The sequence below is a fragment of the Enterobacter sp. PL_is511 genome (assembly GCF_055816065.1).
In genome coordinates this window covers 458,088-688,773 of record NZ_JBVPGP010000024.1, presented here as the reverse complement: position 1 = coordinate 688,773, position 230,686 = coordinate 458,088, and the positions used below count along the sequence as shown (strand labels likewise).

Sequence of the window (230,686 nt, the reverse complement as noted above, 5' to 3'; positions counted from 1 at the left end):
CACGGGAGCTGACGGGCTGACGGCGACGTTTTGTGGATCATCACCCGGGAGAGCAATCTTTGGCCCGCCTTCCAGAATACCGGAACGCACCAGGATCTCGCGCAGGGCGGGCACATCGCTGCTCCACTGCCCCGGACGCAGCGTCGCGGTACCGCGCATTTGCGGCCACGGACGCGTGTCCCCCACCAGCGCGAGGAGCGACTGGTGCAGAGTGGCATATTGTGGGTGCGTCGGTGCCAGGCTGGCGATAAAGCGCGGCAGTTCGCCATTATCCAGCGCTAGCTGCCATTGATTAATCACCGACAGCGCTGGCGTCGCCAGTTTGTAAGGTTTATCGCTGTACAGCCAGCGGTTGCCATTGACAGGAATACCCGCCACGAACTGCAGGTAGCCCATCATGGCATCGGAAAGCACCACGTCCCGCGCCTGCCCGGTGACAGCAGGATCGGTTAACAGCTCAACCCATTTTGTAAACTGCGGCTGAAACCCTGCAATCGCGACCTCCGCCAGCTGTTGCTGGAAGGCGCGCACGGCATCGCGGTTTTCCCACATCGGTTTCATATCGCGGGCAGCATAGAGGAGCGTGAGCTGATTGATATAGACAGGCGTGTAGCCTGACGGCAGCCCCGACTGCAGCTGCTGACTGAGCGATTCGGCGTCGATGCCTTCCGGCAGCGGTTTAATACCGGCCATGACAGCCGTCGCCGGAGACTGGTCCAGCGGCTGGGACAACGACGTTGGCTGCGCGCCTGTCGTTGCCGAGCTGTCAGTCGGCACAATTTCAGGCTCGTCGGCCTGGGCGGTTAACAGCGGAGCAAACATCACTGCCAGGCACAAACTCAGCGCAGACAGCTGACGACCACATTCTTTCTTAAGCAACATCCCTTGCCCCCTGTTTTCACGACATGCCCATCACGTTGGGGCTTTCTTTCATTATAGGTAGACGGCTAAGCTGTTGCCTTACCTTATGTAAAGAAGTTTAAAGATAACGCAGCCCTAAGCACAAGTTAAGTTTAAAAAAAAAGCGGCGCCAGGGCGCCGCTTTGGGTCAGAAGATACTTCAGGAAGCGTCGGCTGTGGTTTCCGGCAATGACTCTGGCGGCTGCGGCGCAAAGCCACGCAGCCCCACAACGTGAACGTGTTCGCTGTTCTGGAACACTTTACGCACCAGCTTGTAGGTAGTGCCTTTCTCGGGGCTGATGTTCTCCGGCGCCGCAATAATGAGCTGCATATCGAGACGTTCGCAAAGCTCGAACAGCGTGGCAATGGAGCGGGCATCAAGACGCGCTGCCTCATCCAGGAACAGCAGTCGGCATGGCGAGATGTCTTTGCCGCGCAGACGGCGCGCTTCATCTTCCCAGCTCTGGACAACCATCACCAGAATTGACATCCCGGTACCGATCGCTTCACCGGTTGAGAGCGCCCCGGATTCCGCACGCAGCCAGCCGTCTGAGCCACGGTTTACCTCAACCTCCATTTCCAGGTAGTTACGGTAATCCAGCAGCTCTTCACCGATGGTTTGCGGCGTACGCTGGCCCATATCAATCTGCGGGTTCAGGCGCTGATACAGCTTCGCCAGCGCTTCGGAGAAGGTCAGACGGTTGCTGTTGAACAGATCCTGATGCTGCTCGTGCTGCTCAGACAGCACTTCCAGCAGCGTCGCGTGGGCTTCACGCACGTTGACGTTGAGGCGCACGCTGTTCACCTGGCCAAACGACACGCTCTGCAGACCCTGGTTCAGCTGGCGGATACGGTTCTGCTCGCGCTGAATGGTTTTACGAATGATGTTCGCCACGCTGCGGGAGCTGATAGCCAGCTTCTGCTCGCGGGAGGTCAGCTCCTCCGTCAGGCGACCCAGCTCGATTTCCATCTGTTCGATAGCCTCGACCGGATCGTCAGTACGGATGATGTCCTGACGAATACGTTCGCGCAGGTGCTGGTAAACCGCCACGAAGAACTGGATTTTACGTTCCGGACGTTTTGGATCTTCCGACATACGCAGCACGTCGCGCAGGTGTTCGTTATCCGCCACCGCCAGACGCAGCGCACCCAACGCCTTATCCGACATGGAACGCAGCTCGTCGGCTGAGAGATATGCCAGTTCACGGCGGTGCAGACGACGCTCAACGTTATTGTCTTTCACCATGCGCATCACCGCGCACCAGCCCGCCTTCGCGGTCACAACCTGCTCACGCATCTCAAAGTAGTCGCGCTCCAGCTTGCGCAGGCGACGGGTCAGGTTATCCATTTCCGCTTCGCAGAAGGTCAGCGCTTTTTCCAGCTGATTACGACGCGCGCGGTTATTGCTGAGCTGAGAATGCAGCTCGTCACGACGAATACGCGCGCGCTCTTCTGCCCCACTGTCGGCACGCACGCCGATGTCCTGAAGCTCTTTCTGCAGATCGTTTAACAGCTCTTTCTTGGTGTCGAAGGAGCTTTTCAGCGAGGCCAGCACCTGGTTGTACTGGTTCAGTTGAGCGGAGTGGCTGCGCATTGCTTCACGGGCGCGAGTACGTTCCGCTTCCGCCTGCTCAAGGCGTTGACGCAGTTTTTCGTTCAGGTCGCTGTTACCGCTCAGCATTTCAGCCGAATCGGAGTAGCCGAAGTGGGCGCGACGCTGCACCACCTCCGTCAGGGCAAACGCCTGCTGACGCGCCTCGCGCTGCACCTGCTGTGACCAGGCATAGTCTTCTTTTAACTGCTCGAACTGTTCCGGGTCGCTCTGCAGTACAGACACGACGGGCTCCAGCTTCGCCAGCTGATTGCCGTGCTGCTGAACGAAACGCGCGGCTTCCTGCGCTTCATCCAGACGCTCCTGGATCTCATCCACACGGTCAGCCAGCGTGTCATCCGCCAGCAGATTCAGGCGCGGCAGAATGCGGTTAAGGGCCGCGACGCCCTCTTTCGCCTGCTCGAACTGGACGCGGCTCTGCTGGTTGTCGCTTTCATGACTGGCAATGGCACGTTCCAGCTCGCCACGGCGGGTATTGAGCTTGCGAATTTCCGCTTCCGGGTCAGCTTCAAAGGCCACGGCCAGATGGCTGCCGATAAAGCGGCTAAACGCCTGGTGCAGGCGCTGGGTTTTCTGCACGTCAAACGACAGCGTCGCGAAACGTTCAGACAGCGTTTCACGCTCGGCGTGCAGGCTTTCGATGCGGCTTTCGCGCGCGGCGCGGCCAAACAGCGGCAGCTCAGGGAAGCGGGAATAACGCCACTGACGGTCGGCGATTTTCACCACGACCGCTTTTTCCAGCTCGTCGACGCTGAAGACGCTGTCATCGAACGACTGCGGATCCCCTTCGATCAGATAGAGGTCTTCCGGGCAATCTTCCAGGCCGGCAAGCTGCTCAGAAATCAGCGACAGATCCGGGACCACAATCGCGTTACGGGATGGACCGTACAGCGCGGAGAAGTATGGCGCGTCGTCCAGACCGACATCGTCGTAAATCTCGGACAGCAGCACGCCGCCAAAACGCTCCGCCAGGGCATTGAGGCGCGGGTCTTCCGCACCGCCCGGCTGGCTTAAGCGTTCAATTTCTTCGTCGACTTCACGCTTGCGCGTGCCGACTTCGTCACGCTCAACAATGGCTTCGCGCTCGCGCTCCAGCAGCTGCTGCAGGTATTCGGTCACTTCCTGGCTGGATTCGAACTGCTCGCCGCACTGTTCGCTGAGCTGATTCAGGCTGCTTTGAGCCGCCAGCCAGACCGGCGCTCGTTGCAAGAGCGTCTTCGAACGGGACTGAATCTGCTCCAGCTCCTGACGCAGCGTCATACGCTGTTCGCTGGCGTTTGATACGGTATCGGACAGGGCCGCGATACGCGCTTCCAGCTCCTGATGCAGGGCCTCAAGCTCGTCGAAATCGTAATTTTTCCCCTGACGCTTGCAGAATTCCGCCAGAAGACGCTCGGCCTCCTGCTGCTCTCGCAGGCGCTGTTCCAGCTCGTTCAGACGCATCCGCAGCGGCTGAAGCTGTTCGGCCAGATGGCGCTGGTTCACACCGTCGCGCAGCAGTTCACGGGCAACGTCCCAGGCTTCGTTACGCGCCAGCGGGCCGTTAATTGCGACCGCCAGCTGATAAGCCTGCTCAAACTGGCTGTGCGCCGTTTGCGCGACGCTCATTTTCTGTTCGAGGGAGAGCAGCTTCTCGGTGGCTTCCTGCTCTTTGGCCTGGAAGGTATCCAGCCACTCGTCGGCGCTATCCGGCGTCAGGTCAGGCAGGTGACACAGCTCTTTCGCACGCTGTAATGCCTGCAATGCCTGGGTGTACTGAATCGCTCGCGTCTGCTGCACGTCAAGTGCCTGCTGGTAATCGGCAAGCTGGCTTTTCAGCTCATCCACTTCCAGCTCGGCCGCTTCGGCGCGGGCTTCGTTCTCTTCCTGCATGTCGGCGGCTTCGGCCACCACTTCATTTTGCTCTTCGAGACGAATTTGCAGCTCGTCGAGATCCGCTTCATAGCGCTCGATTTTTTCCTGCTGACGCAGCGCGGTCTGCACCAGGTTCAGGTGATCGCTGGCGGCCTGGTAATCGGCTTCCAGGTCGCCTTCGGCACCGTTGTGCTCACCCAGCTCGCGCGCCATTTCGACGTGCTTGTACTGCTCGGCCACCAGCTGTTTACGGGAGGTAAACAGCTCGCGGCGATATTCTAATGCCTGATCGAGATGCACGCGTCGCTCGTTGGCGTGGCGCATGTAGTCCGCCGCCACGTAGTTGGTGGCTTCGCTGATCAGGTGTTTAAACAGGTCGCGGTCGGACTGGGTAACGCGAATCGCTTCCAGCGTCATGCGGTTTTCACGCAGCGCCGCTTCCATATCCTGGAAAGCCTTACGTACGCCGCTGTTTTCCGGCAGCAGGTAGTCGCGCAGGGAGCGGGTGATGGCGCTGGAGATACCGCCATAAAGGGACGCTTCGATCAGGCGATAGTATTTGCTACGGTCTGATGCCGAGCGCAGACGACGCGCCACCACGCCCAGATCGAACATCAGCGCATGGTAGTCGGTAATCGAGTTGAACTGTTTGAACTGTACGCCTTCGATCGCTTCGAGCTTATCTTTCAGCTCCTGCAGCGTCAGCACACGCGCCTGACGTTCGTTCAGGGTTTCCGTCAGCAGCGCCGTTGGCTGCACGGACGTTGGCAGCCCCTGGATCGCAAACGGTTTGATATCCACTTTACGGTCGCGACCGGCAACCTGCTGCAGGCGTACGCCCACCACCACACGCTGATGACGGGAGTTAATGACGTCCAGAACCGAATAACAGACGCCGGCCTTCAGCTTCCCGTGCAAACCTTTATCACGGGAACCGCTTGTGGCCCCCGCTTCGGTGGTGTTACGGAAGTGAAGCAGCGTCAGGTCAGGGATCAGCGCCGTGACAAAGGCCGCCATGGTGGTGGATTTACCCGCTCCGTTACCGCCGGAGAGCGTCGTGACCAGCTCATCCAGATCGAACGTTCGGGCAAAGAAGCCGTTCCAGTTAATCAGCGTCAGTGAGCGAAATTTACCGCGTTCAATCATTACTCTTCCTCCCCGCTATCCGGCAGATTCTCTTCATGCTCATCATTGAGCTGCAAATGGTTCTCCACCGGCATCGCTTCACCGTCGCGGATCATGCGAAGCTGCGCTTCACGCGCGTCATCACCCGCACGCACGTCGGCGCCAAAGCGGAAGACAGATTCCGTGATGCGGAATTTGCTGCTGTCGTGGCCCATAAACCAGACCATCCCCAGACGACGCAGACGGTTCAGGGAAGAGCGAACCTTTTCCTGTAATTTCTGACGGTCAAGATCCGACCCCGTGGAGCGGTTGTTCACCAGCTTGAGCAGTTTGCTCTCATCTGCCAGCGTCAACAGCTCGTCGTAAAGTTCCTGCTGGGTGAAGATCCCTTCATTCGCCAGACGTTCCGGGCTGAGATAGAGGTAGCAAAGAATTTTGCCGACCATCATATCCAGCTCCGAGAGCACGGAACGCGGAATCAGCGTCGTGGAGCGTGGACGCAGGTAGAAAAACCCTTCCGGCGCGCGAATAAGCTCCACGTTGTAGCGTGCGTAAAACTCTTCCAGGTACTCCTGGAAGTCCATCAAAAAGGCGTGATTATCCAGCTCGTCTAAGCCAATGTGACGACCGGCACGCAGCTGGCTGTCCAGCGCCGGAAATAACGGATTCGCCAGCGCCTGTGCCAGCTTAACCGGCATCACTTGTTCAATATTTGTCAATGACATGCGCCTGTACCTTGGCTCCGTAATCGTTAATTGGCTGCCACTTCGGCGGCAGTCCGGTGAAATCTGCTTGTGCGACGCCCAGGCGCACCGCCTGGTCTACCACAATGCGGGCAACGTCGAAGTGGCGCGCGCGCGGATATTGCGCCAGATAGTCGCGCACCACGAGCCCAAGATCCAGCGGCACTTGTCTGGTTTTGTAGACAGCGAGCTGTTCTTCGATCATCGCCGCAAGCTGCTCGCGAATTTCGTTAAATTCTTCGTATTCCAGATCCGGTGGCAGTTCACCGGTCACCTCTTCATCGCGCAGCGCCATCTCTTCGTCGCGCATATCCAGCAGACGATCGGCATTGGCGTAGGTCAGCGCCCACGGTGCATCGAAATAGGTCTGCACCGACTGACGCAGACGCTGGGCAAAGACGCGGTTTTTATCCATATCAATCGCGGTACGGATAAATTTATGCACGTGTCGGTCGTAGCCGATCCACAGGTCGATCGACTGCTGGCCCCAGCTGATAATGCGGTCGAGTTTGCTCTGCAGATCGAATACCAGACGGTCGATAAAATGCAGATCGTCATGCGCCAGCGTTGCGTCCTGGATGCGCAGCAGGTTAGCCTGCAGCTTGTCCCCTGCGGCTTCCAGCGTATCCTGGAGTTCGCGCAGCGTGCCGGAGGTTTCTGACAGCAGAAGTTCACAGCTGGAGATAGCCGCTCGCCAGTCTTTATTCAGCAACTGCGCGATATCGTCTTTCACCTGCTGCTGCTGTTCGTCCATAAGGCGCTGGGTGAGATCGATACTGTCGAAGATTTCCGCCACCGAATATTTCAGCGGCGCGTAGACGTTACGGTGCCAGTGGAATTCGTCACCGTTTTCATCCGCCGCGTCGGCGGCGCGCTTAAGCTCACCCGCCACGATCGAGAGCTGCATGGAAAGACGCAGCGTGGAAAATTCACGCTGGCGAATATAGTAATCGGTGATGCCGATGCCCAGCGGCGTCAGGCGATAGATGGCGTTTCCTTCCGCCTGCTCGCTGGTAAAGCGGTTCAGCAGACGTTGACGCACCATATCGTTGATCGCGTTGTTGGCACGCACGCTAATGGTTTCGCTGGTTTGCTCAAACGCATCACTGACGTGGCGGAACGCATCCACCAGTTCACCCTCGCTCATTTCACCATCCAGCCGCTCGCCGTTCAGCGTGGCGACCGCCAGCAGGAAAGAGAGTCTGTCTACCGGCAGCGAGATGGAGAAATCGTTTTTCCTGGCCCAGGCAACCAGTTCGGGGACTGTCTGGGAAAATTCACTCATAGGTTATCCTTGCATCTGCGGCTTGTGCGCGGTGACGTGAATATAGCGGCCAAGGCTGACAAAAGGCTCCTGACGGCAATACCGCGTTTCCAATTCTGTTAAGGTGTCAAAACAGTCACGCTGTTTGTGTTTTTCACGGAGATAATCATGAAACACCCTGACGCCCGTCTTCCCGACAATCTGCCAGCCAATCGCTTCCAGCCAGCCATAAACCTGCTGTGGATCGCGCGGATAGTCCGGGGAAAGCGTGCGCTTTTTCTTTTTGGGCATCCCGACCTGAACATAGTCGAAGTTTCCCGCAACCATGTTGTGCATCAGGAAGCCGTTAGCATTGTAGAACATCAGCGACAGCGTGCCGCCCGGGCGCAACATCGACCACAGGGTTTGTAACACGCTTTGCGGATCGGCAACCCACTCCAGCACCGCATGAAACAATATCAGATCAACCTGGGTTTCCAAATGCTGCGCGATGTCCTGAGCGGCGCATTGTATAAAATGCATGTTGTCGCTCACACCTTTCTCTTCTGCCGCACGCGTCGCGCGGGCGACCATTTCAGCAGAAAGATCGCAAAGCGTGACGTGATGACCGCGCTCGGCCATTTTTATCGCCGTCTGCCCTTCACCGCCACCGGCGTCCAGCACGCGCAACGTTTGACCACCATAGGTGGCCAGAATGGTGTCCAGATCCTGCCAGAGGATCGTCTGACGGAGCTGCCCTTTCGTGGTGCCATAAATGTTGCGCGAAAACTTTTCCGCGATGTCATCAAAATTGCGATCCCGCATTGGGAGAGTTCCACTCGCTAACTGCAAAACCGCTATTTTGTCACACCCGCGCGGAGAATGAACCTCTCTGGTGTAATATCACCGGTATTCACCTGCTATATGGTCAAAAAAGGAACCAAAAAGGATGCTTTTTACCCTTAAGAAATACATTGGAGGGATGATGCTTCCCCTTCCGCTGCTGCTCATCATCATCGCGCTGGGGCTGGCGCTGGTGTGGTTCAGTCGCTTTCAGAAGAGTGGCAAAACGCTTATCACGCTCGGCTGGTTTATCCTGCTGCTGTTGAGCCTGCAACCGGTCGCGGATGGTTTGTTACGCCCCATCGAAAACAAGTACCCGACATGGCAGGGAAATCAGAAAGTGGCGTACATCGTGGTACTGGGAGGCGGATATACCTGGGATCCTGACTGGGCCCCCAGTTCAAACCTGATCAACAACAGCCTGCCACGGCTAAACGAAGGCATTCGCCTCTGGCTGGCGAATCCGGGATCAAAAATGATCTTCACCGGCGCGGCGGCCAAAACGAACCCGGTGAGTACGGCTGAAGCGGGTGCCAGAGTCGCGGAATCGCTCGGCGTACCGCGTTCCTCCATCATCACCCTGGACAGCCCAAAAGATACCGAAGAAGAGGCTGCCGCAGTGAAGCAGGCGATTGGCGATGTCCCGTTCTTGCTGGTGACCTCCGCCTCGCACCTGCCACGCGCGATGATTTTCTTTGAGAAGCAAGGCCTGCACCCGCTTCCCGCACCGGCAAACCAGATGGCTATCGACGCGCCGCTCAACCCGTGGGAACGGGCGATACCGTCCCCGGCGTGGCTGATGCATAGCGATCGCGTCGGTTATGAGACGCTCGGACGCCTCTGGCAGTGGCTGAAAGGATCGTCAGGCGAGCCAGGGCAGGAGTGATTTTGTTGCCAGATCGAAGTTTGCGCGATTAAAACGTCCGGTATTGACCAGCTGCGCAACTTCGTCCCAGAGCAGATAAAGCCAGCGCCGCCAGAGAAACGCTTCTGCAACGGGCGCGCGTTGAAGGTAATGCCACAGTAAACCTTCCGCCGCCCCGCTGTCGCTGAGCCTGAACAGCTCGTATTCGCGCGGAGCCCAGAGCATGATCCCCGGCCCCAGCATCGCCAGAAGCTGATCGCTGCGGGAGTCTTTGAGCATGCTGCGCAGGGTGAAATTACCGTGGATCAGCACGCAGTTGTCATTAAAACCGTCGAACAGCGCCGGTAAGCACTCGCGGGTACGAAACAGAATTCGCTTATCCTGCATGGTCAAACCGGTATTGTTGAACTGGTTAAGCGTCCCCCACAGAACCTCAACCCGCTGGCGATACCACAGCGGCCACAGATTTTCCTGAGTGCTGTCGACCGGACCGACAAGTCCGCGGCTATCCTGACGGTGCCAGGCCAGCAGCGCCTCGACAATCTGGTCTTTTAACTGCTCCCAGCGCTCCGGCGTGCGCGCGGGCGCTTCAACGGGCACGCCGCGCAAGCGCTCAATCAGCAGTACATCCGGGCCGGGATGTTCCTCATGGGTCATCACGCCGTACACCGTCGGCATACGGACGGTTCCCTCCCGCGCCAGCATCGACATTTTCCAGGCAAGCTGCCTGGCCACACCCGGTGAGGTGAAACTTCTGGCCATCAGCGGCATTGGGTTGCCCTGACTGTCATACAACGACCAAAGCGCGGTATCGGCCTTTTCACTCACGCATTCGACACGGCTTAATTTCTCACCCAGCAGATGGCTAAGTTCGGCACGCAGCTGTTCCATATGAGATTACCCCCATTAAGACTACTGCTTTTATAATGAGCGTCCTTAATGAAGATGTCACCCGGAAGAGATCAATCAGGAAAAAGAAAGTGAAAAATAAAGCGGAGAGTGCATCCCTCCCTGCGGAGAGATGCCGGTAAGATTAACGCAATTCGGCGCGAACGCGCTCAAGATCTTCAGGGGTGTCTACGCCCGTGCCGGGGACTTCCTCAGCAACGGCAACGTGAATTTTCTCGCCGTACCAGAGCACGCGAAGCTGCTCCAGCATTTCGATATGCTCCAGCGGGCTCGGCGCCCAGGCCACATAGCGGCGAATAAAGCCCGCGCGATAGCCGTAGATCCCAATATGACGCAGGAAGGTATCACCGATGGTCTCTTTAGAGAGCGCAAAGCGATCGCGATCCCACGGGATCGTGGCGCGGGAGAAATAGAGCGCATAGCCTTCCGCATCCATGACGACCTTCACCGCATTCGGGTTGAACGCTTCTTCTGCATGATGAATGGGTACCGCCAGCGTCGCCATTCCGACCTGACGCTGCGCCAGGTTTTCGGCCACCTGACGGATAATGACCGCGGGGATCATCGGCTCGTCACCCTGCACGTTTACGATGACCGTATCATCACTGAAACCGCATTTCTCAACCACTTCCGCCAGACGTTCGGTGCCGGACTGGTGATCGGCGCGAGTCATGCACACCTCTCCGCCTGCGGCCTCAACCGCACGAGCGACATCCGGATGGTCGGTGGCAACAATCACGCGGTCAGCACCCGATTCACGCGCGCGCTCGAGGACATGCACAATCATCGGCTTGCCGTTAATATCCACCAGCGGTTTACCCGGCAGACGCGTTGAGGCATAACGCGCAGGAATAATGACGACAAAACTCATGGCTTGCTCTCTTCTGCCACCAGGGAACGGGCTTCATTTTCCAGCAATACCGGAATACCGTCACGCAGCGGGAAAGCCAGACTGTCCAGCTTGCAAATGAGCTCTTGTTTGTCCTGGCTGTAGTAGAGTTTGCCGTTGCATACCGGGCAGGCAATAATTTCAAGTAAACGGTGATCCATAGTTCCTCCGTATGGGTAATCGCTAAAGCTTAACACATTCCCTTTTCAGGGCGTGCCTGTTTCCCAGCCACTTCGACAGGATGTAAACAGTCCGTCGGGTACCCGGCCCAGCGTCACGTCGTCGGCACCCTGCCAGCGCGCGAATTCGCTAATGGCGGACGTTAACCCTTTTTCCAGGCTCGCCGTCACCCTGACGCCCTCTTGCAGATAAAGCGCAATGATTTCAAGCGTGCCGGTCTTGCGGTGCATTTTGGCGTCCATGCGCCCGACCAGCTGTCCCTTATGCAGCAGCGGTAAAACAAAGTAACCATACTGGCGCTTTGGGGCCGGGGTATAACATTCCAGCCGGTAGCTGAAATCAAAGAGCTGCTCGGCGCGTTTTCTGTCCCAGACAACCGGGTCGAAAGGCGACAATACCGCGCTGTGGGTTGCCTGAAGTTTCCCCTCCAGAGCCTGAGGCAATAACGGGAGGAGATCCGCATGCAGCCACATTTCGCCCAGCGTTTCCACGGTAACGGGAATGACGCGCTGTTCGCGTTGCCACATGTCCAGCAGCGGTTTTAGCGCGGGCTGACGCAGGCGATAATAATCTGCCAGCCACTGCGCGCGAAAAATCCCCAGGCTACGGGCGCTGTTCTCCAGCATAACGGCCTCGGCCGCCTCCTGGGTAAGCAGGTCGCGCTCGTCGTCCCAGTGCGGCATCACGCGATGCGTCAGGTCGTAGACGCGCTGAAAATTACGCCGTTCAATCACCATGACTTTGCCAGAGGTAAACAGCCCTTCGAGATGACGTTTGTGCGGCTTCCACTCCCACCAGCCGCTTGTACCCTTGCGCGGGTGTTCAAAATCGGCGGAGCGTACGGGACCGTTTTCCTGAATATGCGCGATAAGCTGCTCAATTTCGGCCGCATGTTCCAGCATCCACGCCTGTCGGTATTTCCAGCCCATCTTTTCAGGGGCAAGCATACGGTGGCGAACCAGGGCAAAATCGCTGCGGGGCAGAAAGCAGGCTTCGTGCGCCCAGTACTCCATTAATTCCCCCTTGCTGAGCGCCTCATCCAGCCACTGAGAAGGATAACTCCCCAGGCGGCTAAACAGGACAAGGTAAGGGCTGCGGGCCACAATGTTAATGGTGTCGATTTGAAGTAGCGACATGCGCTGAACGGTCGAGAGAATATCGGCAGGCTGCGCGCGGCGGCGGGGCTTTTTGAGCAGCCCCTGCGCGGCAAGGTGTAAATGACGTGCAGCTGAAAGCGAGAGTTGCGGTAAAGACATGCGTTTTCCTGTCAGTCAAAGCGCCACCAGAACCGCGTAAGCCTTTACTGCACCAACGCAATCAGTTCCTTGAGCAATTGTTCCGGCTGCTCGCCGCTGAGTTCAGCGTCAACCGGCAGATACCACCAGTTATCTTTCGCAAAGGTACGGCATTTCACCGCATCTTTTTCGGTCATGATCAGCGCCTGTCCGGGTACGGTCAGGGCGTCTACCTGCCCTTCCACCAGCGCCTGATGGTCGGCCAGCGGAACGCGTTTTTCCAGCCGGGCACCACACTGTTCCAGCGTCGCGAAGAAGCGTGGCGGATGGCCAATCCCCGCCATCGCCACCAGTGAAGGCAGCTCCGCAACCGACCGACGTTCCCCCGTCACCAGGTTGATCGCCAGACCCGGCTGAAGGTACATCGGGATTTCACCCGTTTTCGCCTCCCCCCCGTTCACGATCACCGCATCAACGGACTTAAGACGCGAAGCGCGTTCGCGCATGGGCCCTGCAGGTAACCACCAGCCGTTACCAAAACGGCGAACGCCGTCGATGACCACAATCTCTTTATCACGCGCCAGGGCGTAATGCTGCAGGCCATCGTCAGTGATAATGATTTGCACCGCGTGTTCGGCAAGCAGTGCCTGAACGGCGTCGCTGCGCACCGGGGAGACCGCAACCGGTGCGCCGGTACGCTGGAAAATCAATACCGGTTCATCACCCGCTTCGGCGGTCGTGGTTTCCGCCGTCAGCAGCAGCGGATAACGCGCCGCTTTACCACCATATCCGCGCGATACCACCCCCGGGCGGATGCCGCGTTTTTGCAATTGCTCCACCAGCCAGATCACCACCGGCGTTTTACCGTTGCCACCCGCCGTAAGATTACCGACAACCACAACCGGAACCGGCGCGCGCCAGGCACGCTTCAGCCCCAGACGGTAAAGCAGACGGATTGTGCCGCTCACCAGGCCGTATAGCCAGGAGAGCGGCAAAAGCAGCAGCCACAGCGGGGATTCACCGGACCAGATGCGTGCAATCATTCGCCAAACTGCATCTTATGAAGCTGGGCGTAAACGCCGCGGTGTTCCAGCAAATCAGCATGGCTTCCGCGTTCAACAATGATGCCGTCCTCAACCACGACGATTTCGTCAGCCTGCTCGATAGTCGACAGGCGGTGCGCAATCACCAGCGAGGTACGGTTCTTTTGCAGTTCATCCAGTGCCGACTGAATAGCGCGTTCAGATTCCGTATCCAGCGCCGAAGTCGCTTCGTCCAGAATCAGAATCGGGCTGTCACGCAGCAGCGCACGCGCAATGGCGATACGCTGACGCTGACCACCGGAGAGCAGTACCCCATTCTCACCGATTATCGTATCCAGACCGTTATCCATCTTGTTGATAAAGTCCATTGCGTAGGCCATCCGCGCGGCGTTCTCAATCTGCTCGCGGCTGTACTCATCCGTGCGCGCATAGGCAATGTTGTTAGCCACGGTATCGTTGAACAGGTGCACGTTCTGGGAAACCAGCGCCACCTGATTACGCAGCGACTGCAGGGTATATTCCCGCAGGTCATGACCGTCTAACAGGATCTCACCTTCGTTAATATCGTAGAAACGGGTGATCAGGCTGGCAATGGTCGATTTACCCGAGCCGGAACGCCCCACCAGCGCCACAGTTTTACCCGCCGGAATGGACAGATTGATATTACGCAGCGCCGGCGTTTCACGACCAGGGTAGGCGAAGGTAACGTTGCGGAATTCGACATCGCCACGGGCGCGCTCAATTTCGCGTGTACCTTCGTCTTTTTCCTGCTCGGAATCCAGAATGCTGAACAACGTCTGGCAGGCGGCCATCCCGCGCTGGAACTGGGCGTTGACGTTCGTCAGTGATTTCAGCGGACGCATCAGGGCAATCATAGAGGAGAAGACCACTGTGATGGTACCCGCCGTCAGCGTCTCCATGACGCTCGGGAAGCTTGCTGCATACAGGACGAATGCCAGTGCCAGGGAGGCAATCAGCTGAATAATCGGATCTGAGATGGAAGAGGCCGAGACCATTTTCATCCCCTGCAGACGCATTTTATTGCTGACTTTGTCAAAGCGGTGGGTTTCGACTTCCTGACCGCCAAAAATCAGGACTTCTTTGTGTCCTTTCAGCATCTGTTCCGCGCTGGTCGTTACCTGTCCCATCGTATTCTGCATATTCTTACTGATATTGCGGAAGCGCTTTGAAACGACACGGATGGCAATAGAAACCACCGGCGCCAGCACGATAAGGATGATTGACAGCTGCCAGCTGTAATAGAACATCATTGCGAACAGGCCAATGATCGACGCGCCCTCACGCACGACGGTGATCAGTGCGCTTGATGACGAGGAGGCAACCTGCTCTGAGTCGTAGGTAATACGGGACAGCAGCGTCCCGGTAGACTGCTTATCAAAGAATGAGACCGGCATCCCCATCATGTGACTGAACAGGCGACGGCGCATGGTCATCACCACTTTCCCGGATACCCAGGAAATACAGTAGCTGGAGATATAGCTGGTGATGCCGCGCAAGATCATCAGTCCGATAACCACCAGAGGCATCCATAGCAACACTGAGCGATCCGTTTTACCAAAACCGTCGTCCAGTAACGGTTTGAGAAGCGATAGCATAAAAGTATCGCTGGCTGCGTTGAGGATTAACGCTACTCCCGCCACGATCAGGCCTGTTTTAAAGGGCGCAATCATCGGCCAGAGTCGGCGGAAGGTTTGCCACGTGGAGAGATCTTTGTCGTTATGCATTCAAAAAACCAGCATTCGTTGAAATAGCCGCATATTCTACCCGTTATCGACGGGCGCGCCAAACCACTGATGATACCAAACGGGTAAATATTGTTCTCGCAAGCGCCGGATTTGCCAGTGATGTTGCGAGAATGTCACCGATATTTGTCCAGAATGAGGAGTATCATGCCAGATATACCCCTCTTTTCGATAACGTCGGACAACTTTTGTCGACGGGAATCGCCATGCGTTATAGCGGGCTGCTGAATCCAGGGCGATCTGACCTTCTACCCGCTGGACCAGCGGCAATGAAGACGAAGTGTTGCTGCCATGATGAGGCACCTGGATTAGCGTGGACGTCAGATAACGCCAGTAATGGCTAAGCATAGCCTGTTCCGCTTGTGCTTCAATATCCCCTGTTAGCAGCACGCTCTGCTTGCCGTCGCCCACCTTTACCACGCAGGAACGGTTGTTTCCCTGAGCCGGGTAATTTTCAGGGGGCCAGTGGACGCTGAAGGTAAGTCCCTGCCATTGCCATCTCTGCCCGCGAAAACAGGGGCGATGTCCCGCCTGGCGCAAGGGGCTTCTTACCCACACGTCAGGCCACGTTTTTTGCAACGATGCGAGGCCTCCCGCATGGTCGAGGTGTTCATGACTGAGAATTACGCCTTCAGGCCGCAGGTGATGCCAGCGCAGCCAGGGAATAATTAACCGCTGCGCGCTATCCCCGCCCGGCCAGGCGAGTCCGGTATCATAAAGAATGGCTTTTCCCTGTCGTTCAATGACCATGGCCAGCCCCTGCCCCACGTCCAGCATATGCAGCGTCCAGCTCTCGCTTTTTGCCGTTCGCCAGAGAGGAAATGCCAGTAAGACGCTTCCTGCAAGACAAACGGCAGGAAGGGTTTTCCATGCGCGAAAACGCCAGGCAATGATGCTCAACCACGGCAGTAATGTCATGTATTGCCAGCGTTGGTCGACATTCTGCCAGCCGTCAGGCAGGCGCATGAGGAGCCAGAACAACCCCGCTAGTGACTTATCTGCTGCGAACCAGACGACGCTTTCCAGTGCCGCCAGCGGCAGCAGATGAAGCAGCATACCGAGCAGGATCAGCGGCACGGAGACAAACGTCACCAGGGGAACGGCGAAGAGATTCGCGACCAGGGAGGAGATACTGAAGCCATGGAAAATCAGGACCTGTAACGGCATGAGCAGCATCAGCATGCCGACCTGCAGATGGAGCAGATTCAGTAGTGGCCTTATAGGTCGAGCTCGTTGCCAGTCAGGAAGAGGAAGCCACTGAAACCAGAAAATGAGCGCGGCGACGGCAAATGCGGACAGGGCCAGACTCTGCGAAAGTACGGCTAGGGGATCGCTTATGAGGATCGCCGCGATACAGCACACCCATACCTGCCAGGGAGACCATTGACGGGCCGCGATCCGCAATATGGCAAGCACAGCAAGCGCGATGACCGTTCGTAGCGCAGGAGGTTGCAGACCGGTAAGCCAGGCGTAGAAAGCGGCAAAGCACAACCCGGCCAGGAGAGGCATCTGCCAGTGGACCCGGTGGCTGGGTAATAAAAACTGGAGCCCACGTGCGAGTAACCAGACGAGGGATGCTGCCAGCGCGATATGCAGACCCGAAATCGCCATCAAATGCAGCGTGCCGGTTTCACGCATCAGGTCTTTTATTTCCCGGGGCACATCCAGACGTTCCCCCATTCCCAGTCCGAGGATAACCGCCCCCCAGCGGTAAGCCGAAAGTCGGTTTTGCAGTGACATCAGGTATTGCGCTCGCAGGCTGCAGCGCCCATCGACGAGTTCAGCACGGGTGAAGCGCCCGCTTAGGGTTTGATGTTGGGCAAAAGCGCTGCGCTGAGAATCATATCCGCCGTCGTTCAGTTCGCCATGGGCAGGCCTGAGCCTGAGCGTCATGGTCCAGCGCTGACCGGCGCACGATTTCTGGGGCAGATAATTGCCATACAGCGTTACGCCGGTGGAGGCCCACCAGCGCTTGCCATCGACGCTGCGAATGTTTCCCTGATGCAGAGTGGCGCCGTCGGTCGCGGTGAGCTCTACCTCGGCCTGCACGGCCCCCGTTGTTAAATGCTGCATCGGCCAGACGCTCTCCTGTGCGGCCAGAATGCCCCACGCACAAAATAACAGCGTAATACCAGCATACTTCACTCGATGGTTTTGCCATGCAGCAATCACTATCCCGCCAGCCACCATGACCCACACGGTGTAAGGTGATGGCAGTTCAGGTAACCAGAGTAACGGAACTATCGCCAGAATGGCGCAGACGCTAAGCGCGGGAATTCCCATTGCTACCTCCCTGTTTCAGGGTGGCAGTATGCAAGCAGGTTGAGCGTGTCGTCAGGTGTGAAGGATGCGATTTACAGCAAGCGCAGCAAGGTATTTAACGGGTTGCAGAAAACGAAACGAAAAATGCGGGGCACCTTCAGAATGAAAGCGACAGAGACAAAAAAAGCACCCGCAGGTGCTTTCTTTCGAACCCAGTTTAACCGGCTGGCTAAACTCAGTTGCCGTAAATATTGGCGCGATCGCGCAGTTCTTTACCCGGCTTAAAGTGTGGAACGTACTTACCTTCCAGCTCGACTTTATCGCCAGTTTTCGGGTTACGCCCGGTACGTGGAGCACGATAGTGCAGAGAAAAACTACCGAAACCGCGGATTTCAATGCGCTCGCCCTGGGCAAGAGTGGAGGCCATATGCTCCAGCATCTCTTTTACGGCATCTTCCACTGCCTTGGCAGGGATATGCGGTTGCTGACTGGCAAGTCTTTCAATCAATTCTGACTTGGTCATGATTCCTCCGGTTCCTTTCAAACCAATTAGCTGAACAGCTCATTAAACAAGGGCGGCCGTAGCCGCCCTTTGTTATTGATTACAGGACGAATCCTGCAATCTGTCAAGTTTGCTCCTCATCCTTCGCGCTGTAAATGCGTTACAGCGCAACTGATGCTGAGAACCTGATATTACTCGCCTTTAGCTGCTTTGAAAGCTTCAGCCATTGCGTTGTTAGAGAAGTTTGCATCTTCCTGTTTGTTAACAGTTGCGATTGCATCTTTCTCATCAGCTTCGTCTTTAGCACGAACAGACAGGCTGATTGCACGGTTCTTACGGTCAACACCGGTGAACTTAGCTTCAACGTCGTCGCCTACGTTCAGAACCAGAGTGGCATCTTCAACGCGGTCACGTGAAGCTTCAGAAGCGCGCAGGTAACCTTCAACGCCGTCAGCCAGTTCTACGGTTGCGCCTTTAGCGTCAACTGCAGTCACTTTACCGTTTACGATTGCGCCTTTCTTGTTCAGTGCAACCCAGTTGTTGAACGGATCTTCTGCGAGCTGTTTAACGCCCAGGGAGATACGCTCACGCTCTGCGTCAACCTGCAGAACAACTGCAGCGATTTCGTCGCCTTTTTTGTATTCACGAACTGCTTCTTCGCCTGCAACGTTCCAGGAGATGTCAGACAGGTGAACCAGGCCATCGATGCCGCCGTCCAGGCCGATGAAGATACCGAAGTCAGTGATAGACTTGATTTTACCTTCAACACGGTCGCCCTTGTTGTGGGTTTCCGCGAACTGCTGCCATGGGTTGTTTTTGCACTGTTTCAGGCCCAGGGAGATACGACGACGTTCTTCGTCGATATCCAGAACCATCACTTCCACTACATCACCAACGTTAACAACTTTGGATGGGTGGATGTTTTTGTTGGTCCAGTCCATTTCGGAAACGTGCACCAGACCTTCAACGCCTTCTTCGATTTCAACGAAGCAGCCGTAGTCAGTCAGGTTGGTTACGCGACCAGTCAGTTTAGTACCTTCTGGGTAACGCTTAGCGATAGCTACCCATGGATCTTCGCCCAGCTGTTTCAGGCCGAGGGATACACGAGTACGCTCGCGGTCGAACTTCAGCACTTTAACAGTGATTTCGTCGCCCACGTTCACGATTTCGCTTGGGTGCTTAACGCGTTTCCACGCCATGTCGGTGATGTGCAGCAGGCCATCAACGCCGCCCAGGTCAACGAATGCGCCGTAGTCAGTGAGGTTCTTAACGATACCTTTGACTTCCATGCCTTCCTGCAGGTTTTCCAGCAGCTGATCGCGTTCTGCGCTGTTTTCGGATTCGATAACGGCACGACGGGAAACAACAACGTTGTTACGCTTCTGGTCCAGCTTGATTACTTTGAACTCAAGCTCTTTGCCTTCCAGGTGCAGAGTGTCACGAACTGGACGAACGTCTACCAGAGAACCTGGCAGGAACGCACGAATACCATTCAGCTCAACAGTGAAGCCACCTTTAACTTTGCCGTTGATAACACCGACCACAGTTTCAGCTTCTTCGTAAGCTTTTTCCAGCGTGATCCATGCTTCGTGACGTTTCGCTTTCTCACGAGAAAGCAGGGTTTCACCGAAGCCGTCTTCTACTGCGTCCAGAGCAACGTCAACTTCGTCGCCAACCTGGATTTCCAGCTCGCCCTGGGCGTTTTTGAACTGCTCTGCCGGAATGGCGGACTCAGATTTCAGACCGGCGTCAACCAGTACTACGTCTTTGTCGATAGCAACAACAACACCGCGAACGATGGAACCCGGGCGGGTTTCGATTTCTTTTAAGGATTCTTCAAACAGTTGAGCAAAAGATTCAGTCATGTTTAATCTTCAGGTTAATATTAACGTCCACCTGGCTCCGTGCCGGATGGGGTTGTTTCACATACCCGCCGTCAATCCATTGCAGCGGGGGTACTGCTAAATCGGTCGCGATTACGCGAGTGCCAGTTTTTGGCGCGCATATTGTAGCGCTTTTTCAATCACTTGCTCAATAGTTAAACTGGTTGAATCCAGAACTAATGCATCTTCTGCTGGAACAAGTGGGGCGACGGCGCGGTTACGATCGCGGTCATCGCGCTCTTTTATCTCGGATAAAAGGCGATCAAAGTTAACACTAAACCCCTTTTCCTGCAACTGAAGCATGCGGCGTTGCGCACGTTCTTCCGAAGAGGCGTCAAGGAAAATTTTCACAGGTGCATCAGGGAAGACCACGGTTCCCATATCACGTCCGTCCGCGATCAGACCCGGGGCTTCACGAAACGCGCGCTGACGACGCAACAGCGCCTCGCGAACGCGCGGGAAGGCCGCGACCTGCGAGGCCGCATTCGCCACTTCCTGAGTACGGATTTCCCCGCTCACGTCTTCCCCTTCAAGGATGACTTCCAGGTTGCCATCGGTTGACACGAAGCGCACATCCAGATGCGCAGCCAGCGGAACCAGCGCCTCTTCAGACGCGACATCCACGTGATGATGCAGCGCGGCCAGCGCCAGCACGCGATAGATTGCTCCCGAATCTAAAAGATGCCATTGCAATGCTTCCGCCATCGCTTTGCACAGAGTCCCTTTCCCTGCGCCACTCGGCCCATCAATGGTGATTACCGGGGCAATTGCCGTCATCTTTTTCTCCTTAAATAAGGCATACCGTTTACATGAACGCCGCGCATTATACGCGCCAACGTGCGCAACTGTTACCTTTGCGTGCAAATTACGGAATGATTGAAGCAGAGTGTAGAAGAAATGAGCGGAGGTGTTCGTAATGAAGCGTAAGCAAATGCCGCATCGAGTGATGCGGCAAGGCGTTATCAGGCCAGCGTGCTAATGCGTGCCAGCTGTTCAAAGTAGTCCGGGAAGGTTTTCGCGGTACATTTCGGGTCAAGGATCGTGACAGGCGTATCTGACAGCGCCACCAGCGAGAAGCACATCGCCATACGGTGATCGTTGTAGGTTCCGATTTCCGCAAACTGCAGTTTTGCAGGAGGCGTGACGCGAATGTAGTCTTCGCCCTCTTCCACCTCGGCACCGACTTTTCGCAGCTCTGTCGCCATCGCGAACAGGCGGTCCGTCTCTTTTACGCGCCAGTTGTAGATGTTACGCAGCGTGGTCGTGCCTTTGGCGAACAGCGCCGCCGTGGCAATGGTCATCGCCGCATCCGGGATATGGTTCATGTCCATGTCGATGGCGTTCAGCTCACCGTGGGTACAGGAGATAAAGTCATCGCCCCAGGTGACAATGGCGCCCATTTTTTCCAGCACGTCCGCAAAACGGATGTCGCCCTGCACGCTGTTACGGCCAATACCGGTCACTTTTACCGTTCCGCCCTTAATCGCACCCGCGGCCAGGAAGTAGGACGCGGATGACGCATCCCCTTCAACCAGGTAGTTGCCCGGAGACTGGTACTGCTGTGCCCCGCGCACCACGAAGCGCTGATAAGACTGGTTTTCCACCTCAACGCCGAAAGTTTTCATCAGGTGCAGCGTGATATCAATGTACGGTTTGGAGACCAGCTCGCCTTTAATCGTGATAACTGTATCCTGCGGGGCCAGCGGCGCGGTCATCAGCAGTGCCGTCAGGAACTGGCTGGAGACGCTGCCGTCAACCTCGACGTGACCGCCGGTAAAACCGCCGCGCAGACGCAGTGGCGGATAGTTTTCCTGCTCCAGATAGTCAATCTGCGCGCCGCCCTGACGCAGGGCATCCACCAGGTGACCAATCGGGCGCTCTTTCATGCGCGGCTCGCCGGTCAGCACAATATTGTTGCTTCCCAGGCACAGGGCCGCCGCCAGCGGGCGCATAGCGGTACCCGCGTTGCCCAGAAAAAGCTCAAGCTCTTCACCCGAGCGCAGCGCGCCGCCGTTGCCGGTCACTTCGCAGCGGGTACGATCGTCGGAGAGAGTGTAATGAACACCCAACGCTTTCAGCGCATTGAGCATATGGCGCACGTCATCGCTGTCCAGCAGGTTTGTGAGGACGGTGGTGCCGTTTGCCAGAGCTGCCAGCAGCAGAGCGCGGTTCGAGACACTTTTTGAACCAGGCAGATTGATGGTGCCATCTACCCGCGCGATAGGTTGTAACGTCAGGGATTCCATGAAAACTAAACTCTCAACTCAACATAATAAAAACCCCGCAGGGGCGCTGCGGGGGTGAAAAACAGCAAATTAACCGTGACGACGTTCGAAGTCGATCATGAAATCCGTCAGGGCTTTAACGCCTTCCAGCGGCATCGCGTTATAGATGGAGGCGCGCATGCCGCCCACGACACGGTGACCTTTGAGCGCGTGCAGGCCTGCCGCGAAGGACTCTTCCAGGAACACTTTGTCCAGGTTGCTGTCCGCCAGCTGGAACGGTACGTTCATGCGGGAACGGTTAGCGTTCGCCACATCGTTGCGGTAGAAATCACTCTTGTCGATCACGCCATAAAGCAGTTCAGCTTTCTGCTGATTTACTTTGTCCATCTGCGCCACGCCGCCGTTTTGCTTCAGCCATTTGAAGACCAGGCCGGAGAGGTACCAGGCAAACGTCGGTGGGGTGTTGAACATAGAATCGTTGTCGTTCAGCACGGTGTAATCGAGAATCGACGGGCAGGATGTATGTGCTTTACCCAGCAGATCTTCACGCACGATAACAATCGTCAGGCCTGCAGGGCCGATATTTTTCTGTGCGCCCGCGTAGATCACGCCATAACGGCTGACGTCAATTGGCGCAGACAGAATGGTGGAGGAGAAGTCAGCGGCAACCACGACATCGCTGCCGAAGTTTGGCGTCTCGTCGATGGCAATCCCATCAATGGTTTCGTTCGGGCAGTAGTGCAGATACGCTGCATTATCAGAAAGCTGCCACTCGCGCATTGGCTTCACGGCGCGCAGACCGTCAACGGTCACTTTGGCGTCGATCACATTCGGCGTGCAGTATTTTTGCGCTTCTTTAATGGCGCTTGCTGCCCAGTAACCCGCATCAACGTAGTCAGCCGTCGTTTTGTCACCGAGGATATTCAGCGGAATACCCGCAAACTGGCCGCGTCCACCGCCGTGACAGAACAATACTTTGTAGTTCGAGGGAATATTCAGCAGATCGCGAAAATCCTTTTCTGCCTCTTCTGCCACCTGAATAAACTCTTTACCCCGGTGGCTGATTTCCATCACCGACGTACCGAGACCGTTCCAGTCACAAAGTTCCTGTTGAGCCTGTTTAAGCACGTCTGCCGGTAACATTGCCGGACCTGAACTGAAATTAAAGACTTGAGCCATTTCCCCTCACCACGCTAAAAGCCATAAGTTATAACTGTGGATATCGGTTTTATCATTCAGTGACACGCGCCGCAATGTCTAAAACTTATGACCCGTGAAATGTGCCCCGCGTCACACAAAACAATCTGCCGCCTCGTTAAGACAAAACCGACAAAATGGCTGTCAGGTGATGCGTTTGGCCCGGCTAACCTTCGTCCATTCCGGATTTGCGCAGCGAGGGCATAATTGACGATCCCCCGGCTGCATCGCGACGACATGGCTACATCTTACGCAAGCATACTCGCCTGATTCAGGCACCGTTCTGAAACGCTCAATGAGCATATCCGGCAGGATACACAGCCCCGGCTTCACCTCGTCGTCAGAATAGTAATAAACGCTGATCTGCCCATTAGTTTCCATGATCGCCAGACGCACCTGCCCGAGCTGTTCCACGCTGTTCAGGCGTAGCTCCATAAAGAACTCAAACTCGGTCATATTGGCGCTTTGTACATTTTCCCAGGCCAGCTGTCCGTCCTCGACGATAACGACCGGCTTCCCTTCAAGCAGATCTTCCAGCTTTTCGCTTTTCGACATCAGCCACATGACAAGACGATAAAGTAGCGCCAGTGAGACAAAAACGATAAACACCGGCACCATCGGCACATCATCATAGAAGGCGACGTCCCCCGCCGCTGAACCCAGCGTCAGAATAATCAACACCTCAAAGAGCGACATCTGCCGTACGCCGCGACGGCCGGTGATTTTAAGAAACAGGAAGACAAGTACGAAGGTATACAGGCTGCGCAGCGCCACTTCGCCCAGAAATTCAGGAGGAACTTTATCAAACGCCATCCGCTGGAGATCAAATGCTTTCATTTTTCTATGCCTTAACAGTCAGTTACTGCCACTAAGCATAGTCCAGCCATTTATTTTCGCCGAAGATAGCACCCGTCACGCAAAACCCGTATCATTGCGCGCTTTACGTACGATAAAAGTGACCGCCATGACTCAAACGTTTATCCCCGGCAAAGACGCCGCCCTGGAAGATTCCATCGCTCGCTTCCAGCAGAAACTGACCGACCTGGGTTTTAACATCGAAGAAGCCTCCTGGCTCAATCCGGTGCCTCATGTCTGGTCCGTGCATATTCGCGACAAAGAGTGTGCCCTGTGCTTTACCAACGGTAAAGGCGCGACAAAAAAAGCGGCACTGGCCTCTGCGCTGGGTGAGTATTTTGAGCGTCTGTCCACCAACTATTTCTTCGCTGATTTCTGGCTGGGCGAGACCATCGCTAACGGCCCGTTCGTTCACTATCCAAATGAAAAATGGTTCCCGCTGACCGAAGATGACGAACTGCCGAAAGGTATTCTCGACGCTCGCCTGCGTGCCTTCTACGATCCGGACAACGAACTAACCGCCAGCATGCTGATCGATCTGCAGTCCGGTAACGAGGATCGCGGTATCTGCGCCCTGCCGTTTACCCGTCAGTCTGACGAGCAGACCGTTTATATCCCGATGAACATCGTCGGCAACCTGTATGTGTCCAACGGTATGTCCGCCGGTAATACCCGCAATGAAGCGCGCGTTCAGGGTCTGTCTGAAGTCTTTGAACGCCACATCAAAAACCGCATCATCGCTGAATCCATCAGCCTGCCTGAAATTCCGGCAGAGGTGCTGGCGCGCTACCCGGGCGTGGTGGAATCCATCGCCAAACTGGAAGCAGAAGGTTTCCCAATCTTTGCCTATGACGGCTCTCTGGGCGGTAAGTACCCGGTCATCTGCGTCGTGCTGTTTAACCCAACCAACGGCACCTGCTTCGCCTCCTTCGGCGCGCACCCGGACTTCGGCGTGGCGCTGGAGCGTACCGTTACCGAACTGCTGCAGGGCCGTAGCCTGAAAGATCTCGACGTCTTCACCCCGCCCACGTTTGACGATGAAGAAGTGGCCGAGCATACCAACCTTGAAACCCACTTCATCGATTCCAGCGGCTTAATTTCCTGGGATATGTTCAAGCAGGACGCCGACTATCCGTTCGTGGACTGGAGCTTTGCCGGAACCACGGAAGAAGAGTTCGCTACGCTGATGGCGATCTTCAACGCGGAAGATCAGGAAGTGTACATTGCCGATTACGAGCATCTTGGCGTCTACGCGTGCCGCATTATTGTTCCGGGCATGTCCGACATCTACCCTGCTGAAGATCTGTGGCTGGCGAATAACAGCATGGGCGCGCACCTGCGCGAAACGCTGCTGGCACTGCCGGGCAGCGAATGGGAGAAAGAAGATTATCTGAACCTGATCGCTCAACTGGACGAAGAAGGCCACGATGACTTCACCCGCGTACGCGAACTGCTGGGTCTGGCGACCGGTAAAGACAACGGCTGGTATACCCTGCGTATCGGTGAGCTGAAAGCAATGCTGGCCCTGGCGGGTGGCGATTTGGATCAGGCTCTGGCCTGGACCGAGTGGACCATGGAATTCAACCAGTCGGTCTTCTCTGCCGAGCGCACCAATTATTACCGCTGCCTGCAAACCCTGCTGCTGCTTGCACAGGAAGAGGATCGCGAACCGCTGCAATACCTGAATGCTTTCGTGCGTATGTACGGCGCTGAAGCCGTAGAAGCAGCCAGCGCGGCCCTGAGCGGCGAAGCGCCGTTCTATGGCCTGCAGGCTGTTGATAGCGATCTGAAAGCCTTCCCGGCGCATCAGTCACTTCTGCAGGCCTACGAAAAGCTGCAGAAAGCAAAAGCCGCTTACTGGTCAAAATAAGCGCACATAACATTACCAGCAGTAGGCGTATTCAATCGTCTGGGCTATATTACGGGGCAATTTCATTGCCCCGTTTTTTATTTTCTTCGGCAATGATTGTTGATTGTAATAATAAAGTTAAATACGGGTAAATATAATAATATTGATCTGGGCTTTACTGTTACTTTTTATGGTTAATACTCCATATTAATTAACTGCTTCAGAGGTGGCTGAACGAAAAAATTCAACTCTTTTCATAACTTTTAAAATTTATTTTTATACGGATAATCAAATACTTACTCCGCATTTGTCGTAAAACCATACGCACTGCGGGCCTATAAGCCAGGCGAGATATGATCTATATCAATTTCTCTTCTATAATGCTTTGTTAGTATCTCGTCGCCGACTTAATAAAGAGAGAGTTAGTGTGAAAGCTGACAACCCTTTTGATCTTTTACTCCCCGCTGCAATGGCTAAAGTTGCCGAAGAAGCGGGTGTCTATAAAGCAACGAAACACCCGATGAAGACGTTCTATCTGGCGATCACGGCTGGTGTGTTCATCTCTATCGCTTTCGTCTTCTACATCACCGCCACCACCGGTACAGCCGGAATGCCTTTCGGCATGGCCAAACTGATTGGCGGCATTTGCTTCTCTCTGGGTCTGATTCTCTGCGTCATCTGCGGCGCCGACCTCTTCACCTCAACGGTGCTGATTGTCGTGGCCAAGGCCAGCGGAAGAATTACCTGGGGTCAGCTGGCACGTAACTGGCTTAACGTCTACGTGGGTAACCTGGTTGGCTGTCTGCTCTTTGTTTTGTTGATGTGGCTTTCTGGCGAGTACATGACCGCCAACGGTGGCTGGGGCCTTAACGTCCTGCAAACCGCCGACCACAAAATGCACCACACATTTATCGAAGCCGTTGCTCTCGGCATCCTCGCTAACCTGATGGTCTGCCTGGCTGTATGGATGAGCTACTCGGGTCGTAGCCTGATGGACAAAGCCTTAATTATGGTTCTGCCGGTTGCGATGTTCGTTGCCAGCGGCTTTGAGCACAGTATCGCGAATATGTTCATGATCCCAATGGGCATTGTTATCCGCGACTTTGCGAGCCCGGAGTTCTGGACCGCAGTTGGTTCATCCCCGGAAAGTTTCTCTCACCTGACTATTATGAATTTCATTACTGATAACCTGATCCCTGTCACTATCGGGAACATTATCGGTGGGGGTCTGTTAGTTGGGTTGACATACTGGGTCATTTACCTGCGTGGCGACGATCATCATTGATGGTTTTCTCAGGCAGTAAATAAAAAATCCACTTAAGAAGGTAGGTGTTACATGTCCGAGCTTAATGAAAAGTTAGCCACAGCCTGGGAAGGTTTTGCGAAAGGTGACTGGCAGAATGAAGTAAACGTACGTGACTTCATTCAGAAAAACTATACCCCGTATGAAGGTGACGAATCCTTCCTGGCTGGCGCAACTGACGCGACCACCAAGCTGTGGGACAGCGTAATGGAAGGCGTTAAACTGGAAAACCGCACTCACGCGCCAGTTGATTTTGACACCTCCGTTGCTTCCACCATCACTTCTCACGATGCTGGCTATATCAACAAAGCCCTTGAGAAAATCGTTGGTCTGCAGACTGAAGCACCACTGAAACGCGCAATCATCCCGTTCGGTGGCATCAAAATGGTTGAAGGTTCCTGCAAAGCGTATAACCGCGAGCTGGACCCAATGCTGAAAAAAATCTTCACCGAATACCGCAAAACCCACAACCAGGGTGTATTCGATGTTTACACCAAAGACATTCTGAACTGCCGTAAATCTGGCGTTCTGACTGGTCTGCCAGATGCGTATGGCCGTGGCCGTATCATCGGTGACTACCGTCGCGTTGCGCTGTACGGTATCGACTTCCTGATGAAAGACAAATACGCTCAGTTCGTGTCTCTGCAGTCCGATCTGGAAAACGGCGTAAACCTGGAAGCGACTATCCGTCTGCGTGAAGAAATCGCTGAACAGCACCGCGCGCTGGGTCAGATCAAAGAGATGGCGGCTAAATATGGCTGCGATATCTCTGGTCCTGCTACCAACGCTCAGGAAGCTATCCAGTGGACCTACTTCGGCTACCTGGCCGCAGTTAAGTCTCAGAACGGTGCAGCAATGTCCTTCGGTCGCGTATCCACCTTCCTGGATGCGTACATCGAACGTGATATCAAAGCAGGCAAAATCACCGAGCAAGACGCTCAGGAAATGATTGACCACCTGGTCATGAAACTGCGTATGGTTCGCTTCCTGCGTACTCCAGAATACGATGAGCTGTTCTCCGGTGACCCAATCTGGGCAACTGAATCCATCGGCGGTATGGGCGTTGACGGCCGTACTCTGGTAACCAAAAACAGCTTCCGCTTCCTGAACACCCTGTACACCATGGGTCCTTCTCCGGAGCCAAACATCACCGTTCTGTGGTCTGAAAAACTGCCTCTGAACTTCAAGAAATTCGCCGCTAAAGTGTCTATCGATACCTCTTCTCTGCAGTACGAGAACGATGACCTGATGCGTCCGGACTTCAACAACGACGATTACGCTATCGCTTGCTGCGTAAGCCCAATGGTTGTTGGTAAACAAATGCAGTTCTTCGGTGCGCGTGCAAACCTGGCGAAAACCATGCTGTACGCAATCAACGGCGGCGTTGATGAAAAACTGAAAATGCAGGTTGGTCCTAAGTCTGAGCCGATCAAAGGCGACGTTCTGAACTTCGATGAAGTTATGGACCGCATGGATCACTTCATGGACTGGCTGGCTAAACAGTACGTCACCGCGCTGAACGTTATCCACTACATGCACGACAAGTACAGCTACGAAGCCTCTCTGATGGCGCTGCACGACCGTGACGTTATCCGCACCATGGCGTGTGGTATCGCTGGTCTGTCCGTTGCTGCTGACTCCCTGTCTGCAATCAAATATGCGAAAGTTAAACCAATTCGTGACGAAGACGGCCTGGCTGTTGACTTCGAAATCGAAGGTGAATATCCGCAGTTTGGTAACAACGACTCTCGTGTTGATGACATGGCGGTTGACCTAGTAGAACGTTTCATGAAGAAAATTCAGAAACTGACTACCTACCGTAACGCTATCCCGACTCAGTCTGTTCTGACCATCACCTCTAACGTTGTGTATGGTAAGAAAACCGGTAACACCCCAGACGGTCGTCGTGCTGGCGCGCCATTCGGCCCAGGTGCTAACCCAATGCACGGTCGTGACCAGAAAGGTGCGGTTGCCTCTCTGACCTCCGTTGCTAAACTGCCGTTTGCTTACGCGAAAGATGGTATCTCTTACACCTTCTCTATCGTGCCAAACGCGCTGGGTAAAGACGACGAAGTGCGTAAAACTAACCTCGCGGGTCTGATGGATGGTTACTTCCACCACGAAGCGTCCATCGAAGGTGGTCAGCACCTGAACGTGAACGTTATGAACCGTGAAATGCTGCTCGACGCGATGGAACACCCTGAGAAATATCCTCAGCTGACCATCCGCGTATCTGGCTACGCAGTACGTTTTAACTCCCTGACTAAAGAACAGCAGCAGGACGTTATCACCCGTACTTTCACTCAGTCCATGTAAGTGGAATTGACTGAAATCACGCGTTAACAAGCGTACAATAAAGGCTCCACGTCAGTGGGGCCTTTTTAGCACCCTCTCCACCTCAGTCTCTTTTGTCCGCTATCTATACTGAATGGATAACAGCCAAAACAGACTTAACACAGCCGGCTTTGAGCTGTGCATACACAGGCCCGGGACGGGCCGATGATGGAGATATCACCGCAATGTCAACTATTGGTCGTATTCACTCCTTTGAATCCTGTGGCACCGTCGATGGCCCGGGTATCCGCTTTATCACCTTTTTCCAGGGCTGCCTGATGCGCTGCCTGTACTGCCATAACCGCGACACCTGGGACACGCACGGCGGTAAAGAAGTCACCGTCGACGATCTGATGAAAGAGGTGGTGACCTATCGCCACTTTATGAACGCCTCCGGCGGCGGCGTCACCGCATCCGGCGGTGAAGCCATTCTGCAGGCTGAATTTGTCCGCGACTGGTTCCGCGCCTGCCGCAAAGAAGGCATTCATACCTGTCTCGATACCAACGGCTTTGTACGTCGCTACGATCCGGTGATTGACGAGCTGCTCGAAGTGACCGATCTGGTGATGCTCGATCTCAAACAGATGAACGATGAGATCCACCAGAACCTCGTTGGTGTTTCAAACCACCGCACGCTGGAATTTGCCAAATACATTGCCGATAAAGGCATTAAAACCTGGATCCGCTACGTGGTGGTGCCTGGCTGGTCAGATGACGACGACTCCGCGCACCGCCTCGGGGAATTTACCCGCGATATGGGCAACGTCGAGAAAATCGAGCTTCTACCCTATCACGAGCTGGGTAAACATAAGTGGGTGGCAATGGGTGAAGAGTACAAACTCGATGGCGTGAAGCCGCCGAAGAAAGAGACGATGGAACGCGTCAAAGGTATTCTTGAACAGTACGGCCACAAGGTAATGTATTAAAGAAAGGCCCGGTGAGAACCGGGCCTTTTTATATTCTATTTAAAGACGCCGTTAATAACGGACGTCACAATAGCTGTACTCAGTGCAATTAAGACCAGGTCGTCACCCACTACGCGCCATTCATAACCGGGATAGGAAGGAAGCTGGTCCAGCATTGAGGCCGGCACGGCCTTCTTCGCAATACCCGGAGGCAGTGGTTTACCGCGCGCCAGGTTTTTTGCGATCCCCGGAGGCAGAGACTTATAGCCCGTTAAGCCGTAATTCACGGCCAGATGGCGGGCATGATCGAAGCTCACGCGAGCATCAACGTCATTACCGACATCTTTGCTGTTTTTGAAGTTCTTATCCGATTTACCAGGGTTATCCTGACCGTTATTTTGTTTATTACCATGGTTACCGGCGTTACCAGAATTCCCGTTACCATGATTGCCGCTGTTACCCTGTCCGCCTCCGTTTCCGTGACCATTGCCATTCCCGTTGCCAGGATTAGCCATGACCGGAGCCGTTGCAAACGTTAAAGACAACACTACGGCCAGTGCGGTAGTGGAAAAACGACGAATAGACATGATTGCTGCCTTATTGTGGTAGGACTCACCTGAATTATCGTCCGGCGCAATAAACAAACAATAAGTAAAACTCTGAGTTGTGATGGGGACAAAAAAGCCTGTCATCGACAGGCTTTTAATTCATCAGGCATGTGCCACCGGCGTTGGATGTTCGCCCGCTTTACGCAGCAGCATTAACAGATAAATAAACGACACGCTGGCGATCATGATAAACAGTAAATTATCGGAGTAATTCTGCATCAGCATCGCGGTAAACGTCGGCCCTAACAGGCTACCGATGGTATAGCTCAGTAACAGCGCCTGGTTCATTGCCACCAGCTGGTGATGTTCTACTTTCTCACAGGCCCAGGCCATCGCAACCGGATAGAGCGTAAAGCCGGCGGCCCCGAGAATAAACAGCGCAGGCGCCATCGCGGCGTTGCTGAGCATGGCAAGGCATCCCATGATAACCACGAAGACCTGAACGCGCAGCACCAGCAGACGACCGAAACGATCCGCCAGACGGCCAATCGGCCACTGCCCGACAATACCCGCGCTTACCATGACCGCCATCCAGAAGCCAATTCCGGAATCGCTGACGCCCTGATGATTCAGATAGAGCGGCATCAGGCCATAGAGCGAGCCCAGTACAATCCCCGAGATAATGCAGCCGTTAACGCCCAGACGCGCCTGACGGAGTCTGAGCATTGGCCAGACGTGTGTCGCTTCCTGATGCTTGCTGTTCTGGTTCACAATGCGCGTGAAGAGCAGCGGCAGGATCGCGGCCAGCACCATGCCCGTTACCCACGGCAGAACGCTCATCAGGTCGGTTGGCAGCTTGCTGACCATCAGTTGTCCCAGCACGGTGCCGACGTAGTAAACCATCATATAGGCCGCCAGCAGGCGACCGCGATTGCGGGTGGTGCCGCTGCACATGAGCGCACTTTCAACCACCACCCAAATCATCGCGCAGCCTACGCCAGCGATAAAGCGCCATGCCATCCAGCTCCAGAAGCCGACCATCAGGCCCAGTCCCGCACACCCGGCGGCGAAAATCAGCGAGGCCAGATAATAGCTGCGGTTAAAGCCAAAGCGCTTAATCAGGCTCCCGGTCACCAGCGTACCCAGCAGGTTCCCGGTAAAAAAGGACGAGCTGACCATACCCACCTGCCAGGTCGGTAAGTTTTCATGGGCGAGCCACAGCGGGACGAGCGTATTTAACACTGCGATCGCCAGGGTCAACAGAAGCAGGCCACAGAGCAACAGCAGCACTGGCCGGGTATAGGTGGTCATGGATTAAAAACCGTGAGGAAGTTCAGATTTCGTGCGCATCATGCCACTGGCAAAAACAAAGTCAATCCACTGATTTAGCCGCCTCGCACAATATGTTCCCTGTCGATTTAAAAAACTTATCCTGCTAATGCCACGCCTGCTATAGATATTAATTATGTCTCTGTTTTCATTTATTAATGGGCAAAATTAAAACAACACGACAGTCGAAAAATTTCATGATCGAAAAAAGAAAAAGCCGGGCACTCAGGCCCGGCTTGATATAACCCAATACACCGTTAACTGGCGACAGCCATACCTACGGTCATATGCAACCCGTAGAACACGCCGCGACCAATCAGTTCACCCGCCAGTACCAGCACAAAAGCCAGTGACAACAACGGCAGCGCAGGCTGATAGCCTTTGAGCTGAGGAGCAATCCAGAATACCAGCGCAGCGACCAGCAGAACGATACGCCAGGCCATCAGCGCACCGTAGTCCGGCACCAGGGCAGAGGCCTGCTGGATAGAGCTGTGAATGGTTGCCAGTTCAGAACCCTGCATCAGGGCGACCATCGCACTCACTACCAGCGCCAGAAGCGAAACAGCGGGCAGCAAACGCATAGCCCATCCGTCGACACCCGCCACGCGCAGCAGCAGGTAGCCCAACAGCGGCCCGCCGATAAACATCGTCAGGAAGAAGCTCGTTGGCGTCCAGACGCTGTACCAGGTGGGGACGGTATCGATAGTGTTATAAACACGCACCATCATCCACACGAACACCACGCCCAGCACCATGGTCACGATCAGCCACAGGCTGCGCAGACCCGCAGGTAATTTCTTCAGCACGGCCAGCAGCCAGCCTAGCCCACCGACGGCAAAGAAAATTGCCCCGCTGGCAATCTCGTTACTCAGTGACGAGGCCCCCACGCGGTTCAGAGAATTGAACGCGCGCATTGGTGAACCCAGGTGCAGCGTTGAGGCGATAAAGCCAAGCCCCATCAGTACCCACAGGCCAAACATGCTCAACACCAGACGCTGCTGCTGCTCAGCATTGAGACGACCTTTCAACAGCGCCAGCGCCAGTACAATGAAGCCACCCGCCACGCACTGACCAAAGACCGTGAAGATCATCAGCGGCCATTCATGCCATCCACTTCCCATCTCACACCTCCTTCGGATTTGCCAGGTAGCCGGTGGTGTCACCTGTAGGACGGCTGTTGGCGTTAGGTTTAATCACAATACTCGGCTTCGTGAAGTGCGCAGACGGCAGCGGTGCTACTGCGGCGAGCTGACCGTGTTTCTGACGCAGCTCTTCAATCGGGCCGAAGTCCAGCGCGCGCAGCGGACAGGACTCGACGCAAATCGGCTTTTTGCCATCCGCTACGCGGGTGTGGCAACCATCGCATTTGGTCATATGGCCTTTAGCGGCATTGTACTGTGGCGCGCCATACGGACAGGCCATATGGCAGTAGCGGCAGCCGATACAGACATCTTCATCCACCACTACAAAACCGTCTTCGCGCTTGTGCATCGCTCCGCTCGGGCAGACCTTGGTACAGGCCGGATCTTCACAGTGGTTACAGGCAATCGACAGGTAGTACGCAAAGACGTTCTGATGCCAGACGCCGTTATCTTCCTGCCAGTCACCTCCGGCGTATTCGTAGATGCGGCGGAAACTGACGTCCGGGGTCAGGTCTTTGTAATCTTTACAGGCCAGCTCGCAGGTTTTGCACCCGGTGCAACGGCTGGAATCAATAAAAAATCCATACTGGGTTGTCATCGGCTACTCCTTAAACCTTTTCAACCTGGACAAGGTTTGTGTGGGATGGGTTGCCCTTCGCCAGCGGCGACGGACGCTGCGTGGTCAGCACGTTAATACTGCCCGCCTGGTCGATGCGGTTGGCATCAGGGCTGTACCAGGCCCCTTCCCCCAGCGCCACCACGCCTGGCATCATGCGCGGCGTCACTTTGGCCTCAATGTGCACCTCGCCGCGACCGTTGAAGATGCGTACGCGATCGCCATTGCTGATGCCGCGTGCTTTGGCATCCATCGGATTGATCCACATCTCCTGACGGCAGGCGGCTTTCAGCACGTCGACGTTGCCGTAGGTAGAGTGCACGCGCGCTTTGTAGTGGAAGCCGGTCAGCTGCAGCGGGAATTTCGCCGTCAGCGGATCGTTGTAGTTTTCGAAACCTGGCGTGTAGATCGGCAGCGGATCAATAACGTCCCCTTCCGGCAGCTCCCAGGTCGACGCGATTTTTGCCAACTCTTCGGAGTAGATTTCGATTTTGCCCGATGGCGTGGTCAGCGGGTTCGCCTGCGGATCTTCACGGAACGCTTTGTACGCCACGTGATGCCCTTCCGGATCGCGTTGTTTGTACATACCCTGCTTGCGGAAAGTGTCGAAGTCCGGCAGGTCAGGGATCGCTTTACGGGAGAGTTCATGCAGATGGCGCATCCACCCTTCCTGAGTACGTCCCTCGGTAAACTGCTGCTCAACGCCAAGACGTTTCGCCAGCTCAGAGGTCATCTCATAGATGGTTTTGCACTCGAAGCGCGGTTTAATCGCCTGGTCAGTAAAGATCACGTAGGACATGTTGCCGCAGGAGGCGTCCAGCGCGAAATCCATCTGCTCAGAGGCGGTGCAGTCCGGCAGTAGGATATCGGCATATTTCGCCGAGGAGGTCATGTGGCAGTCGATCACTACAATCATTTCGCACTTCTTGTCATCCTGCAGGATTTCATGGGTGCGGTTGATTTCTGAATGCTGGTTGATGAGACAGTTACCGGCATAGTTCCAGATCATCTTGATCGGCACGTCCAGCTTGTCTTTGCCGCGTACGCCGTCGCGCAGGGCGGTCATTTCCGGACCCCGTTCGATCGCATCGGTCCACATAAACATGGAGATGCTGGTCTGAACCGGGTTATCCAGCGTCGGCATACGTTCGAACGGCACTTCATATGAGCCTTCACGCGCGCCGGTGTTACCGCCGTGAATGCCGACGTTGCCGGTCAGAATGGAGAGCATGGAGATGGCACGTGTCGCGATTTCACCGTTCGCATGACGCTGCGGCCCCCAGCCCTGGCTGATGTAGGCCGGTTTGGCTGAGCCAATCTCACGCGCAAGCTGAACGATACGCTCTGCCGGGATGCCGGTGATGGTGGACGCCCACTCCGGCGTTTTCGCCACGCCGTCGCTGCCCTGACCGAGGATATACGCCTTATAGTGACCGTTTGCCGGCGCGCTGGCGGGCAGGGTTTTCTCGTCATAGCCGACGCAGTATTTATCCAGGAAAGACTGATCGACAAGGTTCTCTGTGATCATCACCCACGCCAGGGCGGAGACCAGCGCCGCATCGGTACCCGGACGAATGGGGATCCACTCATCTTCGCGTCCGGCACCGGTGTCGGTATAGCGCGGATCGATGATGATCATGCGGGCATTGGATTTAGCGCGGGCCTGTTCGAGGTAGTAGGTCACCCCGCCGCCGCTCATGCGGGTTTCGCCCGGATTGTTACCAAACAGGACGACCAGCTTACTGTTTTCGATATCAGACGGGCTGTTGCCGTCCGCCCAGCCGCCATAGGTGTAGTTCAGGCCAGCAGCGATCTGCGCCGAAGAGTAGTCACCATAGTGATTGAGATAACCGCCGCAGCAGTTCATCAGGCGCGCCACCAGCGTTTTACCTGGTGGCCAGGAGCGGGTCAGCGTGCCGCCGAGCGTCCCGGTGCCGTAGTTCAGGTAGATGGATTCGTTGCCGTACTCTTTGATAAGGCGCTGCATATTGGTGGCGATGATGTCGTAGGCTTCATCCCAGCTAATTCGCTCGAACTTCCCTTCCCCGCGCTTACCGACGCGCTTCATCGGGTATTTCAGGCGGTCCGGATTATAGACACGACGACGCATGGAGCGACCACGCAGGCAGGCACGGACCTGATGTAACCCTTCGTAGTTATCGTCCCCGGTATTGTCGGTTTCGACATATTTAATTTCACCATCCACCACATGCATACGCAGCGGACAACGGCTACCGCAATTGACGGTACAGGCACTCCACACCACTTTTTCCGGGGCAGTGGCCGGGGACAGAGCCTCTGCCGCCGACGCCAGTCGTGTAAAGGGGAGCGTGAAGGCACTGCTGGCTACGGCCAGGCCGCCTATGGCCGTGGTTTTCATCAACCCACGGCGAGTGACCTCGGCAGCCATTAATGCTTCAGGCGCGTTGATTTTCATAGAGACTCACTTTGGTTGCTCACAAAGAAAAGAGAGGCGGCGCATACCGCTATGTAGTTTTATATATAACGAATATCTTCGTTATCAGCTTTTTGTGCTGACTTTCATTCGGAGGAGTATTACTACTTTAGAGGGAGAGGTTATTGCTTCGTATCAAATCAAAGGCATAAAAAAAGCGCCCTGAGGCGCTTTTTTGTTTTAAGACAAATATTAGCCGATGTACTGCTGGCCTTTCATGTATGGACGCAGCACTTCAGGGATCTCAATACGACCGTCTGCCTGCTGGTAGTTTTCCAGCACGGCAACCAGCGTACGGCCTACAGCCAGGCCAGAACCGTTCAGGGTATGCACCAGACGGGTTTTCTTGTCAGATTTGCTGCGGCAGCGAGCCTGCATGCGGCGCGCCTGGAAATCCCAGACGTTAGAGCAGGAGGAGATTTCACGGTAGGTGTTCTGCGCAGGCACCCACACTTCCAGATCGAAGGTCTTGCAGGCGCCAAAGCCCATATCACCGGTACACAGCGCCATACGACGGTACGGCAGACCCAGCAGCTCCAGCACTTTCTCTGCGTGGCCGGTCATCTCTTCCAGCGCGTCCATGGATTCTTCAGGACGGACGATCTGCACCATCTCAACCTTGTCGAACTGGTGCATACGGATCAGACCGCGCGTGTCGCGACCGTAAGAACCGGCTTCAGAACGGAAGCACGGAGAGTGCGCCGTCAGTTTGATTGGCAGGTCGTCTTCGTCGATGATCTCATCACGCACGAGGTTAGTCAGCGGCACTTCAGCGGTTGGGATCAGCGCGTAGTTGCTGCTGTCTGCTTCTTCGTCCAGCGGACGGGTATGGAACAGATCGCCGGCAAATTTCGGCAGCTGGCCCGTACCGTACAGCGTATCGTGGTTAACCAGATACGGTACGTAGGTTTCGCTGTAGCCATGCTGCTCGGTGTGCAGATCCAGCATGAACTGCGCCAGCGCACGGTGCAGATGGGCAATCTGGCCTTTCATCACCACGAAGCGAGAGCCGGTCAGCTTAACCGCTGCCGCAAAATCCAGGCCCGCGTGCATTTCGCCCAGCGTCACGTGATCGCGCACCTCGAAGTCAAACTCACGAGGCGTGCCCCAGCGTTTCACTTCAACGTTGTCGTTTTCATCTTTGCCGACAGGCACGCTGTCGTCAGGAATATTCGGGATAGCCAGGGCAATATCACGAATCTCGGCCTGAAGAACGTCCAGCTCAGCTTTCGCCTGATCCAGTTCTTCACCCAGTTTGTTCACTTCCAGGCGTAATGGCTCAATATCTTCCCCGCGCGCTTTCGCCTGGCCGATGGATTTCGATCGAGAGTTACGCTCTGCCTGCAGATTTTCAGTTTGTACCTGCAGAACTTTACGACGCTCTTCAAGAGCGCGCAGCTTATCTACATCCAGCTTAAAGCCCCGGCGTGCCAGTTTTTCAGCGACTGCGTCTGGCTCATTACGCAGCAGATTGGGATCGAGCATGCTTATCCTGTGCTTATCGAATTAAAATAGGAAAATGTGACCACAGCCTGCGGCCACAAGGATACATTGCCAACATTACCGCAACGATTGAACTAACGGTAGCGTTTTATAGGGCTATTTTGATCCTGTCCGGCGAGCCAGGTGAGCTTTTCACCAATCTTGCCCTCAAGACCTCTGTTTGTGGGGTGATAATAGCGCGTTTGTGCCATCTCCTGCGGGAAATATTCCTCCCCGGCAGCGTAGGCATTGGGTTCGTCGTGAGCGTAGCGATACTCCTGCCCGTAACCCATCTCTTTCATCAGCCTGGTCGGCGCGTTACGCAGGTGAACCGGCACATCGTAGTCCGGCCGTTCGCGCGCGTCGGACATCGCCGCTTTGAAGGCGGTATAAACCGCATTGCTTTTCGGCGCGCAGGCCAGATAGACAATCGCCTGCGCTATGGCACGTTCGCCTTCCGCGGGTCCAACGCGGGTGAAGCAGTCCCAGGCCGAAAGCGCGACCTGCATAGCGCGAGGATCGGCATTGCCGACATCTTCTGACGCAATCGCCAGGCAGCGACGCGCGACGTATAACGGATCGCCGCCCGCAGTGATAATGCGCGCGTACCAGTAAAGCGCCGCATCCGGCGCGCTGCCGCGCACGGACTTATGCAGCGCCGAGATCAGGTCGTAAAAACGGTCGCCTTTGTTATCGAAACGCGCGCTGCGCTCCCCGGCAATTTCGGTGAGCAGCTCCTGCTTCAGCACCCGCTTTCCGGCATCGTCGACTTCGGCCATATCGGCCATCATTTCCAGCGTATTCAGCGCCCGACGCGCATCGCCGTTGACCAGCTCGGCAATCGCACGACGCGTGTCGTCAGGCAGAACGATATCCTGCCCGCCGTAGCCCCGCGCTTTGTCGTCCATCGCCTGAGTAAGAACCTTTTCGATATCCTCTGTCGTCAGCGATTTGAGCAGGTAAACGCGCGCGCGGGAAAGCAGCGCCGAGTTCAGCTCAAACGACGGGTTTTCGGTGGTCGCGCCGATGAAGAAGATCGTGCCGTCTTCAATATGCGGCAGGAAGGCATCCTGCTGGCTCTTGTTGAAGCGGTGGACTTCATCCACGAAGAGGATGGTGCGCCGCCCGGCATTGCGGTTCTGCCGCGCACGCTCGATCGCTTCGCGGATCTCTTTCACGCCGGAGGTGACCGCCGAGATACGTTCGACGTCCGCGTTGGCATAGCGGGCGATCACTTCTGCAAGCGTGGTCTTGCCGGTACCAGGGGGGCCCCAGAGGATCATGGAGTGAAGATGCCCGGCCTCAATAGCGCGCGGCAATGGCTTACCGGCAGCCAGCAGGTGCTGCTGGCCGATGTACTGCGCTAAATTTTCTGGCCGCATGCGAGCGGCCAGAGGTTGAAACGCGTTATCTGAAAAATCGAGCGACAGATTGCCCACTCACGCCTCTTACTTATTGCGTTGGTCGTCCACCGTTACGCCCTGCGGCGGGGTAAAGGTGAATTTCGATGCATCAACGGCGCCGTTCTGCTGAGATTTAAGCTGGTAGCTGCTGCGCTGATCGTCCTGCTCAACCGCGCCGAACTGATTAATGGTACCGTTGGTGCTTACGTTAATGGTGAACTGCTTCAGGTTGCCGTTGCTACCTTTCGGCGTCAGGACAAACTCGTCACCCGTTTGTTTAATATTGTACTGCTGCCAGTCGCTGGCCTGGTTACGGGCAATCAGCATAAACGGCGTATTACTGGTGGCATCCTTCAGCCAGGTCGCCGTAGCCTGCTCAACGAACGGGTTGAAGAACCATAAGGTTTTGCCGTCAGACACCAGGATGCTCTCATCCGGCTGGGTCATGTGCCAGTTGAACAGATTCGGGCGTTTTACCCACAAATCTCCCTGGCCTTCCTGCACCGCGTTGCCGCTGCCGTCAGTCACTTTTTGCGTGAAGCTGGCGTGGAAGCTGCTTACTTTATCCAGTCGGCTTTTAAGGTCGCTGGCTGCATCAGCCCAGACGCTGCTGGCGACAAAACTGGTGAGTAATGCACAGGCGATGGCGATTTTTTTCATTGTTATTCCTTAAAATACGTCTTCCCGATATGGGGTTTCCGTCTTCTATTCTGGACCTGCCCGAAGGCAGGCGACAGAAGAAAATGCTTAATTTTGGCTGATTTACCCTTCTTTGCAATCGCTGAAGGTTAATCAAACGGCGGCGGTGCCAGCACCTCGCGGTTACCGTTATGCCCCTGCTCGCTCACAATGCCCTGTGCTTCCATCTGCTCGATGATACGCGCCGCGCGGTTATAGCCGATGCGGAACTGACGCTGCACCCCAGAGATGGACGCTTTGCGTTTTTCGGTAACGAAGCTAACCGCCTGATCGAATAACGGATCCAGCTCTTCGCCTCCGTCGAAGCCACCGCCACCGCCTTCGCTTTCCGTATCGCTGGTAATGCCGTCAACATATTGTGGACGACCGCGCGCTTTCCAGTCCTGCACGACGGCGTGAACTTCCTCATCGCGGACGAACGCACCGTGGACACGCACCGGAGAGGTGGAGTTCGGGCCGGAATAGAGCATGTCACCCATACCCAGCAGCGACTCTGCGCCGCCCTGGTCAAGAATGGTACGGGAGTCAATTTTACTTGATACGGTAAAGGCGATACGCGTCGGAATGTTCGCTTTGATAAGGCCGGTAATAACGTCAACGGAAGGACGCTGGGTCGCCAGCACAAGGTGAATACCGGCCGCACGCGCTTTCTGCGCCAGACGGGCAATCAACTCTTCCACTTTCTTACCGACGGTCATCATCAGGTCAGCGAATTCATCGACCAGCACGACGATATAAGGCAGTTTTTCCAGCACCGGATGCTGGGCATCCATGCTGTCACCCGGTTTCCAGTAAGGATCCGGAATCGGACGTCCCATGCGCACCGCCTGGGCGATTTTCTCGTTATAACCGGCCAGGTTACGCACGCCCAGCGCAGACATCAGCTTGTAGCGGCGTTCCATCTCATTGACGCTCCATCGCAGGGCGTTGGCGGCGTCCTTCATGTCGGTCACAACTTCGGTCAGCAGATGCGGGATGCCTTCGTAGACCGACAGTTCGAGCATTTTCGGGTCGATCATGATGAAACGCACATCTTCCGGCTGCGCTTTATACAGCATGCTGAGGATCATGGCGTTCACACCGACAGACTTACCGGAACCGGTAGTACCCGCGACCAGCAGGTGAGGCATTTTCGCGAGATCCGCCACCACCGGATCGCCCGCGATATCTTTACCCAGCACCACGGTCAGCGGAGATGGGTTATCGCGGAATTTGGTGTTATCCAGCACTTCACGCAGGTAGACGGTCTGACGTTTCTTGTTCGGCAGCTCAAGGCCAACGTAAGGTTTACCCGGAATTACTTCCACCACACGTACCGCCACGGTCGACAGAGAACGCGCCAGGTCGCGGGACAGGTTGGAAATGCGCGCGGCCTTAACGCCAGGCGCCAGATTCAGTTCAAAACGGGTGATAACAGGACCCGGCGAGTAGTTCACCACGTCCGCCTTGATGCGGAAGTCAGCCAGACGGGCTTCGACCAGACGCGCCATTTGTTCGAGCGCGAAGGTATCGACCGGTTCCACTTCTGACGGCGGCGGCGTTAACAGATCCAGAGACGGCAGCGGCGTGCTTGGACGCTGCAGCGGACGACTGTCACCGTTACGCATCAGCAGCGGGTGAATCAGGCTCTCCTGCGGCGGCTGTGGTGCCTGCTGCGGTTGAGCATACGGCTGCTGAACAGGTTGTTGAGGCTGCGAGTATGTCTGTGGTGCTGGCTGCTGGCGCAGAGGCGCTGCTTCCGGCATCACGCTCGGGGTAAATAAAGGCTCGCTCGGGCCATCATCCACCAGATCCTTCATCGGCGAGAATTCAAAATCAGACAGCGAGAACGGGTTTGCACCCGCCGGTTGCTCACCGGAATAGCGCTGCTGCTGGGTGGCGGCAAACTGGCGCGCCAGTTCTGCTTCTGCCGCGTCCTCTTCATCTTCCAGCACCGGTTCATCGTGCTGGTATTCTTCACCGTAGCGCTGATTCTGCTGCGCAGCGAACTGGCGCGCCAGCTCGTCCTGCTGCATTTCATCGGCGTCATCTTCGTAGTCAGACTCGCGCGCTTTCTCTTCAGCCATACGCTGGGAAGGCAGCTTGATACCGTAGGAGGCAAGCTCTCGGCGGGTTGGAACGCGAACGCGGTTAGGGCGAGGCAGTTGCGGACCAATCCCCTCCTTCACCTGAGGGCGTGGCGCGCCCCCTGTTGCCAGACTAAATACAGGTGCAGCTGCGGCAGCCGCCGCGGTAGCCTGCTTCACGCTTTCCGCTACCGGTGCGACTGCAGGCGTCGGGTCGATCGGTGGAACGGAAACAGAAGGCGCTTTCGTCACCGGCTCCTGCACCGGTTCAGGCACCGGCTGGTACCAGGCAGCCAGCTGCTCGCGTTCACGCGCACGTCGCTCTTCGACTTCTTCGAAATAGTACAGCGGTGGACGGGCGGGCTTCACCTCTTCCACGATTTCAGGTTCAGGCTGCGGCTCAACATAAGGCTGCACAGGTTCAACCGGTTCAGGCACATACTCCTGATAAGGTTGGGCCACCGGCTGTTCATAGTGCGGGTAATCTTGCGGTTCATACGCAGGCTGCGGCGGCTGATAAGGCTGCTGCCACTGCTCCTGCTGCACAGGGACGTAGCTTTCAGGTTCAGGTGCGATAACGGGCTCCGGCGTGTGAACACCGGGCGCAGTCTGCCAGTCAACCTGCGGCTGCTGAATAACGGATTCCGGCGGCGAAACCGGCGCGGATGGCATCACAGCGTCGACCGGCGCGGCATACGCCTGCGCAGCGGTCGTCGCGGCTGCTGCTGCCGCAACCGGCTCGGTAACCGAGTGGCCATTTAACAGCGGATCGTATTCGTCGAAGTCACCCGGCATGGCCCGGCTGCCGGAGAAGAGCACATCGTCAGGATCGACGGCGACACCCGCCGCGCGATACGCCACCTGCTCGTCTTCATCCATGCGTTTACCGGAGAAGAGCGCCGCATCGGTTTTACGGCCAAGCGGGTTGGCAAATTTCTCAGCAACACGCTGACGACGCGCCAGCGCGCCGCGCAGGATACGCGCACGACGAGACTCGCGACGCTGCACAGGCGCGTCATCTTCCTCTTCCTCTTCGTACTCGTCTTCATCAACCCACGTATCGTCACGACGGGTACGGTTGCTGGCGAAGGTCAGAATAGTGAGGATAAAACTGCCGATTTTCTCGGCAATGCTCACCCAGGACCAGCCGGTAAACAATGTCAGCCCGGCCGCCCAGATGCAGAGCAATGCGAGCGTGCCGCCGCTGCTGTGCAGCATCGGCTGTAGCGCAGAGCTCAACAAACTGCCGATCACCCCGCCAGAGGCGAAGTACCAGATATCATCCGCATTAATCGCTGCCAGCCCGCACGAGGTGAGGATCAGCGCCAGCGCGCCAATCAGGCGCAGCGACACGGCGAAATAGTCGATGTAATCATCGTTCTGACGATGACGCCACGCAAACCAGCATCCGCCAATGATAATGACGGGAAGGGTATAGGCCATCACACCGAAAATGAAAAACAGCGTGTCCGCAAGCCAGGCACCGGGGACACCGCCTAAATTATGGATAGGCTCATGCCATGCAGTTTGTGACCAGCTGGGATCCGAGGGGTTGAAACTGAGTAAGGCTGCCATCAGCCAGACGGCAAAAAGGGCAATAACAATCAGCAAAGCCTCGAGGAGACGACGTCCGCTGCTTAGCTTCGATAGTGTGACTTCTTTGTCTTCAGTGTATTCCTGGCTCAAGAAAGGCTCTCCAGGTATCAGGCATATCCTGCCTGTTTGCTAAAACGGACAACAGTGCCGGGACTCCCCGGCACTGTTGCTGTATGGATTAACAGGAGTGTAATCAAACTACGCTGATTTTGCACCTGTTCCGTGTTAGCGCGTCTTAATAACCAGACGATTGCTCTGTTTGACCTCTTCCATCACCACATAGGTACGGGTGTCGTTCACGCCTGGCAGACGCAGCAGGGTTTCACCCAGCAGCTTACGGTAGGCGGACATATCAGGCACACGGGTTTTCAACAGGTAGTCGAAATCACCGGATACCAGGTGACACTCTTGAATTTCTTCAAGTTTCTGTACAGCGGCGTTAAATTGCTCAAACACATCCGGCGCACCACGATTCAGAGTAATCTCAACAAATACCAGAAGTGAGGCATCCAGATAATGCGGGTTCAGCAGAGCAGTATAGCCCTGAATGAAACCCTGTCTTTCCAGTCGGCGCACACGCTCAAGGCACGGCGTCGGGGAAAGTCCCACACGTTTTGAAAGCTCGACGTTGGAAATACGCCCATCCTTTTGCAATTCATTAAGAATGTTACGATCGATACGGTCGAGATCTTTGCCAGGGCGCTTCTTGCTATCTACCATTATTATTGTCTCTCTGTATTCCTTCCCTACTCCTGCCTGGACCCTGTGCACATCACTGTTCAGAGCCTGTACCCGTTAGTCATCACATCGCCTGATTATGTATTAGACGCGATGCGGATTCGGGTTCTGTTGGTAAGAAGACCGTTGCCCGAAGGCAGTCACCGACATCACGTATGGCGTCTGTCCACGCCATGCGTAGATTTCACTGACCCGGTAAAAATGGCATTTACGTGCATGCCTATGCGGCATACGGTTAACACGGTTTTTTCTTCTTCCTTGAATGTTTTCGCAAAAGCGCAGGGGATTGTCAAAGCAAAACATCGTTTTTTAGTACAACATGCCGGATATTCATTGCGGCAGGGTATTAATCCTCATTTTATTGCCTTACAAACGACCGGTTTTCAGGAGAAAGCCTGATGTTATCGCGCGCTATTCATCGTCCGTGGCTATTACACAGATTGATATCAAAATTGCTGCGCTCTTTTTTTACGACAACAAATTCCCTACAATCCAGCCAAATGTCTGCCAACAACAATGGGGATCTCATGGGCACGGCCAAACACAGTAAGCTGCTAATCCTTGGTTCTGGACCTGCGGGATATACCGCGGCGGTCTACGCTGCACGCGCTAACCTGCACCCGGTACTCATCACCGGCATGGAAAAAGGCGGTCAGCTGACCACCACCACCGAAGTGGAAAACTGGCCAGGGGACCCGAACGACCTGACCGGGCCGCTGCTGATGGAGCGTATGCACGAGCATGCTGCAAAATTCGAAACCGAAATTTTGTTCGATCACATCAATAAGGTCGATCTGCAGAACCGTCCGTTCCGCCTGACGGGCGACAGCGGCGAATACACCTGTGACGCGCTGATCATCGCCACCGGCGCCTCTGCCCGTTACCTCGGTCTGCCATCCGAAGAAGCGTTCAAAGGCCGCGGCGTTTCTGCCTGCGCAACCTGCGACGGTTTCTTCTACCGCAATCAGAAAGTCGCGGTCATCGGCGGCGGCAACACCGCCGTAGAAGAAGCGCTTTACCTGGCGAACATTGCCTCTGAGGTGCACCTGATCCACCGTCGCGACACCTTCCGCGCGGAGAAGATCCTGATCAAGCGCCTGATGGATAAAGTGGCAAGCGGCAACATCGTGCTGCACACCAACCGTACCCTGGAAGAGGTGACGGGCGACCAGATGGGCGTTGCCGGTCTGCGTATCCGTGATACCCAGAACACCGATAACGTCGAAACGCTGGAAGTGGCGGGTCTGTTTGTGGCGATCGGTCACAGCCCGAACACCGCGATCTTCGACGGTCAGCTGGAGCTGGAAAATGGCTACATCAAAGTGCAGTCCGGCATTCACGGTAACGCGACCCAGACCAGCATCCCGGGCGTGTTTGCGGCCGGCGACGTGATGGACCATATTTACCGTCAGGCGATCACCTCTGCGGGCACCGGCTGTATGGCCGCGCTGGACGCTGAACGCTACCTCGATGGGCTGGCTGAACAAGGTAAATAATCTTTACAAGTCAGTAACAAACGTAAATAAAGGCGGCGATAAGTCGCCTTTATTGTCTCCCCGTTGTAACATTGCGCTGCCCAATTTCTAATAACGTCACCTGCAAAGTACGCAATGGAAAAAACCCGTCAACAAGAGTTAACACGCTGGCTGAAACAGCAAAGCGTTATTTCCCGCCGCTGGCTTACGATCTCCCGTCTCCTGGGGTTCGTTAGCGGCCTGTTGATTGTTGCCCAGGCATGGCTGCTGGCCCGCATTCTTAATCACATGATCATGGAGAACATTCCACGCGAAGCGCTCCTGCTGCCCTTTATTGTCCTGATCCTGATTTTTATCCTGCGCGCCTGGGTGGTGTGGCTGCGTGAGCGCGTCGGTTTTCACGCCGGACAGCACATCCGCTACGAGATCCGCCGTCAGGTGCTCGACAGGCTTCAGGAAGCCGGGCCCGCGTGGATCCAGGGTAAACCAGCCGGTAGCTGGGCGACGCTGATCCTTGAGCAGATTGACGATATGCACGACTACTATGCGCGCTATCTGCCGCAGATGGCCCTTGCCGTCTTCGTTCCGCTGCTGATCGTGATCGCCATCTTCCCGGTGAACTGGATGGCTGCGCTGATTCTGATGGGCACCGCCCCGCTGATCCCACTGTTTATGGCGCTGGTCGGGATGGGGGCTGCGGATGCCAACCGCCGTAACTTCCTGGCACTGGGTCGCCTGAGCGGCCATTTCCTCGATCGTCTGCGCGGCATGGAGACGTTACGCATTTTTGGCCGCGGTGAAGCGGAAACCGAAAACATTCGCCAGGCGTCACAGGACTTCCGTCAGCGCACCATGGAAGTGTTACGCCTCGCCTTCTTGTCTTCCGGCGTACTGGAATTCTTTACCTCTCTGTCGATTGCCCTCGTGGCGGTCTACTTCGGGTTCTCCTACCTCGGCGCGCTGGATTTCGGCCATTACGGCACGGCGGTGACCCTTTCTGCCGGGTTCCTGGCGCTGATCCTGGCCCCGGAGTTTTTCCAGCCGCTTCGCGATCTGGGGACCTTCTATCACGCCAAAGCCCAGGCGGTTGGCGCAGCCGATAGCCTGAAAACGTTCCTGGAAACGCCGCTGGCACACCCGGAGCGCGGTGACGTGACGCTGAATGCTAAAGAGCCCGTGACCATCGAAGCGCAGGACTTTTCCATTCTGTCACCCGAAGGCAAAGTGCTTGCGGGTCCGCTGAACTTTACCTTACCTGCCGGACAACGCGTGGTGCTCGTCGGCACCAGCGGTTCCGGGAAAAGTTCTCTGCTGAATGCGCTATCCGGATTTATGGCCTATACGGGTTCACTGCGGATCAACAGAACCGAACTGCGTAACCTCGATCCTGACGCCTGGCGTAAACAGCTCAGCTGGGTGGGCCAAAACCCGCAGCTTCCCGCCGCTACGCTGCGTGAAAACGTCCTGCTGGCGCGCCCGGATGCGCGTGAAGATGAACTGCAATCGGTTCTCGACCGCGCCTGGGTCAGCGAGTTTCTGCCGCTGCTCCCGCAAGGGGTAGATACCGTGGTCGGTGACCAGTCCGCCGGGCTGTCGGTCGGACAGGCGCAGCGTGTGGCCGTTGCCCGCGCGTTGTTGAATCCTTGCCAGCTGATGCTGCTGGATGAGCCCGCCGCCAGCCTGGATGCCCACAGCGAGCAGCGCGTAATGGAAGCCCTGAACGCCGCCTCCCGGCAGCAAACTACCCTGATGGTCACCCATCAGCTGGAAGGCATTGCCGACTGGGACCAGATCTGGGTCATGGAGAACGGCCGTATTGTTGAGCAAGGCGATTACGCCTCTCTCGTTGCCGCGCAGGGACCGTTTGCCGCCCTGCTGTCGAACCGTCAGGAGGACATCTGATGCGTGCTCTGCTGCCTTATCTTGCGCTCTATAAACGCCACAAATGGATGCTGACGCTGGGGATTGTGCTGGCCATTGTCACGCTGCTCGCCAGCATCGGCCTGCTCACGCTTTCCGGCTGGTTCCTGTCGGCCTCGGCCGTCGCGGGGTTCGCCGGATTATACAGCTTCAATTACATGCTTCCGGCTGCCGGGGTTCGCGGTACCGCCATCACCCGTACTGCCGGACGCTATTTCGAACGGCTGGTCAGTCACGACGCCACTTTCCGCGTGCTGCAGCACCTGCGTATCTATACCTTTAGCAAACTGCTGCCCCTCTCCCCTGCCGGGCTGGCGCGTTTTCGTCAGGGTGAGCTACTCAACCGTGTCGTTGCGGATGTCGACACGCTGGATCACCTGTACCTGCGCGTGATCTCCCCGATCGTGGGCGCATTTGTGGTGATTGTGGTGGTCACGCTGGGGCTGTCTGTTCTGGATGTTCCCGTGGCGCTGACGCTGGGCGGGATCATGCTGCTGACGCTCATCATTTTGCCGCCGCTGTTTTACCGCGCCGGGAAATCCACCGGGGAAAACCTGACGCGTCTGCGCGGGGACTACCGTCAGCAGCTGACCGCCTGGCTTCAGGGGCAGGCTGAGCTGACCATTTTTGGTGCCAGCAAGCGCTACCGCGCGCGGATGGAAAGTACGGAGCTGAACTGGCATGAAGCCCAGCGCCGCCAGTCGGAGCTGACGGCCTTCTCTCAGGCGCTGATGATGCTGATCGGCGGCGTGGCGGTGATAGCCATGCTGTGGCTGGCCTCCGGCGATGTCGGGGGGAATCCACAGCCGGGTCCGCTTATTGCCCTTTTCGTCTTCTGCGCGCTGGCGGCGTTTGAAGCGCTGGCCCCGGTGACGGGCGCCTTCCAGCATCTGGGTCAGGTCATCGCCTCTGCCCTGCGCATCACCCAGATTGCGGAGCAGGAGCCTGAAGTTACGTTCAGTGCCGGGCAAACCGCTGTTCCAGAGCAGGTTGCGCTGACGCTGGAAGAGGTCACTTTCGCCTACGACAAACAGGCGCAGAACGCGCTGGACGGTATCAATATGTCAGTTAATGCAGGACAGCGGATTGCGATCCTCGGCCGTACCGGCTGCGGTAAATCGACGCTGCTGCAGCTGCTGACCCGCGCCTGGGATCCGCAGCGCGGTCAGATTCGTTTTAATAATACGTTGCTAACTGATTTCAGCGAGCAGGCCCTGCGCAAGACAGTGAGCGTCGTTCCACAGCGCGTGCATCTGTTTAGCGCCACGCTGCGCGATAACCTGCTGCTGGCCGCGCCAGTGGCCACGGATGATGCGCTTCGCGCCATGCTGGAACAGGTCGGTCTGCATAAGCTGCTTGAGGACGAGGGATTGAACAGCTGGCTGGGCGAAGGCGGTCGTCAACTCTCCGGCGGTGAACTGCGCCGTCTGGCGATTGCGCGCGCGCTGCTGCACGATGCGCCGCTAATGCTGCTTGACGAGCCCACCGAAGGGCTGGATGCCACGACCGAGAGCCAAATCCTTGATTTGCTGGCCAATGTTATGACCGGCAAAACCGTGCTGATGGTCACGCACCGCCTGCGCGGACTGGCGAGTTTTGATCGGATAATTGTGATGGACAACGGACACATTATTGAGCAAGGTAGTCACGCAGAGCTGTTGGCGAAACAGGGTCGCTACTACCAGTTTAAACAGCGTCTGTAGACTATATTTGTAGCGTCCTCACTCGCGTACTGGAGTTTTGCTGTCATGCGCCTGGTCCAGCTTTCTCGTCATAACATCGCGTTCCCTTCTCCGGAAGGGGCGCTGCGTGAGCCCAACGGGCTGCTGGCCCTTGGCGGTGACCTCAGTCCCGCTCGACTATTAATGGCGTACCAGCGCGGAATATTCCCCTGGTTTTCCCCCGGCGATCCGATTTTATGGTGGTCTCCCGATCCGCGTGCCGTGCTGTGGCCAGGGCAGTTTCACCTGAGCCGCAGCATGAAGCGTTTCCATGCGAAATCACCTTACCGCGTCACCCTCAACCACGCCTTTGGTCAGGTCATTGAAGGCTGTGCTGAAGACCGTTATGAAGGGACATGGATAACCCGCGATATCATTACCGCCTACCACCAGCTCCATGAGCTTGGCTACGCCCACTCCATCGAGGTGTGGGAAGGCGGAGCACTCGTCGGCGGCATGTACGGCGTGGCGCAGGGGACGCTGTTCTGCGGCGAGTCGATGTTCTCTCGTGCGGTTAACGCCTCGAAAACCGCACTGCTGGTCTTCTGCCAGGCGTTTGCCCAGCGCGGCGGACGCCTGATCGATTGTCAGGTGCTCAACGAGCACACGGCCTCCCTGGGTGCTGTTGAAATTCCGCGACGCCAGTACATCGAACAGCTGGATGCCAGCCGTCAGGAGAAGCTCCCGCGCGACTTCTGGATACCGAGAACGCTCTTTATGCCCAATGCCTAAATGTTTTCCGCATATTTTTTGTGAGGGTGTTATAATTACGCCGCAGAGTAGCTTCTGCCTGTTGCCCCGCCGCCGTTTGGGACCCTCGCTTCAGATAACGTCCTGACGTTTATCCTGTCGTCTCCCCTTTACGAATGCGCTTCCTGTTCGGTTGTACCGTGACGCTTGGGCAATGCGCCGAAACTGTTTTGCTGCGTTTTAATCGCGCAATTCTTTACTTAATTGATGAATTTCGGCATTATCTTGCCGGTTCAAAACTTGGTAGTGATACCCCAGAGGATTAGATGGCCAAAGAAGACAATATTGAAATGCAGGGTACCGTACTTGATACGTTACCTAATACCATGTTTCGCGTAGAGCTGGAAAACGGTCACGTGGTAACTGCGCACATCTCCGGTAAAATGCGCAAAAACTACATCCGCATTTTGACGGGCGACAAAGTGACTGTTGAACTGACCCCGTACGACCTGAGCAAAGGCCGCATTGTCTTCCGTAGTCGCTAATTGTTTTCGCCTGTAATGGCAGATGAATATTTAAAAGGTCGGGATTATCCCGGCCTTTTTTATTTATGGCTTTAGTGTTGCTGCGTCGGAAGATGTATTGTCATCCATGGTTGTACAGGAGCGATTAAATCCCCTGCCATAGAATGTGCCATGTCGTGAAGTAATCCCGTAAGATGCGGCAACATATCGCGGTCAAAATGCGACACCAGCAGCACGTGGTTTAACGCCCGGCAGTAGTCACATTTCGTTTCTGTATCTTCCAGCAGCCACTCTTTTTGCCGCGGTTGTTCCGCTTCTTCCTCAAATTCCAGTATCTGAAAATCACGCATGGATTCCGTGAGGCCGGTTTTCACCTCTTCCAGATAAGCCCGAGGCAACGGCAAACGGGCTGCGTTTGGGGGAGTGATTTGCAGTCGAGAAGGATTTCGGTGAGCAGTTTGCAGCGCTCGGCAAGGGTTGGGAGATCGGGGTTGAGGGAGAGTTCGCTGTAAAGTTGGGCGAAATTATTAATATCAGTCATATGTGATCCTTTATGCACGTAAGATTGTTTGTGCACACTTTCAGGACGCCAATCCCGGCACCTGATTTTGCAGGTGCGCCGCCATTTTATTACTGTGGATTTATCCAGCAACTGACTTCGAAAGAAACTGGAAAGCGCCTCGCAAAATTCCTCTGCGGCCTGTTGCCCTCACCCCGGCCCTCTCCCACGGGGAGAGGGAGAAAACAAAAAAAACGGCAACCGAAGTTGCCGTTTTGCTTTTATCTTACAACTCAGTGAGCCGCTTCCGGCTTGTGCTTCGCCGCACTCTGGAAATCGTACGTCAGTTCGTTCTTCGCCTGGTCCAGCGCCACGGTCACCTGGCCGCCGTCCACCAGCGAGCCAAACAGCAGCTCGTTCGCGAGCGGTTTCTTCAGGTTGTCCTGAATCACGCGCGCCATCGGACGGGCGCCCATCGCACGGTCGTAGCCTTTCTCGGCCAGCCAGTTGCGGGCCTCCTGGCTCACTTCCAGCGACACGCCTTTCTGATCCAGCTGAACCTGCAGCTCGACGATGAACTTGTCCACCACCTGATGGATCACCTCGGTAGACAGGTGATCGAACCAGATAATGTTGTCCAGACGGTTACGGAACTCCGGCGTGAAGATCTTCTTGATCTCCTCCATCGCATCGGTGCTGTTATCCTGGTGGATCAGGCCGATGGATTTACGCTCGGTTTCACGCACCCCGGCGTTGGTGGTCATCACCAGCACCACGTTGCGGAAGTCCGCCTTGCGCCCGTTGTTGTCGGTCAGCGTCCCGTTGTCCATCACCTGCAGCAGGATGTTGAACACGTCCGGGTGCGCCTTCTCGATTTCATCGAGCAGCAGGACCGCGTGCGGATGCTTGATCACCGCGTCGGTGAGCAGGCCGCCCTGGTCAAAGCCCACGTAGCCCGGAGGCGCACCAATCAAACGGCTGACGGTGTGACGCTCCATATACTCGGACATATCAAAGCGCAGCAGCTCAATGCCCAGCGCTTTGGAAAGCTGAACCGTCACCTCGGTTTTCCCCACGCCGGTCGGGCCAGCGAACAGGAAGGAACCGACAGGCTTGTGGTCATGCCCCAGTCCGGCGCGGGCCATCTTGATCGCTTCGGTTAAGGCCTCAATGGCTTTATCCTGACCAAAGACCAGCATTTTCAGGCGATTGCCGAGGGTGCGCAGCGTGTCGCGGTCGCTCTGAGAAACGCTCTTCTCAGGGATACGCGCGATGCGGGCCACCACGGACTCAATATCCGCCACGTTAACGGTTTTCTTACGCTTGCTGGCCGGCATCAGACGCGCACGCGCCCCTGCCTCGTCAATCACGTCTATCGCCTTATCCGGCAGATGACGATCGTTGATGTATTTCACCGCCAGCTCCACCGCCGCACGGACCGCTTTTGCGGTGTAACGCACGTCGTGGTGCGCTTCGTACTTCGGCTTCAGGCCGTTGATGATCTGCACCGTTTCCTCGACGGACGGTTCGGTCACGTCGATTTTCTGGAAGCGGCGCGCCAGCGCACGGTCTTTCTCAAAGATGTTGCTGAACTCCTGGTAGGTCGTGGAGCCAATCACGCGGATCTTGCCGCTGGAGAGCAGCGGTTTGATCAGGTTAGCCGCATCCACCTGGCCACCGGAGGCCGCACCTGCGCCGATGATGGTGTGGATCTCATCGATAAACAGGATGCTGTTGGTGTCCTGCTCCAGCTGTTTTAACAACGCCTTGAAGCGTTTTTCAAAATCACCGCGGTATTTGGTGCCCGCCAGCAGCGAGCCGATATCCAGCGAGTAGATGGTGCAGTCGGCAATCACTTCCGGCACGTCGCCCTGCACAATGCGCCAGGCAAGACCCTCGGCAATCGCGGTTTTACCCACGCCTGATTCCCCCACCAGCAGCGGGTTGTTCTTGCGGCGACGGCACAGCACCTGGATCGCGCGCTCCAGCTCTTTATCGCGACCAATCAGCGGGTCGATACCGCCAACGCGAGCAAGCTGGTTAAGGTTGGTGGTGAAGTTTTCCATACGATCCTCCCCGCCTGCTTGCTCTTCATTGTTATTGACCTGATTGCTGGAATCCGATGCCTGGTTAGGCTCGTCTTTGCGCGTTCCGTGAGAAATAAAGTTAACCACGTCGAGGCGGCTGACTTCGTGTTTGCGCAGCAGGTAGGCAGCCTGTGACTCCTGCTCGCTGAAGATGGCGACTAAGACGTTTGCGCCAGTCACTTCGCTACGTCCGGAAGACTGGACGTGGAATACCGCGCGCTGCAGCACGCGCTGGAAGCTGAGCGTCGGCTGCGTGTCGCGCTCTTCTTCACTGGCTGGCAGCACCGGTGTGGTTTGTTCGATGAAGGCTTCGAGTTCCTGACGTAGCGCCACCAGATCCACGGAGCAGGCTTCCAGCGCTTCGCGGGCAGATGGGTTGCTAAGCAGTGCGAGCAGTAAATGCTCGACGGTCATAAACTCATGTCGGTGCTCACGCGCTCTGGCGAAAGCCATGTTTAAACTGAGTTCCAGTTCTTGATTGAGCATAGGCACCTCCCCCAATTTTATGCCTTATCAGGCCTTTTCCAGCGTACACAGCAACGGATGCTCGTTCTCCCTCGCATAGTCGTTCACCATCGCTACTTTGGTTTCCGCCACTTCGGCTGTGAAGATGCCGCAGATAGCTTTGCCACGATAATGAACGGTAAGCATCAGTTGCGTTGCACGTTCTACATCATAAGAAAAGAACTTTTGTAGCACGTCAATAACAAATTCCATCGGCGTGTAATCATCGTTCATTAACATAACTTTATACATAGATGGCGGTTTTAGCGCGTCGCGCACTTTATCTTCCGCCAGCTGGTCAAAATCCAGCCAATCGTTGGTCTTACCCATTATGCATAACCACTTTGAATCTACCTCAGATGTTAGATAACAATCATCTATTACTGTCATCCGCGATGTCTGTCACAAACTATTGCAATAGCGTTAACTGCTTCAAACTTTGGTTGATTATTGTCCCATCTCCAGCGCCAAACGCTTGACGACTTCTTTCGTTTCTCTAAATTGTACAAGCGTGAGATGGCGAGGTTTTGAACAGCCCCCACTCCACCACCGGTTCATTCCATCTTAACTTATAAGATTTACGAAGGATGTCGAAGCATGGAAATGGGTACTGTTAAGTGGTTCAACAACGCCAAAGGGTTTGGCTTCATCTGCCCCGAAGGCGGCGGCGAGGATATCTTCGCTCACTATTCCACCATTCAGATGGATGGTTACAGAACGCTCAAAGCCGGGCAGTCCGTCCGGTTCGATGTACACCAGGGACCAAAAGGCAATCATGCAAGCCTAATCGTACCCGTTGAAGCAGAGACGGTTGCATAGCTCTCTGTTTTATTGTGTACATCCCGCAGTCAAAATGCCAGCCCGATCGGCTGGCATTTTTATTTTCGGGTTATTCCCGAGCCAGCGCGTCCACCGGATCCAGCCGCGCCGCATTGCGGGCGGGCAACCAGCCAAACAAAATGCCGGTAAAGGTCGAACACAAAAATGCGGTAATAATGGCAACCGGCGAGAAGCCAATCTCCCAGCCGGGTAAAAAGAGCTGGAGTGCAAACGCGATCATCATTGAGAGCGCAATGCCCATCGCCCCGCCGACCAGACACACCAGCACGGCTTCAATCAAAAACTGCTGCAGCACGTCGCTGGCGCGGGCCCCGACCGCCATGCGGATGCCAATCTCCCGGGTGCGCTCGGTTACCGACACCAGCATGATGTTCATCACCCCGATGCCGCCGACGACCAGCGAAATCACCGCCACCAGCGTGAGGAACAGCTGAAGAGTACGTGTGGTCTTTTCCGCCGTTTTCAAGAGGCCGTCCATATTCCAGGTGAAGAAATCTTTCTTCCCGTGGCGCAGAGTTAACAGCCGCTCAAGCTGCTGTTCGGCGAGCGCGCTGTCGTAGCCCTCCTTCACGCGCACGGTGATGGAGTTGAGCCAGGACTGCCCCATAATCCGCCCGGAGATGGTGGTGTAGGGCAGCCAGACGCGCAGGATCTTGCTGCTGCCAAACATCGACTGCTTTTCTTCCGCCACGCCGATGACCGTGGCAGGCATGTTGCCGACCAGGATCACTTCGCCTACCACGTTGACTTTATTGGGGAAGAGCTGCCTGCGCGAGTTCGCGTCCAGCACCACCACCTGCGCCCTGCCCGCCAGCTGTTCGGCGTTAAAGGTAGCGCCTTCACTGAAGGTCATGCCGTAGACGTTGAAATAGTCTCCGCTAACGCCGTTCGCACTGGCGGCAACGTCGACATTGCCCACGCGCAGGCGCAGGTTCTGCGACACCGTAGGCGTGGCGGAGTTGACCCACGGCTGCTTCTGAATGGCCGCCAGATCGTCGTATTTCAGCGCCTGCTGATACTGCGGCTCGTCGTCGCCAAAGTCTTTGCCGGGATAGACGTCAATGGTATTGGTACCGATGGCGCGGATATCGGCCAGCACCAGCTGCTTGGCCGCGTCGCCCACCACCACAATCGACACCACCGAGGCGATACCGATGATGATGCCGAGCATCGTCAACAGGGTACGCATTTTGTTGGCCGCCATCGCCAGCCAGGCCATGGTCAACGCTTCACGAAAGCCGCTGGAAAACTGTCCCCAGCCGGTTGATGCCGGAAGCGCTTCTTTCGGCGCCGCTGCTCTGGACTCGCGCGGCGGCGGATTGCTGACCAGCTCGCCGTCGTGGATCGCAATAATGCGTTCCGCCTGCGCCGCCACCTGCGGATCGTGGGTAACAATGATGACCGTGTGCCCCTGATCGCGAAGCTGATGGAGGATCGCCATCACCTCTTCGCCGGAATGGCTGTCGAGCGCGCCGGTCGGCTCATCCGCGAGGATCACCTGCCCGCCGTTCATCAGGGCGCGGGCAATACTCACGCGCTGCTGCTGGCCGCCGGAAAGCTGCGAGGGCAGGTACTCCACCCGCTCTGCCAGCCCCAGACGCGTCAGCAGCATCTGCGCGCGCTCGAGGCGTTTTTTACGCTCGACGCCCGCATAGACCGCAGGTACTTCCACGTTCTGCGCGGCATTGAGGTGAGAAAGCAGATGGTAACGCTGGAAGATAAAGCCGAAGTGTTCCCGGCGCAGCTTCGCCAGCGCGTCGCCATCCAGCGTGGAGACATCCGTCCCGGCCACGCGATAGGTACCGCTGGTGGGTTTATCCAGGCAGCCGAGAATGTTCATCAGCGTCGATTTACCGGAACCCGATGCGCCGACAATCGCCACCATCTCGCCCGCTTCCACGCGCAGGGAGATGCCTTTCAGCACCTCCACCGGACCGTCGCCGGAGGGATAGATGCGACGAATGTTATTCAGCTCAAGCAGCGCCGTCATTTGGCGGCTCCGGGCAGGCTTTCGCTGACAACAACCTCCTCGCCCTCTTCCAGCCCTTTCACCACCACCACGTCAGTGTCGTTGCGCGCGCCAATCACAACCTCGCGCTCGCGCGTTTCGCCGTTGCGCAGCACTTTCACTTTATAACGGCTATCCCCGGCGGATTCGCCGAGCGCAGAGAGCGGAATGGTCAGCACGTTCTTCACGCCGGTCAGCTGGATATGCACCTGTGCGGTCATGTCCAGACGCAGCACGCCCTGCGGGTTTGGCACTTCAAAACGAGCATAGTAGAAAATAGCGTCGTTCACTTTTTCCGGCGTCGGCAGAATGTCTTTCAGCACGCCTTCGTAGCGCGTCTGCGGATCGCCCAGCACCGTAAACCAGGCGTTCTGCCCCGGCTTAAGATGGATCACATCCGCCTCTGAGACCTGGGCTTTGACCAGCATGGTGCTCATGTCCGCCAGCGTCAGAATGTTTGGCGCCTGCTGTGCGGCAATCACCGTCTGCCCCTGGAGCGTGGTGATCTGGGTCACTTCGCCCGCCATCGGTGCCACAATTTGGGTGTAGTCGAGGTTGGTTTTCGCCGTATCCAGCGAAGCCTGATTGCGTTTGATTTGCGCGTCAATCGTGCCAATCTGCGCCTGTTTCACCGCCAGTTCAGTGGTGGCGGTATCTAAATCTTGTTTTGAAATAGCCTGAGTTTTAGCCAGCGCCTGCTGACGGGTTAGCGTCACCTGGGCCAGGTTACGTTCTGCCAGCGCCTGCGCACGCTGCGCGCGCAGTTCCATCAGCGTGGCTTCCACCTCGCGGATCTGGTTCTCAGCCTGTTCTGGATCGATAACGCCGAGCAGCTGGCCTTTTTTCACCTTGTCACCAATCTCAACCGACAGCGTTTTCAACTGGCCGCTGACCTGAGCGCCGACGTCAACCTTGCGCAGCGCGTCAAGCTTGCCCGTCGCGAGGACGTTTTGCTGCAGTTCGCCCGGGCGAACAATCAGTGTCTGATACTGTGGCACCGGCGCGTTCAGCACCTGCCATAGCCAGTATCCACCGGCTAAAACCACGACCGCCAGCAGCAGAAACAGCGTTCTGCGTTTTCCCTTGAGGTTCATAAATATTCCAAATAAATTTTCTGGCAATGATAAGTGTTGATTCTATCTAAACGACTCCTCAACGAAACCCCTACTTCTTGAAATCGTCACAATTTGTTTACGAGACGTTGAACGTTCGCCTGCTGAAATGGAGATCTTCATCAAGAAGCAGGATCTATCATGTCTTCCATCGTCGATACACCTTTTTCAAACTTGCCTCAGCCTAAATCTGGCTGGCAGCTCTTCAAAAATCTGGCTTTCGGTAAGCTCAAACCAGGACTGGCGTGGCAAAACCCCGCCTATCGACGTAAATTCATGTTACGTTCACTAGCGACACCCATTAGCACTGCGCGCCTGTTAACAAGTCTTGCAAAACAACCACGTCTGATGCAGATGCTGCAGGTACAACCAGGGCTACCGTGTCGGTTGCATCGTCCCTGGTTGACGGTGAATATGGATCGACAGCATGCGCTGGAATCCCTCAACTGGCACTATCAGACGATGAGCCGCCAGCTTCCGGTGACGCTGCTAACGGGTTATTTTTCGAAGAAGGGCTTCACCCTGCTGACCTTAACCGGCAAAGATGAACAGCAATTTACCGTCCGTCTGTGCGCCGATGCGTTTCTGGATAAAGAAGGGGAAGCCACCCTCGCCTTCTGCGACCATCAGAATACGGTGCTGGCCGAGATGACCTTCACCCTGTGCCAGTTTGAGGGAAAATCGACGCTGTTCATTGGCGGTTTGCAAGGGGCAAAAGCGCATGTTCCCCATGAGCTGATCCAGGGTGCGACGAAAGCCTGCCATGGTCTGTTCCCGAAACGTCTGTTGGTCGAGGCCGCCATGACCCTCGGCACCGCCTTCCCGGTAGAACAGATTATCGCCGTCAGTAACGATACCCATATTTATCGCAGCTGGCGCTACCGCAAGAAAAAAGAGGGGAAGCTGTTGGCCGATTACGACAGTTTCTGGATCTCTATCGGCAGTGAAAAACAGGATAACGGTAACTTTATGCTGCCGCTCGTCATGCCGCGTAAACCGATGGAAGAGATCGCCAGCAAAAAACGTTCCGAATATCGCCGCCGCTACGAGCTGCTGGATAGCCTGATTCAGCAGGTGAAACAGGCGACCCAACGCTAATCCGCTTTCCCGCGTGCCAGCCACAGCACGCGGGAAAACATCTTCCGCAGCAGGGTCGGTACCGCCTCTACGCCCCGCCTTCCCGCTTCCGTCGCCACTTCAATGGCTAAATCCGGTTTTGACGAACGATGAATGGCTTTGGCGATCACGCGCCGCATGTTCATCGGGACATCGACCGGCACCATGGCAATGCGGTGGAAGACGTCATCGAACCCCTGACGATACATAAAGTGTTCCATGTCCATCGCAGGGAGCATGGTTAAATGGTCGCGCTCTTCCTCACGCTCGTTATTCAGCAGGCTGCGCACGGTCGAGGCATATTTTTTGCCCGCCTCATCACCGTCGACCAGAACGTGCCACTCGATCCCCATCCGGCGAGCAAATTTTATCAGCGGCTTTAGTCCCGACTGGGCGAATTCAATCACCTTAATGCCTTCCGCATCAAAATGGTGGCCGCACTGGCGCGCCAGTTCGTTGATAACCCAGGTTTCCGTTTCCCCCTCCACCAGCAGCCAGCAGCGGGCAAAGAGCGACGACGCGCGGTTAAAGCGAATATGAAACGCGATGCGCCGCCCGTCTTCCGCGTTCAAACCACCCGGACCAAGCCGGAAAGCGGAGACGCGGGAGGACTCACGGACCAGACGACAGACGTGTTCTACCGGCGTCAGCGATAATAATTCACCGGAATTGGTGGTCGTAATGCGCTGGAGCGGCAGCAGATTCAGCAGATGCCATGCTACGGAGAGCATGATGGGATGCAGCCGCGTTTCCGGGTCTTCCACCAGCAGCAGCGGCCGGGCGTCCCGGTCAAGACGAACGGTGCCTTTGGCCTGCAGAAGCGTTGAAAACAGCCCCAGCAAAATCACCCGATGGGTACGACCACCGGGCCGGTCGATCATTCGGTTAATGATGTCGAGGTAACGCCAGCTGCGCTGCTCATCATGAGAACGGCGGCGCATCAGACGATGACGCGACTCAGAGGTTCCCTGCTCGGAAAAATAGTGCTCCAGGAGTTGCACCATTGCGGACAACCCCTGACGGATTTGACCATCGGTCAGATTCTGCGGACGCGACACCAGCTCTCTTGCCAGAAAATCCAGCTCGCGGGCGGTGACTTCCACGTCCGGCATATTGGGTACGGTACCGTTACGAATACGCCGCATAAAACGCGCATCGCGCAGGCGTAACACCGGCGTCAGGCGAATCAGGTGGCGGGCCAAATCGTCGATATTCTCAAGCGGGATCGGGTTGGCTTTCTCATCGAGAAAATCACGCAGGGTGAGTACCCCCTCGTTCTCCGCCATCTCCCCTTCCAGCCGATAGAAAATCCGGTGGAAACCGTCATCGCACGGCACCCAGCAGGGTGACAGCGGGCGGAAGCGACGCACCCGATGACGTCCGGGTTCGGATTCGCGGAAGGTCAGGATGATATGCAGGTGCTTCTCGCGCCCCGTCACGTCGCCGGGCGGGAACCAGAAATCGTCGCGGACGAAGTGATACAGATCGTCTTCGGGCGAAAGCAATAACGTCAGCGCATCCAGCAGGCTGGACTTACCCCACGCGTTCTCGCCGATCAGGACGTTGTTCTGCTCCAGCTGCAGCGACAGACGGTTAATACCGCGAAACCCGACAATTTCCACACGTTCGAGAAGCATAAATCCCCCGACAAATGATCACTTTTTCCTTCAAGTTATCAGCAGTATAGCGGGAGGCGTTCTGTCACGACAGCACAACGTTCACCCTTGCGAGAATTAGTCTATGCTCTATTTACCGCTAATTTGAACAAGGATTGACATCGCATTGCCTAAAATCAAACCAACAGAATTTATTTAAGTGGCGAAGGGGTGTTGTTATTTTTTAGAATAGAGACTCTTTGAGTCGTCATCCCTTTATGACGATATATCCCGCGCGCGGGAAAGCGTGCGGATAATTATTTTGAGGTGGTTATGTTTAGAAAATTAGCGGCAGAATGCTTTGGTACATTCTGGCTGGTATTTGGTGGCTGCGGTAGCGCCGTTCTGGCAGCAGCATTCCCGGAATTGGGTATTGGTTTTGTCGGCGTCGCGCTGGCGTTTGGTTTAACCGTATTAACCATGGCGTTTGCCGTGGGACATATTTCCGGCGGTCATTTTAACCCGGCAGTGACATTAGGTTTATGGGCAGGCGGCCGTTTCCCGGCAAAAGACGTGATTGGCTACATTGTGGCGCAGGTGGTTGGCGGTATTATTGCAGCTGGCGTTCTGTACGTGATTGCCAGCGGTAAAGCCGGGTTCGACGCGGCGGCCAGCGGCTTTGCCTCTAACGGCTTCGGCGAACACTCTCCGGGCGGTTACTCCATGCTGTCTGCCATCGTGATTGAAATTGTGCTGACCGCCGGCTTCCTGCTGGTGATCCACGGCGCAACGGACAAACACGCGCCAGCCGGTTTTGCCCCGATTGCGATTGGCCTGGCGCTGACGCTTATCCATCTGATTTCGATTCCGGTCACCAACACCTCCGTTAACCCGGCACGCAGCACCGCCGTCGCCATCTTCCAGGGCGGCTGGGCGCTTCAACAGCTGTGGCTGTTCTGGGTGATGCCAATTATCGGCGGTATCCTGGGCGGCGTGCTGTACCGCACCCTGCTGGAAAAACGCGATTAATCGAGCGCGGTGTCGGGTGGCGCTAACGCTTACCCGACCTACGTTAGAGTGCACTTTGTAGGCCGGGTAAGGCGTAGCCGCCACCCGGCTTTTTTATTGCTCCTTTACCTGACAGCCTTTATTGGGTAGTGTCTCTGGCGCTCAACAGATACTCAAAAGGACCGGCTGTTCATGTTTTCAGGACTCCTCATTATTCTGCTGCCCCTGATTGTGGGCTATCTTATCCCGCTGCATCAGGAATCTGCATTACGGCTTATCAACCGTTTTCTCAGCTGGATTGTTTACGTTATTCTTTTCTTTATGGGGATAAGCCTGGCATTCCTGGATAACCTGTCGGCGAATTTACTCTCCATCCTCCATTATTCTGTCGTCACCGTGGTGGTTATTTTACTGTGCAATATTGCCGCGCTGCTGTGGCTGGAACGCACTATTCCATGGAAAAATCACCATCACCAGGAAAAACTCCCTTCACGAATTGCCATGGCGCTGGAATCATTAAAACTGTGCGGCGTCGTGGTGCTCGGTTTTCTTCTTGGGCTGACCGGTTGGGCATTTTTACAGCACGCGACAGAGGCCAGCGAATATACGCTTATCTTCCTGCTGTTCCTGATCGGTATTCAGCTGCGAAATAATGGCATGACCCTGAAGCAAATTGTCCTCAACCGTCGGGGAATGATGGTTGCCGTGATTGTTGTCGCCAGTTCAATGGTCGCGGGCGTCATTAACGCCTTTATTCTCGATCTGCCGCTGAAAACCGGCCTGGCGATGGCGTCAGGTTTTGGCTGGTACTCCCTCTCCGGTATTCTGCTGACCGAATCATTCGGCCCGGTGATCGGCAGCGCCGCCTTCTTTAACGATCTGGCGCGAGAGCTGATTGCCATCATGCTGATCCCAAGCCTGGTTCGCCGCAGTCGTTCTACCGCGCTGGGCCTGTGCGGCGCAACGTCGATGGACTTTACCCTGCCGGTACTACAGCGCTCCGGGGGGCTGGAGATGGTGCCCGCCGCCATCGTGCACGGCTTTATTTTAAGCCTGCTGGTTCCGGTCCTGATGGCCTTCTTCTCTGCCTGATACTTCTTTGGCGGTAGATTTCCTGCCGCCAAAATTGCGCTAAATCAATCTCCCTCTATTTTGTAGCAGAAAGCCCTTTTCACCGTTCTGGCACAAGCATAATCTTAAACATGTATATCAAATATAACTTTAACAGGTGTGATTATGTTTTGTGTGCAATGTGAACAAACCATCCGTACCCCGGCAGGCAATGGCTGCTCTTACGCACAGGGTATGTGCGGCAAAACCGCAGAAACATCTGACCTGCAGGACCTGCTGATTGCGGCCCTGCAAGGCCTTTCCGCCTGGGCGTTCAAGGCCCGTGAATACGGCATTGTCGACCACTACGTCGACAGCTTCGCCCCGCGCGCCTTCTTCTCCACGCTGACCAACGTTAACTTCGACTCTCCGCGCATTGTCGGCTATGCCCGCGAAGCGATTGCCCTGCGTGAAGCGCTGAAGGCACAGTGCCTGAAGGCGGACGCCAGCGCCCGCGTGGAAAATCCGATGTCAGAACTTCAGCTGATCAGCGACGATCTGGGCGACCTCCAGCGTCAGGCGGCAGAATTCACCCCGAATAAAGACAAGGCGGCGATTGGCGAGAACATTCTCGGCCTGCGCCTGCTGTGCCTGTACGGCCTGAAGGGCGCGGCGGCCTATATGGAACACGCGCACGTGCTCGGTCAGTACGACAACGACATCTACGCCCAGTACCACAAAATCATGGCGTGGCTGGGCACCTGGCCTGCCGATATGAATGCCCTGCTTGAGTGCTCAATGGAAATCGGCCAGATGAACTTCCGCGTGATGAGCATTCTGGATGCCGGTGAAACCAGCACCTACGGCCACCCGACGCCGACGCAGGTCAACGTTAAAGCGACCGAAGGCAAGTGCATCCTGATTTCCGGCCACGACCTGAAAGATCTCTACAATCTGCTGAAGCAAACCGAAGGCACCGGCGTTAACGTCTATACCCACGGCGAAATGCTCCCGGCGCACGGCTACCCGGAGCTGCGTAAATTTAAGCATCTGATCGGTAACTACGGCAGCGGCTGGCAGAACCAGCAGGTGGAGTTTGCCCGCTTCCCGGGCCCTATCGTGATGACCTCTAACTGCATCATCGACCCTACCGTCGGCGCGTATGACGACCGCATCTGGACCCGCAGCATCGTCGGCTGGCCGGGCGTGAGCCACCTCGAAGGCGACGATTTCGGTCCGGTTATCGCCCAGGCGCAGCAGATGGCGGGCTTCCCGTACAGCGAGATCCCGCACCTGATCACCGTCGGCTTTGGTCGTGAAACCCTGCTGGGTGCCGCTGATTCGCTGATCGACCTCGTCAGCCGTGAAAAGCTGCGCCACATCTTCCTCGTTGGCGGCTGCGACGGCGCGCGCGGCGAGCGTAACTACTTCACCGATTTCGCCACCCGCGTGCCGGAAGACTGCCTGATCCTGACCCTGGCGTGCGGCAAATACCGTTTCAACAAGCTGGACTTCGGCGACATCGAAGGCCTGCCGCGCCTGATCGATGCGGGCCAGTGTAACGATGCTTACTCGGCCATCATTCTGGCGGTCACGCTGGCGGAGAAACTGGGCTGCGGCGTGAACGACCTGCCGCTGTCGCTGGTGCTGTCATGGTTTGAGCAGAAAGCGATTGTCATCCTGCTGACCCTGCTTTCTCTCGGCGTGACCAACATCGTGACCGGCCCGACCGCGCCTGGCTTCCTGACGCCGGACCTGCTGGCGGTGCTGAACGAGAAATTCGGTCTGCGTTCCGTGACCAACGTTGAAGATGATATGAAGCAGCTGCTGAGCGCGTAAGGAGTAACTCATGACCATGCCAACCCCACAATGTCCGTGGCGGATGCAGGTTCATCACATCCATCAGGAGACGCCGGATGTGTGGACGCTGTCGCTACTGTGCCATGACTACTATCCGTACCGTGCGGGTCAGTATGCGCTGGTCAGCGTTCGCAACTCGGCTGACACCCTGCGCGCCTACACGATCTCCTCAACGCCGGGCGTGAGCGAGTACATTACGCTCACCGTCCGCCGTATTGATGACGGCGCGGGCTCGCAGTGGCTGACGCGGGACGTGAAGCGCGGGGATTATATCTGGCTGTCTGACGCACAGGGGGAATTCACCTGTGACGATAAGACGGAGGATAAATTCCTGCTGCTGGCGGCGGGCTGTGGCGTAACGCCGATTATGTCGATGCGCCGCTGGCTGGCAAAAAATCGCCCGCAGGCTGACGTGCAGGCGATCTTCAGCGTGCGTTCACCGGAAGATGTCATTTTTGCCGATGAGTGGCGGAATTATCCGGTAACGCTGGTGGCGGAGCACAACGCGACCCACGGCTTTGTGCCCGGTCGCCTGAGCCGCGAGCTGCTGCAAAGCGTGCCGGATATGGCAAACCGTACCGTGATGACCTGCGGCCCGGCGCCGTACATGGATAGCGTGGAAAAAGAGGTGAAAGCGCTTGGCGTGACCCGCTTCTTCAAAGAGCAGTTCTTCACGCCGGTGGCGGAAGCGGCAACCAGCGGCGTTAAGTTCACCAAACTTCAGCCTGCGCAGACCTTCTTTGGCCGCGTGGGGACCACGCTGCTGGAGGCGCTGGAAAGCAATAAGGTGCCGATAGTGGCTGCCTGCCGTGCGGGCGTGTGCGGCTGCTGTAAGACGAAGGTGGTTTCGGGAGAGTATACCGTCACCAGCACCATGACGCTGTCCGACGCGGAAATTGCCGAGGGTTACGTGCTGGCATGTTCGTGCCATCCACAGGGGGATTTGGTCCTCGCATAAACAATAAACGTTCGTAGGCCCGGTAAGCGTCAGCGCCACCGGGCTTTTTGTCGGGTGGCACTGCGTTTACCCGACCTACAACAACCCTACCGCCACGCCGGACCTTTCCCTACCGCAAAGCGCCCTGCCCCTAAAAACGCGACAGCCAGCGAGCCGATAAAGAAGTACACCAGGCTTTCAATCGCCCATGCGCCTACCTTATCAAGGGCGAGCGTTTCCCCCATTCCCACCATCAGCCACGCTACGATCATCGTAAACGCCAGCACCAGCGCGGCCGGACGCGTAAAGAGCCCGGCAATAATCAGGATCGGCGCCACCACTTCGCCAACCAACACGCCGTAGGCGATAAATCCCGGCAACCCTTTTTCCACCAGCATGCCGCTGATAAAGCCCACGCCGCCCAAAAGCTTGTGCAAACCGTGAAAAAGCATCAGCCCGCCGACGGCAAGTCGTAACAAGAGTTTGCCAAGATCGTCGCACGATAGCTTTTCATTAACAGCAATTAACAATGATTTAACCATTTGAAATGATTCCTGTTTTCACCGAGGTATTGCCAGATTATGCCGAATAATTGCGCGTGAAAAGCACCTTTTAATTAGGGGGAGATGACGGGCAATACGGAGACTTTCTTCTAAGCTTGTAAGCGATATCACAAAAAGGAGACGGACAACCATGAAACAAACCGTGGCTGCATATATTGCGAAAACGCTCGAACAGGCTGGCGTGAAACGTATCTGGGGCGTAACCGGCGATTCCCTGAACGGACTTAGCGACAGCCTCAACAAGATGAAGACCATCGAATGGATGCCCACCCGCCATGAAGAGGTTGCCGCCTTCGCCGCAGGCGCTGAAGCACAGCTCACGGGAGAACTGGCCGTGTGTGCCGGATCGTGCGGGCCGGGTAACCTGCACCTGATCAACGGGCTGTTCGACTGTCACCGCAATCACGTGCCGGTGCTGGCGATTGCCGCCCATATCCCCTCTTCCGAAATCGGCAGCGGCTATTTTCAGGAGACGCATCCGCAGGAGCTGTTCCGTGAATGCAGCCACTATTGCGAGCTGGTTTCATCCCCGGAGCAGATCCCGCAGGTGCTGGCGATCGCCATGCGCAAGGCCGTGCTGAACCGCGGCGTTTCGGTGGTCGTTATCCCGGGCGATGTGGCCCTCAAGGCCGCACCGGAAGGTGCCAGCACCCACTGGTATCACGCTCCGCAGCCGGTGGTGACGCCAGCCGAGGAGGAGCTGAAAAAGCTGGCACAGCTGCTGCGTTACTCCAGCAATATCGCCCTGATGTGCGGCAGCGGCTGCGCGGGGGCGCACAAGGAGCTGCTTGAATTTGCCGGTAAGCTGAAATCCCCGATTGTCCACGCCCTGCGCGGCAAAGAGCACGTCGAGTACGACAACCCTTACGACGTGGGCATGACCGGTCTGATCGGTTTTTCCAGCGGCTTCCACACCATGATGAACGCCGACACGCTGATCCTGCTCGGCACCCAGTTCCCGTACCGCGCGTTCTACCCGACGGATGCGAAAATCATCCAGATTGATATCAACCCGGCCAGCATCGGCGCGCACAGCAAGGTCGATATGGCGCTGGTGGGCGACATCAAATCCACCCTTGCCGCCCTGCTGCCGCTGCTGGAAGAGAAAACCGATCGCAAGTTCCTCGATAAAGCGCTAAGTGACTATCGCGATGCGCGCAAGGGGCTGGACGATCTCGCCAAACCGAGCGACAAAGCCATTCACCCGCAGTATCTGGCGCAGCAGATCAGCCATTTCGCCGACGACGATGCCATCTTCACCTGCGACGTGGGCACGCCAACGGTCTGGGCCGCGCGCTACCTGAAGATGAACGGCAAGCGCCGCCTGCTCGGCTCGTTCAACCACGGCTCGATGGCTAACGCCATGCCGCAGGCGCTGGGCGCAAAAGCGACAGCACCGGAGCGTCAGGTGGTGGCGATGTGCGGCGACGGCGGGTTCAGCATGCTGATGGGGGATTTTCTGTCGGTGGTACAGATGAAGCTCCCGCTGAAAATTGTGGTCTTCAACAACAGCGTGCTGGGCTTCGTGGCGATGGAGATGAAGGCTGGCGGCTATCTGACGGACGGCACCGAGCTGCACGACACCAACTTTGCCCGCATCGCCGAGGCCTGTGGCATCACCGGTATTCGCGTGGAGAAAGCCTCCGAGGTGGATGAAGCCCTGCAGCGCGCCTTTTCCATCGACGGTCCGGTGCTGGTGGATGTCGTCGTCGCCAAAGAGGAGCTGGCGATCCCGCCGCAGATCAAGCTTGAGCAGGCCAAAGGCTTTAGCCTCTATATGCTGCGCGCGATCATCAGCGGGCGCGGTGACGAGGTGATCGAACTGGCAAAAACCAACTGGCTCAGGTAAAACATCTGGCATCGCCTTTTTAATAATAAGGACATGCCATGATCGATTTACGCAGTGATACCGTTACCCGCCCGAGCCGCGCCATGCTCGAAGAGATGATGGCCGCCCCGGTCGGGGACGACGTCTACGGTGACGATCCGACGGTAAACGAACTGCAGCGCTATGCCGCAGAGCTCAGCGGAAAAGAGGCCGCCCTGTTCCTGCCAACCGGTACGCAGGCTAACCTCGTGGCGCTGCTCAGCCACTGCGAGCGCGGTGAAGAGTACATCGTGGGCCAGGGCGCGCATAACTACCTCTACGAAGCCGGCGGTGCCGCGGTGCTCGGCAGCATTCAGCCGCAGCCGATTGACGCCGCGCCGGACGGCACCCTGCCGCTCGATAAGGTCGCGGCGAAAATCAAAGCCGACGATATTCACTTCGCCCGCACCCGGCTGCTCAGCCTTGAAAACACCCACAACGGCAAAGTGCTGCCGCGCGAATACCTGAAAGCCGCATGGGAGTTTACCCGCGAGCGCAGGCTCGGCCTGCACGTGGACGGCGCGCGCATCTTCAACGCCGTGGTGGCGTACGGCTGCGAGCTGAAAGAGATTACGCAATACTGCGACTCGTTCACCATCTGCCTCTCTAAAGGGCTGGGCACGCCGGTGGGTTCCCTGCTGGTGGGCAATGCGGACTACATCAAACGCGCGAACCGCTGGCGCAAAATGACCGGCGGCGGCATGCGTCAGGCGGGTATTCTGGCGGCAGCGGGGCTGTATGCTCTGAAAAACAACGTGGCGCGCCTGAAGGACGATCACGACAACGCCGCGTGGATGGCGGCTCAGCTGCGCGAGATTGGCGCCGACGTGATGCGCCACGACACCAACATGCTGTTCGTCCGCGTGGGCGAGGATCGCACCGCTGCGCTGGGGGAATTTATGAAAGCCCGTGGCGTGCTGATCAACGCCTCACCCGTCGTGCGTCTGGTCATGCATCTTGACGTCAGCCGCGAGCAGCTGGCGGACGTGGTGAAACACTGGCAGGCGTTTTTACAGCGATAAGGAGCATCACGTGCCGCAACGCATTCTGGTGCTCGGCGCCAGCGGATATATCGGTCAGCATCTCACCGCGGCGTTAAGCCAGCAGGGACACCGGGTGCTGGCAGCGGCACGCAACACGGAGCGCCTGCAAAAGCTCAGTTTACCTGGCGTCTCCTGCCACAACGTTGATCTCAACTGGCCGAAGGAGCTTCCCGCGCTGCTGGACGGGGTCGACACGCTTTACTTCCTGGTGCACAGCATGGGCGAAGGCGGGGATTTTATCGCCCACGAGCGTCAGGTGGCGATGAACGTCCGCGATGCGCTGCTGCAAACGCCGGTGAAACAGGTAATTTTTTTAAGCTCGCTCCAGGCACCCGAACATGCGCAGTCCGATCACCTGCGCGCCCGCCAGCTGACGGCTGACACCCTGCGCGGCGCTGCTATTCCCGTCACCGAACTGCGCGCCGGAATTATCGTCGGCGCAGGCTCCGCCGCCTTCGAAGTGATGCGCGATATGGTGTATAACCTGCCGGTGCTCACGCCGCCGCGCTGGGTCCGTTCGCGCACCACGCCGATTGCGCTGGAGAACCTGCTGCATTATCTGGTGGCATTGCTGGATCACCCAACCGACCAGCACCGCGTGCTGGAGGCCGCCGGGCCTGAAGTCCTGAGCTATCAGGAGCAGTTCGAACATTTCATGCGCGTCAGCGGCCGCCGCCGCTGGCTGATCCCCATCCCCTTTCCAACCCGCTGGATCTCGGTGTGGTTTTTGAATGTGATCACCTCCGTGCCGCCGACGACCGCCAAAGCGCTGATCCAGGGGCTTAAGCACGATCTGCTGGCGGACGATCGCGCGCTGCGGGCACTCATACCCCAGGACCTGATCCGCTTTGACGATGCCGTGCGTAATACGCTGAAAGAGGAAGAGCAGCTGGTGAACTCCAGCGACTGGGGCTACGACGCCCAGGCGTTTGCCCGCTGGCGCCCGGAGTATGGCTATTACCCGAAACAGGCGGGCTGCACGGTGAAAACCCGCGCCAGTCTGGCCGCGCTGTGGGAGGTCGTGAACCAGATTGGCGGCAAAGACGGTTATTTCTTCGGTAATCTCCTCTGGCAAACGCGCGGGGCAATGGATCTGCTGGTGGGGCACAGGCTGGCAAAAGGCCGCCCGGCACGCCCGTATCTTGAGGTGGGCGATGCGGTCGACAGCTGGAAGGTGATCATCGTCGAGCCGGAAAAACAGCTGGCGCTGCTGTTCGGTATGAAGGCCCCGGGGCTAGGCCGACTCTGCTTTACCCTGAAAGACAAAGGCGATCACCGTGAGCTGGACGTCCGCGCCTGGTGGCATCCGCACGGAATGCCGGGGCTGTTCTACTGGCTGTTGATGATCCCTGCCCACCTGTTTATCTTCCGGGGAATGGCGAAACGCATTGCGCAACGGGCAGAACAAAAGACGGAAAAGATATAAATAAAACTCTCTTTCTTTCACCTTTCCCATTGCATAGCGCCGTAATTCACGAAAGAATGCGCACGAAATTCTTTTCAACACAGTGGATAGCTATGAAGGTACTGGTTACCGGGGCGACCAGCGGCTTAGGCCGAAATGCGGTCGAATTTCTGCGCAATAAAGGCATCAGCGTCAGGGCTACCGGTCGCAACGAAGCGATGGGTAAACTGCTGCAAAAAATGGGCGCAGAGTTCGTCCATGCTGACCTGACGGAGCTGGTCTCCTCTCAGGCAAAGGTGATGCTCGCCGGTATCGACACGCTATGGCACTGTTCCAGTTTTACCTCCCCGTGGGGGACCCAGGAAGCCTTCGATCTCGCCAACGTGCGCGCCACCCGTCGTCTGGGCGAATGGGCCGTTGCCTGGGGCGTGCGTAACTTTATTCATATCTCGTCACCGTCACTCTATTTCGACTACCACCACCATCGTGACGTGCAGGAAGATTTCCGCCCTGCTCGCTTTGCCTGTGAATTTGCCCGCAGCAAGGCGGCCAGCGAAGAGGTGATTGACCTGCTGGCGCAGTCAAACCCGCATACCCGCTTTACGGTCCTGCGTCCGCAGAGCCTGTTCGGGCCGCACGACAAAGTGTTTATTCCGCGTCTGGCGCAGATGATGCACCACTACGGCAGCGTGCTGCTGCCGCGCGGCGGCGATGCGCTGGTGGATATGACCTATTACGAAAACGCCGTTCACGCTATGTGGCTGGCAAGCCAGCCGGACTGCGATAAGCTGATCTCCGGTCGCGCCTACAACATCACTAACGGCGAACCGTGCACGCTGCGCAGCATTGTGCAGCGGCTGATCGACGAACTGCAGATCGACTGCCGTATCCGTTCCGTGCCCTACCCGATGCTGGATATGATTGCCCGCAGCATGGAGCGTTTTGGCAGTAAATCGGCCAAAGAGCCTGCGCTGACGCATTACGGCGTCTCTAAACTCAACTTTGACTTCACGCTGGATATTTCGCGGGCGGAGAATGAGCTGGGGTATAAACCGGTTGTGACGCTGGATGAAGGGATTATGCGCACCGCGGCGTGGCTGCGGGATCACGGGAAGCTTCATCGCTAGCCTTTCTGCCCGGTGGCGGCTTCGCCTTACCGGGCCTACAACTGCACCGTATTGTTCCCTCGCCCCTTTGGGGAGAGGGTTAGGGTGAGGGGAAAGAGCAAACACTAAAACGGCAACCTTTCGGTTGCCGTTTGCTTTTACAGTGCCGTCCAGGCATCAACCCATGCCAGACCTGCGCCTGGCTCGTAGTATGCCGGGGCGTTGTTACACCAGCCGCTGTACGGGAACGGTTTGCACTGGAACAGTTTACCGTGGTTGTTCACGATATCACCTGCCTTGTACTTGCTGTTCGCGTTCCACGCGGCGTAAGAGCCGGAAGTGCCTTCGTCCTGAGACGGTGCCGCTTTCGCCTTCACGTTCAGAAGGTAAGAGGTGGTGCTGCTCAGTTCGCCATCGCTAACGGTCAGACTCACTTCAATCTGCTGTGCAGTGGCGGATTCTGGCGCCCTGAAGGTCACAACCGCTTTGTCCTGACCGGTCACGGTCTGACCATCCTGTGAACGCCAGGTGTAGGTCAGCTTGTTACCGTCGGCGTCTGTGGAGCCTTCCGCGCTCAGAGAGACCTGCGCACCGGCTTCAACGGCGCCGACTGGACCCGCAATATGCGCGACCGGGGCGTGGTTCACCGCCACCGGCTCAGCCGGGGTTTCATCCGGCGTCGGCGCTGGCGTTACCGGGTTTTCGTCCGGGGTGGTGGCAGAGCCATCGTCGTTCACAATGTTGACGTTAAAGAATTTCTGCACACACTTGCTGTAGTCACCCTCTTTAAAGGCGCTGAACGGCGTCTGGTAGCCCACCAGCTGGCAGGAGTAGGTCTGGCCGGTTGGGGTATCCGCGCTCCATCCCCAGTCCTGTTCCCAGTAAATCTTCAGGGCACCAGCACCGCCTTCATCAAACTGCTTCATGTTAGCGCAGCCCAGCACTTCGTTCGCCGGAACGGGCACTTTCAGGTAGTTCGCGAACTCTTTGTAGTACTTGATACGGTTTTGCGACTGGGCAATTTCAGTCGGGCCGCCGCACTCTACGCCACCGTTGATGATCTGGGTGGTCACGCCGAAGCCAGGGACCAGACCGTTGGCTTTATCGTGAGCGTTCGGCTGCCAGGTGCCGTCGATAACCTGCAGCATGCTTGGTTTTGGCGGCTGCGGGTAGGCGAAGAAGAAGATCGCACTCGCCAGGTTCAGCCAGGTGTCGGCCACCAGCTCAGGTTTTTCGAGCAGGGTATGCACGTCGCCGTACATCGCCTCAGAGAACGGACCGTAGTTGTAGTTGTAGGACAGCTGCTTCGCACCGCGACCGAAGTAGCTCAGGAAGTCGCCGTCTTTATCTTTCCCGCACGGCCAGGTCTGCCCCTGCCAGACGTCAGGGTTACATTCGCCGTTATAGCCGCCCTTCTGGCCTTCGCTCCAGCCCATTTCACGCACGTGAACCAGCGCCTGACGCCATTCGGCCTCCGGGCGCCAGCTCTCGTGGCCGCCGGTTTCCTGGGCAAAGTGGGCAAACATGGTAGCCAGCTCTTTACGACAGATGGCGTCGCTGTCGCGACCGTCGTTATAGGTCTTACACAGCGCCGGGAATTTACCTACCGCCTTCAGGAAGTTGCTGTAGGTGTACGCCTGCGCGCGCAGTGGGAAGAGATATTCCCAGTCGCTGGCCTTGACGATCCCTTCTACGCGCTTCACGTTTGCAGGGTTCGCCGCGCGGCCTGGCTCAATCATTTCTACCTGAGCATTGTCCAGCGTCTGAATAGTCTCTTTTACGGAGGCCATCAGCGGGAAGCTGGTCAGTTCTTTTTCCTTCTTCGCCAGATCGCTGGCTTTCATGGTGTACGGCTCACTGGGGGTTGCTTGCAGCGAGGCAGCCTGCACCATAAACGGGGCGACGCATGCGCCGGCAACGAGTACACTCAGTAACGTCCTTTTGTTCATTTCTGTATTCCTGTTAATAGAAGTTAAATTATAAAATCCCGGCTTATGTATTAATCCGTTAATAAATAAACCACAGACAGCTGTTTTCACTTTTCGAAGAACACCCTCGGGAATTCTTCAAAAATAAAAAACCTTAATAACGTGCCGCTAATTTCAATTGCTGATATTTCGCCCAGACTTTATGGGCATATTTCATGCGTTGCGGATAATTTTCTTTTTTTAACCCGGCGTTATACGCACCTACCGCCTCCCAGTTATAGCCATAGACCTTAATCATCCCGGACAGGATGGAAGCGCCGACCATGATGGAGGTACAGGGCTCGGTCATCAGCCGGTATTCATCGATCCCCCTGCTCTCAAGCTGCGCAAAATGGGAGCTGTTAATTTGCATTAGCCCGACATCACGCGTGCCGTCATGGTTTTGACCAACCGCGTACGGGTTCATGCCGGATTCAACGTTGGCGATGGCATATAATAAGTACGGATCGACATGATAATAATGCGCCGCTTTATCCCAACAGTTTGCCAGCGCGCTTTGGCTTATTATCAATAACAACAACATTACCTTTTTCATGTTTACCTGCTGTAAGCGTCTGTGATTTCTCCTTAGCAACATCCTGTAAAATGAATTTTGAATCACTCACCACCCCAAAAGGGTGGTGAGTGATTACTGGGCTATATTATTTGCAGTCTGTTGATGGGCCTTCTTTCACCCATACATCGCTCTTAGCCGGGTTATCACCGCGGGTCCACCATTTGGCACGGTAAACGTTGCCCTGGTAGGTTGTGGTTTCGCCGCCGTTGTAGACCAGGTCAGAACGCCAGTTCATCTTCACATTGCTGACCAGCTCCCAGGCATCCACACCGAAGCCAGGCTGGTTGCCCTGGGTCCAGTACTTCGCTTTCCACACCAGATGGTCGAAGCTTACGGTATCGCCATTGTTGTAGATTTTGCTGGCATCCCACGCGGCATATTTGCTGGCGTTAGCATCGACAGGCGCGTCGCAGCTACCGTTTGCAGTGCCTTCATCAGATGGCGGAGTCACCTCATCAGACGGAGGGGTAACCTCGTCAGCAGGTGGGGTCACGTCATCAGCCGGCGGCGTAACCTCAGCCGGTTTCGGATTCACGGTAACCTGCACGTTAGACTGCACGCTGGTTTTACCATCACCGACAACGACGCTCAGCGTGTAAGTAGACGTTGAAGTCACCTCTGGCGCAGCGATGGTCACGTTCGCGCTATCGGTTCCGGTTGCGTGCATATCCGCCGGAATGCTCCAGGCGTAGGTCAGCGCGTCGCCGTCAGGATCCGCCGCCTGGGCATGCAGAGCATAGGTTTCACCCGCCTGCAGCGTTACCGCTTCCATCTGATTGACTACCGGCGCCTGGTTCGCTTTTGGCGCTTTGTTCACGACCTGCACATCAATTGCGTTGCTCAGGCCTTTCGCATCCGTTACCGTCAGGCGGAACGCCAGGGTCTGGTCGCTGGTCACGGCCGCAACGTTGAAGGTCGCTTTGGCTTTGGTACTGTTGGTGAGGGTCACCGATGGACCAGAAATCTGGGTCCACTTGTAGGTGATAGCATCGCCATCCGGGTCGGTAGAGGCAGAGCCATCCAGCGTAACGGTTGCCGGGCCTGAGACGTTCTGATCGGAAGATGACGCGATTGGCGCATGGTTAGTCACCACCGGATCAACCGTTGTAGCGCTGCCCAGCAGGCTTTCGTTCATCGCGTTCAGGATATCGCCGTTGTCAGCATCAATAGACCAGGAGAACAGACCACCCAGTTTGTTGGCCAGGACGTATTTGCCTTTCGCGGCCGCGGAGCGGGCATCTTCATAGGAGATCAGATCGCCCGTTGATTTGTTGAAGACATAAGGCGCTTCAGCAGTCGCGTCGTAGCCATACTCCCAACCCGGCTTGCCTTTGTACTCATTTACGATCTGGCGATAGTCGACAACACCCGGTTCCCAGGTGCCTTTCACCATACCGGTTGCAGTACCGGTGAATGGATTATCGCCGGTGTAGCCGTGCACACCGGTCCAGCCACGGCCATACATACCTGTCCCCACGACGATCTTACCTGGCTGTACACCCTGCTGAAGCAGCGCATTCACGCCGTTTTCGGTGGTGTAGTTGGTATCTGGTCGCCATGACGGTGCGCGCAGTGCGGCCTGGTGGCCCAGGTCGGTGTTGCTCCAGCCGCCGTAGAAGTCATAGCTCATCAGGAAGATGTGGTCGAGATACTGTTGAGCGGTGGTGTAATCCACATCCTCAACTTTATCTTTACCGGCGCCAATGGCGCTGGTCAGCTCGTAGGAACGGCCCGTTTCGCTTGACAGTTCATTGAGCATCGCACGGAGATCGTGCATCAGCGCAGTGTAGGTCGCTTTATCCTGCTGCGGATTACCGAGATTTTCATTCACACCGCCGCCGCCAGGGAATTCCCAGTCGATATCCACACCGTCAAAGAACTTCCAGGTTTGCAGGAAATCTTTTACAGACGATACAAAGCGAGCGCGGATCGCAGGATCGCCCATGTGGAAGAACGGATCGGACAAGGTCCAGCCACCGATGGATGGCAGGACTTTCAGGCCGGGATGCGCTTTTTTCAGCGCCATCAGCTGGCCGAAGTTCCCTTTGTAGGGGTCATCCCATCCAGACACGCCAGCCTGCGGTTTTTGCAGGGCAGCCCATGGGTCGTGGATAGCCACGGTATAGTCCGGGCGGCCTGCACAATCACGCTGCAATACGGCGAAGCTGTTACCACCTTCAACGGTTTTCAGACCATCGTTGATGCCATCGCCACCGCAGATTGGAATAAAGCCGTACAGGATGTGGTTCAGGTTAGCGGCAGGGATTTTATCAACCGGGAAGTTACGGCCGTATACGCCCCACTCAGGGAAATAGGCCCCGACGACCTTATCGGTATGCTCAGAGAAGGTTTTATTGTTCTCTTTCATGGTTGTATTCAGCGGCAGCAGATGGCTACCGTCGGTGTCCGCCACAATAATCAGCTTGCTGGCACTTTTGGTACAGCCGCTGGCGTTACACAACTCAACCTGTTCCTGGTAACGGCCACCTTTTTTCACTTTAAACGTCGCGGAGCCGGAAGCGCTACCGGCTCCGGTCCAGACAGGGGTGCCATCAAGCAGAACTTTTGCAGACGTTGGCGCAGCGCCACTCCAGACATTCCACTCAACTTTCACATCCACGCCATCTTTATGCACTTTGACAAGGCTGTTGTAGTCCTGAGCAGCCTGGTCTACCTCTACCAGCGCAAATTTATCATTGCCGCTGCTGATAGTCGGTGTACCCGGTGCTGCTGCAAATGCGGACCCGGATGCCGCCGCAATGAAGAGCGCCAGATATTTAGGCTTCATAAATTTCATTTTTATTTCCTGATAAATTTATTCGTGACGTTAATAATCCATGCCTTCCTTGAGAGCATGGAATCTATTTGCATAATGCGTATTTAAACAACCTTACAACCGTGACAAGAAAATATTTTTCTGCGTTGTATTCCTCCATAAAAAGATACAAGCCAAAATTCCGTATAGCTTATATCCCTTACGATACACTGAGCGCAAAGAGACGTCCTGCTCTTACACCGTCGAAAAAATTGACAAAAAAACTTGACCGAAATATTTAAAATATGAAAGAAAACTGCTGCCCAATAAACACCACTATTCCAGCAAATGAGAGATAGGGTCCGAAAGCAATAATGAGGTTATTTTTATTTAAGATATTCAGGATGAAATAACCGACAATACCGCTTAAGGCGGCGACTAATACCAGCGTGGGTAACGCCTGCCAGCCGCACCAGGCCCCCAAAGCCGCCAGCAGCTTAAAATCGCCATAGCCCAGCCCTTCCCGCCCGGTACCAAGCCGAAATGCCCAGTAGAGCAGCCAAAGAGAGAGATAACCTGCCACGGCGCCAAAAAGCGCATCGCGTAGCGGCATCGTATGGTCAAACGTATGGAGCAACAGGCCAGCCCACAGCAGAGGCTGCGTCAGGCAATCCGGCAGCAGCTGATGCCGCCAGTCGATCAAGGACAGAGGCAACAAGAACGCCGCCAGTACCCACAGGGAGAACAAGACCTGTACGTTTGGCATACACCAGGCGGTGACGCCAAAAAACAGCGCGGAAAAAAGTTCGATCAAAAATATCCTCAATGGGATACCCACGCCGCAGCGGCTACAACGTCCATGCAGGAGAAGCCAGCTGACCAGCGGAATATTCTCCCAGGCGGCCAGGGTGTGCTGACACGCCGGGCAGTGCGACGCCGGAAAGAGCAAATTACCGCCGTCCTCTTCCTCCATCACCATGCCCGGTACGCGCTCGGCGACGACGCCCAGAAAGCTCCCCACAATGCCGCCCAGAATCGCACTCATCAGCGGGAACCTCACCGGGTAGACCTCCCGCATCAGCGCGAAGGTGTTCATGCGGCTTTGCTCCAGGTGAGCTGGACTTCCGCTTTTACATCACTGAGGCGATCGACCGGCGTGAGGTTCATTTTTTGCAGCCTGACGCCGGAGGTCTGGTTTATTTCCCGCAGCCAGTTCTTTAATTCGTAGACGTTAACGCGATTTACGACGAACGATAAGGTTTGTCCATCCTGACGCACATCCGTCAGAGGAAGATTAATTTCCTGTGCGCTACTCTCCACCACCGTACGCGGATTATCTGTTTTGACAATCTGGACCTGGATATGGTTTTTATCTATTTCACTGCGCATCCAGTTCAGCGTCTCTTTTTGTCTGCTCAGCGTGGCTTTACTGTTCAGAATCATATTATCCAGCGGGATCATGCCTGCGTAATAAACGGCCGCCCCCGCCAGGGCAACGGCACATATTTTTATAATGGCTTTTTCCCTGGCGCTGTAATTCTGATAACGAGACTTAAGCTGCGCGATTCGCTCTTTCATTTATATTTCCCTGCAATCATGGCGGTATAAGGTGCAGCGGTAGAAACAGGCTGCAGGGTAAAATCAAAATTTTCCCCCGCCTGATTCACAAACGTCTGCAACGCGGTTTGGTTTTGCGCACTGACGCTCAGCGTCAGCGTGTTCTGTTGGGCGTCGTATTCCAGCAGATCGATTTCCATCGCCGGCACGGCCTGCCTGGCTTTCTCCAACGTTTCAAGCTGCAAAAATACCCCTTTGGTCTGCTTTTTCATGTTTTGATCAAAGTGGTATTTGATGTTGGTCTTCTGACGCATACTCGGAAAATGGTGCTGAAAAACCTGAGCGATCTCCTGCTGATTAGCATTCTCCTGCTGCACCAGCATCCAGGCCATGGCGACGCGCGGGCCGAGCAACAGGCCGAGAGACAGCAGGCCCGCTGCGGCCATTGCCGCTTTGATGCCTTTCGTGGCTTTACCCGAGCCCGCTTTCGCGCTGAATTCACCGTGCATGATATTCACGCGGCAGGTTTGCCACTGCGGCTGGATCAGTACCAGCGGATGCTGCCAGGGCTGCAGGAGGTCAACGTCAACTCCTTCAGGCTGTGCGCCGTAGCAGCACACCTCGCCCGCTTTTTGCATCAGCAGCGGCAGCAGGCTGGCCTCCATCTCCCCAGCGGTGTGGGTAGATAAACGCAGCCAGTAGCTTTCATCCTGCTTGACCAGCGTGCTTCCTCCCTCTGCTACCGGCAGCAGCCAGGCATCCGGCAACGCCTGGATCACCTTCATTCCGGCGGCCTGAAAACGGGTTAACCATCCGCGCAGCAGGTCGGCATCAATCGCCACCGCATCGACCTCGGCGCCCTTTTTGTTGAGCACCGTCCAGTGAAGATTATCCACGTCACCAATCAGCGTCTCTTCCGCCATCCACGAGAATGCCGTCGCCTGCGAGGCAACTTTCTTCGGCAGCGTAAAGTGGCGGAAGATCATGTTGCTGGCAGGCAGCAGCAGGCAAACGCGTGCCGCCAGGGGATGGTTAATCAGCGCATCCAGGCTATCCAGCGTCTCAACCTGCTCGCTGCCGGAGACACACCACATTATTTTCCCGCCCTCGCGGCTGTCGGGACGAACAAAAAGGACCTGTTTCATAGCGTTCTACTTTTCTTATTCAATCATTCGGTAACGGCGCTGCCACGTCACGATCTCACCGGCTTCGTTATTGACCTGAAGCTGGCTCACCACGCGAAGCGTTAATTCATCGGTATTGCCGGTATAATTGACGCGGAAATACCGGCTGTTAATGGAGAGATAGTCGGCCACCTGCGGAAGGTCGTCTTTCAACTGCGGGAAGGCCTGCTCCAGCGCTTTGCTGAAGGTTTCCATACTTTCCCAGCCGGTTTCAGGACGCGATTCAATCAGGCGAACGGCATCATCTTCATTGAGTTTTCCCGGGAACAGCGCGGCCAGTAAGGCGGCCTGCTCCGGTTTCAGGGTATTCACATCCACCTTGCTGGCGGCGTCCGGCAGCGCGCACAGCAGCTTGCTCACCTTCGGGTAAGCGGCCGCCGGGAACGCGGGCAGCAGCGTGATCTCCGCAATGGTGCGCATCATCTGGTTCGCCGGTTGGCGAGCGGGCACCACGCCAGCCCAGGCATCGGTCTCTGCACCCTCTTTGGCCGTCGTCGTGTCGCCATCGAGATAGTCCACCAGCTGCAGATACACCTCTTCCGCATTGGTCTGGCTCAGGCCGCTCTGCGTCAGAAGCTGTTCAACAATCTGTTCTCTGCGGGGCTTTTCCGGCATCGCCGGGGCGTTTTGCCCCTGGGCAACTTTCTCGACCGCCAGCAGGTTGTTGACGTTAAAGCAGTCCTGCGCGTCTTCCACCTGGCCGACCACCGTGTAGTCTTCGCCCCGGGTTTCCAGCGGCTGATGCCAGTCGCCGTCGGGGGAGAGCGCTTTGCTTTCCCCGCTGGCGTCGGCCTGCAGCCGGTCCTTCGCCACCTTTTCCTGGGCCTGCATCGCCCAGCGCAGCTGCTGCTGGCTTACCTGGTAATGCGTTTTTTGCAGGTTGCGGCAGAACTGCTGGCTGATTTTGGCAGCCAGCGCCGACATCATCACCAGCAGGATCAGCACCACCAGCAGGGCTACGCCTTTCTGTTTACGCAATGCACTCATGATTTTGCTTCCGGTGGCGGTACGGGTGCGTTTGCTGGTGCAGCCGCTTCAGGCAGATCGCCCGGCGTCGTAAATACCCAGCGCCAGGTATCGCCATTTTCCATGGTCAACGTCAGCTCCACGCCGTCCGGCAGATGCGCCGGGTCGCTCCAGCTTTTCTGCCAGCCCTCACGGTAAAAACGCCACTGCAGGGATTTCACGTCGCTGACAATCGGCACCTCGTCGGGTTTCGCGTCCGCCGGGCCGTCAATCACCGGCCAGACGTCGCGATACAGACGCCCTTGTTCCAGCCGCCAGCGCACGCGCTCCAGCTGGACCGTGTCGCTCACGCCGTTCAGCGTGGTCAGCTCAAGCGCATCGTCCGCCTGACGGAACAGATCCGGCTCGTTGCGCGGCGCGCGCGCCTGCAGCTGGTAGAAATCACGCTCCATCAGGTTCCATGCGCGCTGCAGCTGATTGAGCTTCGCCGCGCTGGCATCGGTGGCCGAACTGGTGCGCATCGCCCCGTCCAGAATTTGCCAGGCCAGGGTGCCGATCACCGCAAAGATGGTCAGGGCAATCATGATCTCCAGCAGGGTAAAACCGCGCTGGCGTCGGGTTCTCTTCACTGGCTCTCTCCTGGCCCAACGATCTGCAGCGAAATAACCGGCTGGCTGTCGTCGCCTTCCGCATACACGCGAATCGCGTTAGCCCAGCCGTTGTCGGCGGTTTTGACCCGCTGCTTGCGCCAGTTCCAGCCGCGCCCGCCCATGATTTCCGTTCCCTGCTCCCCAGCATCCGGGAAGTCGGTTTTAGCGAGCTGCGCTTCCGCCAGCTGGTTCTCGGCCACCCAACTGGCCTGCAGCGTGTCGGCCAGCCCGTGGGTAAAACGCACGTTCAGGGAGACCGAGTTCATCAGCGCCAGCGCGGCGGTGGAGAAGATGACCAGCGCGACCATCACCTCCAGCAGCGTCATCCCGTTCTGCTTAACCTTGCCTTTAGTCATCGTCCTCTACCGATACCGGGGCCGCGCCCTGCGACACCACGCGGAAATGGTGCTGTTTGTCGTAGCTTTGCAGCGTCAGCGTAAAGCGGCCAATCTCACCGTCCGGCAGAAAGAGGATCTGGGGATCGGCCTCGACGGTGGCCGCCAGACGCTGGGGCGACAGCGATACATGCATCTCCTGCGGAAAATCGCCTTTGGTGGTAATTCGTCCGGCAGATAAAGGCACCCAGTGACGCACGCCATTTTTATCGTCTAGCGTGACCAGCTGATATTTATCGGTGGTGATTACCAGCCCGACGATATTTCCGTCCATTACCGCGCGGTCTGAACCATAATCAACGAGGGCTTTTAATTGCTGGCCAAATATATCCGCACCGCTGCGTGAGGGTATTGTTGACACCACCATCATGGCGCAACTGGCAAATATCACCAGCGCCAGAATAATTTCCAGCAATGTAAAGCCGCGTTGATTTTTCATTATTTCTCTTTCTTATCCAGAGACCAGTTCGTAATATCATCGGCGGTATTGGCTTCACCGTCCGGACCGGCAGAGAAGACGTCAACTGCGCCGTGTTCGCCCGGGCTGACGAGCAGATAATCGTTTCCCCACGGGTCCTGCGGCAGGCGGCGAATATAGCCGTCAGCGCGGTAGCCATTCGGGATGGGTGCGATTTCAGGCTTGGTCACCAGCGCCTGCAGGCCCTGCTCTGTTGTCGGGTAGCGGTGGTTATCGAGCTTATACATATCCAGCGAGCCTTCGAGTGCGACAATATCGCTGGTCGCTTTTTGCGTATCCGCTTTTTCTTTATTGCCCATTAAGTTTGGTACCACCATACTCGCTAAAACGCCGAGAATAACGATCACCACCATTAATTCGAGCAAGGTAAAGCCCGCCTGGCGAGCCAGGTTTTTACGTTTTATAGCCATGATTTAACCTACCATATTATTAAGTTGCAGAAGCGGCTGTAATATTGACAGCACGATAAATAAAACAATCGTCGCCATGGAGACCACCAGCGCCGGTTCAAATACCGACAGCGTTAACGTAATTCGATGCTGTAATGCCGACTCCTGGTTTTCCGCCGCGCGGTCCATTAAATTGCCGAGCTCCCCGCTCTCTTCGCCGGAGGCAATCATGTACAGCATGGTTGGCGGGAATAATTTCGCCTGTTCAAGCGCAGCATATAAAGATGCCCCCTGGCGCACGGTATCGGCGGCCTGCTCCAGCACCTGCCGGGCGTAGAGGTTTTCGATACCGTCCATCGCGATATACATCCCTTCGAGCAGCGGCACGCTGCTGGCCTGCAGAATACTCAGGGTTCGGATATAGCGGGCGCTGTTGATGGCGCACACCAGCTTTTTAATCGGCGAGCCGTTCACCAGCCAGCTGTGCCAGCGAAAGCGGTTTTTGGTATTTCTGAGCCAGGTCTTAAAGCCGATAAACCCACCGGCCAGGATCCCGACAATATAGATGCCGTACGCCTGCAGGAAATCGCTCACCGCGATCAGCGTGCGGGTGGTGATCGGCAGCTGCTGTTTCATGTGGGTGAACTGCTCGATCACCTGCGGGACCACCGCCACCAGCAGAATGCCGATCACCGCGATGGCCACCACCGTCAGGGTAATCGGGTAGACCATCGCCTGCGTCAGCTTGCTTTTCATCTTCTGACGCTGCTCGTTGTACTCCGCCAGCTTCTCCAGCACGTCGCCCAGGTGACCGGTCTTTTCACCGGCCATCACCAGCGTGCAGTAAAGCTTGTCGAAGGTGCGCGGGAACTGGCTGAAGGCGTCAAACAGCGTGTGCCCTTCCACCACCTTTTCACGAATTTCCACCACCATCGCCGCCAGCTTTTTGTCTTCCGTCTGCTTCGAGATCGCCTTCAGCGCGCTTTCCAGCGGCAGCGCGGCGTTGACCAGCGTGGAAAGCTGACGGGTAAACAACGACAGCACCGACGTGGAGAGCTTAGGCCCGGTTTTCGCTTTTCCGGCAGCCGCCGCCTCGCGGCTTTCGGTGATGCTGACGGGCATCAGCTTTTGCTCACGCAGCATCTGGCGAACCTGCTTTTGCCCCTCGGCCTGCAGCGTGCCGCGCCGGGTTTTGCCCGCCGCATCCGTCGCCGTCCAGGCGTAGAAGGCCATTACTCATCCCCTCCACGCTCGGCGGTGACGCGCATCACCTCTTCCAGAGAGGTGATGCCGCTAATCACCTTCAGCAGCCCGTTTTCGCGCAGGCTGTAGGCCTGCTTAAACAGCTGCGTTTCGATGGACATTTCGTCCTTATCTTCATGGATGGCGCGGCGCATGGTGCTGTCCACCACCAGGAACTCATGAATACCGGCGCGGCCCTGATAGCCGCTCTGGCGGCAGTGCTCGCAGCCCACCGCGCGATAGATCGCTTTGGGCGGCGCGTCCATAAAGCTGTACAGCGCTTTTTCATTGTCATCCAGCGGACTGGTGGTCCGGCAGCGGGTACACAGCCGACGCACCAGACGCTGGGCAATGACACCGAGCAACGATGAACCGATTAAAAACGACTCCAGCCCCATATCGCGCAGGCGGGTAATCGCCCCTGCGGCGCTGTTGGTATGCAGCGTAGACATGACCAGGTGACCGGTGAGTGACGCCTGCACCGCAATTTGCGCGGTTTCGCCGTCGCGAATTTCACCGATCATCACCACGTCCGGGTCCTGACGCAGAATAGCGCGCAGCCCGCGGGCAAAGGTCATGTCCACGCGCGGGTTAACCTGCGTCTGCCCCACCCCTTCCAGCTCGTATTCAATCGGATCTTCAACGGTCAGAATGTTGCGCTCATGACCGTTCAGCGCCGAGAGAATGGCGTACAGAGTGGTACTTTTCCCGGAGCCCGTGGGCCCGGTGACCAGGATGATGCCGTGCGGGCGGTCAATCAGCCCTTTTAACTTCTCCAGCTCTTCATCAATCAGGCCCAGCTTGTTGATGTCGGGCTTCAGGTTGCTTTTATCGAGCAGGCGCATGACCACGCGCTCGCCGTACTGGGACGGAATGGTCGAGACGCGCACGTCGATGGCCTTGCGGCCGATGCGCAGAGAGATACGGCCATCCTGCGGCAGGCGCTTCTCGGCGATGTCCAGTTTCGACATGACCTTGATGCGCGACACCAGCAGCGGTGCCAGCTTGCGCGCCGGCTGCAGCACCGGGCGCAGCACGCCGTCAACGCGGAAGCGAATACTCAGCGTGCGCTCGAAGGTTTCGATATGAATATCCGACGCGCCGTCCTTCACCGCCTCGCCGAGAATGGCGTTGATCAGGCGGATCACCGGCGAGTTCTCGTCGTTATCAAGCAGGTCTTCGTTATCCGGGATCTCCTCGGTTAACGCCATCAGGTCGATATCCGCGTCCATATCATCCACCAGCTGCTGCGAAACGCCGCTGCTCTGCTGCCAGATCTTGGCCAGCAGCTCGTCAAAGGCTTCAGATGTCAGGGTGACCGGGACGAACGCGCGTCCCAGCACCCGGCGCACCTCCAGCAGTGCAAACGCCGGGGTGTTATCACGGATATAGACGTCGTTGTTGTAAAACAGAACGCCGTTATCTTTTGCGTAGCTGCTGCTACACAGGGTTTTAGTCAGTTCGTCCACGGTGCCCTCGCCGCCTTAGTGTTTAAACGGATTGCGCGGTGTGCTGGCGCTGGTTTTTACCGGCGCGGCGCTGGCGTCGACGGGAAACGCGGGCAGTACCGCGTTATCCGTTGGTTCGATAATGCCGAGCTTTTTCTCTTCCACGCGCTGCTGCTGGCGGGCGCGGATCTGGTCATATTTCTCTTTCGACGCCGCGCTGTAGTTGTCGTCGTCGCGCAGCACGGTGGTATGGATAAACACCATCAGATTGCGTTTCGACGTATCCTGCGAGGTATAGCGGAACAGCTGGCCGACCAGCGGGATATCGCCCAGCAGCGGCACTTTGGAGACCGATTGTTTGGTGACGTTCTCCATCAGGCCGCCGAGCACCACCGTCTGCCCGCTGTGCACCATCACTTCGTTGTTGATGGTACGGGTGTTGAAGGTTGGGCCGAGGCTGGCATCTTCCGTCGCGCTGTTGTCGACGCTGGAGACTTCCTGCTCAATCTTCAGGTGGATCATGTCGCCATCGTTGATTTGCGGCACAATTTTCAGCTTGGTCCCGACCGTCTTGCGCTCAACGGAGTTAAAGACGTTGTCGCCACTGGTGGTCTGGGAGCCGGAAAGCACCGGCACGTCCTGACCGACGTTGAACGACGCCTCTTTGTTATCCAGCGTGACCACGCTTGGCGTGGAGAGAATATCGTTTTTGCCGTCGGTGGAGAGCGCGGTCATCAGCGCCCCGAAATCGCCGTTAAAGAAGCCGGTCGCAAGGCCGGTGAAGCTCGCCCCCTTCATGGTGCCGTTTTTAATCTGGCTGATTGGCAGGCCGGTGGAGCCGAACTGCACGCCGCCGTGCTTGCTGGTCCACTGCACGCCGAGATCCAGGCCGTTACCGTCCTGCACTTCAGCAATGATGGCTTCCACCAGCACCTGTGGACGACGGATGTCGAGCTTGTCGATCACCTTCTCAAGGGAGTTCATCACGTTAGGCTGGGCGGTGATCACCAGCGAGTTGGTGGCCTCGTCGGCGGTAATGTTCAGATCGCTGGACGCGGTGGCGGTTTTCGCCTTCGGCGTACTGGCCTTGTCCTTCAGCTGTTCACCTATCCCGGTCAGCACCGGAACCACCTTCGTGGCGCTGGCATATTTGAGGTAGAAGACGCGGGTATTCCCCTCGTTGTTCTGCTCGCGGTCCAACTGATGGATCAGAGAGCGGGTACGCATGCGCGCATCTTCCGAGCCGCTGATCACCAGGCTGTTGGTTTCGTCATCCGCCACCACTTTAGTGGCCAGCTGCGGCGCGTTCTGCCCCTTCTGCTCTTCATTGTTGAGGTTGTTCAACATGTCGGAGAGCTCTTTGGCGGAGGCAAAGCGCAGCGGCACGATCTCGCGGCGCTGAATCCCGTCTTTGTCCACGCGCTGAACCAGATCCACCAGGCGGTTCACCACCGAGGCTTTACCGGTCAACAGCAGCACGTTGGACGGTTCAAAGTGCACCACGTTGCCGATGCCGGTGGCATCGTTGAGCTGGCGCAGCAGCGGGGCAAGTTCACGTACCGGCACATTTTCCATGCGCACGACGCGGGTGATGATCTCATCACCTTTACCCGGGTTTTTGCTGTCTGCCAGCGGCGCGCCGGCGGTACGGGCCACGCTGGAACGCACTACTTTAATCATGCCGTTGTCCATCGGGATCACCGACAGGCCGTACAAATCCAGCACGCTCAGGAAGAACTGGTAATACTCATCTTCCGTCAGCACGTTGTAGGTTCGCACCGACACCGAGCCCTGCACGGACGGATCGACGAGTATGGTTTTATTCAGATTGCGGCCTACCGTATCGATAAACTCGCGGATATCGGTATTTTTAAAGCTCGCGCTAAAGTTGGCTGCAAGCAGCGAACTTGAATATAACGACAATGCGGTCAGCGCCACGCACGCCCAGGGAAATTTCTTCATGTCTGTACACTTGTTAATTGTTTAGAACATTAACCCGAATATTTTCAAGGTGAGCGTGACGTCTGACGACGACCTCCGCCTCTTTCATTTTCGACCAGTTGGCAATAATACTTTTTGCCTGTGCTTCATCGGTCATATCGACAGAATTCACTTTTACCGCCACATCACCTTTTTCGAGCCCTGAATGGCTGTAGAAGGAAGAGGCATTCCTTGGATTAATGTTGTAGCCTTCCAGCTGGCCTTTTTCGATTAACGGCTTTAACACCAGATAATCATTCAGATGCACGCTTTCCGCGCCTGCATCTTTCGTCGATTTGCTTACCGGGCCGCTGTCAACGCCGCCCTTAAAATAATCAGGTTTATTTAATGCCAGTACCTGCGTAGCACCTTCGTAATTAACCACCACATTGTCTTTGTTAATTTCCTGAATATAGGCATCGTTAAAACCGGTCAGCGGCTCGCCTTCACGGTAGCTCTTCTGACCACCCGGCGTTTTGATCACGGCGAAAGAAAGCCAGGCGTCATCGCTGCGCACAATACCTTCGATCTCCGCTGCCAGCGGGGCTTTCGCGGCGGCTGGCAGGTTGTCCTGACGCACGGCCGCCGTGAAAAGGGTGAATGTCTTTTCATCACGACGCGTTTTCAGCGGCTGCGCATCAGCGTTAGCCAACTTATTCGTAACTTTTTTATAATCTTTAAACGTCAGATACCCTTGCTGGCCGCAAAAAATTAACAGCACAAACATAATGCAAGGCGTTATCCACCGTGACAGAAATGAGAACCTCATTTTTCATCTGGCCTTTAGCAAAGCGAAAATAAGCAGCGTCGCGCTGCGCCAATATGTGAGTAAAGCGTAATTTCCCGCTGTAAAAACGACCACTCACTTTGCCGCTAACTTTCATACAGAAAAATATTGACCGCATAAAATCCAGATGTTAGGCCTCACCGGCAGGATATTTTTACCCTGTGCGCAAATTGACCACCCTATAGCGTTGCTTTACTTTCTCGTCCTGTTGCTATTCCTAATCAGAGACGGTAAGTCGTTATGTATCAAAGCCACTTTAATTTTAAAAATCCGCCCTTTCGGAAAATAACCGGGTTATCCGGGGATTTTCTGGTGCCTTATCATCAGGACGTGTTCAACCTGCTGAAAGAGAATACCCAACAGGCGGGGATTATTGGGCTCTTTGCTGACGATGCCCCGCTGCTGGGCCAGTTCAGCGACGCCCTGAAATCCGCTAATCCTGACGTTTTTGCCATCAACGCGTTTCCAAAACTGAGTGCCAGTAGCCTGCTGTATAAACTCAACCCGGGAACGAAAGAGAGCAAAAACCGGCTTCAGGCGGTGGATACCATCCTGCACCAGTGGCAAGGGGGAAAAACCAGGACGAAAGTGCTGGTGATTAGCCACACCGAAGCCATGAAGGACACCTGTCAGGAGGTGCTGGCTATGCTGCTGACGCGCGCCCAGGAGCTGGGGTTTTGCCTCTCCATCGTGCTGATGGGCGCAGCGGGTCAGGAAGCCGTCCTGATGCAGCAGCCCGAGCTGCGTGAATATACACATACCCGTCACAGCCTGCGTCCTCTTACCTGCCGGGAATCTCTCCGCTACGTTGAGGCGCAGTGTGAAGAGCACGGGTGCGAGAGCTCACCGTTAACCCCGGCGCGCGTGCGCAAGATGCATACGCTGACCAGGGGGAATATCAGCAAGCTGAACGAGCTGGCCCACCTGTCGATGCTCGCCGCCTGGACCGAGCGTGCGCATCAGGTCAGTCCGCGTCATTTACGTCTGGCCTCCGGCGAGACGCTGCCTGCGAAAAAACACGGTAAGCGCCTGGCTACCGTCGGTTTATTCGCATCCGTGCTGTTTGCCGCCTGCGGCTGGTATATGACCTCCTCGATCGGTGCAAAACTTCCGGTTCAGCTCCCGGTGCCTGCCAGCTGGAAACAGCAGACGCCACATGTTCAGGCCCCGGTGGTGCCGGTTATCGACAATGAAATGGTCAATCAGCCGGATGCCATGCATCAGCTCTATCTGATGTGGGGATATGACGCCTCAGCGGACGATGCCCTGTGTCAAAACGCCGCAAAGGTGAACCTGATGTGCAGGCAGGGTAACGCCTCACCGGACGCGCTGGCGCAGGAAGGGTATCCGTGGGTAAGTGAACTGAAAACCGGCAACCACCTCAATTATGCCGTGGTCGCCCGCGTCGGGGATAACTCACTCGACCTGCTGATGAACAACCGTACCTGGCAGGTAAGCCGCAGCTGGTTTAACCAGCATGCCACCGGCAACTTTACCCAATTGCACCGCCTGACGCCGGAAGGTAAAGACGTCATCAGTGCCGCCAGCGATGCGAAGGACATGGGTTGGCTTGACCAGCAGCTGAGCGTAGCCCTTAACCAGCCGGAAACCCATTCCCGGACCTGGACGGCGGAGATGATGAAACGCACCCGTGAGTTCCAGCAAAAAATGCATCTGCATGTGGATGGCATTCCAGGGGAAGATACATTGATGCAGTTAATGCGTGAAACCCATTCCACGCCGAGCGTGCTGATCCAGACCACCCCGAAAATGCAGGAGAAGAAAGCCTGATGTCTACCCTCTGTCTTGCGGCCCAGCGCAGCTACGCTACCGGGGAGGCGGTCTGGTTTTCGTATCGCCTCCCTAGCCTGAGTAAAATCGTCGGCAACGCCTTTTTATGGATGTTGGGTCTGTGCGTCATGTTGACGGCGGGCGTGTACGCGCATACTTACTGGAATCTGCGTCATCCTGCGCCGGAACCGGTAACAAAAGCGAGCGTCGCGAAACCTGAAACGCAGCTTTCTGATATGCACTACGTGTATGTGAGCAAGCCGTTCCCGCATCCACATCCGAAACCCGCACCGGTGCAGGCTGACATCCCTGCCATGCAGGATCTGCCGATTAACAGCGACGATGCCGACTGGCAGCAAGCGCCCGACGGCGCGGAACCGCACGATACGTCGCGGGATACGTTACCCGGCACCGAAGCGCATGATGTCGCGCCCTCCAGTACAGGCAGTGAGGATACTTCTTTAACCGAGTTGTTTAAGCAGGCGTTAAAAGAACAGGAGCAAGATTATTCGCAAGGCAAAATTCCCGCGCCACCGGTGGATGAAGCGCAGGATAATTCGCAGACGAGAGTGCAACATAACGTGGGATCCCGATCTCCTTTGAGTGAAAAAGGAGATCGGCTGGAATAGTTAGTATTTTTCAGGCAATGTGGTCAGATTAAGGAGTCGACCTTTTTCCACCACAATATATTGACCTTTTTTGAGGTCGGAGAGGATTTTAATGATGGTACTGCGCGCCAGATTGGTATATTCCTGAATATAATCGTAAATATTGATATCACGCTGATGATGAACAATCAGCTCATTAATCTCGTATAAAAACTCGCGCACTACAGAATAAGCGCTGCGGGCAACCAGTACATCGTCACGTTTGCTCAGCATGCAGATGTACCAGGCCAGCACTTTGGTGAGTTCAGGCCATAAATTGTTATCGGTCATCAGCTGCGCGAAGACCTCTTTTTTGATTGAGCGCACCACAGTGTTAGCGCGAACAAGGCCGTACATATGGGTTGCGTTATAGTACATCGACGAGAGGCCAAAAATGCACTGGCCCGTTACCGTGAACATACACAGTTCGTCGGATTCGCGTCGGAATTCAACTTCACCGCTGACGATAATATGAATATATTGTGAATCGGACGTGGAGAGTTTCTGCCATTTCTTTAAGGTTTTCTCTTCAAAGCCTGATGTAGCAGAAATAATGGCTTCCATTTCATATTGCGGACGTAATTTTTTTGCATAGATGCTTAACATTGTTATACCCGATTTAAGATGTGAAATTTAAAAATGCAGGCATAGGGCAAAAAAGCCTTAAGCCCTGAATATGTTCCTGTGAAATTCTCAATGAGAGAAATAAAGAATAAATGCGATATATTTATTTGCTATATTAATTAGCAAGCTATGTGTCTATCTTAAATCCGGATAATTTTAAGTCAATTAACTAAAAATGAATTGAGTTTGTACTTAAGATTAATCTGAAGAAAATCAGAATGCGTTAAGGCATTCGGGGTAGTCCGAAGGATTACCCCTGCCCGTACTTCTCCAGAAGCGCTTCGGCAATGGCCATCGTTTCGACGTCCGCAATACCGTTCCACAGGTCAGGCCGGAAATGCATCTGGAACGCCGTGATGATGCGCTTTTGCTGCGCAGGGGTACTGTCAACCGGCACCTCATAGCCATACCGCGCGAGGAGATCGAGTAATGCCCCGGTCGCCACCTGCTGATAGCGCGGACGCCCGTTAATATAGAACGCGACGCGCGCCGGATCGGGCCATGCGCCAATGCCCTGCTGAGCAAGCTGTCGCCACGGGAACAGCGGGCCGGGATCGTCTTTGCGCTGCGGCGCGATGTCCGAATGGGCCACCACGTTTTCAGGTTTGATGTTGTAGCGGGTAATAATATCTTTGGCGAGTGGCACCAGCGCCGCAATTTGCGCAGGCTCAAACGGGGTAAAGCGCTTAACGCCCGACGTTTTTTGCCAGCCGCGGTTCTCCAGCTCAATGCCGACAGACGTATCATTGATGCGGTTTGTGCCGCGCCAGAAGCTAATGCCCGCATGCCAGGCCAGTTCGCTCTCGGGCACCAGCTGCCAGATGCGCGGCTTACCGTCCGGTGCCGGGGGTTTAGCCGGGATCAAATAGTGAGAGCTGACATTCTTATCCGTCAGCGTGGCCAGCGAGCTGTCAAAATCATCCGCGGTGTAGTGGATAACCAGCACCTTGATGCGCGGGTAAGCCGCCTGAGCCTGATGACGCGTATCCAGCTCGTAGGCACCTTTATCGATGATTCCCTTTTCCGCGGCACACCCTGCCAGCAGCAGCGCCAGCAGGATTGTGGCAAACGAACGCCTCATCGGAGGGTTTTCACCGCCGTACCGCTCACGCTCACCATCAGCATGCTGGCATCTTTACCGACCGTTTCGTAGTCGATATCAATCCCTACGACCGCATCGGCGCCGAGGGCTTCCGCCTGTTCGCCGAGCTCTTTAAAGGCGATTTCGCGCGCTTTGCGCAGCTCTTTTTCGTATGCACCCGAGCGGCCGCCCACGATATCGCGGATACCGGCAAAAAAGTCACGGAAGATATTGGCGCCGAGAATCGCTTCGCCGGTGACCACGCCGCAGTACTCGGTTATTGTCTGCCCTTCCAGGGTTGGCGTTGTTGAAAACTGCATGGTTTCTCTCCTTCTTTAGCGTTCAATGCCTTAGGCACAGCATTATCGGTTCGTTACGCTATGATTGAAAGGATAGTTAATAAATAAGGAAATCAACATGCGCTATTCTGCTTTAACACTTTTAGTGCCCTGCGCGCTGGTGCTCAGCGCCTGTACCACCACGGTCACGCCAGCCTTTAAGGATATCGGTACCCGCAGCGGCCCCTGCATAGAGGGCGGCCCGGACACTGTGGCGCAGCAGTTCTATGATTATCGCATTCAGCACCGCAGCAACGACCTCACCGGGCTACGCCCGTATCTGAGCGATGGCCTGGCAAAACTGCTTAACGACGCCACCCGCGATCCACAGCATAACGCCCTGCTGAAATCCGATCCATTCTCCAGCCGCACCACGCTACCGGACAGCGCCGAAGTGGCGAGCGCGTCAACCATCCCGAATACGGACGCCCGTAATATTCCGCTGCGCGTGAAGCTGACGCAGGGAACCCAAACCTGGCAGGATGAAGTGCTGATGATCCGTGAAGGTCAATGCTGGGCAGTGGACGACGTACGCTACGTGGGCGGCAGCGTTCATGCCCCGGCAGGCACGCTTCGCCAGTCGATTGAGAATCGCTAAATCCGCCGATATTCCCTGGTAACCCCCGTAAAATGTGCGGCATTTCATGCGGAATGCCGACATTTATACTCGCCGACCTTGCCGTTCGCTATTTTGTGCTATGTTTAAGAGGAAATACGGGTTATATTTAACTTTTAACGCAGAAATATTGCATAACTATTCTGTCAACGGTACTATCTGCGGCCTCAATTGCTATAGATTGCCTGGATGAGTAAAGACTGCCCCGATGAGTATTAAACTAAACGGCATTAACTGCTTCTACGGCGCACACCAGGCGCTGTTTGACATCACGCTGAACTGCCCGGAAGGCGAAACGCTGGTTTTGCTTGGCCCAAGCGGTGCAGGCAAAAGCTCCCTTCTGCGTGTCCTTAATCTGCTTGAAATGCCCCGTTCAGGTACGCTGGCGATTGCCGGTAACCATTTTGATTTCGCGAAGACGCCGTCTGATAAAGCGATTCGTGAGCTGCGTCAAAACGTCGGCATGGTCTTCCAGCAATACAATCTCTGGCCGCACCTGACCGTCCTGCAAAACCTGATTGAAGCCCCGTGCCGCGTGCTGGGGTTAAGCAAGGATCAGGCGATCGCGCGCGCCGAAAAGCTGCTGGACCGCCTGCGTCTTAAGCCCTACAGCGACCGCTATCCGCTGCATCTTTCTGGTGGTCAGCAGCAGCGTGTGGCCATTGCCCGTGCGCTGATGATGGAGCCTGCGGTGCTGCTGTTTGATGAACCCACCGCGGCGCTGGATCCGGAAATCACCGCCCAGATCGTGAGCATCATCCGCGAGCTGGCGGAAACCAACATTACGCAGGTCATCGTCACCCATGAAGTGGAAGTGGCGCGTAAAACCGCCAGCCGTGTGGTCTACATGGAAAACGGCTATATCGTTGAGCAAGGTGATGCGAGCTGCTTCGCGAACCCGCAAACCGATGCCTTCAAAAACTATTTATCTCATTGATTGTGTCAGGGGAAATATAATGAAAAAAGTATTACTTGCCGTGCTGCTTGCTGGCGTTACCCTTTCCGCTACCGCAGCCCAGACCATTCGTTTTGCCACGGAAGCCTCTTACCCTCCGTTTGAGTCCATCGACGCGAACAACAAAATTGTGGGCTTCGACGTGGACCTGGCTAACGCCCTGTGTAAAGAGATCGATGCGACCTGTACCTTCAGCAACCAGGCGTTTGACAGCCTGATCCCAAGCCTGAAGTTCCGCCGTATCGACGCCGTGATGGCCGGTATGGATATCACCCCGGAACGTGAAAAGCAGGTGCTGTTCACCACCCCTTACTACGACAACTCCGCCCTGTTCATTGGTCAGAAAGGTAAATTCACCTCTGTCGATCAGCTGAAAGGCAAAAAAGTCGGCGTGCAGAACGGCACCACGCACCAGAAATTCATTACGGATAAGCATCCGGAAATCACCACCGTTCCATATGACAGCTACCAGAACGCGAAGCTGGATCTGCAAAATGGCCGTATCGACGGCGTTTTCGGTGATACCGCGGTCGTGACCGAGTGGCTGAAAGCCAACGACAAGCTGGCGCCAGTGGGCGACAAAGTGACCGATAAGGATTACTTCGGTACCGGTCTGGGGATTGCCGTTCGTCAGGGCAACACTGAGCTGCAGCAGAAATTCAACGCTGCGCTGGAAAAAGTGAAGAAAGACGGCACCTACGAAACCATCTACAAAAAATGGTTCCAGAAGTAATTCCTGATGAATGAAATTTTTCCTTTAGCAAGTGCCGCCGGGATGACCGTCGGCCTTGCCGTTTGCGCACTGATTATCGGCCTCGTGCTGGCGATGTTCTTTGCGGTGTGGGAATCCGCGAAATGGTTCCCCGTCGCCTGGACAGGCTCCGCGCTGGTCACCGTGCTGCGTGGGCTACCGGAAATTCTGGTGGTCCTGTTTATCTATTTCGGCTCTTCGCAGCTGCTGCTCACGTTGTCTGACGGCTTCACCCTCAATCTCGGTTTTGCGCAGATCCCGGTGCAGATGCAGATTGATAACTTCGACGTTAGCCCGTTCCTGTGCGGCGTGATTGCCCTTTCCCTGCTCTACTCCGCGTACGCGTCGCAAACCCTGCGCGGTGCGCTGAAAGCCGTGCCGCAGGGACAATGGGAGTCGGGTCAGGCGTTAGGGTTGTCGAAATCCGCCATCTTTTTCCGTCTGGTGATGCCGCAGATGTGGCGTCATGCCCTGCCGGGGCTCGGCAACCAGTGGCTGGTGCTGCTGAAAGATACCGCGCTGGTGAGCCTGATCAGCGTTAACGATTTGATGCTGCAAACCAAAAGCATCGCCACCCGTACCCAGGAGCCGTTTACCTGGTACATTGTGGCTGCGGCGATCTACCTGGTGATCACGTTGCTCAGTCAGTACATCCTCAAGCGTATTGACCTGCGTGCGACGCGCTTTGAACGGAGACCAGGCTGATGCTTGAATACTTTCCCGAGTTGATGAAAGGGCTGCACACCAGCCTGACGCTGACCGTGGCGTCCATTATCGTGGCGCTGATCCTGGCCCTTATCTTCACCATCATCCTGACGCTGAAAACGCCGGTGCTGGTGTGGATTGTGCGCGGTTACATCACCCTGTTCACCGGTACGCCGCTGCTGGTGCAGATCTTCCTGATTTACTACGGCCCGGGCCAGTTCCCGTCGCTGCAGGAGTATCCGGTTATCTGGCATCTGCTCTCTGAGCCGTGGCTGTGTGCCCTGATTGCCCTTTCGCTGAACAGCGCGGCCTATACCACCCAGCTGTTCTACGGGGCGATCCGCGCCATTCCGGAAGGCCAGTGGCAGTCCTGCGGGGCGCTGGGCATGAGCAAGAAAGACACGCTGGCGATCCTGCTGCCGTACGCCTTTAAGCGCGCCCTCTCCTCCTATTCCAACGAAGTGGTACTGGTGTTCAAAAGTACCTCGCTGGCCTACACCATCACCCTGATGGAAGTAATGGGTCACGGACAGCTGCTGTATGGACGCACCTATGACGTAATGGTGTTCGGCGCGGCGGGCGTGGTGTACCTGGTGGTGAACGGTCTGCTGACGCTGATGATGCGCCTGATCGAGCGTAAAGCGTTAGCGTTTGAGCGCAGAAATTAACCACGCGAATGCATAAAACGGTATTCATAAAGCGGGTAACCTGATGGGTTATCCGCTTTTTTTTGTAACAAACACAATATTTAATCATTTTTATTGCATATAAATTCATCAACTGGCATTGTACATCCAGGCCGCAGACACGGCGCATCAATAAGACAGACGGGAGCATTACAATGAAAAAGTTAGTTCTGGCCGCATTACTCGCCACCTTCGCCGCTGGCGCATCCGCTGCGGATAAAATCAATTTCGGCGTCTCCGCCACCTATCCACCGTTTGAATCGCTGGATGCCAGCAACCAGATCGTTGGTTTCGATATCGACCTGGCGAAAGCGCTGTGCAAACAAATGCAGGCTGACTGCACCTTTACCAACCATGCCTTCGACAGCCTGATCCCGTCGCTGAAGTTCAAAAAATACGATGCGGTGATCTCCGGGATGGACATCACGCCTGAGCGCAGCAAGCAGGTCGCGTTCACCGACCCGTACTACGCCAACTCGGCGGTGGTGATTGCGAAGAAAGGCGCTTATACCTCTTTCGATCAGCTGAAAGGCAAACGCATCGGGATGGAAAACGGCACCACGCATCAGAAATACCTGCAGGACAAACATCCGGAAGTGAAAACCGTGGCCTATGACAGCTACCAGAACGCGATTATCGACCTGAAAAATGGCCGTATCGACGGCGTCTTCGGCGATACCGCCGTGGTGAACGAGTGGCTGAAAACCAATCCGCAGCTGGGCACCGCAACGGAAAAAGTGACCGATCCACAGTACTTCGGTACGGGCCTCGGCATCGCGGTACGTCCGGATAACAAAGCCCTGCTGGAAAAACTGAACGGCGCGCTGAAAGCGATTAAAGCGGACGGTACGTACCAGAAAATTAGCGAGCAGTGGTTCCCGCAGTAATCTCAGAATGCTGAGTTAACAATCACCTATAAAGGCTATTCCAGAGGCGTAGCCTTTTTAATTCGCTAACGGGCTGTTTTCAACACAGCGAAAACCTGTTGAGCGCGAGGGGGGCCCCTGAACCGTATCAGGTTTAAGGGAGTCTCGGGTCACGGTGAGTGAATCCGATGGGGCTCCCAGCCAGCCTCTAATCACCTTTTTTACCCCAGTCGCTGGTCCCTGAGGATCCTTTTCCCGGGAGTGACGGTAATAATCTGCAGCATACCAGTCCATAACCCAGTCAGTACCATTTCCCAGCATATCGTATAATCCTTGTGAATTCGGATCATAGCTTCCCACTGGTCGATTCTCTGCCGACGGGGCAAAATTACTGGCTTTATTATCTTCGTAATACCAGTGGTTATCGCTGTTCGCCAGAATCAGGAACTGACCTCTGCTGCGTGCCGCGTACTCCCACTGCGCTGCCGTTGGCAGGTCGATGTGACGCTTGCTGACTTGACCCAGCCACCGGCAGTAGGCCTGCGCATCCTGCCAGTTAGCCGATGCCGGATAATTGTCACCAAGCGCATCCCGACCACTTTTCCAGGTGTATTTGTTGTCTCGTGTATCTTTATAAAAACCCGTTAAATCCCGCCCCTGGATCTCCAGCCAGCGGTTAAATTCTCCCCACGTCACCCGGTACTTACTGATACGGAAATCAGACAATATCACCCAGTGAAGCGGTTTATTATCCGTATCTGCGCTAAATGGCAGTTTCTCTCCCGTAAGAGAGCCAAAATCCCCCATCTGAAAACGCCCGCCCTTTACCGTGACCAAGTCCTCTAGCGCGCGATTAACAAGTACATCCTGCTCTGCATGTATCTTCTGTTCATCCCGGCAACCAGTGAGTATCAGCAACACTCAAACACCCGTTACGCCATAACCTGTCAGCCTCATGCATAGTCCTTTACTTGATCAGTTCGATTTTTATAAACGTGCTGACAGATTGCTTTCAACACAGCGAAAACCTGTTGAGCGTGAGGGTGGCCCCTGAACGGTTTCAGGTCTCATACTTCCTCTGGTAATGGTGTAACCCTCTCCGGCATCTCTGGGTAGTCCCCGGATAACCCGTTTATCACCTTTCTCTGGCCCCTGAGGATCTTGCTCAGGAGAATGACTGTAATAATCCGCCGCATACCAATCTTTGACCCAGTCAGCCCCATTTCCCTGAATATCATATACACCGAGCGGATTCGGGGCATAACTTCCTACCGGACGGTTTTCCGTTGAGGGAGCGATATTGCGTGCAATGTCATTTTCATAGTGATACCAGTTATCACTGTTGCCAAAAATCAGGAACTGACCTCTGCTGCGTGCCGCGTACTCCCATTGGGCTTCTGTTGGCAGGTCGATATGGCGCTTGCTGGCCTGCCCGAGCCAATGGCAGTAAGCCTGCGCATCCTGCCAGTTAGCCGATGCCGGAAAATTATCACCAAGCGCAATTTTTAGTGAGGCATAATCTGGATCGCTATCATTGGCCGTCTTCCGAAAATAATCGTTCGGCTCCCTCCCCTGGATCTCCAGCCAGCTGTTAAATTCTCCCCACGTCACCCGGTACTTACTGATACGGAAATCAGACAACGTCACCCAGTGTAGCGGTTTATTATCCGCATCTGCGCTGTACGGCAGTTTCTCACCAATAAGAGCACCAAAATCACCCATCTGAAAACGGCCACCTTTTACTGTGACCATATTTTCCAGCGCCCTGTTAACCAGATCTGTCTGCTCAGCCTTCATTTTTTGATCATCCCGGCAGCCAGTCAGCACCAGAGTAATCAGTAATCCTGTCACACCATAGCCTGTATACGTCATGCTGTATCTCCATGCATGGAGTAAATCAGCCGCGTACAGCTATGGAGATACGTCGGCAGCACTTCTCTTAATGGTAAGGTAGACATATTGATGTGCCCTGGAGGGATAGCGGGGGCTTCAGGCAGGTGGAGGTAAAGGTTTCTCAGATTATCGGCATAATGACTGGGTTCAATCGTGATGTTCCGCGCTGCGGGGACCAACGAACCAGCAAAACCATAGGTTTTGGGTGTCTCACCTTGTGCCAGAAAAGCAATGACCCTTTGTTCATTAATACGCCAGTTGCTTTTTTCCTCTCCAGGCATTTTTGAAAGATGCTGCATAACATTTTCATATTCTCGCTGCGACTGTACCCAGCGAAGAGCATAAATAATGGCTCGTTTACGAGCGCTAAAAACAGCTCCGCCCTCACAGGTCGTCTCTCCATGACTCACTGGACTGGCGACATTATCCCAAAGGTTTGTTTCAATCAGTGAGGCAATGGCTGCGCCTTTGCTCTCCGGCGGAGTAAACTTTAAACAATCCCCTTTTGTATTCAGTATGTTAGTCATTAGCGCCACGCGGGATTCTTTTTTATCCCAACTGTTTTTAAGTTCAGCGGCTATATTTCCCCCAGCATCAATCACACGATTGATCCCATACATTCCCACCAATAACGGAATGGCGCAGAAAGCATAATAATCGTCCGCCATCATAATCTGCATCAGCCGGATATAATCCGCATTTCGCAGCATATAGGTCAGGCAGGGCATAAACTCAGACATGATTGCGGGACCGTCAACCTCAAAGCTCATCGATCCTTTACCCCCTGTCCCCCAGCACAACCCACCGCTAACCTCTATACGCACCTTACCATCTTGCCATCTGAACTTAAGCTGCCCGCTAAGACCGCCACCAGCCTGAGCAGCCCCCCCCACCCCAACCTTCGCCAACGTACTGTATTTTTCGTCGTGATCAGGATTGAGCCAGACCAGTGCACCAGACACATTCGCCCCGGCTTCTGCCCCGACAAATACGCCTAGCTCTGCCCCACCGCCTAAGGGCATATGCTCTTCTTTAGTGACGTCTATCTGCCGCCAAAATCCGTAGCCTTCATCCGGCATAGCTTTTACAGGCAACCCTTTTGCCAGATCGCCAGTAATATTGACCCCCGCCTCTATCCCCAGACTTGCCCCAACGCTCCCCGACAATGTCAGCTCAATATCAAAACGAAACGTACCCAGAATCCCCATACCACCGCCGGGTATTTTTGCCGGATCTAACGGATAACAAATTTTTACGCCGACATTATCCGGCAGATGAAGCTTGCCGCTGCTTTTTGCCTCTGCAAGTGCAAGGTTGGCATAAACGCTGGTCTTACCGTGCAGCTCTGCTTTTGGCCTGTATCGTCCGGTGCGGATATCAATTTCAAACGGATTAAATACCCCCTTCATGCTCGCGCCATACGCCCAACGTAATAGCTGAGCCTGTGCATCAAATGCCATGCCGGAACCTTCATAAGGTGAATGTTCCAGGCTTTGGTTAAATTCTTGTGCCCATACGCTCCAGACGCCAGAGTTATCATCGAGCAGTTTCACTTCCCAGGCTTTCATTGACGGCTTAAGTTTTGCCAGTTGCCCCTTCAGCTTCTCCGGGTCAATTTGATGGCGGGTATGCGTATGGCCATCTTTGCCGGTATATTCAACCGCCCTCAAAAAGCTTTTACCGCCGCTTTTCTTTTCCGCGCTGTTCAACCTGTATCGACGCCAGTGGCTACGAATTTTATCTGAACGGACGTAGACATATTTGGTTCCGTTTTTCCCACCCATAACGTCTATAAGTTCCATCAGCCCTAGTGCGTTCTTTTTACTATTTTCATCCAGTAATGTTGCGGCGGGGAGGTTTTCTGTAGGGGTCAATGCTGCAAGTTCGGCCCGTAAGGTCTGACAGGCTTCATCAAGATGTCGATACTCATCCTTCAACAGATTCTGAAAGCGATTACGCTCTGGTACATCGACCCAGCCCAGAGTAGTCACGTCTTTCTGAAGTTGCTCAATACGCTGTAACGCGTCCGCTCTCTGCGCCAGACAGTAGGTGAGTCGGTTACTTTCCTGCTCAAGATCGTGCCAGTCGCATTGGTCAACTGCCAAAAGGGTTTCACTGTCGGGATGAAAATAAAGACGGGGATAAGAGGGGACAACGACTTCTTTGCAGACCCCGCCAGGGCGTGTCATCACGCTGTAGCATCCATCCCAGGGTATGACTTTTACAGTCATCACTAAGTCCTTTTAGTTTGAGTGGTTATTCTCTTCTATCATACTTCCAACGAACACCATCTCAAAGCGGTACATAAAAACGAAAAATCGCTCCCTTTTGTGCCTCCATCAGCCTGATCCCGCCCCCGTGCAGCTCCAGCATCCTTTTCACAATCAGCAGCCCTAACCCGCCGCGATTCTCCCGCGATGCCTGGGTATTCAACGCTGATGGCCGCTGGAACAGATCGTCGCGCAGCGAGGCATCCACGCCCGTTCCGCTGTCCGCCACTTCGACCTGCAGCCGTTCATTCTCCTGCCAGACAGCCAGACGAATTTCCCCGCCGCCTGGCGTATGGCGCATCGCGTTATCGAGGAGGTTGGTCACCACGCGTTCGATCATCGACACATCGGCGTTAATCAGCGGCAGCGGTCCCGGCACGTCAATATGCAGATTCACCTTGCGCGTGCGGGCGGTGAGCTCAAACTTCTGCGCCACGTCGGAAATCAGCTCCCCCATCGCGAAACGCTCGCGCAGGGGTTTAATGCCGCCGTGCTCAAGGCGCGCCAGCTCAAACAGCTGCTGCGAAAGATGACGGACTTTTTGCCCCTGACGCAGCGCGGTGGCGAGATACTGCTGGTGCTCCTGTGGCGTCAGGGTGGCGGATTTGAGCGACAGGGTTTCCAGATACCCCAGCAGCGAGGTCAGCGGGGTGCGGAGATCGTGCGAAATGTTGGCGATAAACTCCCGGCGCTGGCGATCGCTGTCGGCCAGCTGATCCCACTGGCGGGTGATTTTGCGCGCCAGCTCGATAAAGCTGTTGCGCAGGATTGCCACTTCATCTTTTGCCGCCGCGTCCGGCGTCTGTACCGCCAGCAGCCTGATTGCGCTTATGCTGTCCTGCTCCAGCCCGGCCACTTCCACCGTCAGCTGTTTGACCGGACGCGTAACCCAGTACCAGACCAGCAGCCCTGCCAGCAGCCCAAACAGCGCGACCCACAGCAGTGACCACAGGACGGTACTCCACAACGCCTTGTGCCAGGCCATTTCTGCCAGGGCGTTTGACTCCTCGCCCTGCAAGATAATGTACAGATAGCCTTTCAGCTCGCCGTCCTGCCGCAGCGGCGTGGCGCTAAAGACTTTTTGATTTTGACTGCGCGGATCGTCGCCCAGTACCGGCATGGCGGTGCCGCTCAGGAAGCTTTGCACCGGCGCCAGGTCGATTTTTTGCCGCTGAATATGACCCGGCGGTGCGGCATCGGCGAGGATATCGCCGTCAGGAGAGATAACGTAGAGCTCAACGCTCGGATTAAAGGTCATCAGCCGGCCAAACAGCGGTTTCAGCGCGCTGCGGTCGACCCGGCCCTGCGCGCCCAGAATCGGTTCGCGCTGGACGATCTGCTGCGCCAGCCCACCCGACAAACGCTGCACCATCGCGTTACCGTACTGCATGCTGCTGTAGAGCTGTACCGCGCAGGCGACGGTGGCGCAGAGCATCATCAGCAGGATGAACAACAGCGTCAGGCGCTGGCTCAGGCTAAAGCGACGCATCATGCTGCGGCTCCGCAAATTTGTAGCCCTTGCCCCAGACGGTGCGAATGATCTCCGGCTCGGCGGCGTCCTTCTCAATCTTGATGCGCAGGCGGTTGATATGGGTGTTAACGGTGTGTTCGTAGCCCTCGTGCTGGTAGCCCCAGACCTGCTCCAGCAGCGCCAGACGGGAAAACACCTCACCTGGATGACGGGCAAAGAAGTACAGCAGCTCGAACTCGCGCGGGGTGAGGTCCACCACCTGGCCGTGAAGCAGCACGCTGCGCGCCAGCGGATCGATGGTCAGTCCGTGGGCCTGAATGTGTCCGTCGGTTTGCGCCTGCCCCATCGCCTGCTGACGACGAAACAGCGCTTTGATGCGCGCAATCAGCTCCTGCACTGAGAACGGCTTAGCCAGATAGTCGTCGGCGCCGGTTTCCAGCCCTGTGATGCGGTCAGTTTCGCTGCTGCGGGCGCTAATGATGATCACCGGCAGGTAGCGCGTCATCTGACGGATGCGGCAGCAAATCTCCAGACCGTCAACGTTGGGCAGCATCAGGTCGAGGATCACCGCATCCCATGGCTGTTTTTCAAGACGCTGCAGGGCGTTGCCCCCGTCGGGCTCGTGGGTGATGGCGTAGCCTTCGTCTTCTAAATTGAGTTGCAGAAGCGCCGCGATATCGTGGTCGTCTTCCACCAGCAGGATCTGCTTCATGGGTAAGCCTTCAATCATTTCTTATGACGTAAGTTTACCTGATTTCGAGCGGGGGAAGAGTTCACATTTTGTTGAAGATTGTGCGGGGTTCATGCCGGGTGGCGGCTACGCCTTACCCGGCCTACGGGTTAACAACGTCAACACTTCATAATGCGCGGTATGCGGGAACATATCAAAAAGCTGAACGCGTTCAATGCGATAGCCCGGTAGTTGCGCAATGTCTTTCGCCATGGTCTGCGCGTTGCAGCTGGAATAGATGATGTACTCTGGCGCCATCTGGCTCAGGTAGTCGCACAGCGCATTGCCGATGCCGCGGCGCGGCGGGTTGACCAGCACCAGCTCAGGCACGTTGCCCTGGCCGGTCGCGAACTGCGTGGAGTCCAGCGCCTGGAAGTGCAGATTCGTTAACCCCAGTTCGGCGGCGGACTGTTTCGCGCAGGCAATCGCTTCGGCAGAGATCTCAATCCCGGTGAGCTGCATCTCCGGCGTCGCGCAGTGCAGGCCAAACCCGCCCACGCCGCAGAACAGATCCCACATGTGGTGAACGTTCAACGCTCGAACCCAGTCGCGGGCGGTAGCGTACAGGCCGCTTGCCACGGTCGGGTTCGTCTGGAAGAAGCTTTGCGGGCGGATCCACAGCGGCACGCCGTTGAAGCTCTCCGCCAGCGCGTGCTGGTCGGTGAAGAAAATCTCTTTCTCCCCTTCCATAATCGCCATATGCACCGGCTGAATATTCGCCGTAATGACCTTTAGCTGCGGGAGTTGCGCCTGCAGCCACGGCAGCGCCGCGCGAAGCTGCGCCAGCTTGGTTTCAGAGCGCAGCACAAAGCGCAGCATCATGCCGCCGTCTTTCTGGCTTTCCGTCAGCAGAAGGTACTTCAGCTCGCCGCGCTTGCGGGCCACGCTGTAGGGCGTTAACCCCGCCCGCGCGATAAACGGCTTAAGCGCCGCAAAGACCGGCGCAAAGGAGGCGGGATACAGCGGGCAGTCGGTTAAGTCTTCCGGCGTGCCGTCGCGGTGCAGCATCCCCAGCAGCGGTTTTTCAACGCTGCCGCTGACCACCATTTTGGCTTTATTACGGAAACCCTGCTCCGGGCCGCTGACGGGTGCGCACCATTCGCCCACCGCGTGCGCTGCCAGCAGCTGTTGCAGGTCGGCCATTTTGGCGGTGAGTTGTTGAGAGACCGGCTGTTCTATCCACTGACAGGAGCGGCAGCGTCCGGCGTCATAGAGTGCGCACTGCATATGAAAACCTTAAGAATCACGAGGGCTGCGATTATACACATTATTGCAGGCGGAAGAACCGCCGACTGGAGGCCGGAACGAAGAGTAGAAAGAGCACCAGCATGTCCGGCAGTTTTTGCATAAACAGCGCGCGCAGGATCTCGCGCTTGGATTCACCGGCAATGCTGAACAGCTCCGGGTAGCCATACCCCAGCGAGGCGGCCCACAGATAGCTCGCCGCGGTAATCTGCGTCAGCAGATAGACCCAGCGCGCCCAGTTGCGCCCTTTGACCAGCGAAAACGCGCAGTAGATCTCGATAAACACCAGCACCAGGCTGCTCAAAAAGACCAGCGTCAGATTCCACGTCTGCACGCTGCGGTGAATGAATTCACCGATGCCGCGCACGCCCAGGGTATTCAGAATCATCAGCACGTCCAGGCAGCGGATCATAATAATGGCGAGCGCCGCCACCTGAACCAGTGCAGGTACGTTAGGACGTGCGTGCGTAATACGTGATTTTTTTAATAATCCCAATGTTTTACTTCCCTGAAAAACAGTGCCGCGTCATGCGCGGCACATCACTGGAAATTTTAAATCCTTCAGCCGCGTCTTGCACGCTGGATATCGCGCACGCGCTGTTTTTCCGCGCGCGCCATCAAATACCAGGCGATAAATCCGACAATTCCGACCACGCCGAGGATGATAGAGGCCAGGGCGTTGATCTCCGGGTTGACCCCCATACGCACGCTGGAGAAGACCAGCATCGGCAGCGTCGTCGCGCCCGGGCCGGAGACAAAGCTGGCGATAACCAGATCGTCCAGCGACAGCGTAAACGCCAGCAGCCAGCCGGAGATCACCGCCGGCATAATCATCGGCAGGGTGATGATGAAAAAGACCTTCAGCGGCGTCGCGCCAAGATCCATCGCCGCCTCTTCAATGGAGCGATCCAGCTCGCGCAGGCGCGAGGAGATCACCACCGCCACGTAGGCCGTACAGAAGGTGACATGCGCCAGCCAGATGGTGAGCATACCGCGATCCGCCGGCCAGCCGATGGCGTGCGCCAGGGCCACGAACAGCAGCAGCAGCGCGAGACCGGTGATCACGTCCGGCATGACCAGCGGCGCGGTGATCATAAAGGCGAAGCCGTTCGAGCCGCGAAAACGCCCGAAGCGCACCATCACCAGCGCGGCGATCGTGCCCAGCACGGACGCCATGGTCGCCGCCAGCGCCGCAATGGTCAGGCTCAACCCCACCGCGCTCATCATCGCATCATCGTGGAACAGCTCGCTGTACCAGCGCGTCGACCAGCCTGCCCAGACCGTCACCAGTTTGGAGCTGTTAAACGAGTAGATCACCAGCATCAGCATCGGCGCATACAGGAAGGTAAAGCCGATCACCAGGATCGCAATTCGCCACGGGGAGCGCACTACCGGTAAGTTGTTCATCCGTGATCTCCCATCTGTTTCTGCTGATGCTTGTGGAACCACATGATCGGCACGATCAGCAGCAGTAGCATCACGATCGCCACCGCCGACGCCACCGGCCAGTCGCGGTTATTGAAGAACTCCTGCCACAGCACGCGGCCAATCATGATGCTGTCCGGGCCGCCGAGCAGTTCCGGGATCACAAACTCCCCCACCGCTGGGATAAAGACCAGCATCGACCCGGCGATGATGCCGCCTTTGGTCAGCGGGACAATGACGCTGAAGAAGGTTTTTAACGGGCGCGCGCCGAGATCGAGCGACGCTTCCACCAGCGAATAATCAATACGCGTCAGCGCCGTGTAGATCGGCAGCACCATAAACGGCAGATAGGCGTACACAATGCCGATATAGACCGCGAGGTTGGTGTGCAGGATCGTCAGCGGCTGATCGATAACCCCGAGCCACATGAGAAAGTTATTCAGCACGCCGTTGTTTTTCAGGATCCCCATCCAGGCGTAAACGCGGATCAGGAACGAGGTCCACGACGGCAAAATTACCAGCAGCAGCAGGATGTTACGCGTCGACGGCTTGCTGTGCGCCACCGCCCACGCCAGCGGGTAGCCCATCACCAGACAGCAGAGCGTCGAGATCGCCGCCACCTGCAGCGACTGCAGATAGGCTTCGAAATAGAGCGGGTCGTCGGTGAGCTGCAGGAAGTTGCCGAGATTAAGCGTCAGCGTCAGCTGCCCGTCGGCCCAGTCCAGCAGGTTGGTATAGGGCGGTATCGCCCGCGCCATTTCCGCCAGGCTTATCTTGAAAACAATCAGGAACGGCAGCAGGAACAGCAGGATCAGCCACACGTACGGCATGGCGATCACCAGCTTGCGGCCGTGCTTCATCTGCATGCGCGTCAGCCAGTGGGCAAAGCCGCCCGGCTTTTCTACGCGGGCTGGAGGTTCAAGTGTACTCATTGGCCGCTCCTTATACCGTCAGCACAACGCAACTGTCTGCATCCCAACACAGGCGCACTTCGTCGCCCCAGGTCGGCTGTCCCTTGCGATAGCGATGTTCGTTCTGCAGCTGCGCGCTGAGCATCTGCCCGCTTTTCAGGCGCACGTGATAGATAGAGAGATCGCCCAGATAGGCAATGTGCACCACTTCCCCGACGGCAAAGTTATAGCCATCAGCAGGCGGGTCTTCACAGAGCATGATCTTTTCCGGACGTAGCGCGACGTAGACCGGCACGTTATCCACTACCGAGTTATCCGGATCGACCTTAAGCGGATGCTGCAGCCCCGGCGATTCGATGACCAGACCGTCTTCCTGACGATCTTTCAGCAGCCCTTCGAAAACGTTAACCGAGCCGATGAACTCCGCGCTGTAGCGGGTGGTCGGATGCTCATAAATCTCTTCCGGCTCGCCAATCTGCACGAACTTGCCGCGGTTCATGATCGCGATACGTCCGGCCATGGTCATGGCTTCTTCCTGGTCGTGGGTGACCATTACGCAGGTCACCCCCACGCGCTCGAGGATATCGACCACTTCGAGCTGCATACGGTCGCGCAGCTTTTTATCCAGCGCGCCCATCGGTTCGTCGAGCAGCAGCAGTTTCGGGCGTTTTGCCAGGCTGCGGGCCAGGGCCACGCGCTGGCGCTGGCCGCCGGAGAGCTGGTGCGGCTTACGCTTCGCGAACTCCTGCATGTGCACGAGGCTCAGCATCTCGGCCACGCGCGCGGTAATTTCGGCTTTCGGCAGCTTGTCCTGCTTCAGGCCGAAAGCGATGTTCTGCTCCACCGTCATGTGCGGAAACAGCGCGTAGGACTGGAACATCATGTTGATCGGGCGCTGATACGGCGGCACGCTGGAGAGATCCACACCGTCGAGCATGATCTGCCCGGCAGTGGGCTGTTCAAAACCGGCCAGCATACGCAGCAGGGTCGATTTACCGCAGCCAGAGGCCCCCAGAAGGGCAAAAATTTCGCCTTTAAAGATCGTCAGGCTGACGTCGTCCACGGCATGCTGGCCATCGAAAGATTTGGTGAGGTTACGTATTTCAAGAAGCGGGGTCAGCGCTTTACGGACTTTCGCCTGCGGGCGGGGGATCGCGTCATTCACGGGGTGTTCTCCGGTAGAGATCAAATCATGGTGCAGGCGCACCAGAACGGTGCGCCTGTTGCCGGACACGCTTCGCTTGCCCGGCCTGTGACTCACGGTAACTTATTTACCGCTTTTCACCTTGGTCCACGCGCGGGTACGCACGCGGTCAATTTTTGGATCCTGTACTTTCAGGGTGAAGAGCTTGGCGAACACATCCGCTGGCGGATAGATAGCCGGGTTATTGCGGATCTCTTCGCTCACCAGCGGCACGGAGGCCTTGTTACCGTTCGCGTAGTAAACGTGGTCGCTGATGTGGGCGATCACGTCAGGACGCATCAGGTAGTTGAGGAACTGATACGCTTCGTCTTTGTTTTTAGCGTCAGTCGGCATCGCGAAGACGTCAAAGAAGGCCAGCGCCCCCTCCTTCGGAATGAAGTAAGAGACGTTCACGCCGTTTTTCGCCTCTTTCGCGCGGTTAGCCGCCTGCCATACGTCCCCTGCCCAGCCGATCGCGACGCAGATGTCGCCGTTTGCCAGGTCGTTAATGTACTGGGACGAGTGGAAGTAACGAATGTTTGGACGCAGCTTCAGCAGCAGATCGGTCGCCGGACCGGTGTAATCATCGGCTTTACTGCTGTTCGGGTCTTTGCCCAGGTAGTTCAGCACGGTGGCGAAAATCTCTTCCGGCGCATCGAGGAAGGAGACGCCGCAGCTTTTCAGCTTCTCAAGGTTTTCCGGCTTCAGCACCACGTCCCAGCTGTCCAGCTTCACGTCCGGGCCCAGCACCGCTTTGACTTTATCAACGTTGTAGCCGATACCGGTAGTCGCCCACAGGTAAGGCATGGCGTATTTGTTGTCCGGGTCATGCTTAGCCACCAGCTTCAGCACTTCCGGATCGAGGTTTTTCCAGTTCGGTAACTTGCTCTTGTCCAGCGGCTGGAAGACGCCTGCCGTTAGCTGACGCTCCAGGAAGCTTGCGGAAGGCACCACGAGGTCAAACCCGGTGCTGCCCGCCATCAGTTTTCCTTCCAGCACTTCGTTGGAATCGAACACGTCATAGACCACTTTAATGCCGGTCTCTTTTTCAAAATTTGCCACCGTGTCCGGCGCAATATAGTCAGACCAGTTATAAACGTGCAGCGTTTTTTGTTCCGCAGCGAGCGTGCCGGCAGAGACGGCCATCAGAGCACCCGCAACCAGACCCGATAACCATTTTTTATTCAAGGCGATCATAGTGTTATTCCTTCTGAAAGCTCGTTAACAAACGAACTAAAACTGTGCAATCTGAAGATATGCAATAATCATGCATAGTTTGTCGCTCTGCCCAAAATAAAAAGAAACCTCTTTACCCGGCAGTTTCCGCTCGCTTTTTTAAGCATCGCAAGAATAACTGTAGCCCGTGTCCCCGGCTATAGCCCAGACGAAAAAACGCCTTTTATCAATTTTTTATGCAGGTTATGTCTACGTGATAAGCCGAAACGGCCTTCAGGGAGGTGAATAATTCTTTAAAGAAAGGTTAAAAGCAGCAGAAAAAATGGCCTTCTGCAGCCGCCATGGCAGCGACTGCGCAAAAGTCAGACAGGCTTAGTGAAGAAAATTGGGAGATGCATCATTATTCTCTGCATCATCTTCCGCGCTATACAGCAGATGGTGTGCATTGGCTTCCATCATCACCATCGAAATTTGCTCTTCGCTCAAGCGCATAAACCAGGCGAACTGCTTGAACGACAGCCCTGCCCCGGAGAATAAAGACTGGCAAACGACCAGTTTTGGCAGATTATCATCCTGTATGTCGAGAAATGCCTTCACCGTCAAAGAACTGGCATTGATGGCCGACAGGTCGGAGGCCAGCGCCAGCAGCGCGGACGGCTTCACTTCGGCCAGCGCGGAGAAAAGGATCACGTCGTTAATGAGATCGATTTTGGCATCGAAAATGCCGTCGAAATTCTGCATATGAGGCAGATGCAGCGCCTGGCAGGAATCGCATTCGAAGAACGTAATTCCGGCATCATCAAGCCATTGACGTAACGTATCCAGTGTAGGTACGACCTGTAAATCCATCGCGATGCAGCCTCTTTAATAAAAACTTCGCATAGGGTACTCAAAAAGCGCGCGGTAATCCATTTAACCACCCGTTTTCAGACAGTAGCCCGGCGTGGCATGACGCTCGATCCATGAGATCATTTTACCCGCAATATCGACCCCGGTGGTTTTTTCCACGCCTTCCAGCCCCGGCGAGGCGTTCACCTCCATCACCAGCGGCCCGCGCGTCGCGCGCAGAAGATCTACACCCGCCACGTCCAGCCCCAGGGTTTGCGCGGCTTTCACCGCAATTTCCCGCTCGCGGTCGCTGATATCGGCTACACGCGCGACGCCGCCGCGGTGAAGATTAGAGCGGAAATCGCCCTCTTTCGCCTGACGCTCAATGGCTGCCACCACCTCGTTTCCCACGACGAAGCAGCGGATGTCGCGCCCTTTGGCCTCTTCAATATACTCCTGCACCAGAATGTGGGCATTCAGCCCGCGGAAGGCGTCAATCACGCTCTCCGCTGCCTGACGTGTCTCCGCCAGCACCACGCCAATGCCCTGGGTGCCTTCCACCAGCTTGATCACCAAAGGGGCGCCGCCCACCATGTCGATCAGATCGCTGGTGTCGTCCGGTGAATGGGCAATCCCCGTGACGGGGAGATCGATCCCCTGACGAGCAAGGAGCTGCAGCGAGCGCAGCTTGTCGCGGGCGCGGGAAATAGCAACGGATTCGTTGAGAGGATAGCTGCCCAGCATCTCGAACTGGCGCAGCGCGGCGGTGCCGTAGTAGGTAATCTGGGAGCCGATGCGGGGGATGACCGCATCGAAATGCGGCAGCTTGCGGCCTTTGTAGTGAATCGACGAGGCGGCCGGGTCGATGTTCATGTAGCAGGACATCGGGTCGAGGATCTCAACCTGATGCCCGCGTTTCGCCGCCGCCTCACGCAGGCGTTTACATGAATAGAGCGTTCCATCCCGGGACAATATGGCAATTTTCACCCTGCACCTCTCTGAAGACATGGAAAAAGCCTGCGTATCATATACGCAGGCAGGCACAGGATAAATGGACTATCGCGTCGCCCAGCCCTGTTTGTGCAGATAATCAAGAATAAACGGGCGATTTTCTTTAATGATGGTGCGACGAATATGGTCGGTCCAGGTATCACGACGGTTATTGCGGCCGCGCGTCATGTAGTAGTTCGCCAGCTCTTCATCGTATTGATTCAGGACATCCTGATCGACCGGCTGGTAGTGGTTTTCGTGCACCAGCATCGCCGCAGGAATGCGCGGCTTCAGATCCGGGTTATCCGCCGGCCAGCCGAGGCACAGGCCAAACAGCGGCAGCACGTGTTTTGGCAGCTTCAGCAGCTCGGTCACGCTTTCGATGTTATTACGCAGGCCGCCGATGTAGACACCGCCTAACCCCAGCGACTCCGCCGCCGTGAAGGCGTTTTGCGCCATCAGCGCGGTATCCACCACGCCCAGCAGCAGCTGTTCGGCCAGCCCCAGCTCGGCCTCAGGGCAGATCTGCAGATGACGGTTAAAGTCGGCGCAGAACACCCAGAACTCCGCTGCCTGCGCCACATGCTTCTGCCCGCCGGTCAGCGTCACCAGTTGCTCACGCATGGCCGGGTCGGTGATGCGGATAATGGAGGTGCACTGTAGGAAGCTCGAGCTCGAGGTCGCCCTGGCGCTGTCGATGATCGCGTTACGCTGCGCCTCGGTAATCGGCTCATCGGTGAAGTGGCGAATGGAACGGTGGGAACGGAGCAGGTCAATCGTGGGTGTCATCTTGTCTCTCTTTGTCGTGCTTAATACGTATTGCAGCCAGTATAGGCAATGATCTGCGCGATGTAATTGGCGAAACATAGCCTGACTGTATCAAAGCGACAGGCGAAACCTTCTTTAATGGCGGCAGGTTATCGGGCACTATATGTCCTATTCGCCGTCAGGCTTGTTTTTTGAGGAGAGAGAAATGTTTGCAGTAATTTTTGGTCGTCCAGGGTGCCCTTACTGTGTGCGCGCGAAAGAGCTGGCTGAGAAACTGACCGAAGAGCGCGATGACTTCAACTTCCGCTACGTGGATATCCACGCGGAAGGCATCACCAAAGCGGATCTCGAAAAAACCGTCGGCAAGCCGGTTGAAACCGTACCGCAGATCTTCCTCGATCAGAAACACATCGGCGGCTGCACTGACTTTGAAGCTTACGCCAAAGAGCATCTGGGCCTGTTTGCCGCTCAGTAATGAAAGGACGCCCTCACCGAGAGGGCGTTTTTATTTGTGGTGCCGTCGGTGCCGAAGCAGACTGCGCACAAATAAGTAGCAGAGCGCGCCAAGGGCGCACCAGAATACGGCGCTCATCAACCATGCCAGTTCCTGCCAGAAACTCCGCGTTGATATATAGAGCAAGCGCATCAGCAGCAAACAGAGCGGCGCGGCCAGCATGGCGCCCAGCAGCGGCTTCACCACCTCCCCTTTACGGGAGAGAAAACTGGCAGCAGCCCCCGGCAGCGTAAAAAAGAGCAGCCCCAGCTCCGGATGACCCGACGCCCTGAATGCACCTTTCACGTTAAAAGCAAGCGACATGCATACGACCGTGAACAGCAAAAAGCAGCTGATCACCCCCGCCCAGTTTCGTTTAATGTTCAAACTATCCTCCTGACTTATCTCTATCAAATACACTTTCGTCGGGTAGACGCCCAGTCAGATAAAGCAATGCGGCAATCCTTGCCAAAGTACGCACAGGGTGATGCGATAATCAGTAGCTGTCAGTAGCTAATGCGATTAAACTACACGCCAGCTAATGTTTTAGGGAATAAAGCAGGAAACAGGGAGCGTTAACGCCTTTCCCTGACCCAGAAAACAGTAGCCCAAAAAGTCCTTTCATTCAACAACTTACTGGTAAACAAGAAGTTAGCCTCCGTGAATATAAACGTCGCAGACTTGTTAAATGGGAATTACATCCTGTTATTATTTGTGGTACTGGCGCTGGGCCTTTGCCTGGGTAAATTGCGCCTGGGTTCAGTTCAACTTGGTAATTCCATTGGCGTTTTAGTCGTCTCCTTATTATTAGGCCAGCAGCACTTCAGCATTAACACGGACGCGCTCAACTTAGGTTTTATGCTGTTTATTTTTTGTGTTGGCGTGGAAGCGGGACCGAACTTTTTTTCAATTTTCTTCCGCGACGGCAAAAATTATCTGATGCTGGCGCTGGTGATGGTCGGCAGCGCTCTGCTGATCGCCTTAGGGCTGGGTAAACTGTTTGGCTGGGATATCGGGTTAACGGCCGGTATGCTGGCAGGCTCCATGACCTCCACCCCCGTGCTCGTGGGTGCCGGTGATACCCTGCGCCATTCCGGCATGGCCGGCGCACAGCTTTCTACCGCACTCGACCACCTGAGTCTTGGCTATGCCCTGACCTATCTGATTGGTCTGGTGAGCCTGATCGTTGGCGCACGCTACCTGCCAAAACTGCAGCATCAGGATCTGCAGACCAGCGCCCAGCAAATCGCCCGCGAGCGCGGTCTGGATACCGACTCCAAACGTAAAGTCTATCTCCCGGTGATCCGCGCCTATCGCGTCGGGCCAGAGCTGGTTGCCTGGGCTGACGGCAAAAATCTGCGCGAGCTGGGGATTTACCGCCAGACGGGCTGCTACATCGAACGTATCCGCCGCAACGGCATTCTGGCGAACCCGGACGGCGACGCGGTGCTGCAGATGGGCGATGACATCGCGCTGGTAGGTTACCCGGACGCCCACGCCCGTCTCGACCCGAGCTTCCGTAACGGCAAAGAGGTGTTCGACCGCGACCTGCTCGACATGCGTATCGTCACCGAAGAAATCGTGGTGAAAAACCATAACGCCGTTGGCCGCCGCCTGGCGCAGCTGAAGCTGACCGACCACGGCTGCTTCCTCAACCGCGTGATCCGCAGCCAGATTGAGATGCCTATCGACGACAACGTGGTGCTCAACAAAGGCGACGTTCTGCAGGTCAGCGGCGACGCCCGCCGCGTGAAAACCGTGGCCGACCGCATCGGCTTTATCTCCATTCACAGCCAGGTCACCGACCTGCTGGCCTTCTGCGCCTTCTTTATCGTTGGCCTGATGATCGGGATGATCACCTTCCAGTTCAGCAACTTTAGCTTCGGCATCGGTAACGCCGCCGGTCTGCTGTTCGCCGGGATCATGCTGGGCTTCCTGCGAGCCAACCACCCGACCTTCGGCTACATTCCGCAGGGCGCGCTGAACATGGTGAAAGAGTTCGGTCTGATGGTCTTTATGGCAGGCGTCGGCTTAAGCGCGGGCAGCGGGATTGGTCACAGCCTCGGTGCCGTCGGCTGGCAGATGTTGGTTTCCGGACTTATCGTCAGCCTGGTACCGGTCGTTATCTGTTTCCTGTTCGGTGCCTACGTGCTGCGCATGAACCGCGCCCTGCTCTTCGGGGCGATGATGGGGGCGCGTACCTGTGCTCCAGCGATGGAAATCATCAGCGACACCGCGCGCAGCAACATTCCGGCGCTGGGCTATGCGGGCACGTACGCTATCGCTAACGTGCTGCTGACGCTGGCGGGTACGCTGATTATCATCATCTGGCCAGGACTCGGATAACTCCTAAGAATGCGCGTGGCGGAAAATATTTTTGTTACGCGCAGAACTTTTTTATCAGGGGGCAGTCATAACTAGTGCCACTGCTTTTCTTTGATGTCCCCAATTTGTGGAGCCCATCAACCCCGCCGTTTTGGTTCAAGGTTGATGGGTTTTTTGTTGCCTGAAAATTACCACTCTGTAAATTAATGCTTTATGCCTCCAGGTTCCCCTGCATAGCGACATCGTCGCGGCAGAACTTTTATATAGCTGTAACAGATAATAAAAAACCAGCCAGCGGCGGGTCTGTATCAGCCAGCTAATTGTTCCTGCAATTCTTTCGGATTTTGGAACGCGCCACTCAGTATTGAACTCATCGATTCGCACTTAAAGCTCCCGATAAATCGTATTTAGATTAAAAAATATCAGGTCATTATCCTAAAAATCCCCTGCTTTTCATAAACATGATCTGCTTTGAACTTCCATATTAGTTACAGGCATACGCTGGAGCGGATAGAAACGCTATGGAGGGAACAGGAATGCAGTTTTCAGGTTCAGTAATAGCAATACCGGTCTTAGGGAATGAAGCAAAAGATCGCACAATTGAACTGAAGTGCGAGGTCAGTAAGCATGTACCATTCTGAAGAGATCATCCGCCAGCTTCAGAGCCAAAAGATACTGGCAATGAAGCTGGACCAGGCGGTACGCGCGGTAGGTGAAGAAGTAAAGAGCCAGCTGAGTAATATAGGTGCCGGTGCCCAACGCCTGCTGTACTACACCTCCTGCTTTACTGATGAATATTACGATGTATGCACCCGACAAAACCTGGAGGACGCTCGCTTCCGAAAGGGCATATTCCATCTCGTTTCTCGCTGGAACATCGTCTTTGACCTAATCAACACGTACGTTGAGGAGCTGGTTAAGGATTATTCCCCGGCAGAATTATCAGCGATACAGCATGCTCTAATGCGCGCTAACGTTTATATATCCACCAGCACGCTAACCTCGTATTCATTCTCTGCAGGCGTCACATCGACTGTTTGCCTCTATGTGGCCCTTCCACCCTCAGGGTTAAAAGTCGTTTCAGGATTAACGGGCGCGGCTATTGGCGGGCTGGGGGTATACGGGGTTGTGCAAAAAGCTGCTGACAGCGCTCATCGCCTGCAAGTGATGCATCCAGCCTACTATCAAGCGTTATACCTGCGAGAGCTGGAGATGATGTATTTCCTGGTGGAGCCTGTGTTTATGCGCGCAGGCGTGCTAACCCAACAGTGGACTGATAGTCAAAGCCCTTATGATGCTGCTGACACGATCCTGAAGCTCATGGGCAGGCACTAATGGGCTTTCTAAGACGCTGGCTCAAATCTCAGGCCCAGCTTTTCTTCTGGACTTATATACCCATCATCCTCGCGTTCATTTTTGGCTATGTCCTTGACGTTTACTTCCCTGAGGTTAGCCAGGGATTCATCCTCCTGTTTTACCTGGTCACACTGGGGCTGGCTTACTGGATATGGCATTGAGGACCATAAAAGCTTCACGTTTACTAATAAGGAAATGACATGTCTACACCCGCACATCTCTGGCTTGAGGACGAGAACGGCTCACCAATTGTTGGTAGCTGCATGATGCCCACCCGTAATGGCTCCATAGAACTGAAATCGTTCTCCCATGGCGTAACCATTCCGGTTGACCCAAGCTGGGGCAAGCTCACCGGCACGCGCGTCCATCGCCCTATTACGATAGTCAAAGAATTTGATCAGACTACCCCACTTCTTTACCGAGCCGTGTGCGAAGGGCGAGTGATGAAGAAGGGGATTATTAAGATGTACCGTATTCTGGAGTCCGGTATCGAGGCCGAATATTTCAATATCGTTATGGAAAACGTTAAGTTCACGACAGTGGCACCCTTCCTGACCCCTAACGGCATGAGCAGCACCCATCTTGAAACGCTCGAATTGCGTTATGAAGCCATCTCATGGAAGTACACGGAGGGGAATATCATTTACCGTGACACCTGGAACGATCGCTGTTGCGCCTGAGCGCAGAAGAGTGTTGAAAGTGAGCAGATAAAAAGAAACCGTTCCAGGGGACGGTTTCGTTCCCATGACTGTCAGGATTGCTCCGGGCAAGCCATAAAGACTATTTTGACCTTCTACAAGCCCTCCATGAGTTTTTCTATCCTTCCTGCTTTTTCCTCTTCTCTCGCCAGCCATAAACACATATGATTTAATGCATATGATAAAAGACATTCAGGATGACCGAATGCTCCACCCACTCCAGCTCTTCAAAACCCTCTCCGACGAAACGCGGCTCGCCATCGTCATGCTGCTCCGTGAAGCAGGCGAGCTGTGCGTCTGCGATCTCTGCGCCGCCACCGCCGAATCTCAGCCGAAGGTCTCCCGCCACATGGCCCTGCTCCGCGAGTCCGGGCTGGTGATCGACCGTCGCGAGGGCAAATGGGTCCATTACCGTCTCTCTCCCAACATGCCTGCATGGGCGGCAGCCGTTATCGACACCAGCTGGAACTGCCTGCGGGAAGAGACGCGTCTGAAGCTGAAAAACCGACTTCCGGGCTCGTGCTAACCCAAACACATTCACAAAAACAGATATAACGGAGTAAACAATGTTTCTGGCAGGGGCTATTTTTCTGTTTACGCTGGTACTGGTCATCTGGCAGCCCAAAGGACTGAGTATTGGCTGGAGCGCAACCATCGGCGCCGTGCTGGCGCTGTTCAGCGGCGTGATCCACGTAAACGATATTCCGGTCGTGTGGAATATCGTCTGGAACGCCACGGCAACGTTCATTGCCGTCATCATCATCAGCCTGCTGCTGGATGAGTCCGGCTTTTTCGAGTGGGCGGCGCTGCACGTTGCCCGCTGGGGAAACGGTCGCGGGCGATTGCTGTTTACTTATATCGTGCTGCTGGGCGCAGCCGTGGCGGCGCTGTTTGCCAATGACGGCGCAGCGCTGATCCTGACGCCTATCGTTATCGCCATGCTGCTGGCGCTGGGGTTCAGCAAGCAGGCTACGCTGGCGTTTGTGATGGCGGCTGGTTTTATCGCCGATACCGCCAGCCTGCCGCTGATTGTGTCGAACCTGGTCAACATCGTCTCGGCAGACTTCTTCACGCTGGGGTTCAGTGAATATGCTTCGGTGATGATTCCCGTTGATGTCGCTGCAATTGCCGCAACGCTGGTCATGCTCCATCTGTTCTTCCGCAAGGAAATTCCGCCGGAATATGACCTGGCGAAACTGCGTGAGCCTGCACGCGCGATAAACGATCTTCCGACGTTCAGAACCGGCTGGATCGTGCTGCTCCTTCTTCTCGTCGGTTTTTTTGTGCTGGAGCCGCTGGGTATTCCGGTCAGCGCCATTGCGACTGCGGGCGCGCTGGTTTTGTTTGCCGTTGCAAAACGCGGACATGCGATAAATACCGGAAAAGTGCTGCGCGGCGCACCGTGGCAGATCGTCATCTTCTCACTGGGGATGTATCTGGTGGTGTATGGCCTGCGCAATGCCGGGCTGACGGACTCTCTCACAGGCGTACTGAACAGCCTGGCCGGGCACGGATTGTGGGCCACCACGCTGGGAACCGGGTTCATCACCGCGTTCCTGTCTTCCATAATGAACAATATGCCCACGGTGCTGATTGGCGCGCTCTCCATTGACGGCAGCACAGCAACGGGGTTGATCAAGGACGCGATGATTTACGCCAACGTGATTGGCTGCGATCTGGGGCCGAAAATCACGCCTATCGGCAGCCTCGCCACCCTGCTCTGGCTCCACGTGCTGGCGCAGAAAAACATGACGATTACCTGGGGCTACTATTTCCGGACGGGCATCATTATGACGCTGCCGGTCCTGTTTGTGACGCTCGCCGCGCTGGCGCTACGTCTCTCCTTCACACTGTAATGAGCCACTGATATGAGCCACATCACCATTTACCACAACCCCGCCTGCGGCACCTCGCGCAACACGCTGGAGATGATCCGCAACAGCGGCACGGAGCCAGAGATTATCCTCTATCTGGAAACCCCGCCGTCGCGCGATAAGCTGACCGCCCTGATTGCCGAGATGGGCATTTCGGTGCGGGACCTGCTGCGTAAAAACGTGGAGCCCTATGAACAGCTCGGCCTTGCCAAAGATAACTTCACCGACGACCAGCTTATCGATTTTATGCTGCAGCACCCTATTCTGATTAACCGTCCGATCGTGGTCACACCGCTGGGCACCCGCCTGTGCCGCCCGTCTGAAGTTGTCCTTGATATTCTGCCGGACGCGCAAAAAGGAGCGTTTACGAAAGAGGATGGCGAAGCGGTGGTGGACGCCAGCGGGAAAAAAATCTCGCCAAAGTAACCCATTGATAATGGTGCAGTAAGGCCTGCCAACCGCATGCCCCACCCAACGGCTGAGTTGCATCAGCCGAAACCCGGCACATACTTTTGAGGGTTAAGTCTGGTGAGGGTATGCGGGTATGGGCTTTAAAAACAAAACCGCCGTCATCTTCGGCGGCAGCGGCGCTATCGGCAGCGCAACTGCGCACACTCTGGCGCGTGAAGGAGCGGATGTATACCTCGCCGCACGTGGCCACACCAGGCTGGAGCAGGTCGCCAGCCGTATTCGCGCAGCGGGCGGTTCTGCCAGCACGTTTATTTTCGATGCGCTTGAGGAGTCCTCGCTGCTCCCCGACCTTGCCCGCATTGATATCGTCGTCAACGCCACGGGCTTTATGCACGATCAGGGCAAACGTCTTGAGGCATTAACGCTCGGCGAATTCCGTCAGGGCTTCGACCCTTTCCTGGCCGCGTACTTTAACATTGCGAAAGCCGTGTCATCCCGCATGGGCGGCGAGCATGGCGGGACCATAATTACCGTCGTCGCCCCCGCCGCAAACATGACGATGGCGGGCCACCTCGGACATATCGTCGGCTGCGCGGGAACGGAAGCCTTGACCCGGGCGCTTGCGGCTGAGCTGGGGACTCAAAATATTCGTGTGCTGTGTCTGCGTTCGCACGCAATAGCCGACGCGGTGCAGGCGGGTTCGTATGTGGGGGCCATTTTCGCCGCCAAGGCGCAGGCGATGGGGATAACGGTCGGGCAGTTTCTCGGCGGCGCCGCGCAAAGCACCCTGACGCATCGCCTGCCGACGCTGGCGCAGGTAGCAGACACGATTGCGTTTTTGGCTTCAGATGCGGCCAGCGCCATCACGGGAACCACCGTCAATATGACCGCGGGCGCAACCTAGCCTTTGCCCTCGCCCGCAATCCTCCCCACCATCGCCCGAATCTCCTCCCGGGTTAACGGCGTCCGGTCGGTGACATAGTGCAGCGTCATCCCTTCGATAAACGCATCCAGCGCGCGGGTGGTAACCGGGTCGAACCACTGCTCCAGCGTGGTCTGGCTCATCTTCATCCAGTCCTGCATCACCGTTTTGAGCGCCGCGCTGCGGTGCATAAAGGCGTAGAGCTGGTACATCAGCGCCATGTTGTGCGGCGTGGTCACCTGCGAGCAGTGGATCAGCGTAGTGATGGATTCGCACGCCATCTCCGGCCCGGTGACGCCGGCAAAGAAATCCCGGTACTGCTGCGACATCTGGCGGGTAAACCACGTGAAGGCCTCCTCCAGCAGCGGCTCCATGCCGTCGAAATAGTAGGTCATCGACCCCAGCGGCACGCCCGCACAGGTGGCGATTTTACGGTGCGTGACGGCGTGGATCCCGTGCTCGGCAATGGTATCGAGCGTTGCCTGCAGGATCTTCTCCCGGCGATGCGGATCGTTCGGTGGTCTGCTCATAAATTCCTCACGTGGTTTGTGTACAAATGTACACAAACTTGCTAGTGTTGTCGCTATTGTTGTACTTCTGGTGCTACCCCAATGACGCTGACCTCTCCCCGCAAAGCCCTGCAGCTCCGCATGTGGGCGCTGTTTATGTTCTTCTTCATTCCCGGCCTGCTGATGGCCTCCTGGGCCACGCGCACCCCCGCCATTCGCGATATTTTGTCCGTTTCTACCGCTGAGATGGGCATCGTGCTGTTTGGCCTGTCGATAGGTTCCATGAGCGGCATTCTCTGCTCCGCGTGGCTGGTTAAGCGCTTCGGTACGCGGTCGGTAATCCGCACCACCATGTGCTTCGCGGTGTTCGGGATGATCGTGCTGAGCGTCGCGCTGTGGTTTGCCTCACCGGTGCTCTTCGCCCTGGGCCTGACGGTATTTGGCGGTAGCTTCGGTTCTGCAGAAGTTGCCATCAACGTTGAAGGGGCGGCGGTCGAACGTGAGATGAACAAAACCGTGCTGCCGATGATGCACGGCTTTTACAGTCTCGGCACGCTGGCCGGTGCCGGCGTGGGGATGGCGCTGACCGCCACCGGCGTGAGCGCCAATCTGCATATTCTGCTGGCGGCGCTGGTGTGCATTATTCCGATTCTGACCGGCATCCGGGCCATCCCGGACGGTACCGGCAAAAACTCCGCTGACGAACAGCACTCGGCCGAAAAAGGGCTGCCCTTCTACCGCGACTTCCAGCTGATGCTGATCGGCGTGGTGGTGCTGGCGATGGCGTTCGCGGAAGGGTCTGCCAACGACTGGCTGCCGCTGCTGATGGTGGACGGCCACGGCTTTAGCCCGACCTCCGGCTCGCTGATCTACGCCGGGTTTACGCTGGGGATGACCGTGGGTCGCTTCACCGGCGGCTGGTTTATCGACCGCTACAGCCGCGTGGCGGTGGTGCGCGCCAGCGCCCTGCTGGGCGGCCTGGGTATTGCGATGATCATCTTTGTCGATGTGGACTGGATTGCCGGCGTCTCGGTGATCCTCTGGGGGCTGGGCGCGTCCCTCGGCTTCCCGCTGACCATCTCCGCCGCCAGCGACACCGGCCCGGATGCCCCGACGCGCGTCAGCGTAGTGGCAACCACGGGCTATCTCGCCTTCCTGGTCGGGCCGCCGCTGCTCGGCTTCCTCGGTGAGCACTACGGACTGCGCAGCGCCATGCTGGTGGTATTAGGGTTGGTGATCGTCGCGGCGCTGGTGGCGCGCGCGGTGGCAAAGCCGGAAACGAATCAAACGACACTGGAGAAGGGATATGAGCGTTAAACTGATCGCCGTCGACATGGATGGTACTTTTCTGAACGATGCCAAGACCTATAATCGCCCGCGCTTTCTGGCGCAGTACGCCCGCATGAAGGCGCAAGGCATTCGCTTTGTGGTCGCCAGCGGCAACCAGTACTACCAGTTAATCTCCTTTTTCCCGGAGATTGCGCATGAGATTGCGTTCGTCGCCGAGAACGGCGGCTGGGTCGTGAGTGAGGGTGAAGATGTCTTCAACGGTGAACTGTCGAGAGCCCATTTCGACACGGTCGCGAACGTGTTAAGCGACGTGCCGGGTATTGAGATCATCGCCTGCGGGAAAAGCAGCGCCTACACGCTGAAATGCTATGACGAGGGCTTTAAGGATATCGCGGCGAAGTACTACCACCGCCTCGAAATGGTCAGCGATTTCAACAACCTGAACGATATTTTCTTCAAGTTCGGACTTAACGTGTCTGACGATGAAATTCCGCGGATTCAGGCGCTGCTGCATGAAAAGCTGAGCGACATCATGGTGCCCGTCACCACCGGTCACGGCAGTATCGACCTGATCATCCCCGGCGTGCATAAAGCCAACGGTCTGCGGATCCTGCAAAAGCGCTGGGGCATTGACGACAGCGACGTGGTGGCCTTCGGCGACAGCGGCAACGACGTGGAGATGCTGCGTCAGTCCGGGTTCAGCTTTGCGATGGCGAATGCCAGACCGCATATTAAAGCGGCGGCGCGTTTTGAAGCGCCGCACAATAACGATGAAGGCGTGCTGGATGTGATTGATAAGGTGCTGGATGGGGAGGCGCCGTTTAATTGACCGCGTGCGGTCTGTTGGCTTTACCCTCTCCCACAGGGATAGGAATCCCCAGTCATTTTTTAACCGGAAGCGATGAATATAGTTTCAGGAAAATAAATGGCTTACAGCAACGCCCTGGTCCGGCTGTAAATCGCCGAAGCGTTTCCGTAAGGCCGGGGCGAGGCGCACGGATGCGCCGAGAGGGCGTGGCCTGCAGGGATGCAGGCTCATGCCCGACCCGATAGCCTGAAGGAATGAGCTGAGGGCACCGCGAAGCGGCGATTTACCGCCGGGAGCCCGGGTCGCCAGGGCGGCGGCGATTGAGCCGCCATGGCACGTTCACAGGTCGTGTCGTTAAAGAGTAGCAAGAAACATAAAGTGAACGGAATGACCACCAGAGCCGTATGTTCCCCCTCACCCCTGCCCTCTCCCTCAAGGGAGAGGGGGTCGCCCGTGCAGGCATTATTTTGTGAGGAACCCTCAGCCCACGAGGAGAGGGAATAAAGATCACGGCTGCAGGGCGTTTCCGACGCGCTTGTCTTTCAGGAACACCACCATCAGGCCAACCCACAACACACCATTGGCGAGGTTAAACAGGCTGAACAGCCCGTTGCCGCCCATCGCGTAGGCATGCTTGCTCACCTCGATACCGACGGTAAAAATCAGCATCTGCAGCATCCCCATCGCCGCTGACACCGTGCCTTTACTCATCTCGCTGGCAAACAGCGTCAGGCGCACCAGCCCGGCGTTCGCCACGCCAATTCCGAAGGCGTAAATGCTCAGCCCTGCAGTCATCCATAGGTAAGCGTGGGATGACGCGACGGTCGCCACCGCTGCCAGAATCAGCCCTGCCGCAATCGGCCAGCCGCCCATGATAATCAGTGAACGCACGGTGCGGCGTGACGTCAGACGCGCCAGCACCAGATTACCGATAATCAGCGCGCCAAAGATCGGTACCTGCAACAGGCCATACTCGTAGCTGCTGAGCTTTTCACCGCTGATGATAATGACCGGTGACTGGGCAATCCACGCCAGCAGCGGCAGGCTAACGAACCCGGTCGCCAGCGCGCCCGCCACAAAGCGGCCATTCTTCAGCACTTCTTTGTAATCCCGACCCAGTTCTTTCAGCGAGAGTTTCTCGCCGATGCGGGTGGCCGTTTCCGGCATCGCCCGGTGCAGGCCAAAGAACGCGAAGGCGGCGAGAAGCGCAAAGAGCACAAACATCCCTTCCCACGGCGCAACGTGCACCCACGCGGCCCCCACCAGCGGCCCGAGTAAGGGGGCGATAAGCGCCACGTTCGCCATCAGCGCGGTAATTTTGATGCACACCGCCTCTTCAAACGACTCCTGAATGGCGGCATACCCCACGGCGCCGATAAAGCACAGGCTCACCCCCTGCAGGAAGCGCAGCAGGGTAAATTGTTCAATGTTTTGCGCCAGCAGCGTGGCAAGACAGGTGACGATAAACCACACCACGCCCGTCAGCATCACCGGACGACGGCCAATACGATCCGACAGCGGGCCTAACAGCCACTGCAAAAACATGCCGCCGGCCAGATAGGCGGTCATGGAGGTCGGTACCCACTCGATTCCCGCGTTGTACTGCGCCACTACGGCCAGCATACCGGGCTGGATCATATCGTTGCCGATATAGGTAGAAAATTCGTAGAGCACCAGACACAGAGGGAAAAGCAACGCCTGACGACCCAGACGTGAACCAGAAGAAGAACGGTTTAACATGCAATCTCTTTATAATGACAAAATCGCGACGAGTTTAATGAAATGCCGCAGCCCGAGATAGTGATTTATCGAGGATAAACAGAAATAAAGCACATATCGTCTTCGTTTAAGGTTTCCTTAAGTTGACAGATTTATGATAGCCCCATTACTCGTCAACGACCCCAAATTATGGCACTCACTTCCAGCCGTTCAGAATTGTCTAACTTACAGACAAATAAGACAAAACGACTTTACCGCTTGCCGGGCCGCTTTTATGGTTATCAGCTTTTCGTACTGGTCGTCCTTGCCGTGCTTTTCACGTGGTTATCACGCAATGAAGCGCTCGACAGATGGATCACCGGTTTTTGGTATGACGCGGCAACGCAGAGCTTTCCGCTGCAGAAAGATCATCTGCTGGATCTGCTGAACCACCGTCTGGCGAAGTACATTGCCATCGCCTTAGGTGCCGTGGCGCTGTTTTACGGCGCTTACAAGCGTAACGCAAGGCTGGTCACGGCGGCGCTGCTGATGGGCGTTGGCGCGCTGGTGGTGGGCGTGCTGAAAAGCGTGAGCCATCACAGCTGCCCGTGGGATCTGGTGGAATATGGCGGTAAGGCCGTCTCTTATCCCCTGTTCAGCGCCGTCCCTGCTGACAGCGGTCCGGGGCGCTGCTTCCCCGGCGGTCACGCCTCCAGCGGCTTTATGGTGATGGGGCTGTTTTTTGCCTTCTGGCGCGAGCGTCCGCGTCTCGCCTGGTCCTTCGTCGCGCTGGGCGTGGTGTTAGGCCTGGTGATGGGCTACGGCCAGATCATGCGCGGGGCGCATTTTTTCTCTCACAACCTGTGGGCTGGGTGGTGGGTCTGGTTTTCTCAGGTGGTGGTCTACGGCCTTGTTTCCACCCGGTTTGCTAAAGAGTGATAACGCTATGCTAGAGAATCTGAATTATCAGCTGTTTTATCTGATCAACGCCACCCCGGCCTCGCCTGAGTGGATGATCGACTTTGCCACCTTCCTGGCAAAAGATCTGATCAGCATCGTGCCCGCGCTGGCCGCCATCCTCTGGCTGTGGGGACCTCGTAGCCAGGTGAAAGCGCACCGCCAGCTGGTGATCAAAGTGGCGATGGCGCTGGGCGTGAGCGTTCTGGTGAGCTTCGCACTGGGTCATGTGTTCCCGCACCCCCGTCCTTTTGTGGCTCACGTGGGCTATACCTTCCTGCACCACGCGCCGGATGACTCGTTCCCGAGCGATCACGGTACGGTGATCTTCACCTTCGCACTGGCTTTCCTGTTCTGGCATCGCCTGTGGTCTGGTGCGGTCCTGATGGTGGCAGCCCTGGCAATCGCCTGGTCTCGCATTTACCTGGGCGTTCACTGGCCGCTGGATATGGTGGGCGGTTTCCTGGTCGGGCTGATTGGCTGCGTGAGCGCGGCTATCCTGTGGAGTCTCTTCGGTGAAGCGCTCTACCGCACGCTGTCTTCGCTCTATCGTGCCATTTTCGCTATCCCGATCCGCAAAGGCTGGATACGTGACTAACCCCAACCTGACAGGTTACACTTGAACCCCCGCCCTGCGGGGGTTCACTTTTTTATCCCGAGGAACTATGGAAACACGTCGCGATGACCGCATTGCTCAGCTGCTACAGGCGCTGAAGCGCAGCGATAAGCTGCATCTTAAGGAAGCCGCCAACCTCCTCGGCGTCTCAGAGATGACCATTCGTCGGGATCTGAACAGCGAGAGCGCGCCCGTCGTGCTGCTGGGCGGGTATATTGTGCTTGAGCCGCGCAGCGCCAGCCATTATCTGATCAGCGACCAGAAGACGCGCCTGGTGGAAGAGAAACGCAAAGCCGCGCGGCTTGCAGCCTCACTGGTACAGCCGCACCAGACGCTGTTTTTTGACTGCGGTACCACTACGCCGTGGATTATCGAGGCCATCGACAGCAGCATTCCGTTCACCGCCGTCTGCTACTCCCTGAACACCTTTCTGGCGCTTCAGGAGAAACCCGAGTGCCGGGTGATCCTCTGCGGCGGCGAGTTTCACGCCAGCAACGCCATCTTTAAGCCGCTTAACCTGCAGGACACGCTCAGCAATCTCTGCCCGGATATCGCGTTTTATTCCGCCGCAGGCGTCAACGTGCGTCAGGGCGCGACCTGCTTTAATCTGGAAGAGCTGCCGGTGAAGCACTGGGCGTTGAGCGCCGCGCAGTACCATGTGCTGGTGGTCGATCACAGCAAGTTTGGTAAGGTGCGTTCGGCAAGAATGGGCGAGCTGGCGCAGTTCGATGCCATCGTCAGCGACTGCCGCCCGGACGACGAGATCGTGGCCCACGCGAAGGCGCAGCAGGTGAAGTTGATGTATTAAACGGGGTGCGGTCTGATGCCCTCACCCCGGCCCTCTCCCACAGGGAGAGGGAGAAAACCCATCGAGGTTAGCTAAACCAGCTGCCAAACCACCCGTGGAATTTCATCATCACGAAATCCCACATCCGGCTGAAGAAGCCGCCCTCTTCCACCGCTTCCATCACAATCAGCGGACGCTGTTCAATCGACTTACCGTTGAGCTGGAAATCAATCGTCCCGACCACCTGGCCTTTTTTCAGCGGCGCGGTGAGCTGCGGGTCGGTCAGAGTGTAGCTGGCTTTCAGGTTTTTCAGCTGGCCGCGCGGAATGGTCACCGAGCCCGCCTCACCCGCGCCCAGGTTCACTTCGCTTTTGTCACCAAACCAGACGCGCTGGCTGACGAACGTGGCATCCGGTTTAATCGGCGTCACGGTTTCATAGAAGCGGAAGCCCCAGGTAAGCAGTTTTTCTGACTCATTAAAGCGAATACGGTCGGTTTTGGTGCCCAGCACCACCGAAATCAGGCGCATGTCGCCCTGGGTCGCGGAGGCCACCAGGTTATAGCCAGCACCCGCCGTGGTGCCGGTTTTCATCCCGTCCACATTGACGTTGCTGCTCCACAGCAGGCGGTTGCGGTTCGGCTGGCGGATTTTGTTGAACGTAAACTCTTTCTCTTTGTGGATCGCGTATTCATCCGGCACGTCGTGGATCAGCGCTTTCCCCAGCAGCGCCATGTCGCGCGCGGTACTGAACTGTCCCGGCGAATCCAGACCGTGAACCGTTTTAAAGGTCGTATTGGTCAGGCCCAGCTTTTGCGCGTAGCCATTCATCAAACCAATGAACGAATCCTGGCTGCCGGCAACGTAATCGGCCAGCGCAATGCACGCATCATTTCCCGACTGAATAATTACCCCTTTGTTCAGATCGGAAACGGAAACCTGATCGCCCGGCTTCAGGAACATCACCGATGACCCGCGCAGCGCCGGGTTTCCGGTCGCCCACGCGTCCTTACCGATGGTCACCATATCGTCCAGCTTGATCTTGCCCGCTTTCAGCGCCTGGCCCACCACATAGCTGGTCATGATTTTGGTCAGGCTTGCCGGATCGAGTTTCTCATCCGCATTCCCTTCCGCCAGCACTTTACCGCTGGAATAATCCATCAGGATCCAGGCGCGCGCATCCACAGGCGGCGCTTCGGGCGCAGCCTGTTCAGCTGCGTAGAGCGTTGGTGCAAACAGGAAAAGAAGCGCAGAGCCGGTCGCCAGGCTGCGCAGAGAAGTCATTTTACGCGTCATAAATGCCACCCGAGTGTCCATTCAAAAATTACGTCACATCACCGTGTCGCAAGAAGCGATGAGTAATAGCGCACTAAAACGGTTAAAGAAACCCAACGAGGGTAAAGTTATTAAAGTTTATGCAATAACATTCAGATACGCTTTGATTAAGACGATTTTTTTGTCTTCTGTTGCGTAATTGTTAGGTTTATCTCACCATGGCGAAAGGCTGACTCGGATTCACATCTCATCGGGAGTAAATATGATTACGCTGTGGGGCAGAAATAATTCGACCAACGTTAAGAAAGTGCTCTGGACGCTGGAAGAGCTGGATTTACCGTTCAATCAAATCATGGCTGGCATGTCGTTCGGCGTGAACAAAGAGGCAGACTATCTGGCCATGAACCCGAACGGTCTGGTGCCGCTGCTGCGCGATGATGAAACAGACGCGACGCTATGGGAGTCCAACACCATTGTGCGTTACCTCGCCGCGCAGTACGGTCAGGGCCGCCTGTGGGTTGAAAACCCCGCCCGACGCGCTCAGGGCGAAAAGTGGATGGACTGGGCAAACCAGACGTTATCCCCGACCCACCGCGTGATCCTGATGGGGCTTATCCGCACGCCGGAAGCTGAACGCGACTATCCCGCAATTCACGCCGCGCAGGATGCCTGCGAAAATCTGTTTGCGATGATGGATGACGAGCTGGCGAAGCACGCCTGGTTCTCCGGCGAGGCGTTCGGCACAGGCGATATCGCCGTGGCGCCGTTCGTCTGGAACCTGACCAACATGGGTCTGAAGTGGACGCCGCGCCCTCACCTTGAGCGCTGGCTTAAACAGCTGAGCGATCGCCCGGCGTACCGCAACGTGGTGATGATCCCGGTCACCTGATTACGCTCCGGACGGGCTGACTTTCAACAGCTGTCCGTCCGTCTCGTCGGTCAGGACATACAGATACCCATCCGGCCCGACCCGCACATCGCGAATACGCTGGTCCCGGTCGCCCAGAATGCGCCCGTCCTCCGTCACCTTGTTTCCCTCCACGCTCAGCACGATCACGTCCTTCTCCTTCAGCGCCCCAATAAAGAGTTTGTTTTTCCACTGCGGGAAAACGTCGCTGTTGTAGAACGCCATGCCGCTCACCGCGGGTGAGACTTTCCAGACGAACAGCGGCTTCTCGGTACCCTCAACGTGCTCGCCTTTGGCTTCCGGTATTTTCAGGCCGCTGTAGTTAATGCCGTGCGTCGCCAGCGGCCAGCCGTAGTTCTTACCCTTCTCCGGGATGTTGATCTCATCCCCGCCGCGCGGGCCATGCTCGTTCAGCCACAGCGTGTCGCTCCAGGGATTCATCGCCATCCCCTGCGGGTTGCGAATGCCGTAAGACCAGATTTCGGGCCGCGCGCCGGGGGTATTCACAAAGGGGTTATCCGACGGGACTTTCCCGTCTTCGGTGAGGCGCACCACTTTACCCTGCAATTTATCCAGATCCTGCGCCGTCGGACGCTGGTTGTTCTCGCCGAGTCCGATAAAGAGAGAACCTTTGTCGTCAAACACCAGTCGTCCACCAAAATGGTTCCCGGTGGAGAGTTTCGGCATCTGGCGGAACACCACCTGGAAGGCTTCAATACGCGTAAAATCGTCGCTTAACCGGCCATAGCCCACCGCCGTCCCGGCTTTGCCGTCACTCCCTGCTTCGGCGAAGCTCAGCCAGATGCGGCGCGATTTTTCAAAATCCGGGGCGAGGACCACGTCCAGCAATCCTCCCTGACCGTTTGCCCAGACCTTCGGCACACCGATAATCGGATCGGACAACCCTTTTCCGGCCTGCCAGCGTTTGAGCTGGCCGCCCTTCAGGGTCACCAGCAGGCCTTTATTGTCCGGCAGAAACGCCAGAGACCAGGGGTGATCGAGTTTATTTTGCAGCACCTCGACCTTGACCGCCTCTGGCGCAGCAAGAAGCGAAAACGGAATGAACAACACAGGCAGGAAAATCAGCGAGGATCGAGGCATAACGCGCTCCTTTATCGGCATATGGCATAAAGGTTAGCCACTGCATCCGGGCGCGTTACCACTTTTACAAAAGCTTAATCAGAAGGGGGAGTTGCCTCCCCCGGGATCAGTGCTGTTCAAGCTGTTTGTGCTCGTTCAGACACATGATGCATAGAGAGAGCGTTGTCAGGCAGTTTTCAAGCTTCTCCGCGTTTACGGCGATAAAGTTCGGGCAGTCGTGGCGTCCGTTCATCAGACACACCCCTGCAATGGAGAGCACCTCGGCGGCGCGGCGCAGCGCTATTTCTTCACTTTCGCCGCCGTTCGCCTTCAGGGTCGGTGCTTTTTCACGCATGAAATTACACAGTTCAAACAGGTTATCACGCAGATGTTCGCTTTCGCTGACTGACATATACCCTTTTGCCTTCCTCAACTGCAGGTACGCGGCCAGGTCGATTCGGGCGTTGATCAGCTTGTTCAGCAGATCGCGTTTAAGTCTGTCAACGGTCATGCTCTTTCCTCCTCTGTCAGCCATGGTGCATAGTCAGGATAAGTTCATTTTTTGTACAGTTTAATGCCTGGGATCAATTTTTATTAACTGATTAACATAATTTACAATGTTACAACCTCACGCGCAGCGAAGCGCGTTCCGGGGAGCTATGCTACTTTTTTATTAGGCTGAATGGCTTGCAAAATCGCACTCGCAGAGGTGAGTATGGCAGCACTCCCGGTGTCTGAAAAAATATGTTCTCTCTCTAAGGTAGACCTGAATCTTCTCACCATCTTTTGCTTAATCTATAGCGTAGGAAGCATTTCTAAGGTTGCCGATATGCTGGACATATCCGCTTCTGCTGTCAGCCAGTCGCTGCGAAAACTTCGTGAAATGATGGGGGACAACCTCTTTGTCCGCAGCGGCAACATCCTGCTGCCGACGGTGTTTTCAGATGAGCTTTACGATAATACAATCTCGATAATCGATAAGCTCTCCACCCTTCTGCCTGACTCAGTCCCCTCACGTAAGAAGCGCGTGACGCTTTATACAGAATCCTTTATTTCTCCGCTGGTGGTACCGGAATTAACGGAAAAGCTCCTTGAAACGAATTCAGACATTAGTCTGCTGCATCGCACTGAAGACCTGAATGAACAAAAAACCACTGAACTGCTGAACATGCGTCAGGCTGATGTGGTGTTCTCTACATTCTCAGTGGAAAACAGCAACATCCGATGTCAGAAGGTGTGCGATATAGACCTGGTGCTTGTCGCCGCGCAGGATAACCCGCTTTATGGCAGTACTATCGATGAAGAGCTGTTCAGAAATGCCAGCCTGGTGGGCTATAACACTAAAAACGAAAAAATTATTTATTACCGCAGCATCGCTGATAAAAAATTCCGCTCCAGCGAACGCTGTTTACTCACCACCTCGTTTGCTTCCATTCTAATCATTATCGCCAAAACTCCATGTCTGGGGATTATTCCCGAGCGCGCCTTTGCCACTTACTCAGAGATGTACAAGCTCAGACGAGTTGGCACCCCGTTCCCGTTACCGAAATTTAGCATTTACTCCTCATACCGAAAAGAGAGCAATAAATTGCTCTCTACTGTGCTGGATGACCTGCTGGTCCCGACAACTTAGCGGCGCGTTTCAGTTCTGATTTAATTTTTCGCGGATTTAGCCCTGTTGCGACAGCAATATCGGTTAGCTTGACGCCGTGCGCATAAAGGGTTTTAGCCATAGCGACTTTGGACTGGACATACATATCTTTCATTAAGGATCTCACAAGTCATGTTGACAGGGTGAAAGATATCTTTTGATGGTTTTTTAGCCAATTAGCATCGCTTAAAGCCGGGATAAGTAATTCTAAACAGTGTTGCTAAGCAAAGCGGTTGATCCAAACCTGCTGAGATCGCCACAGACCTGTATAAATCCCCCGCGATACGCTGTAAAATCCCGCCCTGATAACTCCATAATTGATGAATTTTTAACCTATGAGCAATGTTACGCACCAGCCGAAAATCGGCTTCGTCTCCCTGGGCTGCCCGAAAAACCTGGTGGATTCAGAACGCATCCTGACCGAACTGCGCACCGAGGGCTATGACGTGGTGCCAAGCTACGACAACGCCGATATGGTGATCGTTAACACCTGCGGGTTTATCGACAGCGCGGTTCAGGAGTCACTGGAAGCCATCGGTGAAGCCCTGACGGAAAACGGCAAAGTGATCGTGACCGGCTGTCTGGGCGCGAAAGAAGACCAGATCCGCGAAGTGCACCCGAAGGTGCTTGAGATCACCGGCCCGCACAGCTACGAGCAGGTGCTGCAACATGTTCATCACTACGTGCCAAAACCCAAGCACAACCCGTTCCTGAGCCTCGTGCCGGAACAGGGCGTGAAGCTGACGCCGCGTCACTACGCGTACCTGAAAATTTCCGAAGGCTGCAACCATCGCTGCACCTTCTGCATCATCCCGTCCATGCGTGGCGATCTGGTGAGCCGTCCCATTGGTGAAGTGCTGGCGGAAGCCAAACGTCTGGCCGACGCGGGCGTGAAGGAGCTGCTGGTCATCTCCCAGGACACCTCGGCCTACGGTGTAGACGTTAAACACCGCTCCGGTTTCCACAACGGCGAGCCGGTGAAAACCAGCATGGTGGGCCTGTGTGAGCAGCTGTCCAAACTCGGTATCTGGACGCGTCTGCACTACGTCTACCCGTACCCGCACGTTGACGACGTCATCCCGCTGATGGCGGAAGGCAAAATTCTGCCGTACCTGGATATCCCGCTGCAGCACGCCAGCCCGCGCATTCTGAAGCTGATGAAGCGTCCTGGCTCCGTTGACCGCCAGCTGGCGCGCATCAAGCAGTGGCGCGAGATCTGCCCGGATCTGACCCTGCGCTCCACCTTCATCGTCGGCTTCCCGGGTGAAACCGAAGAAGACTTCCAGATGCTGCTCGACTTCCTGAAAGAAGCGCGTCTGGACCGCGTTGGCTGCTTCAAGTACAGCCCGGTAGAAGGCGCAACCGCCAACGAGCTGGCGGACCAGGTGCCGGAAGAGGTGAAAGAAGAGCGCTGGAACCGCTTCATGCAGCTGCAGCAGCAGATCTCTGCTGAGCGTCTGCAGGAAAAAGTGGGCCGCGAGATCATGGTTATCATCGACGAAGTGGATGAAGAAGGCGCGATTGGCCGCAGCATGGCCGATGCCCCTGAAATCGACGGTGCGGTGTACCTGAACGGCGAAACCAGCGTTAAGCCGGGTGATATTATTCGCGTGAAGGTTGAAAACGCGGATGAGTATGACCTGTGGGGTAGCCGGGTTTAATCTCCCCCTCTGTAGTAGGCCGGGTAAGGCGTAGCCGCCACCCGGCACATTTCACAGCACTACCCCTTTATCCTCGGATCCAGCGCGTCGCGCAGCCCGTCACCCAGCAAATTAAACGCCAGCACGGTCAGGAAAATCGCCAGACTCGGGAAGATCGCCACGTGCGGGGCAATCACCATATCTGCCCTCGCCTCGTTCAGCATCGCGCCCCACTCCGGTGTCGGAGGCTGTGCGCCTAACCCCAGAAACGACAGGCTGGCGGCCGAGATAATCGACACGCCGATACGCATGGTGAAATAGACCACGATGGACGACACCGTTCCCGGCAGAATATGGCTGAAGAGAATGGTGGCGTCGCTGGCCCCCATACTGCGGGCCGACTCGATAAAGGTCTGTTGTTTCAGCACCAGCGTGTTGCCGCGCACAAGACGAGCAAACGCCGGAATCGAAAACACAGCAACCGCAATGATGACGTTTGCCATGCCGCTGCCCATGATCGCCACCACGGCAATTGCCAGCAAAATACCGGGAAAAGCAAACAGCACGTCGCAGATGCGCATGATGATGCGATCCCACCAGCCTTCGTAATACCCGGCAACGAGACCCAGCACGGTACCGATGGCCGCGCCGATCAGCACCGCGAACACCCCGGCGGCAAGCGAGATCTGCGCCCCCACCAGCACGCGGCTAAAGATATCGCGCCCGAGGGAGTCCACGCCGAACCAGTGCAGCATCGACGGTCCGTCGTTCAGACGGTCGTAGTCAAAATAGTTTTCCGCATCAAACGGCGCCACCCACGGCGCAATCACCGCCACCGCAATTAGCAGCAGCACAAACAGCCCCGCGGTCATCGCGACCGGCTGACGGCGAAAACGCCGCCAGAATTCAGACCACGGGGTGCGGACGTGGTCCGGTTTTAGACCCGGCATCGCGTTTAAAACGGCCTGACGTCGCCAGTTCAACAATCGCATCTTACTTGTACCTGATGGCCGGGTTAATGGCGGCATAGAGCACATCCACCACTAAGTTGATAAGAATAAACTCCAGCGAGAAAAGCAGGACTTCCGCCTGAATCACCGGGTAGTCGCGCATCTCGACGGAATCGACCAGCAGGCGTCCCAGCCCCGGCCAGTTGAAGACCTTTTCCACCACGATAGAGCCGCCCAGCAGGAAGCCAAACTGCAGTCCCATCATCGTCACCACCGGGATCATCGCATTGCGGAACCCGTGCTTGAGAATGACCCACTTCTCGCTGACCCCTTTCGCCCGCGCGGTGCGAATATAATCTTCGCTCAGCACGTCAACGAACGAGGCGCGGGTAAAGCGGGCCATCACCGCCGACACGGCAGCCCCCAGCGTCATGGAAGGCAGAATGTAATGCTTCCAGGTATCGGCCCCGACGGTCGGCAGCCAGCCCAGTTCGACGGAGAAGATCTGCATCAGCAGCATCCCCAGCGCGAACGCCGGGAAGGAGATGCCGGTCACCGCCAGCGCCATGCCGAGCTTGTCCGGCCAGCGGTTGCGCCAGACGGCCGCGACAATCCCGGCGCCCAGCCCAAACACGACCGCCCAGCTCATACTGGCAATCGTTAACCAGAACGTCGGCATAAAGCGGCTGGCAATCTCCTCCGACACCGGACGGCGCGATACCATCGAGATACCAAAATCGCCCTGCAGAACGTTGCAGATATAATGGATGAACTGCATATACAGCGGCTGGTCGAGGCCAAGCTGCTTACGCACCAGGTCAATAACGGTAGCATCCGCTTCAGGCCCGGCAACCAGACGCGCCGGATCGCCCGGCAGCATATGGACAAACAAAAACACCAGGACCGCCACAATCAGCAGCGTCGGGATAAGCCCCAGCAGGCGTTTACACACATAATTCAGCATGAGGTTTATTTTAAATCCGCATCGTCAAAGCTAAAGCCCGTATCCGGCATAATGTAGAACCCGGTCAACGCTTTATTATGGGCTGACACCAGTTTCTCTACCACCAGCGGCACCCACGGCGACTCTTTCCAGATGATGTCCTGCGCGTCCTTGTAGAGACGTGCTTTCTCCTCCGGCTTGGTGGTTTTCAGGGCATCGGCCAGGTCTTTGTCCACCTGCGGGTTGCTGTAAAACGCGGTGTTGAACAGGGTTGGCGGCCAGTTCTGCGAGGCAAACAGCGGCGACAGCGCCCAGTCTGCTTCACCGGTCGAGGCCGACCAGCCGGTATAGAACATCCGCACGCCGCTCTCTTTCTGTCCTTTCCCCTCCACCTCTGCCGCACGCTGCCCGGCATCCATCGCGGTCACCTGCGCCTTGATGCCGACCTGCGCCAGCTGCTGCTGGGTAAACTGCAGCACCTTCTGAGCGGTACTGTGATTATGCGAGGACCACAGCGTGGTGCTGAAGCCGTTCGGGAAGCCCGCCTCTTTCAGCAGCTCGCGCGCTTTGGCCGGATCGTACGGCCACGGCTGATAGCTTTGCGCATAGGCGATAGCCGGCGGCAGCACGCCGGTGGCCGGAGTGGCATAGCCCGCAAAGGCGACCTTCACCAGCGCCTGACGGTTAATGGCGTAGTTGATGGCCTCACGCACCTTCGGGTTATCGAACGGCTTTTGCGTGACGTTCATGCTGATGTAACGCTGCATGATCGACGGGCTGGCGACCAGCTCCAGCTTGCTGTTTTTCTGCAGAATGGCGGCCTGCTCATACGGGATCGGGAAGGCAAACTGCGCCTCGCCGGTTTGCAGCATCGCCGCGCGGGTATTGTTGTCCACCACCGGGCGCCAGGTGATGGTATCGAGCTTCGGCAGCCCCTGCTGCCAGTATCCGGCGAATTTCTTCACCTTCACAAAATCGGTCTGGTTCCAGGTGAGCAGTTCGTAAGGGCCGGTGCCAACGGGGTGGAAGCCGATCTCCTTGCCGTATTTCTTCAGCGCGGCAGGGGAAATCATCGCCGTTGCCGGATGCGCCAGAATATTGATAAACGCGGAGAACGGCTCTTTCAGGGTGATTTTTACCGTTGCCGGGTCGACCACCTCGGTGCTGGCGATATTTTTATACAGGTTATAGCGCTTGAGGCTATTTTCCGGATTGCTGGCGCGATCGAGGTTAACCTTCACCGCCTCCGCATTGAAATCTGTCCCATCCTGGAACTTCACGCCGGTCCTGAGCTTGATGGTATACACCAGTCCGTCGTCGGACACGGTGTACCCCTCCGCCAGCACGTTTTTGAGCTTCATCTCTTTATCCAGGCCAAACAGGCCCTGGTAGAACGATTTCGCCACCGCCTGAGAGAGCGTGTCGTTGGCGTCATACGGATCGAGCGTGGTGAAATTGGAGCCGACGGCGACCACCACATCTTTGGCAGCGAACGCGGGGGCAGCGGCCAGGGCTGCCGTCACGCTCGCGGCTAACAACCATCTACTCGCTACAAATGTAACCATTGTGTTCTCCTGCCTGTTGAAAGTTATAACCGCGAAAAGGCATTGTCCTGACGCGGGGGCGCCACGAAATGACCCGGACTGACCTCGCGCAGCGTCACGCGCTCCACGGCCTCGCCGCGCTTACGAATATTGCTCGGCATTTCATCCTGCAGCAGCACGCGCTGGCCGTGACGATGCGCGGGATCGGCTACCGGGACCGCCGCGATGAGCTTGCGGGTGTACGGGTGCTGTGGGTTCTCAAACACCGCTCTTCGCGGACCAATTTCCACGATTTGCCCCATAAACATCACCGCCACGCGATGGCTGATGCGCTCGACCACCGCCATGTCGTGCGAGATAAACAGAAAGGCAATGCCCATATCCCGCTGTAAATCCAGCAATAAGTTGATGATCTGCGCCCGGATAGAGACATCCAGCGCCGAGACGGACTCATCGGCAATCACCACTTTCGGGTTTAGCGCCAGCGCGCGGGCGATGCAGATACGCTGCCGCTGTCCGCCGGAAAACTCGTGCGGATAACGCCAGGCATGCTCCGGCTTCAGGCCGACGCGCTCCAGCAGCCAGGCCACGCGACGCTGTGCCGCTTCGCCGTCGAGCAGGTTATGTACCCGCAGCGGCTCCATGATCGAATACCCCACCGTATGGCGCGGATCGAGGGAGGCATAGGGATCCTGGAAAATAAACTGAATATCTCGCCGCACCGCCTGCAGCCTGCTGTCCGGAAGGGTATCAATGCGCTCACCGTTAAAGGTAATGCTGCCTTCCTGTGACTCCACCAGACGGAGCAACGCGCGTCCGGTGGTAGATTTACCGCAGCCGGACTCCCCCACCAGCGCCAGCGTTTCACCCGGCCAGAGATCGAAACTGACGTTTTCCACCGCGTGCACTTCGCGCTTCACCCGGTTCAGTACGCCGCTGCGCAGCGGAAAGCGGGTGACTAAATCGCGCACTTCCAGAATGGGCTTACCCGGCACCACGGTGTCCTGCTCGCGCTCATCCTCCTGCTGCTCAGACGCCTCGAGAGAAATCAGGGGGAAGCGGCGCGGCAAATCGCTACCGTTCATCGCCCCCAGACGCGGAACCGCCGCCAGCAGCGCTTTGGTGTAAGGATGCGCGGGCGCGTGAAAAATCTGTTCAACCGGTCCGGTTTCCACCGCGCTGCCCTTGTGCATCACCAGCACCCGATCGGCGATATCGGCGACCACGCCCATATCGTGGGTGATGAAAATCACCCCCATCTCCATCTCCTGCTGCAGCACCTTGATGAGCTGCAGGATCTGCGCCTGAATCGTCACGTCCAGCGCCGTCGTCGGTTCATCGGCGATCAGCACCGCCGGACGGCAGGAGAGCGCCATGGCAATCATCACCCGCTGTCGCATGCCGCCGGAAAGCTGATGCGGATAGCGGCTCAGGATGGCCTGCGCCTCCGGAATGCGCACCAGCTCCAGCATCCGTCGGGCCTCTTTGAGCGCTTCATCGCCGCTCAGCCCCTGATGCAGGCGGATGGACTCGGCAATTTGCTCCCCGACCGGGAACACCGGGTTCAGGGAGGTCATCGGCTCCTGGAAGATCATCGCAATATCCGCCCCGCGCACGCTCTGCATCTGCGAACCGCTTAGCTCATTTAAATCAATGACCTGACGATTGCGGCGGCGCAGGAGCATTTTCTCGCTGCTGATTTGCCCGCCCGTCTGTTCCAGCAGGCGCATCAGCGCCAGCGCGGTAACCGATTTCCCGGAGCCGGACTCGCCAACAATCGCCAGCGTCTCGCCGCGCCTGAGCGTGAACGATAAATTCTGTACTGCGGGGATGAACTGCCGCTCTTCCTGAAACGCAATATCGAGCTGATGGACAGCCAGCACTTCGCGGTTGTCCAGTTCTTCACTGTGCGGCACGCGCTGCCCCCTTATTCACGATAGATGCCCGTGCTCGGTTCATCACCGGCATAACCCCAGGCGCGATACATGCCTTCGCTGTTGAACGGCAGTGCCACGTTGCCCTCACGATCCACCGCAATGAGTCCGCCGACGCCGCCCAGGGCAGGCAGTTTTTCCATTACCACGCGCTCGCAGGCCTCGCTCAGGCTTAAGCCGCCGTAATCCATCAGCGCGGTGATGTCGTAGGCCGCGAGGGCGCGGATAAACACTTCCCCGGTTCCGGTACACGACACCGCCGCCGTCGCGTTATTGGCATAGCAGCCGGCGCCCGGCAGCGGGCTGTCGCCGACGCGTCCGGGAAGCTTGTTGGTCATCCCGCCCGTTGACGTCGCCGCCGCGAGGTTCCCGGCTTTATCCAGCGCCACCGCGCCGACCGTGCCCATTTTGGTGGTTTCATCAAGCGGCGCACTGTGGTCAAGCTGCGTCATGCCCGCCGAACGGGCTTCCAGCAGCTGCTGATAGCGCGCTTCCGTGGAAAACAGATCCGGCGATACCGGCTCCATTCCGTGTTCGAAGGCAAACCTCTCCGCCCCCGCGCCCGTCAGCAGCACGTGCGGACTCGCTTCCATCACCAGACGCGCGGCCAGCACCGGGTTACGCAGGTGGCTGACGCCCGCCACAACCCCCGCTTTCAGGGTGACGCCGTCCATCACGCAGGCATCCAGCTCGTGCGTTTCATCCCGGGTAAAGACCGAACCGATCCCCGCATTAAATAACGGGCACTCTTCCAGCAGGCGCACCGCCTCGGTGACCACGTCCAGCGCGCTTTCGCCCGCTTCCAGCATTCTCTGGCCCGTTTCCACAATGGCGTACAGCGCGTCGATGTAACGTTTTTCCTGCTCAGGCGTGAGCTGTGCTCGGGTGATTGCCCCGGCCCCGCCATGAATTGCGATTACCGCCTTAACCATTCGCATCACCCGTTAGCCTGTTTTGCGGCTTTTTCTATAAATATCATTATCGTCGACGAAACTTCAGATGATTTTTGAATATAGAAAGACGTAACAGTGATGTAAAGCGTGCACCCTTCGGTCATACAGTTAGCCGCACTTTTCTGCCATAATGAGCGCTTTCGTTGTTACTCCGCAGGAGCCTACCATGGATTTTACCGCCGGACTGATGCCGCTTGAGACGGCACTCACGCAGATGCTTGACCGAGTTTCCCCGCTGCATGACGTTGAGACGCTGCCCCTCGTGCGCTGTTTTGGCCGTATTGCCGCGCGCAATATCGTCTCTCCGCTTAACGTGCCGGGGTTTGATAACTCCGCGATGGACGGTTACGCGGTACGCCTGGCGGATCTCCAGACGGGTAACGCCCTGCCGGTGGCGGGTAAAGCCTTTGCGGGTCAGCCGTTTAGCGGTGAATGGCCTGCGGGCACCTGCGTGCGCATTATGACCGGCGCACCGGTTCCGGCAGGCTGCGACGCCGTGGTGATGCAGGAAGAGACCGAACAGACCGACGACAGCGTGCGTTTTACCGCGAGCGTCAAAGCGGGCCAGAACATCCGCCGTACCGGCGAGGACATTACCCTCGGCGCGACGGTCTTTGCTGCCGGACAGAAGCTGACGGTGGCGGAGCTGCCGGTCCTGGCCTCGCTCGGCATCGCGGACATCGACGTTATCCGTAAAGTGCGCGTTGCCGTTTTCTCCACCGGCGACGAGCTACAGCTTCCGGGGCAGCCGCTGCAGGACGGCCAGATTTACGATACCAACCGCCTGGCGGTACACCTGATGCTGGAGCAGCTGGGCTGCGACGTGATTAACCTCGGCATCATTCCTGACGATCCGGAAAAACTGCGCGCCGCGTTTATCGAGGCGGATAACGCAGCCGACGTGGTCATCAGCTCCGGCGGCGTCTCCGTGGGCGAAGCGGATTACACCAAAACCATCCTCGAGGAGCTGGGTGAGATCGGCTTCTGGAAGCTGGCGATCAAGCCGGGCAAACCGTTCGCGTTTGGCAAGCTTTCACACAGCTGGTTCTGCGGCCTGCCGGGTAACCCGGTCTCGGCGGCACTCACCTTCTACCAGCTGGTGATCCCGCTGCTGGCGAAGCTTTCCGGCAACAATGCTAACCCGCTGCCGGAACGCCAGCGCGTTCGTGCCGCCACGCGCCTGAAAAAATCACCGGGCCGCCTCGATTTCCAGCGCGGCATTCTGGCGCGCAACGCGGACGGCGAGCTCGAAGTGAGCACCACCGGGCACCAGGGCTCGCACATTTTCAGCTCCTTCAGCCAGGGCAACTGCTTTATCGTGCTGGAGCGCGAGCGCGGTAACGTGGAAGCCGGCGAGTGGGTTGAGGTAGAACGTTTTAACCACCTGTTCGGAGGCTGACATGACGGTGGAGCTGAGCGACCCGGAGATGATGCGCTACAACCGCCAGATTGTGCTGCGCGGATTCGATTTCGAGGGCCAGGAAGCGCTCAAGGCAGCCAGCGTACTGGTTGTCGGTCTGGGCGGTCTGGGCTGCGCCGCCGCGCAGTATCTTGCCGCGGCGGGCGTGGGAAAAATGACGCTGCTGGATTTCGATACCGTATCGGTCTCGAACCTGCAGCGCCAGACGCTGCACAGCGACGCGACGGTGGGCCAGCCGAAAGTGGAATCCGCCCGCACGGCGCTGACGCGCATCAACCCCCACGTTCAGTTCACGTTGATTGATGCAATGCTGGATGACGACGCGTTGTCCGCGCAGATTGCGCAGCACGACCTGGTGCTGGACTGCACGGATAACGTCGCCGTCCGCAACCAGCTGAACGCGGGCTGTTTTGCCCACAAAATTCCACTGGTCTCCGGCGCGGCGATCCGCATGGAGGGGCAAATCAGCGTCTTCACGTACGCCGAGGGTGAACCCTGCTATCGCTGCCTGAGCCGTCTGTTTGGCGAGAATGCGCTGACCTGCGTTGAGGCGGGCGTGATGGCGCCGCTCGTCGGCGTGATTGGCTCATTGCAGGCAATGGAAGCGATCAAAGTGCTGGCGAACTACGGCACGCCCGCAGCGGGGAAAATCGTGATGTATGACGCGATGACCTGCCAGTTCCGCGAGATGAAGCTGATGCGTAACCCGGGGTGTGAGGTTTGCGGAGGGTAAACCCTGCTGCGGCCTGATGCCCTCACCCCGGCCCTCTCCCACAGGGAGAGGGAGAAAACCGTAGGCCGGGTAAGCGTCAGCGCCACCCGGCAACCGCGTCAGATCGACGTCCGTCCAAACGCCCCCTGCCAGTCCTGCTCAAACTTCACGATCGCCGCATCCACTGCCGGAGAGGTAATAAACTGCTGCGCCACGTCCAGAGGCAGCGTGATGGACTCGCACCCTGCCAGCAGGCAGTCCAGCGCCTGACGCGGGGTTTTAAAGCTCGCGGCCAGCACCTTTGACTGCGGGGCGTGCAGCGTCAGCAGCTGCTGTAATTCAACCACGGTCTGGATCCCGTCCCCGCCCTGCGCGTCCACGCGGTTAACGTAAGGCGCCACATACTCGGCACCCGCCAGCGCGGAGAGCATCCCCTGCGCGGCGCCGTACACCGCCGTGCCCAGCGTCGGGATGCCTTCCGCTTTCAGCATCTTGATTGCCGCCAGCCCCTCTGCGGTCACCGGCACTTTCACCACCAGATCGTTAATGATGGCGCGCAGCTTACGCGCGTCCTCCACCATCCCTTCGGCGGTGGTCGCCATTACCTGAGCGAACAGACGACCTTTACCACCCAGCGCGTCGTGCAGCGCGGGCAGCAACACGTCCAGCGGCGTTTTACCTGCCGCCACAATGCTTGGGTTGGTGGTCACGCCCGCCAGCGGGAAGATACGCGCCAGCTTTTTGACTGCCGCAACGTCAGATGTGTCGAGATAAAGTTCCATGATGTCACCCTCAAAATTAGCCTGCACTTACCCTATCACGACAAAACCTGCTCAAGAGTTGACCTGCATCAAGATAACTTTCATTCGAAAGTAATTTAATATTCATATGCAAGATGAGAGGCGAAATCATGATCTTCAATATTCAGCGTTACTCTACCCACGATGGCCCCGGCATTCGAACCGTGGTGTTCCTGAAAGGCTGCTCGCTGGGCTGTCGCTGGTGCCAGAACCCGGAAAGCCGCTCCCGCAGCCGGGACGTGCTGTTTGATGCGCGCCTGTGTCTGGACGGCTGCGACCTGTGCCAGCAGGCGGCACCGGACTGTATCGAACGTGCGCTGAACGGGATGGTCATTCATCGTGAGAAATTAAGTGAAGAGACGCTTAATGCCCTGACCGACTGCTGCCCGACGCAGGCGCTGACCGTCTGCGGTGAAGAGCAGCAGGTCGAGGAGATCATGGCGACCGTACTGCGCGATAAACCCTTCTACGACCGCAGCGGCGGCGGGATCACCCTCTCCGGCGGCGAACCGTTTATGAACCCTGAACTGGCGCAGGCCCTGTTTAAAGCCAGCCATGACCAGGGTATCCACACCGCCGTCGAAACCTGCCTTCACGTGCCGTGGCATTATATCGAGTCGTCATTACCCTACGTCGATCTGTTCCTCGCCGACCTGAAGCACGTCGATGGTGACGTGTTCAAACAGTGGACGGACGGTTCGGCTAAGCGCATCCTGGACAACCTGAAACGCCTGGCCGCTGCCGGGAAAAAAATCACCATCCGCGTGCCGCTGATCCAGGGCTTCAACGCGGATGAAGCCTCCATCACCGCCATTACCAACTTCGCTGCCGATGAACTCGGCGTCCACGATATTCATTTTCTGCCGTATCACACGCTGGGCATGAACAAATACACCCTGCTCGGCCAACCCTACTCTGCCCCTGACAAACCGCTGGATAACCCTGCCCTGCTGGACTTCGCGCAGCAGTACGCCTGCCAGAAAGGGTTAACCGCGACCTTACGAGGATAAACCTATGACAACCCTGAATCTCAATACCCTCAGCGAGCGCATTAAGGCGCACAAAACGGCGCTGGTGCATATCGTTAAGCCGCCGGTCTGTACCGAGCGCGCGCAGCATTACACCGAAATGTACCAGCAGCACATGGACAAGCCGATCCCGGTCCGTCGCGCCCTGGCGCTGGCCCATCACCTGGCCGAGCGTACCATCTGGATCAAACACGACGAGCTGATTATTGGTAACCAGGCAAGCGAAGTGCGCGCAGCACCGATCTTCCCGGAATACACCGTCTCCTGGATTGAAAAAGAGATCGACGACCTGGCGGATCGCCCGGGCGCGGGCTTTGCGGTGAGCGAAGAGAACAAGCGCGTCCTGCACGAGATCTGCCCGTGGTGGCGCGGCCAGACGGTGCAGGACCGCTGCTACGGCATGTTCACCGACGAGCAGAAAGGCCTGCTGGACACCGGCATTATCAAAGCCGAAGGCAACATGACTTCCGGCGACGCGCACCTGGCGGTGAACTTCCCACTGGTGCTGGAGAAAGGTCTCGACGGCCTGCGCGCCAAAGTGGCCGAGCGCCGCTCGCGCATCAACCTGACGGTGCTGGAAGACCTGCACGGCGATCAGTTCCTGAAGGCAATTGATATCGTGCTGGAAGCGGTGAGCCTGCACATCAAACGCTTCGCCGATCTGGCGCGCGAGATGGCCTCAACCGAAACCCGCGCAAGCCGCCGCGACGAGCTGCTGGCGATGGCAGAAAACTGCGACGTGATTGCTCACGAGCCGCCAAAAACCTTCTGGCAGGCGCTGCAGCTGTGCTACTTCATTCAGCTGATCCTGCAGATTGAGTCCAACGGCCACTCCGTCTCCTTCGCGCGTATGGATCAGTATCTCTATCCGTACTACCGCCGCGACGTGGAGCTGAACCAGAGCCTCGACCGCGAACACGCCATCGAGCTGCTGCACAGCTGCTGGCTGAAGCTGCTGGAAGTGAACAAGATCCGCTCCGGCTCGCACTCCAAGGCTTCCGCCGGTAGCCCGCTGTACCAGAACGTCACCATCGGCGGCCAGAAGCTGGTCAACGGTGAGCCGATGGACGCGGTGAACCCGCTCTCGTACGCGATTCTGGAATCCTGCGGCCGTCTGCGCTCCACCCAGCCGAACCTGAGCGTGCGCTATCACGCGGGCATGAGCAACGACTTCCTCGACGCCTGCGTGCAGGTGATCCGCTGCGGCTTCGGGATGCCGGCGTTCAACAACGACGAAATCGTGATCCCGGAATTCATCAAGCTCGGCATTGAGCGCGACGACGCCTACGACTACGCGGCGATTGGCTGCATCGAAACCGCGGTGGGCGGCAAGTGGGGCTACCGCTGCACCGGCATGAGCTTTATCAACTTCGCCCGCGTCATGCTGGCGGCGCTGGAAGGCGGGCGCGACGCCACCAGCGGCAAGGTGTTCCTGCCGCAGGAAAAAGCGCTCTCTGCCGGTAACTTCAACAATTTCGACGAGGTGATGGCGGCGTGGGATACCCAGATCCGCTACTACACCCGTAAATCCATCGAGATTGAGTACGTGGTGGACACCATGCTGGAAGAGAACGTCCACGATATTCTCTGCTCGGCGCTGGTGGACGACTGCATCGAGCGCGCGAAAAGCATCAAGCAGGGCGGCGCGAAGTATGACTGGGTCTCCGGCCTGCAGGTGGGCATCGCCAACCTCGGCAACAGCCTGGCGGCGGTGAAGAAGCTGGTGTTCGAGCAGGGCGTCATCGGTCAACAGCAGCTGGCGGCCGCCCTGGCGGATGACTTCGACGGGCTGACCCACGAGCAGCTGCGTCAGCGCCTGATCAACGGCGCGCCGAAGTACGGCAACGACGACGACAGCGTGGATATGCTGCTGACCCGTGCCTATCAGACCTACATTGAAGAGCTGAAGCAGTACCACAACCCGCGCTATGGCCGCGGCCCGATTGGCGGTAACTATTACGCGGGCACCTCTTCCATTTCCGCGAACGTGCCGTTTGGCGCGGCGACGATGGCGACGCCAGACGGACGTAAGGCGCACACCCCGCTGGCGGAAGGGGCAAGCCCGGCTTCCGGTACCGATCACCTCGGCCCGACAGCGGTGATCGGGTCGGTGGGTAAACTGCCTACCGAGGCGATTCTCGGCGGCGTGCTGCTGAACCAGAAGCTGAATCCGTCAACGCTGGAAAACGACAGCGATCGCCAGAAGCTGATGGTGCTGCTGCGCACCTTCTTCGAGGTGCACAAAGGCTGGCATATTCAGTACAACATCGTCTCCCGCGACACGCTGCTGGAGGCGAAGAAACACCCTGACCAGTATCGTGACCTGGTGGTGCGCGTCGCGGGCTACTCGGCGTTCTTCACCGCCCTGTCGCCGGATGCGCAGGATGATATTATTGCCCGCACTGAGCATACGCTGTAACGGTGTATCCCCTAAGGGGAAATGCGCACGCTGATGCCCTCACCCCGGCCCTCTCCCACGGGGAGAGGGAGAAAACACTAAAAACGGCAACCTCGGTTGCCGTTTTGCTTTTACTTTCGAATGAAATTAAATTTGTGCTCCCCGTCACCTTGTTATTAGAATGTTTCAAAACGCAGTGACCCAGGAGCACAGTATGACCGTTAAAGTTATCGTCACCGATATGGACGGAACTTTTCTTGATGATGCCAAGCAGTACGATCGTGACCGCTTCCAGGCACAGTTTGAGCAGCTTAAAGCCCGCGACATTGAATTCGTTGTCGCCAGCGGCAATCAGTATTACCAGCTCATCTCCTTCTTTCCGGAGCTGAAAGACAGGATCTCCTTCGTGGCGGAAAACGGCGCGCTGGTGTTCGATCGCGGGGAGCAAATTTTTCACGGCGAGCTGACCCGCCATGAATCGCAGATCGTCATTGGCGAACTGCTGAAAGATAAAGGGCTGAACTTCGTGGCCTGCGGGCTGGAGAGTGCCTACGTGAGCGACAAAGCCCCTGAAGCGTTCGTGGCGCTGATGTCAAAGCACTACCATCGCTTAAAGCGCATCAGCGATTACCGTGAAATTGACGACGTGCTGTTTAAGTTCTCCCTGAACCTGCCGGACAGCGATATCCCTAACCTGGTGGATAAGCTGCACGTCTCCCTGGACGGCATCATGAAGCCCGTCACCAGCGGCTTTGGCTTTGTGGATTTGATTATCCCCGGGCTGCACAAAGCTAACGGCATCAGCCGTCTGCTGAAGCGCTGGAAAATCTCCCCGCAGGAGTGCGTGGCCATTGGCGACAGCGGCAACGATGCCGAGATGCTGAAGCTGGTGAAATATTCCTTTGCGATGGGCAACGCGGCGGAAAGCATCAAAGAAATCAGCCGCTACAGCACCGACGACAACAACCATCAGGGCGCGCTGAACGTTATTCAGGCCGTGCTCGACAACCACTCCCCGTTCGACGCCTGATCCTCTCCTCGCCGGAGCCTGGCTCCGGCTTATCATTCTTTTTCCGTCCTGTGGCTTGCGTCAAGTTTTTAAACTTGCATTAACTTAATTTTAACTTAAAGTATCACTTGTAGATATTTTTACTTTCGAATGAAAGATGCGAGGCAGTTATGACCTTTACCAGTGAAACTTTGCCAGCGGATCACAAAGCGGCAATCCGTCAGTTGAAACGTGAGCTGCGCGCGCAGATCGGCGACGTGCAGGCGGTGTTTAACAAGCTCAGCGATAAAATTGCCACCCGCGTGGCGGAAATCAACGCCCTTAAAAACAAAGGCGAATCCGTCTGGCCGGCGATCCCGTTCGCGGATGTAAAAAACGGCACGATTACCGACGCGCAGCGCGAAGCCGTTAAGCGCCGCGGCTGCGCGGTGATTAAAGGTCATTTCCCGCGCGAGCAGGCACTGGCGTGGGATCAGTCAATGCTCGACTACCTCGATCTGAACAAGTTTGACGAGGTGTACAAAGGGCCAGGCGATAACTTCTTTGGTACCTTGACTGCCTCCCGTCCGGAGATTTACCCGATCTACTGGTCGCAGGCACAGATGCAGGCGCGCCAGAGCGAAGAGATGGCGCAGGTACAGTCGTTCCTGAACCGTTTATGGACATTCGAGAGCAACGGCAAACAGTGGTTTGACCCGGACGTGAGCGTGATTTATCCGGACCGTATCCGCCGCCGTCCGCCAGGTACCACCTCGAAAGGACTCGGCGCGCATACCGACTCCGGCGCGCTGGAGCGCTGGCTGTTGCCGGCTTATCAGCAGGTCTTTGCCCGCGTGTTTGACGGCAACGTCGAGAAATACGATCCGTGGAACGCCGCGCACCGTACCGAAGTGGAAGAGTATACCGTCGATAACACCACCAAATGCTCGGTATTCCGCACCTTCCAGGGCTGGACCGCGCTGTCGGACATGATCCCCGGACAGGGGCTGCTGCACGTGGTGCCCATCCCGGAAGCGATGGCGTACATTCTGCTGCGTCCGCTGCTGGACGACGTGCCGGAAGACGAGCTGTGCGGCGTTGCGCCGGGGCGCGTGCTGCCGGTTTCCGAGAAGTGGCACCCGCTGCTCATCGAGGCGCTGACCAGCATTCCGGCACTCGAGGCGGGTGATTCGGTGTGGTGGCACTGCGATGTGATCCACTCCGTCGCGCCGGTGGACAATCAGCAGGGCTGGGGCAACGTGATGTATATTCCTGCCGCGCCGATGTGCGAGAAAAACCTCGCCTATGCGAAGAAGGTGAAGGAAGCGCTGGAGACCGGCGCGTCGCCGGGAGACTTCCCGCGCGAAGATTATGAAAAGAGCTGGCAGGACCGCTTTACCGTGAACGATCTCAACATCCACGGCAAGCGCGCGCTGGGCATGGTCTAACTGTCGTACAGCCCTTCCCGCTCCACGGCGGTGCGTCGTTTCCCCTGACGTATCCGCCGTACCGAATCCCGCACGGTCAGCGTGCCGTTAAGCAGCAACGTCCCCACCGGCGCGTCCGGGCGCATCAGCCGCTGCTGGAGCATGTGTACCGCTTCGGTTCCCAGTTCGTCGCGGGGAACGTGCACGGCCGTTAATGGAACATCCTGGATCGCCGCCAGGTTAAACCCGTCGATGCTCATCACCGACACGTCCTGCGGCACGCGCAGACCGTGGTTTTGTAATGCGCTGATGGTGCCCGCCGCCATAAAGTCGCCGCCGACCAGAAACGCGGTAGGTAAATCTTTCCCCTGCACTTCGCTGAGCCAGCTGCTGACCGCCTGTTCCGTTTCGCGCGCGCTGAAGCTGGGCACCACCAGCAGATCGCGTTTATCGCTGAACGTCAGGTTGTGGGACTGCCACGCGTCGCGGATCCCCGACAGGCGCAGCTCCATGGTGTAGCGACGCAGGCACAGCACGTTCATCACCTCACGGTGTCCCATCTCGAACAGGTATTCCGCCGCCCGCTCGCCAATGGCGCGGTGATCCGGCGCAACGACAGGCAGACGCATGTGCCGGTCGCGGCAGTTAATTAGCATGCAGGGTTTACCCACATCTACCGCCAGATCGTGAATATGGGGATCGTCAATGCCGAGAAGGATTGCCGCCTGAGTATCCGGCTCATTCATGCGCGCCAGAAAAAGCTGGGCATCGCTGTCGTTCTCTTCCAGCGCGCAGTAGCGCAGGCGCACATCGTGGGATGCCAGGCCTTTACTCACGCTCTGGATCACGCGGTAGTAAAAGATGTCGGACCGCTCGTCGAAGGCGCGCTGGGGGGCAAAAACCACCAGGCTATTGAGCAGCAGCCGTCCCGCCGCCATGCCCTCCATCACCCCCAGCTCCCGCGCGCACGCCAGCACCTTTGCGCGCGCTTTTTCGCTGGTATTCGCTTTCCCCGCCAGCACCCGAGACACGGTGCTGATCGAGAGCTGCGTACGGGCGGAGATTTCGGTGATTTTTAGCCTTTTGTCCATTTTGTGATCTGGCTCCATTTGCGAAATGAAAAAATTTTCATAGCGTATCCGTCAGGCAATAACTGACATAAATGCCATCATGCCAGAGTGGTTGAGTCAGTTATGAGAAATTTTGCACAAAATCCACTATTGCCCACTCATTTTCTCCCTTAAGGTGAACTTGTCACACAACTTCCATACTAGTTGTATACCAACTTAAGCAATTTAAACGGATAGAAATCAAAGGCATAAAAATCTGTGTGACACCTGAACCTCCGTCCCCTTACCGTCCGTCTTGTGGAGAGTAAAATGAGTCAGGACATCAATAACACCGTTGCGACAAGCAAAACCCGTCGCGTCATCAAGAACCTGCGCTGGTACGTGCTGGTGCTGTTCTTACTTGGCGTCACCGTTAACTACATCACCCGAAATTCGTTAGGCATTCTTGCCCCCGAGCTGAAAGAGAGCCTCGGGATCACCACCGAGCAGTACTCCTGGATCGTTGGCGCGTTCCAGATCGCCTACACCATTTTCCAGCCCCTCTGCGGCTGGCTGATTGACGTGATCGGCCTGAAGATTGGCTTTATGGTCTGCGCCGGGATCTGGGCGCTGATGTGTATTTTCCACGCGGGCGCCGGAAGCTGGCTGCACCTGGCTATTTTGCGCTTCTTTATGGGTGCCTCTGAGGCCGCCGCTACCCCGGCTAACGCCAAAACCATCGGTGAATGGTTCCCGAAATCAGAACGACCTGTTGCCGCCGGCTGGGCGGGCGTGGGCTTCTCCATCGGCGCGATGCTGGCTCCGCCAATCATCTACTTTGCTCACGCCTCGTTTGGCTGGCAGGGGGCGTTTATGTTTACCGGCGTGCTGGCGCTGCTGTGGGTGATCCTGTGGTGGGCGTTCTACCATAACCCGGAGCAGCACCCGAACCTGAGCAAGGACGAGCTGGCGTTTATCAAGCAGGATAACGAACCGCCTGCCGTCAAACTGCCCTTCCTGACCGCGCTGAAAACCGTCTCGAAAAACAAACGCTTCTACGGTATCGCCATCCCGGCCTTTATGGCGGAACCCGCCTGGGCGGTGCTGAGCTTCTGGGTGCCGCTGTACCTCGCCAAAGAGCACGGCATGGACCTGAAGCAGATTGCGATGTTTGCCTGGCTGCCGTTCCTCGCCGCCGACCTCGGCAGCGTGGCGAGCGGCTACCTGACGCGTCTGTACACCCGTCTGTTCGGCTGCTCCCGCGTTAACTCGGTCGTCGCCAGCTCCGTGACCGGCGCGTTCCTGATGATCTCGCTGGCCATCGTGGCCATTACCCGCGACCCGTATATCACCATCGTGCTGATCTCCATCGGCGGCTTCGGGCACCAGATCATCTCCTGCATGCTGAGCGCCCTGGTCGTGGAGTCCTTCGACAAAGGCCAGATGGCGACCGTCAACGGCATGCGCGGCTCGGCGGCGTGGATCGCCAGCTTCCTGTTCTCGCTGTTAATCGGTGTTACCGCCGACAAAATCGGCTTTAACCCGCTCTTTATCGCCATGGGCTTCTTTGACCTGATTGGCGCTGTCTTCCTGGTAGCATTTATTGCTGAACGTCGCGCCAAGCGCGCCTGATAGTGGATGTATTGCATATGAAAACCCTGAAAAACTGGACCGTAGATACGCAGTCGGCAAACCATCTGGAACTGCTGGTCGATAACCAGCACCGCCTGTGCCTGTATGTGCTGGAAGAGAACCTGTTCCGCGTACTGATCAAACGCAAAGGCGAGCTGGCGCTGGACCGCACCTGGAGCATCGCACCGGAACAAGACGTTCCCTGGGAAGGCCGCCGTCGTGACGACATAAGCGGCTTCACCTGCCCGGCCTGGAACCTGACTCAGCAAGGTGAGACGCTAACCGTGGCAACCGAACAGCTGCGCGTGACCGTCCACCAGCCGCTGTGGCTGGAGTGGCACTACCGCGATGAGGCGGGCGAGTGGCAGCCGCTGGTCAATGACCGCCCCACCAGCGCCTACCTGCTGAACGCCCACGGCGACGGCGTGGCGCACTACCTCAGCCGTCGTAAAGACGAGCGTTTCTACGGCCTGGGCGAGAAAGCGGGCGATCTGCAGCGCAACGGTAAACGCTATGAGATGCGCAACCTCGACGCAATGGGGTACAACGCGGCCAGCACCGATCCGCTCTACAAGCACATCCCGTTCACTATCGCCCGCCGCGACGACGTCAGCTACGGCCTGTTCTACGACAACCTGAGCAGCTGCTGGCTGGATCTGGGTAACGAAATCGACAACTACCACACCGCCTATCGCCGCTGGCAGGCGGAAGCGGGCGATATCGACTACTACATCTTTACCGGCAGGCGCGTGCTGGACGTCACCAAAGCCTTCGTGCGTCTGACCGGGAAAACGCTGTTCGGACCGAAATGGAGCCTGGGCTACAGCGGCTCGACCATGCACTACACCGACGCGCCGGATGCGCAAAACCAGCTGATGAACTTCATCCGCCTGTGCGAAGAGCACGCCATTCCGTGCGACTCGTTCCAGCTCTCCTCCGGCTATACCTCCATCAACGGCAAGCGCTACGTCTTCAACTGGAACTACGACAAGGTGCCGCAGCCGAAGGTAATGAGCCAGGCGTTCCACGACGCGGGATTGAAGCTGGCCGCCAACATCAAGCCGTGCCTGCTGCAGGATCATCCTCGCTATAACGAAGTGGCGGAGAGCGGCCTGTTCATTCGCGATTCAGAAACCGATGCACCCGAACGTTCCAGCTTCTGGGATGACGAAGGCTCGCACCTCGACTTTACCAACCCGCAGACGGTGCAGTGGTGGCAGAACGGCGTCACCACGCAGCTGCTGGAGATGGGCATCGACTCCACCTGGAACGACAACAACGAATATGAAGTGTGGGACGGGGAAGCGCGCTGCTTTGGCTTCGGTAAGGAGATCGCCATCAAGCACATTCGCCCGGTCATGCCGCTGCTGATGATGCGCGCCTCGCTGGAAGCGCAGCAGCGCTTTGCGCCGGAAAAACGCCCGTATCTGATCTCCCGCTCCGGCTGCGCCGGGATGCAGCGCTACGTTCAGACCTGGAGCGGCGACAACCGCACCAGCTGGGACACGCTGCGCTATAACATCCGCATGGGGCTGGGCATGAGCCTGTCGGGGCTGTTCAACGTCGGCCATGACGTGGGCGGTTTCTCCGGCGACAAGCCGGACGCCGAGCTGTTCGTGCGCTGGGTGCAGAACGGCGTGATGCATCCGCGCTTTACCATTCACTCGTGGAACGATGACCACACGGTGAACGAGCCGTGGATGTACCCGGGCGTCACCCCAGCCATTCGCGGCGCGGTTGAGCTGCGCTACCGCCTGCTGCCGTATCTCTACACCCTGCTCTGGCAGGCGCACGCCGACGACGAGCCGATGCTGCGTCCGACCTTCCTCGACCACGAGCACGATGCGCAGACCTTCGAAGAGTGCGATGACTTCCTGCTGGGCCGCGACCTGCTGGTGGCCAGCGTCGTCGAAGCCGGGCAGCGCGAGCGCCGCGTCTGGCTGCCGGATAACGACACCGGCTGGTATGATTTTTACACCCACGCGTGGTATGCGGGCGGCCAGTCGATCGTTCTCGACGCGCCGCTGGAAAAACTGCCGCTGCTGGTGCGCGCCGGAGCCGGTCTGCCGCTCAGCGAGCGCATCACGCATGTGAGTGCCGAAAAAGATACGGCCCGCGAACTGAAGCTGTTCCCTGTGAAGGGCGTCGGCACAACCTCGGGCATGCTGTTTGAAGACGACGGCGAAAGCTGGGGATACCAGAACGGCAATGCGCTGTGGGTGGAATGGGAAATGGTGTGCGACGGCGCAAGTATCAACCTGAAGGTGAATGCGCGCGGCGACTATCGTCCGGCGTGGAAGGCGCTGAAGGTATCATTACCGGCGGGGGAAAAACGTACGCTGCGGGTGAACGGGGTTGAAGGGAGTGAGTGGGTGCTGTAGTGCGGCCTGATGCCCTCACCCTAACCCTCTCCCACAGGGAGAGGGAATAGAACGTAGGCCCGGTAAGCGAAGCGCCACCGGGCTTTTTTTTAGTTCTCGATACCTTTGCTGCGCAGGTAATCTTCGTAGTTACCGGTGAAGTCCACCACGCGCTCTGGCGTAATTTCGATCACGCGGGTCGCCAGCGAGCTGACAAACTCACGGTCGTGAGAGACGAAGATCAGCGTGCCCTGATACATCTCCAGCGCCATGTTCAGGGATTCGATAGATTCCATGTCCAGGTGGTTAGTCGGTTCGTCCATCACCAGGATGTTTGGTTTTTCCATCATCAGCTTGCCGAACAGCATGCGGCCCTTCTCGCCACCGGAGAGCACTTTAGCCGGCTTTTTGATGTCGTCCTGGCTGAACAGCAAACGACCCAGAATGCTGCGCACCGCCTGCTCGTCGTCGCCTTCCTGCTTCCACTGGCTCATCCAGTCAAAGACGGTCAGGTCATTTTCGAACTCGTACTCATGGTCCTGCGCGTAGTAACCAATCTGCGCGTTTTCGGACCATTTCACGGTGCCGTTGTCCGGCTGCAGTTCGCCGACCAGGGTTTTCAGCATGGTGGATTTACCCACGCCGTTGGCGCCCAGAATGGCAATCTTCTCGCCCACTTCCAGCAGCAGGTTAAAGTTTTTAAACAGCGGGCCTTCATCGAAGCCTTTGGTAAGGGCTTCCACTTCCAGCGCGTTACGGAACAGCTTCTTGTCCTGCTCGAAGCGGATGAACGGGTTCTGACGGCTGGAGGCTTTAACCTCTTCCAGCTTGATTTTATCAATCTGACGCGCACGCGAGGTTGCCTGACGCGATTTAGAGGCGTTGGCGCTGAAGCGGCTGACGAAGGACTGCAGGTCAGCAATCTGCGCTTTCTTCTTGGCATTGTCCGCCAGCAGACGTTCACGCGCCTGGGTGGCCGCCGTCATGTACTCGTCGTAGTTGCCCGGATAGACGCGCAGCTCGCCGTAGTCCAGATCCGCCATGTGGGTGCAGACCATGTTCAGGAAGTGACGGTCGTGCGAGATGATGATCATGGTGCTGTCGCGATCGTTCAGCGTCTGCTCCAGCCAGCGGATGGTGTCGATGTCCAGGTTGTTCGTCGGTTCGTCGAGCAGCAGGATGTCCGGGTTAGAGAACAGCGCCTGTGCCAGCAGCACACGCAGCTTCCAGCCTGGCGCGACTTCGCTCATCGGGCCGTAATGCTGTTCAACCGGAATGCCCACGCCCAGCAGCAGCTCGCCCGCGCGCGCTTCCGCAGAGTAACCGTCCATCTCGCCGTACTGCGTTTCCAGGTCGGCCACTTTATAGCCGTCTTCTTCGCTCATTTCGGCCAGCGCATAGATGCGATCGCGCTCCTGCTTCACTTCCCACAGCTCCGCGTGCCCCATGATCACGGTGTCGAGCACGGTGAACTCTTCGAAGGCGAACTGATCCTGACGCAGCTTACCGATGCGCTCGTTCGGATCGAGCGACACGTTGCCGAGGGTCGGCTCCAGATCGCCGCCGAGGATCTTCATAAAGGTGGATTTTCCGCTACCGTTGGCACCAATCAGGCCGTAACGGTTGCCGCCGCCAAATTTGACGGAAATGTTTTCGAACAGCGGCTTACTGCCAAACTGCATAGTGACGTTGCTGGTAACTAACACGGGGAGATTCCTGCGAAAAGTGTGATAAACACGGCATTATGCCACAATTCCGAATTGAGATCCCGCGTTGCAACCATCCACTAAACTTTAACAAAATCGAAAAAAATGTGATTTCGTACACATCTGAATTCCCTGTGAGCGGGAATGCACATATAATGCGCTCCCATCACAGATTCAGACTTATCAACTCATCGCCTGAATGGCTTAGATACCTCGCACAACATGAACATGAAATTAACAGCGCTTTTTGCGGCGGCGTTAGCCGTAGTAGGTTTTTGTAAGACCGCGTCTGCGGTGACGTATCCCCTGCCGACCGACGGAAGCCGTCTGGTGGGTCAAAACCAGGTGGTGACGGTTCCTGAAGGTAACTCTCAGCCGCTGGAGTATTTCGCTGCGCAGTACCAGCTGGGCCTGTCTAACATGCTGGAAGCGAACCCGGGCGTTGACCCATATCTGCCAAAAGCGGGTACCGTGCTGAATATTCCTCAGCAGCTGATCCTGCCGGATACCGTTCATGAAGGTATCGTGATTAACAGCGCCGAAATGCGTCTGTATTACTACCCGAAAGGCACCAATACCGTTATCGTGCTGCCAATCGGTATCGGCCAGCTGGGTAAAGACACCCCGCTGAACTGGACCACCAAAGTTGAGCGTAAGAAAGCGGGCCCAACCTGGACGCCAACCGCCAAAATGCACGCAGAATACATTGCGGCGGGCGAACCGCTGCCAGCCGTTGTACCGGCAGGCCCGGATAACCCAATGGGTCTGTACGCGCTGTACATTGGTCGTCTGTATGCGATCCACGGCACCAACGCCAACTTCGGTATCGGCCTGCGCGTGAGCCACGGCTGCGTGCGCCTGCGTAACGACGACATCAAGTTCCTGTTCGAAAACGTGCCGGTCGGTACGCGCGTGCAGTTCATCAACGAACCGGTGAAAGCAACGTCTGAACCAGACGGCAGCCGCTACATCGAAGTGCACAACCCGCTGTCCACCAGCGAAGACCAGATCAACAACAACGAAGTCGTTCCTGTTACGCTGAACAGCGCGGTGCAGGCGGTGACGTCTCAGCCAGATGTCGAAACGGCGATTGTTGACCAGGCCGTGCAGAACCGCTCCGGTATGCCGGTGCGTTTGAACTGATCACGCTGAATCAATAACGTATCTTATAAGACCCCGTATTATCGGGGTCTTATTGCACTGTAATCTCCATCACGCTGACCCTTTCTGAACAGCTATTACTGCCGTAAGTGCCTTTCTTGCCATTTTCTGCTAACCCAGCGGGGTTACATCTAATCCTCTAAGTGTTATGATGCGCCCACTTATAAAATCAGTTTTATCTGGTTTTATAAGGTCTTTTTATCTCCTGGAGCACGCATAGTTTGATGATTAGCATTAACTTAACAACAACAAAATCGCGCCTTTATCTCTGTTCGCAAACGGTGTGGTCACTGGCGAACCAGAGTAAGAAGGTCGATCAAATTGTTGTGTGGGTCTCCAGTACACCTTATCTCAGTGACGAAGGCATCACTGAGGAGCCGGAGTGGGCGCAGAAAATTCGCCAGACGGGCACCAACCTGGTTTTTAAATGGGTTAAGAACACCGGCCCTTATCGGAAATTGTTTCCGGCGCTGCAAGCAGCAACCGAAGACGATATTCTGATTTATGCCGATGATGACGCAATCTATAACGAAATTTGGGCAGAAACACTGCTGGATGATTTTTATCGCCACAATCAAAAATATGTGGTTGCCGCGCGGGTGCGTGAAACAGTAAAGAAGAAGAAAGAACTTCTTGATACCTATCGTAATTTCCCGCTTATCACCGTGCCAAAAGTCGTTGAGCAGAACTATATCATCACCGGTCTTGGTGGCGTTGTGCTCAAGAAAAATATGATCCCGGAATATTTCCATTTTAACGAAGATTTTATTACGGTTTGTCCTCGCGCGGATGATATTTGGATCAGCAAACTGATTCAGCTAACCAAAACACCTGTCTATGTTTCTGCACAAAGCATTCGTTTTGTTCATGAAATAATCCATGACTATGGATTATCGCGCGAGAATACCAGCAAAATAAAACGTTCCTGGTTTCAAAAAATCCGTTTTACATTTAAGCCTGGTCAAATCCAGCATCTGTGTCAGAACGATCTTTACATAAAAGACACGGACAGCTATTTCGAGTCGTGCGCCTGAAAGACTGATTACCCGTTATTCACGATCACGATCCCGCCGTGGTCGTAGCGATAGTGGCAGTGGGCATACTCCAGCGGCGTGCCATCCTCCAGATAAATCACCTGCTCCACCTCCAGCACCGGATCGGTTTCCTCGCAGACCAGATGCTCTCTGTCCAGCGCGCTGGGCTTAAGCGCCCGCACCACCCGGTACGACCCCATAATTTTCAGCCCCAGCGTTTCCTGAACGTACTGGAACACTGAAGCTTCAAGATGGTTTTTCGTCAGGCCCGGGACCAGATTCATCGGCATCACCGTGGAATCCAGCGACATCGGTTCACCGTTCAGCAAACGGAGTCGAATAAAGTCATAGATCGGCGCATCGGCGTTAATCATCAGCGACGCCTGCTCTTTTTCATTAGGAAAGCGCAGCTCGAAATGCACCACCTGGCTCGTGACCGTGCCCAGATGTGCCCAGGTTTTGGTCGCGCCAAAGTAGTCGCTGCCGGAGAGATCCCACTGCGAGAGCTGGAGGAAGTTTTTACGGATGAACGTGCCCTGGCCCTGACGGGTATAGACCAGACCTTCGACGATCAGCTGGCGCATCGCCTGCTGAATGGTCATCCGGCTGGAGCTGAACTCCGCCGCCAGCGCAAACTGGTCCGGCAGGGGTTCGTTGGCGGCGTACTGCTGGCTGATAATGCGTTTCTTAATTTCCCGCGCTATGGTGATGTACTTCGCCGCCATCGTCCTTCCTTTCTGTTAGTTTTCTATCCCGCTGTTTTTCAACGCCACTCGCTCGGCAATCTTGAGGAAAGGCAGGTAGAAGAATACACCAAATACGATGATTGCCAACTGCACCACCACCGCCCGCCAGTCCCCCGCCGTGGCCAGCCAGGCGCTCAGGATCGGCGGCGTGGTCCACGGGATCATCACCACGCAGCGCGACATTAACCCCAGCGTGGTACAGAGCCAGGCGAAATAAATGCCGATGGCGGGCAGCAGCACAAACGGGATCATCAGCGGCAGGTTAAACACGATCGGCAGGCCAAAAATCACCGGCTCGTTGATATTAAACAGGCCCGGCGCCAGTGACAGGCGCGCCACCTGCTTCGCCGACTGCTGGCGCGAGAAGATAAATATCGCAATCAGTAGCGAGATCGTGCTGCCCGTGCCGCCTACCATGCCGAACGTCGGCACGAAGATATTGTTGATGATGTGCGGAATGGGCTGACCGTTGGCGAAGGCCAGCATGTTTTCGTTGGTATTGATCAGCAGGAACGGCTCCAGCACCACGCTGTTGACCACCGACTGATGAATACCGAGCGTGAACAAGAAGTTGCCGAAGCTGTAGATGAAAATCGTCCCGGGCAGGCTGGTGTTGATCAGCCGCAGCGGCTGCTGGATAAAGGTCGTAATGAGATGGATCAGATCCGTATGCAGCACGTTTGCCAGCACCGCCGCCAGCACCGCAAACAGCGAGAGCGTGAGGATGGTCGGGATCAGCGCGGTAAAAGATTTGCTCACGGCCGGAGGCACGTTTTCCCCCAGCGAAATGTGCAGCGCCTTCAGGCGCGAAATAGCGATAAACACTTCCGTTGAAAGCAGCCCAATCAGCACCCCGGCGAAAATCCCGGTGGAGCCGATATTGGCGAACGTCAGCACCTGGGTGACGTTCACCGTGGTATCGCTGCCGACGGGCGTAATCTGCAAGCGTATCGGCATCATGATGATGAAGCTGCTGACGGCGATAACCACTGCCGAGACCGGATTGTCGAAATCTTTGTTGCGCGCCAGCGACCAGGCAATCATCGGCGCCAGCAGCAGCGCGGCAATGTTCAGCGTGCCGTTGATAATCGCCTCGCCCCACACTTTGAAGTGTGCCAGCGTATCGCCGTGAAAAATCCACGGAAAGACCACGTTGTTCACCAGCACCGCCAGACCGGCGAGGATGAAAATCGGCATCACCGTGGCGAAGGCGTCGCGCAGGGAGCGCAGGTGCACCTGGTTTGCCAGGCGCGCCGAAAACTCGACAAATTTATCGACAAAGGACTGCATGTGCGGTGTGATTTTTGTTTCAGACATAGCGGAGTGTTCCCATCAATCAGTCACAAAAACGGCCCGGCAGCGTACGGCTTACATCTCGCGTCCGTTGGTATGGATAACCTGTTTTAACCACGCGTAGCTCTTCTTCGGCACGCGCTTCAGGTCTTTCAGGTCGTGGTTTTCCCGGTTGACATAGACCACGCCGTAGCGCTTACGCATGTCGCCCTGGGAGCTGAGAATGTCGATCAATCCCCAGCCGAGGTAGCCAATGACCTCTGCCCCGTCCTCGAACATCGCCGCTTTCATGGCCTCGATGTGCGCCCGGTGATAGTCGATGCGGTAGGTGTCCTCAATCGGGTTCACGCCGTCCCATGACTCAATCACCCCAATGCCGTTCTCGATCGGGAACACCGGCAGGCGCCAGTCGTTGGCGTAGCGGGTGATGATGGTGCGGAAGCCCAGCGGATCGATCTGCCAGTTCCACTCGGTGGCCTTCAGGTACGGGTTATTTTTCTCGCCGTGCAGCAGGTAATAGTTCACCGGCGTGCCTTCCGGAATCGCATCGCTGTCCAGCGTTTTGCTGGCGTAATAGCTGAAGGCCATATAGTCGTTCTTTGTACGAGCGAACAGCGCCAGGTCCTCGGCGCGGTAGATATCACCAAAGCCCTCCTGTTCCACCACCGCCATCACCGCCGGGCTGTAGCCTTGCCCTGCGAAGACGCGCAGCAGGTTCTCGTTGAGAAACTCGTCATACTGCTGGGCGCAGAAGATATCGCGCGGTTTGCAGGTAGCCGGGTAGATCAGCTGGTGCGCCAGCATGCCGCCCATCAGCTGGCCCGGTCTGGTCTGGTGCAGGTATTCGGTTAGCGCCATGTGCGCCACCATCGTATGGTGCTGTAGCTCGTACAGCTCGCGCAGGGTTTTCTCGCCTTTCATATAGCCGGAAATACGGAACGCTTCCGGCATATGGAAGATGTTCTGCTCGTTGAAGGTCAACCAGTACTTCACGCGGTCGCCATAACAGTCGATCATCTTTTTGCCATAGCGGATAAAGGCGTCCATTACGCGGCGGTCGTTGAAGCCGTTGTACTCCTGCGCCAGCGCCAGCGGCATATCGAAATGGTACAGGCAGATCATCGGCTCGATGCCGCGGGCGATCAGATCGTCAATAAAGCGGTCGTAAAATGCGATGCCTTCGTCGTTGAACGGGCCGTCACCCTGCGGGCAGACGCGGCTCCATGAGATCTGGAAGCGGTAGCAGTTCATGCCCAGATCCTGCATCAGATCGAAATCTTCCCGGTAGCGGTGGTAGGAGTCGGTCGCCACTTTCCAGTCGGACACGTTTTCCCCGGCTTCACGAATGTCATACACCGACATCCCCTTCCCGCCTTCGTTCCAGGCTCCTTCCGTCTGCATGCTGGAGACCGAGTTGCCCCATAAAAAGTTGGCCGGTAGCTGATGGTTCATGTTTTCTCCCTATATGACTAGTCATTTAAAATTTCATGTCTAGTCATATAGGCGATGATGAAAAGAGGATCAAAGAGGAGGATCGTTTTTTGTGAGCAAGGCGGGAAAAAAAGCCCCGGTAAGCGATGCACTCCCGGGGCAAGAAGGGTTACTGTTGCGCGAGCTGATTACGGCGATACTCTCCCTGACGCTCCAGCATCCAGCCAGGATATTCCCGCGGCAGCGCGCTGACCGCATCCAGCTGTTTAAGCTCGTCTTCGCTGAGAAGGATACCGGTGGCGGCAATGTTGTCGTCCAGCTGTTCAACGCGTTTCGCGCCAATGATGACGCTGGTCACCGCTTTTTGATGTAGCAGCCACGCCAGCGCGATTTGCGCGACGGAGACGCCCTTGCTTTCGGCGATAGTCCGCATTACGTCCACGCAGTCGAAGGCGCGATCTTTATTCACCGGCGGGAAGTCAAACTCCAGACGACGACCACCGGCTTCACTCTGCCCGTCGCGGCCATATTTTCCGCTCAGCAGACCGCCCGCCAGCGGGCTCCAGACCATCAGCCCGACGCCTTCGCTCTGCATCATTGGCACCAGCTCACGCTCAAGATCGCGTCCGGCGATGGTGTAATACGCCTGGAGTGATGCGAACCGCGCCAGCCCGAGACCCTCGGAAATGCCCAGCGCTTTGGCAATCTGCCACGCCGCCCAGTTCGAGACGCCGATATAGCGCACGTGGCCGTGCTGCACCAGGTTATCCAGCGCATACAGCGTCTCCTCAATCGGCGTGGCCGGGTCGAAACCGTGAAGCTGATAGAGATCGATATGATCGAGCTGCAGGCGGCGCAGGCTCTCCTTCACGCTGCTGATGATGTGATAGCGCGAGCTGCCGCGCGAGTTCACCCCGGCGGTACCCGTTTCGCCGAATACCTTGGTGGCAACCACCACGTTCTCGCGCGGGACGTTGAGGTTTTTCAGCGCCTGCCCGAGGATCGTCTCCGAGCGCCCTTCCGAATAGACGTCAGCGGTATCGATGAAGTTAATGCCCGCATCCAGCGCGCGGCCCACCAGCTGCTCGGCTTCGTTTTGCTTAAGCTGGCCAATCTTGCCCCACATGCCGTCTTCACCACCGAAGGTCATGGTGCCGAGGCACAGTTCAGAAACAAACAGTCCGGTGTTGCCCAGTTTTTGATAACGCATAAGATAATCCTCGCATGTCGTTTAAGGGGTACCCGATAGTTATACCCGCCCCTCAGCGATCGCGAATGTGGCGTTCCTGTCCGTTTCTTGCCCAATCCTCTGAATATTTATCCGCGCGGGGCGTCGCCAAAGACGCTGTAGTCCGGTAATTGCACCTGCTGATACGGCTCCCAGCCGCCGCCGAGCGCCTTGTAGAGCGCCACCAGATCGAGCGCGCTCTGCACCTGCGCCTGCGCGCGCTGCTGCTGAGCCTGCGCCAGCTGTCGCTGGGCGTCCAGCACGTCGATAAAGCTGGCGATCCCCTGGCGGTAGCTGTCGCTTGCCAGGTCAAACGCGTTTTGCAGCGCATCGATCGTTTTCGCCAGCCCCGCTTCACGCTGCTGGTCGGTGCGATAGCTCACCAGCGCGTTTTCGACATCGCCAAGCGCGGTGAGCACCGTCTGACGATAGTCCAGCACCGCCGCCCCCTGCTGCGCGCGCGCCACCTTCACGCTGGAAACCAGTCGACCGCCCTGGAAGATGGGAATGGAGACCTGCGGGCCAAAGCTGTAGAAGTGGCTGCTCCAGTCGGTCAGCCAGTTGGTTTCGCTGTTGCGCAGGCCAAACTGCCCGGAAAGCGTAAAGCTCGGGAACAGCTCCGCCACCGAGACGCCTATTTGCGCCGTCGCGGCGTGGAGGTTCGCCTCCGCTTCGCGCACGTCCGGACGGCGGCGCGCCAGCGTCGACGGAATGCCCGTTTGCACAATATCCGGCAGCGCAGGCATCGGCTGCACGCTCTGCAGTTCCGCATCCAGCGCTCCCGGCGGCTTGCCGAGCAGGATCGCCAGGCCGTTCATCGCCTGCCGCTCCTGCGCCTGATATTGCGGAAGCTGTGCTTCAAGGTTGCCTAACTGCGCCCGGGCGTTTTCCACATCCATCTGCGGCGACAGCCCGCCCCGCTGGCGGCTTTCGGTCAGATCCAGCGTCTGCTGCGCGCTCGCAATCTGGGTGTTCAGCGTGGCGATAATGCTCTGCGCCCCGCGCAGCTGGAGCCACGCGCGCGCCACTTCCGCCTCCAGCGACACCAGCGCGTCGTTACGCTGCTCGATAGCCGCTTTCTGCTGCGCTTCGGCGGCTTCCACCTGACGGCGCACCTTGCCCCACAGGTCGATTTCCCACTGGGCGTCGAAGCTGCCCTGGTAGAGGTTGATCGGCTGCGTCAGCGGTCCCAGCGCGCCCTTGAGAGCGGGATCGATGCTATCCACCTGGTCATATACGCCGTGGGATTTCAGCTCCCCTTCCAGCCCGAGCTGCTGGCGCGTCGCCTGCAGATTGCCGTTCACCGACGGATAAAACGCCCCGCCCGCCTGGTTAATCTGTTCACGCGCGCCGGCGATGCGCAGCACCGTCTGCTGCAGCGTCAGGTTCCCGGCGATGGCGCGTTCAACCAGGCTGTCGAGCTGCGGCGAGCCGAACGTTTTCCACCAGCGCGGGTTGGTCGCGGCGGAGGTGGTTTGTGACTTCACCGAGCCGTCGCCTTTATCGTTCCAGTGCGTGACGGCAGGTGACGCGGGCTGCTGGTAGTCCGGCCCGACGGCGCAGCCTGCCAGCAGTATCATTATCATCAGGGGGTGTAAACGTCTGTGTATCATCAATGTGCTCCTGCACTCCCCTCGCTCTTAACCGGCGAGAGCAACAAACAAAACGGAATCAATAGCAAGGCCACCGCGCTCAGAATGGTGAAGACGTCGATGTAGGCCAAAAAGCGCGACTGCTCAATCATCGTCTGGTACATACGCCCGGTGGCGATGCCGGTTGGATCGCCCACCTGGGTGGTGAAGTTCTGGATCGCCTGCGCGCTTTCGCGTATCGCCTGCTGAAACTGCTCGTTAAACGGCGAGGCGTGGTACGCAAGGTGCGCGCTGTGCGCCTGCGAGCGCTCGGTAATCGCCGCCGTCGACAGCGAGATCCCGACCGAGCCCGCCACGTTGCGGAACATGGTGAACAGCGCCGCCGCATCGGCGTTCAGCCGCCTTGGTATCGAGATAAAGGCAATGGTAGTCAGCGGCACAAACAGGAACCCCAGCCCCAGCGACTGGGCGCTGCGGAACAATACCAGGGTTTCGAAGTCGATATCCGGGGTCAGCGTGCGCGACCAGAAGAACGACACCGCCAGGCAGGTAAAGCCAAAGGCGATAATCCAGCGCGTTTGCACCACCGGCATCAGCTTCAGCACCAGCGGAATCGTCAGCACAATCAGCACCGCTCCGGGCGACAGCACCAGCCCGGACCAGGTGGCGGTATAGCCCAGGTCCTGCTGCGCCAGCTGCGGGATCACTACCGAACTGCCGTACAAAATCATCGCCATCCCCGCCATCAGCAGGCTGGAGATGGCAAAGTTGCGGTCCTTCATGCAGTGCAGATCCACCACCGGTTTTCTGGCATACATCAGCCAGTAAATCGCACCAATGATGCCGATCAGCGTTAATACCGCGAAAGTGCGGGTAAAGTTCGAGTTAAACCAGTCTTCGTCTTCTCCCCGGTCGAGCATCACCTGCAGACAGCCCAGCCCCAGGGCGATCAGGCCGATCCCCGTCCAGTCGATGGTCAGCTTCTCTTTAGACTTGCTCTCCCACGGCGGATCTTCCAGCAGTTGGTAGATCGCCAGCACCGTGACAATCCCCACCGGGATGTTGATAAAGAACACCCAGCGCCACGAGTAATTGTCGGTGATCCAGCCTCCCAGCGTCGGGCCGAGGACCGGCGCAACGATAATCGCGATGGACGAGAGCCCGAAGGCTTTGCCCCTGTCCTCCGGCTTGAAGTAGTCGAGCAGCACCGACTGCTGCGTCGGCTGCAGCCCGCCGCCAAAGAAACCCTGCATCACGCGGAACAGGATGATCTGCCACAGCTCGGTGGCGATCCCGCACAGGAAAGAGCAGACGGTGAACATGACGATGCAGATCAGGAAGAACTGCTTGCGGCCAAACACCCGGCTCAGAAACGCCGAGATGGGCAGCACGATGCCGTTCGCGACCAGATAGCTGGTTAACACCCATGTGGATTCGTCATAGCTGGACGAGAGCGAACCCGCCACGTGGGGCAGCGCCACGTTGACGATGGTGGTGTCCAGAATTTCCATAAACACCGCCAGGGTGACGACAATCGCCACCGCCCACGGGTTGCTGGCGGGCTTCCAGCTGTCGTGGCTGTGATCCGTCATTCCACCGTCACCTTCGGCGCAACCGAGAGCCCCAGCGGCAGCGGTTTGTTCGGATCGAGCCCCTTATCAATCACGATTTTCACCGGCACGCGCTGCACAATTTTGACGAAGTTACCGGTGGCATTTTCAGCCGGGAAGGCGGAGAAGCGCGAGCCGCTGCCCTGCTGGATGCTGTCAACGTGGCCCTCGAGCGACATATCCGGCCACGCGTCGACGGACACGGTGACCTTATCGCCGGGCTTCATGCGCTCAAGCTGCGACTCTTTGAAGTTCGCCACCACCCACACGTTCGGCGAAACCAGGGAGAACAGCGCCGTTCCCGCCTGCACCAGCGTGCCGGGCTGCACGTTGCGTTTGGTGACAAACCCGTCGAACGGAGCGCGGACTTCGGTGTAAGAGAGGTTCAGATTGGCCGTTTCCAGCTGCGCTTTCGCCTGATCGACCTGACGCTCGCGCGCTTCAACGTTGGTTTCCTGCTGGCGGATTTGCAGCTGTACCTGCTCTGCCACCTCCAGCTGCGCCTGGGCGCTGGCCAGCCCCGCCTGCGCGCTGCGCAGCTGAGCGTTCGCGGAATCAATACTTTGCTGGGTGGTTGCCCGCGGGTCGACGCCGCGCTGGCGACGGTACTCCGCCTGCGCGTTCGCCAGATCGGCCTGCGCTTTCAGCACCTGCGCTTTGGCTTCGTCACGCTGGGCGGGATACTGCACTTTTGAGAGCGCCAGCTGTGCCTGAGCCTGATGCAGCTGCGCGATAGCCAGCCCAAGCTGGGCCTGGGCCTGATCGCGCTGCGCGGTGGTATCACGCGGATCGATGACCACCAGCAGATCGCCCTTTTTCACGCGCTGGTTATCACGCACGCGCAGCTCGGTGACGTAGCCCGCCGTTTTGGGGGCAATCGTCACCACGTCGCCGTCGGTAAAGGCGTCGTCGGTCGTCTCTTCGTTACGGGTTAAAAACCACCAGACCAGCGCCACGACGACCATCACCACCACGACAATGCCGAGGATAATTAACGGTTTCTTGCCCGGGCGCTTACGCGCATTATTGTTTTTGTCCTGCTCGTCAGCAGGCGGGTTTTGATCTTCAGCCATAGGTCAGCAACGGTCCTGTCAGTGAGCGGCATCACACTATGCCGTTCACTAAAGCTAGGACGTTGCTATACGTTTGCCAGGAAAAACTGACAAATTGCGCACTATATGAGAAGGAATAGTCCGAAACCGATCGCCGCGGCCCAAACCAGCATCGGAATAGACCAGACGTGGAAACGCCACCAGATACGACGGTCGTTGGCCATACGCAGAGCAATCAGGTTTGCCAGCGAACCGGGCAGCAGGCCAAACCCGCCAATGTTAACGGCCCAGGCCAGGAGCGTATCCGGCGGGACATAGTTGAGCAGCAGAATGGTGGACGGCACGTTGCTGATAAACTGCGACAGGCCAATCGCCGTTAGCCACAATCCCGGCTGAGACAGCGTGCTGACGCTGTGCAGCACGTTCTGCAGCACCGGAAGCTGGATGAGAAGATGCACATCAATAAACATCGCCATAAAGACCAGCAGCAGCGTCCAGTCCACGCTGACCAGCACGCGCCGCGCCAGAACGACAAACCCTGCGGCAACGAGCAGGACACCCGCCAGCTCAACCTTCAGCTCCAGCGCAAACAGAAAGACAATGTATAACCCGAGACAGCTCCACACCAGACGCGGCTGCCACTGCGGGCCCGTGGTGCCGCTGTGGTACTGCAGTTTTTTATCCGGGAAGGCAAACCAGCAGACCGCCAGCAGGGAAAGCATCATCACCAGCGCCAGCGGGGCCATCTGCCAGGTAAAGGCGGCGAACGACAGACCGGAACGGCCCCAGAGCAGGATATTCTGTGGGTTCCCGATAGGCGTCAACAGAGAACCGGCGTTAACGGCGAGCGCTTCAAAGATGATCAGCCGGCTGACCGGAATTTCACAGAGCTTACGCAGCGTAAGCGTGAGGGGCACGATGATAAACAGCGCCACATCGTTGGTCAGAAACGTCGACAGCACCGCGGCGGAGAACACCATAAACAGGGACAGCCTGCGTTCGGTGGCAAACCGGCGCACCATTTTACGTCCCAGAACGTCAAAATAGCCGCTCAGCTCGACCCCTTTGGTGAGCATCATCAGGCCGCTCAGGGTAATGATGGTGCGCCAGTCAATCGCGGCGGACCAGGCGTGTGGGGCAAACGGCACAAAGAGGCTTAACGCTGCGCCAATAATTAATAACAGATGGAAAAAACGATCGCGTGCCAGGGCCTGCAGTCCAGGGATTTTCATTCAGCGGAGGGACCATATTTAAGCGTAAATTCACGAAATTTCACCAGCGTCTCTTCGCTAACGTGGTGTTCCATTCCTTCCGCATCCCGGCGGGCGATCTCCGGGCTGACGCCCAGCACCAGTAAAAAATTCTCGACAAGCTGATGGCGCTCTCGGCTCTCCTGCGCGAGTTTCTCCCCTTCCGGCGTCAGAAAAACACCGCGCCAGGGGATCATTTCAATTAAGCCCACGGAGGCCAGGCGTTTTAACATTTTAGCGACAGTAGGCTGTGAAACCCCCAGCCTGGCGGCCATATCGACCTGGCGCGCTTCACCAACCTCACGGATCAGATCGGAAATGAGTTCAACATAATCATCAATCAGTTCACGCCGGTGCGCTTCACGGACCTGGCGAAAACCTTCGACATGTTCTTCAACATTCACCAGTTGCGTCGTTTTCCTCATTGTCGGATGACCTGCGCGACGGTTCATTGTACTTCCTCAGTGGGGTGACGCTTCCAGCGCCCGGTTTCGAGAGCGCACATTGTAAACCATAGCTCCGCAAGCACAAAAAATTAACGAAATAGCCATAGCTATACAATATAGCCTGTGCTATATCTGTATGTAATGCAGTCACCCTTCACGGATCGAAGGGATCAAAACTCAGGAGGTCTTATGAACGAATTCAAGAGGTGCATGACCGTGTTTACCCACTCTCCTTTTAAAGTGCGCTTAATGCTGTTGAACATGCTGTGCGATATGTTTAACAACAAACCGCATCAGGACGACAAACCTTCCCACTAAGCGGCGTTGCGGTACGCCGCTTCATTTTTCCGTCACAATCTCGCTCTAAACTGGCTTCCAGCCGCCTTATTCCCGATCTTTTTTACGGATTTGCAATCCCCTTCGCAAAACATCTGCTTAGCAACTGTTGATATTATTTAGCGCTCGCACTATCTTCTTGCAGCCCTGCACAATTTGCGGCTCGCTGAAGCGGACCCTCATTCCCTCTCCACGCACTGTCAGGCAGGTTATGACCCTTGACGCCAGGGTGAGCACATGGCGTTTTCATCCATGATAGTGACCTATGAATGTAACCCTGATAGATACCGTTGTGACCCGCAGCCGGGCCTTAAGCCCGTGGACGGGTTTTTACTTTTTGCAGTCTTTACTGATTAACTTTGCGCTGGGTTATCCCTTTAGTCTGCTCTACGCGGTGGCGTTCACCTGCGTTCTGCATTTGCTGTGGCGATCCGCACCGCGCGTGCAAAAAGCGTTAATCGGCATCTGTTCGCTGGTTGCTGCACTCTATTTCCCGTTTGGTCAGGCTTACGGCGCGCCAAACTTTAATACCCTGCTGGCGCTGCACTCGACCAATATGGAAGAGTCAACGGAGATCCTGACGATCTTCCCGTGGTACAGCTACGTGGTCGGGATCTTTATCTTCGCGTTGGGCGTTATCGCCATCCGCCGTCAGTCGGGCGAGAAAAAATCCTGGGGTAAGATCGAAATACTCTGTCTGGTGTTCAGCATTGCCGTGGCCTTTGTCGCTCCCATCCAGAATATTCCCTGGGACGGTAAGCTAAGGCTCAGCAATATCGGTTATCCGGTTTTCCGCTTCGTGAAAGACGTCGTTGTAAACAATAAAGAGGTTCTCGACGAACAGGCGCGCATGGCTGAGCTTTCCAATATGAAAGACACCTGGAACGTGCTGGCCGTTAAGCCGAAATATCACACCTATGTGGTGGTGATTGGCGAAAGCGCGCGTCGCGATGCGATGGGAGCGTTTGGCGGTCACTGGGATAACACACCGTTTGCCAGTTCAGTCAAAGGCACGCTGTTTACCGATTATGTCGCGGCCAGCGGCTCGACGCAGAAATCGCTCGGCCTGACCCTTAACCGGGTGGTGGATGGCAAACCGCAGTATCAGGATAATTTCGTCACCCTGGCAAACCGTGCGGGTTTTCAGACGTGGTGGTTCTCTAATCAGGGGCAAATTGGCGAATACGATACGGCCATCGCCAGTATCGCCAAACGCGCTGACGAAGTGCAGTTCCTGAAAAATGGCGACTTCGAAGCCGACAAAAACACCAAAGACGAAGCGCTGTTGAAAATGACGGCACAGGTCTTCGCCACCCCGCGCACCCAGCCTCAGCTGATCGTCCTGCACCTGATGGGGTCGCACCCGCAGGCCTGCGATCGGACCGGAGGGAAGTACGCGGAGTTTGTGCAGTCCAAAGAGACGTCCTGCTATCTCTACACCATGACGCAAACCGACGACCTGCTGAGCAAGCTGTACGATCAGCTACGCAATACGGGCGACAGCTTCTCCATGGTCTATTTCTCGGATCACGGGCTGGCGTTTAAAGAGCGTGGTAAAGAGGTGCAGTACCTGGCGCACGATGACAAGTTCCAGCAGAACTTCCAGGTGCCGTTTATGGTGCTGTCGAGTGATGATAAAACGCATCGCGTCATTAAAGCGCGTCGTTCGGCAAATGATTTCCTGCAGTTCTTCTCGCAGTGGACCGGGATTAAGGCCGAGCAGATAAAAAATGCTTACCCGTTTGTCTCTAACAAGAAAGCTTCCCCAGTGTACGTTACCAACTTCAAGTTACAGAAAGTTGACTACAACCATCTGGGTACGGATATTTTTGATATTAAGAATAAGTAATTGCCGTCTCGTGCGGACCGATGCCCTCACCCTGGCCCTCTCCCACGGGGAGAGGGAACAAACACTAAAAACGGCAACCTAAGGTTGCCGTTTTGCTTTTCTCTTCGACAAAAAAAATCCGCCACATTGGGCGGATTTTTTATTTAATCACCGAAGTGATTAGAAGCGGTAACCTACGCCAGCGATCCAGGTGCCAACGTCAACGTTGCGGATACGGCTCTGCTCATAGGAGAAGTCCAGAGCAACGTCCTGGATTGGGTTGAACTGCAGGCCTGCGCCATAGGAGAAGCCATAGTCGCTGTTGCTTGCAGTGCGGTTCAGACCCTGGTTTTCGGTCTGCTGGAATTTACCGTAGCCAACACCTACAACACCGTAGATGCTCGCCCAGTCATTCAGACGGTAAGCCGGGCCCGCGGTGATACCGTAGTACTGGCCTTTGTTGTATGCGCCGTTTTCAGAACGATCTTTCTCGGTGTAGGTGAAAGAACCGATCACGCCCAGTGGGTTGTTATCCTGCTCGTAGCGATACTTCAGGTTGAAACCGTTAGCTTTGTTCATCACGCCCTGATAGTCGCTCTGAGCGTAACCACCAGTAACAGTAGAAGTAGCAGCTACAGCGGTACCTGCGGAAACAGCCAGTACAGCGGCCAGTGCTGAAAGACATGCAATTTTTTTCATAACCACCTCAAATGTGATCCAAGTAAGTCCGTAAGTTTTAAATATATCAAAAAAATTTGCGAAACTCTTTGTGATTCGTGATGTCTAATGAAACCTTTCCTGTAACAGAACGTTTCCAGCGTCAGCTATCTCTTTCAAATCACATGCAATTTTCACTACTAAATGCGCATAGTGCGCGTCTGCGCAGTTACATTCATCCAGATTATTCCTAATCTGACAGGCGATAAATCCACCAGCGCTTAACCATTTTACGGATTTGACGTGGTTTTTTTTCAACAGCGCCTCAACCGTAGCCGCATATTTCCTTTACACTGCAACTTTTACCTCATTTGACATAAGCTGACAGGAGAAAGGATGCCTGGGTTATCCCGCACGTCGTCGGTCTGGTTGCCGGTCGCAGTCATACTCATTGCCATGTTGTCCATTCAAAGCGGTGCTTCGCTTGCAAAATCGCTTTTTCCGCTGGTTGGTGCGCCTGGGGTAACTGCCCTGCGTATCGTGCTGGGCACGGCGATACTGGTGGTTATTTTCAAACCCTGGCGTCTGCGATTCAAAAAGGAGCAGCGTTTACCGCTGCTGTTTTATGGACTCTCCCTGGGGGCAATGAACTACCTGTTCTACCTCTCTATTCAGACGATACCGCTGGGGATCGCCGTCGCGCTGGAGTTTACCGGCCCGCTGGCGGTGGCGCTTTTCTCCTCGCGACGTCCGGTCGATTTTATCTGGGTCGTGTTAGCCGTACTGGGGTTGTGGTTCCTGCTGCCGCTGGGCAAGAGTGTTTCTGAGATTGATCTGACGGGCGCAGCGCTGGCGCTGGGTGCAGGCGCCTGCTGGGCCGTCTATATACTTACGGGCCAGCGTGCAGGAGAAGAGCACGGTCCGGCGACCGTCGCGTTGGGGTCACTGATCGCTGCTATCGTCTTTGTGCCCATCGGCATGGCGCAGGCGACCGAATCTATCTGGCAATGGTCCGTCATGCCCATCGGGCTGGCGGTCGCGATCCTCTCTACCGCACTTCCCTATTCTCTGGAGATGATTGCCCTGACGCGTCTGCCGACGCGCATATTTGGCACCCTGATGAGTATGGAGCCTGCGCTAGCCGCCATTTCCGGGATGGTGTTTCTCGGCGAAACCCTGACATTGACCCAGACGCTGGCGCTCTGCTCGATTATCGCGGCATCAATGGGCTCGACGCTCACCATGCGCCCTGAACCTAAAGTGGAGAAAGTGGATATCCGCTAAGCCCATATATTCTGCATGGCTTCCATGCCATGCAGAATAAAGGCCAGAAAGACTGTCGTTATAATTTTTTACACACTTCGCCCTATTTTCAAAATATCCCTCTGGGTTTACATTCCCAGCCAGTAATTAAGATTGATCTGTATCAATTTTAAAATTTTAGATTAATTTCAATGAGTTAAATTCTCAACCTCCTTCTCGCTATTAAACCGATAGGCACAGCCAAACCGCAGGGAAAAAATCCGGTGCTATACTTAGTTCCGTAATTACCTGGGACATAAACATCAAGAGGATATGAGATTATGAGTACCGCTAAACTGGTGAAAACGAAAGCGTCTAATCTGCTTTATACCCGTAACGATGTATCGGACAGCGACAAAAAAGCAACCATTGAGTTGCTGAATCGCCAGGTGATCCAGTTCATCGATCTTTCGCTGATCACCAAACAGGCCCACTGGAATATGCGCGGTGCAAACTTTATTGCCGTTCATGAAATGCTGGATGGCTTCCGCACAGCACTGGTGACCCACCTCGATACGATGGCTGAACGTGCCGTTCAGCTAGGCGGCGTGGCGCTGGGTACCACGCAGGTGATCAACAGCAAAACGCCACTGAAGAGTTATCCGCTGGATATCCATACCGTTCAGGATCACCTGAAAGAGCTGGCGGACCGCTACGCGATTGTGGCAAACGATGTGCGCAAAGCGATTGGCGAAGCCAAAGACGAAGATACCGCTGACATCTTCACCGCCGCGTCCCGCGACCTCGATCAATTCCTGTGGTTTATCGAATCTAACATCGAATAATTCATACGAATTTTCTATCAAACCCTCACCCTCCGGTGAGGGTTTTGCACATCTATGGTGCACAGTTTTTGTCTGCACACCTGCAAAAGTGAACGAAATGTAATAATCACCTCACACAACCGTTAACGGAAGATTGTTTTTTCGTCATAATTTACGCTAAATATCTCCCCGTCAGTTGAGCCAAACGAAGCGCACCAAAACAGTGCTCCACTTTGGTGCAATAAAACCTCATTGCCCCATTTAATGTGCAATGTATGACATCATCCCCTTTGCAAAACAATAGCTTGTAAAGTTGGCACGATTTTTTCATTGTGCCACCTGTTCTCGCAGGGGATCGCCCCGTGGATATAAAAGGAAATGCTATGAAGTCTGTATTAAAAGTTTCACTGGCTGCACTTACCCTGGCTTTTGCGGTGTCCTCTCAGGCTGCCGACAAACTGGTTGTGGCGACCGACACGGCGTTCGTTCCGTTTGAATTCAAACAGGGTGATAAATACGTTGGTTTTGATGTGGATCTGTGGGCCGCAGTCGCAAAAGAACTCAAACTGGATTACACCCTGAAGCCGATGGACTTCAGCGGCATCATCCCGGCACTGCAAACCAAGAACGTCGATCTGGCGCTGGCGGGCATCACCATTACCGATGAACGTAAAAAAGCGATCGACTTCTCTGACGGCTACTACAAAAGCGGCCTGCTGGTGATGGTCAAAGCTGATAATAACGACGTAAAAAGCGTGAAAGATCTCGACGGCAAAGTGGTGGCAGTGAAGAGCGGCACCGGTTCGGTTGATTACGCGAAAGCAAATATCAAAACCAAAGACCTGCGTCAGTTCCCGAACATCGACAACGCGTACATGGAACTCGGCACCAACCGTGCTGATGCGGTTCTGCACGACACGCCGAACATCCTGTACTTCATCAAAACCGCGGGCAACGGCAAGTTCAAAGCGGTTGGCGAGTCTCTGGAAGCCCAGCAGTACGGTATCGCGTTCCCGAAAGGCAGCGACGACCTGCGCACGAAAGTTAACGGCGCGCTGAAAACGCTGAAAGAGAACGGCACCTATAACGAAATCTACAAAAAATGGTTCGGTACCGAGCCTAAATAATAAGACGTAACAATGATGTTCACTCGGGGGCGACCTTTCGCCCCTGCTATTTTTGAAACACGGTAACAGTAACAGGAAATTATCATGCAGTTTGACTGGAGCGCCATCTGGCCTGCCATTCCTATCTTGCTTGAAGGCGCTAAAATGACCCTGTGGATTTCGGTCCTGGGTCTGGTTGGTGGGTTGATTATCGGTCTTGTCGCCGGTTTCGCTCGCACCTACGGCGGCTGGATTGCAAACCACATCGCACTGGTTTTCATCGAAGTGATCCGCGGCACCCCAATTGTCGTACAGGTCATGTTCATCTACTTCGCCCTGCCAATGGCGTTCACCGACCTGCGCATCGATCCGTTCAGCGCAGCCGTCGTCACCATTATGATCAACTCAGGCGCTTACATTGCGGAAATCACCCGCGGTGCGGTGCTGTCGATTCATAAAGGTTTCAGTGAAGCCGGTCTGGCGCTAGGTCTTTCTCGTCGCGAAACGATCCGCCACGTTATTCTGCCGCTGGCACTGCGTCGCATGCTGCCACCGCTCGGTAACCAGTGGATCATCAGCATTAAAGATACGTCGCTGTTCATTGTTATCGGCGTGGCCGAGCTGACCCGTCAGGGTCAGGAGATCATTGCTGGCAACTTCCGCGCGCTGGAAATCTGGAGTGCGGTAGCCGTTGTCTACCTGATCATTACTCTGGTTCTGAGCTTCGTTCTGCGTCGTCTTGAAAGAAGGATGAAAATCCTGTGATTGAATTTAAAAACGTTTCCAAGCACTTTGGCCCAACCCAGGTGCTGCACAATATTGATCTGAACATTAAACAGGGTGAAGTGGTGGTGATTATTGGGCCATCCGGCTCCGGTAAATCCACCCTGCTGCGCTGCATCAACAAGCTGGAAGAGATCACCAGCGGCGACCTTATCGTCGACGGTCTGAAGGTGAACGACCCGAAAGTGGATGACCGTCTGATTCGTCAGGAAGCGGGCATGGTGTTCCAGCAGTTCTACCTGTTCCCGCACCTGACGGCGCTGGAGAACGTGATGTTTGGCCCCCTGCGCGTGCGCGGCGCCAACAAAGCGGCGGCAGAAGCGCTGGCCAAAGATCTGCTGGCGAAAGTCGGCCTGGCTGAACGCGCGCACCACTACCCTTCTGAGCTGTCCGGTGGTCAACAGCAGCGCGTGGCGATTGCCCGCGCGCTGGCGGTCAAACCGAAAATGATGCTGTTTGATGAGCCTACGTCCGCACTCGACCCGGAGCTGCGCCACGAGGTGCTGAAGGTCATGCAGGATCTGGCAGAAGAAGGGATGACGATGGTGATCGTGACCCACGAAATCGGCTTCGCTGAAAAAGTGGCGTCCCGCCTGATCTTTATTGATAAAGGCCGTATCGCGGAAGACGGTAACCCGCAGGAATTAATTGCGAACCCGCCGAGCCCGCGTCTGCAGGAGTTCCTGCAGCACGTCTCCTGATCCATCGCTTTACGCTAAAGCCGGGCTTGCCCGGCTTTTTTACGCCAGATTGTTCCCAAAAATCCCCCTCCGCGTCCCGACTTCTATACTTATCATTTTGTTCGACATTTTCACCGGAGGACGCCGTGCCGTGGATCCTGTTGCTGTTGATTAGCCTGTTTAGTGCGCCATCGTTCGCCGTCGCGATCCCCGGCGTGACCACCGGAACAACCGCCAGCCAGCAAAATACGCCGCCACCGGAACCCGATGTCGAACAGAAAAAAGCCGCCTACAGCGCCCTCGCCGACGTCCTTGAGAACGACACCTCCCGGCAGGAACTTATTGGTCAGCTGCGGAAAGTGGCCGCCACGCCGCCGCAGGAGCCGGTGCCTGTCATCACCCCTCCCCAGGTGGAGGAACAAAAAACGGTGCTGGAAAATGTCACCGACGTGAGCCGGCACTATGGGGAAGCGCTCTCCTCGCGCTTTGCTCAGCTCTACCGCAACCTGATTGGCTCGCCGCATAAGCCGTTTAACCCACAAACGTTTACCGCCGCCGCCACGCAGTTTCTGATGCTGGCCGGTGCAGTATTTCTTTTTTACTGGCTGGTACGCCTGTGCGCGTGGCCGCTCTATCGCAAAATGGGGCAATGGGGACGCAGAAAGAATCAGCAGAAAAGCAGCTGGCTGCACCTGCCGTTGATGATAGCCTCAGCGTTTATGATCGATTTACTGCTGCTTGCGTTGACGCTGTTTTTAGGCCAGATGTTGGCCGACAGGCTGAACGCGGACAACAAAACCATCGCCTTCCAGCAGTCGCTTTTCCTGAACGCCTTTGCCCTGATTGAGTTCTTCAAAGCGCTGCTGCGGTTACTTTTTTGTCCGCACGTGCCTGAACTGCGTCCTTTCGCCATTCGGGATGCGAGCGCGAAGTACTGGGCGCTGCGTCTGAGCGTGCTCAGCGGGCTGATTGGCTACGGTCTGCTGGTTGCCGTGCCGATCATCTCCAACCAGGTGAACGTCCAGTTCGGGGCGCTGGCAAACGTCATTATCATGATCTGCATTACCGTCTGGTCTCTGTATCTGATCTTCCACAATAAAAAAACCATTACCCAAAGCCTGCTGAATCTGGCCGATCGCTCCCTCTCGTTCTTTAGCCTGTTTATCCGCGCTTTCGCCCTGGTATGGCACTGGCTTGCAAGCGCCTACTTCATCGTACTGTGCTTCTTCTCGCTGTTCGACCCGGGCAATAGCCTGAAATTCATGATGGGGGCGACGTTCAAAAGCCTGGCCATTATCGGTATCGCGGCGTTTGTGTCGGGGCTGCTGTCGCGCTGGATCTCGAAAACCATCACCCTGTCGCCGCAGGTACAGCGTAATTACCCGGAGCTGCAAAAACGGGTGAACGGCTGGATGTCGGTATCGCTCAAAGTGGCGCGCATTCTCACCGTCTGCGTGGCGATTATGCTGCTCCTGAATGCGTGGAGCCTGTTTGATTTCTGGAACTGGCTGCACAACGGTGCGGGTGAAAAAACGGTCGATATCCTGATTCGCATCGCGCTGATTTTGTTCTTCTCCGCCGTCGGCTGGACGCTGCTGGCGAGCCTTATCGAGAACCGCCTGGTATCGGATATTCACGGCAGGCCGCTGCCCAGCGCGCGGGCAAGAACGCTGTTAACCCTGTTCCGCAACGCGCTGGCGGTGATTATCAGCACCATCACCATCATGATTGTGCTGTCGGAAATCGGCGTAAATATCGCCCCGCTGCTGGCGGGGGCCGGTGCGCTGGGGCTGGCGATCTCCTTCGGGTCGCAAACGCTGGTGAAGGATATTATTACCGGCATTTTCATTCAGTTTGAAAACGGGATGAACACGGGCGATCTGGTGACCATCGGACCGTTAACCGGCACCGTGGAGAGGATGTCCATCCGCTCGGTGGGCGTGCGCCAGGACACCGGGGCGTACCACATCATTCCCTGGTCTTCGATCACCACCTTCGCCAACTTTGTACGCGGCATTGGTTCAGTTGTAGCGAACTACGATGTGGATCGTCACGAGGATGCCGATAAAGCGAAGCAGGCGCTGCGCGATGCGGTAGAAGAGCTGATGCAGATGGAGGATATTCGCGGGCTGGTGATTGGCGAGCCGTCATTCGCCGGCATCGTCGGGCTGACGAACACGGCGTTTACCCTGCGCGTGTCGTTCACCACCCAGCCGCTGAAGCAGTGGACGGTGCGCTTTGCGCTCGACAGCATGGTGAAAAAACACTTCGATCTGGCGAACGTGCGGATGCCGGTCCAGACCTATCAGGTACTGCCGCCGCCCGCAGCTCCGCTCCCACCGCAGGAGCCGACGCTGTAGCCTCGTTGCCGGGTGGCGGCTTCGCCTTACCCGGCCTGCGACGGAGTGCTATTTGCGACGTTTGTTATTGTCCATAAACGTCCAGGCGATAAAGCGGCTTTGCTTCTGGCCCTGCGCCATCTCTTTTTTCACCACTTTTACGGCGCCCGCTTCGGTCAGCGCGCGGTAGAGTGGCGGCAGGTTATCTCCGCGGGAAACCAGCGTTGTGAACCACTTCACCTGACGGCCAAACTGTTTGCTTTCCGCAATCATCCGCAGGATAAACGCCACTTCGCCCCCTTCACACCAGAGCTCCTGCTGCTGACCGCCGAAGTTCAGCGCGGCGTCTTCAGCCTGACCCAGATTGCGGCGCTTGCGCTCGCTGCCCGCGCGGGCCGATGCCGCCGAATCATGGAACGGCGGATTGCACATCGTGGCGTCATAGCTTTCGTTTTTGTGAATAATGCCGTTGAAGATCGACGCCGCCTCTTTCTGACGACGCAGGCGAATGGCGCGGCTCAATCCCGGGTTAGCGCTGATAATTGCCTGGGCGCTGGCAAAAGCCTCGTCACCGATTTCGCTTCCGGTAAAGCGCCAGTGGTATTCATGCGCGCCGATCAGCGGGTAAATCAGATTCGCCCCGGTGCCAATATCCAGAATGGTGGCCTGCGGTGGAACAACGCCCTCATTGCCCTCGGCAAGAAGATCGGCAAGGTGATGCACGTAATCCGCGCGGCCCGGCACAGGTGGACAGAGAAAGCCTTCCGGAATATCCCAGTGAGCCACACCGTAAAAATGCGCCAGTAGGGCTTTGTTCAACATTTTAACCGCCTGCGGGTCAGCAAAGTTGACCGAGGGCTCTCCCGCTGGGGTCTGAACCAGGTAGTCCCGCAGCGGCGGGCAGCTCAGGCATAACGCATTCATGTCGTAGCGGCTGCGGTGGCGATTTCGCGGGTGCAATCCCGGCTTTTGGGCAGTCATGGCATTCTCCTTTAAACAGCGGCGTAAGATACCCTTTGCTGGCCCAACGGTAAATCTTTCTCTGCGTCGCGCAAAAAACCGTCGTAAATCAAACACCTTTATGTCTATGATCTGTCAGCGAATTGCCAATTTATATCGTTCAAAAAATAAGCAGATCATCATCAAATATTTGCGCTAAGTCACACTCATCAGGCTTCTAAACTTAAAGGGAATCACCTGCTGTTTCCTCATGAGGATGTGATTATGAAAAAGTATCTGACCCTTGCTATTATCGCTGGCGTCCTGGCAACTGCTTCATTCTCTGCCATGGCCGTTCAGTCACTAACCCAGAGTACCGACACTAGCCAGCTCCGTCCTGCAGGCACCGTTTCAGTTAGCCGTGCCAGCAACCTTGACGATCTCCAGGCTAAACTTGCCGAAAAAGCCCGTCAGGAAGGTGCAAAAGGATTCGAGATTAATTCCGCCAGCGGCGATAACCATATGTTTGGCACCGCGACCATTTACAAGTAACCCCACTACACTCCAACACACTGCATCTGCCGCACAGATGCAGTTCTCTTTTTCCTTCGCCTTGATTGTTCATTTTTTAACCCCATAGTAAACGTATGGCTTAAACCGATTTTGGGAGGACGCTATGGCTTCCGGCTGGGCAAATGACGACGCTGTTAACCAACAGATCAACAGTACTATTGAAGATGCGGTTGCGCGCGCCCGCGGTGAAATTCCGCGCGGCGAAAGCTTAACGGAATGCGAAGAATGCGGAGAACCCATTCCGGAGGCGCGCCGGAAAGCCATCCCCGGCGTAAGGCTTTGCATCACTTGCCAGCAACATAAAGATTCAAAAAACTCATCATATTCGGGATATAATCGCAGAGGTTCGAAAGACAGCCAGTTACGTTGACTTTCCTTTACCTAAGTTAACCTCGCAGGCCCATACCTTTACGCTCACGATTTTTAACGAACCGCGTGGCAAAATGTGCCCTTCATTTCGCTTCTGTAAAGCGCATCAACAAGAAGTGTAAATCGCCAGTTTGAATTTATTAATATTCAATAAGTTATTTGTCATTCAGTTTTTTTGAGCAACCACGTCAATTCTCTTCGATTTTATCCCTCGCAAAAAAACGTGATACTCATCACATCGACGGAACATCGTCTCCTTAACAGAAACACCTGCGAGAGATTAATTATGAAAACCATCAAATATGCTGTAGCTGCTGTTGCCCTGTCCGCTCTATCCTTCGGCGCTTTCGCCGTAGAGCCAGTCTCTTCAACTCAGGCACAGAACATGAACAAAGTCGGTGTGGTGAGTGCTGATGGCGCGACCACGCTGGACGGTCTGGAAGCCAAACTGGCTGAGAAAGCCGCTGCTGCCGGTGCAAGCGGATACACCATTACCTCCGCTAACGGCAATAACAAGCTGAGCGGTACCGCGGTTATCTACAAATAATCGCCTGAACGAATGCTGTCCCCTCGCCAAACCCTCTGGTGAGCTGCTCCAACCCTCATTGACCCTGTTGTTTGTTACCCTTGCTTGCCCGTCCGCCACTGGACGGGCTTTTTTTTTAGTTAAAAAGACTGCGCCACGCGTGCCAGCCCGGCTTCTACCGTGTCCACTTCACCGGTTGCCAGCAAACAGCAGGCCATCTGCAGCTTGATCGAATGCGGAACAGGAACTTTTCCGGCAAGGCACTGCTCAATCCAGTGGGCTGTAGTATGGGGATCTTTTGCCTCAGGCAATATCACACCGCTATTTTCCTCCCCGCGTTCCAGAATGGTGCGCGTACCTGCAGAATCAATCAGCATCACCTGCGGGCAACGCTGTGGGTTCGCATAAACCTCACCTTCCGTGCCGTGCATCAGTAACGCCCTTCCACCAATAGCCGCAAAGAACTGACCCACACGCGCCACGTATTCCGGGTGCGAGACGCTGGAAAGACGAAGGGCGGCATCTTCGCCAAACGGTGTGGCCAGCTTCGCCAGCGTGTGCGCGCTGTTGCGCACGCCCATGCGCCAGCGCATATCGAGCTGCTTTTCAAGCGGCGGGCAAAGTGTGCCAACCGGGATATAAACGGGCTGATGGCCATCCAGCTTCGCCTGCGCCTGACCGGCATGACGCGTTGGCTCGATGCCCAGCATCCCGAAAATGGTTTCCGTCAGTACGCGAGTGGGGTCTTCACTAACCCCGTGCACCACCACCGGGAACCCCAGCTTGTGTAATAAAATAGCGAGAAGCGGGGTTAAATTTGCCTGCTTGCGCGCGCCGTTGTAGCTCGGGATTACGATCGGCATGGGCTTTGCCACAGGCGGCGTTAAGCGCAGCGTTTGCGCCTGCATGGCTTCATAGAACCCGCGCATCTCCGCCTCACCCTCCCCTTTGATACGCAGCGCGATCAGAATGCCCCCCATTTCCAGGTCGGGGACGTCGCCCTCAAGCATGCGGGTGTAAAGTGCACGCGCGGTTTCATGGTCCAGATCGCGGGCATGATTTTTCCCACGCCCTACCTCTTTGATAATTTTGCGGTAATCCACGACTTCTCTCCTGACAGCATCATCTTGTTAACAATATAGCCCTGATGATTGCCCGGCCGTTAGTGTTTTATCCCCTAACCCAATGCTCTGTTTTAATGAAAAAAAATATATACAAGCAATTTTTCAATTATTTGTGATTTCTGCAGAAGATTCTTAGACATGTATTTTTTGATTAAATAACCAGCGGAAAGTCTTCCAGGGTCAACGGTGAAAACGTCCAGGCAACGTTCGCACCAGTCACATATCAGGATTCACTATGAACAAGGTTGCTTTAGGTTTATTCATCGCCGCAGCGGTGGGATGTTCTGCATCCGCATTTGCGGCAACAAACGGTGAAGGGCAGATCAATTTCACCGGAGAAATTATTGATTCAGCGTGTCAGGTGGTTAATGGGTTAAGTAACCCGTTAAACGTTCAGTTAGGCAAAGTATCTAAAACGGTATTTACCGGGGCAGGCTCTACCAGCACGTTAACGAAGTTCGATATTCAGTTAAAAGACTGTCCGGAAACCGTTACCTCTGCAGCGATTAACTTCGGCGGAACGCCGGATGCGAATAACAACGCAACGCTGGCATTAACGCCGGATGTGGATGCGGCAACGGGTGTCGCTATTCAGCTGGTTGACGCTTCTGAGCAGCCGGTGAGTCTGTACACCCCTTCTCAGCAATATCCGTTAGCCTCCGGTACAGCAGTTAACGACCTGATATTCGGCGCGCGTTATATTCAAACTGGGGCCGCAATTACCGCAGGTCCGGCTAACTCCGTTTCGACCTTCACCGTTATCTATAACTGATATTATCAATCCTGAGATATTAACGCGGTTATACGCGTTAATATCTCTTATCTTATTGAGAAATATTTATGCGCCACGGTTATTTACTGAGCACGCTTTTACTGGCGGCCTCTACTGCACATGCAGGTGTCATTATTAATGGCACACGTCTGATCTACCAGGGAGAGAAAAAGGAATCGTCTCTTGGTCTTTCAAACCCAGATGCAACGGATTATCTGGTACAGTCCTGGGTCGACTCTGGCGGTAAAAACCTGGCCAAAGCGCCGTTCCTGATCACCCCTCCTCTTTTCCGTCTGGATGCGAAAGAAGATAACGTTCTGCGCGTTGTACGTACGGGCGGAAATTTACCGGAAGACAGGGAATCTCTGTACTGGTTAAATATTAAAGCGATCCCATCATCAAAGCACGTCGAAGGTGTGAATACGCTACAAATTGCCATTAATACGCGTATTAAATTGCTTTATCGCCCGTCAGCAGTAAAAGGCAGACCAGAAGAGGTGGCCGATAAGCTTGAATGGCGCCGTGAAGGTAATGAACTGGTGGTGAATAACCCCACGCCTTTCTTTATGAACTTCCAGACCGTCACGCTGAACGGTCATAAAGTAACAAAAGCCACCTGGGCGGTCCCGAAAACGGAAACGCATTTTGCCTTGCCTGGCAATATCGGAGGCTCAACCGTCACGTATTCCATTATTACTGATTACGGCAGCATCAGCCATACCTGGTCGAAAGCCGTTCGTTAATACTATCCCCCGGTAATAAAATAATCATGTACAGCCATAAAAAGCCGTTTACCTGCCGAATTTCATCCCTGCTGGTCATTCTCTGTGGCCTGGCACTGGCGATCTTTGCGCAGCAGGTTATGGCTGATGATTATTTTAACCCCGCGCTGCTGGATATTGATAATCCGCAACAGGGTAAGACCGATCTGTCGGTTTACGAAAAAGGGCCAGGGCAGGCACCGGGGAAATATCAGGTCGCTATTTTTATTAATAATAATAAAATTGATACCCGCGACGTCACGTTCACATTGCATAAAGGTTCACACGGCAGCAGTTCACTTCAGCCCTGCTTTAGCCTGAATGATTTAAAAAGCCTTGGGATCAAAACCCAAAAATATCCGGCGCTGATGGCAAAAGGCCAGTGTGCCGATTTAACCGCCATCCCGGCAGCCTCCACGTCGTTTCACGTTCGCAATCAGCAGCTGCTGCTCAGTATCCCTCAACTGGCCCTGGGCCAGGTTCCACGCGGCTATATCGACCCGAAAGAATTCGACGAGGGGATCACCGCAGGTATTCTCAACTACAGCGCGACCGCCAGCCAGAGCCATGCGCGACAGTCGGGCGAGCAGAATAACAGCAGCCAGTACGTTAACCTGCGTCCCGGGTTTAACGTTGGCGCCTGGCGCGTACGCAACTACTCCACGTGGAATCGCAGCACCCAGGGCAAGGAAGAGCAGCAAAGATTCTCTTCCGTTTATACCTATGCCCAGCGCGATATCGTGGCGATGAAAAGCGATCTCACCGTTGGACAAAGCTCTTCGCCTTCTGATGTTTTTGACAGCGTACCCTACACCGGCGTGGAGATTAAATCCGACAGCGACATGCTGCCGGACAGCGAAAAAGGCTATGCGCCCATTATTCGCGGCACCGCACACAGCAATGCGCTGGTGATGGTTCGCCAGAACGGCTACGTCATTTATCAGAACACGGTCGCCCCCGGCGCGTTTGAAATTAACGACCTTTACCCCACCGGCAGCAGCGGCGATCTGCAGGTCACCGTGAAAGAGACCGACGGCAGCGAAAGCCATTTCGTAGTGCCATATGCCTCCGTACCAGTACTGCAGCGCGAAAAAAACCTGCGCTACAGCGTGACCGCCGGGCGGTACCGTTCCTACGACAAAGACGTCGAGAAAACTCCGTTTGCCCAGGGCAGCGCGATTTACGGCCTGCCCTTTGGTTTTACCGCTTACGGCGGCATACAGCAGAGCAGCCACTATCAGTCCCAGGCGCTCGGCGCCGGGAAAAACATGGGCGATTTAGGGGCGTTCTCCATCGACGTCACCCGTGCGAAAGCCCTGCTAAAGAAGCTGCAGTCGAGTAAAGGCCAGTCCTGGCGCGTGCGCTACAGCAAAGATTTTGCCGGTTCAGGCACCAACTTCTCGCTCGCGGGCTATCGCTACAACAGCAAAGGGTTTTACACCCTGGAAGACACCATGGAGTCATATACCCGCTCTGACGACTGGTCTGCCCCCCAGCAGCGCCGCGCCCGAACCGAGGCCACCATCGACCAGACGCTGCCCGAAGGCTGGGGGTCCGTCACCCTGAGCATGGTGAAAGAGACTTACTGGAGCCAGAACCAGGACATGACCTCCATGAGCGTTAGCTACAACAACAGCTGGCACGGGGTGAGCTACAGCCTGAGCTACAGCATGAACAAGAACACCCAGAACAGCGATGAAAACGGCGACGAAGTGACGAACGACAACCAGTTCTCGCTGAGCGTCTCCGTGCCGCTGGACCACTGGATGCATAACACCTGGGCCACCTACAACCTGAACAATACCAAAGACGGTACCACGCAGAATATCGGCCTGAACGGCACGGCGTTGAAGGAAGACAACCTGAACTGGAATATTCAGGAAGGGCTGAGCAGTACCGGCAGCGGTAACTCAACCAGCATGAACGCCGATTACAAAGCGACCTATGGCGAAGTGAGCGCAGGCGTCAGTCAGGATAAATACCAGCAAACCGTGAACGTCGGTTTGCAGGGCGGCGTGGTTGCCCATGCGAACGGCATCACCCTGAGCCAGCCGCTCGGTGAGACCATTGCGCTGGTGAAGGCGCCGGGAACGCACGGGACGCATATCACCAACCAGACGGGCGTTGAGACCGATTTCCGCGGCTACACCGTCGTACCATTCGTCACCGCATATCGCCATAACACCATTGCGCTGGATACCGAAACGCTGCCGGATGATGCCGACGTGACGCACGCGGCGCAGGTCGTCACCCCAACGCGGGGAGCGGTGGTGCGCGCCAGCTTTAACACCCGCGTGGGCAATCGCGTGCTGATGACGCTCACGCACAACGGTAAACCGCTGCCCTTCGGCGCGACGGTGACCACTGAGGATAAGGACAGCGAATTTATCGTTGGCTCAGATGGCCAAACGTACCTCTCCGGCCTCCCCGCACGCGGAACACTCTCCGTTATGTGGGGTGACAATGCCAGCGAACAATGCATCGCGCAGTACGCGCTGGCTGAAGAGAGAGATGAATCCGGCATTATTACCGCTGCCGCAACATGTCAGTAATGCACTGGTTGAGACGAAAGATGATGCAAATCGTTAAACAGAGTTTTTTATTGTTAGTGCTGGGAATATCCGCATTTTTTATGCCGCACGCGAAAGCGTCATGCACGTCTCCGGATATGCCAAAGATGATTGATGTGGCCTCCATATCGGTACCCACCTCGCTGGCCGTTGGCGCGACCATTCCGGGTTCAGAGCAGACGGTGCACGTTGCCGGGAATTGCTCCAGTACCTACAGCCCGGGGATGGAAATAGTGGCTTGCTATTATGGTTCCGGTTCAGAAATAGCGGGCCTGCCGGGCGTGTACGACTCTGGTGTCGCCGGGATTGGTATCGCCCTGATGAACGATCAGGGGCAACGCATCCAGGGGGCCGGCGGCGTCCACTGTGATTCCCGGAATACGCCGGTGGGATATCTCTCTTCAGATGGACAGCTCTCGTTCAATTTTGACGTAACTCTGGAGCTGGTGAAAACCAGCTCCACGGTTTCCTCTGGCTCACTTTCTCAGGCTCAGACGGAGTTTGGGCTTGGCGTTTACAATCACGAAGGTTTAGGCAGTCCGAACACCCTTTCCTATTCAGGAAATATCACGTTTAACGATGTCACCTGCTCAGTTTCGCCGAAAAGCCTCACCGTGACGCTGGGCAATTTCCCTGTCAGCGACTTCACCGGGACAGGAACTCTGACGTCGCCTCAGACGTTCGACATTACCGTTAACTGCAATAACACCGTACAGCCTCAAGTGATGATCACCAGTGCAAACGGCTATGAAACAGATTTCCCTGGCGTCGTAAAACTGACTCAGGAGAGTGGCGTAGCAACCGGCGTAGGAGTGCGCATGATGTTCGACGGGGAAATTGCCAACTTTGATACTTACAAGAATACGGCGGCAGTTGCACAAGCGAACGTTCCGCTGGCGATCCCGTTTGAGGTCGCATATCAACAAACGGCAGCCAGCGTCACCCCCGGGACAGCAAACAGCATTGCCACGATTACGTTGGGATATAAATGAAAAAAATCACCTTGTTACTACTGGCAGGCCTTCTCACGCAGGCGAATGCCGATGAGATCGCGATCCAGATGAGAGGCAATATCATCGCCAATACCTGCTCGGTAGACAGCGCCAGCCAGAATTTGACCGTTAACCTGGGACAAGCCGCCTCCAGCGATTTTAAGGATGTGGGGGATACCGGGGAGTGGAAGAATTTTGATCTTACGCTGTCCAAATGCCCGTCCACCACCACGCTCGCCACCGCGACCTTTAACGGCCAGGCAGACAGCGTACACCCGACGAAATTTGCCAGCACGGGCAGCGCCGGCGGGCTGGCTCTGGAGCTGGCAGACCGCCTGGATCGCATTACGATTGCCCCGCAGGCGAGCTTCAGCGCCCTGGTTAATCAAAGCGATCATACCGTCGATTTCCCACTCGCCGCACGATACTACGCCACCTCCATGCCGGTGAGCGCGGGGACGTTCAGCAGCGTGGTGCAGGTGACCTTCACTTACCAGTAGGATCGCGCCCCTTAGCACGGATGCTTTTCCTGCGCCCGGCGGTCAGTGTTGCCGGGCGTTTTTTTACCTCGGGCACCTCTGGCTGTTCAATCGGAAAGATCGGCAGCGCGTTCAGCAGCCGCTGGCCGTAGTTTTTGGTGAGCAGACGTTTGTCATAAATCACCACCTCCCCCCAGCAGCCGTGGCTACGAATCAGACGCCCGACCTGCTGAATAAGGTTAAACGACGCCGCAGGTAAACTCTGCACCTCAAACGGATAGCGGTTGAGGCTTTTCAGCCACTCGCCTTCGGTGATGACGACCGGGCTGTCGATAGGCGGGAAGGCGATTTTATGGATATGCACCTGCGTCAGGTAGTCCCCTTTCAGATCCAGACCTTCCGCGAAGGACTGCAATCCCACCAGCACGCTGCGCTCGCCATTATCGATACGTTTGCGGTGCGTTTCCACCAGCCGGTAGCGCGGCTGATCGCCCTGCACCAGCAGGAGTAAACGCAGATCGGTGACGTGCTCCAGGAAGCGCTGCATCGCGCGCCCGCTGGCAAACAGCACCAGCATGCCGGGGTATTTCCTGCTCTCAACCTGTTCGCGGAAGTAGGCCGCCATTTCCGCAATGTGCTGCTCTTCGTTGTCGATCAGCGGCTCGAATTTCATGCGCGGGATCACCAGCTTCCCCTGCTCGCAGTGGTTAAACGGCGAGTCCAGCGCGACAAAACGATCGCCCGCTTTCTCTTTAAGCCCGCTCATTTCCTGCAAACGCGAAAAACTGTTCAGGGAGCGCAGCGTGGCAGAGGTGACCACCACGTGCGGCACGCTCCGCCAGATGAGCTTTTCCAGCTGATCGGCCACGCGGATGCCCACGCAGTGGAAAAACAGATGAACCTGCCCGTCGCGCACTTCACGGGTGGCCCATTTGGTGACCGGCGCGCCCGACGCCTGCACCATCGAGGCCAGCCGCCAGAGCTTGCTCTGGGCTTCAAACATGCCGAGCGCACGGTTCATTTGCAAAAGAATACGGTGCAGGCGAACCACGTCGTGTGAGCCGGTTTTCTCGCTGAGATCGTTTAAGAACATCTCCGCCAGCCCGCGCAGCTTTTCGAGATGCTTCGCCAGCTGCTGGCAAATCTCCATCACCTCGTCCGGCAGTTCGCCCATCGCAAAGCGGTGTTCCGCCTCCTGGGTTGCGGGAAGATATAGATTCAGGATGTTGTTCAGCGACGAGATAAGGCTGTAAACCTCTTCGCAGTGGTCGCTCAGACGCTCCGGCACCGCCAGCGGCGGCGTGGTTTTCGGCCGGAACTGCTCCATGCAGGTAGCGACAAGCTTGCAGAAGAGATCCAGCTGCAGGCGGAACCAGGGGGCGGTAATTTCTGCGCTCATCTCCAGCGCGTCGCGCGCCACGTCGGGCAGATGGTGGCCTTCGTCGAGCACCAGCAGCAGGTTTTTCGGCTCCGGCAGCACTGCTTCGCTCTCCAGCGCCGCCATCACCAGGGCGTGGTTAGCCACAACCACCTCCGCTTCCTGAATTTCACGCCGGGCGACGAAGAACGGGCACTCGCGATAGTAGTGACAGTTGCGGTTCAGACAGCTGGCTTTGTCGGTGCTGAGCCTTCTCCATAAGTCGTCGCTGATGGCCTGGCTGGTGTGATCCCGCAGGCCGTCCCACTTATAGCCGTCCAGCTCGGCTTTGAGTTTTGCACACTGCTCCTGCTCGGCCTTATTGTTTGGCGTCAGCTCGTCATCCAGAAACGCGAGCAGATCCTGTTGATTCGGCTCGCTGCTGGCCAGCGCCGCCAGGTTACGCGGGCACACGTAACGCCCGCGCCCAAAGGCGGCCGTAAACCGCAGGTCGGGGATGATTTTGCGCAGCAGCGGCAGGTCTTTGCTGAAAATCTGATCCTGCAGCGCCACGTTGGCGGTGCTGACCACCAGCGTTTTGTCCTCTTCCCGCGCGATGGCAATGCCGGGAATGAGGTAAGACAAGGTTTTCCCGACGCCGGTCGGGGCTTCAATCGCCAGATGGCGCCCGTCGTCCCCGGCGAGCGTTTTTGCCACGTCAGCAATCATCTGCCGCTGCGGCGCTCGGGGGATAAAGTCGGGGATCTGCTGTTGTAGCGCCTTATACCATGCGCCAATTTGCGCCTTGAGCGCAGCGGTTAAAGCCATCGGAAAACCTGAAATACTGTATAAACAGCCACTATTGTGGCACTTTCTCTTCGCAGCCGCAAAAAGAAAAGCCCGGCTTTACGACCGGGCTTCCAGATTACTGCGGGTTAGCAGGTTTACGCGGGCGGCGTCGGCGCTGCCCTTCTCCTGCCGGCTTGCCTTCGCCGCTGCGCCACGGATTGTCACCGGCCGGTTTGCTGTCGTTGCTACGACGCGGCGGTTTGCCCGCTGACTTCGGCGCGCCGCCTTCGGCACGACGCGGCTGCTGGCCGCGACCACCGCCGCCCTGACCGCGACCGCCCTGGCGACCGTTCTGAATCGGCTCGGCTTTGATCGACGGATCCACTTCATACCCCGGGGTTTCGATACGCGGGATCTCTTTCTTCAGCAGACGTTCGATATCGCGCAGCAGCTTGTGCTCGTCCACGCAAACCAGAGAGAGCGCTTCGCCGGTTGCCGCCGCACGACCGGTACGGCCGATACGGTGCACGTAGTCTTCCGGCACGTTTGGCAGCTCGTAGTTCACCACGTGCGGCAGCTCTTCAATGTCGAGGCCACGGGCAGCAATGTCGGTTGCCACCAGCACGCGGATGTCGCCGGACTTGAAGTCCGCCAGCGCACGGGTACGCGCGCCCTGGCTCTTGTTGCCGTGGATAGCCGCGCTACGGATGCCGTCTTTATTCAGCTGTTCCGCCAGGTGGTTCGCGCCGTGCTTGGTGCGGGTAAAGACCAGCACCTGCTGCCAGTTACCCTGGCCGATCATTTGGGAGAGCAGTTCGCGCTTGCGCTTTTTATCAACAAAGTGAACGTGCTGCGTCACCTGCTCAGAGGCGGTGTTGCGGCGCGCCACTTCCACTTCCAGCGGGTTATGCAGCAGCTTTTCCGCCAGCGCCTTGATCTCGTCGGAGAAGGTCGCGGAGAAGAGCAGGTTCTGACGACGCGGCGGCAGCTTGGCCAGCACGCGGCGAATATCGTGAATAAAGCCCATGTCGAGCATGCGGTCGGCTTCGTCCAGCACCAGAATTTCAATGCTATCGAGCTTCACCGCGTTCTGGTGTTCCAGATCCAGCAGACGACCCGGCGTTGCCACCAGCACGTCGACGCCGCCGCGCAGCTTCATCATCTGCGGGTTGATGCTGACGCCGCCGAACACCACCAGCGAGCGAATGTTGAGATAGCGGCTATAGTCACGCACGTTCTCACCAATCTGAGCCGCCAGCTCGCGAGTTGGGGTGAGGATCAGCGCACGAACCGGACGGCGGCCTTTGGCGTGCGGCTGATTTTTTACCAGCAGCTCTAACAGCGGCAGCGTAAAGCCCGCGGTTTTACCGGTGCCGGTCTGGGCGCTGGCCATCAGGTCACGGCCCTGAAGAACGGCGGGGATCGCCTGCTGCTGGATTGGGGTTGGCTCAACGTAGCCCTGCTCTGCGATCGCGCGCAGAATTTCCGGGTTCAGGCCAAGGGAATCAAAAGACATAAAAACTCCGAACCGCCCCGACCATCACAGGTGTAGTTTTCAGGGAGATATAACGAATAGGGGAGGACAAAAACCACAATGTCGCGAAGGGGCGGAGTGTAGCAGCTTTTGTGACGTGGCGCATAAAATATCCCTCCGCATTCCCTCGACGTTAGCGTGAATCAGGCATAATCTTAATCAATCGATTGATTAATTTTTAATGCCGCCATGAATACAACACCCACAACAACCAAAGGTGAACAGGCCAAAAACCAGCTTATTGCCGCCGCGCTGGCGCAGTTTGGTGAGTACGGGCTGCATGCGACCACGCGCGATATCGCCGCGCTGGCCGGGCAAAACATTGCGGCGATTACCTACTATTTTGGCTCAAAAGAGGATTTATATCTCGCCTGCGCCGAGTGGATTGCCGATTTTATCGGCACGCAGTTTCACCCGCACGTCGAGGAGGCCACCGCGCTGCTCAGCCAGCCGTCCCCCGATCGCGAGGCCATCCGCCAGCTGATCCTCAATGCCTGCCACAACATGATCCGCGTGCTGACCCACGACGATACGCTCAACCTGAGCAAGTTTATCTCCCGCGAGCAGCTCTCCCCCACTGCCGCCTATCAGCGGGTACACGATCGGGTGATTGAGCCGATGCACTCCCACCTGACCCGGCTGATCGCCGCCTATACCGGGCGGGATGCCAACGATACCGCGACAATTTTGCATACCCACGCCCTGCTGGGTGAAATCCTTGCCTTCCGTCTGGGCCGGGAAACCATCCTGTTACGCACCGGCTGGACACAATTTGATGAGGATAAAGCCGCGCAGATCGGTGAGGTGATCGCCTGTCATCTCGATCTGATCCTGCAAGGCTTAACGCAAAGGAGCCTGAAGTCATGAAAAAACCTGTCGCCATCATTCTGGTGGTTGTTGTTTTGCTTGCCGCGGGCGTCGGAGGATGGCTGTGGTACCAGAGCCATCAGGATAAAGGCCTGACGCTGTACGGTAACGTGGATATTCGCACGGTGAACATGAGCTTCCGCGTCGGCGGACGTCTCGCCGCGCTGAGCGTTGACGAAGGCGATGCCATTAAAACCGGGCAGACGCTGGGGATGCTGGACAAAGCGCCCTATGAAAATGCGCTGCTGCAGGCCAAGGCGGGCGTCTCCGTTGCGCAGGCGCAGTATGACCTGATGCTGGCCGGCTATCGCGACGAAGAGATCGCTCAGGCCGCGGCAGCCGTCAAACAGGCGCAGGCGGCCTATGACTACGCGCAGAACTTCTACGCTCGCCAGCAGGGGCTGTGGAAAAGCCGAACCATTTCCGCGAATGACCTGGAAAATGCGCGCTCCTCCCGCGACCAGGCGCAGGCAACGCTGAAATCCGCGCAGGATAAGTTAAGCCAGTACCACACCGGTAACCGCCCGCAGGATATCGCCCAGGCGAAAGCCAGCCTTGAACAGGCGCAGGCGCAGCTGGCCCAGGCGGAGCTGGATCTGCACGACACCACGCTCATCGCACCGTCTGACGGCACGCTGATGACCCGCGCCGTGGAGCCGGGCAGCATGCTCAGCGCGGGCAGCACCGTGTTAACCCTCTCCCTGACCCGCCCGGTCTGGGTACGCGCCTACATTGATGAGCCCAACCTCGGCCAGATGCAGCCGGGCCGCGAGCTGCTGCTCTATACCGACGGTCGCCCGGACAAGCCGTATCACGGCAAAGTGGGCTTTGTCTCCCCTACCGCCGAATTCACGCCGAAAACAGTAGAAACGCCGGACCTGCGTACCGACCTGGTGTATCGCCTGCGCATCATCGTGACTGATGCGGATGACGCCCTGCGCCAGGGCATGCCCGTCACCGTAAAAGTGAACAGCGGGGAACGACATGAATGATGCGGTTATCCAGCTCAACAATCTGGTCAAACGCTTCGCAGGGATGGACAAACCGGCGGTCGCGCCGCTGAACTGCACCATCCAGAAAGGCTATGTCACCGGCCTGGTCGGCCCGGACGGTGCGGGAAAGACCACGCTGATGCGCATGCTGGCGGGGCTGCTGAAGCCGGATGAAGGATCGGCCAGCGTGCTCGGTCTTGACCCGATAAAAGATGACGGCGCGCTCCACGCCATGCTCGGCTATATGCCGCAGAAGTTTGGCCTGTACGAAGACCTGACGGTGATGGAAAACCTGAACCTGTACGCCGACCTGCGCAGCGTCACCGGCGAAACACGGCAGAAAACCTTCGCGCGCCTGCTGGAGTTTACCTCCCTCGGGCCGTTCACCGACCGGCTGGCGGGCAAGCTTTCCGGCGGGATGAAGCAGAAGCTGGGGCTGGCCTGTACGCTGGTGGGCGAACCAAAGGTGCTGCTGCTGGATGAGCCCGGCGTGGGCGTTGACCCGATTTCCCGCCGCGAGCTGTGGCAGATGGTGCACGAGCTGGCGGGCGACGGGATGCTGATCCTCTGGAGCACCTCCTACCTCGACGAAGCGGAACAGTGCCGGGACGTGCTGCTGATGAACGAAGGCGAACTGCTTTATCAGGGCGAGCCGACGAGGCTGACGCAGAGCATGGCCGGGCGCAGCTTCCTGCTGCACAGCCCGCAGGCGTCCAACCGCACGCTGCTGCAGCGGGTGCTCAAGCTGCCGCAGGTCAGCGACGGGATGATTCAGGGCCGCTCGGTGCGGGTGATCCTCAAAAAAGAGGCCACCGTCGACGATATTCGCCATGCGCCCGGCATGCCTGAGATCGACATGGAAGAAACGGCGCCGCGTTTCGAAGATGCGTTTATCGACCTGCTGGGCGGCGCGGGGACGTCAGAGTCGCCGCTTGGCACCATTCTGCACACGGTGGAAGGCACGCCGGGCGAAACGGTCATTGAAGCCAAATCCCTCACCAAAAAGTTCGGGGATTTCGCCGCCACCGACAACGTTAATTTTGCGGTGAAGCGCGGGGAGATTTTTGGCCTGCTCGGGCCGAACGGTGCGGGAAAATCGACCACCTTTAAGATGATGTGCGGCCTGCTGGTGCCGACGTCCGGCAAGGCGCTGGTACTGGACATGGACCTGAAGGTCAGCTCCGGCAAGGCGCGCCAGCATCTGGGCTATATGGCGCAGAAATTCTCCCTGTATGGCAACCTGACGGTCGAGCAAAATCTGCGCTTTTTCTCCGGCGTGTACGGCCTGCGCGGGCGGGCGCAGAACGACAAAATCCGCCGCATGAGCGACGCCTTCGGGTTAACCAACATTGCCTCCCACGCCACCGACGAGCTGCCGCTCGGCTTTAAGCAGCGGCTGGCGCTGGCCTGCTCGCTGATGCACGAGCCGGATATTCTGTTTCTGGATGAACCGACCTCGGGCGTTGATCCTCTCACCCGCCGCGAGTTCTGGCTGCATATCAACAGCATGGTGGAAAAAGGGGTGACCGTAATGGTGACCACCCACTTCATGGACGAGGCGGAGTACTGCGATCGCATCGGGCTGGTGTATCGCGGTAAGCTGATTGCCCACGGTACCCCGGACGACCTGAAAAACCAGGCCGCCGACGAGGAGGTCCCGGACCCGACCATGGAGCAGGCGTTTATCACCCTCATCCACGACTGGGATAAGGAGAATGCCCATGCGCAGTAACGCCCTTTCCTGGCGCCGGGTGCGCGCGCTGTGCGTTAAAGAGACGCGGCAGATCGTGCGCGATCCCAGCAGCTGGCTGATTGCGGTGGTGATCCCCCTGCTGCTGCTGTTTATCTTTGGCTACGGCATTAATCTGGACTCCAGCAAGCTCCGGGTCGGGATTTTGCTGGAACAGCAGAGCGAAGAGGCGCTGGACTTCACCCACGCCATGACCGGCTCGCCCTACATTGACGCCACCATCAGCGACAGCCGTCAGGAACTGATCCACAAGATGCAGGCCGGGAAAATTCGCGGTCTGATCGTCATTCCGGTGGATTTCGCCGCCAATATGGCGCGGGCAAATACCGATGCGCCGATCCAGGTGATCACCGACGGCAGCGAGCCGAACACCGCGAACTTCGTGCAGGGCTATGCGGAGGGGATCTGGCAGCTCTGGCAGATGCAGCGGGCGGAAGACCGGGGCGAGACGTTCAACCCGCTGATTGACGTGCAGACGCGCTACTGGTTTAACCCCGCCGCCATCAGCCAGCATTTTATTATTCCGGGTGCGGTGACCATCATCATGACGGTCATTGGCGCGATTCTGACCTCGCTGGTGATCGCCCGCGAGTGGGAGCGTGGCACCATGGAGGCGCTGCTTTCAACCGAAGTGACGCGCGTCGAGCTGCTGCTGTGCAAGCTTATTCCCTACTACTTCCTCGGTATGCTGGCGATGCTGCTCTGCATGCTGGTGTCCGTCTTTATCCTCGGCGTACCGTATCGCGGCTCGCTGGTGGTGCTGTTCTTTATCACCAGCCTGTTTTTACTCAGCACGCTGGGGATGGGGCTACTCATCTCCACCATCACCCGCAACCAGTTTAACGCGGCCCAGGTGGCCCTCAACGCCGCCTTTTTGCCGTCGATTATGCTGTCCGGGTTTATCTTCCAGATAGACAGTATGCCTGCGGTGATCCGCGCCGTGACCTACATCATCCCGGCGCGCTACTTTGTAAGCACGCTGCAAAGCCTGTTCCTGGCAGGGAATATTCCGGTGGTGCTGATTATCAACACCCTGTTTTTACTGGCGTCAGCGGCGATGTTTATCGGGTTGACGTGGATGAAAACCAAACGGCGGTTAGATTAAGGAGCGCGCATGTTTTACCGTTTATGGACGTTAATACGCAAAGAGCTGCAATCCCTGCTGCGCGAGCCGCAAACCCGCGCCATTCTGGTTTTGCCGGTGCTGATCCAGGTACTGCTGTTCCCGTTTGCCGCCACCCTTGAGGTGACCAACGCAACCATCGCCATTTACAACGAAGACAACGGCAAACACGCCGTTGAGCTAACGCAGCGCTTTGCCCGCGCGAAAGCCTTTACCCACATCCTGCTGCTAAAAAGCCCGCAGGAGATCCAGCCCACTATCGACACGCAAAAAGCGCTGCTGCTGGTACGGTTCCCGGCGGATTTCTCCCGCAATCTGGATACCTTCCAGACCGCGCCGATGCAGCTGATCCTCGACGGACGTAACTCCAACAGCGCCCAGATCGCGGCCAACTATCTGCAGCAGGTGGTGAAGGATTACCAGCAGGAGCTGATGGATGGCAAACCGAAGCCTAACAACAGCGAACTGGTGGTGCGCAACTGGTACAACCCGAATCTGGACTACAAGTGGTTTGTGGTGCCGTCGCTGATCGCCATGATCACCACCATCGGGGTGATGATCGTGACCTCCCTCTCCGTCGCCCGCGAGCGCGAACAGGGCACGCTGGATCAGCTGCTGGTCTCCCCGCTTGCTACCTGGCAGATTTTCGTCGGCAAAGCGGTTCCGGCGCTGATCGTCGCGACCTTCCAGGCCACCATCGTGCTGGGCGTGGGAATATTTGCTTACCAGATCCCGTTCGCCGGTTCGCTAGCGCTGTTTTACTTCACGATGGTGATTTACGGGCTGTCGCTGGTGGGGTTCGGGCTGCTGATCTCGGCGCTCTGCTCAACGCAGCAGCAGGCGTTTATCGGGGTATTCGTCTTTATGATGCCCGCGATTTTGCTCTCGGGGTATGTTTCGCCCGTCGAGAACATGCCGGTATGGCTACAGGATCTGACGTGGGTAAATCCGATTCGGCACTTTACGGACATCACCAAACAAATCTATCTGAAGGATGCGAGTCTGGATATTGTCTGGGGAAGTTTGTGGCCGCTACTGGTGATTGCGGCCACGACGGGCTCAGTGGCGTACGCGATGTTTAGACGCAACATTGCGTAGCTTTTTCTCTTTGGTCAGCAATGAGACGACCGCAGGCCCTGCGAGGATAGCCATACCCGCCAGGGCCAGCAGCAGGTTGTTTTGCAGCACGCGTGACAGCAGCCACAGGACGATCATCGCCGCACCAAAATACCAGGTGGTGGTGAGCTCTTCGAGCACATCACCCACCTCGCGCCAGCGTGCTTCATGGTGGCGCTGTAAGAACAGCATCGACAGCACGGTGACGCCGTAAAGGACGCATAGCCCCAGGCCAACATGCACCAGCGTGCCGCTCATCCAGCCCATCACCAGTACGGCCACGACCAGTAAATGCAACATTATCTGCCAGCAACTCAGGCCAGTTGCGACACGAACACGTTGTTGCCACTTCATGGCTTCTCTCCTGAAGGATTTTTCTCTGCTTAATCAGACTACCGCACTTTACGGAAAATTCCGTAACGCCGCATCTTTTTGTGACGCCGACTACACTTTATTTTCATTGGGATAGTCACTCAGGAAGGAGCTTATGACGAAAAAAATGCAGCATTTCTCGCTTAAAGTGCTGACGATAAACATTCATAAAGGCTTCACAGCATTTAACCGCCGCTTCATTTTACCGGAGCTGCGCGACGCGGTTCGCACCGTCAGCGCGGATATTGTCTGCCTGCAGGAGGTGATGGGCGCACACGAAGTGCATCCGCTTCACTTTGAGAACTGGCCCGACACGCCGCACTATGAATTTCTGGCCGACACCATGTGGAGTGATTACGCCTACGGCCGCAATGCGGTCTATCCGGAAGGGCATCACGGCAACGCGGTGCTGTCCCGTTATCCCATAGAACATTACGAAAACCGCGACGTTTCCGTCGGGGAGAGCGAAAAACGCGGCCTGCTTTACTGCCGCGTTACCCCGCCCGATCTTGAGCTGCCCATCCATGTCGGCTGTGTTCATCTGGGCCTGCGCGAAGCCCATCGTCAGGCGCAGCTGAAAATGCTGGCCGAATGGGCCAACGCGCTTCCCGAAGATGAACCGGTGGTAGTAGCGGGCGATTTCAACGACTGGCGACAGCGGGCAAACCATCCGTTAAAGGTAGAGGCCGGACTGGAGGAAATTTTCACCCGGGCGAACGGCAGGCCTGCGCGCACGTTTCCGGTCCGTTTCCCGCTGCTGCGGCTTGACCGCATCTACGTAAAAAATGCCCATGCCAGCAGCCCGACCGCCCTGGCGCTCCTCAACTGGCGGCATCTTTCCGACCATGCCCCGCTCAGCGCGGAGATCCACCTATGAAATGTTCCTGGCAGGAAGGCAACCGGATCACGCTGCTGGTCAACGGGGACGAGTATTACCCGGCCGTGTTTAAGGCGATTGATCACGCCCAGCAGAAGGTGATCCTCGAAACTTTCATCTGGTTCGAAGACAACGTCGGCAAGCAGCTGCACAGCGTGTTGCTGCGCGCCGCCCAGCGCGGGGTGAAAATTGAAGTGCTGCTGGATGGCTACGGCTCGCCGGACCTCAGCGATGCATTCGTCAATGAACTGACCGCCGCGGGGGTGGTGTTCCGCTACTACGATCCCGGCCCTCGCCTGTTCGGTATGCGTACCAACCTTTTCCGCCGGATGCATCGCAAAATTGTGGTGGTAGATGAGACGGTGGCGTTTGTCGGAGGCATTAACTACTCCGCTGAGCATATGTCCGACTACGGCCCGGAAGCGAAGCAGGATTACGCGATTCGCATTGAAGGCCCGGTGGTGCAGGACATCTTGCTGTTTGAGCTGGAGAACCTGCCGGGGAAAGAGGCCGTTCGCCGCTGGTGGAAACGTCGTCATCGCCCGGAAGAGAACCGGAAGCCCGGCGAAGCGCAGGCGCTTTTCGTCTGGCGCGACAACGGCGAGCACCGGGACGATATTGAACGTCATTATCTCAAGATGCTGGCCAACGCGAAGCGCGAAGTGATCATCGCTAACGCCTACTTTTTCCCGGGCTATCGTCTGCTGCATGCCATGCGCAATGCCGCCCGACGCGGCGTGCGCGTGAAGCTGATTGTGCAGGGCGAGCCGGACATGCCGATCGTTAAAGTCGGGGCGCGGCTGCTGTATAACTATCTGGTGAAGGGCGGCGTCCAGATCTACGAATATCGCCGCCGACCGCTGCACGGCAAAGTCGCGCTGATGGACGATCACTGGGCCACCGTGGGCTCCAGCAACCTCGATCCGCTGAGCTTATCGCTCAACCTTGAAGCCAACCTGATCATTCACGATCGCCAGTTTAATCAGACCCTGCGGGATAACCTGCAGGCGTTGATCGTTAACGACTGCGTGCGCGTGGATGAGTCCATGGTTCCCAAACGCACCTGGTGGAACCTGGGCATCAGCGTGGTGGTGTTCCACTTTCTGCGGCATTTCCCGGCGATGGTCGGCTGGCTGCCGGCGCATACGCCGAAGCTGGCGCAGGTGGACCCGCCGGTACAACCCGAAATGGAAACCCAGGACCGCATAGAAGCGGAAGATGGAGGCAAACCCTGATGTCGAAATCGCATCCACGCTGGCGGCTGGCAAAAAAGATCCTCACCTGGCTGTTTTTTATTGCGGTCGCTGTGCTGCTGGTGGTCTACGCGCAGAAAGTTGACTGGGAAGAGGTGTGGAAGGTCATCCGCAACTATAACCGGATGGTGCTGCTGGGCGCTGTGGGGCTGGTTATCGTGAGCTACCTGATGTACGGCTGCTATGACCTGCTGGGCCGCGCTTACTGCGGCCACAAGCTGGCCAAACGTCAGGTAATGCTGGTGTCATTTATCTGCTACGCCTTTAACCTGACGCTGAGCACCTGGGTCGGCGGCATTGGCATGCGCTATCGCCTTTATTCGCGCCTTGGCCTGCCGGGCGGAACCATCACGCGCATTTTCTCGTTAAGCATCACCACTAACTGGCTGGGCTATATTCTGCTCGGCGGGGTGATCTTCACCATCGGCGTGGTGCAGCTCCCCGCGCACTGGTATATCGACGAGGCTACGCTGCGCATTCTGGGCATCGTACTGCTGCTGATTATCGCCGTTTATCTCTGGGCCTGCGCCTTTGCCAGACGCCGTCATATGACCATTAAAGGGCAAAAGCTGGTCCTGCCCTCGTGGAAGTTTGCGGTGCTGCAGATGGCGGTTTCCAGCGCTAACTGGATGGCGATGGGAGCCATCATCTGGCTGCTGATTGGCGAGGACGTAAATTACTTCTTCGTGCTGGGCGTGCTGCTGGTGAGCAGTATTGCCGGGGTGATTGTGCATATTCCGGCGGGGATCGGCGTGCTGGAGGCGGTGTTTATTGCCCTGCTGGCCGGGGAGCACGTTTCTCAGGGTGCCATCATCGCTGCCCTGCTCGCCTACCGCATGCTGTATTACTTCCTGCCGCTGGCGCTGGCAACGGTCTGCTATCTGGTGCTGGAAAGTCGGGCGAAAAAGCTGCGGGCGAAGAATGAGAGGATGCTAGCGAAGTGAATAAGTCGGGTGGCGGCTTCGCCTTACCCGACCTACGGTTCGCGCTTCGTAGGCCGGGTAAGGCGAAGCCGCCACCCGGCAAAGCAACCTTAACGACGGTTGCCGAAAATACGCAGCAGCATCAGGAACAGGTTGATGAAGTCCAGATACAGCGTTAGCGCGCCCAGGATCGCGTATTTGCGCAGGTTTGAACTGTCGCGCACGTCGATCTGCTCGCCGATGTTTTTCAGCTTCTGGGTGTCATACGCCGTCAATCCAACGAAGATCACCACCCCGATGTAGGTCACGGCCCACATCAGCGCTTCGCTCTTCAGCCACAGGTTCACCAGCGACGCCAGCACAATCCCGATCAGCCCCATAAACAGCATACTGCCGAAGCCGCTCAGATCGCGTTTCGTGGTGTAGCCGTACAGGCTCATCGCACCGAACATCCCGCCGGTGACCACGAAGGTGCTGGCAATGGATGAGTAGGTGTAAACGATAAAGATGCTGGAAAGCGTCAGCCCCGTTAGTGCCGAATAGAGCATAAACAGGGTCGTTGCCATGCCGGCACTCAGCTTTTGCACCAGACCGGAAAGCACAAACACCAGCGCCAGCTGCGCGATAATCAGCCCAAAGAAGGTGATCTTACTGGAGAAGATAAACATCATCAGCTCCGGCGTGTTCGCCGCATACCACGCGATAAACGCGGTAAGCAGCAGGCCAACCGTCATCCAGCCGTACACCTGAGCCATATACGTCTGCAGGCCGCTACGGGTCTGCTGTACTATTGAATCGGAACGCGGAAATCGGTCCATGATTCACTCCTGATTAAGATTAAGTAGACACACACGTTAAGATTAACACATCCACGTAAACCGACTACCAACGGCTGGCGGCTTGTTTATCGCTGTCGCGAGATTCTACCCAGCGATCGCCTTCCGGCGTGGCTTCGCGCTTCCAGAACGGCGCTCTGGTTTTGAGGTAATCCATAATGAACTCCCCTGCCGCAAACGCGCTGCCGCGGTGCGCGCTGGTCACTCCAACGAAGACAATCTCCTCGCCAGGCCACATCTCGCCGATGCGGTGAATTACCGTGATGCGGCCGAGCGGCCAGCGGCCCCGCGCCTCCTCCACAATCTCCGCCAGCGACTTCTCCGTCATCCCCGGATAGTGCTCCAGCGTCAGCGCCTTCACGCTGTCGCCGAGGTTGTGGTTGCGCACCTTGCCAGTAAAGGTCACGACCGCGCCGTCTTCATCGCGTTCCGCCAGCCAGCTGTATTCGGTCCCCACGTTAAAACGCCCGGGGCTCACCAGAATGCGGGTGTCAGCCATCTTAGCCCCCCGTTACCGGCGGGAAGAAGGCCACTTCATCCCCTTCGGCCAGCGAGTGGGTGAATTCCACCAGCGTCTGGTTAACGGCGGCCAGCAGCTTGCCTTCGTCCAGCGCCAGCGCCCAGCGGTCGCTCTGTGCCGCGAGATGCGCGCGCAGGGCAGCAACGTTTTCAAAAGACGCATCCAGCGTCAGGCTGTCGGTATTCACCAGCTCGCGCACCTGCGCAAAAAAGAGCACCTTAATCATGGCTGTCCACCTTAAAATCACCGGATTTTCCGCCGCTTTTTGCCAGCAGGCGAACCGGGCCAATCACCATATCTTTCTGCACCGCTTTGCACATGTCGTAGATGGTCAGCGCGGCGACGGAGGCCGCCGTCAGCGCCTCCATCTCCACGCCGGTTTTGCCGGTTAAGCGGCACAGCGATTCAATCCGCACCCGATTATGCTCCGGCTGCGCCTGAAGGTTCACTTCCACCTTGCTCAGCATCAGCGGATGGCACAGCGGGATGAGATCCCAGGTGCGCTTGGCGGCCTGAATCCCCGCGATGCGCGCGGTGGCAAAGACATCACCCTTGTGATGGCTGCCGTCGATGATCATCGCCAGCGTCTCCGGCAGCATGGTGACGAACGCTTCGGCGCGCGCCTCGCGCACCGTTTCGGCTTTGGCGGAAACATCCACCATATGCGCTTCACCGGCGGCGTTAATGTGGGTCAGTTGTGACATAGCTTATTTCTTTAAATGGGGATGGAAATTACACGGACGGGTACGGGCGTCCAGCTGCGGGGCGATGATGTTTTCCCACGCGGTGCGGCAGGCTTTGGTCGAACCCGGCATGGCGAAAATCAGGGTTTTGTTAGCCACCCCGGCAACGGCGCGCGACTGCAGCGTGGAGGTACCAATCTCTTCAAAGGAGAGCATGCGGAACACCTCGCCGAAGCCTTCCACCTCGCGGTCGAACAGCGGGATCAGCGCTTCAGGCGCCTGATCGCCTGCGGTAAAGCCGGTGCCGCCGGTGATCAGCACCACCTGCACCTCATCGCTGGCGATCCACTGAGAGACCTGCGCGCGAATGGCGTAGCGGTTCTCCTTCACGATCGCTTTATCGACGATGTGATGCCCCGCGTCATGGGCCGCCTCGCGCAGCCAGTGGCCGGAGGTATCATCCTCTTCGCCACGACGGTCGGAAACGGTAAGGATCGCAATACGTGTCGGGATAAATTCTGCGCTTACCTGACTCATTTTCTGTTTCCTTCTTAAGCCTGATTACCCGCCGATGTAAGACAGGTTCTGAGTAATGCCGGTATTGCCCTGATGCAGGAAGTGGGTCTGTTTTTTATGCGTCAGCGCTTCAGAAATGCGTGCTTCAAGCGCGTCCTGCTGCGCATCGTCTTCCAGCAGATCGCGAAGGTCTACGCCGCCGTCACCAAACAGGCAAAGATGGAGCTTGCCCACGGAGGAGACGCGCAGGCGGTTGCAGCTGGCGCAGAAATCTTTCTCGTAAGGCATGATAAGCCCGATCTCGCCTTCGTAATCCGGGTGGCAGAAGACCTGCGCCGGGCCGTCGCTGCGCTGGCGGATCTGATGGAGCCAGCCGCGTTTTAGCAGCTCGTCGCGCAGCACCATGCCGGAGATGTGATGGCGGCGGAACAGCTCGCTACCCTCGCCGGTTTCCATCAGCTCAATAAAACGCAGCTGAATGGGGCGGGATTTAATCCACGCCAGGAAGGTATCAAGCTGGTGATGGTTTACATCACGCATCAGCACCGTGTTGACTTTGACTTTTTCGAAGCCGGCCGCAAATGCCGCATCGATACCGTCCATGACCTGCTGGAATTTATCCTGGCCGGTAATGGCGTGGAACTGGCGGGCGTCCAGGCTATCGACGCTGACGTTGATCGCCGTCAGCCCCGCATCGCGCCAGGTCGCCACGTCGCGCGCCATGCGGTAACCGTTGGTGGTCACCGCAATCTGGCGGATACGTTCGTTTTCACGTACCGCGGCAATGATGTCAGGGAAATCGCGGCGCAGCGAGGGTTCACCGCCGGTAAGGCGCACTTTTTCGGTGCCGAGCTCAGAGAAGGCGCGCGTGACGCGGCGCACTTCATCCACGGAGAGAAAGCCGTTATTGGTGACGCTGCCCGGTTTGTAGCCATCGGGCAGGCAGTAGGTGCAACGGAAGTTGCACACATCGGTAATCGACAGACGTAAGTAATAAAACTTACGCGCGAAAGCATCAGTAAGTTGTGAAGCCATGTACACCTTTCCAGATCGGGAGGCACAGTCATTTCTTTCTGTACCCTGGTGGCAAATTCGCCACGGCCAGAGCGCCATATCTTTCGACACAGGCGCAAGGGCTAGAGTGTATGTTTTCAATTTTGAAAACGTGGTTAGGGCGATAGTAGCGCGGAAATTCTGACGGCGCCATTATCGCTTTTCGCTATATAATTAAGTATATAGCGAGTCATTCGTCCATTTTCGCTACAGAATACCTAAAAACCGCATTTTCACATTGATATACGTCATTTTGCATCGGGTGAAGCATCGTCTTTTAGGGGTAGTTAGGTTACTGTTACGCGATCGAACGTAATAAGGAATACGTATGCGCAATCGCACTTTTGCGGATCTTGACCGAGTGGTCGCTCTTGGCGGAGGACACGGCTTAGGCCGGGTTATGTCCTCTTTGTCGTCACTGGGCTCAAGGCTGACAGGGATAGTGACCACCACCGATAACGGCGGCTCAACCGGGCGCATTCGTCGTGCCGAAGGCGGCATTGCCTGGGGAGATATGCGCAACTGCCTGAACCAGTTAATTACCGAGCCGAGCGTCGCGTCGGCGATGTTTGAGTACCGTTTTGGCGGTAATGGCGAACTTTCCGGGCATAACCTCGGAAATCTGATGTTAAAGGCGCTGGATCACCTGAGCGTACGGCCTCTGGAAGCCATCAACTTAATCCGTAATCTGCTCAAAGTGGACGCATTCCTGATCCCCATGTCTGAACAACCGGTTGACTTGATGGCCATCGACGCCGAAGGGCATGAAGTTTACGGCGAGGTGAATATTGACCAGCTCCTTCTGCCGCCAACGGAGTTGATGACCTATCCGAGCGTGCCCGCCACGCGTGAAGCGGTAGAGGCAATCGGGGAAGCGGATCTTATCCTGATCGGTCCAGGCAGTTTTTATACCAGCCTGATGCCCATTCTGCTGGTGAAAGAGCTGGCGCAGGCGCTGCGCCGCACCCCGGCGCCGATGGTTTACATCGGTAATCTGGGACGTGAACTGAGCCCGGCGGCGGCGAGCCTGTCGCTGGCAGACAAACTTGAATTAATGGAGCATTACGTCGGCAAGAAAATCATTGACGGCGTAGTCGTGGGACCAAAAGTGGATGTGTCAGGGATTGGCAATCGTCTGGTGGTGCAGGAGCCGCTGGAGGCCTCAGACATCAAGTATCGCCACGACCGCCATCTGCTGCGCGAGGCGCTGGAGAAGGCGATTCAGGCGCTGGGTTAGCAAAAACCCCCCGGTGGCGCTGCGCTTACCGGGGCTACAAAAGACGCTAACCCCGTAGGCCCGGTAAGCGCAGCGCCACCGGGCAAAACCGTCTCACGATGCCGCGATAAACAGATCCCGCAGCTGATGAAGCTGGTCGCGGATCTGCGCCGCCTCTTCGAACTCCAGGTTCTGCGCGTGCTGCATCATCTGACCTTCCAGCTCGTGGATTTTCTGCTGCAGCGCTTTCGGCGTCAGCACGACGGTATCTTCTTCCACCACTGAACGCGCCTTGCCGCGGCCTTTCGCTTTGGTTTTGGCAATGTTCTGACCCAGCGCCAGAATATCCACCACCTTCTTGTTCAGACCCTGCGGCGTAATGCCGTGTTCTTCGTTGTAGCGCTGCTGTTTCTCGCGGCGGCGTTCCGTCTCACCAATCGCTTTCGCCATCGACGGGGTAATTTTGTCACCGTACAGAATCGCTTTACCGTTGACGTTACGCGCCGCACGACCGATGGTCTGGATCAGGGAGCGTTCAGAACGCAGGAAGCCCTCTTTGTCCGCATCGAGAATCGCCACCAGCGAGACCTCCGGCATATCGAGACCTTCTCGCAGCAGGTTAATCCCTACCAGCACGTCAAACTCGCCCAGACGCAGGTCGCGGATAATCTCCATGCGCTCCACGGTATCGATATCCGAGTGCAGATAACGCACCTTCTCGCCGTGCTCTTCGAGATACTCGGTCAGGTCTTCCGCCATACGCTTGGTGAGCGTGGTCACCAGCACGCGCTCGTTGATGGCGGAACGGGCGCGGATCTCAGAGAGCAGGTCGTCCACCTGGGTGGCCACCGGACGCACCTCGATAACCGGATCCAACAGCCCGGTCGGACGCACCACCTGGTCAACCACCTCATCGCCCGATTTTTCCAGCTCGTAGTTGCCCGGCGTGGCCGAAACGTAGATGGTTTGCGGCGCGAGCGCCTCAAACTCTTCAAATTTCATCGGACGGTTATCCAGCGCCGACGGCAGGCGGAAGCCGTACTCTACCAGCGTCTCTTTACGCGCCCGGTCGCCGCGGTACATCCCGCCGATCTGCGGGATCGTAACGTGGGATTCGTCGATCACCAGCAAACCGTCTGCCGGAAGGTAATCAAACAGCGTCGGCGGCGGCTCGCCCGGCCCGCGCCCGGAGAGGAAGCGGGAGTAGTTTTCAATGCCGGAGCAGTAGCCCAGCTCGTTCATCATCTCAAGGTCAAACTGGGTGCGCTGGCTCAGGCGCTGCTCTTCCAGCAGCTTATTGTTCGCCAGCAGCACCTTACGGCGCTCGGCCAGCTCCACTTTGATCTCTTCCATCGCCTGCACGATACGCTCGCGCGGCGTCACGTAGTGCGTTTTCGGGTAGATGGTGAAGCGCTGGATCACCGACTCAACGTGTCCGGTCAGCGGGTCGAAGAGCGACAGGCGTTCAACCTCTTCGTCGAACAGCTCGACGCGCAGTGCCATATCGTCCGATTCCGCCGGGAAGATGTCGATCACCTCACCGCGTACGCGGAAGGTGCCGCGCTGGAACGCCTGATCGTTACGCGCATACTGCAGCTCCGCCAGACGACGGACGATGGCGCGCTGGTCGATGATCATCCCCTGCGTCAGGTGCAGCATCATCTTGAGATAGAGATCCGGATCGCCGAGACCGTAGATCGCGGAAACCGATGCGACAACGACCACATCGCGACGCTCCAGAAGCGCCTTAGTGGCCGACAGACGCATCTGCTCGATGTGTTCGTTCACCGAGGCATCTTTCTCAATGAAGGTGTCAGAGCTCGGTACATAAGCTTCAGGCTGGTAGTAATCGTAGTAGGAGACGAAATACTCCACGGCGTTTTCCGGGAAGAACTCTTTCATCTCGCCGTAAAGCTGTGCTGCCAGGGTTTTATTGGGTGCCAGCACCATCGTGGGGCGCTGGAGATCCGCAATCACGTTGGCGATGGTGAACGTTTTACCCGAGCCGGTTACCCCCAGCAGCGTCTGGTGCGCCAGCCCATCTTCCAGCCCTTCTTCCAGACGACGGATCGCCTCAGGCTGATCGCCAGATGGACGGAAAGCAGAATTCAATTTGAACGGTTTACTCATGGGCGACAACCTGATGACGTTATAAGCGGCAGGTGAGTAATTTTACTCCTTGTTGCCAGGAATGCCAGTAAAAAACACTGGATGAAAAACCAGTAGCATGTCAGGATATTTAGAGTAGCGCCTGAATGATTAGCGCGATAGCGACCAAAATTTGGACTGTGACAATATAAAACACCAGTCAGGTCAGGTTATCCCCAGAACTTTTTCTTTTTTAACATTTGTCAAGCCAGGTAATGATAGTTTTGTGGCAACGAGTGACACTTTCATGACGGGAATTGCTTTTATCTAAGCAATTAAATAATAAACGATATTTTCTAAAGCCGCGTTTCGCGTCAATTTGGGCGTAAGCCGCGTCTTCTCTCGCTTATCGCGTGTTTTCTAACTCTAATGCACATGGTTATCCACAGGAATAGTGGATAACTGCTTCCAGCCCATGCAGACTGGCGCTCGGCAAATTCCCGGATTTTCCCACGAGACGGCGGTAAAAAATTTTTATAGCTATTTTTTGCTGATTAACAGTTGCGTCATTCATAACCAACCGATGCGATCTTGCTCACATTTTCAGCATTTCGGGTTCTGCACCACAACTCAACACCGCCAGCACCGTCGATGTGCAATCCCGTTTTTTCTCACCCCCTCTCCGGTGACTTATTCCTAAAAAAGCCGGTTTTTTAAACGCTTTTCGGTTTCTGGCAGGGGTTTTGCAGATTCAAACCCGAGCCTCACCTACACACATTTTTAAGGAGAGAAAGATGTTGAGTCTGCGTGCTGTGAATCAGTTTTACGGAAGCCAACATACGCTATGGAACGTGAATTTGGATTTTCCGCAAGGGATGTGTACAGGCGTCGTTGGCCTGCCGGGAATGGGGAAAACCACCCTCATGAATTGCATCGCCGGGAGAGTGCCCGTCGAAAGCGGTAGCATCATCTGGCATGAGGCAGGCGCGCCGCCGCGCGATTTGCTTAACCTGCCGCCAGAACAGCGTTCAGGAACGGAGATAGGCTATGTCCCGCAGGACAGGCGGATCTTCTCCCAGTTAACGATTGAGGAGAATCTGCATATCGCCATGCGGGCGATGGGGAAACCCAACCCTGAAGCGAAAAATGACGTTTACGACCTGTTTCCAGCGCTCTACGCATTGCGACAGACCCGCGCCAACACGCTCTCTCCGGACGACCAGTACCAGCTGGCGCTGGCTAATGCGCTGGTGAACCGTCCTCACCTGCTGATCCTCGATGAGCCCCTGCACGGCGCAGGACACAGCTTCGCTCAGAAGCTGGGGCAGCTGCTGGCGCGCTTAAACCGGGAGTTAGGTATGACGGTGCTGTTAGCGGAGCAGCAGCTGTCGTTTATCCGCCGGGTTGCGGACCGTTTCTGTATGCTCTATCGCGGGCGTAACGTGGCGCAGGGCCACGTTAACGAACTGGATGACGAGCTTATCGCGCACTGGATGTCGCGGGAAGCAAGACGCTGAGATCGAGATAACGCCCGGTTTCGGCATTTTCCGCGCCGTCAGCAAGCCAGGGAATTTCTCCGAGGCACGGGGCGGGAAGAACGCGCCTGAGCGTCGCCAGATACTCCTGGTGTCGTTTCCCCGGCGCAACCACGTCGTTGGCTATCCAGCCCGCCAGACGCAGCCCGGCCTGCCGTATGGCCTGCGCGGTCAGCATGGCGTGATTGATGCAGCCCAGCTTAACGCCGACGACCAGAATGACCGGAAGCTGCTCGGCCTGCACCCAGTCAGCAAACGTCTGCGTGTCCGAAAGCGGCGTAAACCAGCCTCCAGCCCCTTCCACCAGCACCCAGTCGGCCTGGCTTTCCAGCGCCCGTAACCCGGCTGAAAGCAGGGCGAAATCAATCGGACGACCTTCGTCAGCGCTGATGATGTGCGGCGAGGTCGGCTCGGCAAAGGTGTACGGATTGACCGCTGAATAGGCGAGTTCACGCGTGCTGTTACGCTGGAGCGCCAGCGCGTCGGTGTTGCGTAACCCTTCCGCCGTCATCTCGCTGCCGGAAGCAACGGGCTTATATCCGGCGGTGTTTTTTCCGAGCTTTCGTGCCGCCTGCAGCAGCGCAGAGCTGGCCACCGTTTTGCCCACTTCCGTATCCGTTCCGGTGACAAAATAACGTTCAGTCACGTTCGATAATCCCATGAAAAAGTTGATAAGAGAGCGGGAAATAACCCCGCTGCTGAGGCCAGGCCAGCTCCAGCCGCTGCAGCTGTCCGCGGGTGAGTGGTTTTTTCTCCCGTCCGGTATGCAGGTGCGTGGCGCCGATGCCCTTCAGCGAACGCATGGCGCTGAACGCATCGCTAAAATTGAGCGTGATGGTCTGCACCGTGCTGCGGTAGCGCCAGCCTGTCAGCGCCTGCGTCACCTGCTCATGCGATAAAAAACGGTTAGCGTGCGGCTGCTCATCCACCGCTTTCCACGCCTGATTCAGCTCCGGCAGCGAACTCTCCAGCAAGGTGGTAAAGGCCACCTTCCCGCCCGGTCGCGCCACGCGATAAAGCTCGCGCAAGGCCTGCGGCAGGCTGCTGCACCACTGGACCGCCAGATGGCTCCAGACCAGATCGAACTGCGCATCCGCCAGCGGGATCGCCTCGATATCGGCCAGCAGATAGCGATCTGCCGCCTGCCGCTGGCGTGCCTCTTCCAGCATCTGGGCTGAGAGATCGATAGCCGTCACCTGGCTTCCTGCCCCGCGCCAGTAGCGGCTGTTGCTGCCCGGACCACAGCCGGCGTCGAGTACCTGCGGAAAACGACTCTCGCCAAGCGCGGTCAGAAGCCCCTGCGCGCTCAGACGCTGCAGCTCATCGTGCTGCGAATAGCTCTGCGCGGCGCGACCAAATGCCGCCGCGATGGCCTGCTTATTCACCGGCAACATGGAGCGCCTCCAGCAACGTCTCAATATCCTGTCGTTCATGCGCCGCCGTCAGGGTTAAGCGCAGCCGCGCGGTACCTGGCGGGACCGTTGGCGGGCGGATGGCGGTCACCCACATGCCGCGCTGGCGCAGCGCCTGTGCCAGCGCCAGCGCGCGGGCATTTTCACCGACAATCACCGGCTGGATAGCGCTCTGCGAATCGGGACTGCGGAAGGGCAGCGCCTCAAGTCCCTGACGGAAGCGAGCGATATGCTCTGCCAGACGCTGGCGACGTTCATCCCCTTCTGCGCTGCGGATCACCGCCAGCGATGCAGACAGCGCCACGGCCTGCGCCGGGGGCATGCTGGTGCTATAGATTAGGTGTCGGGCAAACTGCAGCAGATAGTCGGCGACGGATTCGCTGCACAGCACGGCGGCGCCGCTGACGCCAAAACCTTTGCCGAAGGTGACAATCAGCAGCTCCGGCTTCACGTTTTGCTGATACGCGCTCCCGCGCCCTTCGTCGCCCATTACGCCAATGCCGTGGGCATCGTCCACCAGCAGCCAGGCGTTTTGCCGTTTGGCGGTATCGTGCAGCGCGGCAAGCGGCGCGCTGTCGCCGTCCATGCTGAATACCCCTTCCGTGACCGCCAGCTGTTGTCCGTCGCAGGGTTTATCCAGCAGCGCAGCAAGCTGTCCCGCATCGTTATGAGCAAAGCGGCGCAGCTGCGCCGGGCTTAAATGTGCCGCCTCCAGCAGGGAGGCGTGACTTAAGCGGTCGGCGACAATGCGGTCCTCTTTTTCCATCAGGGCAGTAATCACCGCCTGGTTGGCGGCAAAGCCGGAGATAAACAGCAGCGCGCGCGGGTAGCCGAGCCAGTCAGCCAGTTCCTCTTCCAGCGCATGATGCGCTGTGGTGTATCCGCTGACGTGTCCCGAGCCGCCGCTGCCCACGCCAAACCGCTCAGCGCCCTGCTGCCAGGCGCGGATAATGGCCGTATGCTGGCTCAACCCGAGATAGTCGTTGCTGGAGAAATTACAAAACTGCCGCCCGTCGCGGGTAAGAAAACGGCCCGCGCCGTTTTCCACCACCCTGCGAACGCGAAATGCCTCTGCCGCCCGACGGTCGTCAAGCGCAGAGTTGATACGTGCCTGCCAGGTCATACGGCTGCCGCGTTGTAGAACTGGTCGGTGTCGGCGTTGAAAATCTGCTGCTCCAGCTGCTGCTGTTGCTCGTTATCGCCCGTCAGCACCTCGGTCTGATGCGGGTTAAGCCCCAGCTTGCGGAACAGCTGAACGTCTTTGTCCTCTTCCGGGTTCGGCGTGGTCAGCAGCTTGCAGCCATAGAAGATAGAGTTGGCTCCGGCCATAAAGCACATGGCCTGGGTCTGCTCGTTCATCTGCTCGCGACCGGCAGAGAGGCGCACGAAAGAGGTCGGCATCATGATGCGCGCCACCGCGATGGTGCGAATAAAATCAAACGCATCCACGTCATCGTTGTCCGCCAGCGGCGTGCCCTTGACCTTCACCAGCATGTTGATCGGCACGCTTTCCGGCGGGGTCGGCAGGTTAGCCAGCTGCAGCAGCAGGCCCGCGCGGTCTTTCACCGTTTCGCCTAAACCCACGATACCGCCGGAGCACACTTTGATTCCGGCATCACGCACTTTATCCAGCGTATCCAGACGCTCCTGGTAGGTACGCGTGGTGATGATGTTGCCGTAAAATTCCGGCGAGGTGTCGAGGTTGTGGTTGTAGTAGTCCAGCCCCGCCGCCGAGAGGCGCTGCGCCTGCTCCTCGTTGAGCGTGCCGAGCGTCATACAGGCCTCTAGGCCCATCTCCTTCACGCCTTTTACCATCTGCTCCAGGTAAGGCATGTCGCGATCGTGCGGGTTCTTCCACGCCGCGCCCATGCAGAAGCGGGTCGAGCCGGCGTTTTTCGCCTTGCGCGCCGAGTCGAGTACCTGCTCAACTTCCATCAGCCGTTCGGATTCCAGGCCGGTTTTGTAGCGCGCGCTCTGCGGGCAATATTTGCAGTCTTCAGGGCAGGCACCGGTTTTGATCGACAGCAGCGTGCTGACCTGAACATGGCGAGGATCGAAGTGCTGACGATGCACCTGTTGGGCTTCGAACATCAGCTCAAGGAAAGGTTTATTGAATAATTCAGTGACTTGCGACATCGTCCAGCGTGCGTGGTGAGCCATGGGGCTTCTCCAAAGGGTTTTGTTAATTTTCGGTTCGGTTTATACTCGTAAACCTAAAACTTTTCAAAATGGTTTACAAGTCGATTATGACCCAGGACGATCTCGCCTTCGACAAGCAGCATATCTGGCACCCTTACACCTCCACGACCCGCCCCCTTCCCGTCTATCCGGTGACCTCCGCCCACGGCTGCGAGCTGCATCTCGCCAGCGGCGAACAGCTCGTTGACGGGATGTCATCCTGGTGGGCGGCCATTCACGGGTACAACCACCCGCGCCTGAATGCGGCAATGAAGGCGCAGATTGACCAGATGTCGCACGTGATGTTCGGCGGTATCACCCATCAGCCCGCGGTGGATTTATGCCGTCGCCTGGTGGCGATGACGCCTGACTCGCTGGAGTGCGTGTTCCTGGCGGATTCCGGCTCCGTGGCGGTGGAAGTGGCGATGAAAATGGCGCTGCAGTACTGGCACGCGAAGGGCGAAACGCGCCAGCGGTTCCTCACCTTCCGCAACGGCTATCACGGGGATACCTTCGGGGCGATGTCGGTATGCGATCCGGACAACTCCATGCACAGCCTGTGGAAGGGCTATCTGCCGGAAAACCTGTTTGCCCCGGCCCCCCAGAGCCGCTTCGACGGCGAGTGGAACGAGATGGACATGGTCGGCTTCGCGCGGCTGATGGCGGCGCATCGCCATGAAATCGCCGCCGTGATACTTGAGCCGATTGTGCAGGGCGCGGGGGGGATGCGGATGTACCACCCGGAATGGTTGAGGCGTATTCGCAGGATGTGCGACCGCGAGGGCATTCTGCTGATTGCCGATGAGATCGCCACCGGCTTTGGCCGCACCGGCAAGCTGTTTGCCTGCGAACATGCGGGTATCGCCCCGGATATTCTGTGCCTCGGCAAAGCGCTGACCGGCGGCACCATGACGCTCTCCGCCACGCTCATGACCCGCCAGGTCGCCGACACCATCAGCGACGGCGAAGCAGGCTGCTTTATGCACGGCCCGACGTTTATGGGTAATCCTCTCGCCTGCGCCGTCGCAAGCGAAAGCCTCGCCATTCTGGAGAGCGGCGAGTGGCAAACGCAGGTGGCGGCGATTGAAGCGCAGCTGAAAGCAGAGCTGAGCGCCGCCTCAGGGGCGAATTTCGTCGCGGACGTGCGCGTGCTGGGCGCCATCGGGGTGATTGAAACCACCCATCCGGTGAATATGGCGGCGCTACAGCGCTTCTTCGTGGACCAGGGCGTGTGGGTACGGCCTTTCGGCAAGCTTATCTACCTGATGCCGCCGTACAGCATTACGCCGGAGCAGCTGCGAAAATTAACCGACGCGGTTGTAACAGCCGTTAACATTCCCGCGCATTTCACGATTTAACCCTATGCATTACACTTGCTGAACGAGCGATCAACGAGGGTAAACCGTATGAAAATCATCAGCAAAGATCTGCGCGACGGTGAAAAACTGCCGGAGCGTCACGTTTTCAACGGCATGGGGTATCAGGGAGACAATATCTCCCCACACCTGGCGTGGGATGAGGTTCCGGCAGGCACCAAAAGCTTTGTCGTGACCTGCTACGACCCGGATGCGCCTACTGGCTCCGGCTGGTGGCACTGGATTGTGGCGAACCTGCCTGCCGACACGCGCGTCCTGCCGCAGGGTTCCGGTTCAGACCTGGTTGCCCTGCCTGAAGGTGCCATTCAGACGCGCACTGACTTCGGTAAAGCGGGCTACGGGGGCGCGGCGCCGCCAAAAGGGGAAACCCACCGCTATATCTTCACGGTGCACGCGCTGGATGTGGAGAAGATTGAGGTCGATGAAGGGGCGAGCGGCGCGATGGTCGGGTTTAACGTGCATTTCCATACGCTTGGCAGCGCGTCGATTACGGCGATGTATTCGTAATAGTGCGGGCTGATGCCCTCACCCCGGCCCTCTCCCACAGGGAGAGGGAGAAAACCTGGCAATTCCCTCTCCCTTTGGGAGAGGGTTAGGGTGAGGGTGAGGGGAAAAATCACAGCACCGAAGGTAACAGCCCCACCAGCCGCCCTTCTTCCAGAAGCTGCATCGCCTTATCAATATCCGGGGCAAAGAAGCGGTCGTCGTCGTAATGGGTGACGTGCTCGCGCAGCACCTGACGCGCCTGCTCCAGCAGCGGGCTGGATTTTAGCCCTTCACGCAGATCGATACCCTGACTTGCCGCCAGCCATTCCACCGCCAGCACGCCGCGGGTGTTGGAGGCCATTTCCCAGAGACGACGCCCGGCAGCCGGTGCCATCGAAACGTGATCTTCCTGGTTTGCAGACGTTGGCAGGCTGTCCACGCTGTGCGGGTGCGACAGTGCTTTGTTCTCGCTTGCCAGCGCTGCGGCCGTCACCTGAGCAATCATAAAGCCCGAGTTGACCCCGCCGTTACGCACCAGGAACGGTGGTAGCTGGGACATATGTTTATCCATCATCAGCGCGATACGGCGCTCGGACAACGCGCCGACTTCGGCAATCGCCAGGGCGATATTATCCGCCGCCATCGCTACCGGCTCGGCGTGGAAGTTACCGCCGGAGACCACCTCGTTTTCCTGGGCGAACACCAGCGGGTTATCGGACACCGCGTTGGCTTCGACCAGCAGCACCTCCGCCGCCTGACGCAGCTGCGTCAGGCACGCGCCCATCACCTGCGGCTGGCAGCGCAGGGAATACGGATCCTGCACCTTTTCGCAGTTATGGTGTGAATCGGCAATTTCGCTGGTGTCGGTAAGCACGTGACGGTACATCGCGGCGGCATCAATCTGCCCGCGCTGACCGCGCACCTCGTGGATGCGGGCATCGAACGGGCGACGCGAGCCCAGCACGGCTTCGGTGGTCAGCGCGCCGCACACCACCGCCGAGGCAAACAGATCTTCCGCTTCAAACAGGCCGCGCAGCGCGAAAGCGGTCGATGCCTGCGTGCCGTTCAGCAGTGCCAGCCCCTCTTTCGCCGCCAGCGTAATGGGCGTTAAGCCGGCTTTTTTCAGCGCCTCTTTCGCAGGCAGCCACTCGCCCTGCCAGCGCGCTTTGCCTTCGCCCAGCAGCAGCAGCGACATGTGCGCCAGCGGGGCAAGATCGCCGGATGCCCCAACAGAGCCTTTTGCCGGGATCCACGGATAGACTTCCGCATTGACCAGCGCCATCAGCGCCTGAATCACGCTCAGGCGAATGCCTGAAAAGCCGCGCGCCAGGCTGTTGATTTTGAGGACCATCATCAGACGGACAATCTCATCGTCAAGCGGCTGGCCGACGCCCGCCGCGTGCGACAGCACCAGCGAACGCTGCAGGTTTTCCAGATCGTGCGTCGCGATGCGGGTCTGCGCCAGCAGCCCAAAGCCGGTGTTAATCCCGTAGGCAGTGCGCCCTTCGGCCACAATGGCTTCCACACAGGCAACGCTGTCATTAATGGCCGCGTGCGCGCTTTCATCCAGCGAAAGGGTGACCGGTTTACGCCAGACGTTACGCAGCTGTTTGAGCGTCAGCGAGCCGGGAGTGAGTGTTAATGCGTTCATTCATGCTTTCCTTGTGTGGCAGGGATCATCGGCAGGTTAAGGCCCTGCTCTTTGGCACAGTCAATGGCAATCTCATAACCCGCATCCGCGTGACGCATCACGCCGGTTGCCGGGTCGTTGTGGAGTACGCGAGCGATACGCGCGGCGGCTTCATCGGTTCCGTCGCAGACGATGACCATCCCGGAATGCTGGGAGAAGCCCATCCCCACGCCGCCACCGTGGTGCAGCGATACCCAGGTCGCGCCGCTGGCGGTATTCAGAAGAGCGTTCAGCAGCGGCCAGTCGGAGACCGCATCCGAGCCGTCGCGCATGGCTTCGGTTTCGCGGTTCGGGCTGGCGACGGAGCCGGAGTCCAGGTGGTCGCGGCCAATGACGATCGGCGCGGAAACTTCACCGCTGCGCACCATTTCGTTGAAGGCCAGACCGAGTTTTTGCCGCCACTCCAGCCCTACCCAGCAGATACGCGCCGGCAGGCCCTGGAAGTTAATGCGCTCGCGGGCCATATCCAGCCAGCGGTGCAGGTGTTCGTCATCGGCGACGATCTCCTTCACTTTGGCGTCGGTTTTGTAGATATCCTCCGGGTCACCGGACAGGGCAACCCAGCGGAACGGACCGATGCCGCGGCAGAACAGCGGGCGAATATAGGCAGGAACGAAGCCCGGGAAGTCGAAGGCGTTATTCACGCCCATCTCTTTCGCCATCTGGCGAATGTTATTGCCGTAATCAAAGGTCGGAATGCCCATCTTGCTGAAGGCCAGCATCGCGGAGACGTGTTCCGCCATGGAGCGTTTCGCGGCAAGCACCGTGCCTTCCGGATCGGTTTCCGCTTTTTGCTGATAGTCTTCCCACGTCCAGCCTTTTGGCAGGTAACCGTGCAGCGGGTCATGGGCGCTGGTCTGGTCGGTAACCAGATCCGGGCGTACGCCGCGGGCGACGAGCTGCGGGAGAATGTCCGCCGCGTTGCCGCACAGGGCAATCGACACCGCTTTACCTTCAGACGTGTATTTTTTGATGCGCGCCAGCGCATCGTCCAGGTCGGTTGCCTGTTCGTCGACGTAACGGGTACGCAGACGGAAATCAATGCGGCTCTGCTGGCATTCAATATTGAGCGAGCACGCGCCGGCAAGCGTGGCGGCCAGCGGCTGCGCGCCGCCCATCCCACCGAGACCCGCGGTCAGCACCCAGCGGCCTTTGAGCGAGCCATTATAGTGCTGGCGACCGGCTTCCACGAAGGTTTCGTAGGTGCCCTGCACAATCCCCTGACTGCCGATGTAGATCCAGCTACCCGCGGTCATCTGGCCATACATCGCCAGCCCTTTCGCGTCCAGTTCGTTGAAGTGTTCCCAGGTGGCCCAGTGCGGCACGAGGTTAGAGTTGGCGATCAGCACGCGCGGCGCGTTTTTGTGCGTTTTGAACACGCCCACCGGCTTGCCGGACTGCACCAGCAGGGTTTCGTCATGTTCGAGTTCGGTCAGGGATTTTACAATTGCGTCATAGCATTCCCAGTTGCGCGCGGCGCGGCCTATGCCGCCGTAGACCACCAGCTCGTGGGGGTTCTCCGCCACCTCAGGATCAAGGTTGTTCATCAACATACGCAGCGGGGCTTCGGTGAGCCAGCTTTTGGCGGTGAGAGTGGTGCCGCGCGCGGCGCGGACATCCTGCTGGCGGTATTTACCTGACGACATTGTGTGCTCCTCATACGGGACAGTGATGCATTTAGATATACTTGTATAGACAAGCACACACAAGGTCAGTTTTAACAAAAAAGATACAATTTTGTTATATTGCGTTAGCTATCACGCTTTTAAAACTTATGACATAAAGTGGCCCTGCAGCCGGTAACGGTTCCCCGGGAAAAGCAGTCGGGCATGCGACACAATGTGCGACGAGGACCAGGTTCGACGGCGGATCAGCAGGCACGGATCGTGCTCTTTAATTCGCAACCGTTCACACTCCTGCGGCGTGGCGCGCACGGCCTCCACAATGTGCTCCCCTTCCGTCAGCGGTGCGACGAGCGAGAGATAGGCGTGCGGCGTCGTCTGGGTGTAATCCTGGTTCAGATAGTCCGGTATCCGTTCAGCATTCACGCAGCGATCTTCAATCTGCACCGGAATGTCGTTCTCAAAATGCACCATAACCGAGTGGAAGATCCGGCTACCTTCTTTGACATTCAGCTCTACCGCCTGCTCGGCGCTGGCCTGGGTCTCTTCGAGCACCAGTACCTCACAGCGGTGCTGGTGATTACGCGAGGTTATCTCATCGGCAATACTGCGGATTTCAAACAGGGCGGATTGCCCTTTCGGTTCCGCCACAAATGTCCCCACGCCCTGCAGGCGCACCAGAAGCCCTTCGTCGGTCAGCTCGCGCAGCGCCCGGTTGACGGTCATCCGGCTAAAACCGAACTGCGCCACCAGCTCGGCCTCCGAGGGAATGCGATCGTGCGGCCGCCAGACGCCGGTGGCGATTTTTTCGCTGATCGCCTGCTTCACCTTTTCGTAGAAAGGCGCGGGAGGGCTCGACTGCGGCAGAGGTGAGCGTGAAAACATCGTAACTCCTTGAATAATATTATGCCCACCAGTGAGCAATTTGCCAGGCCAGACGGGCGGCAAGCTTTGCGCCCTGTCCGTCCCGATCGTACTGCGGGTTAAACTCTACCAGATCGGCGGCCTGTAGCTTACCGCTACGGCAGATTTGTTCGATAACCGGCAGAAGATCCAGCGCCGGTATGCCTAACGCAGCCGGAGCGGAAACGGCAGGCATTTCGCTGGCGGGCAGGACGTCCAGATCGATCGTCAGATAGATACGGTCAGCCTGCGCCAGCACTTTTTCCAGCGCAGATAGCGCATCGCGCCTGAAATGGAGATCTTCCACCAGCGTGACGTTCAGGCGTTCGGCCTCATCCCACAGAGCCTGCGTGTTGGCCGCCCGGCTCACGCCAAAGCAGGCGTACTGAAATGCCCGCCCGCGCTCATCGCAATAGTGCGCCAGCTGGCGAAACGGGGTGCCGGACGTCGCCCGGTCGGCCTTGCGCAGGTCAAGATGCGCATCAAGATTGATCACCGCCACGCGCTCGTTGGGGAACGCGTCCAGCACGCCCCGACCGTGTGCCCAGGCGGTTTCGTGCCCACCGCCAAAGACCAGCGTACGCATCCCGGACTGCTGACAGGCCGTAACGGCATCGCTTAACGCCTGCTGTGCCGCTTCCAGCTCGTCGCCTTCAACGTAAACCGAGCCCATATCCGCCAGCCGATCGTGTCCCTGATGGCTTGCCATATTCGCCAGCGCCTTTCGCAGCATATCAGGCGCCTGCACGGCGCCGGGCCTGCCCTGATTGCGTTTTACCCCTGCATCACATTCAAAGCCTATCAGCGCGATGCCGGATGAAAGCGGCGTGAACTGCCCCTGCTGCTTTATCGTCTGGAAAATGCGCGTCGCATTGCTGGCCTCGGCGCTGTCGTCGCGCCCCTGCCAGACCGTTTCGGCTACGGACCGCCATAACCTCATACTGCCTCCCCACGGAAAATACGTTGATACAGCGGATTGCGTCCCGGCTCGTAGACCATCTCAACCGGATGATGAGCATCCCAGACGATAAAATCGGCGACAAACCCGGCCCGCAGCTGTCCGTGGGTTGCACCACGCCCCAGCGCCTGCGCCGCGTGTCGCGTCACGCCAGCCCAGGCCTCTTCCGGCGTCAGGCCGAACTGGACGCAGGCCATGTTCATCGCCAGGTGCAGGCTGGCAAACGGGCTGGTGCCGGGGTTGTAGTCGGTGGCGACCGCCATCGGCACACCCTGTTTTCTGAGCTGTTCAACCGGCGGACGCTGGCGCTCCTGCAGAAAATAGAACGCCCCCGGCAACAGGACCGCAACCGTGCCGCTTTCCGCCATCGCCTGAACGCCTGCGTCGTCAAGATATTCGATATGATCGGCGGAGCGTCCCTTATACCGGCTAACCAGCGCCGCACCGCCCTGATTCGACAGCTGTTCGACATGTCCTTTCACCGGGATGCCGAGCGCGGTTGCCGCCTGAAAGAGGCGCTCGGTTTGCGACGGGGTAAAGCCGACGTTTTCGCAGAACACGTCTACTGCTTCATATAACTCTTTTTGCCACAGCGTGGGCAATATCTGCTCACAGACCAGCGTGAGATACGCATCTGGATCCTGTCGGTATTCCGGCGGAACCGCATGGGCCGCCAGCAGCGTAGGGCTGATATCGATCGGATTATTGAGGCTCAGCTGGCGGGCAACCTGCAGCATCTTCTCTTCGGCCTCGGGGTTTAGACCGTATCCCGACTTGATTTCAACCGTAGTGACGCCTTCATTCATCAGTCGCTGAAGCCGCTGCTGCGCCAGTTTAAGCAGGGTTTCGGGTGAGCTGCTGCGCGTCGCCGTCACGGTCGCGTTAATCCCGCCCCCCTGGACGCTGATGGTTTGATAAGAGACGCCGTTCAGACGCTGCTCCCACTCCGCCGCGCGATCGCCGCCAAACACCAGGTGGGTATGGCAGTCAATCAGGCCAGGCGTGACCAGACGCCCCTGGAGATCGACACAGTGAGGGTGTCCGGCAGGAATGTCAGATTCAGGGATCACGGCCAGAAGGGTGTGGCCGCGCACGACCAGGGCATGTTGCTCTTTCAGTCCATAGGGCGCAGAGACGTCCGGCACCATCGTAGCCAGTCGCGCATTTCGCCATATTACATCGTCGGGATGAATCTGCTGCATGGGCATTCCACTTGTCATAGGTTGTATAGACATTTATTTTCATCTGTTGCCTGCTGTCAACCGACTTTGTGGAAAATGTTATTTATTTGTGATCACTTACCTGCGGCTTCGGGGCTAAAAATGCAACTTTTACCCTTTTTATCTTCCCGTTTCGCTCAACTTAGTATAAAAAAGCAGGCTATTTCGTCTATCCCGTAAAGACTTGCATACCCAGGAGCTTCACCTTGAACATTTCCAGGATTTCCCGTCTGGCGTTAGCACTCGCCTTTGGCGTGACCTTATCCGCATGCAGTTCAACCCCACCGGATCAGCGACCTTCTGAGCAGGTTGCGCCCGGTACCGCCTCCCGCCCGATTTTGTCCGCTGATGAAGCGAAGAACTTCGATCGTGCGCACTACTTCTCAGCGATGGATCCTAACGCTGCACCGTGGACACCGTCGTCTATTAACCTGCCTAAACAGCCTGACTTCGTGGTAGGCCCGGCGGGTGCGCAGGGCGTAACGCATACCTCTATTCAGGCTGCGGTTGATGCTGCCATCACTAAACACAGCGCGTCTCGCCAGTACATCGCGATCCTGCCAGGTGAATATGAAGGCACCGTGTATGTTCCGGCCGCACCAGGCAGCATTACGCTTTACGGTCTGGGCGAAAAAGCTATCGACGTAAAAATTGGCCTGGCGATTGATTCCGAAATCGACAGCAACACCTGGCGTCACCTGGTGAACCCGGCCGGTAAATATATGCCGGGTAAACCGGCGTGGTACATGTTTGATAACTGCCAGAGCAAGCGTTCCGCCACCATTGGCGTGATGTGCTCAGCGGTGTTCTGGTCTCAGAATAACGGTCTGCAGCTGCAGAACCTGACCATCCAGAATACCCTGGGCGACAGCGTTGATGCCGGTAACCACCAGGCCGTTGCGCTGCGTAGCGATGGCGACCAGGTGCAGATTAACAACGTCAACATTCTGGGCCGGCAGAACACCTTCTTCGTGACCAACAGCGGCGTGCAGAACGCCCTGCAGAATAACCGCCTGACCCGTACCCTGGTGACCAACAGCTACGTTGAAGGTGACGTGGATCTGGTGTCCGGTCGCGGCGCGGTGGTGTTTGATAACACCGATTTCCGCGTGGTGAACTCACGTACTCAGCAGGAAGGTTACGTGTTTGCTCCGGCAACCCAGTCTAACCTCTTCTACGGCTTCCTGGCCGTGAACAGCCGCTTTAATGCTGCCGGTGACGGCGTGGCGCAGCTGGGACGTTCCCTGGACGTGGACTCTGCCACTAACGGCCAGGTCGTGATCCGCGACAGCGTGATCAACGAAGGCTTCAACATGGCGAAGCCGTGGGCTGATGCAGCAATCTCCAAACGTCCGTTCTCCGGCAATACCGGTGCGATGGATGATAAAGGGAACGTGCAGCGCAACCTGAACGACGCTAACTTCAACCGCATGTGGGAATACAACAACCGCGGTCTGGGTAGCAAAGTGGTTGCTGAGCCGAAGCAGTAAGCTGTTTTGCCGGGTGGCGGCTTCGCCTTACCCGGCCTACATAACCCGTAGGCCCGGTAAACGCAGTGCCACCGGGCATAAAAAACCTCGCATTCGCGAGGTTTTTTTGTTTTAAGCCGCTTAGTGAGCGTTAACCACCACCCACATCGGCCCCTGGCCTACGGCGTAGCGCCCTTTCTCTTCCAGCAGACCCTGCTCGCCTTTGATTTCATACAGCGCGATGTGGTGGGATTTCTGCCCCGCTGCAATCAGGTATTTACCGCTGTGATCGATATTAAAGCCGCGCGGCTGGGTTTCCGTTGGCTGGAAGCCTTCAACCGCCAGCACGCTGCCGTCTTCAGAAACGCTAAACACGGTAATCAGGCTGGAGGTACGGTCACAGGTGTACAGATGGCGGCCATCTGGCGTAATGTGGATATCCGCCGCCCAGCGGGTGTCGGAGAAGTCAGACGGCATCATGTCCAGCGTCTGCACGCACTCAATCTGGCCGTTAGGATCTTTCAGTTCCCACACGTCCACAGAGCTGTTCAGTTCATTAACCACGTAGGCGTATTGCTGGTTCGGATGGAAGACCATATGGCGCGGGCCTGCGCCTTCAACGGTAGTCACTTCGGCAGGATTCTGCGCCACCAGGTGACCATCGTCGCTCAGGGTGAACAGGCAGATACGATCCTGCTTCAGCGCAGGCACCCACAGCGTGCGGTTATCCGGAGAGATATTCGCCGAGTGGCAGCCTTCAAGCCCTTCCACCACATCCACGGTTTCGACCGGAATGCCATTTTCCAGACGGGTTACGCTGACGCAACCCGCGTTATAAGAGCCGCTGAAGACAAAGTTGCCTTTACGATCGGTAGAAATATGGGTTGGGCTGCCCGGCAGCGGGGCTTCGGCAGTGTACGTCAGCGCGCCATCGTCCGGAGAAATGCGATAGGCCAGCACGCGGAACTCCGGGCGCACACCCACGTACAAGAAACGTTTATCCGGGCTGATGACCATCGGTTGCACCTGGCCTGGCACATCAACAACCTGCACCAGCGTGAGTGTCCCTTCGGTATTTAAACGCCAGACGTGGATCTGCTGGCTTTCAGGACTGGCGGTATAAACGGTTTGTTTCATGAATATTCACTCCTCACTGCGCATGAAAGTAGTTAACTTTTGACGGTGAATGCTGAATTGTCGACAGGAGTTTTGAAGCATTCGCCTCTCGGTGTACCATCCCATCAAAACGTAAATTCAATATTAACCCGGGAAAACAGATGACCTCGCGTGTGATTGCTCTGGATTTAGACGGTACCTTACTGACGCCGCAAAAAACCCTTCTCCCCTCTTCTCTGGAAGCGCTTAAACGCGCACAGGAAGCGGGATATCAACTCCTTATCGTAACGGGTCGACATCACGTTGCCATTCACCCTTTTTATCAGGCACTGGCGTTAGATACACCTGCAATTTGTTGTAATGGCACCTATTTGTATGATTATCAGGCAAAAAAGGTTTTAGCCTCCGACCCGCTGCCGGTTCCCCAGGCGCTGCAATTGATTGATCTGCTGGATGAGCATGCCGTTCACGGGCTGATGTACGTGGATAACGCGATGGTGTACGAGCGCCCAACCGGCCATGTGGTGCGCACCAGCAACTGGGCGTTGTCCCTGCCTGAAGCGCAGCGTCCGGTCTTTACTCAGGTATCTTCACTGCGTCAGGCAGCCCAGGACGTTGAGGCTATCTGGAAATTCGCCCTGACGGATGAAGACACGACCAAACTGAATACCTTTGCAAAACACGTGGAACAGACGCTGGGTCTGGAGTGCGAATGGTCCTGGCATGACCAGGTGGACATTGCCCGCAAAGGCAACAGCAAAGGCAAGCGTCTGACGCAGTTTGTGGAATCAAAAGGCTGGTCGATGCGGGATGTGATCGCCTTCGGCGACAACTACAACGACATCAGCATGCTGGAAGCCGCCGGTACCGGCGTGGCGATGGGCAATGCCGACGACGCGGTCAAAGCGCGTGCTAACGTGGTGATCGGCGACAACACCACCGACAGCATCGCGCAGTACATTTATACCCACCTGTTGTAATCAGGCGGTAATCGAGACGCTCTTAATTTGCGCGTAAAGCCACAGGCCGGGTTTGATCCCTAACTCATCCCTGGCCCACGGGCTGATGCGCGCCCAGAGCGTTCTGCTTCCCACTTCAAGCTTCACTTCCACCTGCCCGTTATCATCAAAACACTCCGCGACTTTGGCGCGCAGAATATTTCGAATACTGGTTTGCAGCGGTGGTTGCAGCACCAGCGAGACGTCCGACGCCTGAATGCGAATTCGCAGTACGGATTGTAACGGTTTATCAATCTTATTGACCCAAAGATGCTGATCACCCAGCGCCAGGGCGGTCATCGCATAGTGCGGGTGGTGTTCCAGCACGCTCACTTTCAGGATGCTGCTCTGCTGTTCCCGGGGTAACCACGGGTGCATTACGCTGCTGCCCCACACCTCTTCCAGGTTGCCGAAGGCCTTGACGCGGCCCTCTTCCAGCACCAGCACCTTGTCGGCCAGATGCAGGATCTCATCCAGCGAATGGCTGACGTAGAGCATCGGAATATTAATTTCCCGCGTCAGGCGCTGTAGATAAGGCAGAAGTTCACGTTTACGCGGAATATCCAGCGAGGCCAGCGGTTCGTCGAGCAGCAGCAGTTCGGGTGCGGTCAGCAACGCGCGGCCAATCGCCACGCGCTGTTTTTCTCCGCCGGAAAGCGAGGAAGGCAGCCTGTCGAGCAGAGGTTCAATGCCTAAAAGTGTCACCAGCTTATCAAACTGCCCGGCCATGCTTTTCGCCATGCCGTAACGCAGGTTGCCGCGCACGCTGTAGTGCGGGAATAAGCGCGCGTCCTGGAAAACATAGCCGATGTGGCGCTTATCCGGCGAGAGGTAAACTTTATTCTCCACGTCATTCAGGACGCGGTCATTCAGGACAATACGGCCTGACTGCGGGCGGGTCAGACCGCTGATGGCATTAATCAGCGACGTTTTTCCCGCCCCCGACACGCCGAAGATGGCGGTGATGCCGCTTGCCGGCAGCGTCTCGTTAAGCGTCAGGGTATGGTTTCCCAGCGTCTGGGTGAAATGGAGTTCCAGCATGCTTATTTCCCCATCCGCTCACGGCTGAGCCGCGCCAGCCATTCAGACACCATTAGCGATGCCAGCGCCAGCACAATTGAAATAATACACAGACGCGCCGCCGCGCCTTCACCGCCCGGCGTTTGAATCAGAGTATACATCGCCGACGGGATGGTTCGCGTCTCGCCGGGGATGTTCGACACAAACGTGATGGTCGCGCCAAACTCGCCCAGCGAGCGGGCGAAGGCCAGCACCGTCCCGACAATAATCCCGGGTAACGTCAGGGGAAGCGTGATGGTGAAAAAGACGCGCCAGCGCCCGGCCCCCAGCGTGCGGGCCGCCTGTTCAAGCTTTATGTCCACGCCTTCCAGCGCGAGGCGTATCGCCCTCACCATCAGCGGAAATGACATTACCGCCGCCGCCAGTACCGCACCGCGCCAGCTAAACGCAAACGTCAGCCCAAACCAGTCGTAGAGCTTCTCGCCGATAAAACCGCGCCGCCCCATCGAAATCAGCAGCAGGTAACCGACCACCACAGGCGGCAACACGAGCGGAAGATGAAGCACGCTGTCGAGCAGCGTTTTGCCGGGAAACTGACAGCGAACCAGTAACCAGGCAAAGAAGATCCCAAAGGGCAAACTCAGCGCAACCGCCAGGGAAGAGACTTTAAGGCTCAGCAGAACAGCCTGCCATTCAGGATCGGTCAATATCATCAGTGAGTCGTAAATCCGTAACGTTTAAAGATTGCGGACGCTTCCGGCCCCTTCAGGTAATCGCGGAAGGCCGTCACGGTCGCATTTTTATGTCCATCAACAATCGCAACAGGATATTCCACTTTCTTGTGGGAGTCTTCCGGGAACGTTGCGACCACTTTTACACCTTTACTGGCAACGGCATCAGAGCCATACACAATGCCCAGCGGGGCTTCGTTGCGTTCCACCAGCGCCAGCGCGCCGCGTACATCTTCCGCCGGAGCCAGCTTCGGCGACAATGTCTCCCATGCACCAAGCTTTTGCAGCGCTTCTTTGGCATAAATACCGGCCGGAACGTGCTCCGGATCGCCCACCGCCAGACGGCCACCGTTCAGCAGGCTCGTCCAGTTGGTCTCTTTGTTGATGGTAATGTCCGCCTGGGCGCTGGCTTTTGGCGCCACGACAACCAGGCTATTCCCCAGCAGCGTTTCGCGGGTTGCCGCATCAATCGCTTTCTTCTCCACCGCGTAATCCATCCACTTCTGATCGGCAGAGATGAACAGATCCGCCGGTGCGCCCGCTTCTATCTGGCGCGCCAGCGTCGAGGAAGAGGCAAAAGAGGAGACCACCTCGACGTTTTTCTCTTTTTTATACGCCGCCGCGATATCCTGCAGCGCGTTGGTCAGCGACGCCGCCGCAAAGACCGTGATTTTACCGTCGTCCGCCAGCGCGTGGCCGGTAAGTGAAAGCGTCAGCGTTGCCCCTGCGAAAAGGCGTACCCAGGTACGTGCCATTTTTAACTCCTGTGAGTAGCGTTATATACATATTAATATAACGGTAACGTCAGGGAGATCCCAGCGTTAAATCGTACCGCTGAAGAGGTAAACCGGTGTGATACGTTAAATATTATCGGCGAAAACGGGAAAATCTTGAGAGCAAAACGCCCGGACAAGCCGGGCGTTTTGTGGGGAATCAATGCTGCTTTTTAGCCTGGTCTCTGTGACCAATGTTCGAAAAGACGTTGAACACTTCACCCAGGCCGTAGATGGCACCGAGGATGATGGCCATCACTACTGGTACCATGATCACGGCGAATACCAGACTTTTCAACAACTCTAACATGGTTTTCTCCAGATATTGTGAATAGCTTATTCTACCCTTTCAAGTGAGAAAAACATCCCCTTTTGTGCGGTACCCTTTGCGCCCTGCACCATTTGGGTCACAATACTCTTTTTGCCAGGACACTGTTATGCAGGCCGAAATTCTTCTCACACTCCGACTTCAGCAAAAGCTTTTCGCCGATCCGCGACGTATCGCCCTGCTTAAACAAATAGAACAAACAGGCTCGATTAGCCAGGGGGCGAAAAACGCGGGCATCAGCTATAAAAGCGCCTGGGACGCCATCAACGAGATGAACACCCTGAGCGAACAGCCGCTGGTAGACAGAGCCACGGGCGGCAAAGGCGGCGGCGGTGCAATCGTGACGCGTTACGGTCAGCGCCTTATTCAGCTTTACGATCTGCTGGCCCGAATCCAGCAAAAAGCGTTTGATGTGTTGAGCGACGACGACGACGTTCCGCTGGACAGTTTGCTGGCCGCCATTTCCCGCTTCTCATTACAAACCAGCGCCCGCAACCAGTGGTTTGGCACGGTGACGGCGCGCGATAATCTGCAGGTACAGCAGCATATTGAAATCCTGCTTGCCGATGGCACTACCCGTCTGAAAGCCGCCATAACGGCGCAGAGTGCAGAGCGCCTTGAGCTGGACGAAGGGAAAGAGGTGCTGGTGCTGCTGAAAGCACCGTGGGTCAATATCACGCGCGATCCCGACACCGCAAAGGCAGCAGATAACCAGCTGCAGGGCGCAATTAGCCACATCGAACGCGGCCAGGCGCAGTGCGAAGTGCTGATGACCCTGGCAGACGGGCAACGGCTTTGCGCGACAATACCGCTTAGCGAGGCGGACGGTTTAGAAGAAGGTACTGTCGTCACCGCCTGGTTCAACGCAGATCGGGTGATTATCGCCACATTGTGCTGAGCACATTGACAATCGCGCCGACAGTGCGTATCCCTGATATCTATTGCTGCAAAAACAGGGATAAATCATGTCATCATTGCATATTTCGCAAGGCACGTTTCGTCTTAGCGATGTCCGAACGCTGACGATTGCTGATTTGACAATACGCGCAGGTGAAAGCTGGGCGTTTGTCGGCACTAACGGCAGCGGTAAATCTGCGCTGGCCCGCGCGCTGGCCGGCGAGCTCAACCTCCTCAAGGGCGAATACCAGAGCACCTTTACGCGCCTGACGCGCCTGTCGTTTGAACAACTGCAAAAGCTGGTCAGCGACGAGTGGCAGCGCAACAACACCGATTTACTCAGCCCTGGCGAAGACGATACCGGCCGTACGACGGCAGAAATTATTCAGGATGAGGTGAAAGACCCCGCCCGCTGTCAGCGCCTGGCAGAACGGTTCGGTATCACCGCCCTGCTGAACCGGCGCTTTAAATACCTTTCGACCGGCGAGACGCGGAAAACGCTGCTTTGTCAGGCGCTGATGAGCGAGCCTGACCTTCTTATTCTGGACGAACCGTTCGACGGTCTTGACGTGCAGTCCCGTGCGCAGCTTGCTGCTCTGCTGGAGTCGCTTAATCGGCAGGGATATACCCTGGTGCTGGTACTTAACCGCTTCGATGAAATTCCGGACTTTATCCAGCACGCGGGCGTACTGGCCGACTGTAACCTGACCGAGACTGGCGAAAAAACCGCACTGCTTAAGCAGGCGCTCATTGCCCAGCTCGCGCACAGCGAACAGCTCGATGGTATTACCCTTCCGGAACCCGACGCCCCGTCGGCGCGCCATGCGCTTGATCCCCATCAGCCGCGCATCGTGCTGCGTGACGGGATGGTCACTTATGACGATCGCCCGATCCTTAACCGTCTAAGCTGGACGGTCAATCCGGGCGAGCACTGGCAGATTGTCGGCCCTAACGGCGCGGGAAAATCAACGCTGCTGAGCCTCATCACCGGCGATCACCCGCAGGGCTATAGCAACGATCTGACGCTGTTCGGTCGGCGTCGCGGCAGCGGCGAAACCATCTGGGATATTAAAAAACATATCGGCTATGTCAGCAGCAGCCTGCATCTGGATTACCGGGTCAGTACCACGGTACGCAACGTGATCCTCTCCGGCTATTTTGACTCGATCGGCATTTATCAGGCGGTGTCGGACAAACAGCACAAGCTGGCCCAGCAGTGGCTGGATATCCTTGGCATGGACAACCGGGTCGCTGACGCACCGTTTCATAGTCTGTCGTGGGGGCAGCAGCGTCTGGCCCTGATCGTTCGCGCGCTGGTAAAACACCCTACGCTGCTGATCCTCGACGAACCGCTGCAGGGACTCGATCCGCTGAATCGACAGCTTATCCGCCGCTTTGTGGACGTGCTGATTAGCGAAGGTGAAACGCAGCTGCTTTTCGTTTCACACCATGCCGAAGATGCCCCCTCCTGCATCACCCATCGGCTGGAGTTTGTTCCGGACGGTGAGCAGTATCGTTATCTGCAAAGCAAAATCGATTAACTCCCGGAGGGCACCGCCCTCCGTTTTTCAGATAACCTGCACTAAGACATTGCTATCCCGTTGATCTACAATGCCCCACAGCGGCTGATAATCGGACTTTAAAAACAGTGTAAACGATTCCACTATTTTATCCCATGTCACACTTTTCGCGTCTCTGTTATGCTATGGTTATTACATACCATAAGCCCAATGGAGCGAAATATGCGAGTTCTGGTAACAGGTGGTAGCGGTTACATAGGTAGTCATACCTGCGTGCAACTGCTGCAAAACGGTCACGACGTCATCATCCTCGACAACCTGTGCAACAGTAAGCGCAGCGTGCTGCCTGTGATTGAACGTCTTGGCGGTAAACAACCGACTTTTGTAGAAGGCGACATCCGCAACGAAGCGCTGATGACCGAGATCCTTCACGACCACGCCATCGAAGCGGTGATCCACTTCGCAGGTCTGAAAGCGGTCGGTGAATCCGTTGCGAAACCGCTCGAGTATTACGACAACAATGTCAACGGTACTCTGCGTCTCATCTCCGCCATGCGTGCGGCCAACGTCAAAAACTTCATCTTTAGCTCTTCGGCTACCGTCTACGGCGATCAGCCCAAAATCCCTTACGTTGAAAGCTTCCCAACCGGGACACCGCAAAGCCCGTACGGCAAGAGCAAACTGATGGTGGAGCAGATCCTGACCGACCTGCAAAAAGCCCAGCCGGAGTGGAGCATCGCGCTGCTGCGCTACTTCAACCCGGTCGGCGCCCATCCGTCCGGCGATATGGGTGAAGATCCGCAGGGCATCCCGAACAACCTGATGCCGTATATCGCGCAGGTTGCCGTCGGTCGTCGCGACTCGCTGGCGATTTTTGGCAATGACTACCCTACCGAAGACGGCACCGGCGTGCGTGACTACATCCACGTCATGGATCTGGCCGACGGCCACGTGGCCGCGATGCAGCAGCTGGCCAACAAGCCGGGCGTGCATATTTACAACCTCGGCGCCGGGGTCGGCAGCAGCGTGCTGGACGTGGTTAACGCCTTCAGCAAAGCCTGCGGTAAGCCGGTGAGCTACCACTTCGCACCGCGTCGTGATGGCGACCTGCCTGCTTACTGGGCCGATGCCACCAAAGCCGACAAAGAGCTTAACTGGCGTGTCACGCGCACGCTTGATGAAATGGCACAGGATACCTGGCACTGGCAGTCACGCCACCCGCAGGGCTATCCGGACTAAGGATCCGTCATGACGCAATTTAATCCCGTCGATCATCCGCATCGTCGCTTTAACCCGTTAAGCGGGCAATGGATTTTGGTTTCTCCGCATCGCGCCAAGCGCCCCTGGCAGGGGGCGCAGGAAACGCCTGCGAAACAAACGCTGCCACAGCACGACCCGGACTGCTTCCTCTGTCCGGGCAACACGCGCGTCACCGGGGATAAAAACCCGGACTACAAAGGCACCTTCGTCTTCACCAACGATTTTGCCGCCCTGATGACCGACACCCCGGACGCACCGGAAAGCCACGATCCGCTGATGCGCTGCGAAAGCGCGCGCGGTACCAGCCGCGTGATCTGCTTCTCCCCCGACCACAGCAAAACGCTGCCGGAGCTGAGCGTTGAGGCACTGAAAGAGGTCGTCAGCACCTGGCAGGCGCAAACCGCCGAGCTGGGTCAAACTTACCCGTGGGTGCAGGTGTTCGAAAACAAAGGCGCGGCTATGGGCTGCTCCAACCCGCATCCGCATGGCCAGGTCTGGGCGAACAGCTTCCTGCCTAACGAAGCCGAGCGTGAAGACCGTCTGCAAAAAGCGTATTACGCGGAAAACGGTTCCCCAATGCTGGTCGATTACACCCGCCG

General features: G+C 56.8%; 204 protein-coding genes, 1 pseudogene and 1 riboswitch (2 of these 206 only partly in view). Of the genes and pseudogenes, 88 read left to right on the top strand and 117 right to left on the bottom strand.

Annotation, left to right across the window (positions count from 1 at the left end):
• The 5 genes from ldtD to cmoM form a co-directional block, all read right to left on the bottom strand.
• Window positions 1-882: the start of a L,D-transpeptidase gene (gene ldtD / locus AC0TN7_RS18645; protein ID WP_090417519.1), read on the bottom strand. It extends 942 nt beyond the left edge of the window; 882 of the gene's 1,824 nt are visible here — the first part of the coding sequence; it begins with the start codon at window positions 880-882; its stop codon lies beyond the left edge, outside the window.
• 178 nt (window positions 883-1,060) lie between these two features.
• Window positions 1,061-5,512 (bottom strand): chromosome partition protein MukB, encoded by a 4,452-nt coding sequence (gene mukB, locus AC0TN7_RS18640; RefSeq protein ID WP_463726898.1) that lies wholly within the window; start codon window positions 5,510-5,512, stop codon window positions 1,061-1,063.
• Window positions 5,512-6,216, bottom strand: coding sequence for a chromosome partition protein MukE (gene mukE, locus AC0TN7_RS18635; protein ID WP_008499954.1), 705 nt, complete (start codon window positions 6,214-6,216; stop codon window positions 5,512-5,514). Before mukE ends, mukB begins: the two co-directional genes overlap by 1 nt.
• Window positions 6,197-7,519: a chromosome partition protein MukF gene (gene mukF / locus AC0TN7_RS18630; RefSeq protein WP_024907787.1), complete on the bottom strand. Its 1,323-nt coding sequence runs from the start codon at window positions 7,517-7,519 to the stop codon at window positions 6,197-6,199. Before mukF ends, mukE begins: the two co-directional genes overlap by 20 nt.
• Window positions 7,520-7,522: 3 nt before the next feature.
• Window positions 7,523-8,302 carry a tRNA uridine 5-oxyacetic acid(34) methyltransferase CmoM gene (cmoM, locus tag AC0TN7_RS18625; RefSeq protein ID WP_290094680.1) on the bottom strand — a complete coding sequence of 260 codons (780 nt, stop codon included), beginning with the start codon at window positions 8,300-8,302 and terminating at the stop codon, window positions 7,523-7,525.
• Window positions 8,303-8,426: 124 nt separating this feature from the next.
• Between cmoM and elyC the strand changes: the two genes are divergently transcribed.
• Entirely contained in the window at window positions 8,427-9,206 is a 780-nt protein-coding gene (gene elyC, locus AC0TN7_RS18620) for an envelope biogenesis factor ElyC (protein WP_024907789.1), read from the top strand.
• Here the strand turns inward: elyC and AC0TN7_RS18615 are convergent.
• The 13 genes from AC0TN7_RS18615 to AC0TN7_RS18555 all read right to left on the bottom strand — a co-directional run bounded on the left by AC0TN7_RS18615 (window position 9,183) and on the right by AC0TN7_RS18555 (window position 24,110).
• Entirely contained in the window at window positions 9,183-10,076 is an 894-nt protein-coding gene (locus AC0TN7_RS18615) for a YcbJ family phosphotransferase (protein WP_023311002.1), read from the bottom strand. The genes elyC and AC0TN7_RS18615 overlap by 24 nt on opposite strands.
• Window positions 10,077-10,218: 142 nt before the next feature.
• The gene (gene kdsB / locus AC0TN7_RS18610; protein ID WP_008499959.1) at window positions 10,219-10,965 is read right to left on the bottom strand and encodes a 3-deoxy-manno-octulosonate cytidylyltransferase; all 747 of its coding nucleotides are present in this window, start codon (window positions 10,963-10,965) and stop codon (window positions 10,219-10,221) included.
• Window positions 10,962-11,144 (bottom strand): protein YcaR, encoded by a 183-nt coding sequence (gene ycaR, locus AC0TN7_RS18605; RefSeq protein ID WP_006174474.1) that lies wholly within the window; start codon window positions 11,142-11,144, stop codon window positions 10,962-10,964. The genes kdsB and ycaR overlap by 4 nt, the downstream gene beginning before the upstream one ends.
• Window positions 11,145-11,189: 45 nt before the next feature.
• The gene (locus AC0TN7_RS18600; protein WP_024907790.1) at window positions 11,190-12,419 is read right to left on the bottom strand and encodes a winged helix-turn-helix domain-containing protein; all 1,230 of its coding nucleotides are present in this window, start codon (window positions 12,417-12,419) and stop codon (window positions 11,190-11,192) included.
• A gap of 44 nt (window positions 12,420-12,463) precedes the next feature.
• On the bottom strand, window positions 12,464-13,441 hold the full coding sequence (gene lpxK / locus AC0TN7_RS18595; RefSeq protein WP_024907791.1) for a tetraacyldisaccharide 4'-kinase: 978 nt from the start codon (window positions 13,439-13,441) through the stop codon (window positions 12,464-12,466).
• Window positions 13,438-15,186 carry a lipid A ABC transporter ATP-binding protein/permease MsbA gene (gene msbA, locus AC0TN7_RS18590; protein WP_024907792.1) on the bottom strand — a complete coding sequence of 583 codons (1,749 nt, stop codon included), beginning with the start codon at window positions 15,184-15,186 and terminating at the stop codon, window positions 13,438-13,440. Before msbA ends, lpxK begins: the two co-directional genes overlap by 4 nt.
• A 36-nt stretch (window positions 15,187-15,222) precedes the next feature.
• Window positions 15,223-17,487: a ComEC family protein gene (locus AC0TN7_RS18585; protein WP_090417531.1), complete on the bottom strand. Its 2,265-nt coding sequence runs from the start codon at window positions 17,485-17,487 to the stop codon at window positions 15,223-15,225.
• A 214-nt stretch (window positions 17,488-17,701) separates the two neighbouring features.
• The gene (gene ihfB, locus AC0TN7_RS18580; protein ID WP_008499965.1) at window positions 17,702-17,989 is read right to left on the bottom strand and encodes an integration host factor subunit beta; all 288 of its coding nucleotides are present in this window, start codon (window positions 17,987-17,989) and stop codon (window positions 17,702-17,704) included.
• A gap of 170 nt (window positions 17,990-18,159) precedes the next feature.
• Window positions 18,160-19,833 carry a 30S ribosomal protein S1 gene (gene rpsA, locus AC0TN7_RS18575; protein WP_008499966.1) on the bottom strand — a complete coding sequence of 558 codons (1,674 nt, stop codon included), beginning with the start codon at window positions 19,831-19,833 and terminating at the stop codon, window positions 18,160-18,162.
• 111 nt (window positions 19,834-19,944) lie between these two features.
• Window positions 19,945-20,628, bottom strand: coding sequence for a (d)CMP kinase (gene cmk, locus AC0TN7_RS18570; protein ID WP_024907794.1), 684 nt, complete (start codon window positions 20,626-20,628; stop codon window positions 19,945-19,947).
• 185 nt (window positions 20,629-20,813) lie between these two features.
• Window positions 20,814-22,097: a 3-phosphoshikimate 1-carboxyvinyltransferase gene (gene aroA / locus AC0TN7_RS18565; RefSeq protein WP_024907795.1), complete on the bottom strand. Its 1,284-nt coding sequence runs from the start codon at window positions 22,095-22,097 to the stop codon at window positions 20,814-20,816.
• A gap of 69 nt (window positions 22,098-22,166) precedes the next feature.
• The gene (gene serC / locus AC0TN7_RS18560; protein ID WP_473702335.1) at window positions 22,167-23,255 is read right to left on the bottom strand and encodes a 3-phosphoserine/phosphohydroxythreonine transaminase; all 1,089 of its coding nucleotides are present in this window, start codon (window positions 23,253-23,255) and stop codon (window positions 22,167-22,169) included.
• A gap of 162 nt (window positions 23,256-23,417) precedes the next feature.
• A complete protein-coding gene (locus AC0TN7_RS18555; protein WP_023310994.1) occupies window positions 23,418-24,110 on the bottom strand; it encodes a DUF421 domain-containing protein in 693 nt (230 codons plus the stop codon).
• 127 nt (window positions 24,111-24,237) lie between these two features.
• Here AC0TN7_RS18555 and ycaO point away from each other — a divergent pair, with 127 nt between their 5' ends.
• The 4 genes from ycaO (at window position 24,238) to pflA (ending at window position 30,540) form a co-directional block, all read left to right on the top strand.
• Window positions 24,238-25,998, top strand: a complete 1,761-nt coding sequence (gene ycaO, locus AC0TN7_RS18550) for a 30S ribosomal protein S12 methylthiotransferase accessory factor YcaO (protein WP_463726901.1) — start codon at window positions 24,238-24,240, stop codon at window positions 25,996-25,998.
• A 406-nt stretch (window positions 25,999-26,404) separates the two neighbouring features.
• Window positions 26,405-27,262: a formate transporter FocA gene (gene focA, locus AC0TN7_RS18545; RefSeq protein ID WP_008499974.1), complete on the top strand. Its 858-nt coding sequence runs from the start codon at window positions 26,405-26,407 to the stop codon at window positions 27,260-27,262.
• A gap of 51 nt (window positions 27,263-27,313) precedes the next feature.
• Entirely contained in the window at window positions 27,314-29,596 is a 2,283-nt protein-coding gene (pflB, locus tag AC0TN7_RS18540) for a formate C-acetyltransferase (protein WP_024907798.1), read from the top strand.
• A 203-nt stretch (window positions 29,597-29,799) separates the two neighbouring features.
• Window positions 29,800-30,540: a pyruvate formate lyase 1-activating protein gene (gene pflA / locus AC0TN7_RS18535; protein WP_024907799.1), complete on the top strand. Its 741-nt coding sequence runs from the start codon at window positions 29,800-29,802 to the stop codon at window positions 30,538-30,540.
• A gap of 35 nt (window positions 30,541-30,575) precedes the next feature.
• On the opposite strand, the gene AC0TN7_RS18530 is transcribed toward pflA, so the two are convergent.
• The 10 genes from AC0TN7_RS18530 to lrp all read right to left on the bottom strand — a co-directional run bounded on the left by AC0TN7_RS18530 (window position 30,576) and on the right by lrp (window position 44,575).
• Window positions 30,576-31,106, bottom strand: coding sequence for an anti-virulence regulator CigR family protein (locus AC0TN7_RS18530; protein WP_048027194.1), 531 nt, complete (start codon window positions 31,104-31,106; stop codon window positions 30,576-30,578).
• Between the two features lie 123 nt (window positions 31,107-31,229).
• Complete coding sequence (locus AC0TN7_RS18525; RefSeq protein ID WP_420277989.1) at window positions 31,230-32,378, bottom strand: MFS transporter; 1,149 nt, start codon at window positions 32,376-32,378, stop codon at window positions 31,230-31,232.
• Between the two features lie 275 nt (window positions 32,379-32,653).
• Window positions 32,654-33,517: a dimethyl sulfoxide reductase anchor subunit family protein gene (locus AC0TN7_RS18520; protein WP_463726902.1), complete on the bottom strand. Its 864-nt coding sequence runs from the start codon at window positions 33,515-33,517 to the stop codon at window positions 32,654-32,656.
• A 1-nt stretch (window position 33,518) separates the two neighbouring features.
• Window positions 33,519-34,136: a DMSO/selenate family reductase complex B subunit gene (locus tag AC0TN7_RS18515; protein WP_021240882.1), complete on the bottom strand. Its 618-nt coding sequence runs from the start codon at window positions 34,134-34,136 to the stop codon at window positions 33,519-33,521.
• Window positions 34,137-34,146: 10 nt separating this feature from the next.
• Window positions 34,147-36,591: a dimethylsulfoxide reductase subunit A gene (dmsA, locus tag AC0TN7_RS18510; RefSeq protein WP_463726903.1), complete on the bottom strand. Its 2,445-nt coding sequence runs from the start codon at window positions 36,589-36,591 to the stop codon at window positions 34,147-34,149.
• Window positions 36,592-36,801: 210 nt separating this feature from the next.
• Window positions 36,802-38,094, bottom strand: a complete 1,293-nt coding sequence (gene serS / locus AC0TN7_RS18505) for a serine--tRNA ligase (protein ID WP_008499983.1) — start codon at window positions 38,092-38,094, stop codon at window positions 36,802-36,804.
• A gap of 92 nt (window positions 38,095-38,186) precedes the next feature.
• The gene (gene rarA / locus AC0TN7_RS18500; RefSeq protein ID WP_024907805.1) at window positions 38,187-39,530 is read right to left on the bottom strand and encodes a replication-associated recombination protein RarA; all 1,344 of its coding nucleotides are present in this window, start codon (window positions 39,528-39,530) and stop codon (window positions 38,187-38,189) included.
• Window positions 39,531-39,539: 9 nt separating this feature from the next.
• Window positions 39,540-40,154: an outer membrane lipoprotein periplasmic chaperone LolA gene (gene lolA / locus AC0TN7_RS18495; RefSeq protein ID WP_032639238.1), complete on the bottom strand. Its 615-nt coding sequence runs from the start codon at window positions 40,152-40,154 to the stop codon at window positions 39,540-39,542.
• Window positions 40,155-40,282: 128 nt separating this feature from the next.
• A complete protein-coding gene (locus tag AC0TN7_RS18490; RefSeq protein ID WP_024907807.1) occupies window positions 40,283-43,945 on the bottom strand; it encodes a DNA translocase FtsK 4TM domain-containing protein in 3,663 nt (1,220 codons plus the stop codon).
• Window positions 43,946-44,080: 135 nt separating this feature from the next.
• Window positions 44,081-44,575 (bottom strand): leucine-responsive transcriptional regulator Lrp, encoded by a 495-nt coding sequence (lrp, locus tag AC0TN7_RS18485; RefSeq protein WP_000228469.1) that lies wholly within the window; start codon window positions 44,573-44,575, stop codon window positions 44,081-44,083.
• A gap of 545 nt (window positions 44,576-45,120) precedes the next feature.
• Between lrp and trxB the strand changes: the two genes are divergently transcribed.
• From trxB to infA, 5 genes are all read left to right on the top strand, one after another.
• Window positions 45,121-46,089 carry a thioredoxin-disulfide reductase gene (trxB, locus tag AC0TN7_RS18480; protein WP_024907808.1) on the top strand — a complete coding sequence of 323 codons (969 nt, stop codon included), beginning with the start codon at window positions 45,121-45,123 and terminating at the stop codon, window positions 46,087-46,089.
• A gap of 114 nt (window positions 46,090-46,203) precedes the next feature.
• Window positions 46,204-47,970 (top strand): heme ABC transporter permease/ATP-binding protein CydD, encoded by a 1,767-nt coding sequence (cydD, locus tag AC0TN7_RS18475; protein WP_463726904.1) that lies wholly within the window; start codon window positions 46,204-46,206, stop codon window positions 47,968-47,970.
• Complete coding sequence (cydC, locus tag AC0TN7_RS18470; protein WP_024907810.1) at window positions 47,970-49,691, top strand: heme ABC transporter ATP-binding protein/permease CydC; 1,722 nt, start codon at window positions 47,970-47,972, stop codon at window positions 49,689-49,691. Before cydD ends, cydC begins: the two co-directional genes overlap by 1 nt.
• A 45-nt stretch (window positions 49,692-49,736) precedes the next feature.
• Window positions 49,737-50,441 (top strand): leucyl/phenylalanyl-tRNA--protein transferase, encoded by a 705-nt coding sequence (gene aat / locus AC0TN7_RS18465; RefSeq protein ID WP_473702334.1) that lies wholly within the window; start codon window positions 49,737-49,739, stop codon window positions 50,439-50,441.
• Window positions 50,442-50,725: 284 nt separating this feature from the next.
• A complete protein-coding gene (gene infA, locus AC0TN7_RS18460; protein WP_002211347.1) occupies window positions 50,726-50,944 on the top strand; it encodes a translation initiation factor IF-1 in 219 nt (72 codons plus the stop codon).
• Between the two features lie 71 nt (window positions 50,945-51,015).
• Here infA and AC0TN7_RS18455 read toward each other — a convergent pair.
• The 3 genes and pseudogenes from AC0TN7_RS18455 to clpS all read right to left on the bottom strand — a co-directional run bounded on the left by AC0TN7_RS18455 (window position 51,016) and on the right by clpS (window position 54,343).
• Window positions 51,016-51,464: pseudogene (locus AC0TN7_RS18455) on the bottom strand (hypothetical protein).
• Window positions 51,465-51,715: 251 nt separating this feature from the next.
• Window positions 51,716-53,995 carry an ATP-dependent Clp protease ATP-binding subunit ClpA gene (clpA, locus tag AC0TN7_RS18450; RefSeq protein WP_008499992.1) on the bottom strand — a complete coding sequence of 760 codons (2,280 nt, stop codon included), beginning with the start codon at window positions 53,993-53,995 and terminating at the stop codon, window positions 51,716-51,718.
• 27 nt (window positions 53,996-54,022) lie between these two features.
• Window positions 54,023-54,343 (bottom strand): ATP-dependent Clp protease adapter ClpS, encoded by a 321-nt coding sequence (clpS, locus tag AC0TN7_RS18445; RefSeq protein WP_006174393.1) that lies wholly within the window; start codon window positions 54,341-54,343, stop codon window positions 54,023-54,025.
• Between the two features lie 267 nt (window positions 54,344-54,610).
• Here clpS and cspD point away from each other — a divergent pair, with 267 nt between their 5' ends.
• The gene (gene cspD / locus AC0TN7_RS18440) at window positions 54,611-54,832 is read left to right on the top strand and encodes a cold shock-like protein CspD (RefSeq protein ID WP_006809408.1); all 222 of its coding nucleotides are present in this window, start codon (window positions 54,611-54,613) and stop codon (window positions 54,830-54,832) included.
• Window positions 54,833-54,902: 70 nt separating this feature from the next.
• Here the strand turns inward: cspD and macB are convergent, their stop codons facing one another.
• Together macB and macA are read right to left on the bottom strand one after the other, a co-directional pair.
• Complete coding sequence (gene macB, locus AC0TN7_RS18435; protein ID WP_473702333.1) at window positions 54,903-56,843, bottom strand: macrolide ABC transporter ATP-binding protein/permease MacB; 1,941 nt, start codon at window positions 56,841-56,843, stop codon at window positions 54,903-54,905.
• Window positions 56,840-57,955 carry a macrolide transporter subunit MacA gene (gene macA / locus AC0TN7_RS18430; protein ID WP_032649222.1) on the bottom strand — a complete coding sequence of 372 codons (1,116 nt, stop codon included), beginning with the start codon at window positions 57,953-57,955 and terminating at the stop codon, window positions 56,840-56,842. Before macA ends, macB begins: the two co-directional genes overlap by 4 nt.
• Window positions 57,956-58,114: 159 nt before the next feature.
• Between macA and AC0TN7_RS18425 the strand changes: the two genes are divergently transcribed.
• Window positions 58,115-59,071, top strand: a complete 957-nt coding sequence (locus tag AC0TN7_RS18425; protein ID WP_473702332.1) for a VirK/YbjX family protein — start codon at window positions 58,115-58,117, stop codon at window positions 59,069-59,071.
• On the opposite strand, the gene AC0TN7_RS18420 is transcribed toward AC0TN7_RS18425, so the two are convergent.
• Entirely contained in the window at window positions 59,068-60,726 is a 1,659-nt protein-coding gene (locus AC0TN7_RS18420; protein WP_024907817.1) for an ATP-dependent endonuclease, read from the bottom strand. The genes AC0TN7_RS18425 and AC0TN7_RS18420 overlap by 4 nt on opposite strands.
• 291 nt (window positions 60,727-61,017) lie before the next feature.
• Here AC0TN7_RS18420 and aqpZ point away from each other — a divergent pair, with 291 nt between their 5' ends.
• From aqpZ to hcr, 4 genes are all read left to right on the top strand, one after another.
• The gene (gene aqpZ / locus AC0TN7_RS18415; RefSeq protein WP_023335104.1) at window positions 61,018-61,713 is read left to right on the top strand and encodes an aquaporin Z; all 696 of its coding nucleotides are present in this window, start codon (window positions 61,018-61,020) and stop codon (window positions 61,711-61,713) included.
• Window positions 61,714-61,884: 171 nt separating this feature from the next.
• Entirely contained in the window at window positions 61,885-62,784 is a 900-nt protein-coding gene (locus tag AC0TN7_RS18410) for a LysO family transporter (RefSeq protein ID WP_024907818.1), read from the top strand.
• A 144-nt stretch (window positions 62,785-62,928) separates the two neighbouring features.
• Window positions 62,929-64,581, top strand: coding sequence for a hydroxylamine reductase (gene hcp / locus AC0TN7_RS18405; protein WP_248163751.1), 1,653 nt, complete (start codon window positions 62,929-62,931; stop codon window positions 64,579-64,581).
• A 10-nt stretch (window positions 64,582-64,591) separates the two neighbouring features.
• Window positions 64,592-65,560, top strand: coding sequence for an NADH oxidoreductase (gene hcr / locus AC0TN7_RS18400; protein WP_473702331.1), 969 nt, complete (start codon window positions 64,592-64,594; stop codon window positions 65,558-65,560).
• A gap of 86 nt (window positions 65,561-65,646) precedes the next feature.
• Here the strand turns inward: hcr and AC0TN7_RS18395 are convergent, their stop codons facing one another.
• Window positions 65,647-66,081, bottom strand: a complete 435-nt coding sequence (locus AC0TN7_RS18395) for a DoxX family protein (protein ID WP_407859655.1) — start codon at window positions 66,079-66,081, stop codon at window positions 65,647-65,649.
• A gap of 151 nt (window positions 66,082-66,232) precedes the next feature.
• On the opposite strand from AC0TN7_RS18395, the gene poxB reads away from it, so the two are divergent.
• The 4 genes from poxB to AC0TN7_RS18375 all read left to right on the top strand — a co-directional run bounded on the left by poxB (window position 66,233) and on the right by AC0TN7_RS18375 (window position 71,544).
• The gene (gene poxB / locus AC0TN7_RS18390; RefSeq protein ID WP_024907822.1) at window positions 66,233-67,951 is read left to right on the top strand and encodes a ubiquinone-dependent pyruvate dehydrogenase; all 1,719 of its coding nucleotides are present in this window, start codon (window positions 66,233-66,235) and stop codon (window positions 67,949-67,951) included.
• 38 nt (window positions 67,952-67,989) lie between these two features.
• Window positions 67,990-68,991, top strand: a complete 1,002-nt coding sequence (gene ltaE, locus AC0TN7_RS18385; protein ID WP_024907823.1) for a low-specificity L-threonine aldolase — start codon at window positions 67,990-67,992, stop codon at window positions 68,989-68,991.
• A 10-nt stretch (window positions 68,992-69,001) separates the two neighbouring features.
• A complete protein-coding gene (locus AC0TN7_RS18380) occupies window positions 69,002-70,438 on the top strand; it encodes an SDR family oxidoreductase (RefSeq protein WP_024907824.1) in 1,437 nt (478 codons plus the stop codon).
• A gap of 92 nt (window positions 70,439-70,530) precedes the next feature.
• Complete coding sequence (locus AC0TN7_RS18375) at window positions 70,531-71,544, top strand: NAD-dependent epimerase/dehydratase family protein (protein ID WP_024907825.1); 1,014 nt, start codon at window positions 70,531-70,533, stop codon at window positions 71,542-71,544.
• Window positions 71,545-71,681: 137 nt separating this feature from the next.
• Here AC0TN7_RS18375 and AC0TN7_RS18370 read toward each other — a convergent pair whose 3' ends face one another.
• From AC0TN7_RS18370 to gspC, 15 genes are all read right to left on the bottom strand, one after another.
• Window positions 71,682-73,472, bottom strand: a complete 1,791-nt coding sequence (locus AC0TN7_RS18370; protein ID WP_473702330.1) for a glycoside hydrolase family 19 protein — start codon at window positions 73,470-73,472, stop codon at window positions 71,682-71,684.
• Window positions 73,473-73,605: 133 nt separating this feature from the next.
• On the bottom strand, window positions 73,606-74,046 hold the full coding sequence (iagB, locus tag AC0TN7_RS18365; protein ID WP_024907827.1) for a type III secretion system invasion protein IagB: 441 nt from the start codon (window positions 74,044-74,046) through the stop codon (window positions 73,606-73,608).
• A 106-nt stretch (window positions 74,047-74,152) separates the two neighbouring features.
• A complete protein-coding gene (locus AC0TN7_RS18360) occupies window positions 74,153-76,864 on the bottom strand; it encodes a glycosyl hydrolase family 18 protein (protein ID WP_473702329.1) in 2,712 nt (903 codons plus the stop codon).
• 256 nt (window positions 76,865-77,120) lie between these two features.
• Window positions 77,121-77,918 (bottom strand): prepilin peptidase, encoded by a 798-nt coding sequence (locus tag AC0TN7_RS18355; RefSeq protein WP_473702328.1) that lies wholly within the window; start codon window positions 77,916-77,918, stop codon window positions 77,121-77,123.
• Window positions 77,915-78,400: a type II secretion system protein M gene (gene gspM / locus AC0TN7_RS18350; protein WP_048990955.1), complete on the bottom strand. Its 486-nt coding sequence runs from the start codon at window positions 78,398-78,400 to the stop codon at window positions 77,915-77,917. Before gspM ends, AC0TN7_RS18355 begins: the two co-directional genes overlap by 4 nt.
• Window positions 78,397-79,524, bottom strand: a complete 1,128-nt coding sequence (gspL, locus tag AC0TN7_RS18345; RefSeq protein ID WP_473702327.1) for a type II secretion system protein GspL — start codon at window positions 79,522-79,524, stop codon at window positions 78,397-78,399. The genes gspM and gspL overlap by 4 nt, the downstream gene beginning before the upstream one ends.
• 15 nt (window positions 79,525-79,539) lie before the next feature.
• Window positions 79,540-80,550, bottom strand: a complete 1,011-nt coding sequence (gene gspK, locus AC0TN7_RS18340; RefSeq protein ID WP_463726917.1) for a type II secretion system minor pseudopilin GspK — start codon at window positions 80,548-80,550, stop codon at window positions 79,540-79,542.
• Entirely contained in the window at window positions 80,547-81,158 is a 612-nt protein-coding gene (gene gspJ / locus AC0TN7_RS18335; protein WP_473702326.1) for a type II secretion system minor pseudopilin GspJ, read from the bottom strand. The genes gspK and gspJ overlap by 4 nt, the downstream gene beginning before the upstream one ends.
• Entirely contained in the window at window positions 81,155-81,535 is a 381-nt protein-coding gene (gene gspI / locus AC0TN7_RS18330; protein WP_463726919.1) for a type II secretion system minor pseudopilin GspI, read from the bottom strand. Before gspI ends, gspJ begins: the two co-directional genes overlap by 4 nt.
• Window positions 81,528-82,013 carry a type II secretion system minor pseudopilin GspH gene (gene gspH, locus AC0TN7_RS18325; protein ID WP_248163730.1) on the bottom strand — a complete coding sequence of 162 codons (486 nt, stop codon included), beginning with the start codon at window positions 82,011-82,013 and terminating at the stop codon, window positions 81,528-81,530. The genes gspI and gspH overlap by 8 nt, the downstream gene beginning before the upstream one ends.
• On the bottom strand, window positions 82,013-82,462 hold the full coding sequence (gene gspG / locus AC0TN7_RS18320; RefSeq protein WP_024907836.1) for a type II secretion system major pseudopilin GspG: 450 nt from the start codon (window positions 82,460-82,462) through the stop codon (window positions 82,013-82,015). The genes gspH and gspG overlap by 1 nt, the downstream gene beginning before the upstream one ends.
• 3 nt (window positions 82,463-82,465) lie before the next feature.
• A complete protein-coding gene (gene gspF / locus AC0TN7_RS18315) occupies window positions 82,466-83,674 on the bottom strand; it encodes a type II secretion system inner membrane protein GspF (protein WP_463726920.1) in 1,209 nt (402 codons plus the stop codon).
• Window positions 83,674-85,152: a type II secretion system ATPase GspE gene (gene gspE / locus AC0TN7_RS18310; protein WP_463726921.1), complete on the bottom strand. Its 1,479-nt coding sequence runs from the start codon at window positions 85,150-85,152 to the stop codon at window positions 83,674-83,676. Before gspE ends, gspF begins: the two co-directional genes overlap by 1 nt.
• A 15-nt stretch (window positions 85,153-85,167) precedes the next feature.
• The gene (gene gspD, locus AC0TN7_RS18305) at window positions 85,168-87,093 is read right to left on the bottom strand and encodes a type II secretion system secretin GspD (RefSeq protein ID WP_024907839.1); all 1,926 of its coding nucleotides are present in this window, start codon (window positions 87,091-87,093) and stop codon (window positions 85,168-85,170) included.
• Between the two features lie 13 nt (window positions 87,094-87,106).
• Window positions 87,107-87,838 carry a type II secretion system protein GspC gene (gspC, locus tag AC0TN7_RS18300; protein ID WP_463726922.1) on the bottom strand — a complete coding sequence of 244 codons (732 nt, stop codon included), beginning with the start codon at window positions 87,836-87,838 and terminating at the stop codon, window positions 87,107-87,109.
• 300 nt (window positions 87,839-88,138) lie between these two features.
• On the opposite strand from gspC, the gene AC0TN7_RS18295 reads away from it, so the two are divergent.
• Together AC0TN7_RS18295 and AC0TN7_RS18290 are read left to right on the top strand one after the other, a co-directional pair.
• Window positions 88,139-89,689: an ExeA family protein gene (locus AC0TN7_RS18295; RefSeq protein ID WP_473702325.1), complete on the top strand. Its 1,551-nt coding sequence runs from the start codon at window positions 88,139-88,141 to the stop codon at window positions 89,687-89,689.
• Window positions 89,689-90,318 (top strand): hypothetical protein, encoded by a 630-nt coding sequence (locus AC0TN7_RS18290; protein WP_473702324.1) that lies wholly within the window; start codon window positions 89,689-89,691, stop codon window positions 90,316-90,318. Before AC0TN7_RS18295 ends, AC0TN7_RS18290 begins: the two co-directional genes overlap by 1 nt.
• On the opposite strand, the gene AC0TN7_RS18285 is transcribed toward AC0TN7_RS18290, so the two are convergent.
• From AC0TN7_RS18285 to AC0TN7_RS18275, 3 genes are all read right to left on the bottom strand, one after another.
• A complete protein-coding gene (locus AC0TN7_RS18285) occupies window positions 90,319-90,942 on the bottom strand; it encodes a helix-turn-helix domain-containing protein (protein WP_473702323.1) in 624 nt (207 codons plus the stop codon).
• Between the two features lie 268 nt (window positions 90,943-91,210).
• Window positions 91,211-92,041, bottom strand: coding sequence for an N-acetylmuramoyl-L-alanine amidase (locus AC0TN7_RS18280; RefSeq protein WP_048990936.1), 831 nt, complete (start codon window positions 92,039-92,041; stop codon window positions 91,211-91,213).
• Complete coding sequence (locus AC0TN7_RS18275) at window positions 92,038-92,361, bottom strand: heavy metal-binding domain-containing protein (RefSeq protein WP_023310944.1); 324 nt, start codon at window positions 92,359-92,361, stop codon at window positions 92,038-92,040. The genes AC0TN7_RS18280 and AC0TN7_RS18275 overlap by 4 nt, the downstream gene beginning before the upstream one ends.
• Window positions 92,362-92,458: 97 nt before the next feature.
• Between AC0TN7_RS18275 and AC0TN7_RS18270 the strand changes: the two genes are divergently transcribed.
• From AC0TN7_RS18270 to artJ, 6 genes are all read left to right on the top strand, one after another.
• Entirely contained in the window at window positions 92,459-92,977 is a 519-nt protein-coding gene (locus tag AC0TN7_RS18270; RefSeq protein ID WP_023335076.1) for a lipoprotein, read from the top strand.
• 226 nt (window positions 92,978-93,203) lie between these two features.
• Complete coding sequence (gene artP, locus AC0TN7_RS18265; RefSeq protein ID WP_023310942.1) at window positions 93,204-93,932, top strand: arginine ABC transporter ATP-binding protein ArtP; 729 nt, start codon at window positions 93,204-93,206, stop codon at window positions 93,930-93,932.
• Window positions 93,933-93,951: 19 nt separating this feature from the next.
• On the top strand, window positions 93,952-94,683 hold the full coding sequence (gene artI, locus AC0TN7_RS18260; RefSeq protein ID WP_048990934.1) for an arginine ABC transporter substrate-binding protein ArtI: 732 nt from the start codon (window positions 93,952-93,954) through the stop codon (window positions 94,681-94,683).
• Between the two features lie 6 nt (window positions 94,684-94,689).
• Window positions 94,690-95,406 (top strand): arginine ABC transporter permease ArtQ, encoded by a 717-nt coding sequence (gene artQ, locus AC0TN7_RS18255; RefSeq protein WP_024907846.1) that lies wholly within the window; start codon window positions 94,690-94,692, stop codon window positions 95,404-95,406.
• Window positions 95,406-96,074, top strand: coding sequence for an arginine ABC transporter permease ArtM (artM, locus tag AC0TN7_RS18250; protein WP_023310940.1), 669 nt, complete (start codon window positions 95,406-95,408; stop codon window positions 96,072-96,074). The genes artQ and artM overlap by 1 nt, the downstream gene beginning before the upstream one ends.
• Window positions 96,075-96,247: 173 nt before the next feature.
• Window positions 96,248-96,979 carry an arginine ABC transporter substrate-binding protein ArtJ gene (gene artJ, locus AC0TN7_RS18245; RefSeq protein WP_021240923.1) on the top strand — a complete coding sequence of 244 codons (732 nt, stop codon included), beginning with the start codon at window positions 96,248-96,250 and terminating at the stop codon, window positions 96,977-96,979.
• Window positions 96,980-97,036: 57 nt separating this feature from the next.
• Here the strand turns inward: artJ and AC0TN7_RS18240 are convergent, their stop codons facing one another.
• The 14 genes from AC0TN7_RS18240 to nfsA form a co-directional block, all read right to left on the bottom strand.
• Window positions 97,037-97,879 (bottom strand): formylglycine-generating enzyme family protein, encoded by an 843-nt coding sequence (locus tag AC0TN7_RS18240; protein ID WP_267216806.1) that lies wholly within the window; start codon window positions 97,877-97,879, stop codon window positions 97,037-97,039.
• A gap of 66 nt (window positions 97,880-97,945) precedes the next feature.
• Entirely contained in the window at window positions 97,946-98,830 is an 885-nt protein-coding gene (locus tag AC0TN7_RS18235; RefSeq protein ID WP_024907848.1) for a formylglycine-generating enzyme family protein, read from the bottom strand.
• Window positions 98,827-101,082: a hypothetical protein gene (locus tag AC0TN7_RS18230; protein WP_024907849.1), complete on the bottom strand. Its 2,256-nt coding sequence runs from the start codon at window positions 101,080-101,082 to the stop codon at window positions 98,827-98,829. The genes AC0TN7_RS18235 and AC0TN7_RS18230 overlap by 4 nt, the downstream gene beginning before the upstream one ends.
• Window positions 101,083-101,143: 61 nt before the next feature.
• Window positions 101,144-102,613, bottom strand: a complete 1,470-nt coding sequence (locus AC0TN7_RS18225) for a sensor histidine kinase (protein ID WP_473702322.1) — start codon at window positions 102,611-102,613, stop codon at window positions 101,144-101,146.
• Complete coding sequence (locus tag AC0TN7_RS18220) at window positions 102,597-103,304, bottom strand: response regulator transcription factor (protein ID WP_417927147.1); 708 nt, start codon at window positions 103,302-103,304, stop codon at window positions 102,597-102,599. Before AC0TN7_RS18220 ends, AC0TN7_RS18225 begins: the two co-directional genes overlap by 17 nt.
• Before the next feature lie 105 nt (window positions 103,305-103,409).
• The gene (rlmC, locus tag AC0TN7_RS18215) at window positions 103,410-104,549 is read right to left on the bottom strand and encodes a 23S rRNA (uracil(747)-C(5))-methyltransferase RlmC (protein ID WP_463726926.1); all 1,140 of its coding nucleotides are present in this window, start codon (window positions 104,547-104,549) and stop codon (window positions 103,410-103,412) included.
• Between the two features lie 40 nt (window positions 104,550-104,589).
• Window positions 104,590-105,063 carry a YbjO family protein gene (locus tag AC0TN7_RS18210; protein ID WP_024907853.1) on the bottom strand — a complete coding sequence of 158 codons (474 nt, stop codon included), beginning with the start codon at window positions 105,061-105,063 and terminating at the stop codon, window positions 104,590-104,592.
• A 65-nt stretch (window positions 105,064-105,128) separates the two neighbouring features.
• On the bottom strand, window positions 105,129-105,974 hold the full coding sequence (potI, locus tag AC0TN7_RS18205) for a putrescine ABC transporter permease PotI (RefSeq protein WP_023310934.1): 846 nt from the start codon (window positions 105,972-105,974) through the stop codon (window positions 105,129-105,131).
• Window positions 105,971-106,924 (bottom strand): putrescine ABC transporter permease PotH, encoded by a 954-nt coding sequence (gene potH / locus AC0TN7_RS18200; RefSeq protein ID WP_024907854.1) that lies wholly within the window; start codon window positions 106,922-106,924, stop codon window positions 105,971-105,973. Before potH ends, potI begins: the two co-directional genes overlap by 4 nt.
• Before the next feature lie 10 nt (window positions 106,925-106,934).
• On the bottom strand, window positions 106,935-108,068 hold the full coding sequence (gene potG / locus AC0TN7_RS18195) for a putrescine ABC transporter ATP-binding subunit PotG (RefSeq protein ID WP_148768830.1): 1,134 nt from the start codon (window positions 108,066-108,068) through the stop codon (window positions 106,935-106,937).
• A 102-nt stretch (window positions 108,069-108,170) separates the two neighbouring features.
• Window positions 108,171-109,283 carry a spermidine/putrescine ABC transporter substrate-binding protein PotF gene (gene potF, locus AC0TN7_RS18190; protein ID WP_024907856.1) on the bottom strand — a complete coding sequence of 371 codons (1,113 nt, stop codon included), beginning with the start codon at window positions 109,281-109,283 and terminating at the stop codon, window positions 108,171-108,173.
• 351 nt (window positions 109,284-109,634) lie between these two features.
• On the bottom strand, window positions 109,635-110,111 hold the full coding sequence (locus AC0TN7_RS18185; RefSeq protein ID WP_003858385.1) for a YbjN domain-containing protein: 477 nt from the start codon (window positions 110,109-110,111) through the stop codon (window positions 109,635-109,637).
• A 63-nt stretch (window positions 110,112-110,174) separates the two neighbouring features.
• The gene (rimK, locus tag AC0TN7_RS18180) at window positions 110,175-111,077 is read right to left on the bottom strand and encodes a 30S ribosomal protein S6--L-glutamate ligase (RefSeq protein ID WP_048990925.1); all 903 of its coding nucleotides are present in this window, start codon (window positions 111,075-111,077) and stop codon (window positions 110,175-110,177) included.
• A gap of 69 nt (window positions 111,078-111,146) precedes the next feature.
• Window positions 111,147-111,869, bottom strand: coding sequence for a nitroreductase NfsA (nfsA, locus tag AC0TN7_RS18175; protein WP_463726927.1), 723 nt, complete (start codon window positions 111,867-111,869; stop codon window positions 111,147-111,149).
• Between the two features lie 184 nt (window positions 111,870-112,053).
• Here nfsA and AC0TN7_RS18170 point away from each other — a divergent pair, with 184 nt between their 5' ends.
• The gene (locus tag AC0TN7_RS18170) at window positions 112,054-112,323 is read left to right on the top strand and encodes a GrxA family glutaredoxin (protein WP_006809455.1); all 270 of its coding nucleotides are present in this window, start codon (window positions 112,054-112,056) and stop codon (window positions 112,321-112,323) included.
• Window positions 112,324-112,353: 30 nt separating this feature from the next.
• Here AC0TN7_RS18170 and AC0TN7_RS18165 read toward each other — a convergent pair whose 3' ends face one another.
• Window positions 112,354-112,728 (bottom strand): inner membrane protein YbjM, encoded by a 375-nt coding sequence (locus tag AC0TN7_RS18165; protein WP_024907859.1) that lies wholly within the window; start codon window positions 112,726-112,728, stop codon window positions 112,354-112,356.
• A 273-nt stretch (window positions 112,729-113,001) separates the two neighbouring features.
• On the opposite strand from AC0TN7_RS18165, the gene AC0TN7_RS18160 reads away from it, so the two are divergent.
• The 7 genes from AC0TN7_RS18160 to AC0TN7_RS18130 all read left to right on the top strand — a co-directional run bounded on the left by AC0TN7_RS18160 (window position 113,002) and on the right by AC0TN7_RS18130 (window position 119,909).
• Window positions 113,002-114,687 (top strand): aspartate:alanine antiporter, encoded by a 1,686-nt coding sequence (locus AC0TN7_RS18160; RefSeq protein ID WP_014169303.1) that lies wholly within the window; start codon window positions 113,002-113,004, stop codon window positions 114,685-114,687.
• Between the two features lie 606 nt (window positions 114,688-115,293).
• Complete coding sequence (locus AC0TN7_RS18155; protein WP_463726928.1) at window positions 115,294-116,001, top strand: hypothetical protein; 708 nt, start codon at window positions 115,294-115,296, stop codon at window positions 115,999-116,001.
• A 221-nt stretch (window positions 116,002-116,222) separates the two neighbouring features.
• Window positions 116,223-116,702: an Hcp family type VI secretion system effector gene (locus AC0TN7_RS18150; RefSeq protein WP_061715679.1), complete on the top strand. Its 480-nt coding sequence runs from the start codon at window positions 116,223-116,225 to the stop codon at window positions 116,700-116,702.
• Between the two features lie 223 nt (window positions 116,703-116,925).
• Window positions 116,926-117,246, top strand: a complete 321-nt coding sequence (locus tag AC0TN7_RS18145; RefSeq protein WP_417927143.1) for a metalloregulator ArsR/SmtB family transcription factor — start codon at window positions 116,926-116,928, stop codon at window positions 117,244-117,246.
• Between the two features lie 40 nt (window positions 117,247-117,286).
• Window positions 117,287-118,576: an arsenic transporter gene (locus tag AC0TN7_RS18140; RefSeq protein WP_061715681.1), complete on the top strand. Its 1,290-nt coding sequence runs from the start codon at window positions 117,287-117,289 to the stop codon at window positions 118,574-118,576.
• Window positions 118,577-118,588: 12 nt separating this feature from the next.
• Window positions 118,589-119,020: a glutaredoxin-dependent arsenate reductase gene (gene arsC / locus AC0TN7_RS18135; RefSeq protein ID WP_061715682.1), complete on the top strand. Its 432-nt coding sequence runs from the start codon at window positions 118,589-118,591 to the stop codon at window positions 119,018-119,020.
• Window positions 119,021-119,138: 118 nt separating this feature from the next.
• Entirely contained in the window at window positions 119,139-119,909 is a 771-nt protein-coding gene (locus AC0TN7_RS18130; RefSeq protein ID WP_463726929.1) for an SDR family NAD(P)-dependent oxidoreductase, read from the top strand.
• Here AC0TN7_RS18130 and AC0TN7_RS18125 read toward each other — a convergent pair.
• Window positions 119,906-120,457 carry a TetR/AcrR family transcriptional regulator gene (locus AC0TN7_RS18125; protein ID WP_463726930.1) on the bottom strand — a complete coding sequence of 184 codons (552 nt, stop codon included), beginning with the start codon at window positions 120,455-120,457 and terminating at the stop codon, window positions 119,906-119,908. The two genes, AC0TN7_RS18130 and AC0TN7_RS18125, sit on opposite strands and share 4 nt — an antisense overlap.
• Before the next feature lie 81 nt (window positions 120,458-120,538).
• On the opposite strand from AC0TN7_RS18125, the gene AC0TN7_RS18120 reads away from it, so the two are divergent.
• The gene (locus AC0TN7_RS18120) at window positions 120,539-121,753 is read left to right on the top strand and encodes an MFS transporter (protein WP_407821062.1); all 1,215 of its coding nucleotides are present in this window, start codon (window positions 120,539-120,541) and stop codon (window positions 121,751-121,753) included.
• A complete protein-coding gene (locus AC0TN7_RS18115; protein WP_463726931.1) occupies window positions 121,743-122,555 on the top strand; it encodes a Cof-type HAD-IIB family hydrolase in 813 nt (270 codons plus the stop codon). The genes AC0TN7_RS18120 and AC0TN7_RS18115 overlap by 11 nt, the downstream gene beginning before the upstream one ends.
• A gap of 486 nt (window positions 122,556-123,041) precedes the next feature.
• Here the strand turns inward: AC0TN7_RS18115 and AC0TN7_RS18110 are convergent, their stop codons facing one another.
• Window positions 123,042-124,274, bottom strand: coding sequence for an MFS transporter (locus AC0TN7_RS18110; RefSeq protein ID WP_032649341.1), 1,233 nt, complete (start codon window positions 124,272-124,274; stop codon window positions 123,042-123,044).
• Between the two features lie 168 nt (window positions 124,275-124,442).
• Between AC0TN7_RS18110 and AC0TN7_RS18105 the strand changes: the two genes are divergently transcribed.
• From AC0TN7_RS18105 to deoR, 3 genes are all read left to right on the top strand, one after another.
• The gene (locus tag AC0TN7_RS18105; protein WP_024908674.1) at window positions 124,443-125,171 is read left to right on the top strand and encodes a phosphatase PAP2 family protein; all 729 of its coding nucleotides are present in this window, start codon (window positions 124,443-124,445) and stop codon (window positions 125,169-125,171) included.
• 7 nt (window positions 125,172-125,178) lie between these two features.
• Complete coding sequence (gene ybjG / locus AC0TN7_RS18100; RefSeq protein ID WP_032649343.1) at window positions 125,179-125,787, top strand: undecaprenyl-diphosphate phosphatase; 609 nt, start codon at window positions 125,179-125,181, stop codon at window positions 125,785-125,787.
• 67 nt (window positions 125,788-125,854) lie between these two features.
• Window positions 125,855-126,613, top strand: coding sequence for a DNA-binding transcriptional repressor DeoR (gene deoR, locus AC0TN7_RS18095; RefSeq protein WP_008503427.1), 759 nt, complete (start codon window positions 125,855-125,857; stop codon window positions 126,611-126,613).
• Window positions 126,614-126,680: 67 nt separating this feature from the next.
• Here deoR and dacC read toward each other — a convergent pair whose 3' ends face one another.
• On the bottom strand, window positions 126,681-127,886 hold the full coding sequence (gene dacC, locus AC0TN7_RS18090; protein ID WP_047653218.1) for a serine-type D-Ala-D-Ala carboxypeptidase: 1,206 nt from the start codon (window positions 127,884-127,886) through the stop codon (window positions 126,681-126,683).
• Window positions 127,887-128,127: 241 nt separating this feature from the next.
• Here dacC and AC0TN7_RS18085 point away from each other — a divergent pair, with 241 nt between their 5' ends.
• Window positions 128,128-128,754 (top strand): glutathione S-transferase family protein, encoded by a 627-nt coding sequence (locus tag AC0TN7_RS18085; protein ID WP_024908678.1) that lies wholly within the window; start codon window positions 128,128-128,130, stop codon window positions 128,752-128,754.
• Here AC0TN7_RS18085 and AC0TN7_RS18080 read toward each other — a convergent pair whose 3' ends face one another.
• Window positions 128,755-129,873 carry a PQQ-dependent sugar dehydrogenase gene (locus tag AC0TN7_RS18080; protein WP_463726932.1) on the bottom strand — a complete coding sequence of 373 codons (1,119 nt, stop codon included), beginning with the start codon at window positions 129,871-129,873 and terminating at the stop codon, window positions 128,755-128,757.
• 106 nt (window positions 129,874-129,979) lie between these two features.
• The gene (gene bssR / locus AC0TN7_RS18075; protein WP_024908680.1) at window positions 129,980-130,363 is read right to left on the bottom strand and encodes a biofilm formation regulator BssR; all 384 of its coding nucleotides are present in this window, start codon (window positions 130,361-130,363) and stop codon (window positions 129,980-129,982) included.
• A gap of 204 nt (window positions 130,364-130,567) precedes the next feature.
• Between bssR and AC0TN7_RS18070 the strand changes: the two genes are divergently transcribed.
• Entirely contained in the window at window positions 130,568-131,485 is a 918-nt protein-coding gene (locus tag AC0TN7_RS18070) for a LysR family transcriptional regulator (RefSeq protein ID WP_048990348.1), read from the top strand.
• 353 nt (window positions 131,486-131,838) lie between these two features.
• Complete coding sequence (gene rimO / locus AC0TN7_RS18065; protein ID WP_023335043.1) at window positions 131,839-133,164, top strand: 30S ribosomal protein S12 methylthiotransferase RimO; 1,326 nt, start codon at window positions 131,839-131,841, stop codon at window positions 133,162-133,164.
• 59 nt (window positions 133,165-133,223) lie between these two features.
• Here the strand turns inward: rimO and gsiD are convergent, their stop codons facing one another.
• The 5 genes from gsiD to iaaA are packed head-to-tail and all read right to left on the bottom strand — an operon-like array spanning window position 133,224 to window position 139,446.
• The gene (gene gsiD, locus AC0TN7_RS18060) at window positions 133,224-134,135 is read right to left on the bottom strand and encodes a glutathione ABC transporter permease GsiD (RefSeq protein ID WP_024908682.1); all 912 of its coding nucleotides are present in this window, start codon (window positions 134,133-134,135) and stop codon (window positions 133,224-133,226) included.
• A gap of 1 nt (window position 134,136) precedes the next feature.
• Window positions 134,137-135,057 carry a glutathione ABC transporter permease GsiC gene (gene gsiC, locus AC0TN7_RS18055; protein ID WP_116343413.1) on the bottom strand — a complete coding sequence of 307 codons (921 nt, stop codon included), beginning with the start codon at window positions 135,055-135,057 and terminating at the stop codon, window positions 134,137-134,139.
• Window positions 135,058-135,062: 5 nt separating this feature from the next.
• On the bottom strand, window positions 135,063-136,601 hold the full coding sequence (gene gsiB, locus AC0TN7_RS18050) for a glutathione ABC transporter substrate-binding protein GsiB (RefSeq protein WP_024908684.1): 1,539 nt from the start codon (window positions 136,599-136,601) through the stop codon (window positions 135,063-135,065).
• Between the two features lie 23 nt (window positions 136,602-136,624).
• A complete protein-coding gene (gene gsiA, locus AC0TN7_RS18045) occupies window positions 136,625-138,496 on the bottom strand; it encodes a glutathione ABC transporter ATP-binding protein GsiA (protein WP_024908685.1) in 1,872 nt (623 codons plus the stop codon).
• 11 nt (window positions 138,497-138,507) lie between these two features.
• Complete coding sequence (gene iaaA, locus AC0TN7_RS18040; RefSeq protein WP_473702321.1) at window positions 138,508-139,446, bottom strand: beta-aspartyl-peptidase; 939 nt, start codon at window positions 139,444-139,446, stop codon at window positions 138,508-138,510.
• 187 nt (window positions 139,447-139,633) lie between these two features.
• Between iaaA and moeA the strand changes: the two genes are divergently transcribed.
• Together moeA and moeB are read left to right on the top strand one after the other, a co-directional pair.
• Window positions 139,634-140,866: a molybdopterin molybdotransferase MoeA gene (moeA, locus tag AC0TN7_RS18035; RefSeq protein ID WP_473702320.1), complete on the top strand. Its 1,233-nt coding sequence runs from the start codon at window positions 139,634-139,636 to the stop codon at window positions 140,864-140,866.
• A 1-nt stretch (window position 140,867) separates the two neighbouring features.
• Window positions 140,868-141,620: a molybdopterin-synthase adenylyltransferase MoeB gene (gene moeB / locus AC0TN7_RS18030; protein ID WP_024908688.1), complete on the top strand. Its 753-nt coding sequence runs from the start codon at window positions 140,868-140,870 to the stop codon at window positions 141,618-141,620.
• A 98-nt stretch (window positions 141,621-141,718) separates the two neighbouring features.
• Here the strand turns inward: moeB and fsa are convergent, their stop codons facing one another.
• The gene (fsa, locus tag AC0TN7_RS18025; protein ID WP_409245071.1) at window positions 141,719-142,381 is read right to left on the bottom strand and encodes a fructose-6-phosphate aldolase; all 663 of its coding nucleotides are present in this window, start codon (window positions 142,379-142,381) and stop codon (window positions 141,719-141,721) included.
• 128 nt (window positions 142,382-142,509) lie between these two features.
• Between fsa and AC0TN7_RS18020 the strand changes: the two genes are divergently transcribed.
• The 4 genes from AC0TN7_RS18020 (at window position 142,510) to AC0TN7_RS18005 (ending at window position 148,261) form a co-directional block, all read left to right on the top strand.
• Window positions 142,510-143,409, top strand: coding sequence for a glycyl-radical enzyme activating protein (locus AC0TN7_RS18020; protein ID WP_473702319.1), 900 nt, complete (start codon window positions 142,510-142,512; stop codon window positions 143,407-143,409).
• 4 nt (window positions 143,410-143,413) lie between these two features.
• The gene (locus AC0TN7_RS18015) at window positions 143,414-145,846 is read left to right on the top strand and encodes a formate C-acetyltransferase/glycerol dehydratase family glycyl radical enzyme (protein WP_473702318.1); all 2,433 of its coding nucleotides are present in this window, start codon (window positions 143,414-143,416) and stop codon (window positions 145,844-145,846) included.
• 193 nt (window positions 145,847-146,039) lie between these two features.
• Window positions 146,040-146,855, top strand: coding sequence for a Cof-type HAD-IIB family hydrolase (locus AC0TN7_RS18010; RefSeq protein WP_148769777.1), 816 nt, complete (start codon window positions 146,040-146,042; stop codon window positions 146,853-146,855).
• A gap of 149 nt (window positions 146,856-147,004) precedes the next feature.
• Window positions 147,005-148,261 (top strand): DUF1479 domain-containing protein, encoded by a 1,257-nt coding sequence (locus AC0TN7_RS18005; RefSeq protein ID WP_157188811.1) that lies wholly within the window; start codon window positions 147,005-147,007, stop codon window positions 148,259-148,261.
• Here the strand turns inward: AC0TN7_RS18005 and AC0TN7_RS18000 are convergent.
• On the bottom strand, window positions 148,258-149,331 hold the full coding sequence (locus tag AC0TN7_RS18000) for a LacI family DNA-binding transcriptional regulator (RefSeq protein WP_473702317.1): 1,074 nt from the start codon (window positions 149,329-149,331) through the stop codon (window positions 148,258-148,260). The two genes, AC0TN7_RS18005 and AC0TN7_RS18000, sit on opposite strands and share 4 nt — an antisense overlap.
• A gap of 288 nt (window positions 149,332-149,619) precedes the next feature.
• Here AC0TN7_RS18000 and AC0TN7_RS17995 point away from each other — a divergent pair, with 288 nt between their 5' ends.
• Both AC0TN7_RS17995 and AC0TN7_RS17990 read left to right on the top strand, forming a co-directional pair.
• Window positions 149,620-150,921 carry an MFS transporter gene (locus AC0TN7_RS17995; RefSeq protein ID WP_024908695.1) on the top strand — a complete coding sequence of 434 codons (1,302 nt, stop codon included), beginning with the start codon at window positions 149,620-149,622 and terminating at the stop codon, window positions 150,919-150,921.
• 17 nt (window positions 150,922-150,938) lie between these two features.
• Window positions 150,939-153,302 (top strand): glycoside hydrolase family 31 protein, encoded by a 2,364-nt coding sequence (locus AC0TN7_RS17990; protein ID WP_473702316.1) that lies wholly within the window; start codon window positions 150,939-150,941, stop codon window positions 153,300-153,302.
• Between the two features lie 89 nt (window positions 153,303-153,391).
• Here the strand turns inward: AC0TN7_RS17990 and AC0TN7_RS17985 are convergent, their stop codons facing one another.
• Complete coding sequence (locus tag AC0TN7_RS17985) at window positions 153,392-154,987, bottom strand: ABC-F family ATPase (RefSeq protein ID WP_024908697.1); 1,596 nt, start codon at window positions 154,985-154,987, stop codon at window positions 153,392-153,394.
• Window positions 154,988-155,209: 222 nt separating this feature from the next.
• Here AC0TN7_RS17985 and ldtB point away from each other — a divergent pair, with 222 nt between their 5' ends.
• Together ldtB and AC0TN7_RS17975 are read left to right on the top strand one after the other, a co-directional pair.
• Window positions 155,210-156,130 carry a L,D-transpeptidase gene (gene ldtB, locus AC0TN7_RS17980; RefSeq protein ID WP_032649383.1) on the top strand — a complete coding sequence of 307 codons (921 nt, stop codon included), beginning with the start codon at window positions 155,210-155,212 and terminating at the stop codon, window positions 156,128-156,130.
• Window positions 156,131-156,372: 242 nt separating this feature from the next.
• Window positions 156,373-157,182, top strand: a complete 810-nt coding sequence (locus AC0TN7_RS17975; protein ID WP_024908699.1) for a glycosyltransferase — start codon at window positions 156,373-156,375, stop codon at window positions 157,180-157,182.
• 8 nt (window positions 157,183-157,190) lie between these two features.
• Here AC0TN7_RS17975 and AC0TN7_RS17970 read toward each other — a convergent pair whose 3' ends face one another.
• From AC0TN7_RS17970 to mntR, 9 genes are all read right to left on the bottom strand, one after another.
• Complete coding sequence (locus AC0TN7_RS17970) at window positions 157,191-157,907, bottom strand: GntR family transcriptional regulator (RefSeq protein ID WP_024908700.1); 717 nt, start codon at window positions 157,905-157,907, stop codon at window positions 157,191-157,193.
• 15 nt (window positions 157,908-157,922) lie between these two features.
• Window positions 157,923-159,245, bottom strand: a complete 1,323-nt coding sequence (locus AC0TN7_RS17965) for a PTS sugar transporter subunit IIC (protein WP_463726939.1) — start codon at window positions 159,243-159,245, stop codon at window positions 157,923-157,925.
• A gap of 51 nt (window positions 159,246-159,296) precedes the next feature.
• Window positions 159,297-160,673 (bottom strand): glycoside hydrolase family 1 protein, encoded by a 1,377-nt coding sequence (locus AC0TN7_RS17960; protein ID WP_463726940.1) that lies wholly within the window; start codon window positions 160,671-160,673, stop codon window positions 159,297-159,299.
• Window positions 160,674-160,821: 148 nt separating this feature from the next.
• Window positions 160,822-161,862, bottom strand: coding sequence for an aldo/keto reductase (locus AC0TN7_RS17955; protein ID WP_463726941.1), 1,041 nt, complete (start codon window positions 161,860-161,862; stop codon window positions 160,822-160,824).
• Between the two features lie 107 nt (window positions 161,863-161,969).
• Entirely contained in the window at window positions 161,970-163,493 is a 1,524-nt protein-coding gene (locus AC0TN7_RS17950) for an efflux transporter outer membrane subunit (protein WP_473702315.1), read from the bottom strand.
• Window positions 163,493-165,064, bottom strand: coding sequence for a DHA2 family efflux MFS transporter permease subunit (locus tag AC0TN7_RS17945; RefSeq protein ID WP_032649392.1), 1,572 nt, complete (start codon window positions 165,062-165,064; stop codon window positions 163,493-163,495). The genes AC0TN7_RS17950 and AC0TN7_RS17945 overlap by 1 nt, the downstream gene beginning before the upstream one ends.
• Window positions 165,061-166,155, bottom strand: a complete 1,095-nt coding sequence (locus AC0TN7_RS17940; protein WP_248163652.1) for an HlyD family secretion protein — start codon at window positions 166,153-166,155, stop codon at window positions 165,061-165,063. Before AC0TN7_RS17940 ends, AC0TN7_RS17945 begins: the two co-directional genes overlap by 4 nt.
• Window positions 166,156-166,256: 101 nt before the next feature.
• Window positions 166,257-167,366 (bottom strand): anion transporter, encoded by a 1,110-nt coding sequence (locus AC0TN7_RS17935; RefSeq protein WP_061715705.1) that lies wholly within the window; start codon window positions 167,364-167,366, stop codon window positions 166,257-166,259.
• Complete coding sequence (gene mntR / locus AC0TN7_RS17930) at window positions 167,363-167,836, bottom strand: manganese-binding transcriptional regulator MntR (protein WP_023310887.1); 474 nt, start codon at window positions 167,834-167,836, stop codon at window positions 167,363-167,365. The genes AC0TN7_RS17935 and mntR overlap by 4 nt, the downstream gene beginning before the upstream one ends.
• A gap of 183 nt (window positions 167,837-168,019) precedes the next feature.
• Between mntR and mntS the strand changes: the two genes are divergently transcribed.
• Both mntS and AC0TN7_RS17920 read left to right on the top strand, forming a co-directional pair.
• The gene (gene mntS / locus AC0TN7_RS17925; RefSeq protein WP_014831181.1) at window positions 168,020-168,148 is read left to right on the top strand and encodes a manganase accumulation protein MntS; all 129 of its coding nucleotides are present in this window, start codon (window positions 168,020-168,022) and stop codon (window positions 168,146-168,148) included.
• 283 nt (window positions 168,149-168,431) lie between these two features.
• Window positions 168,432-170,015 (top strand): phosphoethanolamine transferase, encoded by a 1,584-nt coding sequence (locus AC0TN7_RS17920; protein ID WP_024908708.1) that lies wholly within the window; start codon window positions 168,432-168,434, stop codon window positions 170,013-170,015.
• Between the two features lie 159 nt (window positions 170,016-170,174).
• Here the strand turns inward: AC0TN7_RS17920 and ompX are convergent, their stop codons facing one another.
• Window positions 170,175-170,693, bottom strand: coding sequence for an outer membrane protein OmpX (gene ompX / locus AC0TN7_RS17915; protein ID WP_024908709.1), 519 nt, complete (start codon window positions 170,691-170,693; stop codon window positions 170,175-170,177).
• A 354-nt stretch (window positions 170,694-171,047) separates the two neighbouring features.
• Here ompX and rhtA point away from each other — a divergent pair, with 354 nt between their 5' ends.
• From rhtA to ybiO, 6 genes are all read left to right on the top strand, one after another.
• A complete protein-coding gene (gene rhtA, locus AC0TN7_RS17910) occupies window positions 171,048-171,935 on the top strand; it encodes a threonine/homoserine exporter RhtA (RefSeq protein ID WP_024908710.1) in 888 nt (295 codons plus the stop codon).
• A 299-nt stretch (window positions 171,936-172,234) separates the two neighbouring features.
• Window positions 172,235-172,738, top strand: a complete 504-nt coding sequence (dps, locus tag AC0TN7_RS17905; protein WP_010428924.1) for a DNA starvation/stationary phase protection protein Dps — start codon at window positions 172,235-172,237, stop codon at window positions 172,736-172,738.
• A 362-nt stretch (window positions 172,739-173,100) separates the two neighbouring features.
• Window positions 173,101-173,844, top strand: coding sequence for a glutamine ABC transporter substrate-binding protein GlnH (gene glnH, locus AC0TN7_RS17900; protein WP_023310880.1), 744 nt, complete (start codon window positions 173,101-173,103; stop codon window positions 173,842-173,844).
• 84 nt (window positions 173,845-173,928) lie between these two features.
• The gene (gene glnP / locus AC0TN7_RS17895; protein WP_014169254.1) at window positions 173,929-174,588 is read left to right on the top strand and encodes a glutamine ABC transporter permease GlnP; all 660 of its coding nucleotides are present in this window, start codon (window positions 173,929-173,931) and stop codon (window positions 174,586-174,588) included.
• Window positions 174,585-175,307, top strand: coding sequence for a glutamine ABC transporter ATP-binding protein GlnQ (gene glnQ, locus AC0TN7_RS17890; RefSeq protein WP_048991512.1), 723 nt, complete (start codon window positions 174,585-174,587; stop codon window positions 175,305-175,307). The genes glnP and glnQ overlap by 4 nt, the downstream gene beginning before the upstream one ends.
• Window positions 175,308-175,432: 125 nt before the next feature.
• Window positions 175,433-177,646, top strand: a complete 2,214-nt coding sequence (ybiO, locus tag AC0TN7_RS17885; protein ID WP_061715707.1) for a mechanosensitive channel protein — start codon at window positions 175,433-175,435, stop codon at window positions 177,644-177,646.
• A gap of 48 nt (window positions 177,647-177,694) precedes the next feature.
• On the opposite strand, the gene rlmF is transcribed toward ybiO, so the two are convergent.
• Entirely contained in the window at window positions 177,695-178,606 is a 912-nt protein-coding gene (gene rlmF, locus AC0TN7_RS17880; RefSeq protein ID WP_061715708.1) for a 23S rRNA (adenine(1618)-N(6))-methyltransferase RlmF, read from the bottom strand.
• 243 nt (window positions 178,607-178,849) lie between these two features.
• On the opposite strand from rlmF, the gene mcbA reads away from it, so the two are divergent.
• The 3 genes from mcbA to ybiJ all read left to right on the top strand — a co-directional run bounded on the left by mcbA (window position 178,850) and on the right by ybiJ (window position 180,053).
• Window positions 178,850-179,116 carry a DUF1471 family periplasmic protein McbA gene (gene mcbA / locus AC0TN7_RS17875; protein ID WP_024908715.1) on the top strand — a complete coding sequence of 89 codons (267 nt, stop codon included), beginning with the start codon at window positions 178,850-178,852 and terminating at the stop codon, window positions 179,114-179,116.
• Between the two features lie 124 nt (window positions 179,117-179,240).
• A complete protein-coding gene (locus AC0TN7_RS17870; RefSeq protein WP_024908716.1) occupies window positions 179,241-179,507 on the top strand; it encodes a DksA/TraR family C4-type zinc finger protein in 267 nt (88 codons plus the stop codon).
• A gap of 285 nt (window positions 179,508-179,792) precedes the next feature.
• Window positions 179,793-180,053 carry a DUF1471 family protein YbiJ gene (gene ybiJ, locus AC0TN7_RS17865; protein ID WP_023310874.1) on the top strand — a complete coding sequence of 87 codons (261 nt, stop codon included), beginning with the start codon at window positions 179,793-179,795 and terminating at the stop codon, window positions 180,051-180,053.
• Between the two features lie 119 nt (window positions 180,054-180,172).
• Here ybiJ and ybiB read toward each other — a convergent pair whose 3' ends face one another.
• Entirely contained in the window at window positions 180,173-181,135 is a 963-nt protein-coding gene (gene ybiB / locus AC0TN7_RS17860; protein WP_024908717.1) for a DNA-binding protein YbiB, read from the bottom strand.
• Window positions 181,136-181,391: 256 nt separating this feature from the next.
• Here ybiB and AC0TN7_RS17855 point away from each other — a divergent pair, with 256 nt between their 5' ends.
• The 5 genes from AC0TN7_RS17855 (at window position 181,392) to AC0TN7_RS17835 (ending at window position 186,751) form a co-directional block, all read left to right on the top strand.
• The gene (locus AC0TN7_RS17855) at window positions 181,392-181,928 is read left to right on the top strand and encodes a fimbrial protein (protein ID WP_024908718.1); all 537 of its coding nucleotides are present in this window, start codon (window positions 181,392-181,394) and stop codon (window positions 181,926-181,928) included.
• A 68-nt stretch (window positions 181,929-181,996) separates the two neighbouring features.
• Window positions 181,997-182,671, top strand: coding sequence for a fimbrial biogenesis chaperone (locus AC0TN7_RS17850; RefSeq protein WP_024908719.1), 675 nt, complete (start codon window positions 181,997-181,999; stop codon window positions 182,669-182,671).
• Between the two features lie 26 nt (window positions 182,672-182,697).
• On the top strand, window positions 182,698-185,241 hold the full coding sequence (locus tag AC0TN7_RS17845; protein WP_073961597.1) for a fimbria/pilus outer membrane usher protein: 2,544 nt from the start codon (window positions 182,698-182,700) through the stop codon (window positions 185,239-185,241).
• 23 nt (window positions 185,242-185,264) lie between these two features.
• Entirely contained in the window at window positions 185,265-186,251 is a 987-nt protein-coding gene (locus tag AC0TN7_RS17840) for a fimbrial protein (RefSeq protein WP_417927694.1), read from the top strand.
• Window positions 186,248-186,751: a fimbrial protein gene (locus tag AC0TN7_RS17835; RefSeq protein WP_370883977.1), complete on the top strand. Its 504-nt coding sequence runs from the start codon at window positions 186,248-186,250 to the stop codon at window positions 186,749-186,751. The genes AC0TN7_RS17840 and AC0TN7_RS17835 overlap by 4 nt, the downstream gene beginning before the upstream one ends.
• On the opposite strand, the gene dinG is transcribed toward AC0TN7_RS17835, so the two are convergent.
• Both dinG and rhlE read right to left on the bottom strand, forming a co-directional pair.
• Window positions 186,738-188,915 carry an ATP-dependent DNA helicase DinG gene (gene dinG, locus AC0TN7_RS17830; RefSeq protein ID WP_370883978.1) on the bottom strand — a complete coding sequence of 726 codons (2,178 nt, stop codon included), beginning with the start codon at window positions 188,913-188,915 and terminating at the stop codon, window positions 186,738-186,740. The two genes, AC0TN7_RS17835 and dinG, sit on opposite strands and share 14 nt — an antisense overlap.
• A 97-nt stretch (window positions 188,916-189,012) precedes the next feature.
• Window positions 189,013-190,392 carry an ATP-dependent RNA helicase RhlE gene (gene rhlE / locus AC0TN7_RS17825; protein WP_024908724.1) on the bottom strand — a complete coding sequence of 460 codons (1,380 nt, stop codon included), beginning with the start codon at window positions 190,390-190,392 and terminating at the stop codon, window positions 189,013-189,015.
• A 207-nt stretch (window positions 190,393-190,599) separates the two neighbouring features.
• Here rhlE and cecR point away from each other — a divergent pair, with 207 nt between their 5' ends.
• From cecR to AC0TN7_RS17800, 5 genes are read left to right on the top strand one after another with little or no spacing between them, the layout of a single operon-like run.
• Entirely contained in the window at window positions 190,600-191,277 is a 678-nt protein-coding gene (cecR, locus tag AC0TN7_RS17820; RefSeq protein ID WP_024908725.1) for a transcriptional regulator CecR, read from the top strand.
• Window positions 191,274-192,269: a secretion protein HlyD gene (hlyD, locus tag AC0TN7_RS17815; RefSeq protein ID WP_024908726.1), complete on the top strand. Its 996-nt coding sequence runs from the start codon at window positions 191,274-191,276 to the stop codon at window positions 192,267-192,269. Before cecR ends, hlyD begins: the two co-directional genes overlap by 4 nt.
• Window positions 192,262-194,001, top strand: a complete 1,740-nt coding sequence (locus tag AC0TN7_RS17810) for an ATP-binding cassette domain-containing protein (RefSeq protein WP_463726944.1) — start codon at window positions 192,262-192,264, stop codon at window positions 193,999-194,001. Before hlyD ends, AC0TN7_RS17810 begins: the two co-directional genes overlap by 8 nt.
• Window positions 193,991-195,124 (top strand): ABC transporter permease, encoded by a 1,134-nt coding sequence (locus tag AC0TN7_RS17805; RefSeq protein WP_463726945.1) that lies wholly within the window; start codon window positions 193,991-193,993, stop codon window positions 195,122-195,124. The genes AC0TN7_RS17810 and AC0TN7_RS17805 overlap by 11 nt, the downstream gene beginning before the upstream one ends.
• Before the next feature lie 9 nt (window positions 195,125-195,133).
• Complete coding sequence (locus AC0TN7_RS17800) at window positions 195,134-196,240, top strand: ABC transporter permease (protein ID WP_032649437.1); 1,107 nt, start codon at window positions 195,134-195,136, stop codon at window positions 196,238-196,240.
• Here the strand turns inward: AC0TN7_RS17800 and AC0TN7_RS17795 are convergent.
• Window positions 196,202-196,612, bottom strand: a complete 411-nt coding sequence (locus AC0TN7_RS17795) for a YbhQ family protein (RefSeq protein ID WP_032649440.1) — start codon at window positions 196,610-196,612, stop codon at window positions 196,202-196,204. The genes AC0TN7_RS17800 and AC0TN7_RS17795 overlap by 39 nt on opposite strands.
• A gap of 133 nt (window positions 196,613-196,745) precedes the next feature.
• Between AC0TN7_RS17795 and AC0TN7_RS17790 the strand changes: the two genes are divergently transcribed.
• The 3 genes from AC0TN7_RS17790 to AC0TN7_RS17780 are packed head-to-tail and all read left to right on the top strand — an operon-like array spanning window position 196,746 to window position 199,704.
• Window positions 196,746-197,507, top strand: a complete 762-nt coding sequence (locus AC0TN7_RS17790; RefSeq protein ID WP_463726946.1) for an endonuclease/exonuclease/phosphatase family protein — start codon at window positions 196,746-196,748, stop codon at window positions 197,505-197,507.
• Window positions 197,504-198,742, top strand: a complete 1,239-nt coding sequence (gene clsB / locus AC0TN7_RS17785; protein WP_048991526.1) for a cardiolipin synthase ClsB — start codon at window positions 197,504-197,506, stop codon at window positions 198,740-198,742. Before AC0TN7_RS17790 ends, clsB begins: the two co-directional genes overlap by 4 nt.
• Window positions 198,742-199,704: a lysylphosphatidylglycerol synthase domain-containing protein gene (locus AC0TN7_RS17780; RefSeq protein ID WP_024908733.1), complete on the top strand. Its 963-nt coding sequence runs from the start codon at window positions 198,742-198,744 to the stop codon at window positions 199,702-199,704. Before clsB ends, AC0TN7_RS17780 begins: the two co-directional genes overlap by 1 nt.
• An 89-nt stretch (window positions 199,705-199,793) precedes the next feature.
• Here the strand turns inward: AC0TN7_RS17780 and AC0TN7_RS17775 are convergent, their stop codons facing one another.
• From AC0TN7_RS17775 to moaA, 6 genes are all read right to left on the bottom strand, one after another.
• Window positions 199,794-200,501, bottom strand: a complete 708-nt coding sequence (locus AC0TN7_RS17775) for a Bax inhibitor-1/YccA family protein (protein WP_024908758.1) — start codon at window positions 200,499-200,501, stop codon at window positions 199,794-199,796.
• Between the two features lie 64 nt (window positions 200,502-200,565).
• Entirely contained in the window at window positions 200,566-201,018 is a 453-nt protein-coding gene (gene moaE / locus AC0TN7_RS17770) for a molybdopterin synthase catalytic subunit MoaE (protein WP_024908759.1), read from the bottom strand.
• Between the two features lies 1 nt (window position 201,019).
• A complete protein-coding gene (gene moaD, locus AC0TN7_RS17765; protein ID WP_024908760.1) occupies window positions 201,020-201,265 on the bottom strand; it encodes a molybdopterin synthase sulfur carrier subunit in 246 nt (81 codons plus the stop codon).
• The gene (moaC, locus tag AC0TN7_RS17760; protein WP_008501142.1) at window positions 201,258-201,743 is read right to left on the bottom strand and encodes a cyclic pyranopterin monophosphate synthase MoaC; all 486 of its coding nucleotides are present in this window, start codon (window positions 201,741-201,743) and stop codon (window positions 201,258-201,260) included. The genes moaD and moaC overlap by 8 nt, the downstream gene beginning before the upstream one ends.
• Window positions 201,744-201,746: 3 nt before the next feature.
• The gene (gene moaB, locus AC0TN7_RS17755; RefSeq protein ID WP_024908761.1) at window positions 201,747-202,259 is read right to left on the bottom strand and encodes a molybdenum cofactor biosynthesis protein B; all 513 of its coding nucleotides are present in this window, start codon (window positions 202,257-202,259) and stop codon (window positions 201,747-201,749) included.
• Window positions 202,260-202,283: 24 nt separating this feature from the next.
• Window positions 202,284-203,273 (bottom strand): GTP 3',8-cyclase MoaA, encoded by a 990-nt coding sequence (gene moaA / locus AC0TN7_RS17750; RefSeq protein ID WP_032645389.1) that lies wholly within the window; start codon window positions 203,271-203,273, stop codon window positions 202,284-202,286.
• Window positions 203,261-203,394: riboswitch (molybdenum cofactor riboswitch) on the bottom strand. Its footprint overlaps the gene before it by 13 nt.
• A 225-nt stretch (window positions 203,395-203,619) precedes the next feature.
• Here moaA and yvcK point away from each other — a divergent pair.
• Window positions 203,620-204,528, top strand: a complete 909-nt coding sequence (gene yvcK / locus AC0TN7_RS17745) for a uridine diphosphate-N-acetylglucosamine-binding protein YvcK (protein ID WP_024908762.1) — start codon at window positions 203,620-203,622, stop codon at window positions 204,526-204,528.
• Between the two features lie 93 nt (window positions 204,529-204,621).
• On the opposite strand, the gene uvrB is transcribed toward yvcK, so the two are convergent.
• Window positions 204,622-206,637, bottom strand: a complete 2,016-nt coding sequence (gene uvrB / locus AC0TN7_RS17740) for an excinuclease ABC subunit UvrB (RefSeq protein ID WP_024908763.1) — start codon at window positions 206,635-206,637, stop codon at window positions 204,622-204,624.
• Between the two features lie 752 nt (window positions 206,638-207,389).
• On the opposite strand from uvrB, the gene AC0TN7_RS17735 reads away from it, so the two are divergent.
• Window positions 207,390-208,112: an ABC transporter ATP-binding protein gene (locus tag AC0TN7_RS17735; protein ID WP_463726947.1), complete on the top strand. Its 723-nt coding sequence runs from the start codon at window positions 207,390-207,392 to the stop codon at window positions 208,110-208,112.
• Here AC0TN7_RS17735 and bioD read toward each other — a convergent pair.
• The 4 genes from bioD to bioB are packed head-to-tail and all read right to left on the bottom strand — an operon-like array spanning window position 208,075 to window position 211,702.
• The gene (gene bioD / locus AC0TN7_RS17730) at window positions 208,075-208,776 is read right to left on the bottom strand and encodes a dethiobiotin synthase (RefSeq protein WP_267216833.1); all 702 of its coding nucleotides are present in this window, start codon (window positions 208,774-208,776) and stop codon (window positions 208,075-208,077) included. The genes AC0TN7_RS17735 and bioD overlap by 38 nt on opposite strands.
• Window positions 208,769-209,524, bottom strand: a complete 756-nt coding sequence (bioC, locus tag AC0TN7_RS17725; protein ID WP_463726948.1) for a malonyl-ACP O-methyltransferase BioC — start codon at window positions 209,522-209,524, stop codon at window positions 208,769-208,771. The genes bioD and bioC overlap by 8 nt, the downstream gene beginning before the upstream one ends.
• Window positions 209,508-210,665, bottom strand: coding sequence for an 8-amino-7-oxononanoate synthase (gene bioF / locus AC0TN7_RS17720; RefSeq protein ID WP_463726949.1), 1,158 nt, complete (start codon window positions 210,663-210,665; stop codon window positions 209,508-209,510). Before bioF ends, bioC begins: the two co-directional genes overlap by 17 nt.
• Window positions 210,662-211,702: a biotin synthase BioB gene (bioB, locus tag AC0TN7_RS17715; protein ID WP_033144975.1), complete on the bottom strand. Its 1,041-nt coding sequence runs from the start codon at window positions 211,700-211,702 to the stop codon at window positions 210,662-210,664. Before bioB ends, bioF begins: the two co-directional genes overlap by 4 nt.
• Before the next feature lie 86 nt (window positions 211,703-211,788).
• On the opposite strand from bioB, the gene bioA reads away from it, so the two are divergent.
• Window positions 211,789-213,078, top strand: coding sequence for an adenosylmethionine--8-amino-7-oxononanoate transaminase (gene bioA, locus AC0TN7_RS17710; RefSeq protein ID WP_463726950.1), 1,290 nt, complete (start codon window positions 211,789-211,791; stop codon window positions 213,076-213,078).
• A gap of 48 nt (window positions 213,079-213,126) precedes the next feature.
• On the top strand, window positions 213,127-213,603 hold the full coding sequence (locus tag AC0TN7_RS17705; protein WP_024908770.1) for a kinase inhibitor: 477 nt from the start codon (window positions 213,127-213,129) through the stop codon (window positions 213,601-213,603).
• 109 nt (window positions 213,604-213,712) lie between these two features.
• Here the strand turns inward: AC0TN7_RS17705 and hutH are convergent, their stop codons facing one another.
• From hutH to hutI, 5 genes are all read right to left on the bottom strand, one after another.
• Window positions 213,713-215,233 carry a histidine ammonia-lyase gene (hutH, locus tag AC0TN7_RS17700; RefSeq protein WP_463726951.1) on the bottom strand — a complete coding sequence of 507 codons (1,521 nt, stop codon included), beginning with the start codon at window positions 215,231-215,233 and terminating at the stop codon, window positions 213,713-213,715.
• Window positions 215,230-216,918: a urocanate hydratase gene (gene hutU / locus AC0TN7_RS17695; protein ID WP_024908772.1), complete on the bottom strand. Its 1,689-nt coding sequence runs from the start codon at window positions 216,916-216,918 to the stop codon at window positions 215,230-215,232. The genes hutH and hutU overlap by 4 nt, the downstream gene beginning before the upstream one ends.
• 126 nt (window positions 216,919-217,044) lie before the next feature.
• Window positions 217,045-217,779 (bottom strand): histidine utilization repressor, encoded by a 735-nt coding sequence (locus tag AC0TN7_RS17690; protein WP_024908773.1) that lies wholly within the window; start codon window positions 217,777-217,779, stop codon window positions 217,045-217,047.
• A gap of 19 nt (window positions 217,780-217,798) precedes the next feature.
• A complete protein-coding gene (gene hutG, locus AC0TN7_RS17685) occupies window positions 217,799-218,737 on the bottom strand; it encodes a formimidoylglutamase (RefSeq protein ID WP_473702314.1) in 939 nt (312 codons plus the stop codon).
• Entirely contained in the window at window positions 218,734-219,957 is a 1,224-nt protein-coding gene (hutI, locus tag AC0TN7_RS17680) for an imidazolonepropionase (protein ID WP_417927106.1), read from the bottom strand. The genes hutG and hutI overlap by 4 nt, the downstream gene beginning before the upstream one ends.
• A 224-nt stretch (window positions 219,958-220,181) precedes the next feature.
• On the opposite strand from hutI, the gene AC0TN7_RS17675 reads away from it, so the two are divergent.
• Complete coding sequence (locus AC0TN7_RS17675; RefSeq protein ID WP_024908776.1) at window positions 220,182-221,465, top strand: putative acyl-CoA thioester hydrolase; 1,284 nt, start codon at window positions 220,182-220,184, stop codon at window positions 221,463-221,465.
• Window positions 221,466-221,585: 120 nt separating this feature from the next.
• Here AC0TN7_RS17675 and pgl read toward each other — a convergent pair whose 3' ends face one another.
• Window positions 221,586-222,581 carry a 6-phosphogluconolactonase gene (gene pgl, locus AC0TN7_RS17670; RefSeq protein ID WP_417927105.1) on the bottom strand — a complete coding sequence of 332 codons (996 nt, stop codon included), beginning with the start codon at window positions 222,579-222,581 and terminating at the stop codon, window positions 221,586-221,588.
• A 140-nt stretch (window positions 222,582-222,721) separates the two neighbouring features.
• On the opposite strand from pgl, the gene AC0TN7_RS17665 reads away from it, so the two are divergent.
• A complete protein-coding gene (locus AC0TN7_RS17665) occupies window positions 222,722-223,540 on the top strand; it encodes a pyridoxal phosphatase (protein ID WP_417927104.1) in 819 nt (272 codons plus the stop codon).
• Here the strand turns inward: AC0TN7_RS17665 and modC are convergent, their stop codons facing one another.
• The 4 genes from modC to AC0TN7_RS17645 form a co-directional block, all read right to left on the bottom strand.
• Window positions 223,541-224,599, bottom strand: a complete 1,059-nt coding sequence (gene modC, locus AC0TN7_RS17660; protein ID WP_024908779.1) for a molybdenum ABC transporter ATP-binding protein ModC — start codon at window positions 224,597-224,599, stop codon at window positions 223,541-223,543. It abuts the gene before it with no gap.
• Between the two features lie 2 nt (window positions 224,600-224,601).
• Complete coding sequence (modB, locus tag AC0TN7_RS17655) at window positions 224,602-225,291, bottom strand: molybdate ABC transporter permease subunit (protein ID WP_032649484.1); 690 nt, start codon at window positions 225,289-225,291, stop codon at window positions 224,602-224,604.
• The gene (modA, locus tag AC0TN7_RS17650; protein ID WP_061715734.1) at window positions 225,291-226,064 is read right to left on the bottom strand and encodes a molybdate ABC transporter substrate-binding protein; all 774 of its coding nucleotides are present in this window, start codon (window positions 226,062-226,064) and stop codon (window positions 225,291-225,293) included. The genes modB and modA overlap by 1 nt, the downstream gene beginning before the upstream one ends.
• A 178-nt stretch (window positions 226,065-226,242) precedes the next feature.
• A complete protein-coding gene (locus tag AC0TN7_RS17645) occupies window positions 226,243-226,392 on the bottom strand; it encodes an AcrZ family multidrug efflux pump-associated protein (RefSeq protein WP_008501118.1) in 150 nt (49 codons plus the stop codon).
• Window positions 226,393-226,519: 127 nt separating this feature from the next.
• Between AC0TN7_RS17645 and modE the strand changes: the two genes are divergently transcribed.
• The 4 genes from modE to galT all read left to right on the top strand — a co-directional run.
• Window positions 226,520-227,308 carry a molybdenum-dependent transcriptional regulator gene (modE, locus tag AC0TN7_RS17640; protein WP_032649488.1) on the top strand — a complete coding sequence of 263 codons (789 nt, stop codon included), beginning with the start codon at window positions 226,520-226,522 and terminating at the stop codon, window positions 227,306-227,308.
• A 67-nt stretch (window positions 227,309-227,375) separates the two neighbouring features.
• Window positions 227,376-228,848, top strand: a complete 1,473-nt coding sequence (gene modF / locus AC0TN7_RS17635; protein WP_473702313.1) for a molybdate ABC transporter ATP-binding protein ModF — start codon at window positions 227,376-227,378, stop codon at window positions 228,846-228,848.
• Window positions 228,849-229,049: 201 nt separating this feature from the next.
• Entirely contained in the window at window positions 229,050-230,066 is a 1,017-nt protein-coding gene (galE, locus tag AC0TN7_RS17630) for a UDP-glucose 4-epimerase GalE (RefSeq protein ID WP_024908784.1), read from the top strand.
• Window positions 230,067-230,075: 9 nt separating this feature from the next.
• Window positions 230,076-230,686, top strand: the 5' portion of a protein-coding gene (galT, locus tag AC0TN7_RS17625) for a galactose-1-phosphate uridylyltransferase (protein ID WP_473702312.1). 436 nt of this gene lie beyond the right edge of the window; 611 of the gene's 1,047 nt are visible here — the first part of the coding sequence; it begins with the start codon at window positions 230,076-230,078; its stop codon lies off the right edge, out of view.

Coding starts and splice junctions, on each gene's coding strand:
- aroA (WP_024907795.1), bottom strand. CDS start 22,097: ATGGAATCCCTGACGTTACAACCTATCGCGCGGGTAGATGGCACCATC.
- AC0TN7_RS17790 (WP_463726946.1), top strand. CDS start 196,746: ATGACGAAAAAAATGCAGCATTTCTCGCTTAAAGTGCTGACGATAAAC.
- AC0TN7_RS17940 (WP_248163652.1), bottom strand. CDS start 166,155: ATGGCTGAAGATCAAAACCCGCCTGCTGACGAGCAGGACAAAAACAAT.
- AC0TN7_RS18370 (WP_473702330.1), bottom strand. CDS start 73,472: ATGAACAAAAGGACGTTACTGAGTGTACTCGTTGCCGGCGCATGCGTC.
- arsC (WP_061715682.1), top strand. CDS start 118,589: ATGAGCCACATCACCATTTACCACAACCCCGCCTGCGGCACCTCGCGC.
- AC0TN7_RS18375 (WP_024907825.1), top strand. CDS start 70,531: ATGAAGGTACTGGTTACCGGGGCGACCAGCGGCTTAGGCCGAAATGCG.
- artJ (WP_021240923.1), top strand. CDS start 96,248: ATGAAAAAGTTAGTTCTGGCCGCATTACTCGCCACCTTCGCCGCTGGC.
- serS (WP_008499983.1), bottom strand. CDS start 38,094: ATGCTCGATCCCAATCTGCTGCGTAATGAGCCAGACGCAGTCGCTGAA.
- AC0TN7_RS18290 (WP_473702324.1), top strand. CDS start 89,689: ATGTCTACCCTCTGTCTTGCGGCCCAGCGCAGCTACGCTACCGGGGAG.
- hcr (WP_473702331.1), top strand. CDS start 64,592: ATGACCATGCCAACCCCACAATGTCCGTGGCGGATGCAGGTTCATCAC.
- AC0TN7_RS18515 (WP_021240882.1), bottom strand. CDS start 34,136: ATGACAACCCAGTATGGATTTTTTATTGATTCCAGCCGTTGCACCGGG.
- AC0TN7_RS18520 (WP_463726902.1), bottom strand. CDS start 33,517: ATGGGAAGTGGATGGCATGAATGGCCGCTGATGATCTTCACGGTCTTT.
- infA (WP_002211347.1), top strand. CDS start 50,726: ATGGCCAAAGAAGACAATATTGAAATGCAGGGTACCGTACTTGATACG.
- AC0TN7_RS18600 (WP_024907790.1), bottom strand. CDS start 12,419: ATGTCTTTACCGCAACTCTCGCTTTCAGCTGCACGTCATTTACACCTT.
- modA (WP_061715734.1), bottom strand. CDS start 226,064: ATGGCACGTACCTGGGTACGCCTTTTCGCAGGGGCAACGCTGACGCTT.
- AC0TN7_RS17870 (WP_024908716.1), top strand. CDS start 179,241: ATGGCTTCCGGCTGGGCAAATGACGACGCTGTTAACCAACAGATCAAC.
- AC0TN7_RS18125 (WP_463726930.1), bottom strand. CDS start 120,457: ATGAGCAGACCACCGAACGATCCGCATCGCCGGGAGAAGATCCTGCAG.
- modC (WP_024908779.1), bottom strand. CDS start 224,599: ATGCTGGAACTCCATTTCACCCAGACGCTGGGAAACCATACCCTGACG.
- gsiB (WP_024908684.1), bottom strand. CDS start 136,601: ATGGTTACATTTGTAGCGAGTAGATGGTTGTTAGCCGCGAGCGTGACG.
- moeA (WP_473702320.1), top strand. CDS start 139,634: ATGGATTTTACCGCCGGACTGATGCCGCTTGAGACGGCACTCACGCAG.
- AC0TN7_RS18150 (WP_061715679.1), top strand. CDS start 116,223: ATGTCTACACCCGCACATCTCTGGCTTGAGGACGAGAACGGCTCACCA.
- AC0TN7_RS17665 (WP_417927104.1), top strand. CDS start 222,722: ATGACCTCGCGTGTGATTGCTCTGGATTTAGACGGTACCTTACTGACG.
- cmk (WP_024907794.1), bottom strand. CDS start 20,628: ATGACGGCAATTGCCCCGGTAATCACCATTGATGGGCCGAGTGGCGCA.
- trxB (WP_024907808.1), top strand. CDS start 45,121: ATGGGCACGGCCAAACACAGTAAGCTGCTAATCCTTGGTTCTGGACCT.
- cydD (WP_463726904.1), top strand. CDS start 46,204: ATGGAAAAAACCCGTCAACAAGAGTTAACACGCTGGCTGAAACAGCAA.
- AC0TN7_RS18585 (WP_090417531.1), bottom strand. CDS start 17,487: ATGGGAATTCCCGCGCTTAGCGTCTGCGCCATTCTGGCGATAGTTCCG.
- galE (WP_024908784.1), top strand. CDS start 229,050: ATGCGAGTTCTGGTAACAGGTGGTAGCGGTTACATAGGTAGTCATACC.
- dinG (WP_370883978.1), bottom strand. CDS start 188,915: ATGGCTTTAACCGCTGCGCTCAAGGCGCAAATTGGCGCATGGTATAAG.
- mukF (WP_024907787.1), bottom strand. CDS start 7,519: ATGAGTGAATTTTCCCAGACAGTCCCCGAACTGGTTGCCTGGGCCAGG.
- cmoM (WP_290094680.1), bottom strand. CDS start 8,302: ATGCGGGATCGCAATTTTGATGACATCGCGGAAAAGTTTTCGCGCAAC.
- gspM (WP_048990955.1), bottom strand. CDS start 78,400: ATGAAAGAGCGAATCGCGCAGCTTAAGTCTCGTTATCAGAATTACAGC.
- msbA (WP_024907792.1), bottom strand. CDS start 15,186: ATGCATAACGACAAAGATCTCTCCACGTGGCAAACCTTCCGCCGACTC.
- dmsA (WP_463726903.1), bottom strand. CDS start 36,591: ATGAAAATCAACGCGCCTGAAGCATTAATGGCTGCCGAGGTCACTCGC.
- gspL (WP_473702327.1), bottom strand. CDS start 79,524: ATGAAACAGGTCCTTTTTGTTCGTCCCGACAGCCGCGAGGGCGGGAAA.
- gspD (WP_024907839.1), bottom strand. CDS start 87,093: ATGAAGAAATTTCCCTGGGCGTGCGTGGCGCTGACCGCATTGTCGTTA.
- AC0TN7_RS17705 (WP_024908770.1), top strand. CDS start 213,127: ATGAAAATCATCAGCAAAGATCTGCGCGACGGTGAAAAACTGCCGGAG.
- clpS (WP_006174393.1), bottom strand. CDS start 54,343: ATGGGTAAGACCAACGATTGGCTGGATTTTGACCAGCTGGCGGAAGAT.
- AC0TN7_RS17845 (WP_073961597.1), top strand. CDS start 182,698: ATGTACAGCCATAAAAAGCCGTTTACCTGCCGAATTTCATCCCTGCTG.
- ldtB (WP_032649383.1), top strand. CDS start 155,210: ATGAACATGAAATTAACAGCGCTTTTTGCGGCGGCGTTAGCCGTAGTA.
- AC0TN7_RS17965 (WP_463726939.1), bottom strand. CDS start 159,245: ATGTCTGAAACAAAAATCACACCGCACATGCAGTCCTTTGTCGATAAA.
- AC0TN7_RS18110 (WP_032649341.1), bottom strand. CDS start 124,274: ATGTTAAACCGTTCTTCTTCTGGTTCACGTCTGGGTCGTCAGGCGTTG.
- aat (WP_473702334.1), top strand. CDS start 49,737: ATGCGCCTGGTCCAGCTTTCTCGTCATAACATCGCGTTCCCTTCTCCG.
- rlmC (WP_463726926.1), bottom strand. CDS start 104,549: ATGCAGTGCGCACTCTATGACGCCGGACGCTGCCGCTCCTGTCAGTGG.
- gspG (WP_024907836.1), bottom strand. CDS start 82,462: ATGGCTATAAAACGTAAAAACCTGGCTCGCCAGGCGGGCTTTACCTTG.
- AC0TN7_RS17795 (WP_032649440.1), bottom strand. CDS start 196,612: ATGAAGTGGCAACAACGTGTTCGTGTCGCAACTGGCCTGAGTTGCTGG.
- AC0TN7_RS18015 (WP_473702318.1), top strand. CDS start 143,414: ATGACAACCCTGAATCTCAATACCCTCAGCGAGCGCATTAAGGCGCAC.
- AC0TN7_RS18170 (WP_006809455.1), top strand. CDS start 112,054: ATGTTTGCAGTAATTTTTGGTCGTCCAGGGTGCCCTTACTGTGTGCGC.
- AC0TN7_RS18530 (WP_048027194.1), bottom strand. CDS start 31,106: ATGTCTATTCGTCGTTTTTCCACTACCGCACTGGCCGTAGTGTTGTCT.
- bioC (WP_463726948.1), bottom strand. CDS start 209,524: ATGTTGCCGGTGAATAAGCAGGCCATCGCGGCGGCATTTGGTCGCGCC.
- kdsB (WP_008499959.1), bottom strand. CDS start 10,965: ATGAGTTTTGTCGTCATTATTCCTGCGCGTTATGCCTCAACGCGTCTG.
- cydC (WP_024907810.1), top strand. CDS start 47,970: ATGCGTGCTCTGCTGCCTTATCTTGCGCTCTATAAACGCCACAAATGG.
- artM (WP_023310940.1), top strand. CDS start 95,406: ATGCTTGAATACTTTCCCGAGTTGATGAAAGGGCTGCACACCAGCCTG.
- clsB (WP_048991526.1), top strand. CDS start 197,504: ATGAAATGTTCCTGGCAGGAAGGCAACCGGATCACGCTGCTGGTCAAC.
- AC0TN7_RS17645 (WP_008501118.1), bottom strand. CDS start 226,392: ATGTTAGAGTTGTTGAAAAGTCTGGTATTCGCCGTGATCATGGTACCA.
- AC0TN7_RS17935 (WP_061715705.1), bottom strand. CDS start 167,366: ATGAAAATCCCTGGACTGCAGGCCCTGGCACGCGATCGTTTTTTCCAT.
- mntR (WP_023310887.1), bottom strand. CDS start 167,836: ATGAACCGTCGCGCAGGTCATCCGACAATGAGGAAAACGACGCAACTG.
- AC0TN7_RS17960 (WP_463726940.1), bottom strand. CDS start 160,673: ATGAACCATCAGCTACCGGCCAACTTTTTATGGGGCAACTCGGTCTCC.
- fsa (WP_409245071.1), bottom strand. CDS start 142,381: ATGGAACTTTATCTCGACACATCTGACGTTGCGGCAGTCAAAAAGCTG.
- mukB (WP_463726898.1), bottom strand. CDS start 5,512: ATGATTGAACGCGGTAAATTTCGCTCACTGACGCTGATTAACTGGAAC.
- hutU (WP_024908772.1), bottom strand. CDS start 216,918: ATGTCGTCAGGTAAATACCGCCAGCAGGATGTCCGCGCCGCGCGCGGC.
- AC0TN7_RS17690 (WP_024908773.1), bottom strand. CDS start 217,779: ATGTTTTCACGCTCACCTCTGCCGCAGTCGAGCCCTCCCGCGCCTTTC.
- AC0TN7_RS18185 (WP_003858385.1), bottom strand. CDS start 110,111: ATGGATTTACAGGTCGTACCTACACTGGATACGTTACGTCAATGGCTT.
- iaaA (WP_473702321.1), bottom strand. CDS start 139,446: ATGGTTAAGGCGGTAATCGCAATTCATGGCGGGGCCGGGGCAATCACC.
- AC0TN7_RS18270 (WP_023335076.1), top strand. CDS start 92,459: ATGCGCTATTCTGCTTTAACACTTTTAGTGCCCTGCGCGCTGGTGCTC.
- AC0TN7_RS18140 (WP_061715681.1), top strand. CDS start 117,287: ATGTTTCTGGCAGGGGCTATTTTTCTGTTTACGCTGGTACTGGTCATC.
- AC0TN7_RS17975 (WP_024908699.1), top strand. CDS start 156,373: ATGATTAGCATTAACTTAACAACAACAAAATCGCGCCTTTATCTCTGT.
- AC0TN7_RS18005 (WP_157188811.1), top strand. CDS start 147,005: ATGACCTTTACCAGTGAAACTTTGCCAGCGGATCACAAAGCGGCAATC.
- bioF (WP_463726949.1), bottom strand. CDS start 210,665: ATGACCTGGCAGGCACGTATCAACTCTGCGCTTGACGACCGTCGGGCG.
- rpsA (WP_008499966.1), bottom strand. CDS start 19,833: ATGACTGAATCTTTTGCTCAACTGTTTGAAGAATCCTTAAAAGAAATC.
- potF (WP_024907856.1), bottom strand. CDS start 109,283: ATGATCGCCTTGAATAAAAAATGGTTATCGGGTCTGGTTGCGGGTGCT.
- nfsA (WP_463726927.1), bottom strand. CDS start 111,869: ATGACACCCACGATTGACCTGCTCCGTTCCCACCGTTCCATTCGCCAC.
- AC0TN7_RS17855 (WP_024908718.1), top strand. CDS start 181,392: ATGAACAAGGTTGCTTTAGGTTTATTCATCGCCGCAGCGGTGGGATGT.
- mntS (WP_014831181.1), top strand. CDS start 168,020: ATGAACGAATTCAAGAGGTGCATGACCGTGTTTACCCACTCTCCTTTT.
- AC0TN7_RS18355 (WP_473702328.1), bottom strand. CDS start 77,918: ATGAACACCTTCGCGCTGATGCGGGAGGTCTACCCGGTGAGGTTCCCG.
- glnP (WP_014169254.1), top strand. CDS start 173,929: ATGCAGTTTGACTGGAGCGCCATCTGGCCTGCCATTCCTATCTTGCTT.
- AC0TN7_RS18230 (WP_024907849.1), bottom strand. CDS start 101,082: ATGACTGTAAAAGTCATACCCTGGGATGGATGCTACAGCGTGATGACA.
- hutI (WP_417927106.1), bottom strand. CDS start 219,957: ATGCAGCAGATTCATCCCGACGATGTAATATGGCGAAATGCGCGACTG.
- AC0TN7_RS18420 (WP_024907817.1), bottom strand. CDS start 60,726: ATGCTTCTCGAACGTGTGGAAATTGTCGGGTTTCGCGGTATTAACCGT.
- AC0TN7_RS17850 (WP_024908719.1), top strand. CDS start 181,997: ATGCGCCACGGTTATTTACTGAGCACGCTTTTACTGGCGGCCTCTACT.
- artQ (WP_024907846.1), top strand. CDS start 94,690: ATGAATGAAATTTTTCCTTTAGCAAGTGCCGCCGGGATGACCGTCGGC.
- mcbA (WP_024908715.1), top strand. CDS start 178,850: ATGAAAAAGTATCTGACCCTTGCTATTATCGCTGGCGTCCTGGCAACT.
- poxB (WP_024907822.1), top strand. CDS start 66,233: ATGAAACAAACCGTGGCTGCATATATTGCGAAAACGCTCGAACAGGCT.
- AC0TN7_RS17995 (WP_024908695.1), top strand. CDS start 149,620: ATGAGTCAGGACATCAATAACACCGTTGCGACAAGCAAAACCCGTCGC.
- AC0TN7_RS17800 (WP_032649437.1), top strand. CDS start 195,134: ATGTTTTACCGTTTATGGACGTTAATACGCAAAGAGCTGCAATCCCTG.
- dps (WP_010428924.1), top strand. CDS start 172,235: ATGAGTACCGCTAAACTGGTGAAAACGAAAGCGTCTAATCTGCTTTAT.
- AC0TN7_RS17970 (WP_024908700.1), bottom strand. CDS start 157,907: ATGGCGGCGAAGTACATCACCATAGCGCGGGAAATTAAGAAACGCATT.
- AC0TN7_RS18145 (WP_417927143.1), top strand. CDS start 116,926: ATGCTCCACCCACTCCAGCTCTTCAAAACCCTCTCCGACGAAACGCGG.
- AC0TN7_RS17735 (WP_463726947.1), top strand. CDS start 207,390: ATGTTGAGTCTGCGTGCTGTGAATCAGTTTTACGGAAGCCAACATACG.
- AC0TN7_RS18275 (WP_023310944.1), bottom strand. CDS start 92,361: ATGCAGTTTTCAACAACGCCAACCCTGGAAGGGCAGACAATAACCGAG.
- gspF (WP_463726920.1), bottom strand. CDS start 83,674: ATGGCCTTCTACGCCTGGACGGCGACGGATGCGGCGGGCAAAACCCGG.
- AC0TN7_RS18105 (WP_024908674.1), top strand. CDS start 124,443: ATGGCACTCACTTCCAGCCGTTCAGAATTGTCTAACTTACAGACAAAT.
- dacC (WP_047653218.1), bottom strand. CDS start 127,886: ATGACGCGTAAAATGACTTCTCTGCGCAGCCTGGCGACCGGCTCTGCG.
- moeB (WP_024908688.1), top strand. CDS start 140,868: ATGACGGTGGAGCTGAGCGACCCGGAGATGATGCGCTACAACCGCCAG.
- AC0TN7_RS18360 (WP_473702329.1), bottom strand. CDS start 76,864: ATGAAATTTATGAAGCCTAAATATCTGGCGCTCTTCATTGCGGCGGCA.
- pflA (WP_024907799.1), top strand. CDS start 29,800: ATGTCAACTATTGGTCGTATTCACTCCTTTGAATCCTGTGGCACCGTC.
- AC0TN7_RS18280 (WP_048990936.1), bottom strand. CDS start 92,041: ATGAGGCGTTCGTTTGCCACAATCCTGCTGGCGCTGCTGCTGGCAGGG.
- clpA (WP_008499992.1), bottom strand. CDS start 53,995: ATGCTCAATCAAGAACTGGAACTCAGTTTAAACATGGCTTTCGCCAGA.
- modB (WP_032649484.1), bottom strand. CDS start 225,291: ATGATATTGACCGATCCTGAATGGCAGGCTGTTCTGCTGAGCCTTAAA.
- yvcK (WP_024908762.1), top strand. CDS start 203,620: ATGCGCAATCGCACTTTTGCGGATCTTGACCGAGTGGTCGCTCTTGGC.
- uvrB (WP_024908763.1), bottom strand. CDS start 206,637: ATGAGTAAACCGTTCAAATTGAATTCTGCTTTCCGTCCATCTGGCGAT.
- elyC (WP_024907789.1), top strand. CDS start 8,427: ATGCTTTTTACCCTTAAGAAATACATTGGAGGGATGATGCTTCCCCTT.
- AC0TN7_RS18525 (WP_420277989.1), bottom strand. CDS start 32,378: ATGACCACCTATACCCGGCCAGTGCTGCTGTTGCTCTGTGGCCTGCTT.
- AC0TN7_RS17920 (WP_024908708.1), top strand. CDS start 168,432: ATGAATGTAACCCTGATAGATACCGTTGTGACCCGCAGCCGGGCCTTA.
- moaE (WP_024908759.1), bottom strand. CDS start 201,018: ATGGCTGACACCCGCATTCTGGTGAGCCCCGGGCGTTTTAACGTGGGG.
- AC0TN7_RS17805 (WP_463726945.1), top strand. CDS start 193,991: ATGCGCAGTAACGCCCTTTCCTGGCGCCGGGTGCGCGCGCTGTGCGTT.
- macA (WP_032649222.1), bottom strand. CDS start 57,955: ATGAACCTCAAGGGAAAACGCAGAACGCTGTTTCTGCTGCTGGCGGTC.
- rlmF (WP_061715708.1), bottom strand. CDS start 178,606: ATGACTGCCCAAAAGCCGGGATTGCACCCGCGAAATCGCCACCGCAGC.
- AC0TN7_RS18085 (WP_024908678.1), top strand. CDS start 128,128: ATGATTACGCTGTGGGGCAGAAATAATTCGACCAACGTTAAGAAAGTG.
- AC0TN7_RS17955 (WP_463726941.1), bottom strand. CDS start 161,862: ATGCGTTATCAAAAACTGGGCAACACCGGACTGTTTGTTTCTGAACTG.
- lrp (WP_000228469.1), bottom strand. CDS start 44,575: ATGGTAGATAGCAAGAAGCGCCCTGGCAAAGATCTCGACCGTATCGAT.
- AC0TN7_RS18155 (WP_463726928.1), top strand. CDS start 115,294: ATGTACCATTCTGAAGAGATCATCCGCCAGCTTCAGAGCCAAAAGATA.
- cspD (WP_006809408.1), top strand. CDS start 54,611: ATGGAAATGGGTACTGTTAAGTGGTTCAACAACGCCAAAGGGTTTGGC.
- hcp (WP_248163751.1), top strand. CDS start 62,929: ATGTTTTGTGTGCAATGTGAACAAACCATCCGTACCCCGGCAGGCAAT.
- AC0TN7_RS18115 (WP_463726931.1), top strand. CDS start 121,743: ATGAGCGTTAAACTGATCGCCGTCGACATGGATGGTACTTTTCTGAAC.
- AC0TN7_RS17990 (WP_473702316.1), top strand. CDS start 150,939: ATGAAAACCCTGAAAAACTGGACCGTAGATACGCAGTCGGCAAACCAT.
- AC0TN7_RS18020 (WP_473702319.1), top strand. CDS start 142,510: ATGATCTTCAATATTCAGCGTTACTCTACCCACGATGGCCCCGGCATT.
- gspK (WP_463726917.1), bottom strand. CDS start 80,550: ATGAGTGCATTGCGTAAACAGAAAGGCGTAGCCCTGCTGGTGGTGCTG.
- pgl (WP_417927105.1), bottom strand. CDS start 222,581: ATGAAACAAACCGTTTATACCGCCAGTCCTGAAAGCCAGCAGATCCAC.
- gsiC (WP_116343413.1), bottom strand. CDS start 135,057: ATGCTGAATTATGTGTGTAAACGCCTGCTGGGGCTTATCCCGACGCTG.
- AC0TN7_RS18295 (WP_473702325.1), top strand. CDS start 88,139: ATGTATCAAAGCCACTTTAATTTTAAAAATCCGCCCTTTCGGAAAATA.
- ybiJ (WP_023310874.1), top strand. CDS start 179,793: ATGAAAACCATCAAATATGCTGTAGCTGCTGTTGCCCTGTCCGCTCTA.
- bssR (WP_024908680.1), bottom strand. CDS start 130,363: ATGACCGTTGACAGACTTAAACGCGATCTGCTGAACAAGCTGATCAAC.
- AC0TN7_RS18425 (WP_473702332.1), top strand. CDS start 58,115: ATGTCTTCCATCGTCGATACACCTTTTTCAAACTTGCCTCAGCCTAAA.
- potI (WP_023310934.1), bottom strand. CDS start 105,974: ATGAACAACTTACCGGTAGTGCGCTCCCCGTGGCGAATTGCGATCCTG.
- ihfB (WP_008499965.1), bottom strand. CDS start 17,989: ATGACCAAGTCAGAATTGATTGAAAGACTTGCCAGTCAGCAACCGCAT.
- gspH (WP_248163730.1), bottom strand. CDS start 82,013: ATGAAAAATCAACGCGGCTTTACATTGCTGGAAATTATTCTGGCGCTG.
- rhlE (WP_024908724.1), bottom strand. CDS start 190,392: ATGTCTTTTGATTCCCTTGGCCTGAACCCGGAAATTCTGCGCGCGATC.
- cecR (WP_024908725.1), top strand. CDS start 190,600: ATGAATACAACACCCACAACAACCAAAGGTGAACAGGCCAAAAACCAG.
- AC0TN7_RS17780 (WP_024908733.1), top strand. CDS start 198,742: ATGTCGAAATCGCATCCACGCTGGCGGCTGGCAAAAAAGATCCTCACC.
- AC0TN7_RS18070 (WP_048990348.1), top strand. CDS start 130,568: ATGGCAGCACTCCCGGTGTCTGAAAAAATATGTTCTCTCTCTAAGGTA.
- gspC (WP_463726922.1), bottom strand. CDS start 87,838: ATGTTTGTGCTGTTAATTTTTTGCGGCCAGCAAGGGTATCTGACGTTT.
- AC0TN7_RS17775 (WP_024908758.1), bottom strand. CDS start 200,501: ATGGACCGATTTCCGCGTTCCGATTCAATAGTACAGCAGACCCGTAGC.
- moaA (WP_032645389.1), bottom strand. CDS start 203,273: ATGGCTTCACAACTTACTGATGCTTTCGCGCGTAAGTTTTATTACTTA.
- hlyD (WP_024908726.1), top strand. CDS start 191,274: ATGAAAAAACCTGTCGCCATCATTCTGGTGGTTGTTGTTTTGCTTGCC.
- lpxK (WP_024907791.1), bottom strand. CDS start 13,441: ATGATTGCACGCATCTGGTCCGGTGAATCCCCGCTGTGGCTGCTGCTT.
- AC0TN7_RS18120 (WP_407821062.1), top strand. CDS start 120,539: ATGACGCTGACCTCTCCCCGCAAAGCCCTGCAGCTCCGCATGTGGGCG.
- hutG (WP_473702314.1), bottom strand. CDS start 218,737: ATGAGGTTATGGCGGTCCGTAGCCGAAACGGTCTGGCAGGGGCGCGAC.
- AC0TN7_RS17840 (WP_417927694.1), top strand. CDS start 185,265: ATGCAAATCGTTAAACAGAGTTTTTTATTGTTAGTGCTGGGAATATCC.
- ybjG (WP_032649343.1), top strand. CDS start 125,179: ATGCTAGAGAATCTGAATTATCAGCTGTTTTATCTGATCAACGCCACC.
- bioA (WP_463726950.1), top strand. CDS start 211,789: ATGACCCAGGACGATCTCGCCTTCGACAAGCAGCATATCTGGCACCCT.
- AC0TN7_RS18235 (WP_024907848.1), bottom strand. CDS start 98,830: ATGACGTATACAGGCTATGGTGTGACAGGATTACTGATTACTCTGGTG.
- AC0TN7_RS18130 (WP_463726929.1), top strand. CDS start 119,139: ATGGGCTTTAAAAACAAAACCGCCGTCATCTTCGGCGGCAGCGGCGCT.
- glnH (WP_023310880.1), top strand. CDS start 173,101: ATGAAGTCTGTATTAAAAGTTTCACTGGCTGCACTTACCCTGGCTTTT.
- aqpZ (WP_023335104.1), top strand. CDS start 61,018: ATGTTTAGAAAATTAGCGGCAGAATGCTTTGGTACATTCTGGCTGGTA.
- AC0TN7_RS18410 (WP_024907818.1), top strand. CDS start 61,885: ATGTTTTCAGGACTCCTCATTATTCTGCTGCCCCTGATTGTGGGCTAT.
- AC0TN7_RS18285 (WP_473702323.1), bottom strand. CDS start 90,942: ATGTTAAGCATCTATGCAAAAAAATTACGTCCGCAATATGAAATGGAA.
- AC0TN7_RS18555 (WP_023310994.1), bottom strand. CDS start 24,110: ATGAAAGCATTTGATCTCCAGCGGATGGCGTTTGATAAAGTTCCTCCT.
- modE (WP_032649488.1), top strand. CDS start 226,520: ATGCAGGCCGAAATTCTTCTCACACTCCGACTTCAGCAAAAGCTTTTC.
- pflB (WP_024907798.1), top strand. CDS start 27,314: ATGTCCGAGCTTAATGAAAAGTTAGCCACAGCCTGGGAAGGTTTTGCG.
- moaB (WP_024908761.1), bottom strand. CDS start 202,259: ATGAGTCAGGTAAGCGCAGAATTTATCCCGACACGTATTGCGATCCTT.
- gspI (WP_463726919.1), bottom strand. CDS start 81,535: ATGACTAAAGGCAAGGTTAAGCAGAACGGGATGACGCTGCTGGAGGTG.
- AC0TN7_RS17945 (WP_032649392.1), bottom strand. CDS start 165,064: ATGACGGATCACAGCCACGACAGCTGGAAGCCCGCCAGCAACCCGTGG.
- artI (WP_048990934.1), top strand. CDS start 93,952: ATGAAAAAAGTATTACTTGCCGTGCTGCTTGCTGGCGTTACCCTTTCC.
- modF (WP_473702313.1), top strand. CDS start 227,376: ATGTCATCATTGCATATTTCGCAAGGCACGTTTCGTCTTAGCGATGTC.
- potH (WP_024907854.1), bottom strand. CDS start 106,924: ATGAGTACACTTGAACCTCCAGCCCGCGTAGAAAAGCCGGGCGGCTTT.
- ltaE (WP_024907823.1), top strand. CDS start 67,990: ATGATCGATTTACGCAGTGATACCGTTACCCGCCCGAGCCGCGCCATG.
- ycaO (WP_463726901.1), top strand. CDS start 24,238: ATGACTCAAACGTTTATCCCCGGCAAAGACGCCGCCCTGGAAGATTCC.
- AC0TN7_RS18000 (WP_473702317.1), bottom strand. CDS start 149,331: ATGGACAAAAGGCTAAAAATCACCGAAATCTCCGCCCGTACGCAGCTC.
- AC0TN7_RS18220 (WP_417927147.1), bottom strand. CDS start 103,304: ATGAAGCAGATCCTGCTGGTGGAAGACGACCACGATATCGCGGCGCTT.
- artP (WP_023310942.1), top strand. CDS start 93,204: ATGAGTATTAAACTAAACGGCATTAACTGCTTCTACGGCGCACACCAG.
- AC0TN7_RS18225 (WP_473702322.1), bottom strand. CDS start 102,613: ATGATGCGTCGCTTTAGCCTGAGCCAGCGCCTGACGCTGTTGTTCATC.
- AC0TN7_RS17835 (WP_370883977.1), top strand. CDS start 186,248: ATGAAAAAAATCACCTTGTTACTACTGGCAGGCCTTCTCACGCAGGCG.
- ompX (WP_024908709.1), bottom strand. CDS start 170,693: ATGAAAAAAATTGCATGTCTTTCAGCACTGGCCGCTGTACTGGCTGTT.
- AC0TN7_RS17810 (WP_463726944.1), top strand. CDS start 192,262: ATGAATGATGCGGTTATCCAGCTCAACAATCTGGTCAAACGCTTCGCA.
- deoR (WP_008503427.1), top strand. CDS start 125,855: ATGGAAACACGTCGCGATGACCGCATTGCTCAGCTGCTACAGGCGCTG.
- mukE (WP_008499954.1), bottom strand. CDS start 6,216: ATGTCATTGACAAATATTGAACAAGTGATGCCGGTTAAGCTGGCACAG.
- bioB (WP_033144975.1), bottom strand. CDS start 211,702: ATGGCTCACCACGCACGCTGGACGATGTCGCAAGTCACTGAATTATTC.
- moaC (WP_008501142.1), bottom strand. CDS start 201,743: ATGTCACAACTGACCCACATTAACGCCGCCGGTGAAGCGCATATGGTG.
- lolA (WP_032639238.1), bottom strand. CDS start 40,154: ATGAAAAAAATCGCCATCGCCTGTGCATTACTCACCAGTTTTGTCGCC.
- AC0TN7_RS18010 (WP_148769777.1), top strand. CDS start 146,040: ATGACCGTTAAAGTTATCGTCACCGATATGGACGGAACTTTTCTTGAT.
- macB (WP_473702333.1), bottom strand. CDS start 56,843: ATGACGGCGCTGCTTGAGCTGAATAACATTCGTCGCATCTATCCCTCC.
- serC (WP_473702335.1), bottom strand. CDS start 23,255: ATGGCTCAAGTCTTTAATTTCAGTTCAGGTCCGGCAATGTTACCGGCA.
- hutH (WP_463726951.1), bottom strand. CDS start 215,233: ATGAACGCATTAACACTCACTCCCGGCTCGCTGACGCTCAAACAGCTG.
- ycaR (WP_006174474.1), bottom strand. CDS start 11,144: ATGGATCACCGTTTACTTGAAATTATTGCCTGCCCGGTATGCAACGGC.
- AC0TN7_RS18395 (WP_407859655.1), bottom strand. CDS start 66,081: ATGGTTAAATCATTGTTAATTGCTGTTAATGAAAAGCTATCGTGCGAC.
- AC0TN7_RS18615 (WP_023311002.1), bottom strand. CDS start 10,076: ATGGAACAGCTGCGTGCCGAACTTAGCCATCTGCTGGGTGAGAAATTA.
- rimO (WP_023335043.1), top strand. CDS start 131,839: ATGAGCAATGTTACGCACCAGCCGAAAATCGGCTTCGTCTCCCTGGGC.
- rhtA (WP_024908710.1), top strand. CDS start 171,048: ATGCCTGGGTTATCCCGCACGTCGTCGGTCTGGTTGCCGGTCGCAGTC.
- AC0TN7_RS17950 (WP_473702315.1), bottom strand. CDS start 163,493: ATGATACACAGACGTTTACACCCCCTGATGATAATGATACTGCTGGCA.
- moaD (WP_024908760.1), bottom strand. CDS start 201,265: ATGATTAAGGTGCTCTTTTTTGCGCAGGTGCGCGAGCTGGTGAATACC.
- iagB (WP_024907827.1), bottom strand. CDS start 74,046: ATGAAAAAGGTAATGTTGTTGTTATTGATAATAAGCCAAAGCGCGCTG.
- AC0TN7_RS18080 (WP_463726932.1), bottom strand. CDS start 129,873: ATGCCTCGATCCTCGCTGATTTTCCTGCCTGTGTTGTTCATTCCGTTT.
- gsiD (WP_024908682.1), bottom strand. CDS start 134,135: ATGCGATTGTTGAACTGGCGACGTCAGGCCGTTTTAAACGCGATGCCG.